Annotated in this window: 199 protein-coding genes, 2 tRNA genes, 1 other RNA gene and 2 pseudogenes (1 of these 204 cut by a window edge); 97 read left to right on the top strand and 107 right to left on the bottom strand. The window is 29.2% G+C overall.

Annotation, left to right across the window (positions count from 1 at the left end):
- Positions 1 to 108: 108 nt before the first annotated feature.
- Positions 109 to 195 (bottom strand) — tRNA-Leu (locus L8X97_RS01605).
- A gap of 158 nt (positions 196 to 353) precedes the next feature.
- Between L8X97_RS01605 and flgL the strand changes: the two genes are divergently transcribed.
- The gene (gene flgL, locus L8X97_RS01600) at positions 354 to 2,579 is read left to right on the top strand and encodes a flagellar hook-associated protein FlgL (RefSeq protein ID WP_263662473.1); all 2,226 of its coding nucleotides are present in this window, start codon (positions 354 to 356) and stop codon (positions 2,577 to 2,579) included.
- Positions 2,580 to 3,940: 1,361 nt separating this feature from the next.
- A pseudogene (locus L8X97_RS08365) lies at positions 3,941 to 5,461 on the top strand (DNA translocase FtsK); the annotation flags it as partial.
- Here the strand turns inward: L8X97_RS08365 and mltG are convergent.
- Positions 5,462 to 6,415, bottom strand: coding sequence for an endolytic transglycosylase MltG (mltG, locus tag L8X97_RS01590; protein ID WP_263662472.1), 954 nt, complete (start codon positions 6,413 to 6,415; stop codon positions 5,462 to 5,464).
- Between mltG and L8X97_RS01585 the strand changes: the two genes are divergently transcribed.
- The 10 genes from L8X97_RS01585 to L8X97_RS01540 all read left to right on the top strand — a co-directional run bounded on the left by L8X97_RS01585 (position 6,402) and on the right by L8X97_RS01540 (position 16,271).
- Positions 6,402 to 8,903 (top strand): AsmA-like C-terminal domain-containing protein, encoded by a 2,502-nt coding sequence (locus tag L8X97_RS01585; protein ID WP_263662471.1) that lies wholly within the window; start codon positions 6,402 to 6,404, stop codon positions 8,901 to 8,903. The two genes, mltG and L8X97_RS01585, sit on opposite strands and share 14 nt — an antisense overlap.
- Positions 8,904 to 8,921: 18 nt before the next feature.
- Entirely contained in the window at positions 8,922 to 9,818 is an 897-nt protein-coding gene (locus tag L8X97_RS01580) for a malate dehydrogenase (protein WP_263662470.1), read from the top strand.
- A gap of 173 nt (positions 9,819 to 9,991) precedes the next feature.
- Positions 9,992 to 10,306, top strand: a complete 315-nt coding sequence (locus tag L8X97_RS01575; protein ID WP_133318853.1) for a 4Fe-4S binding protein — start codon at positions 9,992 to 9,994, stop codon at positions 10,304 to 10,306.
- A 9-nt stretch (positions 10,307 to 10,315) separates the two neighbouring features.
- Positions 10,316 to 11,440 carry a 2-oxoglutarate synthase subunit alpha gene (locus L8X97_RS01570; RefSeq protein ID WP_263662469.1) on the top strand — a complete coding sequence of 375 codons (1,125 nt, stop codon included), beginning with the start codon at positions 10,316 to 10,318 and terminating at the stop codon, positions 11,438 to 11,440.
- Position 11,441: 1 nt separating this feature from the next.
- Positions 11,442 to 12,287: a 2-oxoglutarate ferredoxin oxidoreductase subunit beta gene (locus tag L8X97_RS01565; RefSeq protein WP_263659871.1), complete on the top strand. Its 846-nt coding sequence runs from the start codon at positions 11,442 to 11,444 to the stop codon at positions 12,285 to 12,287.
- Positions 12,284 to 12,841 carry a 2-oxoacid:acceptor oxidoreductase family protein gene (locus tag L8X97_RS01560; RefSeq protein WP_133318856.1) on the top strand — a complete coding sequence of 186 codons (558 nt, stop codon included), beginning with the start codon at positions 12,284 to 12,286 and terminating at the stop codon, positions 12,839 to 12,841. The genes L8X97_RS01565 and L8X97_RS01560 overlap by 4 nt, the downstream gene beginning before the upstream one ends.
- A gap of 83 nt (positions 12,842 to 12,924) precedes the next feature.
- Entirely contained in the window at positions 12,925 to 14,634 is a 1,710-nt protein-coding gene (locus L8X97_RS01555) for an acetolactate synthase large subunit (protein WP_263662468.1), read from the top strand.
- Positions 14,631 to 15,098, top strand: a complete 468-nt coding sequence (gene ilvN / locus L8X97_RS01550) for an acetolactate synthase small subunit (protein WP_263662467.1) — start codon at positions 14,631 to 14,633, stop codon at positions 15,096 to 15,098. The genes L8X97_RS01555 and ilvN overlap by 4 nt, the downstream gene beginning before the upstream one ends.
- The gene (gene lpxD, locus L8X97_RS01545) at positions 15,095 to 16,054 is read left to right on the top strand and encodes a UDP-3-O-(3-hydroxymyristoyl)glucosamine N-acyltransferase (protein ID WP_263660779.1); all 960 of its coding nucleotides are present in this window, start codon (positions 15,095 to 15,097) and stop codon (positions 16,052 to 16,054) included. Before ilvN ends, lpxD begins: the two co-directional genes overlap by 4 nt.
- Positions 16,047 to 16,271 carry a hypothetical protein gene (locus L8X97_RS01540; RefSeq protein ID WP_133318859.1) on the top strand — a complete coding sequence of 75 codons (225 nt, stop codon included), beginning with the start codon at positions 16,047 to 16,049 and terminating at the stop codon, positions 16,269 to 16,271. Before lpxD ends, L8X97_RS01540 begins: the two co-directional genes overlap by 8 nt.
- A gap of 1 nt (position 16,272) precedes the next feature.
- Here L8X97_RS01540 and ccsA read toward each other — a convergent pair whose 3' ends face one another.
- From ccsA to L8X97_RS01500, 8 genes are all read right to left on the bottom strand, one after another.
- Positions 16,273 to 18,972, bottom strand: coding sequence for a cytochrome c biogenesis protein (ccsA, locus tag L8X97_RS01535; protein ID WP_263662466.1), 2,700 nt, complete (start codon positions 18,970 to 18,972; stop codon positions 16,273 to 16,275).
- Positions 18,973 to 18,981: 9 nt separating this feature from the next.
- On the bottom strand, positions 18,982 to 19,581 hold the full coding sequence (locus tag L8X97_RS01530) for a SoxW family protein (protein WP_263662465.1): 600 nt from the start codon (positions 19,579 to 19,581) through the stop codon (positions 18,982 to 18,984).
- Between the two features lie 56 nt (positions 19,582 to 19,637).
- Positions 19,638 to 21,656 carry a rhodanese-like domain-containing protein gene (locus L8X97_RS01525; protein ID WP_412175780.1) on the bottom strand — a complete coding sequence of 673 codons (2,019 nt, stop codon included), beginning with the start codon at positions 21,654 to 21,656 and terminating at the stop codon, positions 19,638 to 19,640.
- Positions 21,657 to 21,751: 95 nt separating this feature from the next.
- Positions 21,752 to 23,689: a cytochrome c family protein gene (locus tag L8X97_RS01520; RefSeq protein WP_263662463.1), complete on the bottom strand. Its 1,938-nt coding sequence runs from the start codon at positions 23,687 to 23,689 to the stop codon at positions 21,752 to 21,754.
- Between the two features lie 182 nt (positions 23,690 to 23,871).
- Positions 23,872 to 24,507, bottom strand: a complete 636-nt coding sequence (locus tag L8X97_RS01515; protein ID WP_263662462.1) for a helix-turn-helix transcriptional regulator — start codon at positions 24,505 to 24,507, stop codon at positions 23,872 to 23,874.
- A gap of 106 nt (positions 24,508 to 24,613) precedes the next feature.
- On the bottom strand, positions 24,614 to 25,108 hold the full coding sequence (ftnA, locus tag L8X97_RS01510) for a non-heme ferritin (RefSeq protein WP_012661514.1): 495 nt from the start codon (positions 25,106 to 25,108) through the stop codon (positions 24,614 to 24,616).
- 73 nt (positions 25,109 to 25,181) lie between these two features.
- A complete protein-coding gene (locus tag L8X97_RS01505; RefSeq protein WP_263662461.1) occupies positions 25,182 to 26,480 on the bottom strand; it encodes a sensor histidine kinase in 1,299 nt (432 codons plus the stop codon).
- Positions 26,474 to 27,133, bottom strand: coding sequence for a response regulator transcription factor (locus tag L8X97_RS01500; RefSeq protein ID WP_043019788.1), 660 nt, complete (start codon positions 27,131 to 27,133; stop codon positions 26,474 to 26,476). The genes L8X97_RS01505 and L8X97_RS01500 overlap by 7 nt, the downstream gene beginning before the upstream one ends.
- Positions 27,134 to 27,219: 86 nt before the next feature.
- On the opposite strand from L8X97_RS01500, the gene L8X97_RS01495 reads away from it, so the two are divergent.
- The 15 genes from L8X97_RS01495 to msrA all read left to right on the top strand — a co-directional run bounded on the left by L8X97_RS01495 (position 27,220) and on the right by msrA (position 42,051).
- Positions 27,220 to 28,203: a substrate-binding domain-containing protein gene (locus L8X97_RS01495; protein WP_257928718.1), complete on the top strand. Its 984-nt coding sequence runs from the start codon at positions 27,220 to 27,222 to the stop codon at positions 28,201 to 28,203.
- A 16-nt stretch (positions 28,204 to 28,219) separates the two neighbouring features.
- Positions 28,220 to 29,134 (top strand): phosphate ABC transporter permease subunit PstC, encoded by a 915-nt coding sequence (pstC, locus tag L8X97_RS01490; protein ID WP_047208303.1) that lies wholly within the window; start codon positions 28,220 to 28,222, stop codon positions 29,132 to 29,134.
- Positions 29,131 to 30,219, top strand: a complete 1,089-nt coding sequence (gene pstA / locus L8X97_RS01485; protein WP_133318866.1) for a phosphate ABC transporter permease PstA — start codon at positions 29,131 to 29,133, stop codon at positions 30,217 to 30,219. Before pstC ends, pstA begins: the two co-directional genes overlap by 4 nt.
- Positions 30,216 to 30,956, top strand: coding sequence for a phosphate ABC transporter ATP-binding protein PstB (gene pstB / locus L8X97_RS01480; RefSeq protein ID WP_133318867.1), 741 nt, complete (start codon positions 30,216 to 30,218; stop codon positions 30,954 to 30,956). Before pstA ends, pstB begins: the two co-directional genes overlap by 4 nt.
- Before the next feature lie 59 nt (positions 30,957 to 31,015).
- The gene (locus tag L8X97_RS01475; protein ID WP_133318868.1) at positions 31,016 to 32,254 is read left to right on the top strand and encodes a DUF2920 family protein; all 1,239 of its coding nucleotides are present in this window, start codon (positions 31,016 to 31,018) and stop codon (positions 32,252 to 32,254) included.
- Positions 32,255 to 32,338: 84 nt separating this feature from the next.
- Entirely contained in the window at positions 32,339 to 33,655 is a 1,317-nt protein-coding gene (locus tag L8X97_RS01470; protein WP_133318869.1) for an MATE family efflux transporter, read from the top strand.
- Positions 33,631 to 34,296, top strand: coding sequence for a M48 family metallopeptidase (locus tag L8X97_RS01465; RefSeq protein ID WP_263662460.1), 666 nt, complete (start codon positions 33,631 to 33,633; stop codon positions 34,294 to 34,296). Before L8X97_RS01470 ends, L8X97_RS01465 begins: the two co-directional genes overlap by 25 nt.
- 76 nt (positions 34,297 to 34,372) lie before the next feature.
- Positions 34,373 to 35,887, top strand: a complete 1,515-nt coding sequence (locus tag L8X97_RS01460; RefSeq protein WP_263662459.1) for a hypothetical protein — start codon at positions 34,373 to 34,375, stop codon at positions 35,885 to 35,887.
- Positions 35,868 to 38,066: a carbamoyltransferase HypF gene (gene hypF, locus L8X97_RS01455; RefSeq protein WP_263662458.1), complete on the top strand. Its 2,199-nt coding sequence runs from the start codon at positions 35,868 to 35,870 to the stop codon at positions 38,064 to 38,066. The genes L8X97_RS01460 and hypF overlap by 20 nt, the downstream gene beginning before the upstream one ends.
- Positions 38,067 to 38,129: 63 nt before the next feature.
- The gene (hypB, locus tag L8X97_RS01450) at positions 38,130 to 38,864 is read left to right on the top strand and encodes a hydrogenase nickel incorporation protein HypB (protein WP_263662457.1); all 735 of its coding nucleotides are present in this window, start codon (positions 38,130 to 38,132) and stop codon (positions 38,862 to 38,864) included.
- On the top strand, positions 38,864 to 39,145 hold the full coding sequence (locus tag L8X97_RS01445; protein ID WP_012661500.1) for a HypC/HybG/HupF family hydrogenase formation chaperone: 282 nt from the start codon (positions 38,864 to 38,866) through the stop codon (positions 39,143 to 39,145). Before hypB ends, L8X97_RS01445 begins: the two co-directional genes overlap by 1 nt.
- Positions 39,132 to 40,223: a hydrogenase formation protein HypD gene (gene hypD / locus L8X97_RS01440; RefSeq protein ID WP_263659857.1), complete on the top strand. Its 1,092-nt coding sequence runs from the start codon at positions 39,132 to 39,134 to the stop codon at positions 40,221 to 40,223. Before L8X97_RS01445 ends, hypD begins: the two co-directional genes overlap by 14 nt.
- Before the next feature lies 1 nt (position 40,224).
- Entirely contained in the window at positions 40,225 to 41,196 is a 972-nt protein-coding gene (gene hypE / locus L8X97_RS01435; protein WP_263659856.1) for a hydrogenase expression/formation protein HypE, read from the top strand.
- Positions 41,196 to 41,561 (top strand): hydrogenase maturation nickel metallochaperone HypA, encoded by a 366-nt coding sequence (locus L8X97_RS01430; RefSeq protein ID WP_263659855.1) that lies wholly within the window; start codon positions 41,196 to 41,198, stop codon positions 41,559 to 41,561. Before hypE ends, L8X97_RS01430 begins: the two co-directional genes overlap by 1 nt.
- Complete coding sequence (msrA, locus tag L8X97_RS01425; protein ID WP_263662456.1) at positions 41,551 to 42,051, top strand: peptide-methionine (S)-S-oxide reductase MsrA; 501 nt, start codon at positions 41,551 to 41,553, stop codon at positions 42,049 to 42,051. Before L8X97_RS01430 ends, msrA begins: the two co-directional genes overlap by 11 nt.
- Positions 42,052 to 42,109: 58 nt before the next feature.
- On the opposite strand, the gene tpx is transcribed toward msrA, so the two are convergent.
- Genes tpx through L8X97_RS01400 form a run of 5 tightly spaced genes read right to left on the bottom strand, consistent with a single transcriptional unit; the run spans position 42,110 to position 48,064 of the window.
- Complete coding sequence (gene tpx, locus L8X97_RS01420; protein ID WP_258107330.1) at positions 42,110 to 42,634, bottom strand: thiol peroxidase; 525 nt, start codon at positions 42,632 to 42,634, stop codon at positions 42,110 to 42,112.
- A gap of 60 nt (positions 42,635 to 42,694) precedes the next feature.
- On the bottom strand, positions 42,695 to 44,716 hold the full coding sequence (locus L8X97_RS01415; protein WP_263662455.1) for an ATP-dependent helicase: 2,022 nt from the start codon (positions 44,714 to 44,716) through the stop codon (positions 42,695 to 42,697).
- A gap of 7 nt (positions 44,717 to 44,723) precedes the next feature.
- The gene (locus L8X97_RS01410) at positions 44,724 to 45,965 is read right to left on the bottom strand and encodes an ArsS family sensor histidine kinase (protein ID WP_133318879.1); all 1,242 of its coding nucleotides are present in this window, start codon (positions 45,963 to 45,965) and stop codon (positions 44,724 to 44,726) included.
- Positions 45,962 to 46,636: a response regulator transcription factor gene (locus L8X97_RS01405; protein WP_039626094.1), complete on the bottom strand. Its 675-nt coding sequence runs from the start codon at positions 46,634 to 46,636 to the stop codon at positions 45,962 to 45,964. The genes L8X97_RS01410 and L8X97_RS01405 overlap by 4 nt, the downstream gene beginning before the upstream one ends.
- A gap of 12 nt (positions 46,637 to 46,648) precedes the next feature.
- Positions 46,649 to 48,064 (bottom strand): DegQ family serine endoprotease, encoded by a 1,416-nt coding sequence (locus L8X97_RS01400; protein ID WP_133318880.1) that lies wholly within the window; start codon positions 48,062 to 48,064, stop codon positions 46,649 to 46,651.
- A gap of 152 nt (positions 48,065 to 48,216) precedes the next feature.
- Between L8X97_RS01400 and L8X97_RS01395 the strand changes: the two genes are divergently transcribed.
- The 17 genes from L8X97_RS01395 to L8X97_RS01315 all read left to right on the top strand — a co-directional run bounded on the left by L8X97_RS01395 (position 48,217) and on the right by L8X97_RS01315 (position 63,190).
- Positions 48,217 to 49,089 carry a J domain-containing protein gene (locus L8X97_RS01395; protein WP_263659850.1) on the top strand — a complete coding sequence of 291 codons (873 nt, stop codon included), beginning with the start codon at positions 48,217 to 48,219 and terminating at the stop codon, positions 49,087 to 49,089.
- A 12-nt stretch (positions 49,090 to 49,101) separates the two neighbouring features.
- Positions 49,102 to 49,476 (top strand): heat shock protein transcriptional repressor HspR, encoded by a 375-nt coding sequence (locus tag L8X97_RS01390; RefSeq protein ID WP_039668403.1) that lies wholly within the window; start codon positions 49,102 to 49,104, stop codon positions 49,474 to 49,476.
- Positions 49,477 to 49,501: 25 nt separating this feature from the next.
- Entirely contained in the window at positions 49,502 to 51,127 is a 1,626-nt protein-coding gene (locus L8X97_RS01385; protein WP_133318882.1) for a cation:proton antiporter, read from the top strand.
- Positions 51,124 to 51,456: a hypothetical protein gene (locus tag L8X97_RS01380; protein ID WP_258107332.1), complete on the top strand. Its 333-nt coding sequence runs from the start codon at positions 51,124 to 51,126 to the stop codon at positions 51,454 to 51,456. Before L8X97_RS01385 ends, L8X97_RS01380 begins: the two co-directional genes overlap by 4 nt.
- Positions 51,453 to 52,079 carry an HAD family hydrolase gene (locus L8X97_RS01375; protein WP_263662454.1) on the top strand — a complete coding sequence of 209 codons (627 nt, stop codon included), beginning with the start codon at positions 51,453 to 51,455 and terminating at the stop codon, positions 52,077 to 52,079. The genes L8X97_RS01380 and L8X97_RS01375 overlap by 4 nt, the downstream gene beginning before the upstream one ends.
- 2 nt (positions 52,080 to 52,081) lie before the next feature.
- The gene (locus L8X97_RS01370) at positions 52,082 to 52,345 is read left to right on the top strand and encodes a DUF2018 family protein (protein WP_263662453.1); all 264 of its coding nucleotides are present in this window, start codon (positions 52,082 to 52,084) and stop codon (positions 52,343 to 52,345) included.
- Between the two features lie 29 nt (positions 52,346 to 52,374).
- Positions 52,375 to 52,782 carry an exporting protein gene (locus L8X97_RS01365; protein ID WP_263662481.1) on the top strand — a complete coding sequence of 136 codons (408 nt, stop codon included), beginning with the start codon at positions 52,375 to 52,377 and terminating at the stop codon, positions 52,780 to 52,782.
- Between the two features lie 47 nt (positions 52,783 to 52,829).
- Positions 52,830 to 53,723, top strand: a complete 894-nt coding sequence (locus L8X97_RS01360; protein WP_263662452.1) for a polyprenyl synthetase family protein — start codon at positions 52,830 to 52,832, stop codon at positions 53,721 to 53,723.
- Positions 53,723 to 55,030 (top strand): glutamyl-tRNA reductase, encoded by a 1,308-nt coding sequence (gene hemA / locus L8X97_RS01355; protein ID WP_263662451.1) that lies wholly within the window; start codon positions 53,723 to 53,725, stop codon positions 55,028 to 55,030. Before L8X97_RS01360 ends, hemA begins: the two co-directional genes overlap by 1 nt.
- Positions 55,017 to 56,717: a proline--tRNA ligase gene (locus tag L8X97_RS01350; protein ID WP_263662480.1), complete on the top strand. Its 1,701-nt coding sequence runs from the start codon at positions 55,017 to 55,019 to the stop codon at positions 56,715 to 56,717. Before hemA ends, L8X97_RS01350 begins: the two co-directional genes overlap by 14 nt.
- Complete coding sequence (locus L8X97_RS01345; RefSeq protein WP_133318888.1) at positions 56,714 to 57,109, top strand: FxsA family protein; 396 nt, start codon at positions 56,714 to 56,716, stop codon at positions 57,107 to 57,109. The genes L8X97_RS01350 and L8X97_RS01345 overlap by 4 nt, the downstream gene beginning before the upstream one ends.
- Positions 57,100 to 58,026: a hydroxymethylbilane synthase gene (hemC, locus tag L8X97_RS01340; protein WP_263662450.1), complete on the top strand. Its 927-nt coding sequence runs from the start codon at positions 57,100 to 57,102 to the stop codon at positions 58,024 to 58,026. Before L8X97_RS01345 ends, hemC begins: the two co-directional genes overlap by 10 nt.
- Positions 58,027 to 59,820: a menaquinone biosynthesis decarboxylase gene (locus tag L8X97_RS01335; protein WP_263662449.1), complete on the top strand. Its 1,794-nt coding sequence runs from the start codon at positions 58,027 to 58,029 to the stop codon at positions 59,818 to 59,820.
- A gap of 117 nt (positions 59,821 to 59,937) precedes the next feature.
- Positions 59,938 to 60,279, top strand: a complete 342-nt coding sequence (locus tag L8X97_RS01330) for a FlaG family protein (protein WP_133318891.1) — start codon at positions 59,938 to 59,940, stop codon at positions 60,277 to 60,279.
- 2 nt (positions 60,280 to 60,281) lie between these two features.
- Positions 60,282 to 62,588, top strand: coding sequence for a flagellar filament capping protein FliD (gene fliD / locus L8X97_RS01325; protein WP_263662448.1), 2,307 nt, complete (start codon positions 60,282 to 60,284; stop codon positions 62,586 to 62,588).
- Between the two features lie 18 nt (positions 62,589 to 62,606).
- Positions 62,607 to 62,978, top strand: a complete 372-nt coding sequence (gene fliS, locus L8X97_RS01320; protein WP_133318893.1) for a flagellar export chaperone FliS — start codon at positions 62,607 to 62,609, stop codon at positions 62,976 to 62,978.
- The gene (locus L8X97_RS01315) at positions 62,975 to 63,190 is read left to right on the top strand and encodes a hypothetical protein (RefSeq protein WP_263659841.1); all 216 of its coding nucleotides are present in this window, start codon (positions 62,975 to 62,977) and stop codon (positions 63,188 to 63,190) included. Before fliS ends, L8X97_RS01315 begins: the two co-directional genes overlap by 4 nt.
- Here the strand turns inward: L8X97_RS01315 and rnpB are convergent.
- The 8 genes from rnpB to L8X97_RS01275 all read right to left on the bottom strand — a co-directional run bounded on the left by rnpB (position 63,185) and on the right by L8X97_RS01275 (position 69,437).
- An RNA gene (rnpB, locus tag L8X97_RS01310) (RNase P RNA component class A) lies at positions 63,185 to 63,506 on the bottom strand. The two genes, L8X97_RS01315 and rnpB, sit on opposite strands and share 6 nt — an antisense overlap.
- 26 nt (positions 63,507 to 63,532) lie before the next feature.
- Positions 63,533 to 64,072, bottom strand: coding sequence for a hypothetical protein (locus tag L8X97_RS01305; protein ID WP_263662447.1), 540 nt, complete (start codon positions 64,070 to 64,072; stop codon positions 63,533 to 63,535).
- A complete protein-coding gene (locus L8X97_RS01300; protein ID WP_263662446.1) occupies positions 64,035 to 65,045 on the bottom strand; it encodes a hypothetical protein in 1,011 nt (336 codons plus the stop codon). Before L8X97_RS01300 ends, L8X97_RS01305 begins: the two co-directional genes overlap by 38 nt.
- On the bottom strand, positions 65,035 to 65,907 hold the full coding sequence (gene era / locus L8X97_RS01295; RefSeq protein WP_263662445.1) for a GTPase Era: 873 nt from the start codon (positions 65,905 to 65,907) through the stop codon (positions 65,035 to 65,037). The genes L8X97_RS01300 and era overlap by 11 nt, the downstream gene beginning before the upstream one ends.
- Complete coding sequence (gene hslU / locus L8X97_RS01290; RefSeq protein WP_133318898.1) at positions 65,904 to 67,223, bottom strand: ATP-dependent protease ATPase subunit HslU; 1,320 nt, start codon at positions 67,221 to 67,223, stop codon at positions 65,904 to 65,906. Before hslU ends, era begins: the two co-directional genes overlap by 4 nt.
- Complete coding sequence (gene hslV / locus L8X97_RS01285; RefSeq protein ID WP_263662444.1) at positions 67,220 to 67,762, bottom strand: ATP-dependent protease subunit HslV; 543 nt, start codon at positions 67,760 to 67,762, stop codon at positions 67,220 to 67,222. Before hslV ends, hslU begins: the two co-directional genes overlap by 4 nt.
- Positions 67,762 to 68,205 (bottom strand): 50S ribosomal protein L9, encoded by a 444-nt coding sequence (gene rplI / locus L8X97_RS01280; protein WP_263662443.1) that lies wholly within the window; start codon positions 68,203 to 68,205, stop codon positions 67,762 to 67,764. The genes hslV and rplI overlap by 1 nt, the downstream gene beginning before the upstream one ends.
- An 11-nt stretch (positions 68,206 to 68,216) precedes the next feature.
- Positions 68,217 to 69,437: an argininosuccinate synthase gene (locus tag L8X97_RS01275; protein WP_263662442.1), complete on the bottom strand. Its 1,221-nt coding sequence runs from the start codon at positions 69,435 to 69,437 to the stop codon at positions 68,217 to 68,219.
- A gap of 115 nt (positions 69,438 to 69,552) precedes the next feature.
- On the opposite strand from L8X97_RS01275, the gene L8X97_RS01270 reads away from it, so the two are divergent.
- The 5 genes from L8X97_RS01270 to L8X97_RS01250 are packed head-to-tail and all read left to right on the top strand — an operon-like array spanning position 69,553 to position 72,794.
- A complete protein-coding gene (locus L8X97_RS01270; RefSeq protein ID WP_066007995.1) occupies positions 69,553 to 69,801 on the top strand; it encodes an RNA-binding S4 domain-containing protein in 249 nt (82 codons plus the stop codon).
- Positions 69,798 to 70,205: a tRNA (adenosine(37)-N6)-threonylcarbamoyltransferase complex ATPase subunit type 1 TsaE gene (tsaE, locus tag L8X97_RS01265; protein WP_133318901.1), complete on the top strand. Its 408-nt coding sequence runs from the start codon at positions 69,798 to 69,800 to the stop codon at positions 70,203 to 70,205. The genes L8X97_RS01270 and tsaE overlap by 4 nt, the downstream gene beginning before the upstream one ends.
- A complete protein-coding gene (gene lptB, locus L8X97_RS01260) occupies positions 70,198 to 70,923 on the top strand; it encodes an LPS export ABC transporter ATP-binding protein (RefSeq protein ID WP_039618272.1) in 726 nt (241 codons plus the stop codon). Before tsaE ends, lptB begins: the two co-directional genes overlap by 8 nt.
- A complete protein-coding gene (locus tag L8X97_RS01255) occupies positions 70,923 to 72,170 on the top strand; it encodes an RNA polymerase factor sigma-54 (protein WP_263662441.1) in 1,248 nt (415 codons plus the stop codon). The genes lptB and L8X97_RS01255 overlap by 1 nt, the downstream gene beginning before the upstream one ends.
- Before the next feature lie 6 nt (positions 72,171 to 72,176).
- Entirely contained in the window at positions 72,177 to 72,794 is a 618-nt protein-coding gene (locus L8X97_RS01250) for a YggS family pyridoxal phosphate-dependent enzyme (RefSeq protein ID WP_263662440.1), read from the top strand.
- Here the strand turns inward: L8X97_RS01250 and L8X97_RS01245 are convergent.
- The 9 genes from L8X97_RS01245 to L8X97_RS01205 form a co-directional block, all read right to left on the bottom strand.
- The gene (locus L8X97_RS01245) at positions 72,787 to 73,818 is read right to left on the bottom strand and encodes a UDP-N-acetylglucosamine--N-acetylmuramyl-(pentapeptide) pyrophosphoryl-undecaprenol N-acetylglucosamine transferase (protein WP_263662439.1); all 1,032 of its coding nucleotides are present in this window, start codon (positions 73,816 to 73,818) and stop codon (positions 72,787 to 72,789) included. The two genes, L8X97_RS01250 and L8X97_RS01245, sit on opposite strands and share 8 nt — an antisense overlap.
- Positions 73,815 to 74,417 carry a serine O-acetyltransferase gene (gene cysE / locus L8X97_RS01240; protein ID WP_133318905.1) on the bottom strand — a complete coding sequence of 201 codons (603 nt, stop codon included), beginning with the start codon at positions 74,415 to 74,417 and terminating at the stop codon, positions 73,815 to 73,817. Before cysE ends, L8X97_RS01245 begins: the two co-directional genes overlap by 4 nt.
- The gene (speA, locus tag L8X97_RS01235) at positions 74,414 to 76,243 is read right to left on the bottom strand and encodes a biosynthetic arginine decarboxylase (RefSeq protein WP_263662438.1); all 1,830 of its coding nucleotides are present in this window, start codon (positions 76,241 to 76,243) and stop codon (positions 74,414 to 74,416) included. Before speA ends, cysE begins: the two co-directional genes overlap by 4 nt.
- Positions 76,240 to 77,466, bottom strand: coding sequence for a histidine--tRNA ligase (gene hisS, locus L8X97_RS01230; RefSeq protein ID WP_263662437.1), 1,227 nt, complete (start codon positions 77,464 to 77,466; stop codon positions 76,240 to 76,242). Before hisS ends, speA begins: the two co-directional genes overlap by 4 nt.
- Positions 77,459 to 78,043 (bottom strand): dTMP kinase, encoded by a 585-nt coding sequence (gene tmk / locus L8X97_RS01225; protein ID WP_263662436.1) that lies wholly within the window; start codon positions 78,041 to 78,043, stop codon positions 77,459 to 77,461. Before tmk ends, hisS begins: the two co-directional genes overlap by 8 nt.
- The gene (gene coaD, locus L8X97_RS01220) at positions 78,034 to 78,513 is read right to left on the bottom strand and encodes a pantetheine-phosphate adenylyltransferase (RefSeq protein WP_263661347.1); all 480 of its coding nucleotides are present in this window, start codon (positions 78,511 to 78,513) and stop codon (positions 78,034 to 78,036) included. The genes tmk and coaD overlap by 10 nt, the downstream gene beginning before the upstream one ends.
- On the bottom strand, positions 78,513 to 79,091 hold the full coding sequence (locus L8X97_RS01215) for a UbiX family flavin prenyltransferase (RefSeq protein WP_263661346.1): 579 nt from the start codon (positions 79,089 to 79,091) through the stop codon (positions 78,513 to 78,515). The genes coaD and L8X97_RS01215 overlap by 1 nt, the downstream gene beginning before the upstream one ends.
- Positions 79,088 to 79,756 carry a flagellar basal body P-ring formation chaperone FlgA gene (gene flgA / locus L8X97_RS01210; RefSeq protein ID WP_263662435.1) on the bottom strand — a complete coding sequence of 223 codons (669 nt, stop codon included), beginning with the start codon at positions 79,754 to 79,756 and terminating at the stop codon, positions 79,088 to 79,090. Before flgA ends, L8X97_RS01215 begins: the two co-directional genes overlap by 4 nt.
- Positions 79,757 to 79,828: 72 nt before the next feature.
- A tRNA-Gly gene (locus L8X97_RS01205) sits at positions 79,829 to 79,903 on the bottom strand.
- Positions 79,904 to 80,012: 109 nt separating this feature from the next.
- Between L8X97_RS01205 and L8X97_RS01200 the strand changes: the two genes are divergently transcribed.
- The gene (locus L8X97_RS01200; RefSeq protein ID WP_039668370.1) at positions 80,013 to 80,309 is read left to right on the top strand and encodes an invasion antigen C; all 297 of its coding nucleotides are present in this window, start codon (positions 80,013 to 80,015) and stop codon (positions 80,307 to 80,309) included.
- 30 nt (positions 80,310 to 80,339) lie between these two features.
- On the opposite strand, the gene L8X97_RS01195 is transcribed toward L8X97_RS01200, so the two are convergent.
- The gene (locus tag L8X97_RS01195; protein WP_263662434.1) at positions 80,340 to 81,500 is read right to left on the bottom strand and encodes a molybdopterin molybdotransferase MoeA; all 1,161 of its coding nucleotides are present in this window, start codon (positions 81,498 to 81,500) and stop codon (positions 80,340 to 80,342) included.
- Positions 81,497 to 82,753 carry a UDP-N-acetylglucosamine 1-carboxyvinyltransferase gene (gene murA, locus L8X97_RS01190; RefSeq protein ID WP_263660325.1) on the bottom strand — a complete coding sequence of 419 codons (1,257 nt, stop codon included), beginning with the start codon at positions 82,751 to 82,753 and terminating at the stop codon, positions 81,497 to 81,499. Before murA ends, L8X97_RS01195 begins: the two co-directional genes overlap by 4 nt.
- 84 nt (positions 82,754 to 82,837) lie before the next feature.
- Between murA and L8X97_RS01185 the strand changes: the two genes are divergently transcribed.
- Complete coding sequence (locus L8X97_RS01185; protein ID WP_263662433.1) at positions 82,838 to 83,695, top strand: DMT family transporter; 858 nt, start codon at positions 82,838 to 82,840, stop codon at positions 83,693 to 83,695.
- Positions 83,696 to 83,729: 34 nt separating this feature from the next.
- Here L8X97_RS01185 and L8X97_RS01180 read toward each other — a convergent pair whose 3' ends face one another.
- Together L8X97_RS01180 and L8X97_RS01175 are read right to left on the bottom strand one after the other, a co-directional pair.
- Entirely contained in the window at positions 83,730 to 84,797 is a 1,068-nt protein-coding gene (locus L8X97_RS01180) for a tyrosine-type recombinase/integrase (RefSeq protein ID WP_263662479.1), read from the bottom strand.
- Positions 84,797 to 85,480: an aspartate/glutamate racemase family protein gene (locus L8X97_RS01175; protein ID WP_263662432.1), complete on the bottom strand. Its 684-nt coding sequence runs from the start codon at positions 85,478 to 85,480 to the stop codon at positions 84,797 to 84,799. The genes L8X97_RS01180 and L8X97_RS01175 overlap by 1 nt, the downstream gene beginning before the upstream one ends.
- A gap of 94 nt (positions 85,481 to 85,574) precedes the next feature.
- Here L8X97_RS01175 and L8X97_RS01170 point away from each other — a divergent pair, with 94 nt between their 5' ends.
- Complete coding sequence (locus L8X97_RS01170; protein WP_263662431.1) at positions 85,575 to 85,775, top strand: molybdenum cofactor biosynthesis protein; 201 nt, start codon at positions 85,575 to 85,577, stop codon at positions 85,773 to 85,775.
- 421 nt (positions 85,776 to 86,196) lie between these two features.
- On the opposite strand, the gene L8X97_RS01165 is transcribed toward L8X97_RS01170, so the two are convergent.
- Positions 86,197 to 86,688: a SixA phosphatase family protein gene (locus L8X97_RS01165; RefSeq protein ID WP_133318916.1), complete on the bottom strand. Its 492-nt coding sequence runs from the start codon at positions 86,686 to 86,688 to the stop codon at positions 86,197 to 86,199.
- Entirely contained in the window at positions 86,685 to 87,215 is a 531-nt protein-coding gene (locus L8X97_RS01160; RefSeq protein ID WP_133318917.1) for a rhomboid family intramembrane serine protease, read from the bottom strand. The genes L8X97_RS01165 and L8X97_RS01160 overlap by 4 nt, the downstream gene beginning before the upstream one ends.
- Positions 87,216 to 87,328: 113 nt before the next feature.
- Here L8X97_RS01160 and L8X97_RS01155 point away from each other — a divergent pair, with 113 nt between their 5' ends.
- Positions 87,329 to 87,739 carry a PepSY-like domain-containing protein gene (locus tag L8X97_RS01155; protein ID WP_133318918.1) on the top strand — a complete coding sequence of 137 codons (411 nt, stop codon included), beginning with the start codon at positions 87,329 to 87,331 and terminating at the stop codon, positions 87,737 to 87,739.
- A 294-nt stretch (positions 87,740 to 88,033) separates the two neighbouring features.
- On the opposite strand, the gene ybeY is transcribed toward L8X97_RS01155, so the two are convergent.
- The gene (ybeY, locus tag L8X97_RS01150) at positions 88,034 to 88,444 is read right to left on the bottom strand and encodes an rRNA maturation RNase YbeY (RefSeq protein WP_220566256.1); all 411 of its coding nucleotides are present in this window, start codon (positions 88,442 to 88,444) and stop codon (positions 88,034 to 88,036) included.
- 52 nt (positions 88,445 to 88,496) lie between these two features.
- Between ybeY and queC the strand changes: the two genes are divergently transcribed.
- Together queC and L8X97_RS01140 are read left to right on the top strand one after the other, a co-directional pair.
- Positions 88,497 to 89,162 carry a 7-cyano-7-deazaguanine synthase QueC gene (gene queC / locus L8X97_RS01145; RefSeq protein ID WP_263659687.1) on the top strand — a complete coding sequence of 222 codons (666 nt, stop codon included), beginning with the start codon at positions 88,497 to 88,499 and terminating at the stop codon, positions 89,160 to 89,162.
- Between the two features lie 62 nt (positions 89,163 to 89,224).
- Positions 89,225 to 89,797: a YceI family protein gene (locus L8X97_RS01140; protein WP_133318921.1), complete on the top strand. Its 573-nt coding sequence runs from the start codon at positions 89,225 to 89,227 to the stop codon at positions 89,795 to 89,797.
- A 41-nt stretch (positions 89,798 to 89,838) separates the two neighbouring features.
- On the opposite strand, the gene L8X97_RS01135 is transcribed toward L8X97_RS01140, so the two are convergent.
- The 6 genes from L8X97_RS01135 to mobB all read right to left on the bottom strand — a co-directional run bounded on the left by L8X97_RS01135 (position 89,839) and on the right by mobB (position 95,016).
- Positions 89,839 to 90,582: a substrate-binding domain-containing protein gene (locus L8X97_RS01135; protein ID WP_263660322.1), complete on the bottom strand. Its 744-nt coding sequence runs from the start codon at positions 90,580 to 90,582 to the stop codon at positions 89,839 to 89,841.
- Positions 90,583 to 90,643: 61 nt separating this feature from the next.
- Entirely contained in the window at positions 90,644 to 91,585 is a 942-nt protein-coding gene (locus L8X97_RS01130; protein WP_263659685.1) for a hypothetical protein, read from the bottom strand.
- The gene (metG, locus tag L8X97_RS01125; RefSeq protein ID WP_263659684.1) at positions 91,586 to 93,472 is read right to left on the bottom strand and encodes a methionine--tRNA ligase; all 1,887 of its coding nucleotides are present in this window, start codon (positions 93,470 to 93,472) and stop codon (positions 91,586 to 91,588) included.
- Between the two features lie 12 nt (positions 93,473 to 93,484).
- Positions 93,485 to 93,679, bottom strand: a complete 195-nt coding sequence (locus L8X97_RS01120; RefSeq protein WP_133318925.1) for a hypothetical protein — start codon at positions 93,677 to 93,679, stop codon at positions 93,485 to 93,487.
- Positions 93,679 to 94,527 (bottom strand): class 1 fructose-bisphosphatase, encoded by an 849-nt coding sequence (locus tag L8X97_RS01115; RefSeq protein WP_133318926.1) that lies wholly within the window; start codon positions 94,525 to 94,527, stop codon positions 93,679 to 93,681. Before L8X97_RS01115 ends, L8X97_RS01120 begins: the two co-directional genes overlap by 1 nt.
- 9 nt (positions 94,528 to 94,536) lie before the next feature.
- Entirely contained in the window at positions 94,537 to 95,016 is a 480-nt protein-coding gene (mobB, locus tag L8X97_RS01110; protein WP_133318927.1) for a molybdopterin-guanine dinucleotide biosynthesis protein B, read from the bottom strand.
- Positions 95,017 to 95,103: 87 nt separating this feature from the next.
- Between mobB and L8X97_RS01105 the strand changes: the two genes are divergently transcribed.
- Positions 95,104 to 95,598 (top strand): hypothetical protein, encoded by a 495-nt coding sequence (locus L8X97_RS01105; protein ID WP_133318928.1) that lies wholly within the window; start codon positions 95,104 to 95,106, stop codon positions 95,596 to 95,598.
- Here the strand turns inward: L8X97_RS01105 and L8X97_RS01100 are convergent.
- The 3 genes from L8X97_RS01100 to gltX are packed head-to-tail and all read right to left on the bottom strand — an operon-like array spanning position 95,486 to position 98,708.
- Complete coding sequence (locus L8X97_RS01100; protein ID WP_263659682.1) at positions 95,486 to 97,123, bottom strand: lytic transglycosylase domain-containing protein; 1,638 nt, start codon at positions 97,121 to 97,123, stop codon at positions 95,486 to 95,488. The two genes, L8X97_RS01105 and L8X97_RS01100, sit on opposite strands and share 113 nt — an antisense overlap.
- Positions 97,124 to 97,411, bottom strand: a complete 288-nt coding sequence (locus L8X97_RS01095) for a YggT family protein (protein ID WP_012661430.1) — start codon at positions 97,409 to 97,411, stop codon at positions 97,124 to 97,126.
- A 1-nt stretch (position 97,412) separates the two neighbouring features.
- Entirely contained in the window at positions 97,413 to 98,708 is a 1,296-nt protein-coding gene (gene gltX / locus L8X97_RS01090) for a glutamate--tRNA ligase (protein WP_263662430.1), read from the bottom strand.
- Positions 98,709 to 98,834: 126 nt separating this feature from the next.
- Between gltX and L8X97_RS01085 the strand changes: the two genes are divergently transcribed.
- Complete coding sequence (locus tag L8X97_RS01085) at positions 98,835 to 99,257, top strand: PepSY-like domain-containing protein (protein ID WP_133318931.1); 423 nt, start codon at positions 98,835 to 98,837, stop codon at positions 99,255 to 99,257.
- 22 nt (positions 99,258 to 99,279) lie between these two features.
- Here the strand turns inward: L8X97_RS01085 and L8X97_RS01080 are convergent, their stop codons facing one another.
- From L8X97_RS01080 to L8X97_RS01060, 5 genes are all read right to left on the bottom strand, one after another.
- Complete coding sequence (locus L8X97_RS01080; RefSeq protein WP_220566245.1) at positions 99,280 to 99,813, bottom strand: HyaD/HybD family hydrogenase maturation endopeptidase; 534 nt, start codon at positions 99,811 to 99,813, stop codon at positions 99,280 to 99,282.
- The gene (gene cybH / locus L8X97_RS01075; protein ID WP_133318933.1) at positions 99,810 to 100,502 is read right to left on the bottom strand and encodes a Ni/Fe-hydrogenase, b-type cytochrome subunit; all 693 of its coding nucleotides are present in this window, start codon (positions 100,500 to 100,502) and stop codon (positions 99,810 to 99,812) included. The genes L8X97_RS01080 and cybH overlap by 4 nt, the downstream gene beginning before the upstream one ends.
- A 15-nt stretch (positions 100,503 to 100,517) precedes the next feature.
- Positions 100,518 to 102,233: a nickel-dependent hydrogenase large subunit gene (locus L8X97_RS01070; RefSeq protein WP_263662429.1), complete on the bottom strand. Its 1,716-nt coding sequence runs from the start codon at positions 102,231 to 102,233 to the stop codon at positions 100,518 to 100,520.
- A gap of 2 nt (positions 102,234 to 102,235) precedes the next feature.
- The gene (locus tag L8X97_RS01065; RefSeq protein ID WP_263662428.1) at positions 102,236 to 103,375 is read right to left on the bottom strand and encodes a hydrogenase small subunit; all 1,140 of its coding nucleotides are present in this window, start codon (positions 103,373 to 103,375) and stop codon (positions 102,236 to 102,238) included.
- Between the two features lie 159 nt (positions 103,376 to 103,534).
- The gene (locus L8X97_RS01060) at positions 103,535 to 106,108 is read right to left on the bottom strand and encodes an ATP-dependent Clp protease ATP-binding subunit (protein ID WP_263662427.1); all 2,574 of its coding nucleotides are present in this window, start codon (positions 106,106 to 106,108) and stop codon (positions 103,535 to 103,537) included.
- A gap of 206 nt (positions 106,109 to 106,314) precedes the next feature.
- On the opposite strand from L8X97_RS01060, the gene L8X97_RS01055 reads away from it, so the two are divergent.
- Genes L8X97_RS01055 through L8X97_RS01010 form a run of 10 tightly spaced genes read left to right on the top strand, consistent with a single transcriptional unit; the run spans position 106,315 to position 114,019 of the window.
- Entirely contained in the window at positions 106,315 to 107,631 is a 1,317-nt protein-coding gene (locus tag L8X97_RS01055; RefSeq protein ID WP_318529583.1) for a S41 family peptidase, read from the top strand.
- A gap of 7 nt (positions 107,632 to 107,638) precedes the next feature.
- A complete protein-coding gene (gene purC / locus L8X97_RS01050) occupies positions 107,639 to 108,346 on the top strand; it encodes a phosphoribosylaminoimidazolesuccinocarboxamide synthase (RefSeq protein WP_133318981.1) in 708 nt (235 codons plus the stop codon).
- Between the two features lie 8 nt (positions 108,347 to 108,354).
- Positions 108,355 to 108,591, top strand: a complete 237-nt coding sequence (gene purS, locus L8X97_RS01045) for a phosphoribosylformylglycinamidine synthase subunit PurS (protein ID WP_220566240.1) — start codon at positions 108,355 to 108,357, stop codon at positions 108,589 to 108,591.
- Positions 108,588 to 109,238, top strand: a complete 651-nt coding sequence (gene purQ / locus L8X97_RS01040) for a phosphoribosylformylglycinamidine synthase subunit PurQ (RefSeq protein ID WP_263662426.1) — start codon at positions 108,588 to 108,590, stop codon at positions 109,236 to 109,238. Before purS ends, purQ begins: the two co-directional genes overlap by 4 nt.
- On the top strand, positions 109,232 to 110,437 hold the full coding sequence (locus L8X97_RS01035) for a hypothetical protein (RefSeq protein WP_263662425.1): 1,206 nt from the start codon (positions 109,232 to 109,234) through the stop codon (positions 110,435 to 110,437). Before purQ ends, L8X97_RS01035 begins: the two co-directional genes overlap by 7 nt.
- Positions 110,415 to 111,104: a lysophospholipid acyltransferase family protein gene (locus tag L8X97_RS01030; RefSeq protein WP_263662424.1), complete on the top strand. Its 690-nt coding sequence runs from the start codon at positions 110,415 to 110,417 to the stop codon at positions 111,102 to 111,104. Before L8X97_RS01035 ends, L8X97_RS01030 begins: the two co-directional genes overlap by 23 nt.
- Positions 111,101 to 111,469: a fluoride efflux transporter CrcB gene (gene crcB / locus L8X97_RS01025; protein ID WP_263662423.1), complete on the top strand. Its 369-nt coding sequence runs from the start codon at positions 111,101 to 111,103 to the stop codon at positions 111,467 to 111,469. Before L8X97_RS01030 ends, crcB begins: the two co-directional genes overlap by 4 nt.
- 11 nt (positions 111,470 to 111,480) lie before the next feature.
- Entirely contained in the window at positions 111,481 to 113,310 is a 1,830-nt protein-coding gene (gene htpG, locus L8X97_RS01020) for a molecular chaperone HtpG (RefSeq protein WP_263662422.1), read from the top strand.
- Positions 113,307 to 113,642, top strand: a complete 336-nt coding sequence (locus L8X97_RS01015) for a rhodanese-like domain-containing protein (protein ID WP_263662421.1) — start codon at positions 113,307 to 113,309, stop codon at positions 113,640 to 113,642. The genes htpG and L8X97_RS01015 overlap by 4 nt, the downstream gene beginning before the upstream one ends.
- Positions 113,642 to 114,019, top strand: coding sequence for a rhodanese-like domain-containing protein (locus L8X97_RS01010; RefSeq protein ID WP_263662420.1), 378 nt, complete (start codon positions 113,642 to 113,644; stop codon positions 114,017 to 114,019). Before L8X97_RS01015 ends, L8X97_RS01010 begins: the two co-directional genes overlap by 1 nt.
- Positions 114,020 to 114,031: 12 nt before the next feature.
- Here L8X97_RS01010 and mog read toward each other — a convergent pair whose 3' ends face one another.
- From mog to L8X97_RS00920, 18 genes are all read right to left on the bottom strand, one after another.
- The gene (gene mog, locus L8X97_RS01005; RefSeq protein WP_412175527.1) at positions 114,032 to 114,559 is read right to left on the bottom strand and encodes a molybdopterin adenylyltransferase; all 528 of its coding nucleotides are present in this window, start codon (positions 114,557 to 114,559) and stop codon (positions 114,032 to 114,034) included.
- 2 nt (positions 114,560 to 114,561) lie between these two features.
- Positions 114,562 to 116,160 carry an ATP-dependent metallopeptidase FtsH/Yme1/Tma family protein gene (locus L8X97_RS01000; protein ID WP_263662418.1) on the bottom strand — a complete coding sequence of 533 codons (1,599 nt, stop codon included), beginning with the start codon at positions 116,158 to 116,160 and terminating at the stop codon, positions 114,562 to 114,564.
- On the bottom strand, positions 116,150 to 117,406 hold the full coding sequence (gene mtaB / locus L8X97_RS00995; RefSeq protein WP_263662417.1) for a tRNA (N(6)-L-threonylcarbamoyladenosine(37)-C(2))-methylthiotransferase MtaB: 1,257 nt from the start codon (positions 117,404 to 117,406) through the stop codon (positions 116,150 to 116,152). The genes L8X97_RS01000 and mtaB overlap by 11 nt, the downstream gene beginning before the upstream one ends.
- Complete coding sequence (locus L8X97_RS00990) at positions 117,403 to 118,932, bottom strand: mechanosensitive ion channel family protein (RefSeq protein ID WP_263659670.1); 1,530 nt, start codon at positions 118,930 to 118,932, stop codon at positions 117,403 to 117,405. The genes mtaB and L8X97_RS00990 overlap by 4 nt, the downstream gene beginning before the upstream one ends.
- Positions 118,929 to 119,987, bottom strand: a complete 1,059-nt coding sequence (gene aroB / locus L8X97_RS00985) for a 3-dehydroquinate synthase (RefSeq protein ID WP_263662416.1) — start codon at positions 119,985 to 119,987, stop codon at positions 118,929 to 118,931. The genes L8X97_RS00990 and aroB overlap by 4 nt, the downstream gene beginning before the upstream one ends.
- Positions 119,988 to 119,994: 7 nt before the next feature.
- Complete coding sequence (locus L8X97_RS00980) at positions 119,995 to 121,401, bottom strand: COG3400 family protein (protein ID WP_133318949.1); 1,407 nt, start codon at positions 121,399 to 121,401, stop codon at positions 119,995 to 119,997.
- A 702-nt stretch (positions 121,402 to 122,103) separates the two neighbouring features.
- Complete coding sequence (locus L8X97_RS00975; protein ID WP_263662415.1) at positions 122,104 to 122,688, bottom strand: bacteriohemerythrin; 585 nt, start codon at positions 122,686 to 122,688, stop codon at positions 122,104 to 122,106.
- Between the two features lie 16 nt (positions 122,689 to 122,704).
- Positions 122,705 to 122,971: a hypothetical protein gene (locus L8X97_RS00970; protein ID WP_263662414.1), complete on the bottom strand. Its 267-nt coding sequence runs from the start codon at positions 122,969 to 122,971 to the stop codon at positions 122,705 to 122,707.
- A complete protein-coding gene (locus tag L8X97_RS00965; protein ID WP_263662413.1) occupies positions 122,959 to 123,123 on the bottom strand; it encodes a hypothetical protein in 165 nt (54 codons plus the stop codon). Before L8X97_RS00965 ends, L8X97_RS00970 begins: the two co-directional genes overlap by 13 nt.
- Before the next feature lie 168 nt (positions 123,124 to 123,291).
- Complete coding sequence (locus L8X97_RS00960; RefSeq protein ID WP_263662478.1) at positions 123,292 to 124,506, bottom strand: MFS transporter; 1,215 nt, start codon at positions 124,504 to 124,506, stop codon at positions 123,292 to 123,294.
- A 2-nt stretch (positions 124,507 to 124,508) separates the two neighbouring features.
- Complete coding sequence (locus tag L8X97_RS00955) at positions 124,509 to 125,306, bottom strand: cysteine ABC transporter substrate-binding protein (RefSeq protein WP_375154872.1); 798 nt, start codon at positions 125,304 to 125,306, stop codon at positions 124,509 to 124,511.
- Between the two features lie 108 nt (positions 125,307 to 125,414).
- Positions 125,415 to 126,152, bottom strand: a complete 738-nt coding sequence (locus tag L8X97_RS00950; protein ID WP_133318954.1) for an amino acid ABC transporter ATP-binding protein — start codon at positions 126,150 to 126,152, stop codon at positions 125,415 to 125,417.
- Between the two features lies 1 nt (position 126,153).
- A complete protein-coding gene (locus L8X97_RS00945) occupies positions 126,154 to 126,813 on the bottom strand; it encodes an amino acid ABC transporter permease (RefSeq protein ID WP_133318955.1) in 660 nt (219 codons plus the stop codon).
- Positions 126,806 to 127,453: an amino acid ABC transporter permease gene (locus L8X97_RS00940; protein WP_133318956.1), complete on the bottom strand. Its 648-nt coding sequence runs from the start codon at positions 127,451 to 127,453 to the stop codon at positions 126,806 to 126,808. The genes L8X97_RS00945 and L8X97_RS00940 overlap by 8 nt, the downstream gene beginning before the upstream one ends.
- Positions 127,454 to 127,497: 44 nt before the next feature.
- Positions 127,498 to 128,100 (bottom strand): Crp/Fnr family transcriptional regulator, encoded by a 603-nt coding sequence (locus tag L8X97_RS00935; protein WP_263662412.1) that lies wholly within the window; start codon positions 128,098 to 128,100, stop codon positions 127,498 to 127,500.
- Positions 128,093 to 129,916 carry an ATP-dependent DNA helicase RecG gene (recG, locus tag L8X97_RS00930; protein WP_263662411.1) on the bottom strand — a complete coding sequence of 608 codons (1,824 nt, stop codon included), beginning with the start codon at positions 129,914 to 129,916 and terminating at the stop codon, positions 128,093 to 128,095. Before recG ends, L8X97_RS00935 begins: the two co-directional genes overlap by 8 nt.
- A complete protein-coding gene (locus L8X97_RS00925) occupies positions 129,906 to 131,126 on the bottom strand; it encodes a M16 family metallopeptidase (RefSeq protein ID WP_263662410.1) in 1,221 nt (406 codons plus the stop codon). The genes recG and L8X97_RS00925 overlap by 11 nt, the downstream gene beginning before the upstream one ends.
- Entirely contained in the window at positions 131,126 to 132,172 is a 1,047-nt protein-coding gene (locus L8X97_RS00920) for a dehypoxanthine futalosine cyclase (protein ID WP_263662409.1), read from the bottom strand. The genes L8X97_RS00925 and L8X97_RS00920 overlap by 1 nt, the downstream gene beginning before the upstream one ends.
- Before the next feature lie 105 nt (positions 132,173 to 132,277).
- On the opposite strand from L8X97_RS00920, the gene L8X97_RS00915 reads away from it, so the two are divergent.
- Positions 132,278 to 133,471: an MFS transporter gene (locus L8X97_RS00915; protein WP_133318961.1), complete on the top strand. Its 1,194-nt coding sequence runs from the start codon at positions 132,278 to 132,280 to the stop codon at positions 133,469 to 133,471.
- On the opposite strand, the gene L8X97_RS00910 is transcribed toward L8X97_RS00915, so the two are convergent.
- Both L8X97_RS00910 and L8X97_RS00905 read right to left on the bottom strand, forming a co-directional pair.
- Positions 133,468 to 134,259 carry a protein-glutamate O-methyltransferase CheR gene (locus L8X97_RS00910; protein ID WP_318529830.1) on the bottom strand — a complete coding sequence of 264 codons (792 nt, stop codon included), beginning with the start codon at positions 134,257 to 134,259 and terminating at the stop codon, positions 133,468 to 133,470. The genes L8X97_RS00915 and L8X97_RS00910 overlap by 4 nt on opposite strands.
- Position 134,260: 1 nt before the next feature.
- Complete coding sequence (locus L8X97_RS00905) at positions 134,261 to 134,812, bottom strand: CheB methylesterase domain-containing protein (RefSeq protein WP_133318963.1); 552 nt, start codon at positions 134,810 to 134,812, stop codon at positions 134,261 to 134,263.
- A 143-nt stretch (positions 134,813 to 134,955) separates the two neighbouring features.
- Here L8X97_RS00905 and rpiB point away from each other — a divergent pair, with 143 nt between their 5' ends.
- The 6 genes from rpiB to ychF are packed head-to-tail and all read left to right on the top strand — an operon-like array spanning position 134,956 to position 139,398.
- A complete protein-coding gene (gene rpiB / locus L8X97_RS00900) occupies positions 134,956 to 135,393 on the top strand; it encodes a ribose 5-phosphate isomerase B (RefSeq protein ID WP_133318964.1) in 438 nt (145 codons plus the stop codon).
- Positions 135,390 to 135,722 carry a hypothetical protein gene (locus tag L8X97_RS00895; protein ID WP_133318965.1) on the top strand — a complete coding sequence of 111 codons (333 nt, stop codon included), beginning with the start codon at positions 135,390 to 135,392 and terminating at the stop codon, positions 135,720 to 135,722. Before rpiB ends, L8X97_RS00895 begins: the two co-directional genes overlap by 4 nt.
- On the top strand, positions 135,719 to 136,258 hold the full coding sequence (gene apt / locus L8X97_RS00890; protein ID WP_412175234.1) for an adenine phosphoribosyltransferase: 540 nt from the start codon (positions 135,719 to 135,721) through the stop codon (positions 136,256 to 136,258). Before L8X97_RS00895 ends, apt begins: the two co-directional genes overlap by 4 nt.
- Position 136,259: 1 nt before the next feature.
- Positions 136,260 to 136,853 (top strand): DedA family protein, encoded by a 594-nt coding sequence (locus tag L8X97_RS00885; RefSeq protein WP_263662408.1) that lies wholly within the window; start codon positions 136,260 to 136,262, stop codon positions 136,851 to 136,853.
- Entirely contained in the window at positions 136,850 to 138,301 is a 1,452-nt protein-coding gene (locus L8X97_RS00880; RefSeq protein WP_263662407.1) for a leucyl aminopeptidase, read from the top strand. Before L8X97_RS00885 ends, L8X97_RS00880 begins: the two co-directional genes overlap by 4 nt.
- Positions 138,298 to 139,398, top strand: coding sequence for a redox-regulated ATPase YchF (gene ychF, locus L8X97_RS00875; RefSeq protein WP_263662406.1), 1,101 nt, complete (start codon positions 138,298 to 138,300; stop codon positions 139,396 to 139,398). The genes L8X97_RS00880 and ychF overlap by 4 nt, the downstream gene beginning before the upstream one ends.
- Before the next feature lie 31 nt (positions 139,399 to 139,429).
- Here the strand turns inward: ychF and L8X97_RS00870 are convergent, their stop codons facing one another.
- The 12 genes from L8X97_RS00870 to L8X97_RS00815 all read right to left on the bottom strand — a co-directional run bounded on the left by L8X97_RS00870 (position 139,430) and on the right by L8X97_RS00815 (position 155,871).
- A complete protein-coding gene (locus tag L8X97_RS00870; protein ID WP_263662405.1) occupies positions 139,430 to 141,316 on the bottom strand; it encodes a ShlB/FhaC/HecB family hemolysin secretion/activation protein in 1,887 nt (628 codons plus the stop codon).
- A 146-nt stretch (positions 141,317 to 141,462) separates the two neighbouring features.
- Positions 141,463 to 144,795 carry a filamentous hemagglutinin N-terminal domain-containing protein gene (locus L8X97_RS00865; protein ID WP_263662404.1) on the bottom strand — a complete coding sequence of 1,111 codons (3,333 nt, stop codon included), beginning with the start codon at positions 144,793 to 144,795 and terminating at the stop codon, positions 141,463 to 141,465.
- A 24-nt stretch (positions 144,796 to 144,819) separates the two neighbouring features.
- Entirely contained in the window at positions 144,820 to 147,144 is a 2,325-nt protein-coding gene (locus L8X97_RS00860) for a hypothetical protein (protein ID WP_263662403.1), read from the bottom strand.
- A 554-nt stretch (positions 147,145 to 147,698) separates the two neighbouring features.
- Entirely contained in the window at positions 147,699 to 148,403 is a 705-nt protein-coding gene (gene cmoA / locus L8X97_RS00855) for a carboxy-S-adenosyl-L-methionine synthase CmoA (protein ID WP_263662402.1), read from the bottom strand.
- Positions 148,393 to 149,244 (bottom strand): bifunctional riboflavin kinase/FAD synthetase, encoded by an 852-nt coding sequence (locus L8X97_RS00850; RefSeq protein ID WP_263662401.1) that lies wholly within the window; start codon positions 149,242 to 149,244, stop codon positions 148,393 to 148,395. The genes cmoA and L8X97_RS00850 overlap by 11 nt, the downstream gene beginning before the upstream one ends.
- On the bottom strand, positions 149,210 to 149,932 hold the full coding sequence (locus tag L8X97_RS00845; protein ID WP_263661375.1) for a TlyA family RNA methyltransferase: 723 nt from the start codon (positions 149,930 to 149,932) through the stop codon (positions 149,210 to 149,212). Before L8X97_RS00845 ends, L8X97_RS00850 begins: the two co-directional genes overlap by 35 nt.
- Entirely contained in the window at positions 149,922 to 151,877 is a 1,956-nt protein-coding gene (gene ligA / locus L8X97_RS00840) for an NAD-dependent DNA ligase LigA (RefSeq protein WP_263662477.1), read from the bottom strand. Before ligA ends, L8X97_RS00845 begins: the two co-directional genes overlap by 11 nt.
- Positions 151,878 to 151,879: 2 nt before the next feature.
- A complete protein-coding gene (gene folP / locus L8X97_RS00835) occupies positions 151,880 to 153,022 on the bottom strand; it encodes a dihydropteroate synthase (RefSeq protein WP_263662400.1) in 1,143 nt (380 codons plus the stop codon).
- Positions 153,009 to 153,620: a DNA polymerase III subunit delta' gene (locus tag L8X97_RS00830; protein WP_263662476.1), complete on the bottom strand. Its 612-nt coding sequence runs from the start codon at positions 153,618 to 153,620 to the stop codon at positions 153,009 to 153,011. Before L8X97_RS00830 ends, folP begins: the two co-directional genes overlap by 14 nt.
- Positions 153,621 to 153,661: 41 nt before the next feature.
- The gene (locus L8X97_RS00825; protein WP_126340811.1) at positions 153,662 to 154,198 is read right to left on the bottom strand and encodes a HobA family DNA replication regulator; all 537 of its coding nucleotides are present in this window, start codon (positions 154,196 to 154,198) and stop codon (positions 153,662 to 153,664) included.
- Complete coding sequence (locus L8X97_RS00820) at positions 154,199 to 155,401, bottom strand: aspartate kinase (protein WP_263659611.1); 1,203 nt, start codon at positions 155,399 to 155,401, stop codon at positions 154,199 to 154,201.
- Positions 155,401 to 155,871: an RNA pyrophosphohydrolase gene (locus tag L8X97_RS00815; protein ID WP_133319199.1), complete on the bottom strand. Its 471-nt coding sequence runs from the start codon at positions 155,869 to 155,871 to the stop codon at positions 155,401 to 155,403. The genes L8X97_RS00820 and L8X97_RS00815 overlap by 1 nt, the downstream gene beginning before the upstream one ends.
- A gap of 80 nt (positions 155,872 to 155,951) precedes the next feature.
- Here L8X97_RS00815 and hemW point away from each other — a divergent pair, with 80 nt between their 5' ends.
- Positions 155,952 to 157,001, top strand: coding sequence for a radical SAM family heme chaperone HemW (gene hemW, locus L8X97_RS00810; protein ID WP_263662399.1), 1,050 nt, complete (start codon positions 155,952 to 155,954; stop codon positions 156,999 to 157,001).
- Here the strand turns inward: hemW and L8X97_RS00805 are convergent.
- Together L8X97_RS00805 and L8X97_RS00800 are read right to left on the bottom strand one after the other, a co-directional pair.
- Positions 156,998 to 157,315, bottom strand: a complete 318-nt coding sequence (locus L8X97_RS00805; protein ID WP_263662398.1) for an ArsR/SmtB family transcription factor — start codon at positions 157,313 to 157,315, stop codon at positions 156,998 to 157,000. The two genes, hemW and L8X97_RS00805, sit on opposite strands and share 4 nt — an antisense overlap.
- Positions 157,316 to 157,323: 8 nt before the next feature.
- The gene (locus L8X97_RS00800) at positions 157,324 to 158,304 is read right to left on the bottom strand and encodes a permease (protein ID WP_133319202.1); all 981 of its coding nucleotides are present in this window, start codon (positions 158,302 to 158,304) and stop codon (positions 157,324 to 157,326) included.
- A 154-nt stretch (positions 158,305 to 158,458) separates the two neighbouring features.
- Between L8X97_RS00800 and tatB the strand changes: the two genes are divergently transcribed.
- The 3 genes from tatB to queA are packed head-to-tail and all read left to right on the top strand — an operon-like array spanning position 158,459 to position 160,609.
- Positions 158,459 to 158,851 (top strand): Sec-independent protein translocase protein TatB, encoded by a 393-nt coding sequence (tatB, locus tag L8X97_RS00795; RefSeq protein ID WP_412175779.1) that lies wholly within the window; start codon positions 158,459 to 158,461, stop codon positions 158,849 to 158,851.
- A 2-nt stretch (positions 158,852 to 158,853) separates the two neighbouring features.
- The gene (tatC, locus tag L8X97_RS00790) at positions 158,854 to 159,594 is read left to right on the top strand and encodes a twin-arginine translocase subunit TatC (protein WP_133319204.1); all 741 of its coding nucleotides are present in this window, start codon (positions 158,854 to 158,856) and stop codon (positions 159,592 to 159,594) included.
- Entirely contained in the window at positions 159,581 to 160,609 is a 1,029-nt protein-coding gene (queA, locus tag L8X97_RS00785; protein WP_263662397.1) for a tRNA preQ1(34) S-adenosylmethionine ribosyltransferase-isomerase QueA, read from the top strand. Before tatC ends, queA begins: the two co-directional genes overlap by 14 nt.
- On the opposite strand, the gene mrdA is transcribed toward queA, so the two are convergent.
- The 12 genes from mrdA to L8X97_RS00725 all read right to left on the bottom strand — a co-directional run bounded on the left by mrdA (position 160,602) and on the right by L8X97_RS00725 (position 171,307).
- Positions 160,602 to 162,428 (bottom strand): penicillin-binding protein 2, encoded by a 1,827-nt coding sequence (mrdA, locus tag L8X97_RS00780; protein WP_133319206.1) that lies wholly within the window; start codon positions 162,426 to 162,428, stop codon positions 160,602 to 160,604. The genes queA and mrdA overlap by 8 nt on opposite strands.
- 1 nt (position 162,429) lies before the next feature.
- Positions 162,430 to 162,921, bottom strand: a complete 492-nt coding sequence (locus tag L8X97_RS00775; RefSeq protein ID WP_263662396.1) for a hypothetical protein — start codon at positions 162,919 to 162,921, stop codon at positions 162,430 to 162,432.
- Complete coding sequence (gene yihA, locus L8X97_RS00770; RefSeq protein ID WP_133319208.1) at positions 162,911 to 163,510, bottom strand: ribosome biogenesis GTP-binding protein YihA/YsxC; 600 nt, start codon at positions 163,508 to 163,510, stop codon at positions 162,911 to 162,913. Before yihA ends, L8X97_RS00775 begins: the two co-directional genes overlap by 11 nt.
- Entirely contained in the window at positions 163,507 to 163,965 is a 459-nt protein-coding gene (lptA, locus tag L8X97_RS00765) for a lipopolysaccharide transport periplasmic protein LptA (protein WP_263662395.1), read from the bottom strand. The genes yihA and lptA overlap by 4 nt, the downstream gene beginning before the upstream one ends.
- Positions 163,947 to 164,453: a hypothetical protein gene (locus tag L8X97_RS00760; protein WP_263659606.1), complete on the bottom strand. Its 507-nt coding sequence runs from the start codon at positions 164,451 to 164,453 to the stop codon at positions 163,947 to 163,949. The genes lptA and L8X97_RS00760 overlap by 19 nt, the downstream gene beginning before the upstream one ends.
- Complete coding sequence (locus L8X97_RS00755; protein WP_133319211.1) at positions 164,444 to 164,932, bottom strand: HAD hydrolase family protein; 489 nt, start codon at positions 164,930 to 164,932, stop codon at positions 164,444 to 164,446. The genes L8X97_RS00760 and L8X97_RS00755 overlap by 10 nt, the downstream gene beginning before the upstream one ends.
- A 4-nt stretch (positions 164,933 to 164,936) precedes the next feature.
- Entirely contained in the window at positions 164,937 to 165,776 is an 840-nt protein-coding gene (locus tag L8X97_RS00750) for a septal ring lytic transglycosylase RlpA family protein (RefSeq protein WP_133319212.1), read from the bottom strand.
- Complete coding sequence (locus L8X97_RS00745) at positions 165,712 to 166,863, bottom strand: lytic transglycosylase domain-containing protein (protein ID WP_133319213.1); 1,152 nt, start codon at positions 166,861 to 166,863, stop codon at positions 165,712 to 165,714. The genes L8X97_RS00750 and L8X97_RS00745 overlap by 65 nt, the downstream gene beginning before the upstream one ends.
- The gene (locus L8X97_RS00740; RefSeq protein ID WP_220566657.1) at positions 166,863 to 167,660 is read right to left on the bottom strand and encodes a TatD family hydrolase; all 798 of its coding nucleotides are present in this window, start codon (positions 167,658 to 167,660) and stop codon (positions 166,863 to 166,865) included. Before L8X97_RS00740 ends, L8X97_RS00745 begins: the two co-directional genes overlap by 1 nt.
- Positions 167,651 to 168,895 carry a diguanylate cyclase gene (locus L8X97_RS00735; protein ID WP_133319215.1) on the bottom strand — a complete coding sequence of 415 codons (1,245 nt, stop codon included), beginning with the start codon at positions 168,893 to 168,895 and terminating at the stop codon, positions 167,651 to 167,653. Before L8X97_RS00735 ends, L8X97_RS00740 begins: the two co-directional genes overlap by 10 nt.
- A gap of 67 nt (positions 168,896 to 168,962) precedes the next feature.
- Positions 168,963 to 170,477, bottom strand: coding sequence for an AAA family ATPase (locus L8X97_RS00730; RefSeq protein ID WP_263662394.1), 1,515 nt, complete (start codon positions 170,475 to 170,477; stop codon positions 168,963 to 168,965).
- On the bottom strand, positions 170,477 to 171,307 hold the full coding sequence (locus tag L8X97_RS00725) for an NAD(+)/NADH kinase (RefSeq protein ID WP_263662393.1): 831 nt from the start codon (positions 171,305 to 171,307) through the stop codon (positions 170,477 to 170,479). Before L8X97_RS00725 ends, L8X97_RS00730 begins: the two co-directional genes overlap by 1 nt.
- 85 nt (positions 171,308 to 171,392) lie before the next feature.
- Here L8X97_RS00725 and aspS point away from each other — a divergent pair, with 85 nt between their 5' ends.
- The 9 genes and pseudogenes from aspS (at position 171,393) to L8X97_RS00680 (ending at position 181,680) form a co-directional block, all read left to right on the top strand.
- Positions 171,393 to 173,144 carry an aspartate--tRNA ligase gene (gene aspS / locus L8X97_RS00720; protein ID WP_133319218.1) on the top strand — a complete coding sequence of 584 codons (1,752 nt, stop codon included), beginning with the start codon at positions 171,393 to 171,395 and terminating at the stop codon, positions 173,142 to 173,144.
- Positions 173,141 to 173,713, top strand: a complete 573-nt coding sequence (locus L8X97_RS00715) for an adenylate kinase (protein WP_263659602.1) — start codon at positions 173,141 to 173,143, stop codon at positions 173,711 to 173,713. Before aspS ends, L8X97_RS00715 begins: the two co-directional genes overlap by 4 nt.
- 10 nt (positions 173,714 to 173,723) lie before the next feature.
- Entirely contained in the window at positions 173,724 to 174,242 is a 519-nt protein-coding gene (gene ppa, locus L8X97_RS00710) for an inorganic diphosphatase (protein ID WP_263662392.1), read from the top strand.
- A gap of 36 nt (positions 174,243 to 174,278) precedes the next feature.
- Positions 174,279 to 175,316, top strand: a complete 1,038-nt coding sequence (locus tag L8X97_RS00705) for a hypothetical protein (protein ID WP_263662391.1) — start codon at positions 174,279 to 174,281, stop codon at positions 175,314 to 175,316.
- Between the two features lie 74 nt (positions 175,317 to 175,390).
- Positions 175,391 to 178,003: a valine--tRNA ligase gene (locus L8X97_RS00700; protein ID WP_263659599.1), complete on the top strand. Its 2,613-nt coding sequence runs from the start codon at positions 175,391 to 175,393 to the stop codon at positions 178,001 to 178,003.
- Positions 178,004 to 178,006: 3 nt separating this feature from the next.
- Positions 178,007 to 178,963, top strand: a complete 957-nt coding sequence (locus L8X97_RS00695; protein ID WP_263659598.1) for a methionine ABC transporter ATP-binding protein — start codon at positions 178,007 to 178,009, stop codon at positions 178,961 to 178,963.
- Positions 178,964 to 178,965: 2 nt separating this feature from the next.
- A pseudogene (locus L8X97_RS00690) lies at positions 178,966 to 179,622 on the top strand (methionine ABC transporter permease); the annotation flags it as partial.
- A gap of 9 nt (positions 179,623 to 179,631) precedes the next feature.
- Positions 179,632 to 180,837 (top strand): glycosyltransferase, encoded by a 1,206-nt coding sequence (locus L8X97_RS00685; RefSeq protein ID WP_263659597.1) that lies wholly within the window; start codon positions 179,632 to 179,634, stop codon positions 180,835 to 180,837.
- Positions 180,838 to 180,909: 72 nt separating this feature from the next.
- A complete protein-coding gene (locus tag L8X97_RS00680; RefSeq protein WP_263662390.1) occupies positions 180,910 to 181,680 on the top strand; it encodes a MetQ/NlpA family ABC transporter substrate-binding protein in 771 nt (256 codons plus the stop codon).
- A 31-nt stretch (positions 181,681 to 181,711) separates the two neighbouring features.
- Here L8X97_RS00680 and L8X97_RS00675 read toward each other — a convergent pair whose 3' ends face one another.
- Both L8X97_RS00675 and pta read right to left on the bottom strand, forming a co-directional pair.
- Positions 181,712 to 182,893 (bottom strand): acetate kinase, encoded by a 1,182-nt coding sequence (locus L8X97_RS00675; RefSeq protein ID WP_220566646.1) that lies wholly within the window; start codon positions 182,891 to 182,893, stop codon positions 181,712 to 181,714.
- 8 nt (positions 182,894 to 182,901) lie between these two features.
- Entirely contained in the window at positions 182,902 to 184,371 is a 1,470-nt protein-coding gene (gene pta / locus L8X97_RS00670; protein WP_318529582.1) for a phosphate acetyltransferase, read from the bottom strand.
- Positions 184,372 to 184,456: 85 nt separating this feature from the next.
- On the opposite strand from pta, the gene flgH reads away from it, so the two are divergent.
- Positions 184,457 to 185,158, top strand: coding sequence for a flagellar basal body L-ring protein FlgH (gene flgH, locus L8X97_RS00665; RefSeq protein WP_133319229.1), 702 nt, complete (start codon positions 184,457 to 184,459; stop codon positions 185,156 to 185,158).
- A gap of 14 nt (positions 185,159 to 185,172) precedes the next feature.
- Here flgH and L8X97_RS00660 read toward each other — a convergent pair whose 3' ends face one another.
- Genes L8X97_RS00660 through L8X97_RS00635 form a run of 6 tightly spaced genes read right to left on the bottom strand, consistent with a single transcriptional unit; the run spans position 185,173 to position 190,991 of the window.
- Positions 185,173 to 186,573: a Mur ligase family protein gene (locus tag L8X97_RS00660; RefSeq protein ID WP_263659596.1), complete on the bottom strand. Its 1,401-nt coding sequence runs from the start codon at positions 186,571 to 186,573 to the stop codon at positions 185,173 to 185,175.
- The gene (locus tag L8X97_RS00655) at positions 186,566 to 187,309 is read right to left on the bottom strand and encodes an alpha/beta fold hydrolase (RefSeq protein WP_263659595.1); all 744 of its coding nucleotides are present in this window, start codon (positions 187,307 to 187,309) and stop codon (positions 186,566 to 186,568) included. Before L8X97_RS00655 ends, L8X97_RS00660 begins: the two co-directional genes overlap by 8 nt.
- 2 nt (positions 187,310 to 187,311) lie before the next feature.
- Entirely contained in the window at positions 187,312 to 187,527 is a 216-nt protein-coding gene (locus L8X97_RS00650) for a type II toxin-antitoxin system Phd/YefM family antitoxin (RefSeq protein WP_087699049.1), read from the bottom strand.
- Positions 187,528 to 187,529: 2 nt separating this feature from the next.
- Positions 187,530 to 188,570: a D-alanine--D-alanine ligase gene (locus L8X97_RS00645; protein WP_263659594.1), complete on the bottom strand. Its 1,041-nt coding sequence runs from the start codon at positions 188,568 to 188,570 to the stop codon at positions 187,530 to 187,532.
- 16 nt (positions 188,571 to 188,586) lie between these two features.
- Positions 188,587 to 189,138 (bottom strand): Holliday junction branch migration protein RuvA, encoded by a 552-nt coding sequence (gene ruvA / locus L8X97_RS00640; protein WP_263659593.1) that lies wholly within the window; start codon positions 189,136 to 189,138, stop codon positions 188,587 to 188,589.
- Entirely contained in the window at positions 189,135 to 190,991 is a 1,857-nt protein-coding gene (locus L8X97_RS00635; protein ID WP_263659592.1) for a FapA family protein, read from the bottom strand. The genes ruvA and L8X97_RS00635 overlap by 4 nt, the downstream gene beginning before the upstream one ends.
- Positions 190,992 to 191,115: 124 nt before the next feature.
- Between L8X97_RS00635 and murJ the strand changes: the two genes are divergently transcribed.
- The 9 genes in view from murJ to rseP are tightly spaced (at most 50 nt apart) and all read left to right on the top strand, a layout consistent with a single transcriptional unit that may run on beyond the window.
- On the top strand, positions 191,116 to 192,570 hold the full coding sequence (murJ, locus tag L8X97_RS00630; RefSeq protein WP_263659591.1) for a murein biosynthesis integral membrane protein MurJ: 1,455 nt from the start codon (positions 191,116 to 191,118) through the stop codon (positions 192,568 to 192,570).
- On the top strand, positions 192,570 to 193,952 hold the full coding sequence (gene cysS / locus L8X97_RS00625) for a cysteine--tRNA ligase (protein ID WP_263659590.1): 1,383 nt from the start codon (positions 192,570 to 192,572) through the stop codon (positions 193,950 to 193,952). The genes murJ and cysS overlap by 1 nt, the downstream gene beginning before the upstream one ends.
- The gene (locus L8X97_RS00620) at positions 193,945 to 195,708 is read left to right on the top strand and encodes an ABC transporter ATP-binding protein (protein WP_263662475.1); all 1,764 of its coding nucleotides are present in this window, start codon (positions 193,945 to 193,947) and stop codon (positions 195,706 to 195,708) included. The genes cysS and L8X97_RS00620 overlap by 8 nt, the downstream gene beginning before the upstream one ends.
- Positions 195,709 to 195,758: 50 nt before the next feature.
- Complete coding sequence (locus L8X97_RS00615; protein ID WP_220566636.1) at positions 195,759 to 196,817, top strand: quinone-dependent dihydroorotate dehydrogenase; 1,059 nt, start codon at positions 195,759 to 195,761, stop codon at positions 196,815 to 196,817.
- Positions 196,814 to 198,067: a M16 family metallopeptidase gene (locus L8X97_RS00610; RefSeq protein ID WP_263662389.1), complete on the top strand. Its 1,254-nt coding sequence runs from the start codon at positions 196,814 to 196,816 to the stop codon at positions 198,065 to 198,067. Before L8X97_RS00615 ends, L8X97_RS00610 begins: the two co-directional genes overlap by 4 nt.
- Positions 198,057 to 198,953, top strand: a complete 897-nt coding sequence (gene dapA / locus L8X97_RS00605) for a 4-hydroxy-tetrahydrodipicolinate synthase (protein ID WP_133319239.1) — start codon at positions 198,057 to 198,059, stop codon at positions 198,951 to 198,953. The genes L8X97_RS00610 and dapA overlap by 11 nt, the downstream gene beginning before the upstream one ends.
- Entirely contained in the window at positions 198,953 to 199,732 is a 780-nt protein-coding gene (locus tag L8X97_RS00600) for an enoyl-ACP reductase (protein ID WP_263659588.1), read from the top strand. The genes dapA and L8X97_RS00600 overlap by 1 nt, the downstream gene beginning before the upstream one ends.
- A gap of 38 nt (positions 199,733 to 199,770) precedes the next feature.
- On the top strand, positions 199,771 to 200,301 hold the full coding sequence (gene pgsA, locus L8X97_RS00595) for a CDP-diacylglycerol--glycerol-3-phosphate 3-phosphatidyltransferase (protein WP_263659587.1): 531 nt from the start codon (positions 199,771 to 199,773) through the stop codon (positions 200,299 to 200,301).
- A 1-nt stretch (position 200,302) separates the two neighbouring features.
- Positions 200,303 to 200,414, top strand: the beginning of a protein-coding gene (gene rseP, locus L8X97_RS00590) for an RIP metalloprotease RseP (RefSeq protein WP_263660262.1). It continues 995 nt past the right edge of the window; the window shows 112 of its 1,107 coding nt (coding positions 1-112); its start codon is at positions 200,303 to 200,305; the stop codon falls past the right edge of the window.

The following is a 200,414-nucleotide window of genomic DNA, read 5'->3' as shown; positions in this document are numbered from 1 at the left end:
AGTAAATGGTAGATTTAGCAGGTGTGGTTTGTTAATTAAAATAAAAACTCTTTTTTAATATTTTGAATATAATTTGCCAAAAAATAACACTTGGGAGTAAAAAACAAATGGTGCCCGAGGTCGGACTCGAACCGACACAAGGTTGCCCTTACCAGATTTTGAGTCTGGCGCGTCTACCAGTTTCACCACTCGGGCTTTTTGAAAGTTTTAAAATAATTAAATAGAATATGGGATTATACTAAAAAAAAATTAAAACAATATAAAATATTTTATATAAAAAATTTAAATATCATTAAAATTTGGAACTTTTTTTGCTTGTAAATAATTAAAAAATTTATTTGCGGAGCAAAATAATGAGAATTAGCAATCAGTATAATTACTACACTTCTATACAAAACTACACAGATGGTCAGTCTTTGCTTAATAAATATAATTTGCAGCTACAAACAGGTCAGCTTATTCAGCATTCTTGGGAAAATGCAAATGTTTATATTAATGGCTCAAGATTAGAATATGAGATGGCAAACATAGGTCAAATAGTTCAAGGAACTCAATCTGCTATGGAGCTAGCAAAAAACACAGATACTGCCTTGAAAAATATCACAGAACTTTTAGAAAAATTTAAAACATTACTCACAAAAGCTGCAAGTGATGGTAATTCTCAAGAATCAAGAGAGGCTATAGCAAAAGAACTCAAACTTGTAAGAGATTCTATTGTAAATATTGCTAATACTAGTATCAATGGGCAATATCTCTTTGCAGGATCAAATAGTGCAAATAAACCTTTTGATAATTATGGAAATTATACTGGGAATAAAGATAATATTTTTGTAGTAAGTGGTGCTGGCACCCAAATTCCTTATAATATACCTGGATGGGATTTATTTTTTAAGCCTGATTCAAATATCAATAAAATTATTTCAACAAATGTTTCTTTTACTGATGCTCGTTATCCGGACAAAAAAGAATTTTTAACCGGAGAATCTAAGTTTTCACATTTAATAGGCCAAAACTATGTTCAAAATGGAGAACTTAAGCCCGATGAGCATTTTGGTGATAGCTATGATGAAAAACTCTCTTTCCCGCATTCGACTATGTATATTCAAGGTGTTAGACCTGATGGAACAAGTTTTAAAGCTACTTTAGATATAGATCCTGATGCAAAAATTGAAGATGTATTAAAAAATATTGGAAGATTATATGGAAATACAGAGGGAAATGAGGTTGTTAAAGTAGCATTAAATGATAGCGGGCAGATAGAAATAAAGAGTTTAAAAGAAGGAAGTAGTTCTTTAGATTTTCATGCTGTTGCTATGACTCCACAACTTTTAGATCCGACTCAAATTAAAGATTTAAGTGATGCTGCTAAAGCCGAAGGTATTACAATGGCTCAAGTTACAGAGCGTATTATGAATGCAGCAATTAAAGATGGTAATTTAAACAATGCTCAAAGTCCAATACAAGTAACAGTAGGTAATAAGCAGTTTAACATAGACTTACACAAAACAGATTTTATTAAAAGTAACATCAATGGTGATAAAACTAATGGGGCTAATTATGATGTGCCTTTTGAAAAAGATGGAAATACTGTTTTTGGCAATGTTTCTCAAGTGATTAAAGGTACAAGTGAATATGCTACTGATAGTACAAAGTTAAGTGAAGTTGTAGCAAATGCCAATGGAAGTATGCAAGGTCAACAACTTCAAATGGAAATTGCTTCCAAAAGCGGACGAACTTATAAGGTAACTATTGATTTGGAGAACTCAAGAGTAAGCTACCCTGATCCAAACGATCCTACTCAAACTATAAGTTTTCCTATTACTCACTCTCAATATAATGAAAACACAGGTAATGCAGTGGGTATGCAAACAAGACCTGAAGATATTACTTATGGCCAGTTAAATGATATTATCGGTATGTTTGCAAGTGATAATGTTCCCACAGCAACTATAAATGCAAATGCAAATGGTACTATCAACAATGGAGATTTTCAAACCATTCAACAAAATATAAATGATTCTAAAGGTTTTGTTGAAGTTAGTATGGACTATAAAGGTCGTATAAGTATTACTGATAAATTTTCAAGTAACACTAATATAGGTCTTACTATTAAAGATTCAAATTCAAATAGCGGTTTTCCTCCAGCAGGAGAAATACGCGATGGATCAGGTTTTGTATTTAGTGCAAATAATTCTTTAACTATTGATGATCCAAATGTTGATTTGATTAAAGATTTAGATGAGATGATAGATGCTGTTTTAAATGGCAGTATGAGGGCTGATTCAGAAGGAAGTGATCCTAGAAATACAGGTTTGCAAGGTGCCTTAGAAAGAATAGATCATTTGCAAGATCATGTTAGAAAAATGCAAACAACCATAGGAGCTTACACTAATAATATAGAAGAGACAAATAAAAGAATGACTTTTTTAAATATCAATGTAGCTTCTATTAAAAGCGGTGTAACTGATGCTGATTATGGGCAAACTTATATGCAGTTTATGCAAACTATGGTATCTTATCAAGCTATGCTTTCGGCTACTTCTAAAATTTCTCAAATTAGTTTATTAAACTACTTATAATTTTTTGATATAATAGCTTTTTTCTTTATAAAGGATATATTATAAAAAAAGAAGCTATTTTTGTTATTTCTAATATTTTTATTTTTTATTTTTGCTTAAGTGCTTTGATACCCGATCAAGCTTTAGTAAGTATTATAGGGTATTCCTTGGCAAAACTTAGTTATTTTTTATTTGGATCATTGACTAAATTTTACCCTTTTGTCTTTTTTTGGTTTAATTATCTTTTGTATAAAAATAACTATAATTTTGAACTTATAGAGCGTAGATTTAGTGTGGCTGTTTTTGCTTGTATTTTTGCTTCACTTATTTTTGCTTCAGCGTTCTTGCAAGATAAAGGCTATATAGCCTCTGCTATGTTTGTAATCTTAGATGGACTTTTTGGAAAAATAGGAAGTTTAATCTTGGTGATTTTGCTTTTAGCTTTTGCTTTTAGTATTTCTTTTCCGCAAATTATCAAAGAGGTATTTAAAATAGAGCTTGATTTTGATTTTTATTTAAAACTTGAAACTTTAATTAAAAATAAAATTTTTGGCTTTTTTGGTGGCGATAAGTATGAAAATGAAACTAAAGAAGAGCAAGAAAAGCTCAAACAAGAGCTTTTAATTAAAGATAAAACAGAAGAACTTATCAAGGAAAAAGAGCTACCAAAAAAAGAAATCCAAGAGAATAAAAAATTTAATCTTGAAGATTTAAAAAATCAAGAATTAGAAGAGGTTGTGATTAGTGAAGAGGATAAAAAGTTAGGTTCAAGTTATATTCATGAGCTTTCAGAACCTATTGCAAGTTTTGCTCAAAAAGCTAGTCAAATAAATATAAAGGAAGATGAAATGACCCCTGAAGAGTATTTATTAAAATACAAAAATAAAAGTGAAGATATTTATACTCAAACTTTAAAAAGTAAAAATTTAGATGAACCAAGCTATAAAAGACGCAATATGGATTTAAACGAAAACAAAGAAGAGGTGATAGAAGAAAATTCTTTGTTTGCCAAAGAGCTTAAAGAGCGTGAGCAAATGCTACAAAAAGCTAAATTGCTAGAAGAATATAAAGCCTTGCAAAAAGAAAAAATCTTAGAAGAGCTTAATGAGGATTTTAAAAAAATTGAAGAATTAAATGCTATAGAAGCACAAAAAGAAGCTGAGTTTAAAAAAATTCAAAATAAAACTAGCTTTTTAGGGGTAAAAGAATTTAAAGATGAAGATTTTATTCCGCAAAATGAAGTAAAAGAACTTGATTTTAGTGAAGATGATTTTGCCAAGCCTATTAGTATAGAAGAGCTAAGAAGTAAAAGAAACTATGAAAGTCCTTTTGTAGTAGAAGAAGCACAAAATGAAGTTAAAGAAGAAAAAATTCCATTTGAGATTACCCAAGAGCCTATAATAGAAGTAATAGAAAATAAAACACACCATTCTATCACTAATGAAGTGAGTGAAAATAAAGCTTTATTAAAAGATCTTGACTTTGGGAATTTTGAAAAACCAAAAGATTTTTCTTTACCACCCTTAGATTTTTTAACTATGCCAAAAGAAGGCAAAAGCGAGATAAATGAAGAAGAAATAGATAGAAAAATTTATGATTTATTGGAAAAATTAAGACGCTTTAAAATAGGTGGAGATGTAGTTAGAACTTACACAGGTCCTGTTGTAACTACTTTTGAATTTCGCCCAGCAGCAGATGTTAAAGTAAGTAAAATTTTATCATTACAAGATGATTTAGCTATGGCTTTAAAAGCTCAAACTATAAGAATTCAAGCTCCGATTCCAGGTAAAGATGTAGTGGGAATTGAAGTTCCAAATGAAAAAATCGATACGATTTACTTAAGAGAAATTTTAGAAAGTGAGGTATTTAAAAATTCTAGCTCACCTTTAACTATAGCTTTAGGTAAAGATATAGTAGGCGATCCTTTCATCACAGATCTTAAAAAGCTTCCTCATCTTTTAATAGCAGGAACTACAGGAAGTGGTAAAAGTGTGGGTATAAATTCTATGCTTTTATCTTTGCTTTATAGAAATTCGCCAAAAACCTTAAGACTTATGATGATAGATCCTAAAATGCTTGAATTTAGTATTTATAATGATATTCCACATTTACTTACACCGGTAATTACTGATCCTAAAAAGGCGGTAAATGCTTTATCAAATATGGTGGCTGAAATGGAACGCAGATATCGTTTGATGGCTGAAGCAAAAACTAAAAATATAGAAAATTACAACGAAAAGATCAAAGAACAAGGTGGAGAAATTTTACCATTTATTGTAGTGATTATTGATGAGTTGGCTGATTTAATGATGACAGCAGGTAAGGATGTAGAGTTTTATATAGGTCGTTTAGCACAAATGGCAAGAGCAAGTGGAATTCACTTGATCGTAGCCACGCAACGCCCTTCAGTAGATGTTGTTACTGGTGTTGTAAAAGCAAATTTACCAAGTAGAATTTCTTATAAAGTAGGGCAAAAGATAGATTCTAAGGTTATTTTAGATTCTATGGGGGCTGAAAGTTTATTAGGGCGTGGAGATTGTTTATTTACTCCTCCTGGTATGAGTGGTTTAGTGCGTTTGCACGCACCTTTTGCAAGTGAAAATGAAATCGAAAATATTGTAGAGTTTTTAAAAGCTCAACAAGTAGTAGAATATGATGAGAGCTTTTTAAAAGATGATAGTCAAGATGGAGCTTATAAAAGAAGTGAATTTGATGATGGAGATTTAGATGAACTTTATGAAGAAGCAAAGGCTGTAATCTTAGAAGATAGAAAAACTAGTATTTCTTATTTGCAAAGACGCTTAAAAATAGGCTACAACCGCGCAGCAAATATTATAGAACAACTTTCACAAACAGGTGTTTTAAGCGAACCTGATGCAAAAGGCCAAAGAGAAATTTTATAATCAATTTCTTATTGCCTTGTTATGATCTTTTAAAGTAGAGGTAAAAATATGCTTATTGGTTTTTTTATCTCTTACAAAGTATAAATATTCTGTTTTAGCAGGAAAAATAGCCGCCTTAATAGCTTCAAATGAAACATTACACACAGCTTCTTTTGGTATGCCATTAAATTTATAAGTATTGTAAGAACTATTATCTGATCTTATTCTTTGTGGAGTGATTTTTTCATGAGAGTATTTTCCATAATTTAATGTCCCATCCATTTGAAGCTTCATGCCTTTTCTTAAGCGATTTCTAATCACAGATGAAACTATAGGCATTTCTTCATTACTCGCTGCTTCTTTTTGTATAATGGAAGCAATGATGATATATTCATGCCATTTTTTTTCATTGTATTCTCTAAAAATTTTATAAGAAAGTTTTTTAAATTCACTTGCAGAGTAAGCCAAAAGATATTTTACTAAAAGCTCTTCTGTAATGCCTTTTGGAATTTTATAAGTTTCGGGGAAAAGCATACCTTCTTTAAAAGGGCTTTGTTTGTAAAATTCTTGCATTAAGGTTTTGGTATTTAAATTTAACTTTGGTGCTAATTCTTCAAAGAAAATTTCAGTCGTTTCCCCAGGAATTAAAGTAATAGTTTCAAGTGCTGCCTTAGCGACGGTAAGCTTATGTAAAAATTCAGCTCTATTTAGTTCTTTTGTGCCTATATTTATCCAGCCAGATTGTGGATGGCCTAAAAAATATAAAGTATATTTGTCAATATTGCTCATTTTATAGTTATTTTTATCTAATTGCGTTATAATCTTACTAACAGAACCTTGTGGTATAAAAACTACAGAGTTTGTTTTTATAGGTAAAAGTAGATAGTAAAAAATGGATAAAAGAAAAATTAAAATCAAATCACAACATATTAAAAAAATTCTTAAATTTTTAGCATTACCTATGATACTTTTCATTGTTTTGTTTATTTACCTCAAAAATGGAATTTACATAGAAAAATTAGAAATTTCTTCTATTAATTTGGAGAAATTATATATTAAATTAGATAAAAAACTCATTTTAAATGCAAAAAAAGTTATAGTAAATTCTCAAAATCAAAACACTCAAAATGAAACTAGTGCGAGTAAAGCTGTACAGCTTATCAAAGATGTAAAATATATTTATTGGTTTTTTCAAGAAATCAATATAGATGAAATTTTTGTTAATAACTATCCCGTGGAATTAATTTATAAAAATAATCTATTTTTTGTAAACAGTAAAAATCTTTTAGTAAAAGTCAATTTAAAAATTAGTGATAAAAATATACAAGCTAATATTGATAATTTTCTTTTAAAAGATCATAACCTTAGTGTAGTTGGCTCTTTACTTATCAATCCTAAGACAAAATTTTATACTTTTAAAGGAGAAATTGATAGTGATTTTTTAAAAAGTGATGTCAAATTCTCACTTAAAAGAGAAGAGATTGCTTATGAATTAGAAAATATAAGCTCAAATAATATTTCAAAAATTTTTGATATTTTAGTGGAAAATGGAGTGCATTTGCCTTCTAATCTTGCTCTTTGGGTGGGCGGTAAGGTAAAGGCTGATTTTTATTTTATAGAGAAATTAAATGGCTTTGCAGATTTTGGAAAACATAGATATTATTTGAATGATATTAGTGCTAAAGGTTATGTAAATAACTTGAAAGTGGTTTTAGATAAAGGTATAGATCCTATCATTAGTCCTTTTGTAAGGCTTGAATTTAATAAACAAAAACTAGAATTTATCTATGATAAATTATATTTTAACAATTACAATCTTAATCAAAGTCAAATTTATATAGACAATATGCTAAATGAAAAAGCAGGAATTTATATACGCATAAAAAGTGACAATGCTAGAGCTGATTATAGAGTGAATAAAATTTTGCGTTTATATGATATAAAATTACCATTTTTACAAAACAATGGTGTTGCAAAGACTGATTTAATTTTAAAAATTCCTTTTGAACACCCTGAAAGAATTTCATATAAAGGAAATTTTGATATTGCAAATTCTAATATAAATATAAGTGACTTTAAAATCATACAAGCAAATATTGATTTACAAAAAGATAAATTAGAGATTAAAAATGCAAGTGTACAAAGTGAATTAATCAGCGGTGATTTTAATGCAAGTATTGATTTAAAGCAAAAAAAAGGTGATTTTAAGACCTTTATAGCAAATTTAAAATTACCACAAGATAGCTTAAAAATGGAAAATAAATTTCTTGATTTAGATCTTAACTATGATAAAAATATCAGTTTATATAATAAAGAGCTTACTACGACTTTAAATTTTGATCAAGGTATGTCTGTTTATGTTGCTAAGCTTGCAAAGTATAAGACTTATTCTAAATTAATGCAAAAAAATAATGTGCATGATGGAGAGTTGTCATTAGATACTTTAAATTTTAAAGATTTTGATGTAGATATAAATAATACTACTTTTGAATCATTTTTACTCTATAAGGATAATAATCCTTATGAGTATGATAGTTTTAGTATAAAAATAAAAGGAGAAGATTTTAATTTAACTAGCGCAAGTGGTAGTGTTTTTGCACAAAAAGACAATGATGATATTAACATTACTTTAAATAATGTTAATTTATTATTTTCAGAACAAGATACAGAAAACACACTAGATAATCTTGAAAATTCAAATTATAATATCAGTGCTAAAAATATAGATTTGATCTTAAAAGATTTTAACAAAACTTTAGATTTTGATCAATTTAATGCTAAAATCAAAAAAGACTATATAAAAGCTTGGGCTAATAGAAATGAGTCTAAATTTGAGCTTTTGCTTAAAGAAAATCAAATGCAAATTAGAGCTTTAAAAATGGATGATGATTTTCTAAATACTTTTATGCGTCAAAATGTTTTTGAAAAAGGCGAGTTTAATCTTTATGTAGATGGTAATAGTACTGATTTTTTTAAAGGCAAATTTTTATTTAAAGATACTTATTTAAAAGATTTAAAATTTCATCAGCAACTCTTAAGTTTTATTGATACCATACCTAGTTTGATTTTATTTAAAGCCCCAACTTTTAATGAAAAAGGTTTTAGTGTAGAAAATGCTGGTATAAGTTTTAATCGCAAAAAAGATCTTTTTGAAATAGATGCGCTAAATTTTAATGGTGATAGTGCAGATATTTTAGGTCAAGCTAAAATCAATTTAAGAAGTAGTCAAGTGGATGGTTTATTAGAGCTTAGAACGCTAAAATCAGCTAGTTCGGTTATTTCTAAAGTTCCAATTATCAATCAAATTATATTAGGCAAAGACAGGCAAATTAGCACACAAATTAAACTAGGTGGAACAATTGATAATCCCGAGTTTAAAACTCAACTTATCGCACAAAGTTTGCAACTTCCTTATCATTTGATAAAAAATATTTTTGAATTACCGACAAATTTAGTTAAATAATACCACAAAGGAGCTAAGATGAAAATTACCATCATAGGAGCAGGAAATGTTGGTGCAAGCATTGCTTATGCCTTAATTTTAAGAGAATTAATAGATGAGATTATATTGATTGATATTAATAAAGACTTGCTTTTTGCTAGAGAATTAGAACTAAGTCAAAGCATAGCCGCTTTTAATTTTGATATTAAAATAACTTGTACGGATGATTATACATACTCAAAAGATTCTCAAGTGGTTATTTTTAGTGCAGGTGTAGCTAGAAAAGAAGGTCAGAGTAGAGATGAGCTTTTTGCTATTAATTCTAAAATTATGCTTGAGTGTGCAAAAAATATTAAAAAATTTAACAACGATCCTTTGTTTATCATAGTAAGCAATCCTGTAGATTTTTTACTCAACGCTCTTTATGAAAGTAAATTATTTTCATTAAAAAAAATCATTGCTATGGCAGGTGTTTTAGATAATGCTAGATTTAAATACGAAGTGAGCAAAAAATTAGATATAAAAACTTCTTATATAGATACTAAGCTTATAGGTTTTCACAATGATAGTATGGTTTTGGTAAAATCTCAAAGTAAAGTGCAAAATAAAGCTTTAAGTGAAGTCTTAAATAAGCAAGATATTGTTCAAATTGAACAAGAGGTTAAAACCGGTGGTGCTAAAATTATAAAATATTTAAAAACTTCAGCCTATTTAGCTCCTGCTAGTGCTTGCGTGAGAATGATAGAGGCTTTAAAAAGTGGAGAATTTTTACCAGTATGTGTGATTTTAGATGGAGAATATGGCATAAGAGAAAAAGCTTTTGGAGTTATGGCAAGGATTAGTCTTGATGGGGTGCTTGAAACTTTAGAATTAAAATTAGACAATCAAGAACAAATTACATTAGAAAATTCTTTTATTCAGTATAATTATAAATAATTTTTTAGGAGTTTTTTACTCCTAATGTTACTTTGTGTTATAAAATCTTATTAGTTTTATTTTATCTTTTAAATAATATTTAATCATGCTATAAATTCGCTATAATAAAAAGTTTGTTTTAAAAATAATTTTTAATAAAAAATCATTAGAAAATTACAAAAAACTAGAAAGGAATATTAATGATTGCTCCAGAGAATACACCAGTTTGGGTTGATGAAGCAAGATGTAAGGCTTGTAATATCTGTGTTAGCTATTGTCCAGCCGGAGTTTTAGCAATGAGAGATGAAATCAGTGCAGTTTTAGGACAGATGATAGAAGTGGTTCATCCTGATTCTTGTATAGGCTGTAGTGAATGTGAAAGTCACTGTCCTGATTTTGCGATCTTTGTTGCCAAAAGAGATGAATTTAAATTTGCAAAGCTTACGCCAGAAGCTAAAGAAAGAGCACAAGCTGTTAAAGAAAATAAATATAAAAAACTAAATGCATAGGAAAACAAAATGAGAGAAGTTATATCAACAGGTAATGTTTTAGTAGCCAAAGCTGCGATTGATTGTGGCTGTAAATTTTTTGGTGGTTATCCAATTACCCCAAGTTCTGAAATAGCACATGAACTAAGCCATATGTTACCAAAAAATGATGGTACTTTTATACAGATGGAAGATGAAATTTCGGGTATTAGCGTGGCCTTAGGTGCTTCTATGAGTGGAGTAAAATCCATGACAGCAAGCAGCGGGCCGGGAATTTCTTTAAAAGCTGAACAAATTGGTTTGGGTTTTATAGCTGAAATTCCACTAGTAATTGTAAATGTTATGAGAGGTGGTCCTTCAACCGGTCTTCCAACAAGGGTTGCGCAAGGTGATTTATTTCAAGCAAAAGCTCCAACACATGGAGATTATGCAAGTATAGCTTTAGCTCCTGCTTCATTAGAGGAAGCTTACACTGAAACTATTAGAGCTTTTAATTTAGCTGAAAAATACATGACTCCAGTATTTTTGCTTTTAGATGAAACCATAGGACACATGAATGGTAAGGCAAAATTACCTGATTTAGAAGAATTAGAAATTATCAACCGAAAAAAATTTATGGGTGATAAAAAAGATTACAAACCTTATGCAGCAGGTAAAAATGAAGCTGCCATACTAAATCCTTTCTTTGAAGGTTATCGTTATCATATCACAGGACTTCATCATGGAGACATAGGCTTTCCAACAGAAGATGGAGCAATAGTAGATAAAAATATCAAAAGATTATTTGGTAAAATCAAAAATAATACTAATGAAATTTGTACTTATGAAGAGTTTATGTGTGATGATGCGCAGTTTTTAATCATCGCCTATGGTAGCGTTGCAAGATCTGCTAAAGAAGCTATTTTAAGACTTAGAGAAGAGGGCTTAAAAGTAGGGCTTTTTAGACCTATTACCCTTTATCCAGTTGCTGAGAAAAAAATAGCTCAAGTAGTATCTAAATTTGAAAAAGTTATGGTAAGTGAGCTTAATATGGGGCAATATTTAGAAGAAATTCAAAGAGTAAGTAAAAGAGATGATTTTATTAGCTTGCACCGTGCAAATGGTCGCCCTATAACCCCAAGTGAAATTATTGCTAAAGTAAAGGAGAATATATAAAATGGCTTTTAATTACGATGAATATTTAAGAGTAGATAAACTTCCAACACAATGGTGCTGGGGTTGTGGGGATGGTGTTGTTTTAAAAGCTATTATTAGAGCTATTCAAAAACTTGGCTGGAATATGGATGATGTTTGTTTAGTTTCTGGTATAGGTTGTAGTGGTAGAATGAGTTCTTATGTAAATTGCAATACAGTCCATACTACTCATGGTCGAGCTATTGCTTATGCAACAGGGATTAAACTGGCAAACCCTAAAAAACATGTAATCGTAGTAAGCGGAGATGGCGATACTTTAGCAATTGGTGGAAATCATACCATCCATGGATGTAGAAGAAATATAGATTTAACTCATATTTTAATCAATAATTTTATTTATGGTCTTACAAATTCACAAACTTCACCAACTACCCCACAAGGCTTTTACACTGTTACAGCTCAAGCAGGTAATATAGACCCAAATTTTGATGCTTGTGAGCTTACTAAAGCCGCTGGGGCTTCTTTTGTAGCAAGAACAAATGTTATAGAGGCAAATAAGCTTGAAAATATCATTTTTAAAGCTTTATCTCACAAAGGTTATAGTTTTGTAGATGTATTTTCAAACTGCCATATTAACCTAGGTAGAAAAAACAAAATGGGCGAAGCTGTAAGCATGCTTGATTGGATTAAAAATCGTTGTGTTGAAAAGTCTAAATTTGAACAATTAGACTATGAGCAAAGAGCGGATAAATTCCCTACAGGAATTTTACACCAAGATGAAAGTAAAACAGAATATTGTGAAGCTTATGAGGAAGTTAGAAGAGCCTTGAAAGAAAAAAGAATGGTTGATTTGGGAGTATTAAAATGAAATATCAATTAAGATTTTGTGGTGAAGGTGGACAAGGGGTTATCACTGCAGGTGAAATTCTAGCTAAAGCCGCCATTAAAGAAGGGCGTAATGCTTTTAAAGCTTCTACTTATACTTCTCAAGTTAGAGGTGGACCAACTAAGGTTGATATTATCGTTGATGAAAATGAAATCTTTTTTCCTTATGCAGTAGAAGGTGAAGTTAGTTTTATGCTTTCAACTGCTGATAAAGGTTATCATAGTTTCAAAGATGGTGTTTGTGATGGTGGTGTTATAGTTATAGAGCCAAATTTAGTTCATCCAAGTAAAGAAGATTATGCAAGATGGAAAATTTTTGAAATTCCTATTATTACTATAGCTAAAGAAGAAGTAGGGAATGTAGCTACTCAATCAGTCGTTGCTTTAGCTATAGCTGCTTATATGAGTAAATGTATTGATATTGATGCATTAAAACAAACTATGCTTGATATGGTACCTGCAAAAACTAAAGAGGCAAATGCAAAAGCTTTTGATTTAGGTATAGAATACGCTAAAAAAGCACAAGTAGTTTCTTGATTTTCAAGAAACTCTTTCTTGTAAAATAATATTTATTAAATTATCGTTATAATATTTTCCATTTTAAGCAAAAAGGTAAAATAATGAAAGAGCTAAATGGCTCGCAAATGATTTGTGAAGCATTAAAAGAAGAAAATGTTAAAGTAGTTTTTGGTTATCCTGGTGGTGCGGCTTTAAATATTTATGATGAAATTTACAAACAAACTCATTTTAAACACATTTTAGTCAGACACGAGCAAGCGGCCTTACATAGCGCTGATGCTTATGCTAGAATGAGTGGTAAAGTTGGTGTGGCAGTAGTTACAAGTGGACCTGGTTTTACTAATACAGTTACAGGTTTAGCTACCGCTTATAGTGATTCTATACCTTTGGTTTTAATTTCAGCTCAAGTTGCAAATTCTTTAATAGGAACAGATGCTTTTCAAGAAATCGATGCTATAGGTATTTCAAGACCTTGTGTAAAGCATAATTATTTAGTAAAAAATATCGAAGAATTACCTAAAATTTTAAAAGAAGCTTTTTATATTGCTACAACAGGTAGAAAAGGGCCTGTGCATATTGATATACCTAAAGATGTTACTGCTGCTATGGGTATATGGCATTATCCTAAAGAAATTTCTATGAAAACTTACAAGCCAACCTATAAAGGAAATATCAAGCAAATTAAAAAATTAGTAAGTTTGATTAAAAATGCTCAAAAACCTTTATTTTACCTAGGTGGAGGTTGCATAGCTTCTAATGCTAGTGACGAATTAAGAGACTTGATTCATTTTTGCCAAATTCCTGCAGTTGAAACTTTGATGGCTCTAGGGGCTTTAAGAAGTGATGATGAGCTTAATTTAAAAATGGCAGGTATGCACGGAAGTTATTGTGCAAATATCGCTTTAAGTGAGTGTGATTTACTCATTGCTGTGGGTGCTAGATTTGATGATAGGATTACTGGCAAAACAAGTGAGTTTGCCAAGGGTGCAAAAATCGTTCATATTGATATAGATCCAAGCTCTATTTCTAAAATTATCGAAGCGCATTTTCCTATAGTTGGGGATATTAAAAGTGTTATTTTAGATACCTTAGAAGAATTAAAAAAAGAAAGTTTTGACAACACAAAATATCAAGAATGGTTTAAAACTTTACAAAACTATCAACAATTATATCCTTTAATCTATGAAGATAGTGATGAAGTTTTAAAACCTCAATGGGTTATAGAAGAATGTGCTAGATTAGCTCCTGATGCAAGGATAATTACTGATGTAGGACAACATCAAATGTGGGTAGCGCAATTTTATCCTTTTAATTATGCAAGACAACTTGCAACAAGCGGTGGGCAAGGAACTATGGGGTATTCTTTACCGGCTGCACTTGGGGCTAAATTAGCTGTGGGTGAAGAAGTTGTAATAAATTTTGTAGGCGATGGTTCTTTTTTAATGAATATACAAGAGCTAATGACAGCAAGTGCTTATGGAATTAAAGTGATTAATATCATTTTAAATAATTCTTTTTTAGGTATGGTAAGACAATGGCAAAGTATGTTTTATAAAGAAAGATTTTCTAATACAGATCTAACAAGTCAACCTGATTTTGTTACTATTGCTAAAGGTTTTCATTGTGAGGGTTATAATGTTTTTAATAAAGAAGAATTTCAAAAAGCTTTTAAAGCAGCCTTAGAATCTAAAAAAACTTGTGTTTTAAATGTAGCTATAGATCGTTATGAAGATGTATTACCTATGGTACCTGCGGGTGGAGCTATTTATAATATGATTTTACCTAGCTATAAAAACAAGGATAAAAAATGAAAAGAAGAGTAATTTCTGTCATTGTATTAAATGAGCATGGGGTATTATCACGCGTTGTCGGGCTTTTTTCAGGGCGTGGTTATAATATAGAATCTCTTACAGTTGCTCCACTTGATGATAAAGAATTCTCAAGGATAAATATCGTTACTTTAGGCGATGAAAAAGTTTTTGAGCAAATCATAAAACAACTTCATAAACTCATACCTACTTATAAGGTAATTGATTCTAGTGATTTTATAGAAAAAGAAACAGCTTTGGTAAAGATTGCTTTGAGTGAAAATTTTGCAGGCTTAGATGCTATATTAAAAGCTTATAATGGCAGTGTAACTTATAGTGATGATGAGTTTATTATAGTAATGGCAAGTGATAATGCAAAAAATATCGATAACTTTTTAAAAACCATGAAAAAGTATAATCCTATTAGTGTTGTTAGAAGTGGTTCTATTTTAATGGAGGTAAAATGAAAATTAGTGAAATTGCTAAATTTTTAGGCATAGAATATTACGGAGATGATATAGAAATTACAGCTTTAAATTCATTAAATAATGCAAGTTTTACTGAACTTAGTTATTGCGATGGAGAAAAAAACTCTAAAAAAATTGCAAGTAGTGGAGCTGGAGCTATATTAGTCTCAAAAGAATTTGAAAATTTAGTTTCAAAAGATTGTGTTAAATTAGTTGTTGATAATCCACATTTATCTTTTGCGCTTTTAAGTAAGCTTTTTGCTAAACCTTTAATTTCTAGTGAAAAGAAAAATTCTAAAATCGCTAAAAGTGCCAAGATTATGCCAAATGTTTATATTGGAGAAAATGTCCAAATAGCTGATCATGTAGTGATAATGGCAGGAGCTTATATAGGCGATAATGTAAGTATAGGTGAATATACTACAATCCATCCAAATGTTGTGATTTATAATGACACTAAAATAGGTAAAAAATGCCATTTGCTAGCAAATTGTGTTATAGGTAGTGATGGTTTTGGCTATGCGCATACAAAAAATGGCGAGCATTATAAGATTTATCACAATGGAAATGTTATTTTAGAAGATTTTGTGGAAGTTGGAGCTTGCACGACTATTGATAGAGCAGTTTTTGAAAGTACTATCATAAAGCAAGGCACAAAGATTGATAATCTTGTTCAAGTAGGGCATAATTGTGAAGTAGGGGAGAATTGTCTTATAGTAGCTCAAAGTGGAATTTCAGGCTCAAGTATTTTAGGTAAAAATGTTACCATGGGTGGGCAAAGTGCTACAAGTGGGCATTTAGAAATAGGGGATTTTGCTACCATAGCCGCAAGGGGCGGGGTCACTAAAAATTTAGAAGGTGCTAGGGTTTATGGTGGTTTTCCTATCATGCTTCAAAAAGATTGGTTAAAATTTCAAGCAAAAATTATCACAGCTTTTAGGGATAAACATGAGTAAAAAAATATTTAAAACTATAGAATTACATGGTAGTAAAAGTGGAGAAATAAGCCTTTGTAATCTTTCTAATCCTTATGGTATAGGAAGCAATGATGTCTTAAGTATAGGTGTGGCTTTAAAAAAAGAAAATGGAATAGATTGGAAAGTTCATATTCCTTATGAAAATTTAAAAGATCTTATCCATGCACTTCAAGAAATAGAAAAAAGCAAAGCCTAGTTTAAAAACTAGGCGTATTTAAATCTCGTTTCCTTCCTGCGTTAATAATTAAAACAAAATTAAGCACAATCAAAACATACACAAAAGTTGGTATAGGAAAAGCGTCACCATTTGCATAAGAATGAAGCCCAGAAAGATAAAAATTCACTCCAAAATAAGTCATTAATATACTATAAAAGGCTAAAACACTAGCACTTGCAAAAACAAAAATAAAATAAGCTTTAAAAATAAATCTTAAGTGTAATACCATGGTATAAACTACAATAGAAATCAAAGCCCAAGTTTCTTTTGGATCCCAACCCCAATATCTTCCCCAGCTTTCATTAGCCCAAACTCCGCCTAAAAAATTTCCTATTGTAAGCATTGCAAGCCCTATTATCATAGACATTTCATTAACACAGTGTAATTTAATGATGTTTAAATCTATATTTTTATTTTTACCCCTTAAAGCAAAAAGAATTAAACTCAAAATCCCTATAATAAAACAAAGTGCTAAAAATCCATAACTTGCTGTTATAATAGAAACATGAATATTAAGCCAATATGATTTTAAAACAGGTACTAAATTCCCAATTTGAGGATCCATAAAGCCAAGATGAGCCACAAAAAGTGAAATGCCTGCTAAAAAACTCGCACCACATAAAGCCAAGAGTGATTTTTTAAAAAATATCACAGCGCTCATCGCACAAGCAAAAGCTATATAAATCATGCTTTCATAAGCATTACTCCAAGGAGCATGCCCACCTACATACCAACGAATGATTAAAGCTAGCGCATGTATGATTGCACATATACTTAAAATGATGTAAAAAAATCTATATACAAAAGTCGACAAAGAGATATTTTTTAATATAGTATAAAAACTTAAAAAGAAAAACACTAACGCAAAGCTAATATAAACAAAAGTTAGATTATCAAAGATATTGTAATGATTAAGCAGTATTTCAAGATCTAATCTTTCTTTTGGCGGTAAAACACTACTTCCATAGTGATTTTGAAAATCTTTTAAAGATTGCAAAAATTCATTTGCATCTTGCCATTGATTATTTTCAACACCATTGCGAACTTGTAAAAAATAGCTAACTAAAAGCATTTGTAAACGCTCTACATCTTCTTTTGCAAAAGGTAAAATTTGCACCGGAGAATACCACTTTAAACTTTGCTCATTAATATCAGGAAAAATAGTTAAAGCTTGACCGCTATAAATATAATATGCATGATTTATTTTTTCATCTAAGGCTAGCAAATCTTTATCGAAGTTAGTTCTTAGTGAGGGCTTTTTGCGGTTAGCTTCTTCAACATAATTATTCAGTTTATATACCCCATTATCAAACACATCATCAAATGCTATGTATTTTTCATTTATATCTGCGCCTATTAATTCTCTTAGCTTGCTTGTTTTTGTAGCTATCATTTTGATTTTTCTAAATTCTTTAGGATAAATCATCATTGCTAGAAAAATTTGATCATAGTGAAGATTTAAAAATTTTTCTTTTTGAGTGATTTTATAAACAAACTCCATTGCCAAAGTATCTAAAGGCTTGATTCTACCATTATGATCTTGCACAAGTAATCTTGCAAAATTTAAAGAATGTTCATAGGAATTCTTTTGCAAATTCGAGATTAAATTTAAAATTTCATTTTTATCTTCTTGTGCAAAAAGTGGAGTTTGTAAATTTGCAAAAAGCAAAATAAACAATACAAAACTTTGACCTTTTTTTAAATAAATGCTTAAACGATGAAATCTTGAGTTTTTATCAAATAAAACCCATAAAAATCCCAAAATCAATAAAGTATAACCTATATAAGTAGGGATTTTACCAGGATCTTTATTGACTGAAAGTATAGTGCCTTGCTCATCTTGATCATAAGAACTTTGAAAAAATCTATATCCACCATAATCAAGAACATTATTCATAAAAATATCATAATCTAGATTAATATTATTTTGCTTATCTATGATTTGAATTTTTGAAGTATAAGAAGATGGACTCATAGAGCCTAAATAACGCTCTAGTATAAAATCTTTTAAGTGTAATGCAAAAGGAAGCTTAATTTCTTTTGGTCCCCAATTGATAGTAAAATTTTTTCCCTGTAAGTTAAAATGCACTGCTTGTTTGTTTGTAAAATTTGGATTTAAGATTATTTGTGTATTTGCTTTTTGATAATTAATATTTAATTTTAAGCTAGCAGGTGTGATAGAGTCTTTTTGTGGAGTGTATTTGATAGAGCTTATGATTAATTTTTCGCCATTTAAGTCAATAGTTTTTTTAAAATGCTTTTGAGTTAGCGGGGTAAAGCTAATAGGAAATTCAAAACTAACATTAGTATCAAAATCAGTAATTTTTATAAATTCTTCTCTAGTAACTATGGTACTCGAGCTTTGATTTTCTCTTATATGCATTCCACCTTCTAAGCCAAAATATCTAGTAAGTCCAGCACCGATTAAAATCACTATAAAAGATAAATGTAAAAGCAAGATAGAGTATTTTTTCTTTTGAAAAAGCTTGTTACAAAATATCACTCCGATTAAATTTAAACCTAGTAATAAATGCAACATATCAAACCAAGCATTATTATAAATTAAAGCTTTAGCTGCACTAATACCAAAATCATTTTCTATAAAGGTTGCCACAGCACAAGCTATGGCATATATACTCATTAGTAAAAAACTCATTGCAAAAGAAAAAAAATACTGCATTTTTAACCTTTAAATATTATTTTCTTTATAAAAATGTATGAGTTTTTGTGCTATGGTTGCTTCGTCTAAATTTTGATTTTCTTTTTGATTTAAAAACTCCATTGTAGCGCTTAGTCTTTTTGCGCTAATAAAACCAGGATAATTTAGCAAAGTTTGGCTGTTTTTGTTTAAAATTACAATAGTAGGGGTGGCTACTATATCATAAATACTAGAAAGTTCAGCTGTACTTAAGTCACTTTTATGGTTTTTATAAAATGTATGAATTTTTTTATAGCTTATATTTATATAATATGAGCTGTATTTGTCTTTTATAAGTTCTTGTATTTTTTTATCATTTTTAAATTCTTCTTTTAATTTATCACAATATAAGCAGTGATTTGCGCTAAAAATGATTAAAATGTTTTTATCATCACTTTTTATATTTGTATTATCTTTAAATAAATAGGCTATTTCTTCATAAGATTTTTTATCTAAATCATTTGCTTTTTGTAAATTTTCTTTAGAAAATTGTGTACCGCTTGAGATTAAATTAGAATCAAGTTTTTCTTCATTAGAACAAGCTATAAAAAAAATACTTAAAAAACTAAGTGAGAGTATTGTTTTAAACATTTAAAATCCTTGAAAAAATTAGAAAAAGTCCTTATTCGCTATTATAGCGAATAAGGTTATAAGATAGTGTTAAAGAAAGTATAAAGCATTAAAAATAAAAATACTAAGCCAGTGATTAGCATTGCAAATCCTGCAAGTTTAGCTAGCCATTGATATGCTTTGAAGTTACTTTTATTTTCATATAAAGTGCTTAATTTTCCACTTTCTTTTAAGCGTTTATACCATACATTTCTTTCTTGTTTAATCTCTTCTTCGCTAATACTTCCTGAAAAAATCACCATATCCATAGGGAAGCGATCTGCTCTAAAATGCGTATTAAAGAAATGAATTGCAAAAATAAATCCTGTAGCAAGTAAAGCTTCATCAGAGTGAAGTAGGGTTGCTAAGTTGATTGCTTCACCTGGTAAAAATTTACCAAAGAAAGCAGGAAACCATAAAATAAGCCCTGAAATACCAATGATAAACATACCCCAAAATACTGCTAGATAGTCAAATTTTTCCCAATAAGTCCAGCGGTCAAATTGCGGTCTTGGTCCAAAACCAAAGAACCATTTAAAATGATCTTTCATATCTTTAAAATCTTGCCAATTTGGCATTAAAGAATCAGGCCCAAAAGTAGCTTTTAAAACTTTCATAAAGCTTATTTTGCCAGTTATTGGATCCCTTGCTACATCACGGCGTTTCCAATTTACGATGATGATTTCTCCAATGTGAGAGAAAAATACTGCAAACATTACTATGGCTGAAATATGATGTATGGTTGCTGCGTTAATGATATCTCCACCCATTAAATCAATCATAGGTTTAGCCCATGCTGAATCATAGAATTTTTGCGGTAAGCCTGAGAATGCAAGACCCAAAAAGCTAACTGCCATAAAAAAATGCTGAATTCTATGAAAAGTGCTAAATCTTCTTACTCTTACTTTATCTTCATGTGCTGCTTTTCTTGCTTCTTTCCATTCTTTAGGATATTTTATACGCATAGCAATTAAACGCAAGCACCAAAGTATAGTATGGGCTCCAAAGAAAACAAATACAGAAATGACCAAAATAGTCATGAATATATAAGCACCATGTAATCCAGGATATTTTTCGCCATCACTGTGATCAGCATGTGCCATCCAATTTGCGAAATTTTCATTTGCATTTGGGTGGCATGATTTGCAAGTTTGAATACGGTTAATTGGCGAGATAGTTGAGCTTCTTTCGCTTGATTTTAAAATATTATGTTTTCCATGACAATCAGAACAAGTAGCAACACTTGGAGTTTCACCTGGAGTGCTTAAAAACATACCTTTACCATGGAAAGTCATATGAAAAGTTGCACTTTTTTGTTTATGGCATTGTGCACATTTTTGATCGACTAATTGTTTTTGTGAATAAATTCCTGAATGTTTTGGGGTAATATGAATAGAGTGACAAGTCGCACAAGATGGTTTTTCTTTTTTCTTTTGCATATCTTGAGCAGGTAAGAACTTTTCTACTCCATGAGCGCTTTTTGCTAAAGCATTGCTTGCTTTTTCATGGCAAGTTGCACATTTTTGATTGATTAAGTTTTTACTTGCTGCAATATCAGCTCTAATGCCTTTACCTTTTTGAGCATGACAATCACGACAAGATGGGGTATTGCTAAATTTAAATCTTGAGTGAATAGTATCTTTAAACTCGATAATTTCTTTAGCTTTTTCCCATTTAACTGTGTCTATTTTTTCAACTTTTCTACCTGAAGTTATCCATGATTCAATACCATCAAGCATTACAACAGAGTTCTTATAGCCAAGTTCTATAGCAACTGCAGCAGCTTGAGAAGCTTCAAATCTAAAACGATTTAAACCATAAAATACTAAATTTGCATTTTTATCATTAGGTAGTAAATTTTGCCAATTTTCCACATAGGTTGATATGGAATTAGGTATATAGCCATTAGCTTGTCTATCTTGCTCTGAATTGACATCAAAAAAATAAGTATTATTTTGATCTAGCATTTCTTGAGCTTGTGCTAAGCTAATACTTTTTACACCTTCTATTGAGCCTATTTCTCCATTAGCCTCAGCAAAAATAAACCCTGATGGCATAAAAAGAGTAAAAAGGACAATAAAAAGTCGAGTGATTAAATTTTTCAAGACTAGCTCCTTATTTGAAGGAAGAATTTTTCATTCTTCCTTTGTTTTTATTTACCATTTAGGATATTTTGTGCTTCTTGGATATAAATTAAAGCTTCTTCTATGATTTTCTTAGAATAAGCAGGCCCATGAACACCCCAAGAACCATCTTTTTCTAGTCTATCAGCTATGGCTTGAGCTTGATTTGTTAGGCTTAGCACTTTTGATTTTTGCTCTACTGAAAGTTTGGTTTTTTCAGCAAAAGTTTTATCAATATTTGCTATACCTTTTCTAATTTTCTCATAGCCTTCTTTAACGGGGTTTTGCCACTGCATTACTTTATCATAAATCATTTCTTGATTGCTAAAGTGAAGTTTTTCAGGTAAGGTTGATTGTACAGGACTATGGCAACCACTTGCACCAGGACCCATTAGATTAATATCACTAAAACTAGTTCTACCACAACTCCACATTAAATCAAGGAAAAATCTACCTTCATCATCTCTAGCTATAGTCCAACCACCAACTTTAGGTGATCTTTCTTTGCCTTCTGGCGGATTAAGTGTTTTTGCGGTTTTATCTACTTTGATATTCCAAATATGTGAAGCTCTAACATTATCAAATCCACCTTTATCAGGGTTTTGAACCGCTCCAAAGTTTTCACAACTCATCATATTTGGCATGTGACAAGCTGTACAGCTGTCTTTTGCGTGAATTCCGCCTTTTTTGAAAAAGCTTGCTTGGGTTTCATGACAATCTTTGCAAGTTTTTTTAAGTTTTGTTTTAGTATAACCGCTTTTCCAATCATTAAAAGTTACTTCATGCGGATCATGACAAGTATTACATCTCATACCCTTATCATAGTGTGCTGAAGAATACATTTGAGCACCTTCTGTTCCACACGCAGGACAACTTGATTTAAAATACGCATTGAAAGGTTTTCTAGGATTGATTTTAGCATCAGCTTCATTATATGAAAATCTTTGATGACATCTTTCACAATTTGATGGCATACCTGCACCTCTTGCTCCATAAAGATGTGCTCCAGCCCCGTGGCATTCTTCGCAAGTAATACCTTTTGAGATGGTATGTTTTTGAAGTTCTTTTGGATTACCTAGTGCTTTGTAAAATTCTTCCTTACTCTTAAAATCAAATTTAAAAGTATGACAGGTTTCACAATATGCAGTAGCAGGCTGGAAAACTGCTTTTTCTTTATAAGTTGCAGCATAAGAGTTTGTTCCCCATACTTGAGAGCCGTTTCCTCCAAAATCTTCCATTTTAGTAGGAAAACCAGGTGCAAATGCAGCTATTTTTTGTGCCATTTCAGGGGTTAAAAACTCACTCCAAAGTCTTGAAAATTGATTGCCTCCAGCGGTTAATTTACCACTTAAATCACTCAAATTTCCATCTTCAACATGGTAGGTTCCACGCACAAGCCATCTATCTATAAAACCATATTTTGTTCTTGGTGTTCCAATGAGAGCATAAACATCATTTGGATAAATTCCATCAGGTAAAATAGTAGCTTGAGAATTATACATAGGTTTTTTCAAACCTTCAGCTCCACCAACTTCTTCCATTTCATGCGGAAAACGCACGGTTTTTGCATGACGAGAACGCTCCCAAGAAGCATATTGAGCAGGGTGACACTCACCGCATTTTTTTGGGCCTACAAATTTGTTTGGAAAATCCAAAAAAGACTCATAAGGCAAGCGATAAGTAATAGAGGCTTGTTTTAAATCATGCTCGGCAGCAAATTTAGCTCCATTTTGATTTGCAACCCAATTTTCAGTTCTATCACTATGGGTAAATTTACCCACCAAACGCCCTTCTTTTTCATATTTAAAAATAGGGTGATTTTTATAAAGATAATCAAAAAATGCATCTTCTTGAGCCACATAACCATCAAGGGTTCTAGGCTCTGAAGAAGCAAAAGCTTGTGTAGTCAAACTAATGCCCAATACTAAACAAGCATAAGTGGCGACTTTAGCTAGTTTATGTTTCATAACTTCCCTTTCATGTAGTTTTGTTAAAAGATAAAAACACTCTTATTTATTATCTATTAACTTTTAAAACATAATTTTGACTATTTTTTAATAAAAATTAACTTAAAAATATAATTTATTAACTTTTTATTAATTTAAATAATAAAAATTATCATATAGAAAAAAAAGTTATTTGCTAAATATTAAATTCTACTAATAGTCCCCACTACCTTACCTACAATTAAAAAGTCTCCATTTTGATAATGAACATCCGCATAACTTAGGTTAAAAGAGTGTAAATAAACTCCGCCTTTATTGCTTTTAAAAATTTGTTTGATAAATAAACCATCTCTGGTATTTACTGCAAAAACTCCACCTTCTTTAAAGCTTTTGCTTTTATCTACTAAACACAAAGAATCATCTTTGATTTCAGGCTCCATGCTATCGCCTATACATGGGATGATATCACAATCTTTAGAGCCAAAAAAATCACTTAGTTTTTCATCTATAATCACTTCTGAAAAACTTACATTATCATTTAAAGCTCCACCTCCCATAGAAGCATTAACATTATAATATTTTAAAACATTATAGTTTAGATCATGCGTTAGAGTATTACTCTCAAGGGAATCTTCATAAAAAAATGCATTGATATTGATATTTCTTTCATTTAAAAAATGAAGTATTTGTTTATAAGGTATGGAATTTCTAAATTTCATACTATAAAAGGTATCAGGATTGATATTTAACATTTTAGCTACATCAGAATCTTTGGCGTTTTTTATACCTTCTTTTTGGAGTATAAATTTAAGTTTATCAGTAATTTCATTCATTTGCATAAAAATCCTTTTAAATAAAAAGTATTTTAGCAAATTTACTTTTATTTTGCAAGAATTCTTTTAAATTAAAAGATATTTAGCTTCCAAATTTACGGAAGCTAAAAAATTATTTATTGATTAAGCTTTTGATGTATTGATCTACCATATATAAGCCATTACCATTATCGCTTATGAGTTTGATTTTATCTACTATACCTCTAAAAAGCGCTTCCTCTTCGTGTTGTTCGCTTACATACCATTGCAAGAAATTAAAAGTAGAATAATCTTTACTTGAAAGCATAAAATCTACAAGATTATTAATAGAAGCAGTGATACTTTGCTCATGCTCAAAAGTTTTTTCAAATACATCAAGCAATGATTTAAAATCACTATCAGGTTTTTTAACTTCTTTTAATTCTACTTTAGAATCAGTTTCATTCAAATAAGTGATGAGTTTTCTAGCATGATCACTTTCTTCTCTTGCATGCTCGAACAAAAACGCCCCTGCACCATCAAAACTATGCTCATAGCACCATGAACTCATACTCAAATACAAATTTGCTGCATACATTTCTTTATTGATTTGCTCGTTTAATAAAGCCACTACTTCTTTTGAAAGCATTTTTTCTCCTTTAAGTGTTATTGCTTTATTATATTAATATAGTTTTATTAAAAAGATATTAATAATAAAAAAATTATTTTGTATTTTTTATACTAAAAGAAAAAACACTGCCTTTTTGTGGGTTAGATTGAATTTTTAAAGAACTTTTGTGTAAAGTGAGTATTTTTTTAACTAAAAACAATCCTAGTCCAAAAGAATTGTTTTGGCTAGTATTGATTTTATAAAATTTTTTTGTGATTAATTTTAAATATTTTTCCTCTATGCCTATGCCTTGATCTTGTATAGTAAATTCTTGGTTTTTAACTTCAATAAAAATATCTTTTTGACTATATTTTAGTGCATTGTTAATGAGATTAATAATAACTTGCTCAATGAGAAAAGAATCTGCTTTTATGAAAGTTTGCTCTCCTTGAATTTTAATCCTGCTTTCATTAAAAATTTCAACAATATTTTTACTTAAAGCATATAAATCAAAATTTTCTTTATTTAAAGATATGATATTTAAATTAAAAACAAAATTTAGTTTGTGTGTTAGTTGGTTGATTTTTACGCTTTGCTTGTGAATTTTTTCAAGCATAAATTTTCTCATAGTTTCATCATTATGTTCTTTTTCTAAAGATTGCAAACTTAAATTTATAACACTTAAAGGATTTTTTAACTCATGTGAAATAGCACTGATTAAATTTGAAAGTTGAGTGTTTTTCATTTTAATTTTTTTGGCTTGTTTTTTATTTTGTAATTCTTTCTCATAAAATAATTTTTTTATTTTTAATAATCTTAAATTTAAAGAATTTAAATCATAAAAAAAGTTCTTTGTAAAATGAAATTCTGATTGACTCTTTATATTTTTAATAAACAAAAGTAATTCTTGAAAGTATTTTTTAAAAAAGTTAAATATAAAAATATATATTGCAGTTAATACTGCTAAAAAAAGCAAAAAAATCAAAATATTTTTTATCCAAAAATCTTGTATTTTTGCGTTTATTTTTGGATAAACAATGATGATGTATTTATATCCTTCATATTGATAAGCTTTATAATAAATTTCTTTATTATTAAAAAATTCATGTGTAAAATCTGCGTTAAATTGATTTTTAAAGAAATCAAAATCATCTAAAGATGAGATGGTTTTTCCATCTTTTTTGATGATAAAATCTGCTCTTGTTTGTTGAGAAAATTCTTGAATATTGTTTGTATTGAGTGTTTTTATAATGCTAAATTTTAATGTATCATTCAAGGTTTTTAATTTTTGCTCATAAGTGCTTTTTATAGTGTTGTTTATATATTGCTCATTAACAAAATAAAACAATCCTATAAAAAATATACAAAAACATATAAAAAATAAAGCAAAAAAATTTCTGATTTTTAACACAATTTATAACCCACCGAGCGCACTGAAATGATATTTTCTTTAATTTGTGGAATTTTTTGTTTTAATCTTAAAATAGCCGTATTGATTGTCTTATCGCTTGTTGTGTCATTTTTCCATACCTGCTCACTTAAAAATTGACGGCTTAGAAGTTGATTTTTGTGATTAAAAAAACACTTGAGTAATTCTACATCTAGGGTTGATAAATTTTCAAATGTATTTGTTTGATAAATTAATTTTCTTTCTTCTATATATAAAGTAAAATCTTGATAAGAAATTTGTTCTTTTGGAGTTTTATTTCTTTTAGTTACGGCTTTGATTCTAAATAAAAGTTCATTAAAATCAAAAGGTTTGCATATATAATCATCACAGCCTTGCTCAAAACCTTCTAAAATATCTTTTTGTAAAGTCTTTGCACTAAGAAAAATCACAGGCTCCATATAACCTTTTTTTCTTAATTGTTTTATCATCTCTACACTATCGCCACTTGGTAAATTTCTATCCATGATGATTAAGTCTATTTCATTTGTATCTAGAAAGGTTTCTAAGTCAAAAAAATCAAAATAATTATAAATTTTTATATTTTCTTGACTAAGTCTTAAACTAATTAACTCATTTAAATCTTTATCATCTTCTATCAAAATAACATTTAGCATATAAAATTATATCAAAAAATACATGTATCCAAAATGTTTCCAAGTTTTTTTAAATTTTCATTACTTTTTTAAAACAAGGAGAAAAAATGAAAAAACTTTTGGCTTTAAGTGTGGCTACCTTTGTTAGTTTAAACGCGGCAGAATTAAAAATAGCAGGTTCATCTACTGTCTATCCTTTTACTTCTTTTGTTGCTGAAGAGTATGCTTCTATAAAAAATACAAAAACACCTATAGTTGAAAGTCTTGGCACAGGTGGTGGTTTTAAAGTGTTTTGCGAGGGAATTACTGATATTTCTAATGCTTCAAGAGCAATCAAGCCAAGTGAATTTGAAACTTGTAAAAAATCAGGTGTGAGTGATATAGTCGGGATTATGATAGGCTATGATGGCATAGTTTTAGCTCAAAATAAAATCAATGCTCCATTAAATATAAGCTTACATGAGTTATTTTTAGCTTTGGCCAAAGAAATTCCACAAGATGGAAAATTAGTCCCAAATCCTTATACAAATTGGCAACAAATCAATAAAAATCTACCAAATAGAAAAATTACAATTTATGGTCCTCCATCAAGTTCAGGAACAAGAGATAGTATAGAAGAGCTTGTAATGGTAGATATTTCTAAAAAAATTCCTGAATATAAAGGTGCATATAAAACTATACGCCAAGATGGAGCATTTATACCAAGCGGAGAAAACGATAATTTAATTGTTTCAAAACTTTCTGTTGATAAAGAAGCTTTTGGGCTTTTTGGATACGGATTTTTAGCTAGTAATGATGATAAGATTAATGCAGTTGATATTGATGGTGTAAAAGCTGATGAGAAGAATATTTCCGAAGGAAAATATAAACTAGCTCGTTCTTTGTTTATATATATGAATGCTAAGAAAAATCCAGAAGTATTTGAATTTGCAAAAATTTATATGAGTGATGATTTAGCTAAAAGCGGAGCAGAATTAGAAAAAATAGGATTAGTTCCTTTGGATGAAAAAACATTAAAACAAACCCAAAAACATATAGAAGAAAAAGGTTTATTAACTGATGAGCTTGTTAAAGCAGGGAAAGTTTTTTAATTTTTAGGATGAAAAATTGATAAAAGAAAAAATAATAAAATTAACGCTTTTTCTTTGTGCTTTTGTTAGCGTAGTAGTAAGCTTTGCTATTATGCTAACTATTTTAATAGAGGCATTAAAATTTTTTCAAAAAGAAAGCGTATTTACTTTTTTATTCTCAAGTCAGTGGGCAGCAGATGCTGCATTTGTAGGTGCTGATGGAAGTAGCAAGCATGGGGTTTTTGGTGCTTTGAGTTTATTTTGGGGAACTTTTTATATTTCATTAATAGCAATGCTAACAGCCTTACCTTTAGGTGTAATGTGTGCTATTTATCTTGGAGTATTTGCAGGTAAAAAATCTAAAAACTATTTAAAACCTATTTTAGAAATCATAGCAGGAATTCCTACTGTAGTTTTTGGATTTTTCGCAGCCATAGTGGTAGCTCCTTTTATAGTGTGGTTTTTTTCTCTTTTTGGTATAGAAGCTAGTTTTCAAAGTGCCCTAGGTGCAGGTTTTATCATGGGTATTATGATAGTTCCTATAGTGGCTTCACTCTCACAAGATTGCATTGAAGCTGTAAGTTTAAAAAGGATAAATGGAGCTTATGCTTTAGGTATGACTAAAAAAGAAGTCGTTTTTGCAGTAATTTTACCAGAAGCAATGCCAGGTATAGTTGCAGCTTGTCTTTTAGGACTTTCAAGAGCTTTAGGTGAAACAATGATTGTTGTTATGGCTGCTTCATTGCGTCCAAATTTAACAATGAATTTTTTAGAAGATATGACAACAGTGACTGTAAAAATAGTAGAAGCATTAAGTGGTGATCAAGCTTTTGATAGTTCTTTAGCTTTAAGTGCATTTTCTTTAGGGCTTGTGCTTTTTATTATTACATTAATCATTAATATTTTTAGCGTTTATTTGATAAATCGCTTCCATAAAAGGAAAAATTTATGAAAAAACTTTTTAAACAAAGAAAAAAAGCTTCAAAAAATTTCAAAAGATTCTGTAAAATGGGGCTTTATATAAACCTTATTTTTCTTTGTATTTTTTTATCAAGCGTAGGGTATCTTGGGATAGGAGCTTTTAAGCAAACTTACATTTATGCCCAGGCTGATAGAAATAGCCCTTCATATGAGCTTTTATCGCGTGCTGAACAAAGGAAAATAAGAACAGGTCAAATCAAAGAAAAATCTTGGCTTTTAGCAAATTCTGAAGTTGATCAATATATGAAAAAAAACTATAATAAACTAAGCGATGAACAAAAAACTTTAGTTGATGAATTAGTTCAAAAGCAAGAAATCAAACTAAGTTTTAACACAAATTTTTTCCTTAATGGAGATTCTAAATCACCTGAAAATTCAGGAATCTTTGCTTCTGTGGTTGGAACTTTACTTGTGATGATAGTATGTATGGTTGTAAGTATCCCAATAGGAGTTGGAGCAGCTATTTATTTAGAAGAATTTGCTCCGCAAAATGTATTTACGCATTTTATAGAAGTGTGTATTAATAACCTTGCAAGTATTCCTAGTATTTTATTTGGACTTTTAGGACTTGGGGTGTTTATTAATCTTTTTGGGATGCCTCGTTCTAGTGCTTTAGTTGGAGGATTAACTTTGGCTATTATGAGCTTACCTATTATTATTGTTTCAACTAAAGCTGCCTTAAAAAGTGTGGATATTAATATGAAAAATGCAGCATATGCTTTAGGCATGACTAAAATTCAAATGATAAAAGGCATTATGCTACCTTTGGCAATGCCTATGATTTTAACAGGTTCTATTTTAACTTTAGCTCAAGCTATTGGCGAAACGGCACCTTTGATGATTATAGGTATGATAGCTTTTATACCTGATGTGGCAAATAGTGTTTTTGCACCAACAAGTGTTTTACCTGCTCAAATTTTTTCATGGTCAGCTATGCCAGAGCGTGCATTTTTAGAAAGAACAGCAGCAGGGATTATAGTGCTTTTATCTCTTTTGGTGATTTTAAATTTAGCAGCAATACTTTTAAGAAGATATTTTCAAGGAAAATTAAAATGATAGCAAAAACAACAAATCTAAATTTATTTTATGGTAAAAAACAAGCTTTATTTGATATTAATATGGAAATTCAAAAAAATAAAATCACAGCTTTAATAGGTGCTTCAGGCTGTGGAAAATCCACATTTTTGCGTTGTTTTAATAGGATGAATGACAAAATAGCAAAAATCGATGGTCTTGTTGAGATTGATGGAAAAGATGTTAAAAATCAAGATTTAGTCGTGCTTAGAAAAAAAGTTGGAATGGTATTTCAACAACCTAATGTTTTTGTAAAAAGCATTTATGATAATATTTCTTATGCTCCAAAACTCCATGGGATGATCAAAAACAAAGATGAAGAAGATGCTTTGGTGGAAGATTGTCTTAAAAAAGTAGGGCTTTTTGAGGAGGTAAAGGATAAACTAAAACAAAATGCTCTAGCACTTTCAGGTGGTCAGCAACAACGCCTTTGTATTGCAAGAGCTTTGGCCATAAAGCCAAAATTATTACTTTTAGATGAACCAACTTCTGCACTTGATCCTATATCTTCAAGCGTTATAGAAGAGCTTATTAAAGAATTAAGTCATAATCTTTCTATGATCATGGTAACGCATAACATGCAACAAGGTAAGCGCGTGGCTGATTATACTGCATTTTTTCATCTAGGTGAACTTGTAGAATTTGGTGAAAGTAAAGAATTTTTTGAAAATCCAAAACAAGAAAAAACAAAAGCATACTTAAATGGAGCTTTTGGATAATTTTTATTTATTTAGAAATTTTGATGATATAATTAATCAAAATTTCTAAAAGGCTTAGCATGCTCATAAATCAAACCTATTTCATAGACTCTTGTGATGATGTAGAATTAAATATAAAAAGAGAAAGTAAGTTGGAGTTTAAACTTACATATGATGATGAAAAAGAAATTGAAGCTATCGTCTGTATTATACCTGGATTAGGTGGTGATTCAAATGAAATTTACAAAACAAAATTAGCTAACTATGGGGCACGGGAATACAATATTGCTGTTTTAGCTGTAAATTATCACTGTATAGGCAATCGTCCTCAAACAGGAGCAAAATTTTTTCTTGATAATATTGATAAATTTATTTTTAATACAAGTATAAATGCACTTAATATAAACATTCCTTATGACATACAAAAATTAAACAATTTTGATGAATTTTACCCTGCTATGGATTATGTCAACAAGCAAATCCAAAAAATGAAGAATAATTGGCAGTTGGATAAAAACTATTATCTTGATTTGAGTGTCAGTTTGCAACCAACTAAAAACGAATATCAAAATTTTGGTATTATGCAAGCAACAGATATACTAAATGCTCTTTTATATATTAGAAAAAATCCTCCTTTTAAAGTTATGGGGGGGGGTATAAAGCATATTTTAATAGGATCATCTCATGGTGGATATTTAGCAAATTTATGTGCAAAAATTTCTCCTTGGATTATCGATGCAGTTATAGATAATTCATCTTATGCAAAAACATGTTGGAGATTGATAGGTTTTGGGAAAGAAATTGATTATAGTGAGCATATGTGTTTTGGTACTTTCCATTTTTTTAATAATATAAGACTATGTTGTTACGATAAAACTTTTTGGACTATAAACAAGCAATCGCCGTATTATTTTTCACTTGGAAGAAGATTAATTAGAGATATACTAAACCAAAAACACTTAATATTGCAAAGTTCCTATCCTAAACCGGCATATATTTTCTATCATTCAAAATTTGATACAGCTATAGCTCCTTATGAAGATAAAAAAGAATTATTTTGTATTTTGGATAGCCTTGATTTTAAATATAGCTCATATGTTATAGATGATGAAAATCAAGTGGATGGAAAATTGATAAAAAATTTAGATCATGGGATGGGGATGTCTATTAAAACTTTAATAAATAAACACTTACCACAAATTCTGCAAGAACCTTTAAAAGATAAAACTTGTAAAAAAGAAATCTCATATAAGTGTGATGATTTAATATATACTTTTAAAGAGGAAAATGATCAAATTGTTTTAAGTATATCAAATTAAATTGACATTATTTATTTTATAAAAAGTAATTTTTAAGTAAAATTACTTTTTACTTTCAAAAGATTATTATCAAAAAGAGTATTTATGGCAAGCAAACAACTTTCACTCAAACATCTTAGTATGCCTATATTGCTTGAAATGTTTTTAAGATATTTTTCTTTGATTATCAACACCGTGATGGTTTCGCAGTATTCTAACTTTTTAGTTGGAGCCATGGGTGCGGGTAATCAAGTAGCAGATTTATTTATCATTATTTTTAGTTTTTTAAGTGTGGGTTGTAGTGTAGTGATCGCTCAAGCTTTAGGAGCTAAAGATTACACTCTAGCAAGAAAGGCAATTCATCAAAGTTTATTTTTAAATGCTTTGCTTGGTTTTGTGTGCGGAAGTTTGATTTTATGGCATGGAGAGTTTTTGCTTTATCTTTTACAAATTCCAAATGAGCTTTTAAAGAATAGTGAAATTTACTTGCACATGCTTGGAATTTGTTTGTTTTTTGACGCTATGGGTATAGTTTTAGCTGCTATTATTAGGGTGTATAATATGGCTTATTGGGTTATGTTTACTACCTTATTGATGAATGTTGTGATATTTATAGGAAATTTTTATGTATTACATTTTACCAAACTAGAGCTTTTTGGAGTAGGGCTTAGTAATATACTTGGGCGTTTGGTCGCCTTTGGTATGCTTGTAGCAATACTTAGTTTTAAACTCAAAATTCATCTTAAAATTAAAGAGATGATAAGTCTTGAAAAAGTGGTACTTAAAAAGATTTTTAACATCGGTGGTTTTGCAGCAGGAGAGCATTTGATATGGTTTATACAATACACCATAGCTTTTGCTTTTGTAGCAAGTTTGGGTAAAGAAAATTTAAGCGTTCAAACGATTTATTTTCAAATTTCTTTGCTCATCATGCTAGTAGGGCAAGCTATAAGCGTAGCAAATGAAATTATCATAGGTAAATTAGTCGGTGCAAAATACTTAAATGTGGCCTACAAACATACTTGGATAGCTTTATATTTTAGCGTGGTAGCAAGTGCTTTTGTAGCTTTACTTAATTATGTTTTGCAAGATTTTACCATGGGTGTGGTAAAGCTTGAAGAAAGTTTAAAAGAACTTATGATACCACTTTTTACTCTTTCAATTTTCTTAGAAATCTCAAGAACTTTTAATATAGTCATGGTGAATTCGCTAAGAGCAAGTGGTGATGCGAGGTTTCCGTTTTTAAGTGGAGTGGTATTTATGCTTGGAGTTTCTTTACCGGTTGGCTATGTGCTTTGTTTTTATGCTGGACTTGGAATTTTAGGAGTTTGGATAGGTTTTTGTGCAGATGAGTTTTTACGCGGTATAGTAAATTCATATAGATGGAAAAGTAAAAAATGGCAAGGCAAAGCACTAGTATAAAAGGAATTTTAGAATTTAAAGAATTTCGTTTTGCTTTTGAAAAGAAAAAACTTAAATATCTAAGACTTAGGATAGATAGGGATTTAACTTTCAAACTTAGCATACCGCTATATTATGAGCAAAGAGATGTTTTAAGATTTTTAGAAAAAAATGAAAGCTGGATTAGAGCCAAAGAAAAAGAACTTTCTTTAAAAAGAGTAGTTTCAGCAAGTGATGAATTGTATTTTTTAGGTAAAAAATACAAGCTAGTTTTTAACGAAAATCATAAAAAAGTTCTTATAAAAAAAGATAAAATTTTTGCAAAAAATCAAAAGTCCTTAGATCTTTTCTTAAGGCGTAGTGCTAGAGTGATTTTTGAGTATTTTATAAAAAAATGGCAATTTGTCCACAAGAGAAAAGTGCAAAGAATTTGCATTAAAGAAATGATTTCAAGATGGGGTTCTTGCAATCATCAAAAAGCATACATAAACTTAAATTTAAAACTCATGCAAAAACCTATAAAAGCTATAGAATATGTGATTTTACATGAACTTACACATTTAATCTACCCACATCATCAAAAAGAATTTTATGATTTTTTATATAAATTTATGCCTGATTATAAAGCAAGGGAAATTTTTCTAAAAAGTCTTATTTTTTAAGTATATTTTTAAGCTTTCCTTAGAATTAAAATTGTTATATTTATATTTTTAAAAATTTAATTTTAAGGTTTTAAACTTGCTTTTAGAAATTACTTTTGATTATAAATCTAAAAATGATATTTTTGAGTATTTGTTAGCTTATTATGCTAAAGATTATATGTATGATTATGAGCAAAAGGATGAAAAAATCATCATTAAGATTAAAGGCGAAAAAGATGAAATTCAAGCCTTTTGCTCTAATTTAGAAAATATTAGCCATAGTGTTTTTTTAAACAAATTTGACTTAAAAGTTATAGAAGAAGATTTTACACCCATAAAAAAAGAAAAAACCTTTACTCAAAGAAGTTTTTTAACAAGACTTAATGCAAATGCTTATACTAATGGCGAGCTTTTAGAAAATGAATGGGGTATTTTTGTAGAAGAAGAATTTAAAATAGAAGAAGAATTTATAAAAATCACTAAAGAAAATTTCTACAATAATTTAAAAAAAGCCTTGGAAAAATTAAAAAACAAAGAAAAAATGCATTTTAAAAGTCCAAAAGGAATATATGCTTTTGAAATTTTTAATGAAGCATTGGATGATTTTTTAATACCTTGTGACCCAAAACATATCAATGCATTTTTTTCTTGTAATAACGAGCAATTTAAAATCTTAGCAGGGGTTGAAAAGCCTCTAATGAAGCTTAAATTTAATGCTATTTTTAGACAAAATCATCAATTAAATCATGAATATTTTAAAATAAAAATATATGATAATCTTTTCTTGTTTGCCTTGTGTTTTGAGCTTGAAAAAGAAGGAATTAAGTTTTTAAATTTTAAAAAACTAGAACATTTTGAAGATGATTTTGAAGTAGCTTTAATCGAAAATGAGCTAGTAGTTTGCAGGGGTTATGATTATATTTTACCTGAGTTTAAAAATTTGATTTTTCAAAAAGAAGATAAAAATTTTGCAAGAATTTCTTGTATATTGTCTGATTTTAAAGACAAAAAGCCTTTGCTTTTAGAACTTAGTAAAAAATATGATGATATTATCCTACTTGATAAAGAGCTAAATCTTTTAAAACTTTGCTTACCAAAAAGCTTTGATGAGTTTTATGAAACTATAAGTCAAGATGATGTTGCTAAGAGATTATTAGCTAATTATGAAAAAGAATTTACCCTAGTGCGAAAAGAACTAAACATGGCTAATAATTTTTTTAATCTTTTTGGCATGGTAGGGATGATTTTAGAGCTTGATGAAGACGAGAAAAAAGCAGCATTAGCGCTTTTAGCTTTAGCAGATGAGAGTAAAATGGCAAAAGGTGTTAGGATAGATTTTAAGCTTAATGAGCAAAAAGAATTTGATTATACTAAGACCTTAAGAAGCGTGATGAGTTTTAAGCTTGCTGGAGTAGAAAATCAAATTATAGCCTTAGGCGTTGTTGAGAGTTTGGCGTATTTTTTAAGAGATTTATTTGATGATTTAAAGGCTAAAGAGCAAGTTGATTGTGCCGTGCTTAGTGGGAGCTTGTTTGAACATAAAAGCCTTAGTAAAAATGTATTTAAACACATACCATTTTTTAAGTTAAGCGATGTTCCACTTTGGATATGAAATTCATATTAAAGGGTTAGTGCAAGGCGTTGGCTTTCGTCCTTTTGTTTTTAATATAGCTAAAGAGCTTAATTTAAAAGGTGAAGTTTATAATAATAGCTTAGGTGTTGTTGTAATCCTTGAGTGTAACAATGTTGAATTAGAAATTTTTAAAGAAAAACTTTTTGCTAATTTACCACCTTTAGCTAGGATAGATGATTTTAATTTTTCTTATAAAAAACTTCAAAAAACTTATAATGAATTTATCATAAGTACTTCACAAGATAGTGAAAAATTTAGCCCGATTTTAAGTGATTTTGCTCTTTGTGAGGATTGCTATAATGAATTTTATGATGAGAAAAATCCACGTTTTAAATACCCTTTCATCACTTGCACAAATTGTGGGCCAAGATTTTCTATTATAAAAAAACTTCCATATGATAGAGCTAATACGACTATGGATGAGTTTAAAATGTGTTCTTTTTGTCAAAGCGAGTATGAAGAACCTACTAATCGTCGCTTTCATGCTCAACCACTTTCATGCCCAAAATGTAAAATTACTATTTTTTTAAAGGATAAAAATCAAAATATTTTAGCCAAAGATGAAAAAGCTTTTATCTTGCTTGCAAAGCTTTTAGAAGAAGGTAAAATCATAGCTTTTAAAGGTATGGGTGGGTTTCATTTAATTTGTGATAGCACAAATAAAAATGCTATAAATGAACTTAGAATACGCAAAAATCGCCCTAAAAAGCCTTTTGCTATCATGGTAAAAGATCTTAAAATGGCTCAAGAATTAGCTTTTATTAATGAAGCTGAAGCAAAACTTTTAACTTCAAATTTAAAACCCATAGTTATTTTAAATAGCAAAAATATCCATAAAAGCTTAGCACCAGATACCAATAAAATAGGTATTATGTTAGCTTATATGGGAACGCATTTAATGCTTTTTGAACATTTTAAAAAACCTATCATTGCAACAAGTGCTAATTTAAGTTCACAAAGCATTATTTATGAAGAAACAAAACTTTTAGAGCAACTTAGTGATGTATTTGATTTTTATCTTGATTATGATAGAACAATACACAACTCAAGCGATGATAGCATTGCTCAAGTTATTAGCGAAAAAACTATGTTTTTAAGGACTTCAAGAGGCCTTAACCCACTTTATATCAATACAGCAAGTATTTTTAATACAAAAGAAAATATTCTAGCTCTAGGAAGTGAGTTAAAAAACGAATTTGCTTGTTTTTTTAAAAATCAAATTTTCATTTCTCCTTATATAGGCGATATGAAAAGTTTAGACATACAAGAGAGATTTTTTAAAATTTTAACTTTCTTTCAAAACTCTTATAAACTAAATTTTGATCAGATTTTAAGCGATAAGCACCCACAATTTAACTATGTAAAAGAATTTAGAGATTATAAAAATTTTCGCGTGCAACATCACTATGCACATTTGTGTGCTTGTTTATTTGAACACAAAATTTACAAAAATAATGTTTTAGCCTTTGTTTTTGATGGAACAGGCTATGGAGATGATGGAAAAATTTGGGGTGGGGAGATTTTTAGAGCGAGTTTAAAAAGTTATGAAAGACTAAATCATTTTAAAAATTTCAAACTAATTAATGCAGATATTAAAAATATCGCAAATTTAGCTTTAGCTTTAATTTTTGATTTTAATTTAGAAAGCAAAGCTAGCGAGTTTTTAGCTAAATTTTCTCAAGTAAAATTAAATAATCTTAAAAAAATTCACACTCAAAGCTCTTTATATACGAGTTCTCTTGGTAGGATTATCGATGCTTTTGGCGCTTTTGCTTTTGATATACAAAAGCTTGATTATGAAGCACAAACTGGGCTTTTGATGGAAAAATATTATGATAAAAATCTTGATTATAGTTACAAATTTAACATCAAAGAAAAAGAAATTTGTTTTAAAAATGCTTTTTTGCAAGCTTTAGAAGATAAAGATAAAGTTAAAATTAGCACAGGTTTGCTTAATGGCATTGCAAATTTAATTATAGAATATTCAAAAAAATTTAAAGAAGAAGTGCTTTTATGTGGTGGGGTATTTCAAAACAAAACCTTGCTTGAAATTTTAGATCGAAAAAATTTTGCTTATAAAACTTCTTTGCAATTTCCTTGCAATGATAGTTCTATCGCACTTGGGCAACTTGTGCATTATTTATCTTTAAAAACTTAATAAAACTCATATTTTTTTAATACTTTTTTATATACAATAAAATAAAAATATAAAGGAAAGATTATGTGTAAAGATTGCGGTTGTTCTATTAATGGACATGAACATCATCATGATCACCATCATGAAAATCCAGCATTAAAAGATGAAAAAACTATTAATGTTATTAGTAAAATTTTATCAAAAAATGATCATCAAGCAGCTCATAATAGAGAGCATTTTAATGAGTATAATACTCTTTGTATTAATTTAATGAGTTCCCCAGGAAGCGGTAAAACAACGCTTTTAGAAGAAACTATAAAAACTTTAAAAGATGATTTAAAAATAGCTGTGGTTGAAGGAGATTTAGAAACTAATAATGATGCAAATCGCATTATTAAAGCAGGAGGCTTAGCTCATCAAATTACTACAGGACAAACTTGTCATTTAGATGCTTTTATGGTGCATGAAGCTTTACATCATTTTAAACTTAGTGAACTTGATATAGTATTTGTTGAAAATGTGGGAAATTTGGTATGTCCTGCAAGTTATGATTTGGGCGAGCATTTAAATGTAGTTTTACTTTCAGTAACAGAAGGTAGTGATAAGGTAGAAAAATATCCAGTGATGTTTAGAAAGGCTGATTTATTGGTCATTACTAAAGCCGATTTAGCTCAACATTTTGACTTTGATTTCAAAGCAACTTCTATGGCCGCTAAAAGGCTAAATCCTAAAATAGATATTATGATTTTAGATAGCAAAACAAAAACAGGATTTGATCTTTGGATAAATTATCTAAAAATGAAAAAGGAGCTTAGCTAATGTGTCTTTCTATACCTTCTAAAATTTTAGAAATTGATGAGCTAAATTCAGCCATAGTAGAAACTTTAGGGGTTAAAAGAAGAGTAAGTTTGGATTTAATAAGCGAGCCTTTAAAAGTAGGCGATTATGTGCTTATACATGTGGGTTTTGCTATGGAAAAAATCGACACTCAAGCTGCACAAGAGAGTTTAAAAATTTATGCTGATATAGCAGAGAAAATGCAAAATGGACAAATCGATGAAAATGAAGGCGATATGGGGCTAAAAAATGGATTTAATTAATGATTTTAGAGATAAAGAAAGAATTTTAGCCCTAAAAGAACTTATTGCTTCTAAAATTACTAAGCCTATTAATATCATGGAAATTTGCGGTGGACATACGCATAGTATTATGAAATTTGGTTTGCCTGATTTATTGCCAAAAGAAATTAATTTTGTTCATGGCCCAGGCTGTCCTGTGTGTGTTATGCCAAGAGAGCGTATTGATGTGGCTTTAAAGCTTGCAAGTATACCAAATACTATCTTTTGCGTATTAGGCGATATGCTTAAAGTGCCAGGAAGTTATGAAAGCTTAATTGATCTTAGAGCTAAAGGGGCTGATATTAGAGCACTTTATACACCTTTGGATGTGATAGATATAGCTTTAAAAAACCCTGAAAAAAATATAATCTTTTTTACCATAGGTTTTGAGACAACTACACCTATGAGTGGGGTGATTATAGAAAAAGGTATAGCTTTAAATTTAAAAAATTTATTTTTTCATATTAATCATGTGTTGGTTCCACCCGCGGTAGAAGCTATCATGCAAGATGAAAATGTAAAAATTGACGCCTTTTTAGGACCTTCCCATGTAAGCGTTATCACAGGATCAAACATTTATGAACCTATTGCTAAAAAATACAAAACTCCTATAGCAGTGAGTGGTTTTGAGCCAGTTGATATAATGCTTAGTGTGTTAAATATAGTAGAGCAAATGAATGCAAATACTTTTGAAGTTTATAATGAATATCACAGAGTAGTTAGCAAAGAAGGAAATTTAAAAGCTAAGGCTTTAGTGGAAAAATACTTTAAACCTTGTGATTTTGAATTTAGAGGTCTTGGAGTGATTGTAAATGGCGGGCTTTGTCTAAAAGATGAATTTGCACACTTAGATGCTAGCAAAGTGTTTGATTGTAAAGTACAAAGTAAAAACGAAAGCAAGGCTTGTATTTGTGGTCAAATTTTAAGAGGCTTAGCTAAGCCTTACGATTGTAAGGTGTTTGCAAAAGCTTGCACTCCAAAAAATCCCATAGGTAGCTGTATGGTTTCTAGTGAAGGAGCTTGCGCGGCTTATTATAAATACTATCAAGATAAGGCATAAAATGAAGCAAATTACTTTAGCCCATGGTGGCGGTGGCGAAGAAATGAATGCTTTGATAAGTGAAATTTTTTCTATTTTTGAAAATGATGTTTTAAAAGAGGCAAATGATGCTGCAATTTTAGATGATTTGGCTTTTAGTACTGATTCTTTTGTATTAAATCCTATCTTTTTAAAAGATATAAATATAGGAAAATTAGCAGTTTGCGGTAGCGTAAATGATGTATTAATGGTGGGAGCAAAACCGCTATATTTATCATTAGCTTTAATTTTAGAAGAGGGTTTTGAGCTAGAAAAGTTAAAAATTATACTAAAATCTATAAAAGAAGAATGCGATAAAGCGGGAGTAAAGTTAGTTTGTGGGGATACTAAAGTTGTTCCTAAAAATAAAGGCGATGAAATATACATTAATACTTCATGTATAGGTAAAAATATACAAAAAATCAATACCAAAAACTTAAAAAGTGGTTGTAGTATCTTAGTTTCAAGGGATATTGGAGCTCATGGTTGTGCGGTTTTGATTGAAAGAAATAATTTAGAGGCAAATATCCAAAGTGATTGTAAAAGCTTAAAAGATGAAGTTTTAACACTTTTAAATGCAAATATTTCCATAAAAGCAATGCGTGATGCTACGCGTGGTGGGCTTAGTGCAGTTTTAAATGAATGGACTAAATTAAGTAATTTAGAGCTTTTAATATTTGAAGAAAAAATCCCAGTTTGTGATGAAGTTTTAGGGGTTTGTGAGCTTTTTGGGTATGAGCCTTATGAGCTTGCAAATGAAGGAACTTTTATTATTTGTGTAGATAAAAAAGATGAACAAAAAGCATTAGAAATTTTAAAACAATTTAATACTAATGCAGCTATTATAGGTGAAATCACAGCTAATAAAAAAGCAAGAGTGGTTTTAGAAAATGCTTATGGAGCAAAACGCATTTTAGAAGCTCCAAAAGGCGAGCTTTTACCAAGAATTTGCTAATGCATGAGTTAAGTATTACAGAATCATTACTAGAACTTTGTGAAGAATATGCTCAAGGAAAAGTTATTGAAGAAGTGCATGTTAAAATAGGGCGTTTAAGTGGGATTGAACCTCCACTTTTGCAAAGAAGCTTTGAAACTTTTAAAGAAAATAGTCCCTTATGTAAGAATGCTAAATTTATTATACATATTCAAGAAGTAGTAGTTGAGTGTCAAAAATGCCATTTTAGTGGAGTGCTTGAAAATAATATCTTTTGGTGCCCAAAATGCGAAGATAAAGATTTAAAAATCATAGATGGGGAAGAGCTTTATCTTATGCAACTTGTTTTAAAAGAAAATGAGGATTTAGAAAATAATGACAAATAAGGAAATTATCTTAGGTGCGGGTTGTTTTTGGTGTACTCAAGCTGTGTTTGATGAAATCAAAGGCGTAGTTTATACAGAAGTAGGTTATAGCGGTGGTAAGCCAAATCCAAGTTATGAAAGCGTGATAAATGGTGATGGGAATATAGAAGTAGCTAAGATAATTTATGATGAAAAACAAATTTCATTAGAAAAAATCTTAGAAATTTTTCTCAAAATGCACGATCCAACAAGCTTAGATAAACAAGGAGCTGATGAGGGGATACAATATAGATCAGTTATTTTTTATCAAACTAATGAGGAGTTAAAAATTATTAGCAATTTTTTACAAAAAGCACAAAAATATTACGCTAAAGCTATAGTTACGCAAGTTTTAAAACTAGAAAAATTTTATAAGGCTGAAAACTATCATCAAAAATATTTTAAAAATAATCCTAGCCAAGCTTATTGTAGATTTGTTATTGCTCCAAAATTAGAAAAGGTTAATTGCTAATATTGTTTTTAAGTATTTTTGCAGTTAGATTTAAAAGCCTTTTGCAGGCTTTTAAAATTTAGTGGCAACCACAACCACCACATCCACAACTTTGACTAAAGAAATTTTCTAAAGCTTGCATATTAGGAAGTTCTGTTACTTCATTTACTAATTCTTTATAAGCAACTACGCCATCTTTAATTACAAACACTGCTCTAGCTAAAATTCCCTCAAGTGGACCATCAGCCATTAAAACACCATATTTTTCACCAAATTCTTTAGAAACAAAATCACTCGCAACAGTTAAATTATCTATACCTTCAGTTGAGCAAAAACGACCCATAGCAAATGGTAAGTCCATACTAACTACGATTACTTCTACACCACTTGCTGCTGCTTTTTTATTAAATTCCCTAGCTTCAGTTGCACATACTGGAGTATCAAGGCTTGGTACGCTGATAATAATTTGAGTTTTACCTTTTGGAGCAATTTCAACACCTGAAAGATCTTTGGCTTTTAAAGTGATATTTGGAGCCATGTCACCAACTTGGATGTTGTTTCCTTTTAAATTTACTTTATTTCCTTTGAATAATACACTATTCATTTTTTCTCCTTGAATGATTTTTATTAATCATAATATAAAAAGATTAATAAAGTCTTATTTTTATTCTTCTTTACACATACCTGCTTCGATTAGAAAACACGAAGGTTGATAATTGCTTTTTTTAATCTTGTCATATTTTGCATAGCTTAAGTATAAAGTATCTTTGGCTCTAGTTACAGCTACATAAAAAAGCCTTCTTTCTTCTTCCAAACTTCCGCCCATGCTCATGAGTTTTTGGTTAGGAAATCTTCCTTGTGCAAGATCAATTACAAATACAAGTTCAAACTCAAGCCCCTTACTAGCATGTATGCTTAAAAGATTAACCCCACTACCACTACTCATTTCACTAGCACCAAGAGTAAGAAAGTTATAGTATTTATAATTATCACTATAATTTTTAGCAAGTTCTTTTAATACAAACATTTTTGCATTGATTTTTTCTAAAATTTCATTTTTTTTATTTAAATCAACATTAGAGTTTTTATTAGTTGCTCTTTTAGTTGCTAAAATATCACAAATTTCTTTAAAATAATCATTTTCTAAGATCAAATTTACAAGTTGAGTTGAAACCTTACACTCGCTTGCTTTTTTAATAAAAAGATAAATTTTTTCAAGATTTTTTGCACAAAGCTCGTTGACTTTGGGTAAGCTTAAAATAGGATGGGTGTTAAATTCACTTTCTAAGTTAAATCTTGAAGGCGAGGCTAGCTCCTCAATATCATCAAAAAGTCCTAGTTGGTAACTTTGTTTTTTGTATTTTTTTAAATTCACACTACTATCAGGATTTAAAAAGCCTTTAATTAAACTAGAATGTCCTAATTTTAATAAAGCATCAAAAATATCTTTTGCCAAAACCCCACCAACTCCTTTGGTGTATTCAAGTAAATGTATAAAAGCCATGATATCTTTTGGATTAAGCACGATTGCAAGCATAGAGCAAAAGTTTTTAACTTCCAAGCTTTCAAAAAAACTTCCTCCACCTTTTCTTTTGCTTGCTATGCCAAGTTCTCTTAAGGCTACTTCTACTCCATCTGCACTAGAATTGTTTCTAAAAATCACAGCAATTTCATCAAGATTAACCCCGCTTTGTAAAATTATTTTTGCTATGGTAGAGTATTGATCAAATAATTCATTAAAAGTTAGCAAACTTGGCGCTTTAAAATCTCCTTCTCTAGTTACAATTAATTCTTTAGGATATAATCTTTCATTGTTTAAAATAACCTTATTAGCTAACGCAAGTATATTTTTACTAGAACGATAGTTTTTATTTAAAGTAAAAATATTTGCATCGACAAATCTATCTTTAAAACTTCCTATAATAGAAATATCAGCCCCATTAAAAGCATAAATACTTTGATCATAATCACCCACACAAAACAAACTTTTACTTTTAAAAGCATCAATTAACGAGCCTTGCAAGGTGTTAGTATCTTGGTATTCATCTACTAAAATCTCATCAAATTCAAAATGATGTGAAGCTAAAACATGTTTTAATTTGATCAATAAATCATTAAAATCTACATAGTTAAAACGCATTTTTTCTTCTTCGTATTCTTTTAAAATATCTTCATAAATTTCAGCATAAACAGCTTGTTCATCATAATTTTGACAAAACCAATTATAAAATTCATCTAAGTTTGCATTAGTATTTTGAAATAAAGAATACACATCATACAAATAGCTTGGCATATAAGGTTTAGTATCGCTTAAATGATGAAAAGTACGTTTTTCAAAAATAGAACGCAAAAGAATTTTAAGCTCACTCGCAGGTTTTAAAATAATATCGTGATTTAACTCTTTAAGTAGAGAATAAGCAGTACTATGAAAGGTTCCAGCTGTGATTTTTGAAGTAATGCTTTTATCAAAATACCTACTAAGTCTTTCTATCATCTCTTTACTAGCTTTGTTTGTAAAGGTTAGAAGCATAATTTTTTCAGGCTTTATACCATTTTGAAGTAAAAAGGCTATTCTTGCAACTATAGTTGAAGTTTTACCCGTGCCTGCACTTGCTATAATTAGATTGTGTCCAAAAGGAGCACTAGCGGCTTTATATTGTTCTTCATTTAAACGCGATAAAGGCATGAATTTCCTAGTTTAAAATTATATTTTGTATATCATTAAAATAAAAATGATTAACACCATCTTTATATTCATAATAAAGCGTGAGTTTATGAGAATCTAAAATAGTCTTAACAATGTATAATCCAAGTCCAAAACTATCTTTATTTTTCTTGCCTTGCGTAAAGGCTTGAGTGTAGTATTTCAAGTCTTTATCTAAGGCTTTTCCTTTGTTTTTAAAGCAAAGATAATCTTTAGTTATTTCTATAGTAACGCAATTTTCATCAGAGTATTTTGTCGCATTATCTATCATGTTTTTCATTGCAGTGGTAAAAAGTTTAAAATCTACATTGACACTAAAACTTTCTTTTATACTAATTTTTACCTTTTCATCATCACTCATAGCTATATCTTTAGCTTCATCTAAAAGATCTAAGATATTGTATTTTTTTAAATTAATCAAACCAGCACCCGAAGTAATTTGCTCAATGGCTGCAAATTCATTAATCAAAATCTCTAAACGATTAAAAGCACCCACTAATCTTTCTTTATATTTGCTATCTTCAAGCATTTCTAAAGTAATTAAACCTTTAGTAATGGGGGTTTTTAGCTCATGCATAATATTTCTTAAGAAAAACTGCCTTGAAGTGTTTAGTTTTTGAATTCTTAAAATAGACTCATAAAAGGCTGTTGCTACTTGAGAAATTTCATCATTTCCCTTGCTAACATTTTGAATTTCATTGAGTTTATTTTCGCCAAATTTATCAATTTGTCTTTTTAAAGCTCTAAGTGGTTTTAATTTTTTAATGATAAAAATATATAAAATCAATAAAACCATTACTACTATACTAGCAATAAGCTTGATCACAAAATAACGATAACCTTGATATTCTAAATCTTTATATAAATAAAGCTTACCATCAAAGATGATTTTTAAATACACATTATCTTCTAAAGTAATGATTTCAACTACACCTGTACTAGTTTGAGCCCGTGCTATAGTTTCAGCTTTATAGATGATTTGTCTTATGGCTGATGGAGTTGTTAATTCTATCATTTTGTAATTTTTTGTTTGCTCATAAAATTCTCTTTCACTAATCACATGATTAAAATATAATAATCTTGCATTAGCTATAAAAGAATATTTTGCATTAAGCTCATTAGTGTAATTTTGTTGATCATATTTTATAAGCCATAAAAAAGCTAAAATTACACTAACGCTTGCAAGTAAAAAAACAAAGGTTATAGTATAAAAAATTGATGATTTATTCATTGAGTTAATTTATACCCTATGCCTCTGATTGAATGAATGTATTTTGGAGTTTTAGGATCATCTCCGATTTTTTGTCTGATTCTACTAATGATTACATCTATACTTTTATTACTAGAATCTTCACTAATAGAGCTACAATTATACACAAGCTCTTCGCGGCTTACCACTCCACCTTCTTTTTTAATTAAATAACTCAAAATATCAAATTCAGCATTAGTAAAGCTAATTTCTTGATCTTTCATAGTGATAGTATGTTTATATTTATCATATACAAGATCTTTTTTAACTTGAGCTTGAGCAGTTTTTGTGTTTGAAATTCTTCTTAAATGACTTTTAATTCTTGCTTGAAGTTCTTGAGGATTATATGGTTTTGGTAAATAATCATCTGCACCCAAATCAAGTGCTGCAACCTTATCGCTAATATCATGCCTTGCACTTGAAATGATAATAGGTGTATCATATTTTTTACGAATTTCCTCGCATACTTCAAGTCCATCAAGTCCAGGTAAGCTTAAATCCAAAATGATTAAATCATAAGGATTTAAAGCAAGTCTTGAAAGACCTATATAAGGCTCATGAGCAATATCTACTTTCATATCAAATTGCTCTAAATATTCAGCTATAATCTCTGCTAATTCTAAATCATCTTCTATCATTAAAATATTTGTCATTTTTTTCCTTTCTTAAAAAAGTAAAGCTCTTACAAATCCGCCTCTATTAATCCAAATTTTAACATACTCTTTACCTTTATTTAATTCTAAAGCCTTAGATAATTCTTTAAAATTTGAAATTTCATACTGATCAACACCTATAATAATATCACCTTGCTCAAAACCTATTTTTTCAGCTTTTGATTTTGGAGTAACTTCGGTAATTAAAATACCACTAATACTTTCAGGTATGCGGTATTGCTGTCTATTCTTAGAGTCAAGTTCCACTAATTTTAGACCATCAATATAACCTTTTTCATATTGTAGCGACTTTTCATCTGTTTTTAACATAAATTTAGCTGTTTTGACTTTATTATCTCTTTCATAAGTTACTTCTACTGCTTGTTTTGGATCAATACTTCCTATGTAGTTTTTTAAATCCATAGGGCTTTTAATCACAGTTTTATCTACTTTTATAATCAAATCTCCTCTTTTTAACCCTGCATTATAAGCTGCTGAATCTTTTTGTACTTCAGTAATTAAAGCACCTTCTTGATTAGTATAGGCTTTTTTAATATCTTGAGTTAAAGCTCCTATGACTACGCCTAAATATCCTCTTTCAATTTTTCCATGCTCAATAAGTTTTTGTGCAATAGATTTTGCCATATTAGAAGGGATTGCAAAACCTATGCCATTATTTCCACCACTTCTTGAAAGTATGGCTGAATTTATCCCAACTAAAGCTCCTCTACTATCTACCAAAGCTCCGCCTGAATTTCCAGGATTAATAGAAGCATCAGTTTGGATGAAATTTTCATATTGATTTAGACCTATATTGTTTTTATTTAAGGCCGAAATAATCCCACTTGTAACACTACTTCCAACACCAAAAGGATTACCCAAAGCAAACACTACATCACCTTCTAGTAATTTATCTGAATCAGCAAAAACTACTGCGGGTAAGTTTTTTGCTTCTATTTTTATCACTGCTAAATCTGTTTTAGGATCAGCACCGATTAATTTAGCTTTATATTCAGTGCTAGAATCAGGTAAATTTACAGTGATTTTTTCAGCATCTTCTATAACATGATTATTTGTTATAATATAACCATCGCTTGAAATAATTACACCAGAACCTAATGAGCTTACAACTTCTTTATTTTTTTTATTTTTTGGAGCTTGTGGGAAATCAAAACCAAAAAATTGTCTAAAATAAGGGTCATTGAAAAAATCATCAATTCCAAATGAACTACTTTGAACAGTTTTAGAAGTTGAGATATTTACAACTGAATTTTTAACTTTTTGTATGGAATCATGATAAGAAAGTATAGTATTTTGATTATCAGTTGGTAAAGTTCTTTTTACATTATCATCTGCTTGTTTAAAATCAATACTAGCACTAAAAAGACTAGTTGCCAATGCCAAAGAAAGAATCATAGTTTTTTTCATGTTTTATCCTTTGTAAAATCATTTAATGCAAGTATAAAATTTTATTTTTACACAATTGTAAATAAAACCTTTAGTTTTAAAACTTATAAAAGTTGATTGACTAAGACTAAAGTTTTTGATATAATCTTATAAAAAATTAAGGAATAATAAAAATGAGTAATAGTTTATATGAAACACTAGGAGTTTCGCAAAACGCTAGTGCAGATGAGATAAAAAAAGCTTATAGAAAATTAGCAAGACAATATCATCCCGATATTAACAAAGAAAATGGTGCTGAGGAAAAATTCAAAGAAATTAACGCCGCTTATGAAATTTTAAGTGATGAGAAAAAAAGAGCTCAGTATGATAGATATGGCGATTCTATGTTTGGTGGGCAAAGTTTTCATGATTTTTCAAGAAATGCAGGTGGAGCTGACATCAATGATATTTTAAAAAATATTTTTGGTGGAGGCTTTGGAGGATTTAGTGGCGGTTTTAGTTCTAGTAATAATTTTAGAAGTGGCTTTGGGGGATTTGGAGGATTTGAAGAAGATTTAGACTTGCAAGCAAGTGTTAAAATTCCTTTTGAAAAAGGAATTTTAGGTGGTGAGCATTTGGTAAATATAAATAACGAGCAAGTTAAAATCAAAATTCCACATGGCATAAAAGATGGCGAAAAGCTACGCATACGAGGTAAAGGAAAAAGCTTTCAAGGGCAAAGAGGGGATTTGATTTTAAAAGTTGAACTTGAAAAAAGCGATGAATATGAAAGAGAAGATGATGATTTGTACAAAAAGGTTGAAATTAGCTTAAAAACAGCGCTTTTTGGAGATAAAATCAGTGTGCATACCCCAAGAAAAGAAGTTAAAATTACCATACCGCCAAATTCTAAAAACAATCAAAAAATTAGACTTAAAGGCTATGGAGTGCAAAATAGAAAAACAGATCTTTATGGGGATATGTATTTAATTTTGAATGTAAAAATACCTGATATTAATAGCCTTGATCCTGAATTTGTAAAAATTTTAGAAGAAAAATTACCTTGAAAGGAGTAAGTAATGGAGCATAGTTATGATGAACCGGTGTATCTTATAAGTGTTGTTGCAAAAGTTTTAAGTATACACCCACAAACTCTAAGACAATACGAAAAAGAAGGTTTAGTTGAGCCAAGTAGAACCGATGGTAAAATGAGACTTTATTCTCAAAAAGATATAGATAGAATCAAAATGATTTTACGCTTAACAAGAGATCTTGGGGTTAATTTAGCTGGTGTTGATGTGATTTTAAAACTAAAAACAAAAATTGATGAGTTTGAAAACACTATTGAAGAGTTAAGATTAGAACTTGATAGAAGAGATAATCCTTCAAAATCAAGAGCAGTAGTTAAACATAGAAGTAATTTTGATTTAATTTTTTTAGAAAAAATAAAATAATAAAAACATTACAAAAGGTTGGTGAGTGGATGCTTTTATAACTTTATTTTTAACTGCAGTAGCAGTTGCTGTCATACTTAATGTTATACTTAAAAAATTTGGTATTCCAACTATTATAGGTTATATAGCTACAGGTTTATTTGTGCGTGAATTTTATGGTTTTAGCACTAATGAATTTGTTATACATGTAGCTGAATTTGGCATAGTTTTTTTAATGTTTACCATAGGGCTTGAATTTTCATTTAAACATCTTTTAGCAATGAAAAAAGAAGTATTTTTAAATGGAAGTTTGCAAATGCTAACTTGTGGTTTGGTTTGTACTTTACTTGTAACTTATATTTTAGGTATAGCAAGCCATATCGCAATGATAGCAGGTTTTGCTCTAGCCTTATCTTCCACTGCTATAGTTTTAAAAATACTTAATGATAATGGCGATATCAACGAAGAATATGGCCGAAAAGCTTTAGGAATTTTACTTTTTCAAGATATTGCTGTGATACCACTGCTATTAATGATTGATATATTTAGTTCTCAAAATGCTGATATTTCAAAACTTTTACTTACAACTTTAGTCAGTGCTGTAATTTTACTTGTTTTGCTTTATTTTATAGGCAAATACCTTTTTACTTATGTTTTAAAATTCATCATTAAAACTAACGCAAATGAAATTTTCATCGCTACCATACTTTTTACCGTAATAGGAGCGAGTTTTTTAGCTCATTCTTTTGGTTTTTCATACTCACTTGGAGCATTCATAGCTGGAGCTTTGATAGCTGAAACTAAATATAAACATAAAATAGAAGCAGATTTGGTTCCTTTTAGAGATTTGCTTTTAGGATTTTTCTTTATCAGTGTTGGTTTGCAAATTGATTTTCATATAGTTTTTGAAAATTGGTTTTTGATTTTTGTTTTTGTAAGCTTGGTTTTATTGATAAAATTTGTAGTAATCTATGGTCTTTTAATTCTTTATACAAGAAAAAGAGTAGCATTAAAAACTGCTTTGAGTATTTCTCAAATTGGAGAATTTGCGCTAGCAGTATTTTCGCTAATGCAAGTAAATTCACTTATAGATGAAAAAACAGCACAAATTTTTATTATAGTTTCTATCGTCACTATGGTTGCAACGCCTTTTATTTTAAATAATCTTAGAAAAATAGCCAACGCAGCCGAAGGTGAGCAAAATGATATGGCTAAATTTTATTTATGTGATCAAAAAATGAAAGATCATTTTATCATTTTTGGTTATACAAGATTAGGTCAAGAAGTGGTGCAAAAGATCAAAAAAACAGGTATTCCATATTTGGTTTTAGAAAGTGATTTAAATTTAGTTGAACTTGGCCGCAGTAGAAATGAAAATATCTTTTTTGCAAATGTAGCCCAAGTAGAAACATTAAAAGTAGCAAATATAGAAGAATGCTCAGTTGCTATTATAACTATAAGTAATGAAGCTAAGCTTGATATGCTCTATCAAGTGCTTTCTAGCTTTAACAAACCCATACAAACGGTTTTAAAAACAAGTGGTACAGGTGCTAAGATCATTTTCCCACATACTGATAAACATTTACACATTGTAGATGCTGAAGCTTCAATAGCAAGAAATTTAGTACAAGAAGCATTACAATGTAGAATCAATACAAGTGCAGCAGAATGAAAAATGATGAAAAAGCTTTAAGGGTAAAATATGTAAGAGCTTTAGAAAAATTTACTAATTCTGCTGTGAGTGCTTTAAAAAGAGAAGATTTTGATTTAACTCTTTTTAGGGAAAGAATGCAAAAAAATGCTAAAATCTTTGAGAAAATTCAAGCAGTGTTTTTAGATTCTACTTATACTAAGGCTTTGGAGATTTTTGTAAATGAGTGTTTAGATGAAAGTTTAGACCAAAAAACCTTAGCTTCAAAAGCCAATGCCTTATATAAGCTAAAAAATAATCAAAGTTATAAAAAAGACAAACATAAAATTAAATTTAAGGATGAATATTGATAAATGTAATTTTTGATATGGATGGCACGCTTATAGATAGTGCTAATGCTATAATATGTGCGGTAAATGAAATAAGAGCGGATTTAAATTTAGAACCTTTAAAAAGAGAGTTTATTTTAGATACTATCAATACTCCTGGACAAAATTATGCTAAGATTTTTTACGGGGTTGATACTTACTCACATACTAGCTTTAAAGAAGGTTATGAGAAGTATTTTATTAAGCATTATGATCAAAGCGTGGTGCTTTTTGATGGTGTGCTTGAGGTTTTGGAATTTTGTAAAAAAAATGATTGCTATTTAGCTATAGCCACAAATGCACCTCAAGAAAGCTTGGTGCCTATTTTAAAAAAACAAAACATTCTTTCATATTTTGATAAAATACTAGGTGTTAGTTATGGTATAGAAGCTAAGCCTGATCCTATGATGCTAAGATTAATCGCAGATGAAGCAAAATATGAAAAAAGTATTTTCATAGGCGATAGCTTAAAAGACAGACTTTGTGCTAAAAATGCTAAGATGGATTATATACATATTTCTTGGCAAAAAGAAATTAAAGACTTAGATGAAGCTAACGATAAAACTACTTTAATAGAAAAAATTCAAACTTACATAAAAGGTTAAAAATGGATATTTTTGATGAAATGTTTGCAAAAAGCCCTAAAGAAAAATTTATCGAAACAATAAAATATGCAAATTTAGGTGCATTAGAAAATGTTTTAGAAAAATTATTAGCCGATCATATCGCTATGATAGAGCTTTTAGAGAAAAATAATTTAAATGAAAATGATGTAGTACAATTTCAAATGGAAAATTCACTCTTAATAGATGAGAGAAAAAATGATTTTTATATAGGCTTAAGTGCTGAAATTTTAGGGCATGAGGGTTGATTTTGCGTTTATTTTTATCTTTATTTTTGATGTTTAATTTTTTAAAAGCTGAAGTATTTTTTGATTATACTTATAAATTTACCTTAAGTAAAGATGAAAAAGCAAGTGTAAAAATAAAAGAAATTGATTATCCTGATGAGATTTATTATTTTGATTTTTCATGGACTTTATTTGATCAAACTAATATCATCGTTCATTCAAGGTATAAAAAATACCCTAGGCAATTTGTGATGTCTTTAAGAAGAAATTTAAATTGGGTAGATCAAACTTTAGTGCCTGATTATAAAAATCCACACATAGATAGAGCAAGATTAATACTTGAATTTAGTGATTTTAAAAAAAGTGAGGCTATTTTCACTATCTACATAGAAGATAGAGATAAAAGATTAGAAGTGGAATTTTTAGATCCTAGAAAAGTCACTCTTAATCAAAACTAAAGTAAAATTTAATAAAATATAATTATAAGAAAATTAAGGAAAGCATGGTGCAAAAGATAGATCAATATATGCATGAATTTTTATCTGAATTAAATTACAAGCCTATTTTAACAATGAGTTCAAAACTTCAAGGCGGTAAAAAATTACGCTCAAAATTACTTTTAAAAATAGCTAGCGAAAACGATATTAGTTATAAAATTTGTGCCATTATAGAATTAATCCATGCTGCAAGCTTATTACATGATGATGTGATTGATGAAGCAAGATTAAGAAGAGGTGTAAAATCTATCAATGAACAATTTGGAGCCAAAAATGCTATCATGCTTGGAGATATTTTATACTCAAAAGCCTTCTATGAACTTTCTTTAATAGATTTAAAATTAGCAAAAATCATCTCCAATGCTGTTGTAAAGCTTTCCGTTGGCGAATTAATGGATGTAAATTTAAGCGAAACTTTCAATACCGATAAAAACGCTTATTTGCAAATGACATATAACAAAACAGCCGTTTTAATCGAAGCTAGTGCAAGATGTGGGGCTATACTTGCTAATTTAAATGAAGATGATTTTGCAGAATATGGTAAAAACTTGGGCTTGGCTTTTCAAATCGTAGATGATATTTTAGATATCAAAGGCGATGAACAAACCTTAGGCAAACCCGCCATGAATGATTTTAAAGAAGGTAAAACCACTCTTGCTTATATGTATTTATATGAAAAATTAAATCCACAAGATCAAGAAATACTTAAGTCTTATTACAAGAAAGATTTAAATATAGATGAACTTACTTGGATTAAAAATAAAATGCAAGAGCATGAAATTTTTAATCAAATTGGTCAAGAATTAAACACCTATGCAAATAATGCCTTAAAAGCCATAGAAAAATACAATATAAAAGATTTAGAAGATATTATTAAAAGTATGATAGAAAGGGAATTTTAATGCATTATTATTGTATCAGTTTTACGCACAAAAATACAGATATTGCTACTAGAGAAAAACTTTCCTTTTCCAATGAAGATAAAAAAAGAGAACTATTAAGATTAATCCATACTAATAATAAAATTCTAGAAAGTTTAGTGCTTAGCACTTGCAATAGAGTTGAAATTTTTCTTTTTATCGGAGAAATTGAAAGTATCAATGAACATATTTTAAAAACACTTAGTTTGCTTTGTGGGGTTGATAAAGAAAATTTAAGCACAAAAGCTGATTTTTATGAAGATAGTGGGGCTATCCATCATTTATTTTCTGTGGCAAGCTCACTTGATAGTTTAGTTATTGGAGAAACACAAATTGCTGGACAATTAAAAGATGCTTATAAATTTGCTCTACAAGAACAAAGATGTGGTGTGCATTTAACTAGAGCAGTCCATTATGCTTTTAAATGTGCAGCAAATATTAGAAATCAAACTGAAATTTCCAAAAATCCTATTTCAGTTGCTTCAGTAGCGGTAGCAAAAGCTAAAGAGCTTATAAAATTAGAAAATAAAACTGCAGTTGTAGTAGGTGCAGGGGAAATGAGCGAGTTAGCCTGTAAGCATTTATTAAATGCTAAGGCCAAAGTATTGATATTAAATAGAGATATACAAAATGCCCAAAAGCTTTGTGAGGATTTGGGTGAAAATGCAAGTTGTGAAAGTATCGCAAATTTAAAAGAAGCATTAAATAAATATGAGATATTTTTTAGCGCCACAAATGCTCCACATGCTATCATAACTAATGACATATTAGAAGAAAAAGATTATAAAAGATATTTTTTTGATATAGCAGTGCCTAGGGATATTGATGTAAAAGCAAATGAAAAAAATATAGTTTATGCTGTTGATGATTTAGAAGAAGTTGTAAGAAAAAATTTAACACTAAGAGAACATCAAGCCCAGATTGCTTATTCTATAGTAGGCACTATGACAAATGAGTTTTTCCAACATCTAAGCAAACTAGCAACCTTACCTTTGATTAAGCAATTACGCTTGCAAGCTGATGAAATCGCTAAAGAACAATTACAAAAGGCCATAGATAAAGGATATTTAAAACACTCAAATTATGAAGAAGCAAGAAAGCTTATAAGACAGGTGATGAATGCATTTTTACATCATCCTAGTGTAAATTTAAAAAAACTAAGTGGAACTATGCAAAATGACTCTGTTGTAAATGCCATGCGTTATGTGTTTGATTTAAAAAATGAAAGCATGGAAGGTTTAAACTTCTATAAATGTGAATTTAATTTGGAGAATAATCATGAAATTTAGTAAATTTTATGCCATAAGCACAAAAGAAAATCCAAAAGATGCTACCCTGCCAAGTCATATATTTTTAGTTAAGGGTGCTTTTGTAGAACAAATTGGAAGTGGCTTATATAATTTTTTACCTTTAGGAAAAAGAGTTTTAGATAAGATTAAAAATATCATCAAAGAAGAAATGGATAAAGCGGGAGCTTTAGAAGTAAATTTAAGTTTTAATACCCCAGCTGAACTTTGGAAAGAAAGTGGGAGATTTAATGTTTTTGGTAAAGAGCTTTTACGCTTTAAAGATAGAAAAGAAAATGATTTTGTCTTAGGACCAACTCATGAAGAAGCCATAGTAGCTTTGGTTAGAAATAAAGTAAATTCTTACAAGCAACTTCCTTTGCATTTATATCAAATAGGACTTAAATTTAGAGATGAAGCTAGACCTAGATTTGGGCTTTTAAGATGTAGAGAATTTTTAATGAAAGATGGTTATAGTTTTCATAGTAATGAAGCTGATTTAGACAAAGAATTTAATCTTATGCATGAAACTTATAGTAAAATTCTTACAAGATTAGGGCTTGATTTTAGAGCTGTTGAAGCTGATAGCGGGGCTATTGGCGGAAGTGGATCAAAAGAATTTATGGTTTTAGCTAAAAATGGCGAAGATGATATATTATTATGTGAGCATTGTGATTATGCTGCAAATATCGAAGCAGCAAAAAGAGCTAAAAAAAGTTGCGAAGATGAAAGACCAGAAGCTGACTTTGCTACACAATTTCACACTCCAAATGTAAAAACTATAGAAGAATTAGCAGAATTTTTTAAAATTAATCCTTACTATACTGTTAAAGCTATTGCTAAAAAAGCTATTTATGAAAATGAAGAAAAAATTGTAGTATTTTTTATACGCGGCGATGATGAACTGCAAGAAGTTAAAGCACTAAATGCAGCAAATGCATTAGAATTAGCCGATGTAAGTGAAGAAGAATTAGAAAAAACAGGTTTAGTACCAGGATTTATTGGCTTTGTAGGATTAAATGGAGTTGATTTTTATATTGATCATGAGCTTGAAAATGAAACAAATATGATTATTGGAGCAAATAAAAAAGATTATCATTTGGTTGGAATCAATGTTGTAAATTTAAATAAAGAACGCTTTAAAGATCTTACCGCAGTTAAAGAGCATGATCTTTGTCCAAAATGTCAGCACAAGCTTAAGCAAAGCAAAGGTATTGAAGTAGGACATATTTTTAAACTTGGAAATAAATACTCAAAAGCAATGAATGCAAGCTATTTAGATGAAAATGGTAAAGCTCAATTTTTCACTATGGGTTGTTATGGTATGGGGGTGAGCCGTTTAGTAGCTGTTGCCATAGAAGCAAGCCATGATGAAAAAGGTTGTATTTGGAATAAAACTCTAGCTCCTTTTGTTTTAGATATTATCGTTTCTAATATAAAAGATACAAAAGCTATGGAATTTGCTGAGCAAATTTATACTCATTTTAAAGATAAAGAAATTTTGTTTGATGATAGAAATGAGCGTTTTGGTGTAAAGATTAATGATTTTGAATTAATGGGCTTTCCTTATGCTTTAGTTATAGGTAAGGGTTTAGAAAGCGATGAAGTAGAGTTAATCCATAGAAATACTCTAGAAAAACAAGTTTTAAAAACCCAAGAAGTAATTTCACACTTAGAGAAAATTTTATGATAGCAAAAACAAATTTAAGTGCTTTTTTGATTTTAGAATTGATTGCTAGTATTTTATTTATAGTCTTTTTTGGTTTTTTAAATTTTTTTATGATAGTTTTTGCAAGTATGTTTTTAGGAGCAATGTTTTTAGCAAAGACTTGGACAAATCTCATAACTATGCAAAATGCCAATACTAATTTATTTGGTATGATTAAATTATTTTCCTTAACTATAGTTGGAATTTTACTTTTAATACCAGGAATTTTAAGCACATTTTTGGGAATTTTACTCTTATTTTTTATGATGATATTAAAATTATTTACAAAACAAAAAAGAAAATATCATCAAACAAACAACGAAGAAGAAATCATAGATGTAGAAATCATACAGGAGCATAAAAAATGCAATTAATCATCGCAACAAGAAAAAGCCAACTTGCATTATGGCAAAGTGAGTATATAAAAAATAAATTATTACAAACACATTCTGATTTAGAAATTTCTTTAGAGGGTTTTAAAACTAAAGGTGATGTTTTACTTGATTCTCCTTTAGCTAAAATAGGTGGAAAAGGACTTTTTACAAAAGAACTTGAAGAAAGTATGTTAAGAGGTGATTCACACTTAGCTGTGCATAGCTTAAAAGATGTGCCAAGCTTCTTTCCTGATGGCTTAGTTTTAGCTGCTATTTCAAAAAGAGAAGTGGTAAATGATGCTTTTTTAAGTGAATATTATGAAAACTTAAATGCTCTTCCAAAAGGTGCAAAAGTAGGCACTACAAGTCTTAGAAGAAGAATGCAGCTTTTAGCGTTAAGACCTGATTTAAATATCATTTCTTTAAGAGGTAATATCAACTCACGCTTAGAAAAACTTAAAGCTAAGGAATTTGATGCTATTATTTTAGCTCTAGCTGGCATTAAACGCTTGGGTTTAGATAAAGAAATAAAATACATTAGGGCTTTTGAACTTGATGAGATGATACCTGCAGCTTCTCAAGGAGCTTTAGGTATAGAAAGCATTGATGATAAACAAATTTTAAAATACCTTGAATGCTTAAACGATAAAAATGCCTTTATAGAAACTCATATAGAAAGAGATTTTATAAAAACCTTAGAAGGTGGTTGTCAAGTACCTATAGGAATTAATGCAAAAATCATTGATGAAAAAATAGAAATTCGCGCTATAGTGGGCTTACCCGATGCAAGTAAAATTTTAAAAGAAAAAAGAGTAATTGATAAGCAAAATTACTCAAATGCAGGCGAGCTTTTAGCCAAAGAAATGATAGCAAAAGGTGCAAAAGAAATTTTAAAAGAAGCAGAGAGTATGATATAAATGCAAAAATTCGTAGAGCTTTTAGAAAAAAATAATTTATTAAAAACCATCCATGAGCCAGTAGATGTAGAACTTGAAATGGCACATTTAGCTTATATAGAAGTTAAAAAAGAAGACTCTAAAGCCTTGCTTTTTACTAATGCAGTAAAAAATAGTAAAAAATACGATTATCCTGTATTATTAAATACTTTTTGCAGTAAAAAAGCTTTAAATTTAGCATTTGGAAAAGATTATGAAGATGTAGCTAAAGAAATTAGCTCTTTACTTAAAATGCACATACCGCAAAGCTTTGGTGCGAAATTAAATTTTTTCAAAACCTTGCTTGATTTAAAAAATATCCCACCAAAACGTATCAAAAAAGATGGAGAATTTAACTACAAAAGCTTAAATTCTTTATATGAAATACCTATTTTAAAAACTTGGGAAAAAGACGCTGCACCTTTTATCACTATGGGGCAAGTTTATACTCAAAGCATAAATGGAAAACAAAATAATCTTGGAATGTATCGCTTGCAAGTAGTTGATGAAAAAACCTTGCTTATGCATTGGCAAATTCACAAAGACGCGAGCCATTTTTTTCATGAGTATAAAAAAGCAAATCAAAAAATGCCAGTAAGTATAGCCATAGGTGGAGATCCTTTATATATTTGGTGTGCTCAAGCGCCTTTACCAAAAGGTATTTTTGAACTTTTACTTTATGGTTTTATCAAGAAAAAACCTGCTATTTTGGCAAAATGCAAAAGCAATCATCTCTATGTGCCTTATGATAGTGATTTTGTGATTGAAGGTTTTGTAAATCCAAATGAATTTGCACCCGAGGGACCTTTTGGAGATCATACAGGCTTTTATACTCCTATTGAACTTTGTCCTGTCTTAAAAGTAGAAAAAATCTTTGCTAAAAAAAATGCGATTTATCAAGCTACGGTTGTAGGAAAACCGCCTTTAGAAGATAAATACATGGGGCTTGGCACAGAAAGAGTTTTTCTACCTTTACTTCAAACTAACGCACCTGATTTGATAGATTATAACATGCCTGAAAATGGAGTTTTTCATAATTTAATCTTAGCCAAAATAGAAGCAAAATATCCAGCTCATGCAAAACAAGTAATGCATACTTTTTGGGGAGTAGGGCAAATGAGTTTTGTAAAACATGCTATTTTTGTCGATGAAAATGCACCTTGCTTGCAAGATTATGACAAGCTCATACCTTATATACTTAATCGCTTTGATGAAGAAAAATTACTCATAAGTGAAGGAATTTGCGATCAACTCGATCATGCTTCAAGCACTTATTGTTACGGTGGTAAAGCAGGACTTGATGCGTGTGGTGATGAGAAAAAAGTTGAACTTGAAATTCTAAGTGATGAAGCTTTGTTTTCACTTTTTAAAGAAAAAGATCAAAATATTTTAAAATTAAAACAATTTTACACCCAAACCTTTACTCCAATTTGTGTGATCTTAATTGATAAAAAAGAAAAAATTGCTCAAATTTTTGAAAAACTACAAATTTATAAAAAACATTTTAGAATTTTAGTTTTTTTAGATTCAGATACTATTTTGGAAAATCCTTATATGTTAATTTGGCGTGTGGTAAATAATATCGATGCAAAAAGAGATATATTTATCAAAAAAGATTGTGTTGCAATTGATGCGACAAATAAAGGATCATTAGAAGATTATCATAAAGAGTGGCCTTTAATGACAAATTGCTCCAAAGAAGTTATAGACAGACTTATTGCAAAAAAATTACTTGTAAATGATGAAAAATTCTTCAAAAAGTTTGAAATTTTTTAATTTTAAACTTTTTGAGAACACTTTTTGCTTATTAAATATATATTTTTAATTTAAATATTAAGTTTTTTAAAATTGTGTCGATAATGTGTTTTAGAGTCTTTTAAAAAGGAGTTTAAAATGGACATTAGCAATATTCAAAGAGATACAAATATAACTCATTTTAACACAAAAAGTGTTGAAAAGCCATCTCAAGAGAATAAGCAACAGGTTGATTTAAATGATCAAGATGAGAATTTAAATGAAAAATTAAAAAACGCAACAGAAAAACTTAATAGACAAATGGAAACATTGGAAACAAATGTGCGTTTTGCGTATAATGATAAAATAAACGAAATGTATGTAAATGTCACCGAAAAAGACACAGGTAGGTTAATACGCAAAATTCCTAGTGAAGAAGTTATGAAATTAATAGAACATTTTAAAGGTGTTATTGGCACCATTTTTGATAAGGAGAGTTAATCATGGCAGTAGGTAGTTTAGGAAGCTTAGGTATAGGTTCAGGAGTTTTAACAAGCGATACACTTAATAAGCTTAAAGAAGCAGAAATGAATGCTCACTTAAAGCTTTATAACACGCAACTTGAAACTAACACTTCAAGACAAAAAGACTTAGCAGAGCTTGAAGCTAAACTACTTGCTTTTCAAACTGCTGTAAATAGTCTTGGCGATACTTCTCAATTTAATAAAAAGAAAGTTTCTCCTAGTGTAAGTGGCGATAGTGCTGCTGCTAGCTTGGTTGTAGGCTCTTTATCTAATCTTTCAAATATGAAAGTCATAGTCGATCAACTTGCTCAAAAAGATGTTTATCAAAGCAATGGTTTTAAAGACAAAACCTCTACCGTCATGGGCAGTTTAGGTATAGAAGGTGATTCTAACGGCAAAGCTTCTTTTACTATCACCCAAGATGGAAAAGACTATAAAATAGAAATCGATAAAAGTACAACCGTAGCTCAACTTGCTGAAAAAATCAATTCCGCCACAGGTGGTAAAATAGAAGCTAAGCTAGTAAATACTGGAGATAGAGACAATCCTTATCGTTTAGTAGTACAAAGCACTGAAACAGGAACTAAAAATAATATTTCTTTTTCAGGTGATGATAAGCTTTTAAAAGCTATGGGTTGGGAGCTTGATAAAAATAGCATTAGTGCGGGTGGTTTATATGGTTTTAGACCAACAGGTACTGAAAATAAAGATAAAGATAAAATAAGTGGAACATTTAGCGGAAATCCTGAAGATAAATTACTTAGTTCGGCAGAAGAAAGCACTTCTTTTACTTTTGTTATTAAAAATGGTGAAAGATATGATAGATTTACTATTGATATAGACGAGAACACTACTTATAAGAGCTTAGCAGAAGATTTAAAAAAACAAACTAATGGAAAAGTGGAATTAAGCTTTGATGAGAGTAAAAAGACTTTTACATTTAGAGCTACTAATGGTGGTGAATTAAGTCTTTTTGATGGTGGCTATGCAACTGATGCTGAAGGAAATATTGACCAAGCTAATTATGCTAGAGATAACAAAGCTACTTCACTATTGAAAAATAAATTTGGCATTGAATTAGATACAAGCACACCACAAGGCTACAATGTTTCCAAAGACAATGAAAACCATATCCAAAAAGGTATGGATGCTATCTTTAGTGTAGATGGTGTTAAGATGATTAGATCAACTAATACCATCACAGATATAGGACCTGATATTACCCTAGAGCTTAAACAAAAGGGTGAAATTAGTTTCAATGTTACTCAAGATACTGAAGCCATAGCACAATCTTTAGAAAGTTTAGCTACTGCTTATAATGATTTGATGATCAATCTTAATGCAGCGACAAAATACGATCCTGATGCAGGGACAAAAGGAAATTTCGTAGGTGTAAGCTCGATTTATAATATAAAATCACAAATTAACAATATTTTGCTTCAAACTATCACAGTAGATGGAACAATCACAGTTGGAGATAGTGATACTTCAGATGGTGTTAAAGTTTCTTCAAAAGTAAGTTTATCTCTAGCTGATTATGGTTTAACTTTAAATGATGGGGTTTTAACCTTTGACTCCGGAAAATTTAATGCTAAATTTAACGAAGATCCTGAAATGGCTGAGAAATTTTTCGTAGGACACAATGGCTTTGAAGACATCGATCTAACAGGAGATAGAGTAAGTAAGTTTGGTGAAAATGATATAGAATTCAAAGAAGGTAGTTTTACCATTACTTATAATGATGAAACTATAGATTTAAGTAAAACTGCCAATGGAGATCCTTTTAAACTAACAGGAAAAGATGATATAGAAAAAGCTAAAAATTTAGTTGATCATATAAATAGTTTTGGCTTAGAAGGTTTAGAGGCTAGTTTTGAAATCATTAATCAAGGTAACGATAATCAGCAAATTCAATTTAGAATCAAAGGAACATCAGGAAGTAACCTAGAAATTCAAGGCGATAAAGACTTTTTGAAAAAATTTGGCTTAAGTCCAAAAACTATATATTCAGTTTATAAAGAAGAAACTGGAACCTTTGGGGTATTAAAAAACACTATGGGTGAGATGATGAGCTCTGATGGTTCTTTTGGGGGTTATAAAGACTCTTTAACCAAAGAATCAAAAAATCTAAACGAAACTATAGAAAATACTAAAAAATCCATAGAAAGCAGATATGACACAATGTGGTCAAGATGGGCAGCATATGATGGTATAATTGCAAAATTAAATAACCAAGCAAGTGTTATTACAAATATGATTAATGCAGCAAATAATCAAAATTCTTAAAAAATAGAGAGGATTTAAATGCTAAATAGTGCAGTATATAATGCGTATTCACAAAATCAAACTGGTGTAGAATCCCAAGAAAAACTTATAGAGATGTTATATAGCGGGATTTTACGCTTTGCAAGTAGGATAAAAATAGCTATTCAAAATGGAAATATAGAAGAAAGAGTGTATTATGTAAAAAGAGCTAGTGCTATTTTTATAGAATTGTTAAATTGCCTTGATTATGAAAAAGGCGGAGAAATAGCACACTACTTAAGTGGCCTATACACTAGAGAATTACAACTTCTTTCTTTGGCAAATATAGAAAATAGTGAAGCAAGAGTAGATGAAGTTATCAATGTAGTCAAAGGCTTGTTAGAGGCTTGGAGAGAAGTTCATCAAAAATGAGTGAAAAAAAATGGATAGATGAGTTTAAACTAGCTGTATATACTGAAGATGTGGAAAAAATAGTTAAACTCATAGAAAAACCTGATTTTAAAGATTGTCCCAATGAGGCTTTGGCTCTTACTAATGAAGCAATAGCTTTTATGAAAAAAAAGCAAGATGAAGTAGCAAAAAATTTACAAAAACTCAAAAAAGCATCTGCTTATATAAAATAAAACATGGCGATAAGCCGAGTTCTGTCAAGAGCGATCATTTATCTAGACTTGTTTTTGCAAACAAGTTCAAGCGAAGGGTTATATTATAAGACTAAAACCACCCCTTCTTGCTGCGGATTGGGTTTACATAGCTAGCTTTGTTACCAAAGCTACTGGTAGGCTCTTACTCTACCGTTTCACCTTTTCCATATAATATGGTAGTTTTCTTTCTGTTGCACTTTCCCTTAGGTTACCCTAGCCATCCATTAGATGGAATCCTTGTCTTATTGCAGCTCGGACTTTCCTCTTCAAAAGAAGCGATCGCTTGCCATGTTTAGATAAATTTTATCAAAAAAATCATTTTTATACTAGAGTAAAAATAAGATTTAATGTAATTTTTAATTCATTTTCATATTTTACAAGCTCTAAATTTTTGACTTTTATATAAGGATCTAGTTCTTGCAAAAATTGCATTAAAAAATAAAAATCACCATTAAAACTCAATCTTAAATCATAATAAGTAAAATACCGATCTTGACTTTCATGACTTTGGATTTGTAAAAACCTTACTTTAGTGAGATTTTTTTCTATATTTTTTAAAACACTTTGATAATCTTTACTTTCTTCTAAGGATATTTCATTATCAAAAGATTGCAATTTTTCATCTTTAAAATCAAAAATCAATTCTTGTTTTTGCTCATATTTTGCTTGTAAAATAAATAACTCATCTTTTGATAATTTCATTTGTTTTTCGAAATACTCAAAAATACTCATATAGATTATAAAAAAACCAAATACAAAAGCCATTATCAAAGTCAATATAAATTCGCGTTTAGATAATCTCGTAAAGATATTTTCTAAATTTTCATAAAGATTTTTCAAAAACAAGAGTAATTTTTTCATCGTTAATTTCTTTATTTTTTAGCACAAAATGATATTTTTTAAAATCATCATAAAAATCATAATCTTTATTAAGCTTTATGATAAAATCATTATTTTTTATATATAAAGCTTCTATATAACTTTGATGAGAATTTAAGACTTTTAAAAAATTATAAAAATCCTTATAGCAGAGCGTATTTGCATAAAATTTTTGTAACAAATCAACTTTTTGTTCATTTTTTTCTTGTAATTTTTCAACTTCTTGATTTTGTTTTTGATTTATTTTTGCTTGCTCTAAGATATCATCTTGATTTTTGATTAAATTTTCATATTTTATTTTTTCTTTTTCATAAAATGATTTTTGCGTATATAAATACAAAGGATAAACTAAGGCTAGTAAAATCCCGCATGTAAAAGCTAATAAAATTTTAAAACTAAAAGATTTTAAATGATTTATTTTTGCTTTATTGGCAAAATTAATTTTAACTCGATCATATTTTTTTAATAATTTTTGATAGAAAGTATTACTATTAAATTTATCAAAACTGCTAAGATTTTGAGTATCGTCTATACTTATGATGTTTTTATATGTATTTTTTAATTTTTCATCATATATTTTACTATAAGTATTTAATGGCATAACTTTGCAATTTTGAAATTCACATCCCAAATACTCCACTAAAACTATGTATTTTTTCTTAAATAATAATGCAAGATTTTCACTATTTGTATCATTCCTAAAATACACTTCAAAGAGCAGGGGTTCTGGGATTACATAATCAACATCTAAAATATCTTCATATTTGCACAAAAATACATGAGTAAAAGATTTATCTTGAAAATACTTTAGCTCATATGAAAAATCATCTTTAAGACCAAGTTCCTCAAAGCTCTTTTTTAAGATTTCATCTTCACTAATAGGATTTGTAAGTTTTACATATAAAAGTTTTTCATAAGCAAGAAAATCTTTTTTGGTGATTTTTTTACTCATCATAAAGGATTTTTTTGAGATTTTGCTCGTTTTTATGCCAATTTTTTTCTAATTGAACGAACAATTTTAGCATTACCTTTTTTTGCGCTAATTTTTCTATCTTCATCCTAGCTTCTTTACCTATACGCTTAATTGTAGCTCCATCTTTACCTAGTATCATTCCTTTATGAGAATTACTATCTGTAATGATGATAGCGTTAATATAATAAATTTGCTCAAGCTCTTTGATTTTTTCTATTTTTACTTCAGTGCTATAAGGAATTTCATCACTTAAATTTTCATATATGGCTTCTAAAATAAAATCTCTATAGATATCCTTTTCATTTGTGGTAGTAATAAACTCAGGATCAAAATAATACGGATGTTCAGGCAAATACTTAATCATCTCATCTAAGAGAATTTTTTTATAAAATTTTTGCTTAGCAGAATAGGGGATAATGGCGCTAAAATGTGAGTTAAACTGAGAATACTCGCTTAATTTTTTAAGTAAGACTTCTTTTTTTACCAAATCAACCTTATTGATTAATACAATATGCGGCACTTTAGGATTTAAACTTAAAAAATTTTCATAATCTTTAATATCATCATAAATACTAGCTACAAATAAAATCACATCACAATCTGCAATGCTTTTAATCGCCAAATCAATCATAAGCTGATTCATAGCTTTAGAGCTTGCATGCAAGCCTGGTGTATCTATAAAAATAAGCTGATGATTCTCATGCATTATAATTGCATTAATCTTTCTTCTTGTGGCATTTTGCTTATGAGAAACCATAGCCACTTTTTCTTCTAATAAAGAATTAAGGATAGAACTTTTTCCCGCATTAGTTCTACCCACTATGCTTATAAAGCCACTTTTCACAAGATATACCTAGCTAAATCTTTATTTTCTATGATATCTCCAAGTTTAACTTGCACTTTAAAATCATCTATTTTATAAACTTTTCCAGCATATTCATCTGCTTCAAAACTAATATCTTCCAAAAGTTTTTCCACCACCGTGTGTAAGCGTCTTGCGCCAATATCTTGCATTTCTTCGTTAGCCTTGCTTGCTATTTTTGCTATTTCTCTAATAGCCTCATCTTCAAAAACAAGCTCTACATTTTCAGTTTTTAAAAGCTCAATGTATTGTGTTAGTAATGAATTTTTAGGTCTTGTTAAAATAGCATATAAAGCATCCTCATCTAGCGAATCAAGCTCAACCCTTAAAGGAAAACGCCCTTGAAGTTCAGGGATTAAATCACTTGGCTTGCTTAAATGAAAAGCACCTGCTGCGATAAATAAAATATGATCAGTTTTTAAAGGTCCAAATTTAGTTTGTATAGTACTACCTTCAACTATAGGAAGCAAATCTCTTTGTACCCCTTCTTTACTTGGATCTTGGCGGTTTGAATTTGAGCTTGAAACTGCTACTTTATCTATCTCATCAATAAAAATAATCCCTTCATTTTCAGCTCTTCTTAAAGCCTCGCCTTTAATACTTTCCATATCAAGAATTTTTTCACTTGCTTCTTGAGCTAAAGCTATTCTTGCATCTTTTACTTTCATTTCTTTTTTAACTTTTTTATTACCCACGCCAATAACTTTTACTATATCTTGCATAGCACCCATTTCAGGTGGTAAATTTGGATTAGTATCAAACACGCTTTGTGAAATTTCAACTTCTATTGTGCTATCATCTAAATCACCAGCTTTTAATTTCACGCGCATTTTTTCTAAAGAATTTTGATACTCTTCTTGTTTTTCTTCACTAACACCCTTTGGTAAAGGTGGTAAAAGTTTTTCTAAAATTTTATTTTCTATAAATTCATTAATTTTATCTTTATTTTTTTCTTTTTCTTCGTTTTTTACTAAATTTAAAGCAGCATTAGCTAAATCTCTAACCATGCTTTCTACATCACGCCCAACAAAACCAACTTCAGTATATTTACTTGCTTCAACTTTTACAAAAGGAAGTCCCATCATCTTAGCAAGGCGTCTTGCAATCTCTGTTTTACCAACCCCAGTTGACCCTATCATTAAAATATTTTTTGGCATGATATCATCTTGAAGTTCAGGGCTAAGCTGCATTCTTCTATAACGATTTCTTAAAGCAATTGCTATGATTTTTTTAGCATTTTTTTGCCCAATTACATAATCATCTAAAAATTTTACAATCTCTTTTGGAGTTAAATTCATTTATCATCCTCAATTACATAAGTTTTAATATTTGTATTAGTATAAATGCAAATTTCACCAGCTATTTGCAAGCTTTCTTTGACTAATTCTTCTTCATCTAAACTTGAGTGTTTAGCTAAAGCTCTTGCAGCAGAAAGTGCATAATTACCCCCACTACCAATAGCGGCTATAGCACCATCTTCAGGCTCAACTACATCTCCAGTTCCTGAAAGTAAAAATATATGATCTCTATCTAATACCAACATCATTGCTTCAAGTTTTCTTAGGTATTTATCCTTACGCCATTCTTTTGAAAAATCTATTGCAGCTTTTAATAAATCACCTTTAGAACTAGAAAGTAGTTTTTCAAACATGTCAAAAAGATTAAAAGCATCAGCGGTGCTTCCTGCAAAACCTGCTAATACTTTTCCATTGTTTAATTTTCTAATTTTAACTGCATTGTTTTTTAAAACAGTGTTTCCAAAACTTACTTGTCCATCTCCACCAATTACAGACTTATTTTGACCTTTATAAGCTAAAATTGTAGTTGCGTGAAACATTATTCTCCTTTAACTTCTAGCTTAAATACAGCATGAATTGCATGGCCTAATTTTGCTGAAATTTCATGCACACCAAGCTCTTTTATAGTATCACATTCTAGGTTTTTTTTATCAAGCTCTATGCCTTTTTGATCTTTTAATGCATGTGCGATTTCATCTTTAGTAACCCCACCAAACAAGCTTCCATTAGCTCCTACAGGCTTAGCTATACAAATAGTGATTTTAGATAATTCCTCTTTTAATTTTTCCAAATTTGCAAGTTCAAATCTTAAATTTTCAGCCTTTTTCTTTTGCTCTGCTTCATATTGTTTTAAAACTTCATGCGTAGCAGCTTTGGCAAAACCTTTGGCAATTAAAAAATTTTGTCCATATCCATCTTTTACTTCTTTAACTTCTCCTGCTTTTCCTAAGCTTTTTACATCTTTAATTAATAATACTTTCATTGTTTTCCTTTTTAAAATTTTCTTCCATTTTTACCTGCGATGATAAATCTCAAAGCATTTAATCTTATAAAGCCTGCTGCATCTTTTTGATCATACACAGCATCTTCTTCAAAAGTACAATAAGCCTCGCTAAATAAGCTATCATTCGCACTTTCTCTGCCTATTACCATTACATTACCTTTATATAATTCAAGTTTAACTTTACCATTTACATATTTTTGTGACTCATCAATTAAGGCTTGAAGCATTAATCTTTCAGGCGAGAACCAATAGCCATTGTAAATTAAACTTGCATATTTTGGCATTAATTCATCTTTTAAATGTGCTGCTTCTCTATCAAGAGTGATACTTTCTATAGCACGGTGTGCTTTTAAAAGTATGCTTCCACCCGGAGTTTCATAACAACCTCTACTTTTCATACCCACATAGCGATTTTCAACAATATCAAGACGACCTATACCATGTTTTGCACCAAGCTCATTAAGTTTTGCCAAAAGTTGTGCGGGAGACATTTTTTCTCCATTAATAGCACATAAATCGCCTTTACTAAACTCAAGCTCTATCACTTCGCTTTCATTTGGAGTTTCTTTTAAATCTTTCACCCAACGCCACATATCCGCTTCAGGTTTAGCAGCAGGATCTTCAAGTACTAAACCCTCATAAGAAATATGCAATAAATTTGCATCCATAGAATAAGGTGACTTACCTGGCTTTTTAGCTATATCAATACCATGTTTTTGCGCATAAGCTAAAAGTTTTTCACGGCTATTTAAATCCCATTCTCTCCAAGGAGCAATAATGGCTAAATTTGAATTTAGCGCCAAAGCGCCTAATTCAAAACGCACTTGATCATTTCCTTTACCTGTTGCTCCATGACTAATAGCATCTGCATTAGTTTTATTTGCTATTTCTACCAAAGCTTTTGCTATCAAAGGTCTTGCTATACTTGTACCTAGTAAATATTCTCCTTCATAAATAGCATTTGCTCTAAACATAGGAAACACATAATCTTTTACAAATTCATCTTTTAAATCTTGAATAAAAATATTTTCTTCTTTTACACCCAAAGAAAGCGCTTTTTTTCTAGCAGGTTCAAGCTCTTCGCCTTGTCCAATATCTGCTGTGAAAGTTACTACTTCACATTTATACTCATCTTGTAGCCATTTTAAAATTATACTTGTATCAAGTCCGCCAGAATATGCTAAAACTACTTTTTTAATATCTTTTTTCATTGTCTTTCCTCTTTGTAAAAAAATGATTGTAAAATTTAACGAATTTAGCTTAATATAATGTAAAATATTTAGACATTTTATAACATTTTCTTGTATTTTTTGATAAAATATTTTTATGAGAATAGATAAATTTTTAAATGTAGTTAATATTACTAAGCGTCGTGCTATTTCAGAAGATATGTGTAAAAGTGGTGTAGTAAGTATAAATAATCAAGTAGTTAAAGCTAGTAAAGAAGTAAAAATTGGCGATGAAATAAGCATTAAATTTATAGAATATACCAATACCTATAAAGTCTTAGATATACCAACAACCAAAAGCATACCAAAAGCTATGCAAGAAAAATATGTGGTAAAAATCCAATGAAAGAAATGATTTTAAGCCAAAATGAGCTTTATAAGCTTTGTGAAATTTTACCTAAAAATGGAGTTATTTTACTTCAAGGGGATTTAGCAAGCGGTAAAACTACTTTAGTACAAAATTATGCTCAATTTCTTGGAGTAGAAAAAACGCTTAATTCCCCTACATTTTCTATCATGCAAGAGTATGATTTTCAACAAGGTAAAATGTATCATTACGATATTTATCAAGAAGGTTTTGATGGACTTTTAAAAAATGGCTTGATTGAAAATTTTTTTGAAGAGGGTTTGCATTTGGTAGAGTGGGGTGATGAAAAATTAAAAAAATATTTAGATAAATATCAAATTTTTAATATAATTTTACAAATCATTCCTTATGAAAATAAAAGAAAGTATATAATACATGAGTAAGCTAGAAGCTAGAAATTTAGAAAAAATCATTAAAAAAACTAAAATCATACACGATGTTTCGCTAGAAGTGCAAAGTGGAGAAGTTGTAGGACTTTTAGGGCCTAATGGAGCAGGAAAAACTACGAGTTTTTATATGATATGTGGACTTATTTTGCCAACAAGTGGACAGGTGTTTTTAGACTCACAAGATATCACAAAAGAACCACTTAATAAAAGAGCAAAGCTTGGCATTGGGTATTTACCTCAAGAAAGTAGTGTTTTTAAAGACTTAAGCGTAGAAGAAAATTTACTTTTAGCCGCCCAAGTAATATATAAGGATAAAAATTTATTAGAACAAAAGATAGAACAAATGCTAGAATTACTTAGCATAGAGCCTATTAGGCACAGAAAAGGTATGAGCTTAAGCGGGGGCGAAAGAAGGCGTTGTGAAATCGCAAGATCACTTATGTGTGATCCTAAATTTTTACTTTTAGATGAACCATTTGCTGGGGTTGATCCTATCGCAGTGAGTGAAATTCAAAGCTTGATTAATGATTTAAAAGCTATGAATATAGGTGTTTTAATCACTGATCATAATGTAAGAGAAACTTTAGCAATTTGCGATAGAGCTTATGTGATTAGAAGCGGAAGGTTGCTAGCTAGTGGTAATGCTAATGAAATTGCGCATAATGAAGATGTTAAAAAATATTATCTTGGAAGTGAGTTTAGACTTGAATAATGCTTAAACAAAAAACCTCTATAACGCAAAAAGCAAAACTATCGCAAACCTTAAGATCTTGGCTTCCTATATTGCAAGCTAATATTGAAGATCTAAAAGAAAGTTTAGATGAATTTGCTAAAGAAAATCCTTTTATAGAGATCAAAGAAAACTCAAGCATTACAAGCAATCAAAACAAGTATTATCAAGAGTATTTTAGTAAAAATACCACCACGCAAATGATTGATGCAAAAAGCTTGGAAGTAAAAAATGTATATGAACTTTTAAGCGAGCAAATCATACCACCGTTTTTTCCTACTAAAAAATCCCAAACCATTGCTGAAAAAATCATAGAATGTTTAAATCATGAAGGTTATTTTGAATATGATGAAGAAATTTTAGGTGAATTTGATCCTTTAGAAGTAGAAAAAATCAGACAAAGATTTAAGTATCTTGAGCCTATTGGAGTAGGTGCAAAAGACAATCAAGAAGCTTTTATTTTTGCACTAGAACATTTTGACTTAGACGATGAGCTTTATGAGTTTTGCAAAATGTTAATTTTAAATTTAGAAAATGCAAAAGATTTTATCAAAGATCCTTTGTATAAAAAAGCTATAGCGATAATTAAAAAAATCTCCATTCCACCTTTTTTGGAGTATTTTGAAGAGAGCATGGAAATCATTCCTGATATATTTATTTATCAAGAAAATGGTGAAATTAAAATTAAAATCAATGATAATTATTATCCTGAAATTGCTTTTGAAGCAGATGGTTTAGATCATGAGTTTTTAAGTGCTTATTTAAAAGATGCAAAAAATTTAATCGATGCACTAGCTATGCGTAAAGCTACCCTTTATAAACTAGGGCTTATGATTATAGAATATCAATATGATTTTTTCATGGGTGGGGACATCAAACCTATGCAGCTTAAAGATTTAGCACAAGATCTTGAAAGAAATGCTTCTACTATTTCAAGGGCAATTGCAAACAAATACTTAAGTTGTGATAGAGGTTTAATACCTTTAAAATCTTTCTTTACCACCGCAGTTGATGATGGCGAAACTTCTAATGCTACAATCAAAGATTTTCTTAGTAATTTAATTAAAAAAGAAAATCCTAAAAAACCTTTGAGTGATTTGAAAATTCTTGAACTCACTCAAAAAGAATTCCCAAGTGTGCAACTAGGGCGTAGGACTATCACTAAATATCGTATGCAACTTGGTATAGGAAGCTCAAGTGAGCGTAAAAAATTATATGAATTGATGTAGGAAAAGATGAATTTAGAAAGTATTTTTGAAAAAACCATAAAACAAAATGTGCGTTTAGTAGCAGCTAGCAAGTATGTTCAAGATGAACAAATTCGAGAGCTTTTTAAGCAAGGTGTTATAGAGTTTGGAGAAAATCAAGTCCAAGCTTTAGCTTTAAAAAAAGAAAAACTTCAAGATTTAGAAATCAAATGGCATTTTATAGGCAATCTTCAAAGTAACAAAATCAATCTTTTAATCAAACAAAACCCATTACTTTGGCAATCTTGCAATGGCTTAAAAATCGCCAAAGCTATAGATAAAAGACTTGATTATAAATTAGATACTTTATTAGAAATTAATACTGCTAATGAAAGTTCTAAAAGTGGTATAGAGCAAAATAAGGCCATAGAAGAGTATTTACAAATACAAGAAGAGTGTAAAAATTTAAACCTTACAGGCATTATGTGTATAGGCTCTATGGATGAGGAAAAAGTTCAAGAAAGCTTTGAGCAAACTTTTAAAATCTATGAAATTTTACAAAAACACGGGGCAAAAATTTGCTCCATGGGTATGAGTGGGGATTTTGAACTAGCTATAAAATGTGGTTCAAATATGGTGCGTTTGGGGGGTATTTTATTTAAATAAACCCCATTTGTTTTGCTTTTTCTATCATAAAATCTGCGCCATTTTCGCTTTTTAATCCTTGCAAGGCTATAGATTTTTCTTCTAATGAGAAATTTTCTACTAAATTTAAAAATTGATGTTTTTCTTCTTGGGTTAAAATTTCACATAAATTACGCTCTTTTAAATACAAAGCATTAAAATATTGATGATTTTTAGCCGCATATGGATAAGGAATAAAAATACAAGGAAGTAAATTTGCACTAAGCTCAAAAAGACTACTTGCACCTGATCTTGATATAGCTAAATCTGCTTTAGAAATTTTATCTATAATGTTTTTATCAAAATCAAAAAGCTCTACTTTGACATTTAAATCCTCATAAGCTTTTTTACATCTTTCATGATCATTCTTACCACATTGATGAATGATATTTATACCTTTTTCTTTAAAGTATAAAGCATTTTCTAAAGCAAGGTCATTAATAAATTTAGCCCCTTGAGAGCCGCCAAGAAAAATAATATTTTTTAATTCTTTTCTCACTCTTGCTTTTTGAGAAAAAATCTCGCTAATAGGATAAGGACAAAAGAAAGTATTTGTTTTGTTAATTTGATCATCAAAAGCAGTAAAAAAAGCTTTAGAAAAAGGTTTTAAAAGTGAATTTAAACTTCCTATTTTTGAATTTTGCTCATGGATTAAAAGTGGAGTATTTGCCATTAAAGCACCAAAAGCGCCTGGGGCACTGCTATATCCACCCACACTAAAAACTGCTTTAATATTATGTTCTTTTAAAATTTGTTTTGTTTTTCTTGCAAGTTTTAAAATATGTAAAAATGATTGAACTTTAGCTAAGCCTTTTTTATTAACAACGCCTTGGGAGCTTAGAAAATATTTTTTATAAAAACCATTTTCATTTTCAAACCAAAGTCTATCTTGGCCATTTTCACTTCCTATGTAAATACATTCTATGCCTTGTTTTCTTGCACTTTGCAATAAACATCTAGCTATAGCCAAATGCCCTCCCGTGCCTCCACCTGTAATTGCTATCATTTGTCCTCTTTATTTAGTTTTTCTTCTAAAAATTTAATTCTTTCCTCTAGTTTTTGAATTCTCTCTTTTTGACTTATTTGAAATTCTTTAATATAAGCAGGTATACCAATAGCTGTTAAATTTGCCCCAACATCTTTTAATACAACTGCATTTGAACCTATTTTTGCATTTTTACCTATGGTAATATTACCTAAAATTTTAGCCCCAGAGCCTATGATCACACCATCTTCTATAGTAGGATGTCTTTTGGTATTTTTATCTAAACTTGTGCCACCTAAGGTTACTCCTTGATAGATAATCACATCATTACCAATTATAGCTGTTTCACCTACTACCACACCTATTGCATGATCTATGAATATCCTTCTACCTAGCGTAGCTCCAGGATGCAAATCAACCCCTGTTAAAAACTGAGAAATTCCACTAATCATTCTTGCTATGCGTTTATAATTTTTGATATAAAAAAAATGCGCAAAACGATAATTTACCACAGCCCAAACACCAGGATAGTTAAAAACTAATTCCACCCAAGATCTATATGCAGGATCTTTTTGTTTTGGCATAGAAAAATCTTCTTTGATTAGTTTAAAAATACTCATTTAGAACCTATACTTTTTAAGTATCCATTATCATTTAAAAATAAATAAATTTCACCCAAAATATGTTTTTTTTGATTTTCATTTACAAGTTTTGAAGCATAAATTTTTTCATTAATATTGTCCATAATTGCATGCACATCATAATCAAGATCTTCTAAGGTATCTAAAATAGATTGAGCCTCTAGCACGCTTTCTACTTCAAAACCCTTTTCATTAATACTTATACAAGCTTCAGTTGGATGTGTAAAAAGATTATGCTTCATGCCAAGCACTTCTTGATAAGCTCCCACTAGGAAAAATCCTAAAAAATAATCTTCAGCTTCTACATCAATATCATGTAAAAACAAAGGATTATTTTTAGAATAAGAAATTTCTCCATCGCTATCACAAGTTATATCCCATATACTTGCACTTCTAGTTGGCTTTTTATTGAGTCTATCAAGTGGCATGATAGGGAAATTTTGCTCTAAACCCCAAAAATCAGGTAAAGACTGAAATACTGAAAAATTCACTAAATATTTTTCTTGCACTTCATTTTGCAAACTCGATAAATCAGCTTGATCACCCACCAAAGAAATAGCTTTTCTCATAATCAAATGTACTAAAATTTCACTATTTGAGCGATCTTGTAAATCTACATAACCCAAATCAAACAAGGTTAAAATACTCTCCATATGATCAATGCTATCATGTAAATACTCAAGTGCATTAGAAGCTTTAATGTTTTTATACAAATCATAAAGTTCATCAATAAGTTTTGGGTTTTTATCTTTTAATAAAAGCTTGCTTTCTGTGTATTCTTGAGAAAAAAGCTCTAAAACAGGCGCTACTAAAACAGCATGATTAGCTGCTACAAAACGCCCACTTTCTATAAAAATATCAGGCTCTAAATCTTTTTTTTGTTCTGCAATACCTTTTAAAATAAACACAACATCGTTTGCATACTCACTTAAGGTGTAATTTCTGCTTGTTTCGTTTTTAAACTGAGAGTATTCTACCGCTAAACCTCCACCAAGATTAATAGCTTTTAAATTTTTTGCCCCCATTTTTCTAAGCTCGGTGTAGATATTACCCGCTTCATTTAGAGCTTTTTTCAAAGGATGAATTTCAGTAATTTGTGAGCCTAAATGAAAATGTATCATAGTAAATTGCTCTAAAAGTTTATTAGCTTTTAAAAGATTTACCGCTTCAATAAGCTCAGTGGATGTTAAACCAAATTTTGAATTTATACCACCACTTTTTGCCCAAATTCCTACTCCAGCTGAATGCAAACGCACCCTTAAGCCTATATTTGGCTTTGGCTTAAAACGATTTTTAGCAATTTCAATCATTGCTTCAAGCTCATTAAGTCCTTCCATAGTTAAAGTGATATTATGACCCATTTCACACGCTATAAAGCCCATATTTATGAGTTCTTTATCTTTAAAGCCATTAACTGTTATAGGAGCACTTTCATTATTATAAGCCATAGCTAGTAAAAGTTCGGCCTTGCTTCCTGCCTCTAAGCCATAGTTGTATTCTTTACCTAGATTAACTAAATTTTTTACAAAACCTGGATATTGATTAACTTTTAAAGGATATACAGCGTTAAAAGAACCTTTATAGTTAAATTCTTTTTTTGCTTTAGCAAATTTATTATAAATTTGCTCAATTTGCTTATGGATTAAATGAGGAAAACGAAGCAACAATGGCCCCTTATAACCATCATCGCGCAAAGTATTTACTATATCTATAATGGCAGGTTTTTTACCATGATTTACACATACTTTGCCATTTTCAATGATAAAATTATTTGCACCCCAAATATTAATACCATAATCAATCATAACTCATTCTCCAAATTTGCTAATTTTATATTTTTAGTATCTTTATTTTCCAAATTTTTATAAAAAATCTCTTCTTTTTGCATTTCATCTTCACCTATACACAAAAAGATTTTAGCATTAGCATTATCTGCTTGGTTTAAATGCTTTGCAAGTTTTTTTGCTTCATAGCTTAAATATACTTTATGTTTTTTTCTTAAAGTATTTGCTAGTTTAAAAATAGTATCTATATAAGCTTCATCCATAGCACAAAGATAAATTCCTTCTCTTGATTTTACACTTTGTTTTTGCTCTAAAATAGCCATAATCCTTTCTATACCCATAGCAAAACCCACGCCATAGCCACTTTTACCATCTAAGTATTCAATCAATCTATCATATCTTCCACCACCTGCCACAGCAGCCTTTGCTCCGATTTCATCGCTAACAAACTCAAATGCACTTTTAGAATAATAATCAAGCCCACGCACTAATTTTTCATCACATTCAAATTCAACATCATTTTCTTTTAAAAGTTTTTGTAATTTTTCATAATCTTTCTTACAACATGAGCATAAATTTTCACTTAGTTTTGGCGCATTTTCGATTAAACCTTGACAATGATCATTTTTACAATCAAGCACTCTAATAGGGTTTAAGTCTTTTCTTCTTAAGCAATCTTCGCAAAAACCTTCTTTAGAATTTAAAAAAGCTATGAGTTTTTCTTTATATACACCCATACATTCTTTACAGCCTAAAGAATTAATTTTCAAACTTGTATGAATTTCTAAGCGTTTAAAAATTTCATTTAGCATTAAAATAATACTCGCATCCTCATACACACTTGCTATACCAAAGCTTTCTACACCAAATTGATGAAATTCACGCAATCTTCCTTTTTGTGGTCTTTCATAGCGAAACATAGAACCATGATAAAACCATCTTTTAACACTTTGAGCCTTATCCATTTTAGCTTCTATGTATGATCTTACCACCCCAGCTGTCCCTTCAGGCCTTAAACACACTTCATTGCCTGCTTTATCAACAAATTCATACATTTCTTTGCCAACTATATCAGAGCTTTCTCCAACACTTCTTTTAAAAAGCTTAGTAAGTTCTAAATGCGGACAATTAATAAAAGTAAAACCATAGTTTTTAGCTACTTCTTCACAAGTTTTTACTACTTTTTCATAAAGAGTAGCTTGATCATCTTGTAAATCTTTCATTCCTTTTAAAGCATTAATCATCTATAAATTCCTTAATCTTTTCATGTAAAATTTCAATACTCAAAGAAGCATCTAATTTTAAAATTTTTATATCTATCTTAGTTTTTAAAAACTCTAAAGTTTCTTCTAGGGCATTTTGTATATTTAAAAAATATTCAACCCCTCTTTTTTCAATACTATCTAGATCTTTTTTAGAAAGTCTTTTTGCGATAAGCTCTTTAGAGCCATGCAAAAACACAACCTTTTGTGGAAAAAGTCCACCTGTGGCAAAAGAATTTAACTCAAATAAAATATTTTGATCAAAATCACATCTTGCATAAGCCATATTAGAAATAAAACTACGATCTGAAATGATAAGTTTGTTTTTATTTTGTGCTAAATGTATGTCGATTAAATTTGCTCTATCTGCCAAAAAAAGCAAAAGCTCAGCCTTTTTAGAAAAATGTATTTTGCTTTCTAATAAAATTTTTCTCAAATGCACTCCAAGCTCACTTCCACCTGGTTCTTTAGTAAAAAATGCATTATGAAAATATTTTTTTAAAAGTTCTATCTGTGTGCTTTTACCCACACAATCAACCCCTTCAAAAGCTATATACAATCTCTCTCCTTTAATAAAGGTATAATTTCTTTTGGCACAAGCTTGCTCACATCACCATTATGGGCACAAATTGATCTTACTATGGAGCTTGAAATAAAAGAATTTTTTAAATTTGGCATAAGATATATAGTTTCAAAATCTTCCCAAAGCATGTGATTTGCATAGCCAAGTTGTAATTCATACTCAAAATCACTCACCGCTCTTAAGCCTCTTATAATGATATTTATTTGCAAATTTTTAGCAAGATCTACTAGTAAGTTATCAAAAGTTGTAATTTTAACATTTTTTAAGTCTTTTGTAGCAATTTTTACCATTTTTTCTCTATGCTCTAGACTAAACATAGGCTTTTTACTTTCACTTTTAGCTATAGCAACTACCACCTCTTCAAACATCTTGCTAGCTCTAATGATAACATCTAAATGTCCATTAGTGATAGGATCAAATGTTCCTGGGTATATACAACTAGCCATCATTGCCACCTTTGGTATAAATTATGCTCAATATTTGCTAAATCAAGCCATTTTCCTATGATAAATTCATATAATTTTTCTAAATTATCAATCTTAGCATAACTTGCCATTACAGGAGGAGAGATGATAACTCCATAGCTAGAAAGTTTAGCCATTTGTTCTAAATTTAAAGTAGAATAGGGCATTTCTCTTACTCCAAGTATGAGCTTTTTGCGTTCTTTTAAAGCCACTCCTGCAGCTCTTGTAAGTAAAGTATCATTTATACCGCAAGCAATTTTTGCTAAAGTATTAATCGAGCAAGGTGTGATAAAAGTCGTTTCTATGCCAAAAGATCCGCTTGCTACGCATTGACTAATGTCTTCATTATCTAAAAAATTTACATGCTCAAGCTCAAATTTATCTTTTATGTGTTGCAAAAAGTCTATATTTTGCAAAAGGGAATTTTCTTTTATAAAGCTTATTTTTGCATTTTTACTCACAATAGCATAAATTTGTCCTTTTTCTTTTAAATGTTTTAATAATAAAAAGCCAAGCTCGCAAGAACTAGCTCCGCTAATACCTACTAAAATTTTTCTCATTTTAGCTCCACATAATTTTTACTAATAACTTTACCATGCACGACTTTTCCATCTTTATTTTTAAGGCGAATTCTTTGGTTTAAATTCCCACTTTGCAAGGCTTTTAATTCTATCATCATGCTTAAATCCCCATCTTTGATAATACCATAAACAGAATCATTTCTTTGTATAAGGGTTTTGGTTTTAAACATATTATATTTTAAAATCATATTTTCTCTTATATTGCTTTTGGCTATTAAATTTGCGATTTCATCTTTTTTTAATACACCTTGAGGGGCTTTATCAAAAGGAATTTTTAAAATTTTAAAACTAGCAGGACTTAAATTTTCATTACGCGAAATAGGACGCGTAGTTTGCAAAACTTCTAATTTTGCCTTTAAAAAATACTTAAAAAATATATTTTTTTTAAACTGCTCTGGAGTTTTAAATTCAGCCTTTATAAAACCATCGGCTCTATCAAAATTATGATTACCTAGCTTTAAAAAAATATATTGATTAAAATCAGCAGGCAAACTTGATTGAGTGTTAAGATCCAAAGAAATGATTTCTAACTGCGGATAATTTATTTTAAATTCTTTAATCAAAGCTAATTTTACTTCATCAAAATTCGAAGCAAAACTTAAAGTATAGAAAAATAAAACTAGAATGATTTGTTTAAAAAACAATACAGCAACCTCTTATATAAAATATATTAATTATATAATACATCAAAAAAGTTTGATTTTAGTTAAAAGAAGTGGAGCGGGAAACGAGATTCGAACTCGCGACCCCAACCTTGGCAAGGTTGTGCTCTACCCCTGAGCTATTCCCGCATTTTGAAAGTAGAGTGTGATTTTATCAAAACTTTATTTTATTGTCAAGTTTTTAAAATTAAGGAATGTTTTTTGCTTGTGATTATTAAATTTTAACAAGGAGCAACTCATGCAAGTAAATGATAAAAATAGTCCGCTAGCCTTAAACAATATGACAAAAATCAAAGAAAAAAACACATCTTCAGATGAATTTCAAGCTACACTTAATGCACTTAAAGACAAAGAGGAAAAAGAGTATAAAAAAGATAGCAACAATGCTTTTAGTAATACAGATTTAAATATAGGTTCAATTTCTAAAGATTATAGCGTATATGCTTGGGAGAAATTACGCCAAAGCAAATACCAAAAAAATGAAGAAAATATCTTAAACAATCTTTTTAAAACTTTAGATAAAGCAAGAAGTTAATCATTCAAAATAGGGTAGTGCAATACCCTATTAAATTTTTAAAACTTTAACTTCTTGATCTTTTACTAATTTTGTATCATCAATTTGCGTGATTAAAATATGCGTGTTTTCACATAAAGGTTTTAGCATACCTGAGCCAAATTTAGCTTCACTTGGTTTAAAATACCCATCGACTAATTTTCCAAAAGCAAAATCATTTCTTTGACCTTTGAAATTTAAATCTTTAGTCAATCTTGCTTTATCAATTTCCAAAAGTTCTTTACCATAAAGTAAATTGAGTATATTTTTTGCAAAAATATGCGTTGAAACTAAAGAGGCTAAAGGATTTCCCGGTAGGGCTAGAAAAAGCATATCGCTTTTGCTAAAAAGTTTTACATGCTTACAAAGTTTAGCATTTACTTTTTCAAAAATAGGGCTAAAATCACACTCAAGTAAAGCTTGTTTGATAAAATCAGCCTCACCCACGCTAGCTCCACCACTGCTTACAAGCATATCAAATTCTTTATTTTCTAAAAGCTTTTTATATGCATTTAAATCATCTTTTATAAGTCCCAAATACTCAACATCAGCATAATCTTGCAAAAGAGCATAAATTCCAAAAGCATTTGCATTATATATGCTGTATTCATCAGCATTTTCCCAAGGTTCTACAAGCTCATCTCCACTTGAAAAAATCCCAACACGCAATTTTTTAACGACATTTAACTCATAAATTCCTTGAGCAGCGAGCATAGCTACCATGCCTGAAGTGATTTTTTGCCCCTTTTTAAACAAAAGTTCTCCAAGCTTTGCTTCCTCGCCTTTAAAGCGGATGGCATTGTTTTCTTTAGCATTTTTGGCATTGAGCTTTTCATCTTCAAGCAAAGCTTCTTCAAACATTAAAATAGTATTTGCATTTTGAGGAATTTTAGCTCCTGTCATAATTTTATAGCATTCATTTTTTTCTAAAATATAATCATTTTTATCGCCTGCTAAAATGCTTCCTTTTATTTTTAGCAATTCATTCTTATGTGTATAATTTAGTGCATAACCATCTAGGGCAGAATTATCAAAAGCGGGTAGGTTTTTTTTCACAAAAACATCTTCATATAAAATACACCCCAAAGCTTGTGTCAAATTTACTTTTTGAAATTCATTTTTTGTTTTGATTTGTTCTTTTAAAAAATCTAAAGTTGCAAAAATATCTCTCATTCTTCAAGCCTTCTTATACTTGCGCCTAGTTTTTTAAATTTTTCTTCTAAATTTTCATACCCTCTATCAAGATGATAAATTCTATGAATTTTACTAGTTCCCTTAGCTGCTAAAGCCGCTAAAATCAAAGCAGAAGACGCACGCAAATCAGTAGCCATAACATCAGCTCCCAAAAGCTCTTTAGTGCCATTTATAGTAGCAATATGCCCGTTTAATCTTATATCAGCTCCCATTCTTAAAAGCTCACTTACATGCATAAAACGATTTTCAAATAATCTTTCATCAATAATACTTGTACCATTTGCTTTTAAAGCTAAAGCCATAAATTGTGCTTGCATATCCGTTGGAAAGCCTGGGTATTCGCTAGTTAAAATTTCAACTGGTTTGATTTCTTTAGCAGGATTTATACTAATACTATCTTCATTAATATCAAAGCTAAAACCCATTTGCCCTAGCTTTGCCAAAACTGCACTAAGATGGCTTGCATTGACTTTTTTTAGAGTGATTTTTGAGTTAGTGATAGCTCCTGCACACAGATAAGTTCCTGCTTCAATACGATCAGGAATAATTTCAAAAGGTTTAAATTCTAAAAGTTCTCCACTTGTGCCATAAATTTCAAGTTCAGAAGATCCTATGCCTTGTATATCAAGCCCGGCTCTAGCTAAAACCTCACAAAGTTGCACCACTTCAGGCTCTTTAGCAACATTTAAAAGTCTAGTTTTACCATGAGCTAGGGCTGCTGCCATAATGATATTTTCACTGCCTGTAACAGTGATTTTATCAAACATCACATCAGCACCCCTAAGCCCTCCACTAGCTACTACATAGCCTTGTTTAATCTCAATATTAGCTCCCATTTTTTCTAAAGCTAAAAGGTGTAAATCAATAGGGCGTTGGCCTATAGCACAACCTCCCGGTAAAGAAACTTCACAATTTCCAAATCTAGCTAGTAAAGGCCCTAAGGTAAGTATAGAAGCACGCATTTTACGCACGATGTCGTATTTTGCTATGGTTTTATTTAAATGTTTTGTATTTATTTTTGCAAAATTGTCTTTAAAAGTATAATTTGCTCCTAAATTTTCAAGTAAAGAAAGTAGGGTACAAATATCTGCTACATTTGGTAAATTTGAAATTTGCACTTCATTTTTAGCTAAAATACTTGAAGCTATCAAAGGAAGTGCAGCGTTTTTTGCACCACTTATTATCACTTCTCCATTTAACTTTTCAACACCATCAATCTCTAAATAAGTCATTAATTTTCCTTAAAATATATACATAATGATATAATAATATTTTACTACAAATATTATATAAATTAATAAGATTAAAGGTGTTTTTTGGGAGTTTTTCTAGTCATACTTGGTGGGATATTTTGGGCCATAAGTGGGGTTTTGGCTGAGTATTTGTTTAAAAATCATTATTCTACTGAATGGGTAAGTTTTTATCGTTTGCTTTTTACCGGCGTTATTTTAATAATTTTGGGTGCAAAAAATTTCAAATTAAAATTGCTAAAGCAAAAACAAGAACTTAGCTCTCTTTTAATTTTTTCTATCTTTGGTTTATTGATAACTCAATATGGTTATTTTAAAGCTATTTATTATACCGATGCAGGAACTGCCACGATGATACAATACAACGCACCATTAATCATAATGCTTTTTATGTGTTTTAAAAATAAAATTTTTCCTAAAAAAGTAGAACTAATCGCTTTGTTTTTAATACTTTTTGCTTTATTTTTACTTATAACAAATGGAGATATTAATACATTAAAACTTGATATAAGAGGTATTATTTGGGCTTTTTTTGGAGCTCTTGGAGTAGCGTTTTATTCTTTGAGTGCTAGGCTTATCATAGCAAAATATGGCTTATTTTTAATTATGGGTTTGGCTAGTTTATTTGCTTCTTTTTTGCTTTTTGTATTATTGCAAGGAAATATCCCAAAACATGATTTTTCTTTAAATTCCTTTTTGGCTATGAGCGCGATTGTATTTATAGGCACAATAGGGGCTTTTTGTTTATATTTAAAAGGAGTTGAATTAATAGGGGCTTTTAAAGCTAGTATGATAGCTTGTATAGAACCCGTGGCTGCTGCTTTTATGAGTTTTTTATTTTTAGGAACTATTTATAATGTGATTGATCTTTTTGCTTTTGCTTTGATCATTCTTAGTGTGTTTTTAAATGCCAAAAAACACTAAGAATAAGTGATTAAAAAATACTAGATAAAACTATCTAGGTTCTATCGTGAAGTTTTTTGGCTACCTCTGCAGCTAATTTTAGCTTTTCATTATCAAAGTGCGTATAAATTCTTGAAGTATTTAAACTCGCATGCCCTAGTGCTTCTTGGACTAAAACTAAATCTTTTTGTTTTTTATAAAGTAGGGTAGCAAAAGTATGTCTTAACATATGAGCTCCGTTTTTTTGCTTGCGAATTCCTGCTTTAAATAAAATTTGTTCTACTATACGCGAAACATAAGCTTGGGTTAGGGCTTTGCCATTGCGATTGACAAATAAAAGTCCATCATAAGAAAGATAATTTACCCTTACATCTTTTAAAAGATGTTCTATAAGCTCTTTTTTAATCATCACAACGCGGTATTTATTACCTTTAGCTCTAATGCGTATAATATAAAGATCATTTTCTTCGCTAATATCTTTTAATTTTATATTAATAGCTTCACTAACCCTAATTCCTGTAAAAATGATGATTTTAATAATCAAGCGATTGCGTATGGTATTACTTTTAAAATCTGTATTATCAATAGCATCTAAAAATTTACTCACTTCATCTTCACTCATATACTCAGGTAGCTTAACTCCCTTAGAACCACTTATACCCGCCCAGTTTTTAAGGTTGATATCAAAAATATGAGCTTTATTTTCTTCTTCATTTTGTTTATCTAAAAATGCAAAAAAATTAATCACAGCTATACGGTAGTTTTTCTTACTCGCATCAGACAAAGAAGCACTAATACTTGCTAAAATTTCTACTAAAAGCTCTTCATCGATTTGTTTTAGCGAATAAAGCTTGTAAAATAACAAATACTCATAAAGTTTTTTCAAAGGATTAAAATACGTATTTACACCGCTAAGTCCTGCATTTCTTGCTTTTTTTACATAAGCATCAAGCTCTTGTATATTTTTAACACCCTTGCTTAAGGCTAAATTTACTACAGCCAAAGCTTGAGGGTCTTTTAATTCCTTATTTGATAAAGAATTAAGCTTAAATTTCACATATCTACAAAGCCAAAATAAAAATGACCTTTCAAAATTTTCTTCACAATCTAGAGGATATTTCATCACTCATTCTCCAAAGCTTTCAAAGTAGCCATTTTAGCATGGATATATGCACTATCAAATAGCTTTTTAGAGCTTTCTTTTATAATCAAACCAAGTTCAGTACAACCCAAAATCACTCCTTGAACCTCCGAAAATTGAGCAATCAAATCACATAAATATCTTTTTGATTTTTCATTTATAATACCTTTGCAAAGTTCATTAAAAATAATATCATTAAGCTTTAAAATATCATCATTTTTGGGAATAAAAACTTCAATCTTTGAGTTAATTAAAAGTTGTTTATAAAAATCTTCTTGCATAGTGTATTTTGTCCCTAATAACAATACTTTATCGATATTTTGCTCTTGAAGTTCTAAAAGCATAGCTTTAGCTATATGTAAGATAGGAATTTGAATGTTTTTTTGTATATTTTCATAACATTTATGCATAGTATTAGTGCAAATTAATATAAAATCAACTCCACTTTTTTGCAAAAGTAGGGCATGTTGGGTTAAAATTTCACTTGCTTTTTGCCAATCATTCTTTCGTTGACATTCTTCTATTTCTTCAAAATCAACGCTAGTTAAAACTATCTTAGCACTATGTAATTTTCCTAATTTTTCATTTATTAATTTATTGATAATTTCATAATAACTAAGTGTGCTTTCATAACTCATTCCGCCTATTAAACCTATGGTTTTCAATTTTTTTCCTTTTAAAATTAATATAAAAATTATAAAAAAATCTTACTTAAAAAATATCAAGCTATAATTATAAAAACAAAGATAGGGTGATGATATGTTTTTTAAGAAAAAAACCGCGCAAAAGCAAATAAAACAAAACAATATTTCAAAACAAGATAATACTTTAAATAATGACTTTACACAAGAAAAAAGACTTTACGAATTTAGAGAAAATATGAAAAAACTTAGCAAAAATGAAAATAGTGCTAAACTTTTAGCAAAACAACTTTCAAGATTGATTCAAAAATCCAAATAAAATCAAAAACTCCACACAAGTTAAACTTTTGTATTAATTTCTTTTTTTACTCATCATTTTAACTTTTTTAGTCTATAAAAATATTTTAACTTAAACTTAATATATATGTAAAATTATATGATAAATAGTAAAATATTGAAATTATATATATTTTGTATTGAAAACTATAATTTTCAAACTTTTATATTTATCTGTTTATACATAAGTAAAATATATTTAAAAATACCTATAATATAGTATTTTAAAGCATTTTATTTTTTGGATGAAAATAATTTATCCATAAAAAAATAAGTATAATTTTTTGAAAAATATTATAAGTTATTTTATGCAGCTATAAAAGACTAAAGATGTATATTTTTCATTTCAACTAAATTTTAGTTTATATTTTTGCTTAAATAAATTTGAAGTTTAAAAATGTAGATTAGTTATTTTCTTGACTTTTAGGATAATCAAAAAACACAACTTCCCCGCTGTGTTCTTTTATATCTTTAAATTCTTTTATATCAAATTGCATACATAAAATAGCAGAAGTTGGAAAGTTTTCTAAATCTATATGAGCTAGATACTCACAAAGTTCTTGCAATAAAGGATTGTGCATAATTAGCACTACCCTACTCTCTTTTGATTCTTTTATAAAATTTAACACATCCTTTAAATTACCATCATAAAAGCTTTTTTCTATCTTGATATCTTTTTCTTTTAAAGAAAAGCTTTTGCAGAGTTTTTGTGCTGTTTTTATACAGCGCTTAGCAGGACTTGAGATAATGCTTTGAGCTTTAAATTCTAAATCCTTAATCCTATAAATCATAGTTTTTAAATCATCTTTTCCACTAGAACTAAGTTCTCGTTGTAAATCTTGATCGTAATTTTCTTTTTGAGCTTTAGCATGACGAATAAAATAGATATATTTCATCTTATAACCTTAAATTTACCCAAAGCATATCCACATATAAAGCCAAAAATATGTGCATACCAAGCTATATTAACACCCATAAAAATAGGCACAAAACTCATTAACAATATAGCCACAATAAGTCCTTTGGTGGCGGTTTTATCCAAATATGCATAATACCCCATTAAAACACATATAGCACCACTTGCACCCACTACATTTACAAAACTACCATCAAAACTTAAATACACATAAAAAGCACTAAGCAAAGAGCAAAGAATTCCACCGATTAAATAAAGCAAGGCAAATTTAAAACTTTTTAAGTATTTTTCAAGCATAGAACCAAATTGAAAAAGCACTATCATATTTAAAATCAAATGAGGCCAATTTCCATGCATAAATATTGAGCTTAAAATTTGCCAGTAAAATCCTTGAAAAAAAAATAAATTTAAACCCAAAATAGTATCTAAATTTAAAGAACCAAAATAAAGATAATTTACAAAAATAAATACAATAACATTAAAAGCGATTAAAAATGAAGCTACCATTGCCCTACTTTGTATTTTTGATAATTATAACAAAAAGCTATTTAAATTCTAGCTTACACATAAAATTCACATTAATAAGATACAATATCGTCAAAAATATAATAAGGTTAAAAATGAAAAAACTAGCTTTAGCTTTTTTGATTAGTTTAAATACTCTTAATGCTGGTATAGTCATAGCACCTGATTCTTTGCCGGTAAATATCAAACAGTTTATTAAAGATTACTTTAATGCAGAGATTGGTCTAGTAGAACAAGATGGATATTCTTACGAAATTTATTTAAGTGATGGAAGTGAAATTGAGTTTTCACTCAATGGAGAATTTAAAGAAGCTGAAAATTTCAGATCTTTAAATTATGCTATTTTGCCTTTAGCAATACAAAATACCATTAAAAATACCTATCCAAATGCAGCGATTATTGAAATAGAAAGAAAAATTTCATATTACAAAATAGAACTTAATAATCAAATGAAACTTTATATTGATGATAATGGGACTATTTTAAGACAAAAATTTGACGATTAAAATTGTTTAAGATCAAATAAGCAAGTTTTAAATTTTCTTCTAAAAAGGCTTTAACCCTTATCAAAACTTATAAAAATTTCAATTGCTCCGGCAGAATAAGGAGCTTTATCATAGGCTCCGTATTGATTTTCTCACCTTAAATATTGATTTTACTTTGTTTGGACAAAATCATAATTAGTACTACTCTTTGTCAAACTAGATAAACAAATATCAAATTTTTCCTAAAATATTTAGTATAAATGTATTTTCATTATAGGTATATAACTCACACATAAGCTAAAATTTTTTAAATATTTACTCCTCTTGCACTCTTACTATCAGGCTTTTTGGTAGCTTAAAATATTCAATCCATTCTTGTTCTTTTTGTCTCATTTGTCCTTGATCTACCTCATGATCATATCCTTGTAAATGAAGCATAGCATGTATAAAAAGTAATGCCATCTCTTCTTCATTACTGTGTTTATACTCCATTGCTTTTTTACTTACTTCATCTAAATTTATCACAATACTGCCAAGTAAATTTTCACAATTTTGTATCAAAGGAAAAGATAACACATCTGTAGTTTTATCTATACCTCTTTGACTAAAATTAATCTCACGCATAACTCTTTCATCTACCAAAACAAGCTCTATATTTTGATCGCTCATTTTCTGGGCTATTTTTTCAAGAAAAGAAATATCCATTTCTTCTTCACAAAAAATCATTATTATCCTTTTGATTTTATAATTTCAAATTATATCAAAATTAAGGAAAAGCATGAAAAAAGCTCTTTGTATTATAAGTGGTGGTATGGATAGTACTTTATGTGCATATTTAGCTAAAAAAGAAGGATATGAGATCATTGCTTTACATTTTGACTATAACCAACGCACCATGCTTAAAGAAAGGGAATGTTTTAATAAAATTTGTGAAAAACTTAACATAAAAACAAAATATATTTTAGATGTGTCATTTATAGCAAATATTGGAGGAAACTCACTAACAGATTTAAATTTAGAAATTCCCAAAGAAAAACTACATGAAAAAGAAGTCCCAAATACCTATGTTCCTTTTAGAAATGGTATTTTTTTATCTATCGCAGGTGCTATAGCTGAAAAGGAAAATTGTGAAAGTATTTTTATAGGAGTGGTACAAGAAGATAGCAGTGGTTATCCTGATTGCAGTGCGAAATTTATACAAAAAGCCAATGAATTTATCAATGAAGGAACAACAAAAACTTGCAAAGTACAAATAAAAACCCCGTTAGTTCATCTAAGTAAAGGACAAATAGTTGAATTAGCCCTAAAAGAAAAGGTAGCCTTAGAATATACTTGGTCTTGCTATGAAAGAGAAGATAAAGCTTGTGGTAAATGTGATAGTTGTTTATTAAGACTAAAAGGCTTTAAAGAGGCTAATGTAAAAGATTTTATAGAATATGTTTAAAAATTTACTTTCATTTTATTTTAGTTTGTATAATTTGCTTTTTTAAACATTAAGGAGAAAACATGAAAAAAATATTATTTGGTTCATTTTTAGCTGCTTCGATTTTGGCAAGTAGTGCTTTGAGTAAAGAATTTAGCTTAGATAAAGCACACACAAATGTAGCTTTTAAAATCAAACATTTACAAATTAGCAATGTAAATGGAAATTTTAAAGATTATGATGCAGTAATTGATTTTGATAGTGCTAAATTTGAATTTAACAAACTTCAAGCAAATATAAAAGTTGCTTCTATAAACACAGAAAATAAAGCAAGAGATGCGCATTTACAACAAGATGATTTTTTTAAAGCAAAAACTCATCCAAACATTACTTTTACTATGAGTAAATATGAAAAAATCTCTAATGAAAAAGGTAAAATGTATGGCTCATTAAGCATTGCTGGAGTAAGCAAAGATGTTGTTTTAGATACTGAAATTGGCGGCGTTATTAAAACAGATAGTGGCAAAGAAAAAGCAGGTTTTACTCTACAAGGACAAATTAAAAGAAGTGATTTCAAATTTGCTCCTGATACTTCTAGCTTAACACTTAGCGATGAAGTACAAATTAGCATCGAAGCAGAAATCAACGAAAAATAATACTATAAAAGCATTTTACTTTTTGTAAAATGCTTTGATTTTTATTTAGCTACCCAACCTTCTTTTTTCCAAATTTTTTGAGCTTCTTTACTTTGTGTAAATTTGATGAATTCAGCTACTTTTGGATTTTTTAAACCTTTTTGCGTTGGAACTATTTCAGCCGCTCTGTAAATGATTGAATTTTTATCCGCTAAAATAAATTTATTTTCTTTCTCTCCAACTGCTTTAATCCAATGTGTCCAAATGATTAAAGCATCGATATTTTGATTATTTTTCCACTCATCAACCGCTGCTTTTGAATTTTTAGCATATACTTTAATGTTTTTTCTTAATTTTTCTAGGTTTTCAATTTTTCCTGTTTTTAAAGCCATATCCTCATATAAGCCAACCTGCCCTGCTCCATCAACCACCATAACATTAACACCATCTTTTAAAAGATCTTCAAATTTTTTAATTTTTTTTGGATTATTTGCTCTCACAATCATACCCGAGCCTCTAGCATTTAAAACTTGAACATCTTGTATTTTGATTTGTTTTGGCATTGCTTTAACAAAACCATCCATCATAGAAGTATTACCTGAATAAATAATATCAGCATCTGTTTTTGCTTTTTTTATCCATTTAGGTGTTGGTCCTGCATTAATAATAACTTTTTCTCCATGTTTTTCTTCAAATTGCTTAGCAAGCTCTTTCAAAACAGGAGCAGGACCACCTGGACCATAAACTAAAATTTCAGCATTTAATGCAGCTGCAGCAAATAAACTTAAAAATAAAAATTTTTTCATATTTTTTCCTTAAATTAATAAAATAAAATCGTAAATATATCTTTTTAAAGTTGATATTTTTTTAATCAAATAAACTAATTTTTTTCTCTCGTGCTAAAAAATACTCCAAAAACTCTTCTTCGCTTTCTTTGATTAGGCAATATTTAAAATCAAAAAAATTCTTTAATTCACTCAAATTTATATAAGAAAAATCACAAAATAATGAATTTTTTAATGCTATTTTGAAATCTTTAACGCCTTGGAGCTTTTGGCATATAAATTCAAAATCTTTTTCGTTTTCCACAAGTAAAATTACTCTAGAACTTCCACCAAAAGCACAAATTTCATTTTTTGAGTTTAAAAAATATGCCTTAAAAAGATCTAACTTTTTTTCATTAAAATTAAAAGATAGATTTTGCTTTTCAGCAAAATCAATAAATCTAGCAAAAATATCTGCATAAAAAAATGCAAATTTTAAATCTTTAAAATACAAATTTTTACAAAGCAAACTCGTTTGAAATAAAGATTTAGAGCCTAAAATTTCGTATTTACATGCTTTTAAAGTATGAAAATTTGATTTAAGTTTTAAAATAAATTTTTCATCATCAGAGCAAAAGAAAGTTTTTTCTTTTGAATTTTTTAAAAGATCAAAATCTAATAAAATATTTGAGTTTAAGACTTTAAAATTAAATGCCTTTGCAAATTTTAATTCTACATGATTGCAATATATAAATTCATAAGATTTTTCTTCACTTAAAAATCTAAAAAGTCTAAAAATAGTTGCTTCTAAATCATCAACTTGAAGATAAAACACATCTTTATCTTCAAGTTTTAATCTTTCCTCACTTACTATAACATATGCTCCAAGTTTTATAGCAAAACTAGCTTGTTCATTATTCTTAGCAAAAAATACACTTGCTTGTTTGACTTTGTTTAAATCTATACTAAAATCATAAACACTAGAAGTTGCTCCATAATTTAAAACTCGAGCATTAATAAGTTCGATAAAGTTAGAAATATTCATCTAGCCTATTAAAGCTCCATTTTCGATAAAGCCTTGCGGGCTTATCAAAACTAATTTTTCATCTTTTTGAGCACTTAAAATCATACCTTGGCTTTCATGACCAAAAATTTTAGCTTTTTTTAGATTTGTAATTACGCAAACTTGCTTGCCTATTAACTCACTAGCTTTATAAAATTTAGCAATACCTGAAAGTACTTGTCTTAGTTCGCCATTTTCAAGTTCAAGTTGAAATTTTAAAAGCTTTTCACTGCCTTCTATATTCTGACAATCTTTTACTGATGCTACTTTGATTTCGATTTTTTTAAAATCATCTATTTTAATTTGAGCTAAATTTGGCTTCTCTTCTAATTTTTCTTCTTTTTTGTTTTCTTGGGTTAATTCAACTTTTGGAAACAAAGCTTCACATGCACTTGATTTTAAATCACATAATTGATTATTTAAAATTAGTTTTTGATAATTTTCGTTTGATATTTCAAAATTTAAAGCCTTTGCAATTTTTAATGCTGTCTTTGGCATAGCAGCTGAAAGTAAAATAGTTGCTTTTGTTAAAATATTAGCACATAAAGCCACTAAAGCATTAGCTTTTTGCGTTTGATTATTTTTAATCAAATTCCAAGGCTCATATTTACTAATACTTAAATTTGCTAAAGATAAAGCCTTGAAAAGTTCCTCTAAATAGCGATTTGGCTGGATATTTTCCAAAGCATTGATTGCATTATCTAAATACTCTTTGCATTCATTTAATTCTTGATTAAAATACAAATTCACATCTTTACACTCAATAATATTTTGAGAATACTTAGCACTCATACCGATAATTCTATTTAATAAATTTCCAAGCTCATTGCTTAATTCTGCATTGATTCTAGTGATTAATGCTTTTTGCGAAAAATCTCCATCATTACCAAAAGGAACTTCTCTGAGTAAAAAATATCTAAAAGCCTCTAAACCAAAAGTATCTGCTACTTCTTTAGGCGCTACTACATTACCTTTAGATTTGCTCATTTTTTCACCATCTTTAGTCCACCAACCATGTGCTGCTATAAATTTAGGTAAAGGAAGTTCTAAACTCATCAAAAACGCAGGCCAATACACTGCATGAAAACGCAAAATATCTTTGCCTACAAAGTGTATATAAGCAGGCCAAAGATCCATATTTTCATCATCAAGTCCATAGCCCAAAGCACTCACATAATTCATCAAAGCATCAAGCCAAACATACACCACATGTTTTTCATCATTTAGTTCTTTTGGAAGCTTTATACCCCATTCAAAACTCGTTCTTGTAATGGAAAGATCTTTTAAGCCACCTTCTACAAAATAAATCAACTCATTAGCCTTATTTTTGGGTAAAATCGGCTCTTTTTCTTTGTACCATTTAAGAATTTGATCTTGATATTTAGAAAGCTTGAAAAAATAACTTTCTTCTTTTAAAAGCTGTGTTTTCTTACCACAATCTGGACAATGACACTCATTTATAAGTTGAGTTTGAGTAAAATAACTCTCACAAGAAACACAATAAAAGCCTTCATAAGTGCCTTTGTAAATATCACCTTTATCATACATTTTTTTAAATGCTTTTTGAACGCTTAATTTGTGATTTTCATCCGTAGTTCTAATGAAATAATCATAAGAAATTTCAAACTCATCCCAAAGTTTTTTAAACTTAGCACTAATTTCATCTGCATATTCTTTAGGAGTAAAATTTCTAACGCTAGCAGCTTGCTCTATTTTTTGACCATGTTCATCTGTGCCTGTTAAAAAGAATGTTTTTTCTCCTTGTAAGCGATAAAATCTAGCCAAAGTATCTGCTATAATCGTAGTGTAAGCATGACCAATATGAGCCACATCATTTACATAATATATCGGGGTAGTAATATAACGCATTTTCAACCTTTATTAAAAATCAAATCCACCTTCTTTACCTTTAGACATACTCTTATAAACTGCTTCTATATACTCTTTTCTTAAAGAGCACTCAAAAATCATAGAGCAAGGTAAACAAGATTTTATTTTTTTTTCGTTTTGACAAGCTTGAAGTTCATTTTTTTTAACTTCTAAAGCCAACTCAAATTCATCTTTAACTTCAGCCATTAAAAACCTTTATAAGCTTGTTTTAGTTTTTCAATTTCATATTTAGAACCCAAAAAGCATGGCGTACTTGCATGAATTTTTTCAAATTCTAAATCAAGTAAAGAATCATTTTCTCCATTGGTAGAAAATCCTCCTGCTTTTTCAAAAATAAAAGCAAAAGGAAACACCTCAAAATATGCTCTTAATTTTCCATTTGGTGCATCGCTTGTTGCAGGATATGAAAACAACCCTCCACCTTTGAGTAAAATTTGGTGCAAATCACTCACCATAGCACCAGAATATCTCAAGCGATAACCCTCATCAAATAAAGCTTTTATAAAGGCTCTATGAGTATTTGACCAATTTTTTTGTGTCCCACCGCTTGCATTTAATTTGCCTTTTTCGTTTAATTTTAAATCCTTAACAAAAACAAATTCATCTTTTTCGTTTAATCTATAAAGCTTAGGAGTGTCTATACACACTATAAGCTCTAAACGCACGCCATAAATAGCATAAATTGCTGCTTTTAGATTTTTTGCACTAGCCTTTTGCTCATAAATAGCAAAAATAGAACCTATAGCAAAATTCACATCTACTAAAGAAGAACCATCTAAAGGATCATAAGCAACAACATATTTTTCATTTTCATTGATTAGCAATTGCTCTTGTTTTTCCTCGCTAATTAAGCTTTTTAAACCTTTGCTTTGCTTTAAAATTCTAGTGATAATCTCATCGCTTTTTACATCAAGTTTTAATTGATTATCTCCTGTGGCATTTTGAGAAGTGGTATAATCAAAATCTTTTAAATATCTAAGTTCTTTTGAAATTTCAATCACTGCTTTTTGTATATCGTCAATTAATTCTTGCATATTTTACCTCTATACTTTTTTTGAATTTTTTAATATAAAATCACAAATACTTTCCAAATCATCCAAATAAAGCCAAGTTAAATTTTTATTTTCAATTTTCTCATAGCTTGCAATAGCCTTAGAATAAGCAAAATAGCTCTCATCTACTTCTTTACAAAAAACGCTAATTCTTGGCATATCTAAGGTTTTTAAGCCCTCTATAAGTAAAAAATCAAATTCTCCTAGCTTAGAAATAGCTTCATCTAAAGTACTTGGAGAATGTGTAAATAAAGTTGTCCTTGTAGGACTTAAAACCATTACATCAGCACCACTTTGAAAAAATTTAAAACTATCTTTTTTTGCTATATCAAAGCTTGCTTTATCTTTTGGATCGTGTTTTATAATGCATACTTTATAATTTTGTTCCATAAAATACTTAGCAACTTGAGTAATCAAAGTCGTTTTACCTGAATTGGAAGGCCCGCTAAAAGCCATTGCTAATCTTTTCATAACTTCCTTAAATCAAATAAAATAAATGAAATTATATCTTTTTAAAAGTTAAAAGCTTATAATTATAAAAAAATTAGGAACAAAAATATGAAAAAAGTTTATATGATTATTTTTTTAACACTTATTTTTACCGCATGCTCTAATAAAACCCAAGAGCAAAGTGAAATTAATTTAAAAAGCCAAACTCTAATGTATGCACAAAAAATTAATTTTAATTATAAAGATAATAGAGTAGTTGCTTTATTGAGCTATTTAAACCCTGTATTAGATGAAAAAAGTCAAAAAGAAGTTTTTGTACTTAGTTTTTTGCCAAATATCAACATCAAGCAAGAGCAAATTTCAATACTCATAGATGGAGAAAAAACTAATATAAAAACCTTAGATCAAAATGATAAATTATTTAAATATATCATTAAGAGTGATTATGCAAGTTATTACAAAATCACTCTTAATGAATTAGTGCAAAAACCTATTTTAAAACTTGATTTGTGTTTTGAGAATCAGTGTTTTGAGCTAAAGTTTCAAAAAATTTCGAAATCGGTGTATTATCGTTCAGAAGATGCAAATAAACAACATAATTAGCTAAAACTTTCTTAGCATATACCCTGCTTTCTGCATAAGGAACAAGCTCCATTGATAAAAATGGCTCATATTTTCCCGCTCTAAACATATCTTCTCTTTTGAGCATTCTAGTGGTAAATCCTATACCTCCATTATAAGCATAAGCCACAAAAACCGGGGAATTAAGTTTAGATTCTAAATAATCTAAATGATGATTTGCAAAAGTATAAGCTGTTTTTGGTTCAAAAAGCATATCTTGATCAAAATTTGGAATTTGCAGTTCTTTATTGCCTATATGATTAGCTAAAAATGGGATAAATTGCATAATACCCAAAGCATAAGAAGTTGAAATGGCTGTTGGTATAAAACGACTTTCTTGTCTAGCTAAAGCTAAAATCATAGCTTTTCTTTGTGTAGAATAATCTTTTAAATATTCAAAATAAGGCATAATAAAATAATGTTTTTTAAAACCTTCGGCCCTTTCTTTAATATAGGCATAAATAGCGATATTTTCCTTGGTATAAAAATCTTTTGCAAGTTTTTCTAGCTCATTAGGAGTACCTTTTGCAATTTCTTTTGCGAGCTTTTGCCAAGCAAAAGGATCTTTCATATCAAAATTATTTTTTTGTTTTTTTGGCTTTAATTCTTCTATTTTAGGTAAAGGCAAGCCTTTTAACTCTCTTGCATAAAGACTATAAATATTTAAAGAATCACTTTGAGCAAGCTCATCAATGTACTTTTTATCTTGAGTGATCAAATATAGCCAAAAATTTGCATTATCTGCCAAAGGTTTGCTTTTAAAAGTATCTTTTGCTACTTGAAAAAATTCCAATGCTTTTTTATCGTCATTTTCTAAAATAGCATTTACACCTAGATAAAAAGCATTATCTTGAAAAGTTAAATTTGCATCTACATTGACTAGAGATTTTCTTATCAATGGACTTTTTTTCTTAATGATAATTTCTTTTACAAAATTTGTAAATTCTTTTTCTTTAGCTAATTCATTTACAAAATCTTTTTCTAAGAAAAAATCTTTTTTATCTTTTAAGAAATTATAGATTTTATAAAAATTAGCACTATCATAATTTAAAACCGCATAACTTAGAGGATCTTTAGCATCAAAAGCTTCTAAAAGTTTTGTTAAATTTGGATTATCCTGTGGGATATTTTTTTTCATCTCATTACGCACTGAAGCATTAAGATCTTGTATAAAAGTTAAACTATTTAATCTTATAAGCTGACAAGTAGCATTAGCATCTAAGATATTTTGCGTATTAAATTTATAACAAGCTTCATATTCTTTATTATACCCCAAAGGCGGAATAATGGCTTCAATGGCATTTTTAATACGCCCTGCATAACGATAAATATGTTCTTTTAAACCTTCAACTTCTTCTTTTTTAAATTCATTTTTTTCTAATAAACGATATAAATAATAATCCTTAGCTAAAGAATTTGGTCTTTGCTCTAATTCTTTATAAGAATACATTGCACTATTTGCAAAAACCACTCCAGCTAAAAGTAACACTACACTTTTTTTCAACACTTATAAACTTCCTAAAATTAAATTTGATAAAAATATTTGGATAAATTTTAATCCTAAAATAATAATCAAAGGTGCTAAATCAATACTCCCTATAGTAGTAGGAATAAACCTTCTTACAAAAGCATAAGCAGGATTAGTTAAACGATATAAAATTTGCACTATAGGATTATATGGATCAGGCCTTACCCAAGAAATCAATGCTGCAATGATTATAATCCATACATAAATTTCAATAACTAAAGAAAAAATTTGCACCAAAGATACAATCAAACTTGTTCCAACTCCCATTTTACTCCTTTATAATTTTTTTAACAAAAGGCTTAATTAAAGTATAAATTTCACTCATTTCAGGTCCATGAGTAACCCCTGTTAATACTAAACGCAAAGGCATAAAGAAATTTTTACCTTTTAAATTTGTTTTTTCCATCAAAATCTTTTTAAACTCATCGTATTCTTGAGGTAAATCCAAATCTTTTAAAATCTCTTTAATTAGCTTACATTCATTTTCAAATTCATTATAATTTTTAACTGCAAAAATTGCTTGTATTTTTTCTCTTATCTCATTTAGCGTGCTAGCTTCTTGAGTATAAAATTTTGCAAGCTCAGCTACATCTTTGCCTAAATTTAATAAAGAATTTAATTTATCATTATCAAGCATTTTTATATGCTCACGGTTAATTTGCATTAAACGCTTAGTATCAAATCTTGCAGGAGATTTTGAAACTTTTTTCAAATCAAACCATTCTATGGCTTCTTCTAAAGTAAAAATCTCTTTTGGAGTTTTATTACCTAAAAGTATTAAATAATTTGCAATAGCACTTGCTAAATATCCATTATCAAGCATCCATTTTACACTAGAATGAGCCTCTCTTTTGCTCATTTTAACACCTTCTTCATTTAAAATGATAGGCAAATGTGCATAAGTCATGCTTTTATCATAACCCAAACTTGCTCTAATATGTTCTTGCTTAGGAGTATTTGAAACATGATCTTCGCCCCTTATAATGCAAGTAACACCTTCTAGCATATCATCAACCGCACAAGCAAAATTATAAGTTGGGGTTTTATCAGCCCTCATAATTACAAAACTATCAATATCTTCAGGATTAAAACCAATCTCACCTTTAATATAGTCTATAAATTTCATTTGCGATTGAGGTTTTTTAAGACGGATTACGAAAGGTTTTTCACAATTTAATACATCAATATCTGCAAGTTTTTCACAAGTACCATCGTATCTATATGCTTGATTTTTACTTTTAGCTAGTTCTTTTTTATGAGCTAATTCATCCTCGGTACAAAAACAAGCAAAAGCTTTTTTTTCACTTACTAGCTTTAAAGCCATTTGACGATGAAATTTCAAATTCTCACTTTGTACATAATAATGCTGCCAAGTTATACCAAATTCTTTTAAAATAGCTTTTATTTCTTCTTCTTTTCCAACTATATTTCTAGCATTATCCGTATCTTCAATACGCAAAATAAAATCAGAATTTTCTTGTCTTGCTTTAATATAATTAAATAAAGCTGCTCTTAAATTTCCAATATGCATATCTCCAGTAGGCGATGGTGCAAACCTATACATTATTTATCCTTTTAAAAAACTTTTTTATCATTATACAATTAAATACTTGCTATTTCTTTTAAGTTCACACAAAATTCACTCAATAGCAATATGATTTCATAAATAATTCAACATAAAGGATAAAAAATGAAATTAAAAATAGCTTTAGCAACATTAGTTACTGCAGGTTTTGTTTTTGCACAAGATATGATTGTAGGAGTTAATGCTTTACCAGCAAATTCTAAAAATTTCATACAAAAACATTTTACAGGTTCAAACATTGCTTTAGTTAAACAAGATATTGATAGCTTTGATGTTTATTTAGACAATGGAACTGAGCTTGAGTTTTTTATCAATGGAGATTGGAAAGAAATCGATGCAAAATACAGACCAATTGATACTTCTTTTTTAAGTCCAAATGTTTTAGCAACGATTAAAAAAATGCACCCAAATGCAAGTATAATTAAAGTTGAAAAAGAAATTCAAGGTTATAAATTCAAACTTAATAATATGATGGAAATTTATACTGATGTAAATGGAAATTTCTTAGGACAAAAATTTGATGATTAGAATTTAAGCTAAGCTTTTTTGCTTAGCTTTTATAAGAATTTAAAGCAAGCTCTTGTATATTATAATTAGCAACTCTCTTGTAAGTAAAGCCTTTTTTCTCTAAAAAATCAAGTAAAATTTTCTCCATTTTTTCTAAAGCATTTAAGACTTCTTTTGAAAGTTCAAAACTCAATGGCTCTATACGCTTTGGCACGCAAGCTAAAATTTGAGTTTTAGGTAAATCTCCCATAAGTTCCATGTATTGTAAAGTTTGAAGCATTTCAACCTCATGCGCACTACCACTCCAATTAACTTTTTTTGGCATTGCATCATAAGGAAAGAAAAAAATATCTCCGATCTTAGCATCATCTGCTGCAATACAATCAATCACAATCATTTCATCATATTCGGCTATAATATAGCTAAGTTGTAAAGCCAAAGTTCCACCATCTACAAAACTCACCGAGTCTTTTTCATGATAAAACTTATAATTTTTTTCTAAAAGTTTGCAAAGATGAACGCCTAAGCCCTCATCTGCAAACATAATATTACCAATACCTAAAACTAGAAGTTTCAACGATTTTCTCTTACAAATTTATAACCGCTAAAGATAGCATCTAAAGCACCATCTTTACCTTTAACTGAGTTAAATACAGCCATATAAATATGCACTGGAACAAAAATCAACACAACCCACATTAAAATTCTATGATAGGTTCTAACATCAGCCAATCCACCCAACATTACCTCAATAGGTCTTAAGATATTATATAAAAATCCACCCAAGCCTTCATGATATACATGCATATAAAGGATTAGACCTGTTAAAATAAGCCCAAACATAACAAGATAAAAGAAAAGGTAAGTTACAAATTGCAAAGGATTATATACACCTTGTAAATGCGGGTGCTTTCCTAGGAAAATGTAAAATTTAATCTGCTCTATCCATAATTTTACATTAAAAATATCTTTTATACTCTTTCTCTCGCCATCACTTTTTGAATCAAAAAAGAACAAATATGTTTTAAAAATCACACAAGCTATTAAGATAAAACCAAAAATTTGGTGCACCATGCGGTATTTTGCCTGCATAAATAAAGTCGGTTCAGATGAAATAGAAGGAGCTTGAAATACATAAGAAATATAATATCCAGTTCCCACTAAAATCACGATTGCAACCGCTCTTAACCAATGTGTAAAACGAAGACCGATACTAAATTCGTATTCAGCCTTTCTGTTTGATTTTAAGGAATGTTTAGAATCCATACTAAAGTCCTTTCCTTATAAATTTACATTAACTTTATACTCGCTAAGATTATTACCTTTAGTATCCATTACATGTACTGCACATGCTATACAAGGATCATAAGAGTGAATAGCTCTTATTACTTCTAAAGGCTGTTTAACATCAGCTAGTTTCATACCAATAAGACATTGTTCATAGCTACCACCTACTCCATTTGCATCTTTTGGACTTGCATTCCAAGTAGAAGGAACTACTGCTTGCCAATTTTCAATTACACCATTTTTAATCCTACACCAATGGCTTAATGCACCACGAGGTGCACTTCCCATAAATCTACCTTTGTATTCTTTGTTTTTATCAATTACATAAGTAGCACAAGTACTTTCATCTGTTTTTAAATTTTCAACCAAAGAATCAAATGCTTTTAAACCATGATCAGCAATAATTTTAGCTTCAATTGCTCTAGCGCCTGTTCTTCCTAAAGTGCTCATAAGTGCTTGAACTGGTAAATTCGTAGCTTTTAAGAAAGAATCAACCGCTTCTACTACAATTTTATTACCCTTAGCATAATTTACTAAAATATTTGCTAATGGTCCAACTTGCATAGGTAAATTTTCATATCTTGGAGCTTTAATCCAGCTGTATTTGCCTTTAATATCAAATACCTTACTATGAATCATATTGCCTTTATCATCAATGCTTTCACCATCAATTAAGCCTGTATAGTTTGGATTAGTTTTACCATCATAAGGATGTAAAGCTTCATTGTCTGCATACCATGATCTTGTAGCCTCTTCAGTGATTTTAGCTTCATCTACTTCTTCAACCTTACTCAAATCACCATTTCTAATAATACCACCTTCAAACAACCATTCATCACTTGAAATTTGGAATTCTCTCTCAGTATAGAAGTTATTTACCCCTACATCATTTAATACACTTGCTTCTTTAGAGTAAGCTTTAGCTGCCATGATTAAATCCGGATAATAAGCACGATTAATAAAATCAGCTACTTCTTGGAATTTAGTTATATATTCAGCCATTCTTGATGGGTTTAAAAGATCCATAACACAAGTTACACCGCCTACAGTTAAACTTTGTGGGTGAGGATTTTTAGCACCAAAAATCGCCATAGCTTGAGCTATTGTTCTTTGAATTCTTAAACATTCTAAATAATGTGAAAGCGCAATAAGGTTTTGCTCAGGAGTAAAGCGATAAGTCGCATGTCCATAATAAGCATTTGCAAATGGTCCAAGATTTCCTTTATCTACAAAGGTTTTTAGTCTTTGCTGAACTTCTAAAAGCTTATCTGCACCTGTTGCATAAGGCATATCAGTATATTTAAATGCTTCATCACTTGCTTTTTTTACATCAGCACTTAAAGCACTTACAACATCAACAAAATCAAGACCATGAAGTTGATAAAAATGCACAGGATGATCATGCATGTATAAAGCTGCATTCATTAAAGTTCTAGTTAAAACTGCATTTAATGGCGGAGTAATACCTAAAGCATTTTCTACTGCGATAATCCCTGCTCTATAATGTGAAAAAGTACAAACACCACAAATTCTTTGAGTTAAAAAGCCTGCATCTCTTGGATCACGACCTTTTACAATAGTTTCAATCCCTCTCCATAAAGTTGATCCTGAATATGCTTCTTTAATGATATTATTTTCATCAACCACTACTTCAACTCTTAAATGTCCTTCTATTCTAGTAAGTGGATCTATAATAATTCTTTTTGACATTTTTAATCCTTATTTTTTTCTAATGAAGCAATTACAGCATGCGCAGCAACAGCTACGCCTGTTACACAAAGCACACCTATACCAATTTTATCTGAAATGCTATCAGCACCCAAGCCATAAACAGTATCAAATAATCTTCCTGCCATCACTTCTTCAAAAGGTCCCATAGTATCCCAAAAATCAGGTTCAGAACAGCCTATACAACCATGTCCTGCTTGGATTGGCCATGAAGTATGTTGATTAAATCTCTCTCTTGAGCAATTATTAAAAGTATAAGGGCCTTTACAACCTACTTTATAAAGACAATATCCTTTTTTTGCTCCCTCATCACCAAATTGTTGCACAAATTCACCCGCATCAAAGCGTCCTCTTCTTTCACAAAGATCATGAATTCTTAACCCATAAGCCCATTTTGGTCTATTATAGGCATCAAGTGCTGGCAATGTTTGATACAATATGTAATGAATCACATTACCTATAATATTTTTTTCACTTGGAGGACAACCTGGTACATTGATAACTGTTTTATTTGTTACTTTACTTAAGCTTACAGCATTGCTTGGATTAGGTCTAGCAGCTTGGATACCACCAAAAGCTGAACAAGTACCTATAGCAAAAATAGCTAAAGCATTATTACAGGCTTGTTCTGCTAATTGTCTTCCTGTTTTTCCATGTGGTCCTATAGTTAAAAAGTTTTCTGTAGCACCTGTTGGTATACCACCCTCTACCATTAAGATATATCTACCTTTGTATTTTTCCATAGCAGCTTCAAGATTATGTTCAGCTTGCCAACCTGCAGCACCCATTATAGTTTCATGATATTCTAAAGAAATATGATCAAAAATCAAACTATCAATGGTAGGAGCATCACTTCTTAACAAACTTTCAGAACACCCTGTACATTCAGCCATATGAAGCCAAATCACTGGAAGTCTATCACTAAGCTCAGCAGCTCTTGCAACTACTGGAGTAAAGCTAGCAGGTAATGCTAAAAATGCAGTCATAGCACTAGCCCATTTCATAAAATCTCTTCTTGAAAAACCTGATTGCTCTAAGGCTTTAGAGATAGAAATCTCATTTTTCAAAAGAGGAAGTTTTTCTAATGCGTCTAAACGGCGATTAAAAATATCTAAATCACTCATTTGTTGTTCCTTAAATTATAGAAATATCATTAAAGATTTTAAAATATTTATTGTTAAGAATAGATAAAAAATGATAATTTTTTAATCAAATATACGAAGTATTTACAATTTAGTATTATTAAGATAATTTTACTCTAAATAAGCAAGTATTACACTTGCTTATTGTTTAACAATGATGATTTCATCATCTTTAGAATCTATAATAATCTCATCATTTTCATTTAATTCATCCGATAATATCATATCACTTAATTTATCTTCTACCATGTCATATAAAGCTCTTTTTAATGGTCTTGCACCAAAATCCACATCAAAACCAACCTTTGCTATTAACCTAGCAGCATTATCACTCAAGCTTGCTTTAATACCTCTATTTTCAAGACTTTTTTGCAAGGTATTAAAAAGCAATTTAACTATTTTTTCAGCTTCACTTTCTCCCAAAGGATTAAAAGTAATAATATCATCCAAACGATTTAAAAACTCAGGTCTAAAAAAGCTTCTAAGAGCTTCTTTGATAGCTTTTTCTCTTTCTTCGCCCTTTAACTCCATAATAAATTTTGCACCTATATTAGAAGTTAAGATAATGATAGTATTAGTAAAATCGACCGTTACGCCTTTACTATCTGTAGCCCTACCATCATCTAAAATTCCCAAAAGTATATTAAATACATCTTTATGGGCTTTTTCTACTTCATCAAATAAAATCACACTATAAGGCTTTCTTCTAACAGCTTCAGTTAATTCCCCACCTTCTTCATGCCCTATATATCCTGGAGGTGCACCTAAAAGTCTTGATACACTGTGTTTTTCCATAAATTCACTCATATCAAAACGCACCATAGCTTTTTCATCATCAAATAAAAATTTAGCCAAAGCCTTCGCACTTTCTGTTTTACCTACTCCAGTTGGCCCTAAAAATAAAAAGCTTCCTATAGGCTTAGTTGCTTGATTTAACCCTGCTTTGTTACGCTTAATAGCTTTAGCTAAAGCACTCAAAGCCTCATCTTGCCCTATGACGCTTTCTTGTAAATACTCTTGAATATGTAAATATTTTTGTTTTTCAGAAGTGAGCATTTTTTGCACACTAATGCCTGTCCATTTACTTAAAATACCAGCTACTAAATCCTCATCTACTTGATTTTTAAGCAAAACTCCTTCTTGGGTCATTTGTTTCCATTTTTCTTCTAAATTTAAAACCTCTTTTTCACACTCTAAAATTTTGCCATATTCTATTTCAGCAGCCTTTTGGAAATCTCCTTTATTTTTAGCCAAAATAGCTTCATTTTTTAAAGTATCGATTTCTTTTTTCTTTGCACTTATACCATTAAATACTGCTTTTTCATTTTCAAATTTAGCATTAAGTTTGATTTGCTCTTCTTTTAAATTTGCTAATTCTTTTTTAATCTCTTCTAATCTTTTTTCATTAGCTTCATTTTCTTCCATTTTTAAAGCTTCATTTTCTACTTCCAAACTTTCAATTTGCTTTCTAACCTTTCTTAAAGAATTTGGCTCACTTTCTATTTGCATTTTTAATTCCGCTGCAGCCTCATCAATTAAATCAATCGCTTTATCAGGTAAAAATCTATTAGCTATATAACGCTTAGATAGCTTTGCAGCTGCCACTAAAGCACTATCATTGATAGTTACATTATGATGAATTTCTAATTTTTCTTTTATACCTCTAAGCATAGCCAAAGCTTCATTTACACTAGGTTCAGCTACATTTACAGGCTGAAATCTTCTTTGTAAAGCTGCATCTTTTTCAAAATATTTTCTATATTCTTTTAAGGTTGTAGCACCTATAGTATGAAGCTCACCTCTTGCTAAAGCAGGTTTTAAAATATTTGCTGCATCCATGCTCCCTTCATTTGCACCTGCACCTACAATGGTGTGAATTTCATCTATAAATAAAATTACATTCTTATGTTTTATTACTTCATTTACAACTGCTTTTAATCTATCTTCAAATTCACCTCTGTATTTTGCCCCTGCTATTAAAGCACTCATATCTAAAGCTATAACTTTTTTATTTTGCAACGAAGTAGGAACATCTTTTTTTACTATCCTTTGTGCTAAAGCTTCCACCACAGCAGTTTTTCCTACCCCTGGCTCACCTAATAAAATAGGATTATTTTTAGTTTTTCTGATTAAAATTTGCATTAATCTTTGAATTTCTTCTTCCCTACCTATAACAGGATCAAGCTCATTGTTTTTAGCTTTCATAGTCAAATCAATACCAAATTTAGATAAAGAATCAAGTGTTTCATCACTTGTTTTAGTTTCTATTTTAGCTCCTGCTCTAATAAATTCCAATTCTTTTTTAAACTCATTTAAATCTACAAATTTAGACAAAAGTTCTTTAATAACCCCGCTAGCACTTTCTGAAACAAGCCACATATCCACAGCTAAATAACTATCTTTATTTTCTAAAGCCAAGCCTTTTGCTTTTTCTAAAGAATTAATAAATTCATTTGAAAATTTAATATTATCTTTATTTACATTTGAGCTAGTAGGAAAAGATGAAATTTTACTTTTTACTTCTAACTCAAATGCCTCTTTAGAAACATTTAATTTATTAAAAACTTGATTAAGCAAACTAGAGCTATCAACACTTAAAGCCCATAATAAATGCAAAGGTTTTATTTCACTATTCTTAGAATGAATAGCCAAAGAAATTGCACTTTCTATATTTGAAAGCATAGAATCTGTTAAAAAATCTTGTATATTTGCCATTTTTACTCCTTTTTACTTTTATATGAAGTGTATTATATAACTTTAGTCTATTATTGTCAAGTTTATTTAGTTATATTTATAAATAATTTTTTATATATATACACTAATATCATAAAAATATTTACTTTATTTACGATTTTTTAAGCAAAAATAACTAAAATTAGATAATTATTTTATGAATTCATATTTATTTTGGAGTTTTTCCTTTGAAGACAAAAAGAAATCTTATTATCGCAGCTAGCATTTGTAGTTTAATAACCGCTTCTTTTATTTTTACTAACTTGCAAGCTAAAAATCCCGCTCCTAGCGAAGCAGAAAAAAAAATAGAAGCTTTATCTAAACTTACAAGAACTATGTCTATCATAGAGCAATATTATGTTGATGATGTTAATTATACAGATTTGGTTGATAAATCCATAGCAGGTTTGCTTACAAATTTAGATGCCCACTCTTCCTTCTTAGATGAAAAAGGTTATAAAGAACTTAAAGAACAAACTAATGGGGAATTTGGTGGACTTGGCTTTACTATTACCCAAAAAGATGGAGCAATTAGTGTTGTAGCTCCTATAGAAGGAAGTCCAGCGGATAAAGCAGGTATTAAAACTGATGATATTATCTTAAGAATCAATAATGAATCGACTTTAGGTATGACTTTAAATGAAGCTGTTTCTAAAATGCGTGGAGAGCCCAAAACAAAGGTTACTCTAACTATTTATAGAAAAGGCGATGCAAAGCCATTTGATGTAAATTTAAAAAGAGATATCATAAAAGTAGATAGTGTTTATACAAAATTAATTGAAAATGAAAATTTACTTTATTTAAGAGTGACTAATTTTGATAAAAATGTTGTAGATGAAGCTAGTAAAGCGATCAAAAAACATTCTGATACAAAAGGAATTATACTAGATCTTAGAACCAATCCAGGCGGTATTTTAAATCAAGCAGTGGGTTTAGTAAATCTTTTTGTAGATAAAGGAGTAATCGTTTCACAAAAAGGTAAAATTGAAAGCGAGAATGTAGAATTTAAAGCAAATCCTAGTAAAAAAATCACCAATGCACCTTTAGTAGTGCTTGTAAATGGTGGCAGTGCAAGTGCGAGCGAGATTGTAAGTGGGGCTTTGCAGGATTTTAAACGCGCTATTATCATAGGAGAAAAAACCTTTGGAAAAGGTAGTGTGCAACTTATATTACCTATGGATGAAAAAGGTAAAGAAGGCTTGAGACTTACTATAGCAAAATATTATTTACCAAGTGGTAGAACTATACAAGCTGTTGGAGTTAATCCTGATATAGAAGTATTTCCAGGAAAAGTAAGTAAAGAAGAAAATCACGGCTTTGAGATCAAAGAAAGTGATCTTAAAAAACACTTACAAGCTGAACTAGATAAAATCGGACATCAAGAAAAGAAAAAAGACAACAAAGAAGATAAAAATATCATTACCAAAGAACAAATTAATAATGACATACAACTAAAAACCGCAATAGATGCAATTAAAATTTTAAACATTACAAAAGGAGAGTAAAATGGCTATGAAATTAGATCTTTTATATGAAGGAAAAGGTAAAAAAATGTTTAAAACTGATGATGAGAATTTACTCATCACAGAATTTAAAGATGATTTAACAGCTTTTAATGCAGAAAAAAAGGGTAATGAAGCAGGAAAAGGTGCATTAAATTGTAAAATTAGTACTGAAATTTTTCATCTCTTAGAAAAAGAAGGCATTAAAACCCATCTAGTAGAAACCATCAGTGAAAAAGAACAAATTGTTAAAAAATGTAATATTATACCCATTGAAGTTATTACTAGAAATGTAGCTACAGGATCTTTAACGAAAAGATTAGGCATTAAAGAAGGCACGATTTTACCTTTTGCTGTAGTTGAGTTTTGTTATAAAAATGATGATTTAGGTGATCCTATCATCAATGATGAGCATTGTTTGATTTTAAATCTAGTAAAAAGTGAAAAAGATTTAGAATTAATCAAAAATACCGCAAGACATATCAATTCTATTCTAGTAAAATTCTTTGAATCTAAAGGCTTAAGATTGATTGACTTTAAATTAGAATTTGGTATTGATAATGAAGGAAATATGATCTTAGCTGATGAAATTAGTCCTGATAGCTGTAGATTTTGGGATAGCAAAACTAATGAAAAATTAGACAAAGATCGCTTTAGACAAGACTTAGGTAATGTAAAAATGGCTTACGAAGAAGTATTAAAAAGAATTTTAAGTTAGGAAAAATAATGAAAGTAACTATAAATATCACACTTAAAAATGGGGTTTTAGATCCTCAAGGCAAAGCCATAGAAAAGGCTTTGCATTCTTTGGATTTTAATAATATTGCAAATGTTAAAACCTCAAAACAAATTAGTTTTGATATAGCTTGTGATGATAAAGAAGAAGTTTTTAAACAAGTTGATTTAATGTGTAAAGAATTACTTGCAAATACTGTGATAGAAGATTATGAGATAATATTATGAAAGTAGCTATTATTCGTTTTCCTGGAACTAATTGTGAGTTTGATACAGCTTATGCCTTTGAAAAATTAGGGGTAAAAACTGAAATCATTTGGCATGAAAGACAAGATTTTAGTGCAGATTTAATCGTATTACCTGGAGGTTTTTCTTATGGAGATTATTTAAGATGTGCTGCTATTGCAAAACTTGCTCCTGCTATGAAAACACTTAAAGAGCATGTTCAAAAAGGTGGCTATGTCCTAGGCATATGCAATGGCTTTCAAATTTTATTAGAACTTGGACTTTTAAAAGGAGCTATGAAACATAACAATAGTTTAAGTTTTATTTCTAAGATGCAAGCATTGCAAGTAGTATCAAATAATAATGCTTTTTTGAAAAATTTTCAAAAAAATGATATCATAGAATTACCTATTGCCCATGGAGAAGGAAATTATTTTAATAGCGAAGATGGTATTAAAATGCTAGAAGATAAAGATATGATCTTACTAAGATATATCAATAATCCAAATGGCTCTTTAAACGATATAGCAGGAATTTGTGATGAAAATAAAAAAGTCTTTGGATTAATGCCACATCCTGAAAGAATGTGCGATGATATTCTTGGATCAAAAGCAGGACTTAAAATGTTTGAAGGATTTTTAAATTGCTAAAAACCTTCAAATTTTTTTGTCTTTTTTTGCTAACTTTTAACTTATATGCTCAAGAAAATAGTGTTTTTGAAGATTATAACACTTTAGAAAAAAATTACAATCAATTAGATGATCAAGCTAAGCAAATTTATCAAACTATCGCTCCAAGTGATGAGAGTAATTATGAAAGTAAAATCGATGATGAAAATTTCATCCCTCAAGGTTCTTTAGTATTAAACGCAAAAGAATACACCGATGAAGTCTATATAGATGAGGCTTTTACTATAGATCTTGAGGTTATTACCACAACTAATGTGAGTTTTGATTTAAATGTGAGTTTTGAAAAAAGTGATGATATGCTTTGGATCAATCCTAATCCTATTTGGGAACAAAAGGCTAATTCATATCATACAAAATTATGGTTTGAAGCTAAAAGTTTAAATGCTAGTTTAAACAAAATCATCGTTTCATTAAGCAGAAATGATCATATTTTTCAAAGCTCATCATTAATTATAAAGCCCATTAAACTTAAAAAAATCGATGCTCCTTCTAATAAATACTCACATATAGTTGCAAGCAATTTGGAAGTTAAACAAGTAAAAGCGAGTAGTTTTGATAATGATAATATAATTTTATTTATAGAACTTGCAGGAGAAAACACAAATCTAGCAAGTTTTAACATAAAAGATATCCAAAAACAAGGTGTAGAGGCTATTAAAGGCGATTTTGAAAAACAAAGTGGATTTTATTATGCTATTTTAGATAAAAGTAAAACGCGTTTTGATTTTTCTTACTTTAATTTAAATTCTAAAAAATTAAAAGATTTTTCCTTAAAAATAGAACTTAAAGAAGATAGTATAAGTACACAAAGTGATTTAAATCCAAAAACTAATGATTTTAATTTTTACAAACAAGTTTTTTTATGGAGCTTGTGCGGTATTTTCGCTTTATGGTTTGTATTTAAAAAAAGCTACACAGCTTTAGGTTTGGCAATTTTGACTCTAATAGCAAGTTTTTTAGCTCAAAATAACATATATAAAGCTATATTAAAAGCTGAAAGTAAAGTACAAATTTTACCAACTCTAAACTCAACTCATTTTTATTCTGGGAAATACAAACAAGAAGTAGAAGTGTTAGATTCAAGAGATGAATACAGAAAAATTTTATTTAATAATGGAAAAATAGGCTGGGTGAAAAGTGAAGATTTATCAAAGATTTAAAGCTTTAATATTTTGGGTAGAATTTATTTTATCTATTATATTTTTATGTATTGCCTTTTTATTATTGCAATCGCAAGAAAAAATTTGGAAAATCAGAAAAGTATGGTCAAAACTGCAAAAATATGTAATAAACTATAAAATTCAAACCCAAGGTTCTATACACCCTCAAGCTAATTTGCTTTTAATCAATCATCAAAGCTTACTAGATATAGTTGTTTTGGAAGATTTATGCCCAAAAAATATATCTTGGATAGCTAAAAAAGAACTAGGCGAACTCCCTGTTTTTAAAACTTTGATTAAAAAACCAAAAATTATTTGTATAGATAGAAGTCCAAAGGGTCTAGTAAAGCTTTTAAAAGAAGCCAAAGAAAGATTAAATGAGGATAGAATTTTAGCCATTTTTCCAGAAGGCACAAGATCTAAAACACAAAAACTTTTAAAATTTAAAGTCGGAGCTAAAATTTTAAGTGAAAAGCTTAAGTTAAAAGTCCAACCTGTGGTAATTATTGATTCAGCTAAAATTTTAGATACCCAAAATTTTAGTGCAAATAGTGGTGTTTTAAAAGTGATATTTCTAGATCTTGTCGATACAAGTAAAGATGATTGGCTTGAGCAAACTAGAGAAAAAATGCAAACAATCTTAGATAGCGAAAGGTCACAAGCTTGATTGGTACGATTTTAGCTGTAGGTTTTGGAGGCTTTTTAGGGGCCATATCCAGAATGCTTACTAGCAACTTTTTTAATAAAATCATTCCTCATAACTTTCCTTATGGGACATTAATGGTCAATATAATAGGATCATTTTTAATAGGTTTATTTTTTTCTTATGCAAATTCTAAAGGTGTGCATATTTTTACTAAAAATTTAATTAACACTGGTTTTTTGGGTGCCTTTACAACTTTTTCAACTTTTTCTTATGAAAATTTGTTATTTTTGCAAAATGGTGATTATTTTCACTTTTTTATAAATATTATTTTAAATGTTATCCTTTGTCTTTTGGCAGTATGGATTGGTTTTTTAATTTTTAAATAAAGGAGATATAAATGCAATTTCAAACTGAAGTTAATCAACTTTTACAACTTATGATTCATTCTTTGTATTCTAACAAAGAAATTTTTTTAAGAGAGCTTATTTCTAATGCAAGTGATGCACTTGATAAACTTAGTTATTTAAGCGTGAGTGATGATGCTTATAAAAATTTAAAATTTGAGCCAAAAATTCAAATTAATTTCAATCAAGAAGCAAAAACCTTAACTATAAGTGATAATGGTATAGGTATGAATAAAGACGATTTAATCAATCATCTTGGAACCATTGCTAAAAGTGGTACAAAAAGCTTTTTAGAAAACTTAAGTGGTGATGCCAAAAAAGACTCTCAACTTATAGGACAATTTGGTGTAGGCTTTTACTCTGCTTTTATGGTAGCTTCTAAAATAGAAGTTTTAAGCAAAAAAGCATTAGATGACAAAGCTTATCTTTGGACTTCTGATGCTAGTGGCTATGAAATAGAAGATGCAAATAAAGATGAACAAGGCACTTGCATAACCTTGCATTTAAAAGATGAAGAGTTTTTAAACTCATACCGCATTGAAAGCATAGTAGAAAAATATTCAAATCATATACAATTTCCTATTTTCATGGAAAAAGAAGAATATTTACCACTAGAAGAAGGCGAAAAAGAACCTAAAAAAGAATTAAAAAACACTCAAATTAATACAGCAAGTGCCTTATGGAGGCAAAATAAAGCAAGTTTAAAAGCTGAGGATTATGAAAGATTTTATGAACAAAACTTCCATGATTCAAACAAACCTATGCTTTATATCCACACAAAAGCTGAAGGTTCTATAGAGTATAATTCTTTATTCTTTATACCTGCACAAGCTCCATTTGATCTTTATAGAGTAGATTATAAAAGTGGTTTAAAACTTTATGTTAAAAGAGTTTTTATAAGTGATGATGATAAAGAATTATTACCAACTTATCTAAGATTTGTGCGTGGGATTATTGATGTAGAAGATTTACCGCTTAATGTTAGTCGTGAAATCTTACAAGAAAATAAAATCTTAAAAAGCGTTCAAGAAGCAAGTGTTAAAAAAATCCTAGCTGAACTTAAAAAATTCAAAGAGAAAGATAAAGAAAATTATCTTAAATTCCATGAAAATTTTGGAAAAGTTTTAAAAGAAGGTTTATATGGTTTTGGCGAAAATAAAGACGCTATAGCTAAGCTTTTATACTTTAAAAACTCAAATAAAGAAGAATTAATTGATCTTGAAGAGTATAAACAAAACCTAGCTGAAGGTCAAAATGAAATTTTTTATATTAGTGGAAAAAATGAAAAACTTTTAAGAAATTCTCCGCTTCTTGAAAGCTATAAACAAAAAAATATCAATGTTTTATTGCTTGATGAGGAAATTGATACCATAGTTATGCCTATGATGGATGAATTTGAAGGTTTAAAATTTAGCGCTATTAACCATCTAGCTAGTGAAGAAACTAGCGAAGAACAAAAGGCTGAATTTACAAGCTTACTCATCAAAATAAAAGAAGTTTTAAAAGATGAAGTTGAAGAGGTAAAACTTAGCCAAAGACTTTCAAATAGTCCAAGTTGTATTGTTTATGATCAAAATAAACCTGATTTTGCTATGCAACAAATTCTTAAACAAATGGGGCAAGAACAGCAAGTTAAACCTATACTTGAAATCAACCCTAATCATGAAATTTTAAAAGCCTTAAAAGAAAATGATACTTTAGCCAATGAAATGGCGCATATTCTTCTAAATATGGCTAAACTTAGCGAAGGTATGGGTATAGATAACCCTAGCGAATTTAACAATGCCTTAAGCAAAATCGTTTCCAAGGCTTTAGAAAAATGAAAAATATAGCTATTTCTAAAGATATTTTGCACGAATTTTGCATTATAGATGTAAGAACCCCAAGCGAATGGAAAAATGGGGTTATAAAAGAAGCTATACTCATCGCACTTTGCGATGATAATGGCTTTATGAATGAAAACTTTATCCAAGAGTTTAAAAAAAAAGTAGATTATCAAAATAAAAACATAGCCTTTGTGTGCGCTACAGGCTCAAGAAGCAAACATACTGCTATAATGATAGAAGATGCTCTAGGTATAGAATGCACTAATTTAGATGGTGGCATGGTAGCACTTTTATCACAAGGTTATGAAGCTACAAAAAAGGAAAATTAATGATAAAAAAAATACTTTTATCTTTAATGCTTTATACTAGTTTTGTTTTAGCAGAAGTTAAAAATATAGATATTAATGCGGATATTTTGGAAAATTATCAAGTAATCGATATTAGAAAACCTAGCGAATGGGCACAAACTGGCACAATAAAAAATGCTATTAAAATTAGCTTTTATAATGAAGATGGAAGCTTGAATAAAAATTTCATTGAGGAAATTAAAAAGATTTCAAGTAAAAAACCTATCGCTATAGTTTGCAGAAGTGGAGCAAGAAGTGCTAAGGCTTCTGCTTTACTAGATCAAAATGGCATAGAAGTTACTAATTTAAAAGGTGGTATGAATGCACTTTTATCACAAGGCTATGAAACCTCAAAATAAGTCTAACTAGACTTATTTTTTCTTTGGTCTAAACACAGAAATTACTTCTTCATTATTTTCAATATAAGCTCCACCTATTAAATCCACACAATAAGGAATAGCAGGAAATATAGGTTCAATACATTCTCTTATAGCTTTTGGATTACCCGGTAAGTTAATAATTAATGATTTTCCTTTTATACCTGCACTTTGTCTTGAAAGTATAGCCGTTGGTACATATTCTAAGCTTTTTGCACGCATTAACTCCCCAAAACCTGGAAGCATTTTATCACACACTGCTTGTGTTGCCTCTGGTGTCACATCACGCAAAGCAGGCCCCGTACCTCCTGTAGTAAAAATCAAATCACATTTTACTTCATCAGCCAAATAAGCTAATTTTTCTATGATTAAATCATACTCATCAGGAATTAGCTCATAATAAAAGCTTTTTTCATTTTTTATATAAGAATCTAAAATTTTTTCTATCTCTACTCCGGATTTATCCTCATAAACTCCGCCACTTGCTCTATCTGAAAGTACCAAAATTCCTATTTTTACCATTTTCACTCCATTATGATTTTTTCTATATCTTGTTTTTCTATTTTTTCATTTTCTAAAAGAATACTAGCTAATCTCACTACTTTTTCTTTCATTAATTCTAAAAATTCTTTCACTTCTTGCTTTTGCTCTTGTAATAAACCCTCATTTGCCATAGCAAAAGTTTCCATAAAAACGAGCAATTCTTTAACCTTTAAAAGATCACTTTGTGCATTAGTGTAACTTTCATTAAAAATAAGCTCCATAGCAACTGAACCTGCTAAAAAAACTTTTATTTTATTTAATAATTCTGATTTTGATTTGATAGTATTTTCATATTCTTTAAACCTATCTTCAATTAGGGTAATTTTTTCAAATTTAACATCAAAATAAAAAGCACACAAGGATTTAGCTGCTTGATATGTGGCTTGAATTTTTCTTTCTTTGTCGCTTAGAGAAAAAATCTTTTTTTTACCCATTAAAACTTTATTAAGCACTGCAAAAAAATCATTTTCTTCTATTAAATCTGATTTTCTTCTTATAGCATTAATAGCCGCTTCATTAACTAAAGTCTCCAAGGCAGCTCCACTAAAACCCACACTAGCTTTTGCAATTTTTTCTAAATCTACGCTAGATTTTTTTTCTTTCATATAATTTTGCAAAATATGCATTCTATCTTTAAAATCAGGCAAAGATATAAAAATTCTTCTATCAAAACGCCCTGATCTTAATAACGCATTATCCATAAGGTCGATTTTATTTGTAGCAGCCATCACTATAACACCACTATTATCTTCAAATCCATCCATTTGAGTTAAAAGCTGATTTAGAGTATTATCTCTTTCTACATTAGAAAAATCCCCTCTACTTTTACCAACTGCGTCAATTTCATCTATAAAAATAATACTTGGAGCTTTTGATTTAGCTTTTAAAAAAAGCTCTCTAACTCTTTTTGCACCCATACCTACATAAATTTCTACAAAACTAGCCCCACTTTGATAAAAAAATGGCACCCCAGCTTCACCTGCTACTGCTTTTGCTATCAAGGTTTTACCCACTCCAGGAGGCCCTACTAGCAAAACCCCTTTTGGCATTTTCACACCAAAATCTTTATATTTTTGAGGATTTTTTAAAAAATCAACGATTTCTAAAAGCTCTACCTTAGCCTCATCAACCCCTGCTACATCTTTAAATTTAACTTCACTTACTACATCTTGTATGGTATTATTTTGTTCATTTTTTTCTAAAATATTTTTTTCTAAAGAAAGTAAATTTTGCCTATCTTTGTTTTTTTTATTAAGAAAGAGTAAAAAGCTTATGAGAAAAGCAAGTAAAATAAATATCAAAAAAAACTCACTCAAATCATAATCTTTAGCATATTCTAAAGGAATTTTTTGCCACAAAGCATTTAAATCCACTACATCTTTAGCGATTAAAAAATTTCCTTCTTTGCTTTTTAATAATATTTCATTATTTTCTACTATAGCCTTTTGGATTAAATTTTGTTCTAAAAGCTCTTCATAAGCAGCCTTGCTAATATAATCTGGTTGATTTTTTAAAAATGCAATCAATATAAAAACACAAAGCAATAAAAATGAAGCTAAGATAATCTTTTTATTTTTCATCCTCTAACCTTACATAGTTACAATCTTCTTTGCATTCATATTTTTCAATACTTATCCATTGTTTAGCAATATCTTCTTTGCTTGTAATTTTGATTTTATTAAAAAATTGATCATAGCCTTCATAAAAACCATCTTTTTTACTCTCGACTAAAATTTCTAAAATATTTTTTTGGTTTTTTCTAAACTCATAATTATTTTGTGCGACTATATCTTTTAAAATATTTAATCTTTCTTTGGCTATATCACCATTAATTCGCTCACTCATAGAAGCAGAATGCGTTCCATCGCGTGGTGAGAAAATAAAAGCATGGATATGTGTGAGTTTAAATTGTTTGAAATTTTCTAAAGCTTCTTGCCATATCAACTCACTTTCCCCAGGATGTGCCACGATAAAGTCTGTTCCTAAAGCAAAACCTTTTTGATTTAACTCATTAAACAATGCTAAATCATTTTGCGTGTGTGATCTTCTACGCATAATGCGTAGCATTTTCTCATGGGTGTGTTGTAGGGCAATATGTAAATGCTTTTCAAGCCAAGGTTCATCTAAAATTTCTTTAAAACTCTCATCAATTTGAGCAGGTTCTAAACTCCCAAGTCTTACTCTTTTTATACCATTAATCTTGCCTATTTCTTGCAGTAATTTTCCAAGTGTAGTTTTATCTTTTAAACCATAACTTCCTATATTAGTACCCGTTAAAACTACTTCACTATAACCATTTTGAGCCAAAAGTTTGATTTGTTTTATTATTTCCTCACTTGGCATACTTCTTGATTTACCCCTAACACTTGGGATTATGCAATAACTACAAGCAAAGTCACATCCTTCTTGAATTTTTACAAAAGCTTTAGTGTGATTTTCATAATTACTTACGATTTTTGTATCGATAAAGCGTAAATTTCCAAGCTCATAAAAGGCTTTATCCTGTGAGATTAACTCGTTAATTTTATCTTTATTAGAAGCTCCTAAAACTCCAAAAATTTCTTTTTTATCAAAAAAATCCTTTCCCTTGCTTACAGCACCACAGCCTGTAAGTATAACCTTAACTCCATTTTTTTTTACACTATTAATATAACTTCTAAGCCCACTATCAGCACCATTTGTAACCGTGCAAGAATTTATCACTATCACATCAGCTTCTTGTTCATTTTGTGTGACAATATGATCTTTAATATAAGTTTTTAATAATTGCGTATCATAAATATTAGTTCTACAACCAAAAGTTTTAAAATATACCTTTTTTTTCAAATATCTTCCTTATTTTCTATAAATTCATGTTTTGCCATATATAAATTTTGCGATGGATAGGCTATTTTTATATCATCATGTTTATTAAATTCATTGATAATTTCTTTACTTATATTACTTCTTAAAACCAAGGCCGCATAAGAATTTGTCATATACCAAGCAGAAATTCTCATACCATAACCTTCTAAAAATGTAAAAAACCTAGGTTCTACTTTAGGATTTCTAATGCTGTATTCATTTCTTAATTTATTCATGGATTCTTTTGCAATTTTTGTATAGCCTTTGGAAGCTTTTATAACGATTTCTTCTACTATATCTAAGGCTTTTTGATGATTTGAATCAAAAGTTAAAGTAATATCAAGTCCATCCCAAATTGTTTTCATCCCATGATGAGTATAATTTGATATAAGATTGGTAAAAATAAAGTTATTTGGTATGAAAATTATCCTACCACTTCTTCGATTATCTGTATAAGTTAGTAAAGATATATCTTCATACAAAGTTATTCTTAAAAATGAAATATCAATTATATCGCCGATATAATGTGTATTGTTTTGAAAAACTCTCACCCTATCGCCCACTCTAAAACTTCCACCAAAAACTATCACACACCAACCAAGCATAGACATAAACATATCTTTCATAGCAATAGCCAAACCAGCAGAAGCAAAACCAAGAACGGTCACTAAATAGCTGATATTTTCAATATATCCAAAAAGCAAGATTAAAACAATTACATTGATATTAATAAAATTAATGATTTTATTTGCTGTATAAAAGCGATCATTATCGCCTATATATTTTCTAGCTATAAATTTGAGTAAAAATGCTATGGCTACAACTATAACAATAGCCAAAACTATATTGAAAGCTCTTACACCCTGAATTTTAATTGAAGCTGTTGTTTTTTCAATCTCTTCTTGAATTTTTTTCTCATACACAGAATAAGAAATTTCTCCAAAACGCAAAGTTTGTGAAAAATCTCTAACCATTTGATTGGATATTTTTAAATATTCATCATGCTCTTTATTAGAAGATAATTTAGCTATTTCAGCTACTAAAACATTTTCTTTTATAAGCTCATCTAAAGTTTGCTTAAAACTATTTAAAAGATTGACATATTCTTCTTTGTCGCGTCTTAATTTTTTTATATGTGAGTATGCTGAAATAATAGCTAAAGGATTAGTTAGCTTATCTATTTTATCAACTTCTTCAGGTGCCAAAACCATCTTAGAAAAATTTGCACTTTTATACTCACTTAAAAGCTCTAGTCTTTCTTTTAAAATTAAAATTTGTCTTTCTATAATACTTTTATTGCGTTCATTAGCTTTTAAACTTTCTTTTTCTAAAGCCAAAATTTCATCTTGAGTTTTTCTGTAAATGTTAAAATTATTATATTTAATTATCCAAGTATTATATGCTAAATTATTATGTAATTCATTTAATTTTTGTTCTAAATGCTCTATATCATCTTGCGCTAAAAGTAATGTAAAGGGTAAGAGCAAAATCAATATAATTTTTTTCATGCAAACACCTCTAAAGTGTGTAAAATATCTTCTTTAGATATATCATTTTTTATACAAGCTTTTCCTAAACCACAAGCTAAAACAAAATTAATCTTTTGAAAATGTGTTTTTTTATCTAAGAAAAAGGCATTATAAAACTCTTCTATATTTGAAATTTTATAAGATATGGGTAATTTAAATTTCACAAGCAATTTTTGTACTCTTTGGCATTCTTGCTCGCTTAATAACCCCAAATTTAAAGCTAGAATATTTGCCATGTTCATACCTATAGCCACGGCTTCACCATGTAAGTACTTTTTATATCCTGTTTGATTTTCTATAACATGAGCAAAAGTATGACCATAATTTAAAAGCATTCTTAAGCCACTTTCTTTTTCATCTTGTGAAACCACATTAGCTTTAAGTTCTATACTTTTTTGGATGATTTGAGCCAAGGTAATATCATCAAGTTTAGTATTTAAAAATTTATCCTCATCTAAATTTTCTAAAAAAGATAAAATTGCTTCATCAAAAACCACAGCCATTTTGATAAATTCAGCCATGCCAGCAGCTAGTTCTCTTGAAGGTAAGGTTTTTAAAAACTTACTCTCACAATACACCGCTTTTGGCTGATAAAAAGTACCTATTAAGTTTTTACCAAATTTATTATTTACCCCGGTTTTACCACCCACACTTGCATCCACACAAGCTAGTAAAGTTGTTGGGATATTGATAAATTCTATCCCTCTTTGATATATACTTGCTACAAAACCACCCATATCAGAGATCACCCCGCCACCAAAGCTTATAAGCAAGCTTTTTCTATCTAACTTATAAGTACACATTTGATCTAAGATATATTCTATAGTTTGTAAATTTTTATACTCTTCACCATCTTTGATTTTTATAACAAAAAGTTCTTTAGCTTGAATTTTTTCCAAAAGCGTATCTAAATGTAATTTTGCTACTAATTCATTAGTTAAAATCACGACTTTAGTATCAAAATTTAATTTTTCTAGCTCATTTATATAGACATTATAACTTGTATTTTTATCTAAATTTAACTTAACTTGCATTCTTTTCTCACAATGATGGTATAAACAATTGATAATTTTTATTCATCTTATAATATATCGTATTTAAATCCGTTTTTAAAATTTTATTGAAATTGTTTCCTAAAATTTTTTCATTAAATGGTACAAAATGCAATATATTTTGTTTGTAAGAAAATTTATTAATAGGATTATGTTCTTTTTCTTCTATCAAAAGTAATTTTTCATCATGAAGTTTCGAAAGGCTTTCAAAATACTGATGATATTCAAAAATTTCGGCTTTATTTAATTTTAAAGCATAGTAATACAAGGCAAGGCCTAGTTGAATTTGCTTGTTAAAATCAAGCATAATAGAGGCAATACCCTCTACATCTTCAAAATTTGAACTTAAAACTACAGAAGATTTTAAATCTGCAAAATCCCCTTTACCTGCTTTTAACACAGGAAGTTTTAAAGTAAAAAGAAAACTTTTTTCTTTTTCAAAAAGATAATCCTCCACCACTAGCAAACCTATGCTAGTATTTTCCACAAAAGGTTTAATGTTTTTTATATTTGTGCTTTCAAAGTCAAATATCACTTCAGTGCTATTTTTATGCAAGGATTTAAGTTTATAATACATAGGAGTTAAAGTAGGATTAATCACCTTAAAATAAAGTTTTTTGCTATTGATTCTTACATGCAAAAGCAAGCTTGCAAAAATAAGCTTTTCTATAGCAAACTCACTCATTTTTTTCATATCTATAATACAAAGTATATTATCTCCAAAAGGCGATGGAAAGCGTCCTAAGCTTGTTTTAACATTAGTAAAAACACTTTGCAAAACTTTAGGATCACCTACGATTAAAATGCTATCATTTGGCATTAAAATAAGCCCAGGTCTTGCCAGAATAAATTCATTATTTCTATAAACCATTACAATTTTAAAGCGTTTTTGACTAATAGAGCTTATGTGCCTATAAGCAAAGCTTGATCCTGCAGGAATTTTAACTTCCATAATCTCACCTTGTCCAAGCCCTATAAATTGTGCCATTGAAGGCATATTATCCAAACAACCTGTCAATCTTGTACTTAAAGTATCATAAATATTAATTACTTCACAAAAATTATCATCAATTTGGCTATTCCACAAATCCATAATAACTATATTTAATCTTGGGTATAATTTTCTTAAATTTTTATAGCAAGCTAATGTATCTGCTTCTTCTTGCATATAAATAATAGCTTGATGAAAATTTTCTTTTAATAAATTTTCTAGCTTAATCAAACTCGTAGGATCAAATTTAAAAAAAGAAATTTGTTCATTCTCTAAGTCTAAGTCTACGCTATCATCATTATAATACACAACACTCAAAGACTCTTTGAAGGTTTTGTTATTATAAATTTTCTTTAAAAAATCTTTCGCAAAAGGTCCATCAGCTAGTAATAAAATCTTATTCATTCACACCTCTAAAATATAAAGTATAATTATAGCAAAGTTATAGTTTATATTTTAAAGTTTTTGTTTTTTCAAAATATATTCCACTACTTAATATATCTTTTTAAATTAACAAAAATTATTATTTTTCATTCAGTAAAAATCTTAATGATGGATACTTATTTAGCTTATAAAAGGATTTTAAAGTTAAAGAGATATAATAAAATATTCCTCACATGTCAATTAAAATCTACTTAAAAAACTGTATAATATATTTTTTGGATAAAATTATCACAAATTTAGAAATAATTTAACATCTTAAAACTAAAATATATCAACAAGAAAAAGTTCATTTTATCTAAAACTACTTTAAAGATTTAAAAATAAAAATTATATCATTTAAATAAAACAATTTTTATAAAAAACAATATTTAAAGACAAAATAAAAATAAAACTTACAAGAATCAACTATTTAAGTGAAATAAAAATATCAAAAAGAGAGAAATTTTTGTAAAATAATGCTATTGATATACAAATAGTAATTGCAATAAAAAATTTATTATTTATAAATTTTAATAAATTTAATAAAAAAATAGTTTAGCAGACGGTAGTTTATGTTGCTTCAAACTATAAATTCTACTACAACATGCCTCGGAAAAAGATAATGAATTAATAAACTACTATGTTAGATATACTATTTAACTTAAAAATCAACTAGATAACTTTCTATGCATTTGATTTTAATTCCAACTTTTTTGAGCATTTGCTGCACTTATAAGATATATTTAAATAATTTATTTTCATATGTAAATCATAATTCACTTTATGGATAACACCAATACAATCACATGTATACTCAAATATTTCTTCGCTTTTTATCATCTCGTTTTGTTTTGATAAATTTTGATTAGATGAATTTTGAACATAATCTCTTATTTTCATATCATGTATACTAAAATGATTAAAAAACCATGATGATACTATATTATAAAGTTCATTTTTAAGTTCATTAGTACTACAACACTCATATAATAGACTTTTCATAGATTTTACAATATTTTTATGCATTATTATATGCTCATCTAAATATGGATATTTAATTTCTCTCATATATTCCTCTTCATCATCAAAATGATTTTTCATATATGAAAATAACTCCATTAATACTTTTTTTAATTCTGTTTTATAAATATGTCTATTTGAAAGTCTAAAAACTTCTAAAGTTAAAGCAAAAAATCTCTGATGCTGTAAATCTATTTTTTCATTGCCTAAACAATATTCATCATTCCAAGTGGGAAAATTACTTACCATATATCCCCCCCCCCGATTAAATCAATCGAATATTTTGCTGACAAATTTTACAATCATACTTAGCACCATTAAAAATTTTAAGATGCATATTATGTGAAATTTTATATTTTTTATTTAAGCATCCACAAGTATAAAGAACATATTCTTTTTTCTTAAAATTAGCATATTTTATATCTTCCTCTAAAATATGCTTAATGATATTATCATCTATAAAATCACTAAATTTTGTTTTAAATTCATTTATGTTTGATGTGTTTTTAACTAAAGAAGCTAATGAAGACATATTTTTTTATGCTCTTTTATATGTATATCGATATATGGGTAAGCAATCCTTTTCATATATTTTTCTTCATATTTTGCATGATCTTTAAGTTGTTTTAAAAATTCAATCGAAAGCATTCTAACTTCATTAATACTTACATGATTATTTTTCATAAAAATAAATTTCTTTAGCTAAATCAAATAAGCTTTTATGTTGTATATCAATAATACTATTCCAAACGGTATATTTTTGAGTCCATATTTTCATATATAATATTCCTTATTTTGTAGTGTAAATATAATAGTATTATCTATAAAACAAATATTAAAATATATATATAATTATTTAATAAAAAATTTATTTAAAAAACAACTTAGCAAACTAGCAATAATTATAAAAATAATATAAATATAAAAATACTCCTTATATACAAAATTAACAATAAAAGGGGTTATAAAACCCAAAATTGCATAAGAAATATTATAAGCAAAAGAAAGACCACTCGATCTTAACTCTGTGGTAAAAATTTGAGTCATAAAAATAGGAGCAAAAGCTATAATACCTTGTGCAAAACAAGCAAGCAAATAAAATAACAAAAACCACTCATTATAAAAGCTAAAACTAATGCCAAAAATTCCAAAAAGTAAAGTGAAAATCAAACAAATTTTAAAATGTCCTAAAAAATCTGCTAAATATCCTTGCGCTAAACTTCCTAGTATGATCATCACTATGGCCAAATTTTGATATAACAAAGCAGTAGTTTTGCTAACTCCTAATAAGCTTTCAAAATATTGTGGCAGTATCATTAAAGTAGCCACCCCACTTGTTAAAACCACAGTAAGTAAAGCGCATATTAACATACTTTTTTTATGTGTTTTTAAAGCCTGCAAAAGTGGGAAATTTAAAATTTTTTCTTTTGCTTTTATATTTTTAAAAGCTGGTGTTTCATTCAATTTCGTGCGTAAAAATAAAGCCAATATACCAAAAAATCCTCCTATAAAAAAAGGAATTCTCCAAGCAAAGCTTTCTACTTCTTCTTTATCAAAATACGCATATATAGTCAAAGTCGCTAAATTTCCAAGCAATAAACCTAAAGTCAAAGTCGCTGAAATAAAACCAAGTGCCAAACCAAGTCTTTTTTTACTCACAAATTCACTCACAAAAATCCAAGCACCACTAACTTCAGCTCCTATGGCTAATCCTTGGGCTATCCTAATAACAAAAAGCATAAAAGTAGCCAAAAGTCCTATGCTTTCATAAGTAGGTAAAAAGGCCAAAACAAAACTTGGTACAACCATTAAAAGCATGCTAATATAAAAAACATTCTTACGCCCTTTTATATCTGCAAAATGCGCTAAAACAACAGCACCAAAAGGTCTGGCTAAATACCCTGCCCCAAAGGCTACATAAGTATAGATTAATGGCCAAAAATCATCATTTTGAGGAAAGAAAATTTTTGCAAAAACACTTGCAAAGAAGATAAATAAAACAAAATCATAAAATTCTAAAATACCACCTAAGGAAGCATAGATGGTATTTTTAAAAGCTTTTTGCATCATTAAATTTTGCCACCTTCAATTACTACATCATCAGCTTTTATATCATCACTAAAAAACGGCTTTAAAGTTTCATCATAAGCTTTGTGGAAAAATTGTTCATTTTGTAATTTTAAAATCAAATCATTGATAAAATTTAACATAGCTTCGTCACCTTTTTTTACAGCAGGAGCTATAACATCATGATTTCCAAGTTCTTTAATCACTACTTCAAAATTTGGATTTTCTTTAGCCCAAGCAAAAAGCAATGCATTATCATGACTTAACGCATCACCTCTTTTACCAATTAAAGCTGCAAAAGTTTCTGTATTTTGATCAAATTTAATCGTTTTAATATCTGGCATATTTTTTGTAAAATACGCATCAGCTGTTGTGCCTTTATTTAAAATTAAAGTTTTATTTTTTAAATCATCTAAAGTTTCAATATCTGATCCTTTAGGAGCCACCACCCCAAGAGCAACTTTCATATAAGGTAATGCAAAATCAACCACAGCTTCTCTTTCTGGGGTTTTTGTAAAATTTGCTAAGATTAAATCTACTTTATTTGATTCTAAAAATTCTACTCTATTTGCTGCTTCAACAAGTACAAATTGCACTTTAGACTCATCTCCTAAAAGCTCTTTTGCTATGCGTTTAGCAAAATATACATCATAACCTTGATTTTTCCCTTGTGCGTCTAGGTAACCAAACGGAGGTTTATCGCCAAATACACCTATACGGATTACACCTTGCTGTTTGATTTTCTCTATGGAATTTTCATTAGAGCTCGAATTTGAGCATGCACTAAAAAAAAGTGCCATCAAAAATGATAAAAGAAAAATTTTTTTCATGTTTTATCCTTATGATTAAAAATTTAAATTTTTAAACCTTATATTATTTTTTTAAATAAATATTTTAAAAAAATAAAATTAACGATGAAAATCAAACAAATTGAGAAATTTTTTCGCACGATCTGTCTTTGGATTTTCAAAAAATTCATCAGGATTTGAAATTTCTACTATTTTACCATCATCCATAAAAACTATTTTATCAGCAACTGCTCTTGCAAAACCCATTTCATGTGTAACTATAAGCATAGTCATACCATCTTTTGCTAAATTTAAAATCACATCTAAAACTTCACGCACGATTTCAGGATCAAGTGCTGCTGTAACTTCATCAAAAAGCATGATTTCAGGGTTCATACAAAGACTTCTAACTATGGCTATGCGTTGCTTTTGTCCACCGCTTAATTCTTTAGGATAAGCTTTTATTTTATGCAAAAGTCCTACTCTATCAAGCCAGTATTTTGCTTCTTCTAAAACCTCTTCTTTTTTTCTTTTTTGCACCTTTAAAGGTCCTAAAAGTATATTTTGCTCAACATTTAAATGATCAAAAAGCTCATAAGATTGAAACACCATACCTATTTTTTGACGAATTTGAGTCCATTTTTTATAATTTTTATCAATTTTCTCATCATCTACTAAAATAGCTCCATCAGCCATTTCTTCTAAGCCATTAATACATCTTAAAAGTGTAGATTTCCCACAACCACTTGGACCTAGTATAACCACTACTTCTTTTTGATTTACTTCTAAATTAATATCTTTTAAAACATGATGATCATCATAATATTTTTGTAAATTTTGTATTTTTAAAATGCTCATATTAGCTCCATTTTTTCTCTAAAAACTTTGAATATACTGACAAAGGATAACAAAGTATAAAATAAATCAATAAAATCAAACCATAAATCACAAAAGCCGCATAAGAATTTTGAAATAAATTAAGCTCAATCACTTGTTGACCTACTTTAATAAGCTCTATACCACCGATTAGATAAATCACTGAAGTGCTTTTGATGATTCTTGTAAAAAGATTAATACTCATTGGTAATAATCTTCTCAAAGATAAAGGTATAATGATAAAAAGATAAACTTCAAATTTATTAAAACCTAGTGAAAGTCCTGACTCATACTGATGTTTTGGTATACTTGCTAAAGATGATCTAACCAAATCCATCATCTCAAACACACCCCAAATACTAAAAACAATAATACTTGAACCCAAAGCACTCAAATGCCATCCAAACCATTTCGCCAAGCCAAAATGCACTATAAAAAGCCAAACAATCAAAGGCATAATACGCACAAACTCAAGCATAAAACGACAAAAAACATAAAGGAATTTGTTTTTAGAATGCATTAAAATTCCAAAAAATACTCCTCCTATGAGTGAAATCAAAACGCTAATCAATGAAAGCTCTAAAGTAACCTTTAAACCTTGCGCTAGTCTAAAAAAGGTATCTTGATTTAAAATTTCAAACATAATTTAACCTTTTTTCTATACGGTTTAACACTAAAGATAAAGGTAAAATCAAGATCAAATAACAAAGCACCAAAGCAAATAATGCTTCGTTACTTTTATAATAAAGCCCTATAAGATCTTTAGCCACATATACTAAATCTGCTAAAGCAATAATGCTTACTACAGAAGTTTCTTTAAGTAAAAAAATGATATTTGCACTAATGCTTGGCATAGCTATACCCAAAGCTTGAGGCATAATAATATAACGGAAATTTTGCCATTTACTCAAACCCAAAGAAAGTCCTGATTCATATTGTTGTTTTTTAACCGCTTCCATACCCGCTCTTAAACTTTCAGCCATATAAGAACCACCTAAAAAACTAAGTCCTATCACAGCACAAGCAAAAGAGCTAAGTTGAATTCCAAATTCAGGTAAAGCATAATATAAAAAGAAAAGTTGGATTAGCAAAGGTGTGTTTCTTGAAAATTCTATATAAATTTTACAAATTGTGTTTAAAAAGGAAAATTTAAAATAACTCACTCCCACACAAAATAAACCTACTAAAAATGAAAAAAACACCCCATAAATAGCAAGTTTTAATGTAAGCCAAGAAGCTTGTATAAACATAGGGCTAAACTTGACTAAAAAATCAAAATCCATGAAACCATCCATACTTTAAAATATAATATTGTAACAAATAAGACTTAAAAAGACTTAATTAAATTTTGCATTTTTTCTTTATTTAAAATTACTATTTTACCTTTATTTGTGCAAATAAGCTCATTTTGTTTTAATTCTTTTAAAAAACGCGACAAAGATTCTGGGGGTAAATTTAAAATCACAGCGATTTCTTTTTGTTTTAAATTTTGTAGCTTTTCTTCATTTTCTAGTAAAAAGCCGACTAATCTTGACTTTAAATCCAAAGATTTTTGTCTGATAAAATTTTCTAAAATTCGAATTTTACCGATTAAAGAAGTCAAAAGTAAAAAACTAAATTCTCCATTTTCTAAGCATAATTTTTTAAATTCATTAAAATCAAAAACACAAATTTCACAATCTTGCTCACAAATTGCATTGGCTGGGTAATCAATACCCTCAAACACAGGCATTTCAGCTATAAAATTCACCGGAGTTAGAGCGTGTAGTGTTAGCTCAAAACCTTTTGCATTCACCTTGTATATACGCACTTTTCCACTTAGTAAAATGTAAATTTTATTTGCTTTTTCACCTTGAAAAAATAAAATATTTCCTTTCTTAAAATACTTCTTTTCGCCCTTTGAAATCAAAATTTCAAAATGTTTATCCATTTTTTTCTTCCATATTTTTAATACTTTCTTTTGCTTTTAAAACCAGCTCTTCATCATCTGCAAAATCAAAAAATTTAAAGTGATTTCCATGTTGCACTCTACCATCTAGCAAATCCCCACTTAACCTGTTTTTTAAATCAAGCTCAGCTATTTTAAACCCATCTAAAGTTTTAGCAAATTCAAGCAAACGACTTGGAATTTCTTTTTGCTTAGTATATAAATAACAAAAGCTCTCAAGCCCTACTCTACCTACCCTACCTCGAAGCTGATGTAAGGTAGCAAGCCCAAGTCTTTCAGCCCCAACAACTACAATCACGCTTAATCTTGGTAAAGAAATTCCCACTTCAACCACAGTCGTAGAAAGTAAAATCGTGCCTTTTTCTCTAAATTCTTGCAAAATTTGATCTTTATTTTTATCTTTTCCATGAGTCACATAAACATTTTTGTATTTGTTTATCCAATACCCTTGTGCTTGTTCTAGCGATAAATAATCTATATTTTCACTTTCATTTACCAAAGGATAAATGATGATCACTTGATGATTTTTAGCTAGTTCATCGTCGATTTTTTTAAGCAAATATTTAAAATCTTTATCTTGTATGCAAAAAGTTTTAATGTCTTTTTTAAAAGGCATTTGTTTAATAAAACTAAAATTTACAAGCTCACTTTGTATCATAGAAAGTGTTCTTGGTATAGGTGTAGCAGAAAATTGCACGATATGTGGAGCATATTGAGAGTTTTTACTAAGCTCACTTATTTTTTGTCTTTGATTAGAGCCAAAGCGATGTTGCTCATCTATCATCACTAAAACTGCTTCAAATTCTTCTTGATGAATGAGCGCATGTGTACCTATGATAAAATGGGCTTGTTCTTTTAATTTTGCTAAATCTTTATCTTTTTTACCACCCTTTAAAAGCAATACATTAACAAAATCAGGCAAAAGTCTTTTTGCTTCATGATAAATTTGCTCTGCTAATATACTAGTTGGAGCCATTAAAATAGCCTTTTTAGGATATACTAGCAAACTTGCAGCAAGTATGACCAAAGTCTTACCACAACCCACATCACCCATCACCACACGCCTTTTAGCGACTTTATTTTGCAAATCTTTTTTAATATCTTCTATTGCTAAAAACTGATCATTTGTAGGGCTAAATTCTAAACCCTTAAGCCAAGAGCTTATATCAAAAAGTTCTATTTCATAAGCATTTTGTGATATTTTTTTACCCTTTAAACGCCTTAAATGATTAAAAATTTCTATATATTTTAAGTCTTTAACTATGGCATTAAAATTTTCATAAAGAATTAAATCATCATAATTGTGTAAATTCAAAAGTAAATTGATATATTTTTGTTCTAAATTTAGCGCTTTTAAATTAGCTTCATTGACATATTTTAAAATAAGTTTTTTTATGCTTTCATCTTTAATAGAACTAATTTGGTATTTAGGGACTATTTGACCTATATTTTTTACTATTTTTGGGTTTATAAACTGCCAAATTCCATTAAAAAAATTCATCTTTGCATGGATACAAATTAAAGCATTATGTTTAAAAATTTTAAAATGCCACTTATTAGGATGAAAAATTACTATATTTGCTTTTATACCCCATTCTAAACATTCACAAAGTATAAAAAGTTGGGAGTGATGATTTTGTGTGCTAATAATTTTTACATTTTGAGTGCAAAATGTATCTTTTGGAAACTTTGAAATTCTAAAATCATCAAATTTTTTAGGTAAAATCAAAGCCAAATCGATACAATTTTTAACCCCTAAAGCATGAAGTAGTTTTAAGTCCTTTTCTTCAACTTTCATTTTCTATGCTTGCAAAACTCACTTTGGTAATTTCACTATGTGCTTTGATAAAGTCATTTAACTCATCTAAATTAGTGTTTTTAATCTTTTGCATTTCTTCTTTTAAATTTCCAAGTTTTAAACCATGCAAATATTCATTTAGCATTATATCTAGTCTTTTAGCCAAGTTTTCATACCTTAAAGGCATAGAGCCTACTAAAAATTGTTTAGCTAGTTGAAATTCTTTTTCATTGACTCCATTTTGGACAAAGTTTTCAAAAACTTCCTTAACTAAAGCTTTAGCCTCATTAGAACTTTCATTTTTAGTTTGCAAATACCCAAAAACTCTACTATAATTTAAATTTACATCAAGCATAGCATATGCTGAATACGCCAAGCCTCTTTTTACACGCACTTCTTCCATCAAACGCGAACCAAAACCACCTTGACCTAAAATAAACAAAGCAAGTTTAGCTAAATACATTTTCTCATCATTAATTTGTATATTAAATGGAGAGCAAAAGTATATATAAGCTTGCTCAGTGCTTTTTTGCTCACTTACTTCTATACTCTCATCAACGAGCTTGTAGCTTTTGTTTTGATTTGGGGCATTTCTTTTTAGAATTTGGCAAATTTTTTCTACTTTAATCTTTACTTCATCTTCTTTAATATCTCCACCAAAAACAAATAAAGCATTATCAAGTACTAAATTTTCACTCATAAAATCTTGTAATTCTTTTAAACTAATCTTTTCTATGCTTTCTTTAGTCCCATCAAGACCACTAGCAAAAATTTCATCTTTAAAAACATTCTTATTCAAAAGTCTTTTTGCTTGATAATCATAATCAGTATTTAAACTTGCAAGTTCACCCAAAGCTAAAGTTTTTAATCTTTGTAAAATTTTTTCTTCAAAACGCACACTTAAAAACAATTCTTGTAATTTTTCTAAAGCAAAATCAAAATGTTCTTTCAAGCATTTAATACTAATTTGAAAATGTTCAAAACTAGCCTTAGCATAAAGCTCTATAGCACGGTATTCTAAGCTTTTAAAAAACTCATCATTACTTCCTTCATTTAAAAGCCTAGCAAGCATACTTGCACAACCTCTATTGTGTTTTTCTGCTATTTTTCCACTATTTTTAAAAATGAGCTTAAAAAATACTACAGGAAGCTCATTTTCATACTCATATATTATGTCTATTTTAGTTTCATTAAAGTCTAAATTTAACATTAAAACCTTTCTAAAATATTATAAGCTGTATCGCGTTTGGCAGGTAATTCCCCTATATCTTTAATAAGTTCTATCATTTGTTCTTGATTCATTCTATATTTTGCACCAGCTGCAGCTACAACATTTTCTTCCATCATAGTTGAACCTAAATCATTTGCACCAAATTTTAAAGCAAGTTGACCTATTAAAGAGCCTTGTGTTACCCATGAACTTTGTAAATTTTTAAAATTATCCAAATATAATCTTGCTAAAGCTAGCAATCTTAAATATCTATTAGAGCTTTGCTTGATGATTTCAGGATGTTTTTTGATCAAAGGAGTATTTTCGCTTTGAAATGACCACAAAATAAAAGCTCTAAAGCCATTTGTTTTATCTTGTAAATTTCTTAAATGATCAAAATGTTCAATGATTTCCTCATCATTTTCAACCGTACCAAACATCATTGTAGCAGTACTTTTCATACCTATATTATGCGCACTCTCATGCACCCTAAGCCAAGTAACTGTGTCACATTTGTGTGGCGCTATAATATCTCTCACCCTATCGCTTAATACTTCAGCACCCGCTCCAGGTATAGAAAAAAGTCCTTTGACTTGTAATCTTTTTAAAACCTCTTCTATAGAAATTTTAGAAACTCTTGCTATATAAGCTATCTCTACTGCTGAAAAACCATGTACGGTAATAGTTGGATAATTAGTTTTTATATAAGAAAGCAAATCTTCATACCATTCTATTTTAAGTTTTGGATGTACCCCGCCTTGAAATAAAATTTGCGTTCCACCTATAGCTTGTAATTCTTCTATTTTTTGCCCTATTTCTTCATATTTTAAAATATAGGAATCATCATCTTTTTCTTTTCTGCAAAAAGCACAAAAATCACAATCAATACAGCAAATATTTGTATAATTTATATTTCTATCTACCACAAAAGTAGTTATTTTTTCAGGATGAAGCTCTAATTTTCTCTCATAAGCCATTGCACCTAGTTCATATAAAGGTGCATTTTGGAGCAAATTTAACGCTTCTTTTTTACTTAATCTACTCATTCTTAAACCTTTTTTATAAAAAGGATTATTATAACATTTAAATGTAAAATAATCTTAAAGACGATATAATCAAGCCCTTTAATTTCATATATTCATAGGATACTCATGACTTATAGGTCTTTACTTAAAAATAATAAAACTTTTCGCCTTTTAGCAATAGTACAATTTATAAGTTATTTTGGTGCGTGGTTTTCTCAAGTAGGTGTTTTTACCCTTTTAACTAAAGAACTCGGTGCACCTGCTAATATCATAGGTTTTTCAGCTATTTTTGTTTTTTTACCTTCTATTATACTTGCACCTATAAATGGGGTTATAGTAGATAGATTTAAACCTAAGAATTTATTACTTACAATGATTAGTATTGAAATGATTTCTATTTTTATGTTAATTTTTGTAAATTCTTTAGCCATGCTTTGGTTGTTATACTTTTTAACCTTTGTTCGTATGGCAGTTGCAAGTATGTATTTTCAAACAGAAATGTCAGTTTTACCTAAAATTTTAACTCCACAAGAATTAAAACTAGGCAATGAGCTTCATAGTATCATATGGGCTGTATCATATGCTTTGGGTATGGGTGCAGCAGGGCTTTTTATAGATCTTTTTGGAGTAAAGCCAGCCTTTATAGCTGATACTTTAATGCTATTTTGTGCTATGCTTATACTCAAAACTTTGATTTTACCTAATGAAAAAAATACCACACAAAATAATCTTTTTATATTAATCAAAGAAGGCTTAGTTTATGTATTTAATAATAAAAAAATCATTCATTTGATTTTACTTCATGGGGTTGTAGGGATAACTGCTTATGATGTTTTAATCACTCTTTTAGCAGAATATGAATACGCAAAAGTTATTTCCATACCTCTAGCCATAGGGCTTTCTAATGCCATAAGAGCCATATCTTTACTTATAGGCCCTTATGTGCTTAGTCCTTATATTAATAAAAACACTTTGGTATATTTATACTTAGCGCAAGGTGTAGGTATAATGCTTTGGGCTTGCTTGCAATTTAACTTTTATCTTGCTTTTGTAGGCTTGGTAATGGCTGGTTTTTGCACTTCATCTTTATGGAGCTATACCTATACACTTTTACAAAATGATTGCGACAAAAGATATTATGGCAGAGTGATTGCTTACAATGATATGGTATATTTAACCTTTAGTGCAATCATTGCTTTTTCAACAGGATATTTATTTGAATTTTATGGAATAAAACTAAGTCATTTTACTTTTGGCTTAGGAGTATGTTTTATCTTTGCAGCAATTTATTGGTGGTGGTTTAATAAAAAATATAATTAATCCACCTTAGAATAATAAACTCCACCTGCTGAAAAGTTTTTTTCAAAATAAGCTGTTTCAGGCACAAGATCTGACTTTCCTGGGTAAATTCTACCTTCTTTATTCAATATCCTATAAAAACGCTCCATAAGTCTTATTTTAAAATCTTGATCAAAATATATCATCATATTTCTTGAAAAAATCACATCAAATTTTCCAAATTTAAATAAAGAATCATCAAAGACATTACAAAGATCAAAACGGCATCTACAAGCTAGGGTTTCTTTTTTAAGATGATACATTCTATCTTTTACATCAAAATAACGCGTTTTTTGCATAGTGTTTAATCTAGATACTGAACGCTCTGAATAAATCATTTCATTGCATTTATCTATCATTTTTTTATTAATATCTATACCAACTATATTCATACCTTTAACAAAATTCTCACTTGCTAAAATAGCTAAAGAATACACTTCTTCGCCGCTTGAACATGGAGCACAAAGCACATTTACAGGGCGATCAAGAGATTTTATATAAAAAATCACATCTTTTAATTGCTCTAATTCTCTAAAAAAATAAGTCTCACAAACTGTAATAAAATCCATAGTTTCTTGTTTTAAATTTCTTTGAAACTGCACTTTTTCATTTAATTCACTAAGACTGCTCAAGCCTAATTCTTGTAAAAATTTAGGAAGTTTAATAGATAATATATCCTTTTTCGCATTTAAGTTATTTCCACTTATTTGCTCTACGATTTTTACAAAATCATTCATTTCATTTTCTGTAATCTTTATCATCTTTTTTATCCTACGATTTGATGAAATTTGTTATTTCTTTTTTGAGTTCTATTAAACTCATAGGTTTTAAATTTGGATTAGTATCTCTGGCTTTTTTTGGCATACCATATACTATAGAATCTGCCTCATTTTCGCACAAACACCTTACTCCTGCTTTATAAAGTTCAAACAAAGACTTAGCACCATCATCGCCCATTCCTGTCATAATCAAAGCTAAAATTTTATGATATTTGCAAAGATTAACAGCAGAATTAAATAGCACATCAATCCCTGGATTAAAACTACTAGTTTCGTCTGTAGTATTTAATGTTAAGGTATTGTTGCCACTTAAAATCATATTTCTTTGACAAATATAAATTTTATTTTTCAAAACTTCCTTATCACTTGGTATAATCACCTCGCTTAATGCTTCTTTGTTAAATTGATTTACAAAAGAAGGAATAAACGCAGGATTCATATGCTGAGCAATCACTACTGCACAATCTTTCAATTCTACATCATTTAGTAAAAACTTTAGTTGGCTTGGGCCACCTGTTGAAGAACCAATTAGAATAAGCTTCATTTTTTACCTTAAATAATTATTGTTATTATATCAAATAAATATTTGAAAACATAAAAAAATAATTATATATAAGAAAGAAAAATTTTAATTAAATATGATAAAATTAATACTTTAAATTTCAAAAATGATAAAGTGAATGTTAAATGTTAAGAGAAAAAATTTATATTGCAAGTGATCATGCTGGTTTTATTTTAAAGCAAGAAATTACTAAATTTTTACAAGAAAAAAATATTACTTTTGAAGACTTAGGTCCTTTTAGTGAGGATCGTTGTGATTATCCTGATTATGCACATTTATTAAGCTCTAAAATAAACGAAAAAAGTTTTGGAATTTTAGTGTGCGGATCAGGAATTGGTATGAGTATAGCAGCAAATCGTCATAAAAATATACGCTGTGCTTTGTGTAATGAATCTTTAAGTGCTAAACTTTCAAGAGAACATAATGATGCAAATGTTTTAGCACTAGGAGCTAGATTAATAGGGGTTGATATGGCTTTTGAAATTATCTCAAATTTTATCAACACTTCTTTTAGCGGCGGAAGACATTGCGCAAGAATTAGCAAAATAGAGGAAAGATTATGATCTTAAGTTGGCTTGTATTAACTGTATTAATTTGTATTAGTATTTATATGACTATTATGCTACTTTATTATAAAACCCTGCTTCATAAAGAAAAAGTAGCAAAAGAATTTATAAAAAACAACCTTGATGATACTGAAATTGTTATTAGAAAACTACAAGTACAACTTCAAAGAAGTTTGGGTAATATTGATATTTTAACTGAAGAATTAAACAAAAGTAAAGCAGACTTAACCTCTCTTAGAACAAGAAATTCACAATATCGTATTGAAAATGAAAAACTAAGACAAAGAATCAAAGAATTAGAAGCAAAAATAGAGGCATTATTATGATAAAAGAGCAAGATAAAAAATATTTACTAGATAGCATTAGAGCTATTAAGGACTTTCCAAAAGAAGGGATTGTTTTTAGAGATATTACTACTTTATTAAACAACAAAGAAGCATTTGCGTTTTTAATGGATCATTTAGTTGAAAAATATCAAAACGCAAAGCTTGATTATATCGTTGGTATAGAAAGTAGAGGTTTTATTTTTGGAGCTGCCTTGAGCGCTAGTTTAAGACTTCCTTTTGTACCTATAAGAAAACCTGGAAAGCTACCTTCAAAATGCTTACAAGAATCTTATAGTTTAGAATATGGCAGTGATACTATAGAAATTCATATCGATGCTTTTAATAATCAAAAAGCAAATGTTTTACTTATAGATGATCTTATCGCTACAGGTGGCACAGCTATCGCTGCTGTGAAACTTATAGAAAAACTCAATGCAAAATGTGTTGAAGCTTGTTTTTTACTAGAGTTAAAAGATCTAGATGGTGCTAAAGAATTAGCTAAATTAACTTCTGTTTATAGTGTTTTAGAGGTATAAAATGGAAGAATTTTTAAAACAACTTTTGTATGATTATAAAAATTGGGCTTATATTATTGTGTTTTTATGGTGCATACTTGAAGGAGAACTTGCACTTATTTTAGCAGGTATTTTTGCACATGAAGGCCATGTAAATTTAGGACTTATTATCTTTATAGCAGGCTTAGGTGGCTTTGTAGGCGATCAAATATACTTTTATATAGGAAGATATAACAAAAAATACATTCAGAAAAGACTTCGCACCCAAAGGCGTAAATTTGCCATAGCACATTTACTTTTACAGCGTTTTGGTTGGCCTATTATCTTCATACAAAGATATATGTATGGTTTTAGAACTATTATACCTATGAGTATAGGATTAACTCGCTATAGTGCTAAAAAATTTGCGTTTATTAATCTTATTAGTGCGTGGGCTTGGGCTGCTATAACTATTTTACTTGCATGGTTTTTTGGAAAAGAAATTTGGCTTGCAGTAGAATGGGCTGGAAATCATTGGTATTTTGCAGTGCCAATTATTGCTGGCTTTTTATTAGCTTTATTTTTAGGAATGAAACAAATAGAAAAATCAATACTTACAAGAAGGACTCGCAAATGACTTTTAATTTTATAGAAGAAAATATCGGCTCTATAAATGCTGATTTTGAAATCATTTTAATACAAGATAAAAAAATAGAACAATACACTCAAAGTCAAGAACTTTTCAAGCTTTCAAGCTATAAAGGTGAAGGAATTTGCATAGATATGCAAAATAAAATTCTTTACAGTGAACTTAAAAGCTTAGAATATGAAGATATAAGGCTTGCTTTTGCAAATGCATACAAAGCTTTAAAAAAACTTGAAATTCGAAGCGTAAAAACAAAAAGTGTCATAGGAAAATGTGTAGTAAATAGCTTTAATGCTATGATTCAAGGATTTACTTTTGGTGCTTATGAATTTAACAAATACAAAAAAGAAAAAACACCAAGCAAATTAGAAAATATCTTCATTGCAAAAGATGAAATTAATAATAAAACATACAACCTAGAAGAGGCTTGCATAGGTATAAACTATGGTCAAATTTTTTCAAATGCTTGTGATTTTGCAAAAAATATCGTTAATGAAATCCCACAAATTTACACTCCTGCCAAAATGGCCGAAGATGCGCTTGAACTGAGCCAAAATAATTCTAATATTTCATGTAAAATTTATGAAAGCGATTTCTTAGAGCAAGAAAAAATGCAAGCATTTTTAGCAGTAAATCGTGCTTCAATTCATCCCCCAAAACTCATTCATCTTTCTTATAAACCACAAAATCCAAAAATGAAAGTAGTGTTTGTAGGTAAAGGGCTAACTTATGATAGTGGTGGACTTAGTTTAAAACCTGCTGATTACATGCTAACGATGAAATCAGATAAAAGCGGTGGTGCGGCTGCAATGGCTATTATCAAAGGTGCAAGTGAGTTAAACCTTGATATAGAAGTTCATTCTATCATCGGCGCAACTGAAAACATGATAGGCGGAAATGCTTATAAACCTGATGATGTGCTTATTTCAAGAGAAGGTGTGAGTATAGAGGTTAGAAATACCGACGCAGAAGGAAGATTAGTTTTAGCAGATTGTCTTTCACTTGCTCAAGATCTAAAACCTGATTTATTAATAGATCTTGCTACTTTAACTGGAGCTTGCGTAGTAGGACTTGGAGAATACACAAGTGCCATCATGGGAAATAATGAAGATTTGCAAAATGAATTTTATAAAATAAGTAAAAAAAGTGGAGATTTAGCTACTATTTTACATTTTAATCCGCACTTAAAAGAGCTTATAAAATCAAACATAGCAGATGTTAGTAATACCTCTTCAAGTCGTTATGGCGGAGCCATTACTGCGGGATTATTTTTAAATTCTTTCATTAGAGAAGAATACAAAGACAAATGGCTACATTTAGACATTGCAGGACCAGCTTATTTAGAAAAAGCTTGGGGTTATCATAATTTTGGTGCAACCGGAGCAGGTGTTAGAATGTGCCTTTCATATTTACTTTATCTTTCAAGGAAACAAAAATGAGTTTATCAGTTGGTATAGTAGGACTTCCAAATGTTGGAAAATCTACCACTTTTAACGCTCTAACAAGAGCACAAAATGCTGAAAGTGCAAACTATCCATTTTGCACCATAGAACCAAACAAAGCAGTGGTACCTGTGCCTGATCATCGCTTAAAAGAACTAGCAAAAATTGTTAATCCACAAAAAATTATACGCTCAAATATAGAATTTGTTGATATAGCAGGCTTAGTAGCAGGAGCTAGCAAAGGTGAGGGTTTGGGTAATAAATTTTTATCTAACATACGCGAAACAGAGATGATTTTACATATTGTGCGTTGTTTTGATGATGAAAATATCACCCATGTTGCGGGCAGTGTTGATCCTGTGCGTGATGTACAAATCATAGAAACAGAACTTATACTAGCAGATATAGAACAACTTAGCAAAAAAATAGAAAAACTCACTAAAGGTGCAAAGGCCAATGAAAAAGGTGCAAAAGAAACCTTGGCATTAGCTAATGAACTTTTAGAGCATTTAAATCAAAACAACAGTGCAAGTTCATTTCCAAATAAAAATGAAGTCTATCATGCTCTTATAAAAGAACTAAGATTGCTTTCAGCTAAAGAAGTGATATATGGAGCAAATGTAGATGAGAATTCGCTTTTAGAAGATAATGAATTTGTAAAAGATCTTAAAGAATTTGCAGCAAAATCAGGCCATGAAGTAATCAAACTTTGCTCTAAAATAGAAGAAGAAATGATAGCTTTAAGCGATGAAGAAAATTATGAATTTTTAAAATCTTTAGGTATAGAAAGTAGCGGACTTGAAGTAGTTATACGCACAGCATTTTCAAAGCTAAACTTGATTAGCTATTTTACAGCAGGTCAAGTAGAAGTTAGATCATGGACTATACAAAGAGGTTGGAAAGCACCAAAAGCAGCAAGCGTGATCCATAATGACTTTGAAAAAGGTTTTATCAAAGCTGAAGTAATTTCTTATGAGGATTATATCGCTTGCAAAGGCGAAAGTGGTGCTAAAGAAGCAGGAAAACTACGCCTTGAAGGGAAAGATTATATCGTACAAGATGGCGATGTAATGCATTTTAGATTTAATGTTTAATTTCAATTGCAAGCTAAAACAGCTTGCAATCTCAAAAATACACCCCTCCACTTAAATATAATTTCATTCTATGCTCATCATCGTATTTATATTGATGTAATGCTCTAACTGCATCAAGCTTTATATAATACTCATTAGCTTTATTATAAAGTATTTGTAAGCCTACTGCATCTAAAAAATGCTCATCTGCTAATCTATCCCCTGAAGCTTTTTCATACCAAGCATAACCTACATCATAAAAGGGAGTAAAATAAAAATTAGTATTTGGTATATTTATTCTTATACCAAAGTTAGCTACTATGGTATTATCTCCATCTCCCTCTCCATTATCATAAGCTCTTACCCCATAAGCTCCACCTAAAGATGAACTTTCAGAAGAATCTAATTCAAAATTCCCTAATACCTTTTGATAATTTATATTTAAAGTATGAGTAATATACTCATTAATACTATAATAATTATTCAAACTAGCATTGAGTTTTCTAAACCAACCAAAGCCTTTACCTCCACTTTTAGAGGTATCTCCAAATATAGTAGTACCATCATCATTAACTTTACCTATACTTATCTTAGCACTATAACTTAAGGTATTATTTTCAAAGCCTCTAAATAAACCTTCTAAACCCATACTACCTACATTAGAACTTTTATCAAAGGTTAAAAGATCTAAGGTTACATCACTAAGTATTTTATGATAAATACTTGAAGTAAAGTATAAAGATGAATTAGTATTAATCCATACAGGATAAGAAAAGTCTATACCAAAATTTCTAGAAGTACCACTAAAACCTAAGCCTTCATAATCTCCACCTAAAGAATAAGAACCTTGAGATATACTTGGAGTAATTTTTAAATTTCCTAAAAAGAAAGTATAACTTGCTCCATAGTTGATTTGTTTTTCATTGCTTGATTGTAAGTAAAAATTATAATAATCTCCCATATTAAATATAGAATTAAATCCCATACTGATACCAGCTCTAATATCCCCTGCGCTTTTAATACCATAATTATCACTATATAATAATACATTAGCCTTAGTATCAGGAACTACTTCTATAACTATATCAGTTTCTCCTACATTCTCTCCTGCTTGTAAGCCTGCTAGGGTTTGAATGCCATACATTTCATTGACTTTATACACACTATCTTCTATTAATTTAGTAGAGATGATTTTACCTTTGATTCTTTCATTAAGCTTACTTTCAATAAAATGATCTTTTATAGTAGTTTTATTCTTTATTATATACTTACCTAATGTTCCTAAGGCTATGTTTATTTGCACACTATCTTCAAATTCTTGTTGGGGTACATAAGCTGTTGCAGCAGGATAGCCATTAACTTGGAAATAATAAGCAATAATATTAGATATATCTTGTAAATCTTGCAAACTAAATTTTCTAGTGCTAAACTCACTAATGAGTATTTGTAAATCTTCTTCTTTAATACCTAGCTTTTCAAAGCTAGTGTTTTCATTAGTGATAACAAATTTGTATTTGGTTATTACTTGTTTAGTGGTGGTAGTATTAGTTTGATTACTTGAGTTAGTAGAGTTGTTATTAGAATTATTGTTTGTTTGATTATTTGGGTTACTTGTATTATTGTTGGTATTGGTTTGATTGTTTAATTTGGTAGTGTTGTTATTAGTTTGATTGTTAGCTTCCTCATTAGTTTTATCTTCTTGATTAAATTTTTCTTTTAAGGCTTTCTTTTTTTCTTCAAAGTCTTTTTTAGCTTCTTGAGCTTTTTTATAATCATCTTTGGTTTTTAGATTTTCTTTGATAGCTTTGTTTTGAGGGAGGTTTCTATCAGGGGATAGTTCTATAACCTTTTCTATATCATTTTTAGCTATGGTAATACTTCCATTATTAGCATAGACTAAAGAGCTAAGTGCTATAGTGCTAAGTAAAAGTTTTTTCATACTTATTTTTTCCTTTTAATTCATTTTTTAAATTTTAAGAGTTTTTATTTTTTAATATTTATTATTGATTAATCAAAATATTATTTAATACGAGTATTCATTAATATACTCGTTATATACACTAGGATAAATCCTAGTGTATATAACTACATTCCACTTACTATGCATGGATTCATGGTTTTATAGTTATCGCTAACTATGCAGGTTTTATTTTTTTGAGCTAAAGAGGTTTCATCTATCTCTTTTTTCTCATCATCATCATCTAAAGCATTATCACCTATTAAATTAAGCGAAGCTGTTTGTTCAAATTCCATATCTGTTTCAGGTAATTCTGGTTTATTTGGATTATCTACATCAGGATTTTGCAAGTTGTGTGAAAAATTCAAAGAAGCAAAAATATCCGTGAATTTAAAATTTGTATAACCATAATTCTTTTCTATATCGTATTTATTGTTTAATTTAACAATTACTCCATCAACATACTCTTTATAAGAAATCAAATCTTTAGCATATGAATTTAATTTTGCTAAAGCGGTTACAAATTTATCATCAGTAATACTCATTTGACCTTTATTTATCTTTTCCACATAATCATTATATATGCTCAACACTGTATTGTATTCTTTAAGTAAAAAATTGAATTTATTGATATTTTCCTTAGCTTTATCTATATCATTTTGCACGATAGATAAGAGAAAATTATTTAATTCCAAAGCTTTTGTATATTTTGCATAAATATCTTTTAGCTTATCTTGCATTCCTTTTTGTTTATAAAGCTCTTCTAAAAATTCTAAACTTTCATAAATGGATTTTAAAGTAATAACTCTATCACCATCTGGACTAGATTCTTTAAAGATAATATTTCCAAGATCATCTATACTAACAGTATAATCACCATCTAATATATCATCTAATATATCTTCAACAACATCAACATACAAATCATCGCTATCTAAGATAACATCAGGATTACTCGGATCTGTAGGATCTGTAGGGTTGGTTGGCTTTTCTATTTCGAAATCCGTTGTAAAAATTAATTTCCCGTTTTTATCTTTATGCAACCCTTCTTTAGCTAAACTATCTATCACAGCTTTTTCAAAGTCACTATACCCTTGTGTTTCATCTTTGTAAGTGTGGATATTGATTTTATCTGAAATATAGCCATTATTAAAGTCGTTCCAATAATCTTGATCCGCAGTTGCATTAGTTAAATCGTTTTCGTGGTGATAGATGTGGATGCCATCAACTTTTATATTATTTATATATCCAGCAAATTTACCAGCTGCACGTTTTGAACCAATTTCTGCTCCAGAATTAAAATACAAAAAAATATTATTAAATTTTAAATCATTTCCTGTGATACTTCCCACAAAACCACCAGCATCAGTATTGTGTCCAAAATTACCAATAATATTACTTATGCCATTCAAAACAATATTTGAAAAATTTCCTTTGTAAATTTTCCCAGCAAAACCACCAGCATCAGTAAGAAAAGTGCTTTCACCAGTACCAATATTTTCTATATTATTTAAAGAAATATTTGAAAAATTTCCATTGCCTATAGATCCTGCAAAACCGCCAGCATAAGAATGAACATTTCCACCAGTACCAATATTTTCTATATTATTTAAAGAAATATTTGAAAAATTTCCATTGCCTATAGATCCTGCAAAACCGCCAGCATAAAAGTTATCTGCTATACTATCAAAACTATCCACGATGCTTAATGATATATTTGAAAAATTTCCATTGTCTACAGATCCTGCAAAACCGCCAACAAAAGATGTTACAATAGCATTATCATTTCGAATATTATAAAATTTTCCTATTTCACTTAATGATATATTTGAAAAATTTCCGTTGCGTATCATTCCTGCAAAACCACCAGTATAATTGTAAGTATCATAATAGCCCCTACTAATCTTATTGTTTAAATTTTCTATAGCATTTAAATCAATATTTTTAAATGTTCCAACTGTTATATATCCTGCAAAACCACCAGTATAATTGTATCTTAGGCTATTATTGTAAAAATTTCCTATTTCACTTAATGATATATTTGAAAAATTTCCATTGTTTATATATCCTGCAAAACCACCAGCATAATAAATATATCCGTTATCGCTGTTAAAATTTTTGATATTTTTCAAAGATATTTGTGAAAAATTTCCATTGTCTATATATCCTACAAAACCACCTATATAATAAACATCTTTATTTTGAATTCCACCACCCATATAATCTACATTAATATTTTTAAATTTAGCCCCATCTGCTATGCCAAATATACCTACATAAATATCAGATTTATTATTTACAAATCCTGTCGTATCTATATTAATATTCTTAAGCGTATATCCTTGACCATCAAATGTTTTAGTAAAAGCACTATCACCATTAAAACCTACTATCATATTAGTGCAACCATACCCGTCTATACAATAATTAGCATAGTTTTGCCAATCTTTTCCTTCCTTGCCTTTACCCTGATTACCTTTAAAATCTATATCATTAGTCAGTCTATACTCGCTAGCTATATTTCTAAAATCTTCATTTTCATTCCACCCTTTAGCAAAATGCCACCAATCTACATCAGAACCTATACCTACATATTTTACATTAATGAAATTATTTTCATTATGATGAATTATAATTGGCTTGCCATGCTGATCTTGCGCATTATTGTAGCTTTTTCTTTCATAGTTAAAATTTTTAAATGAAGTTGGGTTATAGTAATACCCACTAGCATTTAAGTATAAAGATCCTTTATCTTTGGCAGTAATAGCTAGTTTTCCTATATCTTTAAAAGTAGCAATATCAGCATGTACCTCATTACCAACCAAATGAATATTTGCTTTTTTATCCTTATCTAAAGCTGTAACTTGATTAAAAGTTTTATCTTGTGTATTCAAATATCCTTGCATTAAGACCTTATTCCCTATAAGTAATACATTATTAGCATTAATATTACCCATATTAACTACATTGCCTGCTTTTTGTGGTTTAAACACCGGTGAAAAAGTTAATCCATCATCAAATTTTTGCATCTTTGCAAACTTTTGTATATCCTCATCACCCATCGACGAAGTCGAAGCCACAAAGCGATTAGCATTGATAGTTCCTGTTTTAGTAATGATTACTCCATTAGGATTGATTAAAAAGACATTATTACCTTTTGCATTTAATACACCTTCTATGGTAGATTTACTTGTTCCATGAGCAATGTTTAGGTAGTTTTTATTGTTTCCATTAAAATTTACACTTTCACCTTTACCTATGCTAAAGCCACCACCCCATTGTATGACTGAATTTGTTCCATGTCCATTAATATTTAAGGTATTGTCATTTGGTTTGTTTATAGTTCCACTAGTCCCGTGAGTAAATTTACCTCCACTAGGTAAAGCCATTAGTGGAGAAAATAGCATTGATACAGTTATACCTGAGAGTATGATGTGATTTGATAGTTTATGTGTTTTCATAATTAATCCTTTTGGTGCATTGTTTTAATTTAAATTCACTACTATGCTTTTTGCATCTTTACTTACACTTAGAGTGTATTTAGCTTTTTGAACTTTTGCTTTAATATTTTTATGTAAGCTTTGATTATTTTTAGTGATAGTTTCTAATAAGCTTTGTAAGTCTTTTTGATTTAAGTGTTTATTATTTGCATCTACAAAGCCTTTTTCACTTTGCATTAAAATAAAGCTTTTATTTTTTACATTATTGTTTGTATATACATTAATAGAACTATCTTTAGAAAGATGAATAGCTTCTTTAGCATTTAAATAAGCCTTAGTATCATCTTTTAAGATAAAGCTATAATGATCAAAGTTATTAATAGTATTTGCTTTTATATTTGTATTTAATACTAAATGATTATTAGTACCATTTTTATGTGTTAGAACTTTTGATACAAAGTTATTGTCTTTTTTAGTTTGTAAAAAACTTCCTGCTAATACTTCTATATTGGTATTGTTAAAAATATTAGTATTACCGCTTAGATATAAAGTATTATTATAGCTTTTATCATTTTCACTATATACTCCAGAAGCGCTTATAAATATAGCTTTGTTGTTTTTATACTCATCTATATTTAAATTATTTATATGAGTATAATTATCATGAGTATTCTTAGCTATACCTGCACTAATTATTATTTCCCCTTCTCTTTTATCAGAAGCTGTACCTAGGGCTAAATTATCAAAGATAAAAGTATTATTAGCACTTTCATTTTTTGCATTAATAATATATACATTAGAACTAGCTGCACTTGAATAATCTTTAATATTTAAAGTATTATCATTAGCATTTTCATTAGCTCTTAAAATGATTTTAGAACCTTTATCTATATTAGAAGCATTGGATAAAGATTGCACCATATTATATTTTATAGTGTTTTTTTCTAAATTATCAGCTTCTATAATAGCAGTGAGGTTTCTACCTGATTTTACATTATCTAAAACTATACTATTAGCATTAGCACTACTAGCATAATAATCTTTATTATCTATACTAACCTTACTAACTCCATATAAGTATAAAGGCATAGCTATATTTGAGTTTTTAATAACAATATTGTTATTATTTGCTTTAGAACTTAGAGTTTGTGCTGCTGTGATTTGAATTTTATCTTGATGATTTTCAGTGGTAAGTCCTTTGGTTAAGTCTCCATTGATATTTATACTATTTCTACTAGCTCCTTTAGTAGCTACTCCACCATAAAGATTAAACTCATTTTTACCTGTAAAATTAGAATTAATCTCAAATGGCTTTTTAAGAGTAATATTAATATTATTATCATTAGCTATGCCATTATTAGTTATACCTGCATAAAAGTCTAAGAGTGCTTTTACTTCTATATTGGTATTTAATGCTAATAAGGTTTGTAAATCTTTTATATCTATGGTGTTTTTATAAGCATTACCTTGTATGATTTTACCCCCATAAACTGCTCCTACTAAAATAGCATTGTATGCTAATGGAGTATTTTTAGTATCCACTCTTAAATCTAGTTTTAAATCATTAATAATTACACTATTATTGCTTACTTCATAGCTTTGATTATTATTTACATCTACAAAAGCTCCACCTAAGTGAGTAGCAGCTGAAGTAGAATATGCTCCACTTGGACCATGGACTAATAAAGAAGCTCCATCTATAATAACCTTATTATTTTTAGCATTAGCATTATAAGTATAAGCTCCTACTACATGAGTCATTCTCTCATCAAAAATATTATCCCCTAAAGTGCTTTGTTTATAAGGAGTAGTATGAAAGTCTATCTTTACTCCCTTATTTAATATCACAGTATTATTATTAGTATTAGCATCAACCCCAAAAGCACCTAAGATATAAGGAGCACCATTTAAAGGTAAGGTATAGGTGTTTTCAACACCCATATTTACATAGGCATCTTTTAAGAAATTTAAAGTGTTATTGCTTGCTTCACCTTTTCTTGCTATGGCTGGAGTGATTAAAAAATTATATTTATTATCTAAGCCACTAGCTTTAGGATTAATTACTTCTTTATCGGTAGGTTTTAAATAATATACTGAAGATAATTCCCCTGCTTTTAATACTAAGGTATTATTATTTGCTTTTGCATTAAAGGTATAGGCTGAAACTAAAAAAGGTATATAGCTGATTTGATTTAGGGTAGTATTAGCTGAGTTAGAACTATGAAAGCCATTAACTACAAAAATATCTTCTTTAATACTTGGAGTGAGTATGTCTTGTTTAAAATATAAATCATTCATTTTTTCATGAGCTTTGTTTTTAGGATTATCATAAATTAAAGTAATATTTGAAAGGTTTTTATTGCTAGCCATTTGACCATAGAAGTTTTTACCACTTAAGAGTTTATATGTATCAAGATTATAATCATAGACATCATTATTATTATAATGGTGTTTTTTAATTACATAAGCATTAGAAGTTTTATCATAATTTGCCTGGGTGGCAGCTTCTAAAGAGTTTAGTGAAAGTATAGTGAGTAGGGAAAGTTTTAATAGATTAAAGTTTTTATAGTTTTTTAAAGGGTTTAAAGTGTTTGAGTTAAAACGAAAATTATCGTATCCCCCCCCCCGTGAGGTGATTTTTGGATAAATTTATATTCATTGAAAAAGTCCTTTCAAAAATAGTTAATGTATTTGATTGATTCATTATTTGTTTGTGTGTTTTACAATACCCATTGCTAATATTTTAACAATAAGTGTAGAATATTAATATTTTATTTATAAATTTTTACTTAAGTATAATTTAAGATAAGAAGTATCTTAAATTTAAAATTACTATAAAATAGACTTTATGGTTAAAAAATAATATTTTTGCTTCCATGGCTTCATAATTATTTTTCTAAAACACATTGTTATAAAAAATATTTTTATTTAAAAGCTATGAAAGTTTCAAAATTTACCCATTTAAAAACACTTTCTACTTTAGAAAATCCTGCCTTTTTAAGCATAGCTATGTTTTCATTTTGAGTATAAGGAATGAGGACATTTTCTAAGGCTTCTCGTTTGCTTGAAATTTCTAGCTTACTATAACCTTGCTCTAGTTTATATTGCTCATAAATTTGTATCATTTTTTTAGCTATTTTTACATCTTCATAAAGAATTTTTTCACTAAGCACAAATATACCATTTTCTTTTAAGTTTTGATAGATTTTATCAACTAATTCTTGTCTTTTAGGTGGGCGGATAAACTGCAAAGTATAAGTAGCTATAAAAACATCATTTTTAAAAAACTCAAAATCATCTAAATTTTTTTGATGAAATTCCACCCTAGCTCCAAAGGCTTGACATTTGTTTTTGGCGATCTCTAACATAGCATTAGCTTCATCAACCCCACTTAAAAGAAAATCTTTTCTTTTTTCATAAAGTGCAAGCAATAAACTAGCCGTAGAACAACCAAGATCACAAATTCTCGCATTTTGTGGTGCAAAATGATCAATAAGTTTGACTATGAGTTTTAAATTTTGCGTATAAAAAGGCACAGATCTTGACACCATATCATCAAAAACACTTGCTACGCTTTTATCAAATTCAAATTGTTTTTCTAAGGGTTTTTTAAAAATTTCATCTTTCATTTAATCTTCCTAAAATTTCTTTTGCTTTGTCAATATCTTTACTAATTTGTGCTTTTAATAAGGCTAAGTCGTTAAATTTCTCATTAGTTCTTATATAGTCAATAAAACTTAACTCAACTAAAATTGCTTTTGTGTTTGTGAAATTTTCATCTAAAATATGCGTTTCTAAAGCAAAATTTTTATCAGTAGATCTTATGCCTATAAAACTTACACTATGATAGCTTTTATTTTCAATCTTTACTAAAGTCGCATATACGCCATCTTTGGGTAAAAAGAAGTCTTTTGTATGTAAATTTAAAGTTGCAAAAAGCTCTTTAGCACCTATGCCTTGACCTTTGATGATATTTGCTTGTATATTATAAAATCTACCTAGAAAATTTTTAGCTTCTTTGACTTTTGCTTCTTTAAGTAAGGTTTTAATCATACTTGTATGAACACTTTTATTTTGAATTTTAAACTTATCTACGATGATGGTGTTTATACCACAAAGACTTTGTATGTCTTTGGCACTGCATTTTCTTTCTTTGCCAAATTTAAAATCATAACCTACAATGATCTTTTCTAGTTTGGGAAATTCTTGCTTTAAAAGCTTTAAAAAATCCTCGCCTTTATAGTCCTTGATTTTATCAAAATCACAAAAAATCAAAGGAAAATCAACCAAATTTACTCTAAAATCCTTAGGTGTTAGGGCTTCTTTTTCCTCTTTAGTGATGATAAATAAGGCACCATTTTCATCTAAATGCTTAAAAAGTTCAAAATGCCCCAAATGCATACCATCAAAACGCCCTATGGCTAAATTTGTGATCTTAGTTTTTTCTATAGGCGTAGAAAAACTCAACATTACCTTCTTTTCCTTTTAAGTGTGACTCTTGACTTGCTTGCAAGATCCAACCAAGCTTTGCACAAGCTTTTTCAAAGCTTTCTTTAGCATTTTTGATGGCTTTGGTATCTTTTACCACTCCGTTTTTATCGCGCTTAGCATTTTTACCTACTTCAAATTGAGGTTTAAAAAGCAAGATGATAAGATCTTTAGCAAGTTTATCTATATGAAAAATCAAATGTGTTAAAGATATAAAACTCACATCACAAGTGATAACATCATATAAAATTTCACTTTTAAACTCACGCAAATCAGTGTTTTCACAAATTTGGATATTTTCTAAATTTCTTAAGCTCTCATGAAGTTGGTTAGAACCTACATCTAAAGCTGTAATGTGTTTAGCATTATTTTGGTGTAAAATTTGCACAAAACCTCCGGTCGATGAACCTATATCTAAACAAATTTTATCTTTGATAGTAAATGTATGCTCTTGTAAAAAATGCTTGAGCTTAAAAGCAGCTCTGCTTACAAAAAGCTCTTCTAAAAGCGTGAGTTTTAAACTCTCATCTTCTAAAGGATTTAAAGATGTGATTTTAAAAGAGGTTTTTTTAAACTCACTATTGAGTAAAATTTGCTTGTTTTCTATAAGCTCACAAGCTTTATTGCGAGAAATGTTTAACTTTGCACTTACAAAGACATCATACCTCATCATCATCACCTAAAAGAGCGTTAAACTCAGCTTCATTGATGCACTTAACCCCTAAGCTTTGAGCCTTTTCAAGCTTTGAGCCTGCTTCACTTCCATATAATACAAAGTCAGTTTTCTTAGACACACTTGAACTTACCTTTGCTCCAAAGTTTTCGATTAGTTCTTTAAAATGATCGCGTGATTTGCTTAAAGTGCCTGTGATAACAAAGGTTTTATTAGAAATATTATCATTTATAATAAGCTCTTTTTTCTCATCCTCTAAATGTAAAATTTCATAAAAATGCTTAATGCGATTTGCATTGACATGGGTAAATTCTTCTAAGCTTTTAGCCATTTGTTCGCCAAAGCCTTCTAAATTTGCATAAGCTTCATAGCTTTGCATAAACCATTCAAAGCCAAAAGATTGAGCTAATTTTTTAGCTGCTACTTCGCCAATATGCTCTATACCCAAAGCAGTGATAAACCTTGATAAGGGGCATTTTTTTGCATTTTCAATAGCACTTAGAAGATTGTTGATTTTTTTCTCTTTAAAACCTTCCAATCCTTCAAAATCACTATATTTTAAGAAAAATATACTTTCTATGTTAGTGATTTTTCCTTCTTTAAATAAAAGCTCGACGATATTTTCTCCAAGGCCGTCTATATTTAAACACTTTTTAGATACAAAATGTATGATAGAATTTACAAGTCTTGCTTTACAATCTAAGTTTTGACATTTTAAAAAAGCACCCTCATCTAAAAGTTCACTTAAACACTCAGGACAAAGAGTTGGTTTAGTGATCTTACTTTCTAAACCATCACGCCTTTGAGTAAAAACTTTAGTGATTTTAGGTATAACATCTCCACTTCTTATCACACTTACGCTATCGCCTATCATCACTCCAAGTCTAGCTACCTCATCAAAATTATGCAAGGTTGCAGATTTTACTACAACCCCATCTAAATTTACAGGCTCTAAAACCGCCACAGGGGTAATCACTCCGCTTCTTCCAACTTGCAAATTAACCCCAAGCAATGTTGTAGTTTTTTCCAAAGCAGGAAATTTAAACGCAGCCATAAATTTTGGAAATTTCACGGTATAACCCAAAAGCTTACAATGAGCTAAATCATCTACCCTTACAACCATACCATCCATCATCATAGGCTTTTGATCTCTTTTTTCTAAAAGCTCGTGATATTTTTCTAAAACCTCATCTAAAGTCTTAACACAAAAAACAAAATCATCTTTTAAAAAACCAAGACTTCTTACAAACTCCATTACTTCAGAGTGCTTGCTAAATTCTAAAGAATTCTCCCCCACTCCCCAAGGATAAAATTTTAAATTTCTTTCTTTTGTAATGCTTGTATCAAGCTGTCTTAGTGAACCACTTGCTGCGTTGCGTGGGTTTGCAAATAAGCTCAAGCCATCTTTAGCTCTTTTTTCATTGATTTTTTCAAAATCTTCTTTTAAAATTACCACTTCGCCACGAATTTCTATCTTGTCTTTATAAGGAATTTTTTGAGGTATGTTTGATATTTCTTTTACATTTAAAGTAATATCCTCGCCTACTTCTCCATCACCCCTTGTAGCACCGCTGATTAAAATACCATTTTCATAAGTAAGATTTAAACTCGCTCCATCAAATTTAGGTTCTATGAAAAAATCAAATTCACATTTAGCTCTTTTTGCCCAAGCTCTAAGCTCAGCTTCATCAAAAACATCTTCCATAGACCACATTTTTGCACTATGTGCAAGTTTGTAAAATTCACTTTGTATAGTTGGGGCGATATTTTGCGTAGGAGAATCTTTAGAAATCTTTTCTTGATGAAGCGTTTCAAATGCTTTTAACTCTCTTATAAGTTTATCATATTCTTCATCGCTTGCTAAAGGCTCATCATCTTCATAATAAGCCCTCATCCATTCTTTTGCTAATTTTACCTTTTCTAAATACTCTTGATAAGTCATCATTACTCCAAAGAAAGTTCATCCATAGCTTTTGCAAGTTCAAACATTTGCTTATGTTCATACACATCATGCACTCTTATAATACTTGCACCATTTTTAAAAGCCTCTAAATGTAAATAAAGTGTGCCCGCTAGTCTTTGCTCAACACTTGAGTTAAAATAAGCATTTATCATACTTTTCCTACTAGCTCCGATTAAAAGTTCTTTTTCAAAGCGTAAAAAATGCTCTAAATGTTTGATTAACATCATATTATGCCAAGGGCTTTTACCAAAACCAATACCAACATCTAAAATCACATCTTCTAAACCAAGCTCACTTAGCCTTTCTAGCTTTTGTGTAAAAAAATCATCAAGCTCGGCTAACACATCTTCATAATGCGGGTTATCTTGCATATTTTGTGGGGTATTTTGTATATGCATGAGTGTATAAGTGGCTTTGTATTTTAAAGCTAGTTTGGCTAAATTTTCATTTTTAAAACCGGTGATATCATTAATAAGCTTAAAGCCTTTATTTAAAGCATATTCTAAACAATACTCATCAAAACTATCTAAACTAAAAATACATTTTTCATAAAGTTTTTCTTTATAGATTAAATCTAGGGTATTTTTTAAGCGTTTAAACTCTTCTTCTTTCCCGCAATACACACTTCCAGGCCTTGAAGAAACCCCGCCTATATCTATATAATCAGCCCCTTGAGAAATCATGAGTTCGATTTTTTCTAAAACTTCATTTTCTTTAACCCTACTTTGAGCGTTAAAACTATCTTCATTAACATTAATCACACCCATGATTTTTGCATATTTTGGTTTAGCAAAATTAGACTTTAAAAATAGTGCTAAATTTTTAAGCTTAAAATCTTGCAGTTTTTCTTTTTCTATAAGCTTTTTAGTTTGATCTTGTGTTACCATAAGCAAGGCATTAGTATGTTCTTTACCTAGTATAACTTCTTTGTGTGTTACAAGTTCAGCTCCAACCCTTAGTGCGTCTTGTTTAAGTATATTTGCAGCAGGTGCTCTTAATTCTTTGATAAGAAAAAAATGAATTTGAGTTTTTTCACTCATAATTTTCTCACCTGCTTTGTGTGGCTTTATATATTTAGAAATTTGTTCAAAGTCTGTGTTGGGATTGATTTTAATGATTTTCATTTTTTCTCTCGTGTAAAATTAAAGCTATGGTGCTTAGTAAAATAGTTGGCTTTGCATTTAATTTAGCTAACTCATAAGCTTTATAAAAAAATTCAATTTCTTCATCGTTTAATTTTATATCTTGTTTAAAACACTCATAGCTTAAAACACTAATTAAATCTAAACACTCATGCTTGTCTATATTTTCATATTGTTTTAATAATGAAGCAATTTGAGCTAGATCCATTTTTTTAAGATCTAAATTTAAAGACATCTTTTCTTTTTGAATTTTATGCTTTTCTATGATAAATCTTGAAAGTATAGTAGGTAAAAAAACATTTTTTGAAGGAGCTACGATGATAAAATACACATTTTTTGGTGGCTCTTCAAAAAGCTTTAATAAAAAATTTTGTGCTTCTTCACGAAAAGACTTAGCTAGTATAACAATAATTTTAGCTTGCGCTTCAGCTACATAGCTTTCTTTCATAATGGCTTTTGCGGTTGCTTGAGCGTTTTTGTCATAAGTTAAGTCATTTAATCTTAATTCTAAGTCAGGATTTTTAGGTATGAAAAATCTAAGATTTTTTTGACCATATTCTTCTGTGAGTTTTTCTTGCATAAACTCAAAATCATTATGGATAATGATTTTATTTCTTAGATTCAAATTTCTACCTTAGAAAAAAGCACAGCCTCTAAGCTTTGCTCAAATACTTTATATAAAGAAATAAGCTTATAGTCTAATTCTTTATCACGCGAGGAAAGATAAAAGCTATTTTGTAATTGCTCATCAAAAAGCCAAAGCATACTTTCTGCTTTAGAATTAGCGATTTTAAATTTAAATCCTGTATTAGTTCCTATATAAAAAAAAGCATAACCATTGGGAAAAGAAATACTTAAAAGATCATTAAGTAAATCTATATCTTCTTGGGTATTGCAAGCTTTGTTATAAATTCCTTTTAAAGATACAAAAGGCACTAAAGGTCTTGTAGTGCTAGCATTGATTTGACTTAAAAAATACTCTTCAAACCAAGCTCTTTGATCATCAGTAATCACAATAAAAGTATAACCTTGCAAAAGCAAAGCTAACTTAGAAGCGATCAAAGGCGACCATTCAAGACGCCTTTCTTCTAACCAACTTGTATAAGTGCCATTTTCTCGGATTTGTTCTAGGGTAAATTTTAAAAAACTATTACTCATTTATACATCTAGTTTATAAACTTCATGCAATACTCTTACAGCTAATTCACCATATTTTTCATGCACGATAACTGAAATTTTAATTTCGCTTGTAGAAATCATTTGTATGTTAATATTTTCATTTGCCAATGCTTTAAAAGCTGCTGAAGCTACTCCAGAATGTGATTTCATACCCACACCCACAACTGAAACTTTTACCACTGCACTATCTGTTTCTATATTAGCATTAGCACCTAAAACTTTTTTCATAGCATTAGTTGCTAAATCAAGCTCGTTTTCAGGCACAGTAAAGCCCAAATTTGTAGCTCCATCTACACCTACATTTTGGATAATCATATCTACATTGATATTTTCATTTGCTAAAGTTCCAAAAATTTCAGCAGCAATTCCTGGCTTATCATCAATATTTCTTAAAGTAACCCTTGCTTGGTTTTTATCTAGTGCTATACCACTAACCAAAGCTTGTTCCATATTTTCCTCCTTAGTAATGATCGTCCCTTCATTTTCATTAAAGCTACTTCTAGTAACTAATTTTACATTTAATTTTTTAGCAAGCTCTACAGAGCGATTTTGTAAAACTTTAGCTCCCAAACTTGCAAGCTCTAGCATTTCTTCATAAGAAATTTTATCTAGCTTTTTAGCCTTTGGTTCAATTCTAGGATCGGTAGTATATACCCCATCTACATCAGTATAAATTTCACACAAATCAGCATTTAAAGCTCCTGCTAATGCAACTGCACTTAAGTCACTTCCGCCACGACCCAAAGTAGTAACATTACCCATTTTGTCGATACCTTGAAAGCCAGCAACTACTACAATATACCCCTCATCTAAAGCTGTATTAATATTTGTAGTATCAATGTGCTCAATTCTTGCTTTAGTATAAACATCATCTGTAATAATCCCTGCATTGCGTCCGGAAAATGCAGTAGCTTTTAAACCCATTTCATTTAATGCAATAGCAAGTAAAGATGAAGTTACACGCTCACCACTACTTAAAAGCATATCCATCTCACGACCTGAAGGATTTTTACTAAAATGATGTGCAAAATCAATAAGCTCATTAGTAACTCCACTCATTGCAGAAACTACTACAACTAACTTATCGCAAGTTTTTTTACTTTTTGCCACTCTTTTAGCAACTTCATCAATACGCTCAAGCGTTCCTACACTCGTTCCCCCATATTTTTGTACGACCAGCATTAAATATACCCCCTTTCTTTAAAATATTTTAAAACTCTAATATATATAGGCTTTTTAAAATGATTAATCATATCATACACATCTTCTAATGAAGCAAATTTATAAGCATCAAATTCAGGATTTTTAGTATTTAGATTAACAATAGCTTTGTTTTTTAATCTAACTAAAAAATATTTTTGATTTTGACCATCATAAGGATACATTTTTTGTGCAACCTTAGGTGGAAAATCATAACTAATCCATTCAGGATGTTCGGCTAAAATTTCAATCTCATCTGTACCTATTTCTTCTTTTAATTCTCTAAATAACGCACTTTTAGCATCCTCTCCCTCATCTATTCCACCTTGAGGAAACTGCCATATATTTTCCATATCATTGCGTTTAGCGAGTAAAATTTTACATTCAAAAGGATAAGCTGATGATAGCACTATTGCGGCTACATTTGGCCTATATTTTTTTTCTTTTTCCATGATTTTCTTATCCTTGACTTTTTAATAATATAATTCTAACAAAAAAATACGAATTTATAATCACATTTTAAAGAAGTTTTATGCATTTATATATACATATACCATTTTGCGAAAGTAAATGTTTTTATTGTTCTTTTACTTCACTTAAAAAAAAAGATTTTGAAAAAGATTATCTAAACGCATTAATGCAAGATATAAAATATCAATTAGATTTTTTTATGCTTGATAAAAATTCCATAAAGACTGTTTTTATAGGCGGTGGAACGCCTAGTTTAATGGATGCTAGTTTTTATGAAAAAATATTTATTTTTATACAAAGTTATTTACAAAAAAATAATGAAATAAGCATAGAAGCAAATCCTAACTCAAGCAATTTTTCTTGGCTTAAAGAGATAAAAAATTTAGGTTTTAACCGCATTTCTTTTGGGGTGCAAAGTTTTCATGAAAAAAAATTACAATTCCTTGGGCGTATTCATGATCAAAAAAGCATTTTTACAAGTATAGAAAATGCAAAAAAAGCAGGATTTAATAATATAAATTTAGACTTAATTTATGATACAAAACTCGATGATAGTAAAATGCTTGATTATGAAATTTCTAAACTCGCTTTAATTGATATTAGCCATGTGAGTGCTTATAATTTAACTATAGAAGAAAAGACAAGATTTGCTAAAAAATTTCATTTTAAAAAAAACGCTCCACGTCTTGCAAAACATTTTATCAAAGCAATTGAAAATCTTGGTTATAAACAATATGAAATCAGTAATTTTGGACAAATTTGCAAACATAATTTTGCTTATTGGCAAGGAAAAGACTATATAGGATGTGGATTAAGTGCAGTAGGATTTTCAAAAAATCAAAGATTTTATACTAAAAAAAGTTTAAAAGATTATATAGCAAATCCTTGTTTTAGAGAGGTTGAAAATTTAAATTCAAAAGATTTGTGTTTAGAGCATATTTTTCTAGGACTTAGAAGCATTATAGGAGTGGATGAAACAAAGCTAGAACCTTTAGAAAAAGAAAAGGCAATGTTTCTTAGCAAAAAAGGGAAATTAGTATATAAAAATGGATTTTTTTATAATACTAATTATCTTTTAAGCGATGAACTAGCCTTGTATATTAGCACTTAAACTTTGCATTCACAAGAAAACTTTTTAAGCTCAGGAAGCTTTATAGAAAGCTCGTTGATATTTTTTAATATATCGCTGCAAAAATTATTTAAATTTTTTTTGACTCCATAATACGCCCAAACACCCTGTCTATCTACTTCTAAAAAATTAGCTTCTTTTAAAATTTTTAAATGTCTTGAAAGCCTTGATTGACTCATATTTAAAGAGCTTTGCAAATCACACACGCAAAGTTTTCCGTATTTTTGTAAAAAGGCTAGGATTAAAATCCTGCTTTCATCGTTAATTGCACTTGTTATTTTTAAAAATTCTTGCATAAAATTCCTTATATAAAAAACATTAAAAGTCCAAAACTAATTGCAATAAAAACAATCATACCTGCAAATAAAAACAAAAAGCTTGTTTTAAAAATTCTTTTAAGTAAAATAAGTTCAGGTAAAGAACACCCTGCTCCTGCTATTAAAAAACTCATCATTATACCAAGCGGAATTCCACTGGTAGTTAAAGCTAGTGCTACAGGAATCATAGCAGTGCAATTCATATAAAGCAAAACCCCTATAAATGCTGCTATAAATACACCCAATACCCCATAATCTTTCATATAATTTTGAAAAAAATCTTGCGGAAAAAAGCCGTGTATAAAAGCCCCAATGCCCATACCAATAATAATATATGGCAGAATTTTTTTATATTCATTAAAGCTTTGCATAAATAATATTTTGATTTTATTTTCTTTTGTTTTAGTCTTAAATTTTAAAATTTTACTGCTAATTTTAGAATTTTTAACAAAAATAGAACTAGGTTTTTCACAGCATAAACTTTTAGAAGTATCATTAGAACAACACTTTGAAGTTTGCTCTAAATCATTTTTTAAAAAGTCTTCATTAAAAAATCTTTGAGTGTTTATTTTTGAAACACAAAAAGCAATAAATAAAATCACGCTAAATAAAAATCCCACATAAAATAAAGAGATTTTTAAGCCAAAACTTACTACAAACATCACTACTATAATAGGATTAATTAAAGGCGAAGTTATCAAATAAGCTATACATACTCCAAGTGGTACTTTAGCTTTTAAAAATGCATTTAAAAGCGGTATGCTTGAACATGAACAAAAGGGAGTTAAACTACCCAAAAGAATAGCCTTTATATAACTTACAAAAGAATCTTTCTTTAAATGTTCATTGAAAAATTTAGCATAACGCTCATTAAGATAAGCAATAAGCATGCTAACTAATATAAATAAAATAGAAATTTCAACAAATAAAATCAAAAAATCTTTAAAAATAAAAAATAACTTTTCCATAATCTTTTACTCCATTTCATTTTAAAATAAGCATAACAAAAATATATTAATATATCAATATATCTTTATATATTAATATTATAAAAGTAATAGTATTTTTAAGTATTTTTATGTAAAATGCAAACTATATATTTAAGCGAAAGAAGATAAAATAATGAGTTTTGGAGAAATTTTAGTTATTTTAGTTATAGCTATTTTAGTTCTTGAGCCTGAAAAACTACCTTCAACTATAGTTGAAATTGCAAAAATTTTAAAAGCCATTAAAAGTAATATTGATGAAGCAAAAGCAAGTATCAATAAAGAATTAAAAATAGCAGAGTTAAAAGATGAAGCACAAAAATACAAAGATGAATTTTCACAAACTAACGAAAATATCAGAAAAAAACTGAGTTTTGAAGAATTTGATCAACTCAAAGAAGATATTTTAAATAATACCAAAGAGTTAAAAAGTGAAATTAATGATTTAGAAAAAGATATACAAGAACTTTCGCGTGTAGAAGAAAAAACTCAAAAAGATGAAAAAAATACTCAAAAAATGGAAAGCTAAGAATGTTTGAAGAATTAAAACCACATTTAGTAGAACTTAGAAAAAGATTATTTATAAGCGTAGCTTGTGTTGTTGTAATGTTTTTTGTATGCTTTAGTTTTAATAGTTATATTATAGATATACTAAAAGCACCCGTTGAAGCAGCCTTACCTGAAATTTCAAAACAAATGACTTTCGTTGAATTACAAGAGCCTTTATTTACTGCAATGAAAGTTTCATTTTTTACAGCTTTTTTGATTTCTTTACCGGTTATTTTTTGGCAGTTTTGGAAATTCGTAGCACCAGGACTTTATGATAATGAAAAAAGACTAGTAGTGCCTTTTGTAAGCTTTGCTAGCATTATGTTTGCGCTTGGAGCTTTGTTTTGTTATTATATAGTCATACCTTTGGCTTTTAAATTTTTAATTGATTTTGGGGTGCAAACTCAAGATTTTAAACCTTTAATCAGCATAGGCTTGTATGTGGGATTTTTTACTAAACTTGTAGTTGCCTTTGGCTTAGCGTTTGAAATGCCTGTGATAACCTTTTTCTTTGCCAAACTTGGACTTATTGATGATGCATTTTTAAAAAAACACTTTAGGGTTTCAGTTTTAGTAATTTTTGTTTTTTCAGCTATGATGACACCACCTGATATAATCTCACAATTTTTAATGGCCGTTCCTTTGTGCGGGCTTTATGGAATTTCTATTTATATAGCCAAAAAAGTTAATCCTAGTCAAAAAGAAAATGATGAAAACGATTGATAAAGATCTTTTGCTTTCTAGTTATGATTATGATTTACCTAATGAACTTATAGCAAATTTTCCTATCTTACCCAAGGAGAATGCTAAACTTTTAGTTTATGAAAGATGTAAAGATCAAATTTTACATTTGCATTTTAAGGACTTAGCTAAAATTTTACCACCTTGTGAAATCATCTTTAATGACACTAAAGTAATAAAAGCAAGAATTTATGGATTTAAAGAAAGTGGTAGCAAAATAGAACTTTTCATTAATCACCCTTTAAAAAATAATGATTTTTTGGTTCAAATTCGTGGCAAGGTTAAAGAAGGACGAATTTTATATTTTGAAAATTCTTTAAAAGCTAAAATCAAAAAATTACACGATGATGGCACAAGAGAAGTAGAGTTTTTTAATGATGAAAAAAAATTCAATCATCATGAAGTTTTTGAAATTTTAGAAAAAATAGGCCATATACCTTTACCACCATATATTAAAAGAGCAGATGAAGCACAAGATAACATTAACTATCAAAGCATTTTTGCCAAAAATCAAGGTGCGGTTGCTGCACCCACTGCAAGCTTGCACTTTGACGAAGCAATGATAAAAGAACTTAAAAAAAATCATAATATCCATACTATCACACTACACGTTGGCGCAGGAACTTTTAAAGGTGTAGAATGCGAAGATATACGCGAGCATAAAATGCATTCAGAATTTTTCTATGTTGATGATGAAACTTGCGCTTTGATTAATTCTTCTAAAAAAATACTTGGTGTAGGCACCACAGTTACTCGTTGTATAGAGTATTATCATAGAAAAAAATTAAAAGAAGGTTTTTGTGATTTGTTTTTACACCCACAAAATACCCCACAAAGACTTGATTTTTTACTCACTAATTTTCACTTACCAAAATCAACTCTTATTATACTTGTGGCTTCTTTTATAGGCAGAGAAAAAACTTTAGAACTTTACCATGAAGCTATAAAAAACAATTATCGTTTTTATTCTTATGGCGATGGAATGCTAATCATTTAGCTTTTTTCTTAATATATTTTTTATCAATATAACCCAAATCTATAAGTTTTTGATAAATTTTAGCAAGTACAGGTCCGCCTGCACTACTACCACTTTTTCCATGTTCAATTAAAACTACTACTACATATTGAGGTTTTTCATAAGGCGCATAAGAAGTAATCCAAGCATGAGATCTTAAAAAATACTCTAAATCCTCTTCTTTAATACGCTTTTTTTCACTTTGAGAAATTCCAACTACTTGAGCTGTTCCTGTCTTGGCTGCTATAGTAATAGGAGAATTTCTTAAAAATCTTGCCGTAGTTCCACCATCAACATTGGCCACCTCATACATCGCACGCCTTAAAAGTGGAAGTTTTGATAATTCAAAAGTCGTAAAAACACTTTCATTATTGTCAAAATTTACCTTAGTAACATTATCATCAATGCTATGTAAAAAATGCGGTGTGATATTTTTAGCCGTAGCAATCATAGCTGTAAATTTAGCCACTTGCATAGGAGTAGCAAGAAAATCACCTTGACCTATGCTTGTATTTAAAGTTTCACCTTGATACCAAGGTTGATTGTATTTTTCTTTTTTCCAAATTCTATTAGGAACTGTTCCTATAAATTCATTAGGTAAATCTACTCCTGTTTTTGCACCAAAACCTATTCTTTCAAAAACAGAACTAATAATGTCAATACCAACCTCCAAAGCTCCTTTATAAAAATATACATCACAGCTTTCTCTAATAGCATCTGTCATATCTACATAGCCATGACCTATAGCCTTCCAACATCTAAATTTTCTACCACCAAGTTCAAAGTTAGAATCACACAAATATTTATGATTTTCATTCACTTTTCCACTATCTAAAAATGCTAAAGCTGTTCCCATTTTTATAACTGAGCCTGGAGGATAAAGACCATTAATGAGTTTATTAGTAAAAGGATGGTTTAAATCATTAGAAAGTTTATCCCATTCTTCTTGACTAATACCGGTAACAAAAGGATTGAGATTATATTCAGGAAAACTACCCGCTGCTAAAATAGCTCCACTTTTTACATCCATTACTATAGCAGCGCCTGCTAAATTTTCAAAAATACTAGCCAAGTATTCTTGCAAATCAAGATCAATGCTTAAAGTGATATTACTTGAAGTAGGTTTTTTATAAGAAAGTTCTTCTATCTCTTTATTTAATGCATTTACTTTGCTAACCTTTTCACCCTTTTGACCTTGCAAAATTTCATTATAAGAACGCTCTATACCGCTACGCCCTACATAGCTAGTTAATCTTGCAATTTCATTTTCATTCATATCGTTTAAATTTGCTTTTCCAACATAACCTATAACATGGCTAGCTAAAGCATCATAAGGATAAAATCTTTGAGTAGTAGATTTAACTTGCATATTTTCACGCAAATTAAGCTTAGTAAAATGCTTAATCATAGCATCATATTCTATAAATGGAACTACTTCTATATAATCTTGATTATAATAAGAATCTGCTTTTATATAATTTCGTTTTAATTTAGTTATGTTTAAATCAGGAAAAGCATCTACTATAACTTGCAATTCCTGCTCTAAAAGATTTCTGTTTTTCTTTTTTATATACAAATATGGCTTTATAGAGATTGAAAAACCTAATTTATTTACTGCTAAGGGCCTACCTTTAACATCTAAAATTTGCCCTCTTACAGGTGCTAAAAATTGCGTTTTAATGGCATTTTGTTTAGCTATTTCTTCATAATAAACATTAGATTTAATGCTTATATAATACACTCTAGCAAGTAAAAGTATAAAAAAACAAGCTATAAATCCCATCACCAAACGCATACGCATATTAGATTTTCCCTTTAAAAATAACAAAAGAAATCAAAGCTTCAACGACAAAAAACCACAGATATTCAATACCAAATTTTAAAATTTGACTATTATCTAAATACGCCAAAAATATATCAAAAAGATAGATAAAAATATAAGCACAAAAGGTAAATATAACGAGTAAATAATGGCCTAGTTTTAATTTGCTTTTAAACCAATCAACAAAAAGATGATAAAAAACAAAAAAAGCTATCCAAGAACTAAAAAGATAAAATCCATGGATAATATCAATTAATAAAAGATAAAACAAAGAAAAATACCATCTAAAATCAAGCTTATTAAGAGTTCTTTCTTTTTCTTTTAAAAGCACTATCATATAACAAAAAAACACGCCAAACAAAGGAGGCATCCAATAATAAACAGAGCTTAGCACTTGATAAAAAATCAAAGATAAATAAAAAAATAAATAAGAAAAATCAAATCTATTTTTTACTAAATTTCTACTCCTCATTAAAACCTAAGCTCTCTAAAATAATTTTTTGTTCTAATTTATCAATACCACTTTTTTTCAAATTTGAAACTAAAATGGCATTTTTATTTACATTTAAAATTTTTGCTTTTTGACTTTGATTGAGCTTATCTGCTTTTGTATAAACTATTATTTTTTTTTGATCAGCTCTAATAAAAGAATCTAAATACAAATCCAAATTTGCATCAATATCTAAATTTTCATGTCTTGAATCTATTAGATGAATAAAAAGCTTGATAGAACTACGCTCTTTTAAAAACTCATCTAAATTTTTATTCCAAATAGCCTTAGTTTTTTTGCTCACTTTAGCATAGCCAAAACCAGGTAAATCAATAAACATCAATTTAAATTTATCTTCATCTTTTTTACAATCAACTTCAAAAAAATTAATGAGTTGGGTTTTGCCCGGAGTTGAAGAACTTTTTGCTAAATTTTTATTCTTACAAAGAGTATTAATCAAAGAACTTTTTCCTACATTAGAGCGGCCTAAAAATGCAATTTCGGTATATATAGGCTGTGGAGCTTCATTTATTTTAGAAGCAGAAGTTAAAAATTTAGCATTTAATATCATTCTTTTACTTCAAATACAAATTTAGCAGGTTTTTTATCATTACTAACTACTCTATAAGTCATATTTTTTCTATCTACTATGATTTTATCACCTATAAGCTCTTTTTTTGACTGCACTTCTATAATTTTTGCATTACCATTAATTTCATATGTATCTTTAGCTACATTATAAACAAACTCATCACCACTTCCATGATAAATCTTATCTTTCATCATAATTTTAAATTTAGCATCTTTAGTAGCTATATACTTAATGGGTTGTTTATTTTTCATATAAATGACTAATTTTTGCGAATTTAAAATATCTTTACCTTTTTTTACTTCCACATCACCGGTTAATATGCTCGTTTCATTTTTCTCATCCAAATAAAAATCTTTAGCATAAACTTCTATTTTTTGAGCACTAAATGCAAATAAATTTAACAAACACAAAAAAATTATTGCTCTAAAAACCATGCTTTTATTCCTTGAATTTTTAATTCTTTTTGATTTACATCATATAAAAAATTATCCCCAAAAACCTCATTCAACCCTATATATGCCTTAAATTTTTCATTGGAAAATAAAATTTTATTTTTCATATCATAAATTGCTTTTTGAGTAAAAATAGAAGTTTGATTTTGATCAAAATAACTTACATTACCTTCTAAAATGGATTTTTCATCATTTCTTACTAATAAATCCGAACTTAAATTATAATCAAGTGCTTGCACTTTAAAATCATCAAAAATATCTTTATCTTGGTATTTTATCCAACGACTTGCTTGATAACTAGCTTTTGTAACAGATGTATTAAGCTCATAATCAAGCACATCAAAAGCTTGCATATTTGCCACATCTACCTTTTGCGGTTTTATTGCAAACAAATAAGGATCTTGAGTACTTAAAATCACCATAACAAAGGCAAATAAACTCATTAATATAGCAAAAATTTTTATCGCCAAAGTTTATCCCATTGAGCTTGCATGTTATTATGTTCAATTAAAATTTCTATCATCTCACTTACCGCCCCATTACCACCTTTTCTATTTAAAACTTTATCAGTTTTTAAAGCCTTATGTGCATCTTTTGGTTTAAAACTATAAGCAACTGCTTCAAGTAAACTCATATCATTATAATAATCCCCAATAGCAGCACATTGAGAAAAGTCTAAATTTAATTTTTCTAAAATTTCTTTAGCACAAGTTAATTTATCACTAATACCTTGATATACTAGATCAATTTTTAAATCTCTAGCTCTAAAATACACACACTCGCTAGTCCTGCCTGTAATAATAGCAACTTTTTTGCCAAGCTTTTGCCAAGCCTCAATTGCTGCGCCATCTTTTACATTAAACTCTTTAATTTCACCATAATTTTGTGTGTAGATGATTTTACCATCTGTTAGACAACCATCTACATCTAAAAAAATAAGCTCTATCATAATTTTACTCTCTTACTATAAACGCACCGGGAAAAGAACCACCATCAACAAAATCCCTTGCTTCTTGCTCGCTTCTAAAGCCTTTTAAAAATACTCTATGTAAACCATCTTTAGCACTTGTTTGTATTGTTGAAGTATAAGAATTATAATTTTTATATCTACTTGCTATTAACTCTGCGCCACTTTTATTTCTAAATGCCCCAATTTGCACCATAAAAGCTCCACCTTGGAAAATATGGCCACTATCAGCAATCTCCCCGCTGCTACCTAAATTAGAATTAGTATGCACTGAACCTGAATTTGCACTTGTTCCAAAACCAATTACTTCAAGTCTTACAGGAGCCGTTCCTGCTTGAATCATATCAATATCTCTTGCGGCCATATTAGATAAATCTATAATCCTACCTGCTACAAAAGGTCCTCTATCATTTATTCTTACGGTAGTTTGACGATGATTTTTTAAATTAGTTACCTTTACTATAGTATTCATAGGTAAAGTTTTATGAGCTGCTGTATAAGCATGTTGATCATAAGTTTCACCATTGGAAGTTTTTTTACCATGAAAGCCCGGTCCATACCAACTAGCTATACCATCAGCAGTCTCACCTACTTCTACTACGGTTGGATAATATGTTTTACCATTAATAGTATAAGGTTTCATAGTGCCTTTTAAGCCTGTATTATTATGCTTTATACTTTTAAAATCTCTTTCTGGATAATACACAGTAGGTGTGCTAATAGGCACCATACTACAAGCACTAAATAAAACCCCTACACAACTAACGACTAACGACTTTTGTATGAGAGTTTTTTGGTAATTTTTGAGTAGTTTTGATTTTTGCATTGTTATTCTCCTTAATTTTTAACACAAGTTTTTGATTAATATTAATCAAGTTTCCTTTGATTTTATTATATTCTTTAATGCTTTCAACACTAATTTTATGTTTTTTTGCAATAGTATAAAGACTATCACCCTTTTTTACTATATAAATTTTTGTATGCGGAATAGTTGTATCCACTTTAGCTAGCTTTACATTCTCTAATGCATTTTCCACAGCCACACTTTTGCTTAAAGGAATATACATATAATAATCTTTTTTATCAGGCGGAGTAAAGTCATAATTAAAATGTGGATTATAACGCTTAAATTCATTATAAGACATCTTAGCTACTTTAGCAAGCTCTCTTAAAGAAACACTTGGTGGAACAGGTATTTTTTTAACTTCACTCGATAGAGCATAATTAAGCAAAGCACTATCTTGTGAAATCAAAAAATCATTATTATTAGCCAAAAATGCCATAGTAAGAATTTTTCTAATAAAAATTCTAGTTTCCAATGGTAAATATTTTTTATCAGGATCAAGCAAGATTCTTAAATCATCACTTTTTGCTTTTTTTATAGCTTGGCGTAATTTACCATCACCACAATTATAAGCTAAAATTGCTAAATACCATTTTCCAAACTGCTCTTTTAATTGCTTTAAATAAGCAATGGCTGCATAAGTTGATTTGACTAAATCTCTTCTTTCATCAACATAAGGATCTATTCTTAAACCTAAAGTTTGTGCCGTTGGCTTCATAAACTGCCAAACACCTACTGCTTTAGTTCTAGAAACACTATGAATTTTTAAACCAGATTCTACAATTGCCAAATATAAAAATTCTTGAGGAATATTTTCTTTTTCTAAAATTTTACGGATAATTGGAGTGATTTTATAAAATTCTCTCATAGTATCAACTAAAGTTTTAGAATGCATATTTAAAGAAGATTCTTTAAATTCTAAAAATAACATATCACTAAGATAGCTTGCTTCTATGTCTAAATTTCTTAGAATTTGAGCTTGCTGAGTATAATATTCAGGAGTTACCTGCAAGGCTTTAGCATTTAAACATAATAATACTAATATAAAAAATATAAAGTTTTTTTTCATTATAAACCTTGAAAAAACAAACGATTAGCATTTAAATTCGTAAGTTTTACTACTTCAACTTTAGATAATTTTAAAAGATCAGATATTTTTTGTGCTACAAAATGCGTTAAAATAGGATCGTTTACTTTACCACGATGTGGTTCTGGAGTTAAATAAGGCCCATCTGTTTCCAAAACAAGTTTATCTTTTGGAATTTTAGGTAAAATTTCCACTAATTTTTTTGCATTTTTAAAAGTTAAAACCCCGCCTATACCAAAATAAAATCCTTCATCTGCTAGTTGAAGTAAAAGCTCGCTTGCATTAAAGCAATGCAAAACACCGCCTTGTAATTCTTTTGAGTATGTTTTTAGAATATTAAAGCTGTCTTCATTAGCTTCACGCACATGCACAATCAATGGCTTTTTATATTCAATAGCTAGTTGTATTTGAGCTATAAAAACTTCTTTTTGTCTTGTTTTGATAGTATCATCATTAGTATTTAAACGATAATAATCAAGCCCACACTCACCCACTGCGATACATTTTTTATCATCTATAAATTCTTTTAAAACTTCTAAATCAAAATCATCTATATCATAAGGATGCACCCCACAAGAAAAATACACATTATCATAAGTATGTGCTATCTCTCTTGCTCTTGGTAGATCTTTTATATCTGCACCTGGTATAATGATTTTATCTACACCATTTTCAAATGCATGCGTTAACATCTCATCTAAATATCCAAAATAAGCTTGACTATCTAGATGACAATGAGTATCTATGATTTTTTCGCTAAAATCACAATCTAAAAACATACCTCTACCCTATTTTTTCCATTAGCCTTAGCTAAATCTAATGCCTTTTGTGCGTTATTGAGCAAATCTTGCATTTGGCTTCCTTTACTACCAAAAGCAACCCCCACAGAGATGCTATAATCAACCTCGTCTAAAGCTATTAAAACGCTTTCTTTGGAAATATTAACTCTTATATTTGAAAAAGCTTTTAAAGCCTCTTTATTGCTTATATTTTTTAAAGCAATGTAGAATTTACCATCTTCAATTCTAGTAGCTAAATCCATACCACGAATTTGATCTTTAATCTTTTCGGCTGTATGTTTTATCACTCCATCACCGCAATCATAACTTAATTCATAATTAATTGTTGCAAGATTATCAATATCAATCAAAGCCAACGCCATTTCTTCATTTTCTTGTATATCTTCTAAATAATCTAAAAATCTTTTTTCAAAAGTAGCATAATCATCAAGTCCTGTTAATAAATCTTTACCCAAACTATACTCATCTAGCAAAACACATTTTTGCATATAATCTAAACAATTATTTACTCTACAATTAAGTGATTCTTTTTGGAAAGGTCTAATCACATAATCATTCACACCTTTTCTAAAAGCTCTTGCTTCTAATGCATCATCTTTATCCCCAACCATAATCACACCAAGTTCTATTTTAGAATATTTTGAGCGAATTTCTACAAGTAAATCTTCCCCATTAATTACCGGCATAGTAGCATCACAAATTACTAATTTTGTATCAGGATGATCGCTTAAATAGCTTAGTGCCTCTTCCCCATGAGCTGCTGCTAAAACATTAAAAAGCTGATTGTTTAAGTTTTTCTTCATTTCTGCGCGTAAAGTTACATTTGCAATTGCTAAAATTATCTTAGTTTTATTATTTTTTTGAAGCATTCTAATAGAATTTAACATTTCATTAATACAATCTTCGCTTTCTTTTTGAATATAATTAATAATATCTTTTTCCATAAATTTTTTACGAGTTTGTCCGTCATTACTTCCTGTAAGAACAATAGCGGGGATATTTTTTTCTAAAACTACATCAACCACTTCACCATTAGGAGCATCTGGTAAACAAAGATCTACAAAAGCCATAAAATAATCATTTTTCAATAAATCTTTTGCACTATTCATATCAAAAGCAACATCTACCTTTAATCCTAAAGTATTTTCTACTTTTTTTGCTAAAAGTTTAGTTAGCATCTTATTATCATCAATGATTAAAATTTTTTCTTCCATGGTAAAACACTCTCTTTAAATAATTTTAAAAAACTAATTATATCATATTGAAATTTACTTTTTGTTTTTAAAGCAAAGTTCTAGTAAATTCTAAAGCTTCTTGGGTAATATTTTCCCCGCTTACCATTCTAGCAAGTTCTTTTACTCTTTCTTCTTTTTCTATCTTTCTTACCTTACTTTCATTTCCTATTTTTTCTACTAGGAAGTGATTGCTTGCTTTTGATGAAAGCTGTGGTAAGTGTGAAATTGCAAAAATTTGATAAAACTTAGCAAGCTCTTTTAAAACTTCAGCTATACTCATTGCTTCTTTACCACTTAAATTTGCATCAATTTCATCTAAAAATATTATCCCACTAGCTTTATTAGTAACATTACATTCAGTTGCAATAAAAGAAAGTCTTAAACGATTTATCTCACCTGAGCTTAAATTTTTCAAACTAGCTTCATTTATATTTAAATTCACTTCATCTTTACCTAAAATACTCAAAGCACAATCTTTAAGCTCTAATTTAATCTCTTTCATATAAAGTTTTTCAAGATAAAAATTAAGTAATTTCTCAAGCTCTTTTAATCTTTTTTTGCGCAAAGTACTTAATTTTTGGCTTTTCTCATCTAAAAGTATTTTAGCATTTTGCACTTTCTCTTCTAATTCTTTTTTTTCAAAACTTAAATTTTCATAATGAGCTAATTCTGCTTTTTTCTTCTCTAAAGCTTCTAAAGCTTCTTCTATACTTCCATATTTTGAAATCAAAGAAGAAAGTTTTTCTATCCTATCAAGCACTTCTTCTATATCAAAATCAAAATCATCAAAACTTTGATTTTCCCACACCACCCTTAGTTCATTTAAACACTCTGAAAAAAATGAACTATCAACATCACTAATTTGCAAAGCTTCAATCACTGCTGATTCTAATTCAAAAATTTTGCTTGCCCTGTTCCAAGCTGCATCAATTTTGTCTTTTTTAGAAAGCCTTTTTTTTAAACTCATCAACTCATCAAATTCGCCTATTTTTGGGTTAATACTTTGGATTTTTTGTATTTCAAAGCTTGTAAATTCTTTTAATTCTTCTACCTTTTTTTCTTCTTCTTGAATTTTTTCTAATTTAATTTTATTTTCTATATATTCTTTATAAACATTTTTATATTCATTTAAAAAATCTTTAAATTTCTTATCTTCTTTTGATTGCATAAAATCAAGTAAGTTTAAAAATCTTTCATTTGAAAACTCATTATTTTCCTTAGCTGAAAGATATTTTACAAATTTCTTAGAAAGCAAGGCTAAATTCTTTTTTGAAATAAGTTGATTATTGATAAAATAACGCGAGCTTTTATCTTTTAAAAGTTTAAATACATTTAATTCTTCATTTTCAATACCAAACTCATCTAATTCAAGCTCATCATTTAATAAAACTTCCACCATTTTAGCTTCACTCTCACTTAGAGCAAATGCTGCCAAAATAGCCTTAAAAAGCACAGACTTTCCAGCACCACTTAAACCAGTAAAGACAGTAAGTCCCGCTTCTAAGTCTAATTTTGCTTGTTTAAAACCTAAATTTTCTTTGATTAAAATACTTTCTATCATCACTTACCCCAATTTAACTTTTCTTTTAAAACTTGGAAATAATCTCTATCTTTTTTATGTATAAAACTAAGTTCTTTCTTGCTAAGCCCTATAAGAATTCTATCATATTCTTTAGGATCAACCACTTCTTGCCCGTCTAAATACAACAAACAATGCTCAACTTTTAGCTCAAGCTCAAAACCATAAGGCAAAACTATAGGCCTTTGAGTTAGAGAATGAGAACAAACCGGAGTTAGAACAAAAATTTCACTCCAAGGATGTACTATAGGCCCACCTGCGCTAATATTATAAGCAGTTGAACCACTTGAACTAGCTATAATCAAACCATCTCCATAATAAGCATTAAAAAGTTTATTTTCAAAAAAAACTTCCACATTTGCCATTAAAGCATTATCGCGAGAAAAAACCGCGTCATTAAAAGCAAATTTTTTAATGATTTTATTCTTTTTACAAAGCGTTATTTGAAGCATTTTAGCTTTTTCTATTTTAAAATCATTTTTAAAAAACTCTTTAAAAAAACTTTCTACTTCATTAAAAGAAAAAGCAGTTAAAAAACCTAAATTTCCTGCATTTATCCCTAAAATAGGCTTTTTTGCTTGATAAGCTTGCCTACATAAAGACAAAAGCGTGCCGTCCCCACCTAGAGAAATTAAAAAATCTAATTTCTGTAAATCTTTAAGATTATTTTTTTCCTGATCTAATAACACAAGCTCTATATTTTTTTGCAAAAAAATTGTTTTTAAAAAAGCAATTTGCTCATTTAAATTTGTATTTAACCTGCAAAATAAGCCTACTTTTTGAATTTTTTCTATATTTATACATTTTTTCATAAAAAAATTATAACAAAACTTAGCTAAGCAAAAGAATAAAATACTATAATAACAAAATTGAACAAAATTAAGCTAAGGAAAAATTTTGAGAACTCATTATAATACAGAGCTTAACATACAAAATGTTGGCGAGGAAGTAACATTATGTGGTTGGGTAAATTCTTACCGTGATCATGGAGGTGTAATTTTTATCGATCTTAGAGATCGTAGCGGACTTATACAATTAGTATGTGATCCAGCAGATAATCAAGAAGCACATAATATAGCTTCATCAGTAAGAAATGAATATGTTTTAATAGCACAAGGAAAAATTCGCCCACGCGGTGAAGGACTTGTAAATCCAAAATTAAAAACCGGAGAAATAGAAGTTGTTATAAATAAACTTACTATTGAAAATGAAAGTGCTGTAGTACCTTTTGCTATAGGCGATGAAAGTGTAAATGAAGAATTAAGATTGAAATATAGATTTTTAGATTTAAGAAGCAAAAAACTTTATGATAATTTTGCTCTAAGATCAACTGCTTGTATAGCAACAAGAAATTCTTTAGCAAAAATGGGATTTTTAGAAGTTGAAACCCCTATTTTAACCAAAGCTACCCCAGAAGGCGCAAGGGATTATTTAGTACCATCACGCGTACATCAAGGTGAATTTTATGCCCTACCTCAAAGCCCTCAACTTTTCAAACAACTTTTAATGTGTTCAGGATTTGATAGATATTTTCAAATTGCAAAATGTTTTAGAGATGAGGATTTAAGAGCAGATCGCCAACCTGAATTTACTCAAATAGACATAGAAATGAGTTTTTGTGAGCAAAAAGATATCATAGCCATGGCAGAAAATTTACTTAAAGATATTTTCAAAGCTTGCGGAAAAGAAATTAGCATACCTTTTAGGCAAATGAGTTACAAAGAAGCTATGGAAAATTATGGCTCTGATAAGCCTGATTTAAGATTTGATATGAAATTTATTGATGTGATTGATATTTTTGCAAAATCAAATAATGAAATTTTTGCAAATATCGCAAAAGACACGAAGAAAAATCGTATTAAAGCTTTAAGAGTTCCAAAAGGCGATACGATTTTTTCTAAACGCCAAATGCAAAGATTTGAAGAATTTGTGCGTAAATTTGGAGCAGCAGGGCTTGCATTTATACAAATGAAAGAAGATGGTCCTAAAGGCCCACTTTGTAAATTCTTTAGCGAAGAGGACTTAAATGCTTTAATCCAAAGATGTGAATTAGAAGTTGGTGATGTAGTATTTTTTGGCGCAGGGATTAAAAAAACTGTGCTTGATTATATGGGCAGATTTAGATTATTCCTTGCCGATGAAATGAAAATTATCGATGAGGATAAATTAGAATTCTTATGGGTTATTGATTTTCCTATGTTTGAGCAAAATGATGATGGAAGCTATTCTGCAATGCACCATCCATTTACTATGCCAAAAAATATTGATGAGCAAGACTTAGAAGAAATTAATTCTATTGCACATGATGTAGTGTTAAATGGTGTAGAATTAGGTGGTGGTAGTATAAGAATTCACAAAAGTCCTATCCAACAAAAAGTATTTAAGCTTTTAAATATTGATGAAGAAGAACAAAGAAAGAAATTTGGCTTCTTACTTGATGCATTAAGTTTTGGAGCACCACCACATGGTGGTATAGCAATAGGTCTTGATAGACTTATCATGCTTTTAACAAAATCTTCAAGTATTAGAGAAGTTATAGCATTTCCTAAAACACAAAGAGCGCAATGTCTTATGACTCAAGCTCCAAGCGAAGTAAGCAATGAACAAATGAGAGAACTAGGTATAAGATTAAGGGAGAATACTAAATGAAACAATTATTTTTAATCATAGGTGCACCAGGTAGTGGTAAAACAACCGATGCAAGCATCATAGCTACAGATGATGCAAGCATTACTCATTATTCTACAGGTGATTTACTAAGAGCAGAAGTGGCTAGTGGAAGCGAACTTGGAAAGACTATTGATAGTTTTATTTCTAAAGGAAATTTGGTTCCTTTGGAAGTGGTAGTTAATACTATCATCACTGCTTTAAAAAATGCACCAACTAATACTATATTAATAGATGGTTATCCAAGAAGTGTTGAGCAAATGCTTGAGTTTGATAAGGTATTAAAAAATCAAAGTGAAGTAATTTTAAAAGGTGTGATAGAAGTTAAAGTTAGCGAAGAAGTTGCTAGAGAAAGAGTTTTAGGGCGTGCTAGAGGTGCTGATGATAACGAAGAAGTTTTTAACAATAGAATGAAAGTTTATTTAGGACCTTTAGAAGAAATAACAAATTTTTATACTAAAGAAAATATCCACCATGTAATCAATGGTGAAAGAAGTATTGAAGCTATCGTAGCTGATATGAAAAATTTAATCAATGATTTATTAAAATAAAGGATAAAAAATGGATATTAGCAAAATCAAAGTTGGAGAAATACCAAATAAACTTAATGCAGTTATTGAAATTCCTTATGGATCAAACATTAAATACGAACTTGGCAAAGAAAGCGGAGCCATCATGGTTGATCGCGTGATGTATTCAGCTATGTTTTATCCAGCAAACTATGGTTTTATACCAAATACTCTTGCAGATGATGGCGATCCTATTGATGTTTTAGTATTAAATGAATATCCTATCCAAGCAGGAGCTGTGATTCCTTGTCGTTTAATAGGGGTATTATTAATGGAAGATGAAAGTGGTATGGATGAAAAATTACTTGCTGTTCCTGTAAGTAAAATAGATCCAAGATATGATAATATTAAATGTTTAGATGATTTACCAAAAGCAAGCCTAGATAAAATCAAAAATTTCTTTGAAACATATAAAATGCTTGAGCCAAACAAATGGGTAAAAGTAAAAGAATTTGCAGGTATTGAAAAAGCAAGTGAAATTTTAGAAAATTCTATTAAAAATTATAAATAATTAAAGTCCTTTTGAGGACTTCACAAAGGATAAAAAATGAAAAGTATTATTGCTTTTAGTATAGCTTTTGTGGTGCTAATAGGCGCTAGTATTGGTTTTTATATGTGGTATTTTGAAGATGATTCAAATACTTATGTATATGATTATAAAAAAAGTAGTTCTTATCAAAGCTACACTCCGCCAAGTACTCAATACAATCAAGAAAGAAATAATATAAGTGATAATACTTATTATCCATCACAACAAATAAATCCGGAGTCTTTAAAAGAAGAAATTCCAGTACAAAATAATCCTATCATAGATGAAAATACAAGCACTCAAGAAGTCGCGCCAACAACCCAAACAAATATAGCTGAAGTTTCTAAAAATGGAACTATTACTCCTAAAGTAGCCCAAGAAGAACAAAAAGTTCTCGTTGAAAACAACAAACAAACAAGCATAAAAAAAGAAAAAACAACAAAATATAAAAATACTATGCAAGAATACATTACAAAAGGTAAAACTAGCAGATATGAACCAAGATTAAGTAATGATTTTGTTAAAGTTTATGTATTGGATGGAAAAAGTTTAAGTGATTATAGGGTTGATATGTTAAAAGAAATGATTAATCCTGTTAAAATTAATTCTCAAGATTACAATTTAACTATTTTTATCGATATGCTTTCAAATGACAATATGAAACTAAGCATATATAATAAAGATATTGTTTTTGCTAAAAATAAGAAAAAATACAATTATGTAGATGTTAAAATTTCTGATTTAAAATTTTTATTTGAAAGAAATGGATATAGTGAATACAGCAATGAAAATCTACTTGAAAAAATCAATCAAAATCTAGCAAGAGAAGATATACTCAAAAGAGTTAAAATTCAAGGTTATGCAGACGATAGAGGTAGTACTTTTGCAAACTATATGATAGGATTAAATAGAGCAATGAATGTGGCTAAACATTTCTTTAGTTTTACTGAGGTTATAGAAATAGAATCTTTGGGAAAAGACACCTATCCTACTAAAGATAAGTCTGATTCTCAAAGACAAAATAATCGTAAAGTAGAAATTAGTTTTTATAACTAATTTCTAAATTTCAAAACTTCTTTAACAATTTTAAGCTAACATAACAATTTATTTTCATTCTCAAGGTAGCAATTATGTATGATAAATCACTAGAAAAAGAATATTATAAAATTTGCGAAGAACGCGGATATTTTGAAATCAATGGTAATGAAAAAATTCAAGAAAAAGGTAAAAACTTTTGTATTATGATGCCACCACCTAATGTAACAGGTGTTTTGCATATAGGTCATGCTCTAACTTGTACTTTACAAGATATCACAACGCGTTATAAAAGAATGGATGGTTACAAAACTCTTTATCAGCCAGGACTTGATCATGCAGGGATTGCAACACAAAATGTTGTAGAAAAACAACTTTTAGCTCAAGGCATTAAAAAAGAAGAACTCGGTAGAGAAGAATTTATAAAAAAGGTATGGGAATGGAAAGAGCAAAGCGGTGGTACCATAGTTAAGCAAATGCGAATTTTGGGTATCACTCCCGCTTGGAGTCGTTTGCGTTTTACTATGGATGAAGGTTTAGTAAATGCAGTAAAAAAAGCCTTTGTGGATCTTTATGATAAAAAGCTTATTGTGCGTGGAAATTACATGGTAAATTGGTGCACTCATGATGGAGCATTAAGCGATATAGAAGTAGAACACAAAGAAAATAAAGGAAAATTATATTATTTAAAATATTTCTTAGAAAATTCTCAAGAATATATCGTAGTAGCCACCACAAGGCCAGAAACTTATTTTGGTGATAGTGCTGTGATGGTTAATCCAAGCGATGAAAGATTTAAACACTTAATAGGCAAAAATGTCATTTTACCTTTAATAGATAGAAAAATTCCTATTATTGCTGATGAGCATGTGGATATGGAATTTGGTACAGGCTTTGTGAAAGTAACCCCAGCACATGATCATAATGACTATGAAGTAGGCTTAAGACATAAACTTGAATTTATTACCATCTTTGATGAAAAAGGTATCTTAAATGAACATTGCTTGCATTTTAAAGGCTTAGAAAGATTAGAAGCAAGAAATATTATTATAAAAGAATTACAAGAAAAAGGTTTTGTTGAAAAAATAGAAGATTATACTAATCAAGTAGGATATTGTTATCGTTGTAAAAATGTAGTTGAACCTTACATTTCTAAACAATGGTTTGTAAAAAATGAAATCGCAAAAGAAAGCATAGAAAAAGTTAATCTTGGTGGAAGCAAATTCTACCCTGCACATTGGATTAATAGTTTTAATGCTTGGATGAGGGATTTAAAAGATTGGTGTATTTCAAGACAACTTTGGTGGGGTCATCAAATTCCTGTGTATTACTGTGAATGCTCTCATGAATGGGCAAGCGAAGAAACTCCAAGTCAATGTCCAAAATGCCAAAGCACTAATTTCAAACAAGACCCTGATGTTTTAGATACTTGGTTTTCTTCAGGTCTTTGGGCTATGAGTACTTTAGGTTGGGGTAATAAAGACTGGGGTAAAAACACACTTTGGCATGAAGATGATTTAAAAGATTTTTATCCAAATTCTTTATTAATCACTGGTTTTGATATTTTATTTTTCTGGGTTGCTAGAATGATGTTTCAAAGCACTAATGCCTTAGGTGAACTTCCTTTTAAAGATATATATTTGCATGCTTTGGTTAAAGATGAACAAGGTAGAAAAATGAGCAAGTCTTTAGGTAATGTCATTGATCCTGTGCAAAGCGTGGATGAATACAGCGCTGATATCTTGCGTTTTACTCTTGCTCTTTTAGCTATCCAAGGTAGAGATATAAAGTTAAGCAATGACAAACTCATACAAGTTAGAAATTTTACCAATAAGCTTTATAACGCAAGTAAATTTTTACTCTTAAATGAAGAAAAATTTGAAGATTTAGATAAAAGTAAAATTCAAACTAACTTAGCAAAATACATGCTATCTCGTTTTGAAGTATGCGTAAAAGAAACAAGAGAAAATTTAGACAACTACCGCTTTAATGATGCGGCAAATACTTTGTATAGATTTTTCTGGGATGAATTTTGTGATTGGGGGATTGAACTTAGCAAGGCTGAAAAATCAAGTATAAAAGAACTTGGAAGTATTTTTAAAGAAGCATTAAAACTTTTAAATCCTTTTATGCCATTTATTAGTGAGTATTTATACCATGAGTTAAGTAAAACTTCTATCCAAACTCATGATTCTATAATGATTTCAAAATATCCTAAATTTAATTCTAGAAATGAAAAAATAGAAAAATTATTCAATATCATTATAGAAAGCATAGTGAGTTTACGCCGTGCAAAAACCCTAGTAGAGCTTGCAAATGCAAAAATTCAAAAAGCTTGTATAAAATTAAACGATGAGAGCTTAATGGGTGAGTTAAAAAATTACACTAATTTCATCTCAACACTTGCAAAATGTGAAAACATCGAGTTTATCAATACAAATTTAGAAAAATCCATTAGAGATGTAAGCGAGAATTTAGAAGTATTTATACCAACTCAAGATCTTGATTTAAGCGGTGTTTTAAATAGGCTTAATAGTCAAAAAACAAAACTTGAAAAAGAATTTAACAAGCTAGATGCTATGATGAAAAATGAAAAATTTATCTCTAATGCACCGGCTACGGTTGTTGAGCAAAATAAAACTCAACTTGAAAGCATTAAAACTCAACTTGAAAAAATCAATGATGAAATTTCTAATTTAGAAGGCTAATAAGTGATAAAAATACAAAATCTTAAAAAATATTATGGCAAAGAATTAGTTATAAATGATGTTTCTTTAGAAGTTAAAGAAGGGGAAATTTATGCTCTTGTTGGACACAGCGGGGCAGGAAAATCAACTTTGCTAAGATGTATTAATGGTTTAGAAAATTATCAAAGTGGTAGTGTGGAAGTTTTTGGTAAAGAAATAGCTACTTTAAAAGAAAAAGAGTTAAGAGTATTTAGAAAAGATATAGGGATGATTTTTCAGCATTTTGCACTTATGAGTAGAAAAAATGTATTTGAAAATGTAGCTATGCCTTTAGAAATTCATAATTTTGACAAAAGCACAATTCAAAAAAGAGTTAATGAACTTTTAGATCTTGTGGGACTTTTAGCTAAAAGCAAAGCTTATCCAAATGAGCTAAGTGGTGGGCAAAAACAAAGAGTGGCCATAGCTAGAGCCCTTGCTTTAAATCCTAAAATTTTACTAAGCGATGAAGCTACTTCTGCACTTGATCCAAATACTACAAATAACATTTTAGAACTTATTGCCACAATCAATCAAGAATTTAACATCAGTGTAGTATTAGTAACTCATGAAATGGAAGCAGTAAAACAAATAGCACAAAAGGCTGTATTGCTAGAGCATGGACAAATTATAGGTCAAGGGAAAATCGAGGATTTATTCTTAAAGCCAAGTGAAAAAATGCGTGAATTCTTAGGTGAGAGTGATTTTTTACCACTAAATGGAGTTAATGTGCGTTTATATTTTTGTAAAGAAAAAGCAAATCAAAGCATTATCACTCATATGGCTAGAAGTTTAAATATTGATTTTAATATAGTTTGGGGTAAGATAGAAAAACTAAACAACAATGCTTTAGGAAATTTGGTGATCAATATAGAAGCTAAAGATCAAGAAAGAGTTTTAAATTATTTACAAGAAAATGGCGTTATTTGGGAGCTTGTGTAATGAACTTAGAAACAATTTTGAGAAATTTTGAAAATATACTTTATCCAGCATTACTAGAAACTCTTTATATGAGTTTTACAGCCACTTTTTTAGCTTTTTTAATCGCGCTTATCCCTGCAATTGTGCTTACTATTACTGATAAAGGTGGCTTATGTGAAAACAAAAGCATTTATAGCGTGCTTGATTTTATCATTAATATTTTAAGATCTTTTCCATTTTTAGTACTTATTGTAGTTTTAAGTCCTTTTACAAAATATCTCATTGGTATTAGCATAGGAACAACTGCTACCATAGTACCACTTACCATAGGAATTGCGCCTTATTTGGCCAAAATGATTGAAAGTGCTTTTAAAGAAATTGATCCTGCTATCATTGAAGCAGCAAGATCTTATGGAGCTAGCAAAGCACAAATTATCTTTAAAGTTATGTTTAGCGAGGCTTTACCAAGTATTATTAATGGTATTACTTTAATTTTGATTATTGTTATTGGTTTTTCTGCTATGGCAGGAACTGTTGGTGGTGGTGGTTTAGGTGATGTGGCCATTCGCTATGGTTATGAGCGCTTTAGAACTGATATTATGATTCAAACTGTTGTGGTTTTAATTGTTTTAGTTCAAATCATACAATTTATAGGAAATATTCTTTATAAAATCACCAAAAGATAAACAATGAAACATAAACTTGGTATCTTACTAGCAGCGACTAAAAATTCAAGTTTTACCATAGGAACCTTGCTCATTAACATCATGGATGTTATGGGCGAAAAGGTAGATATATTTTATATTTTACATGATGGTTTTAGCTTGAATGATCAAAATATCATGCAAAAAATTGTTAAAAATAAAACAATTAAATTTATTCTTTTTACCCAAGAAGATTTTTTAACCACTCTTGATAAAAATCAAAACGATATTAATAATTTATTTTTCTTAAAAAGATGGACGCATATGGCTTTTGCAAGATTTGAAGCTTTTAAGTTTTTAGATGAATGCGAAAGTATTATCTATCTTGATTTTGATGTTTTACTTTTAAAAAGTATAGATGAACTTAGTAAATTAAGAGCTAGAAAATATCATTTTGGTGCAAGATTAGGTAAAACATTAATTCACACAGCACTGCCTTTAGAAAAAAAATATTTCAATAAGCGTGTATATCAAACAGGAATTTTAGTCTTTAACGATCTTATACCAAATCCTTTACAGTGTTATCAATTCATTTATAATTATCTTTCACAAAATACTAAAAATTGGCAAGATCAAGGAATTTTTTCCTTAATGGTTTATGAAAATCACTTTAAAGTCAAAGATTTAAAAGACAAATATACGGGAAGTACTCATTACCTTACAAATCTTACACAAAATGCTTCTATAGTTCATGCTTGTGGCACCAACAGTCGTTTTTGGAATAGTAAATTTTGCAATCAAACATGGCCTAAATGGCAAGAATATTATGAAAAATGGTTAAAATTTGGAGGAAGTAAATATATAGGCTCTTTTCACAAAGACAACAAGCAATCCATCCAACGCACAAGATATCATTTATCATACAAACTAGGTTATGCCTTTATAGAGTGTGCTAAGAATAAGAAAAAAATTCCTTTTTTACCTTTTACTCTACTAAAGATTTATTACAAACACACAAAACTAGCTAAACAATACCAAAAAGATTTGAAAACAAAACCTTACCTTAAACTTCCACCTTTATCAAGCTATGATGATTACAAAAGCGAAGGTATTAAAAATCAAAATACTTATTCTTATAAAATTGGAAAAGCCCTTATTAATGCTCAAAAAAGTTGGTATAAAGGTGGTTATATAAAATTTATAAAAGAACTTAAATGCTTTTCTAAAGAATATAAAAACAAACAAAAATAAAACTTTTCTCATCTTATTAATATTTTTACAATATAATCAAACATTTTAAAAAACTATAAAAAAGGAGTTAATATGAAATTGTTAAAACTGCTCGCTGCAAGCACAATTTTAGGTGCAAGTTTATTTGCTAATGAAGTTATCACTGTAGGTGCAACACCTGTCCCTCATGCTGAAATTTTAGAACAAACTAAAGATTTATTAAAAAAAGAAGGTTACACATTAGAAATTAAAGAATTTAATGATTATGTTTTACCAAATCTTAGTACAGATAGTAAAGAACTTGATGCAAATTTCTTCCAACATCAACCTTATTTGGATGAGTTTAATGCCAATAAAGGCACAAAATTAATTAGCGTTGCAAAAGTTCACATCGAACCAATGGCTGTTTATTCTAAAAAATATAAAAATATCCAAGATCTTCCACAAAATGCTACTATAGCTGTACCAAATGATCCAACAAATGAAAGCAGAGCTTTAGATATTATCGCTAGTACTAAACTAGTTAGTTTTAAAAATAGCGCATTAAAAACTCCACTTGATATTAAAGATAATCCAAAAAACATCAAATTTAAAGAGTTAAAAGCAGCACAACTTCCAAGGGCTTTAGATGATGTTGATTTTGCAGTGATTAATTCAAACTATGCTTTATCAGCAAATTTAAATCCCGTAAAAGATTCTATTTTAATAGAAAGTAAAGAAAGTCCTTATGCAAATATCTTAGTAACTACACAAGATAATAAAGACAATCCTAAAATCAAAGCTTTAATAAAGGCTTTGCAAAGTCAAAAAGTAAAAGATTTTATCAATGAAAAATACCAAGGTGCCGTAGTTCCTGCATTTTAAAACAAACCTTGAGTTTAAAACTCAAGGTTATTTATTTTTTAATAAGTTCTGTGGTAATTTTAGCTATTTCTAATTCTTCTTCTGTTGGAACAATTAAAATTTTAATTTTAGAGTCTTTTTTACTAATCTCACCATTTCTAAGTTGTGTATTTTTATCTAAATCTATATCAAATCCCAAATGCGCTAGTCTTTGACAAACTTTTGCTCTAACAATATTATCATTTTCTCCAATGCCAGCTGTAAAAATCAACGCATCGACTCTAGGTAAAATCGCAAAATATGAGCCAATATATTTACTCAAACGATAACAAAACATATCAAGAGCAAGTCTTGCTTTTTCGTTATTTTCTTCAATTTGCGCTTCAATATCTCTAAAATCATTAAACCCACAAATTCCATAAACACCACTTTTTTTATTCATTATAGTATCTAAATCAGATGGATTTAAATTTAATTCTTTTGCTAAAAATGGCAATACAGCAGGATCAATATCACCACATCTAGTTCCCATAATCAAACCTTCTAGTGGAGTAAAACCCATAGAAGTATCTACGCATTTTCCATTTTCTATAGCACAAACACTCGCACCATTTCCAAGGTGAGCACTAATTGCATTAAATTCATTAATATTTTTATCAAGTATATGTGCAGCTTGTTTACTTACATAAGAATGTGAAGTACCGTGAAAGCCGTATTTTCTAACTTGGTGTTTTTCATAAAACTCATAAGGCAAAGCATACATATAAGCATAATCAGGCATGCTTTGATGAAAAGCTGTGTCAAAAACTGTCACATTGGGAACTTTTGGAGCTGCTTTTATCATAGTTTTAATACCTATTAAATGTGCAGGATTATGTAAAGGTGCTATATGAGAAACCCTATCAATTTCTTTTAAAATTTCATCATCTACTAAACAATGTTTAGTTAAATTTGGACCTCCATGAACTATCCTATGTCCACACCCATCAAGCTCATTTAAATCATGTAAAATTCCACTTTGAGCAAATAATTCATTTACTAATTCAATACCTTGCTCATGATCTTTAATTGCTAATTCTTTTTGGTATTTTTGACCACTTTTTAGATCTTTTAGTTCTATTTTAGAGCTTTGCTCGCCTATTTTTTCCACTAAACCAGATGCTAGGGCTTCATCTTTTTCAAAAAGCTTAAATTTAATTGAAGATGAACCTGAATTTAAAACTAATATTTTCATTTTTCTCCTTATTCTTGTGCTTGAATAGCACTTAAAATCACAGTATTAACAATATCTTCCACCAAGCAACCTCTACTTAAATCATTAATTGGCTTTTTAAGACCTTGTAAAATCGGGCCAATAGCTAAAGAATTTGCTGTTCTTTGCACTGCTTTATAGCAAATATTTGCCGCATTTAAATCAGGAAACACATATACATTTGCCTTTCCTGCTACTTTAGAATTTGGCATTTTACTTTTTGCTGTTAGCATATCATATGCTGCATCAAATTGTATAGGACCTTCTAGCTCAAGTTGAGGATATTTTTCTTTAGCTATTTTAGTAGCTTCTTTAATTGCATCCACGCTAACCCCGCTCCCACTATCTCCACTAGAATATGAAAGTAAAGCCACTTTAGATTCAAGTCCAAAAGCCTTAGCACTATTTGCACTCACATAAGCAATTTCAGCAAGTTGTTCAGGGGTTGGATTTGGCATAACAGCGCAATCAGCAAAAACCAAAACCTTATCTTCTAAAGACATAAAAAACATACCAGAAACCAAACTCACATCAGGTTTTGTTTTGATAATTTGCAAAGCAGGACGAATAGTTTCAGCAGTAGTTGTACTTGCACCACTTACCATAGCATGGGCTTTTTGAGTATGTACAAGTAAAGTCGCAAAATAAGTTTTATCTTGCACGAGTTTTTTAGCTTCTTCTTTACTCATACCTTTACTTTTTCTAGCTTCATATAAAAGTTCTTCAAATTCTTCATTATATTGAGAATTTTTAGGATTTATAATACGCACACCATCGATATTGATATTTAAACTATTAGCTTTCGCACAAATTTCATTGCTATCACCTAGCAAAATCAAATCAACAATTTCATTTTGTATTAAAAATTCACTAGCTTTTAATACTCTTTCATCAAAACTTTCAGGTAAAACTACTATTTTTTTATCTGCTTTTGCTTTTTCAAAAAGCTCATAAGAAAATCTTGCCTGAGTTTTATAAGTATATTCTTGTAATAAATCTTGAGTAAAATCTTCATTTTCTTTTAACAAAACAAAGTCGCTAAGCTTTTGGCTTAGTAAAAAATTTAACATAGTATAATTTTCATCTTGACTTTTTGCATACAATGGAGCGTTTAGCTCTTTAGCTAAGGCTATATTTAAACTTAAATCCCCCATCAAGCCAAAATCATCTACTCCAACTACTATAGTAAAATCATTTTCTTTTTTTGTTTTCTCAAAATCTTCAATAATCTTTTTAAAAAAATCATTTAAATTTTGAGTGAATTTACCTTGATACTCATTTTTTTCAAAACTACTAAAAAAATCTATTTTAAGATTTCTTTTTGTGCAAAATGAAGTAATTTTTTCTTTATTTTTTTCACAAAAAACAGGAAAGTAAAAAGCTATTTTACCTCGTACCTTTTCTAAACACTGCTGCAAAAATTTTTCATCAATGCAGTTTAACAAAAACATAGATTTCATTTTTTCCTCTTTATTTAACAAAATAATTGTTTTTTATAATATAATTATTTTAAAATTCATCATAATAATATAAGGTTATAAAGCTATGAAATTTAAAAATGTTAATTTTTACTTGTTACCTTTTGTAATGTTTGGCTGTAGTGCCACAGTTGATCCACATATTAATATGAAACCACCTACTTATGTAGAAGAACTAGCTCCTAAGCAAAATCATAATACTCAAAGCAATCCTGGATCGCTGTTTGGTAAAGGAGATAACCCTTTATTTTCTGATAAAAAAGCAATGAATGTAAATGACTTGGTAACCGTAGTCATTAGAGAAAATGCTACACAAAATTCACAAGGCTCTAAATCTACAAGCAAAAACAACAATGTAAATTTAGGCGGTGGACAAATAACTACAGGTGCCGGACTTAGCAAAGTTAGAGATTTTGTTAATGACTATACAAATATAGGCTATACCACAGCAAGTACTTCACAATATCAAGGCACAGGAAGCCAAACTAGAAGTGAAAATTTCCAAACTACAATTTCTGCTAGAGTAATTAAGGTTTTATCTAATGGAAATTATTTTATAGAAGGAAGTCGTGAGCTTTTAATCAATGGAGAAAAACAAATCATTCAACTAAGCGGGGTTATAAGACCTTATGATATTTCTCAAGATAATATGATAGATAGTAAATATATAGCTGATGCAAAAATTCTTTATAAAACTGAAGGCGATATAGACAAATCTACACGCAAGCCTTGGGGGACAAAATTTATGGAGACCATTTGGCCTTTTTAATAAGCTAAATGGTTTTACATAAAACTTGGTGCATCATTGGAAAATAAAATCAAATCCCCATTTTGAGTTAATCTTGATAAAGTTTGCACAAGTTGAGATTTTTCTTTCAATACATAAAAATCTAATGTGATATGTTTTTGTAAAATCACACTATTAGTCTCTGAAGTAATAATCACAAAATCAAAACATTCATTAATAATTTTACATAATTTTATATTTTCTTCTTCATTAACTTCAACTATACCAGGAGTTACCAAAACTCTTCTTCCTTGATAGCTTTTACAAAGCTCATAGCTTTGACTCATACCCTTAAAATTTCCATTAAAGCCATCATCTATGATAAATTTAGGCTCTTTAGAAATCACTTGCAAGCGATGTTCTACTGCCTTTAAATTCGATACGCTTTTTGTAATATTTTCTATTTTAATTCCTAAATAATATGCAAGCAAAATACACACGCTAATATTATAAGCATTAAAAGCACCTAGTAAATTTGCATGAAAGTCATAAATACTATCATCTAATCTTATTTTAAAATCCAATCCTTCCAAACTTGCCCTAACATCACTTAAATACTCATCATAAAATTCATTTTCATATAAGGTGCTTGAGTGTAAAAAGTATTTTTCCAAACGCTTGGATTTTAAAGCTTGCAACTTAGCTTTGCGGATATTATCTTGAGTTTTAAAATATTCCAAATGCGCCAAACCAATCTCACCTACTATGCAAATTTGAGGATTTAAAAACTCTGTAATTTCTAAAATATCATTTTGCTCTCTTGCACCAGCTTCTACGATATAAATTTCAGTATTATTTTCCAAATTTTCATTGATATCTTTTACTATACCCATAAAAGTATTAACACTTCTTGGAGTCTTATAGCACTTAAACTCATCTTTTAAAAGTTCGTATAAAAAATTTTTTATACTTGTTTTTCCAAAACTTGCAGTTATTAGAATAATTTTTAAATTTGGATTATCACAAATCTTTTTACTTGCTTTTTTTATAAAACTTTTCTGATTAATTTTTTCCACAAAAAAGCTTAATAAAAATGTAACTACTAAAGCTTCTAAACCGATCCAAAAAAATGGTATAAATATCAAGCTAAAAAGCGACAAAAATAAAAAATAACGCTTAATCCTAGCAGTAAAAACTAACTTTTTATCTAAATTTTTATATAAATATCCACCATATAGTAAAGATAGAGCAAAAACTATAAAATATAAATAAAAATTTCCACTATATAAAGAAAATACAAAAGCAAAATAAGGAATTATTAAAAAATACAAATGCCATAAAGGTTTGGGAAAGTGTAAAATTATGCGTGAAAATTTATAAGAGTACCATTGTAAGGCTAAAATCAGATAAAATCCAAGTAAAAAATTTAAACTTAAAAAAGCTATCATACTAATCATTTTTAAAAAATTCCTCATGTATTTTTTCATTTATAAAATCAGCATGTTTTAAAAAGAAAAAATGATCCCCATCTAATGCAAAAAATTTCCCTTTTTGTGCTAAAGAATGGATAATTGCTCCGCTTTTTAAAGGTGTAGCCTTATCTTCATTACCCCAAAAAATCAAAATAGGGTTTTTAAGCTTTTGAAATTCATTTTCTAAATTTTCATTAACAACCTTTTTAAAGGTTTCATACATCACTTCATTCATGCCTTGAGCGTCTTTACTAATAAAAAATTTCCTCCAAAAATCCCCATAAGGGAGATTTTTCAAAATTTTAAACAAGGCTATTTTAAACTTCACTTTAAAACTTTTTGGTAAGACCACGCCTGCACTAGAAAGCAAAATCAAACCTTGAAAATTAGCATTTTGGCACATAATAGTCGCAACTTTTCCGCCAAAAGAATGCCCCATTAAGTAATCTGTTTTTTGCTCAATTGTAGTTAAAAAGTCTTCTACAACCTTTGCATAAGCATAAGAATCCATAGGTGCGTCTATACTTGAATTTCCAAAACCAGGTAAATCTAAATAAATTTGCTTAAAATCACTCAAAGGCTTTTCAAAAGCTTGCTTCATAAGCTCTTTATTAGCACCCCAACCATGCAAAACAAGAATTGTTTTTTCGCATTTTGGATTGATGATTTCATAACTTAAATTATAAAAATACCCATTAGAATATACTCTAGTTTTTGCCATTTCTAGCCTTTTTTATCTTTGTAAATCTTTTCTAAAAGCATCACAGCTTCATTTAAACGCTCATATTCTTCAAAGTTCAAAAGTACAGCTTCAAATTTATTGTTTTTTACAATCACCACTCTACCATTTTCACTTTTTTTTGTTTTTTCAAGCATAGTGCTGAAATTTCTTACCACTTCAGTTGCAGTATAAATTTCATCTTTGCTAAAAGTAGCCATGGTTATAGCTTACCTTTTTGTCCATTAATACTATGAATAAAAGCATAATCAATCTTAATTTGCTTTTCAAATTCTATATTTTTAGCTAGACTATTAATTACATTAGTAAAATCTTCAAATAAATAATTTGCTAAAGATCCTGGATTTGGATTGATCTCATTTAAATAAACCTCATCATCTATCACAAAAAAATCACAGCGAATCAAAGCTCCTTTAAATAAAGGATTATAAATTCTAGTAAAATTATCCCTTAATTTTTGTTTTAATTCTTCACTAATCTTTGCTTCACTTACTTTAGAACTTTCTGAAAAACCTAAATATTTTTGTTCAAAATCTAAAATTTCATTTTTTCTAGGCTCTTCAATAATAGAAAATTCCATTTTTTCATCTATCATACAACCTGCTAAGTTATATTCTTTAATATTACTTACAAATTGTTCTATCACAACATCCTCATCAAATTCAAAAGCAACATCTTTGGCATACTTAAGCTCGCTTTCATCTTTAACTATGCTTATACCTATACTACTACCTAATCTTGCAGGCTTTAAAATACAAGGAAAATCCAAAGATACATTTTGCTCTTTATGCAAATTTAAAACCTTATAATCAAGTGTTTTCACCCCTACGCTTTGTGCATAAAGTTTAGTTAAAACCTTATTAAAAGATAAAACACTAGCTTCTATGCGTGGGCCTATGTATTTTATACCATAAAAATCAAACAAAGCAGCTATTTTGCCATCTTCACCATCTTTTCCATGTATGATATTTATCGCTATATCAATGTCAAGTTTTTTCTCACCTAACATAGTTTTTATAAAAAACCCACCCTGCTTTAGCACCAAGGCTTTTTCTTTTTTATAAGCACCGCTGCTAAAAGTTTTTGCATTCATTTTTTCTTCATCTATAAGAAAAAATTCCTTATTTTTATCACAAAATATAAATTTTTTTTGTGCTTTAAGTACTTTTTTTAATACCACAGCACTTACAATGCTAATTTCATGCTCATAAGAATTTGCACCAAAAATTACACCATATATCATTATATTTTTCCTTTTATTATGCTAATTTTTTCAAAGCCTCTTTAATAAGCTCACTAGTATTTTTACTCTCACAAGTTCTTAAAACCTTTAAAATATTTTCTTGTTTAAAACCAAGTGAAAGTAAAGCTGCCAAAGCTTGTGCTTGGTCTTGATTAGAATTTTCTATATTGATTTTTGCATCACTTAACTCAGCTATAATTCTTTTTGCACTTTTTGGACCAATACCAGGAACTTTTTTAAATACATTCTCATCGCCATTTTGTAAAGCCGCATAAAAAGTATTAGTATCTAAGCTTGAGCAAAGTGCCATAGCAGTAGTTGCTCCTATACCACTAATTTTGATTAATAATTCAAACATTTTTTGCTCATTTATATCTAAAAATCCATATAATTTATGAGAGTCTTCTTTGATAATTTGTGTGATTAAAAACTCAATCTTTTGATCTTTTTCAAAATTACTTGAGCAAAAAAGCGAAACAAAAACACCATAACTTACCCCACTTGAAGTTTTCAAAACTACAAAAGTAGGTTCTTTTTTACTCACTATTCCTTCAATTGCCACTATCATTTAGTTTCTTCCTTGTAATTACTAATAGCACGAATTTCAAAAAGTTCCATCTCATTTTCTGTATTAATTTTTTGAAGCTCAAAACATTGAATTTTTTCTTCATCATGAGGATAATAGCTTAATTCTTTTCTAGGATTTAACAAAATGAATTTAATTTCATTTAAATCCATCCATTTTCCACTTTTATTAATAATCTTAGATTTTAAAAGTTTTTCTTGAATTTTCTTAAGCTTTTCCATATTTGCTTTTTCTTCTTCTTTTAAAGATTCTATTTTATTGGCAAAAATACTTAGATTTTCAATCTTTTGATTAAAATCTTTAATAGTAGCTTTATAAGCTTGCGGTATAGCTCTTTTTGCACTCATTAATTCTTTTACTTTTTGCTGTAAAATTCGTATGGAGTCTTTACTTATATTGATTGTGTGTTTAGTCTCTTCTATTTCTTTAGCTAAATTTTCTTGTTCTTTTTTCAATCCATCAACATGTATTAGTATCTCTTCTCCGCTTTTTTCTTCTCCAAAAGCTTTAAGATCTTGAATTATAAATTTATTTCCACTGCCTTGAATTTTTTCAACATGGATTAAACTTTTAGCACTACATAAACAATTTCCGCCGAGTTCTTGTATGTAAATTTCATCAGCAATAATCTCTCCACCCATAGCCTTTTTAATATTTACTTTTTTAGCCTTGATAGAGCCATTTTCCAAAGTTTCAGCAAAAACCTCCTCAGCCTCACAATATCCTCTTAAGATATTAACCTCAACCTTTTGTCCTATGATAGTGCTTTTATGATGCATATTGCCTTTAAGAATTATTTTTTTACCTCTTAAAACAGAATCTTGAGCCATATTACCAGTAACTTCTAATTCCTGAGCCTCAACAGTAATTCTAGGACCTATTGCATCTTCTAGAGTGTTTGTATTTTTAATCACAATAATAACTTGCTTATCAAAACCCGCCCAAATAGAACCTGTACTTTTAAAATCAACTTTACTAAATTCTAAATAATTTTCTATCTCATAAATGGATTTTCTTTGTATAATAAAACCATCTTTTTTAGCAATATATTTTATACTCTCATCATCTTCTTTAACTTCAAATTTATCAGAACAAACAACTTTTTCTTTATTTATTTTTGGTGGAAGTGCTTTTAAAATTTTAAATCTTAAATCCTTGCCATCGCTACCCTCTTTTGGCTTGATTCTCTCAATAGCCACCTCATCTTTTCCTATAGGTGCTACATAGTTTCTATTCATCACATCATTATACTTTTTTAGATTTTCTAAATAATGATATTTTATTTCTTCATTTGTAGGCTCTTGCGGATTAATTCCTTTACATACTTCAAATTCAACTTCAAAATCAAATTTTTGCTTCTCTTTAACCTTAGCATTAAAATCAATAATTTGCTTTTTAAAATCAAAAATTCTAAGCCCAAGCAAATATTTTTCTTTTATCATCACTTTATAAATAGCTTCTAAAAGCTCTAGTGCTAATTTATCATGAAAAGTAATAGTTTCACTAGCTCTAACGCTGGCTTTTAATAAAGTACAAAGCTCGTTAGTATGTAAACTAACTTCAAAAGTTGAAATGCGTGCAAATTTTTTAAAATAAATTTCTATTTTATATTCTTGTTCTATATTTAATTCATGATTTAAAAATTTCTCATCTTCTTCAAAAATTTTCAATTCTTTTTCATTAACTTTTATCCATTCTTGATTATCATAAGTATAAGAAGTACTAAAACTTAACAACCTAAAATCAAGTTCATCAACTTCACATTTATTTTCAGAAGCAAATATTAAAAGCTCTCTATAAGGGTCTTTAGTGTATAAAATTTTCTTTTCTTCCATAGCTTAAGCTTCCTTATTATATATAAAATTTTGATTTTAGCAAAAATAAAATCAAAATTTAGTTAAAATTAGCTCTATTAAAAATTTTATAATACTCAAACTAATGTTTAAAGAATGAAAACTAATGAGAAAAAATATTGTTTTTAAAAATTTCATCATCAATGCCTTAGGAATTTTATTTTCTAGAATTATGGGCGTTTTAAGAGATATTGTTTTAGCTTTGTACTTAGGAGCTGGAATTTATAGCGATATTTTCTTTGTGGCTTTAAAAATGCCTGCTTTTTTTAGAAGAATTTTTGCAGAAGGGGCCTTTGGACAAGCTTTTTTACCAAGTTTTTTAAAAGCAAGTAAAAAAGGTGCTTTTTGTATAAATGTTTTATTGCAATTTAGTATTATAGTGTTTTTAACCTGTATTTTAGTGAGTTTTTTTGCTGAATTTTTTACAAAGATTTTTGCTTTTGGCTTTAATAAAGAAACAATTATCTTGGCTGCGCCTTTGGTTTCTATTAATTTTTGGTATTTGTTTTTTATTTTTTTGGTAACTTTTTTAGGCTCTTTATTAAATTATAAACAAAATTTTTTCATCACTTCTTTTTCTGCTTCATTTTTTAATCTTTTTGTTGTGATTGCAGGTTTTTTTGTCAATCAAGATGAGCCTTTAGAGGCCTTGTATTATTTTTCATATGCGACTGTCTTAAGTGGTTTAGCTCAACTTATATGGCATATTTTTGCTTTAAAAAATACTAGAATTTTAAAAAGCATGTATTTAAGCATAAAACTTAAAAAAACAAAGACCAATTTAGATAAATTTCATTCTACTTTTACCCATGGACTTTTAGGCTCTTCGGCAAATCAAATTAGTTCATTATTAGATACTACTATAGCTAGTTTTTTAATGGCTGGAAGTATTTCGTATTTGTATTATTCTAACAGAGTTTTTCAGCTTCCTTTAGCTCTTTTTGCAATCGCTCTAAGTCAAGTAAGCTTTCCAAAAATACTAAGACATTTAAAAGCAAATGAAGAACAAAAAGCCTTAGCTTTTATGCAAAAAGCTTTTGAATATTTAAGCGTGCTTTTGATTTTAGCTAGCATAGTAGGGATTATTTTAGCTAAAGAAATTGTAGAGTTTTTATTTCAAAGAGGAAATTTTAATCAAGAAGATACAAAAATCACTGCATTTTTATTACAAGCTTATCTTTTAGGACTTTTACCTTTTGGTTTGCAAAAACTTTTTTCTTTATGGCTTTATGCTAAATTTAAACAAAAAATAGCCGCTGTAATAGCCTTTAAAACACTTTTTATATCAGCATTTTTTAGTATAGTGATTATTTTACTTATCAAAGAAGAAGCTTATAAGAGCTTAGGCATTGCATTAGCTTCATCTATTAGTGCTTTTTATTTATTATATGCCAATATAAAAGAATTTGGCTTTAAAAATCTTTGGGGTATTTTTAGGATTAAATTTTGGCTTATTAGTATAGTATTTTTAAGTTTATTTGCTCTAAGCTTATTTGAAATTAAAGATATTTTAATACAATTTTTAATTGAAATTTATCATTTTTTTAAAGGTTTATTTTAATGGTTTTTTTTGATAGTGTTTTAAAGAAAAAATGTGAATTTATCCCAAATGAGGCAAAAAAAGCAAACATTTATCTATGCGGGCCTACTGTATATGATGATGCACATTTAGGACATGCAAGAAGTAGTGTTTGTTTTGATTTTTTAAGAAGAGTTTTACTAGCAAGTGATTATGAAGTGATTTTTGCTAGAAATTACACTGATATTGATGATAAAATTTTAAAAAAAATACAAGAAAGTGGTAAAAGTTTAGAAGAAATTACAAATTTTTATATTAAAAGATATGAAGAAGATATGCAAGCGCTTAATATCTTAGAACCTAACTTTAAGCCAAAGGCCACAGCTTATATTGAGCAAATGATTATATATATAGAAAAGCTTTTAGAGTTAAACCTAGCTTATAAACTTGAAGATGGGATTTATTTTGATACCAGCAAAGATGATAAATACTTTTATATCTCTAAAAGAAATTTAGAAGATAATCAATCACGCTTAGAAGAAAGCGTGGCTAAAAAAAATGATAGCGATTTTGTTTTATGGAAATTTGATGAAAAATTTTATCCTGCAAGTTTTGGCAAAGGAAGACCAGGCTGGCACACAGAATGTGTTGTGATGATAGAAAGTATTTTTAAAGATAAACTTGACATTCATGCAGGAGGCATAGACTTACTTTTTCCTCATCATGAAAATGAAGCTTGTCAATGTCGTTGTAAAAACAATCATGAGCTGGCTAATTTTTGGCTGCATAATGGCTTTGTGCAAATTAATGGTGAAAAAATGAGCAAAAGCTTAGGAAACAGCTTTTTTCTAAAAGATTCTTTAAAGCTTTTTAGTGGAGAGGTTTTGAGATTTTATCTTTTAAGTGTGCATTATAGAGCACATTTTAACTACGCTTTAGAAGACTTACAAGCTGCTAAAAAAAGACTTGATAAATTTTACCGTTTAAAAAAACGCTTAAATTTAAATGCTTTTATAGATGAAAAAACTACCATAGAAAGTGAAGTAGCTAAAAATATCTTAGAAGTTTTAAATGATGATTTAAATGCCTCTAAAGCCTTGGCTTTACTTGATGAGTTTATCAATGAAAGTAATATTTACTTAGATCAAAACCTAAAAGACAAAGCTTATAAAATACAATTAGAAAAAACCTTAAAAGAACTCGCTTTTATTTTTGGTATAGGTTTTATGGATACTATAAAATATTTTCAATTTGGCATTAGTGAAGAAAAATGTCAGGAAATAGAAGAAAAAATCGCTCTACGCAACAAGGCAAAGCAAGAAAAAAACTATGCCTTAGCAGATCAAATTCGTGATGATTTAGCTAAAGAGAATATTCTTTTAATGGATACACCAAATGGTGTGGTATGGGAGAAAAATGGATAAAAATTACAAAGAAATGAAGCTTAAAGAGGTTTTTACTCGCTTTAAGCCTTATTATAAAGATTATTGGTTTTATTTTGTTTTAGCTATTATTGGCATGCTTTTAACTAGTGGTGGAACGGCAGCTAGTGCATACATCATAGAGCCTATTTTAAATAAAATTTTTATAGAAAAAAATGTTGATTTGCTTTATTATATGCCTTTGCTTGTTGTTTTAATTTATGCTTTAAAAAATCTTGGTGCTTATATGCAAGTTTATTATATATCTTATGTTGGGACAGATATTTTAAGAAGATTAAGAGAATTAGTTCTTGGCAATCTTTTGCGCTTAGATATGAGCTTTTTTCATAAATACAGAAGTGGAGAATTAATCAGCAGATGTACTTCTGATATTGGAGCTTTACAAAATATAGTTTCTACTATAATACCTGAAATTTTAAGAGAAAGTTTAACCGCGATTGGACTTTTAAGTGTGGTAATTTATCAAAGTCCAAAACTTGCTTTTTTTGCTTTAGTTATTTTACCTTTAGCAATTTACCCTCTTGCTATTTTTGCTAAAAAGATCAAAAAAATAGGACGCAATACTCAAGAAAAAAATTCTGATCTTACTTCAAGATTAAGTGAAATCTTTTCTAATATAGAACTTATTAAAGCTTCTAATGCAGGTAAAAATGAAATGCAAAAATTCAGCCAAACTAATAGCGAAGTTTGCAAACTTTCCTTAAAAGGCATTAGAATTGAAGCTTTAAGTAGCCCTTTAATGGAATCTATGGGTTCAATTGGCTTTGCAATAGTAATTATAATAGGTGGTAAAGAAGTAATTGATGGAAGTTTAAGCATAGGTTCTTTTTTTAGCTTTACTACAGCTTTATTTATGGCTTATACTCCTATTAAAAGACTTTCTTCACTTTATACAAGATTGCAAAATGCAGTAGCAGCTAGTGAGAGAACTTTTTATCTAACTGATTTAGAACCACAAATTAAAGGTGGTGATGAAAAACTTGCAGAAAACATCCAAAATATTCATTTTAAAAATGTCTCTTTAAGCTATCAAAAAGATAAAATGGTATTAAAAGATGTAAATTTTTCTTTTGATAAAGGAGAAATTCTAGCCTTAGTTGGATCAAGTGGTGGAGGAAAATCTTCTATTATCAATCTTTTGATGTATTTTTTTGAAAAAGATAGTGGTGAGATTTTAATCAATCAAAAAGACATTAGCTCTTTTGATATTATTAGTTTAAGAGAAAATATTTCTTTGGTAACTCAAAATATTTATATATTTAATGACACTATAGCTCAAAATATTGCTTATGCTAAAGAATATAACAAAACACGCGTGATAGAAGTTTTAAAACAAGCTAATGCTTATGATTTTGTCCAAGAACTTGGTGGTATACATACTGAATTAAAAGAACATGGAAAAAATCTCTCCGGCGGACAAAAACAACGCATTGCCATAGCAAGGGCTTTATATAAAAATCCTCAAATTTTAATTTTTGATGAAGCAACTTCAGCACTTGATAATGAAAGTGAAAAAGCCATAGTAAGAACTATAGAAAGCTTAAAAAAAGATCGCTTAATACTCATCATCGCTCATAGACTTAGCACTATAGAAAATGCTGACAAAATTGCTGTGCTTGATAAAGGAAAAATAGCTTCTATAGGAAATGATGCTTATTTAATGCAACATTGTGAAATTTATCAAAAATTAAAACAAAAAGTACAAAAAACTGATAAAGTTAAAGAAAATGAAAACTAAGAATTATCATTTTTTTAGTAAAATATGCTATTTTGTAAAAAAGGAAAAATATGACTTATGAAAGTTTAAAACCTTTAATATATAAATTAGATCCAGAAAATGCCCATGCTTTAGCTGAATTTAGTATGCGAACGCTAGATTGTATATTTCCTGGAGGGCTTAGTTTTTTTGCAAAAGATTGTATAATAAATGATGAAATTTTAAATCAAGAAATTTTTAATTTAAATTTTTACAATCCTGTGGGCTTAGCAGGTGGCTTTGATAAAAATGCAACTATGATAAGACCGCTAAGTGCTTTAGGTTTTGGCTTTTTAGAATATGGAACTTTCACCCCAAAACCTCAAAATGGCAACGAAAAACCTAGACTTTTTAGACTTGTTGAACAAGAAAGTATTCAAAATGCTATGGGTTTTAATAATAAAGGTAAAGATGCTATCGCAAAAGAAGTAAAAAAAGTCTATCCTTTTAGCATACCTTTAGTAGCAAATATAGGCAAAAATAAAATCACTCCAAATGAAGAAGCTATTAATGATTATATTATTTTATTAAAAGAATTTAAAGATTTGTGCGATTTGTTTGTGATTAATATATCCTCTCCAAATACCAAAAATTTAAGAGATTTACAAAGTGAGGAATTTGTAAGCACCTTATTTAATCAAGCAAAAGAAATCACAAAAAAACCTGTGATTTTAAAAATTGCTCCAGATATGAGTATAGATAGTGCAATTTCACTTTGCAAAAGTGCTATTAGTGCAAAAGCTGATGGTATTATCATGGCAAATACTAGTATAGATTATTCTTTAATTGATAATACAAGAACCTTTGGTGGAATTAGTGGTAGATTAATCACTCAAAAAAGTGCGACATTTTTTAAAGAAGTAGCTAAAGAAATTTATCAAGATACTATTTTAATAGCAAGCGGTGGTATAGATAGTGCTGAACTTGCTTATGAACGCATTAAAAATGGAGCTAGTTTGGTTCAAATTTATACAGCTATGATTTTCAAAGGACCAAGCATTGTTAAAAATATCAATCAAGGATTAATTGAACTTTTAAAACAAGATGGTTTTAATCATATTAGTCAAGCTATAGGAGTTAATTTTAAATGATTAATTATAAAAAAATCACCCTTGAAAATGAACTTGAAATTTACACTTTACCTGTAAATAAAAAAAGCGGGGTTATAAGTGTAGATATTTTTTATAAAGTTGGCTCAAGAAATGAAAAAATGGGAAAAAGCGGCATAGCTCACATGCTTGAACATTTAAATTTTAAAAGTACAAAAAATTTAAAAGCAGGCGAATTTGATGAGATAGTCAAGGGTTTTGGTGGAGTGGATAATGCAAGTACTGGTTTTGACTATACGCATTATTTTATAAAATGCTCTAGTGAAAATTTAGACAAATCTTTGTGGCTTTTTGCTGAATTAATGCGTAATTTAAATTTAAAAGATGATGAGTTTCAGCCTGAAAGAAATGTAGTTTTAGAAGAAAGGCGTTGGAGAACTGATAATAATCCTTTAGGATATTTATATTTTAGATTATACAATCATGCCTTTTTACATCATCCATATCATTGGACTCCAATAGGCTTTTTTAAAGATATACAAAATTGGAAAATAGGAGATATACAAGATTTTCATCAAACTTTTTATCAACCCAAAAATGCTATTTTGCTTGTGAGTGGCGATATTAATGAAGATGAAGTTTTCAATCTTGCTAAAAAACATTTTCAAGATATAAAAAACACCAAAGAAATCCCTATAGTTCATGAAAAAGAACCTGAACAAGATGGTGCTAAACGCGTGATCTTGCACAAAGAAAGCGATACACAACTACTAGCACTTGCATACAAAATTCCTGCATTTAATCATGAAGATATGCCAAAACTTTGCGCATTGAGTGAGCTTTTAGGAAATGGAAAAAGTTCTTTAATAAGTGAAATTTTAATTGATAAATTAGAACTAATCAATGAATTTTATGCCTATGCAAGTGAAAATATAGATGAGAATTTATTTATATTTATTTGTGTTTGTAATGAAGATATAAAAGCAGAAGATGTTGAAAAAGAGCTTTTGAAAATTCTTGAAGATGTAAAAAATGCCAAATTTGATGATGCTATCATGGAAAAAATCAAAAATACCGTAAAAAGTGATTTTATTTTTTCACTAAGCAATGCAAGTAGCGTTGCAAATATTTATGGATCTTATCTTGCAAAGGGTGATTTAAAACCTTTGCTTGATTATAAAAAAAATATAGAAAATCTAAGCAAAGATGATTTAATTCATTGTGCTAGAAAATACTTCAATGAAGACAAATCTACAACAATAATCTTAAAAAGGGGTGAAAATGGACAATAACATCATCATAGGAGCAATGACAGCTTTAATAACTCCGTTTAAAAATGGAAAATTAGATGAGCAAACTTACCATAAACTCATCAAAAGACAAATCGCAAATGGAATTGATGTAGTAGTGCCTGTTGGAACAACCGGAGAAAGTGCCACCTTAACCCATGAAGAACATAGAATTTGTATAGAAATAGCACTAGATGCATGCAAAGGAAGTTCTTGTAAGGTTTTAGCAGGAGCAGGAAGCAATGCCACACATGAAGCTGTAAGTTTGGCTAAGTTTGCACAAGAGCATGGAGCTGATGGAATTTTAAGCGTTACTCCATATTATAACAAACCCACACAAGAAGGTTTATATCTTCATTATAAAGAAATAGCAAAAAGTATAGATATACCTGTACTTTTATATAATGTCCCAGGAAGAACAGGGTGTGAGCTTCAAACAGAAACTATTATAAGATTATTTAGAGATTGTGAAAATATTTACGGAGTAAAAGAAGCTAGTGGAAGCATTGATAAGTGCGTTGATTTGCTAGCGCATGAACCTAGAATGATACTTTTAAGCGGGGAAGATGCGATTAATTATCCTATACTTTCAAATGGCGGTAAGGGTGTGATTTCAGTTACTTCAAATTTACTTCCTGATATGATTTCAAAATTAACTCATCTAGCTTTAAAAGAAAAATACATTGAAGCTAAAAAAATCAATGATGAGTTATATAATATTAATAAAATTTTATTTTGTGAAAGCAATCCTATACCTATTAAAGCGGCAATGTATATAGCAGGTTTAACCCCTACTTTAGAATATCGTTTGCCACTTTGCAAACCTAGTGATTGCAATTTAACAAAAATAGAAGCGATTATGAAAAACTATAATATAAAAGGATTTTAATGGATACTTTTTTTCAAAATAAAACTTTAGTAATTAGCGGTGGAACAAGAGGGATTGGTAAAGCTATTGTATATGAGTTTGCAAAAGCAGGAGCTAATGTAGCTTTTACTTATAATTCTAATGCAGATTTAGCTCAAGAAATTGTGAAAGATTTAGAAAATAATTATAAAATCAAAGCAAAAGCTTATGAATTTAACATACTTGAACCAGAAACATATAAAGAGTTGTTTGAAAAAATTGATCAAGATTTTGATAGAATAGATTTTTTCATCTCTAATGCTATCATTTCAGGTCGTGCTGTTGTAGGTGGATATACTAAATTTATGAAATTAAAGCCAAAAGGTATTAATAATATTTTCACAGCAACTGTAAATGCTTTTGTTGTTGGAGCGCAAGAAGCGGCAAAAAGAATGGAAAAAGTTGATGGGGGTAGTATATTATCTATTTCTTCAACAGGAAATTTAGTTCATATTGAAAATTATGCTGGTCATGGTACAGCTAAAGCAGCGGTTGAAGCTATGGCAAGATATGCTGCAACCGAGCTTGGTTCTAAAAATATCCGTGTAAATGTAGTTAGCGGTGGACCAATTGATACTGACGCGCTTAAAGCATTTACAAATTATGAAGAGGTAAAAAATGCAACTATCAATCTTAGTCCGCTAAACCGCATTGGACAGCCACAAGATCTAGCTGGCGCATGTTTATTTTTATGCTCTGATAAGGCAAATTGGATCACAGGCCATACTTTGATCGTAGATGGTGGTACCACCTTTAAGTAATATTACCTTAAGGGTGCTTTATAAAGGATTTTAAAAGTATGAATTTACCCAATATCTTAGCTTTTATAAGGATATTATTAGCTCCACTTTTGTTTTTTTTACTTATTAATGATTTTGAAAATATCCATCCTAGTTGGGTAAATTATTTTGCTTGTGTTATTTTTAGCATAGCTGCTTTAACTGATTTTTTCGATGGCTATATTGCAAGAACTTGGAATCAAACTACTAAACTTGGAGCTATTATAGATCCTTTAGCAGATAAAATGCTTATTCTAGCTGCATTTTTAGGGTTATTACTTACACAAAAAGCTGATCCATGGATGGTTTACATTATCTTAGTAAGAGAATTTTTCATCACCGGCTTTAGAGTGGTTATGGTAAGTGAAAAAATTGATGTAAGTGCTTCTTTTGCAGGTAAAATAAAAACAACTTTTCAAATGATAGCTATTATATTTTTAATCATGCAATGGCCTTTTGCCAATACATTGTTATTTATTGCTTTAGTGCTTACACTTTATTCAGCTTTTGAATACATACTAGCTTATGTAAAACATTTAAAAAAGGTATAAATTGAAATCATATTTATTTTTATTTATTATCTTAGCTATTGGCTTTAAATTTTATTCTTTTAGTTTTTTAATAACACTTTTAGTGATATCTTTTTTAATTTTTTTTCACGAAT

Source organism: Campylobacter sp. CNRCH_2013_0671h (assembly GCF_025773055.1).
Classification (GTDB): domain Bacteria; phylum Campylobacterota; class Campylobacteria; order Campylobacterales; family Campylobacteraceae; genus Campylobacter_D; species Campylobacter_D lari_D.
The sequence above is the reverse complement of the archived record's forward strand: the minus strand, read 5'-3'. Positions and strand labels throughout refer to the sequence as shown.

What these genes read in the sequence shown, in the direction of transcription:
- flgL (WP_263662473.1), top strand. Translation starts at nt 354, where the DNA reads ATGAGAATTAGCAATCAGTATAATTACTACACTTCTATACAAAACTAC.
- L8X97_RS01585 (WP_263662471.1), top strand. Translation starts at nt 6,402, where the DNA reads ATGATACTTTTCATTGTTTTGTTTATTTACCTCAAAAATGGAATTTAC.
- mltG (WP_263662472.1), bottom strand. Translation starts at nt 6,415, where the DNA reads ATGAAAAGTATCATAGGTAATGCTAAAAATTTAAGAATTTTTTTAATA.
- L8X97_RS01580 (WP_263662470.1), top strand. Translation starts at nt 8,922, where the DNA reads ATGAAAATTACCATCATAGGAGCAGGAAATGTTGGTGCAAGCATTGCT.
- L8X97_RS01570 (WP_263662469.1), top strand. Translation starts at nt 10,316, where the DNA reads ATGAGAGAAGTTATATCAACAGGTAATGTTTTAGTAGCCAAAGCTGCG.
- L8X97_RS01565 (WP_263659871.1), top strand. Translation starts at nt 11,442, where the DNA reads ATGGCTTTTAATTACGATGAATATTTAAGAGTAGATAAACTTCCAACA.
- L8X97_RS01560 (WP_133318856.1), top strand. Translation starts at nt 12,284, where the DNA reads ATGAAATATCAATTAAGATTTTGTGGTGAAGGTGGACAAGGGGTTATC.
- L8X97_RS01555 (WP_263662468.1), top strand. Translation starts at nt 12,925, where the DNA reads ATGAAAGAGCTAAATGGCTCGCAAATGATTTGTGAAGCATTAAAAGAA.
- ilvN (WP_263662467.1), top strand. Translation starts at nt 14,631, where the DNA reads ATGAAAAGAAGAGTAATTTCTGTCATTGTATTAAATGAGCATGGGGTA.
- lpxD (WP_263660779.1), top strand. Translation starts at nt 15,095, where the DNA reads ATGAAAATTAGTGAAATTGCTAAATTTTTAGGCATAGAATATTACGGA.
- L8X97_RS01540 (WP_133318859.1), top strand. Translation starts at nt 16,047, where the DNA reads ATGAGTAAAAAAATATTTAAAACTATAGAATTACATGGTAGTAAAAGT.
- ccsA (WP_263662466.1), bottom strand. Translation starts at nt 18,972, where the DNA reads ATGCAGTATTTTTTTTCTTTTGCAATGAGTTTTTTACTAATGAGTATA.
- L8X97_RS01530 (WP_263662465.1), bottom strand. Translation starts at nt 19,581, where the DNA reads ATGTTTAAAACAATACTCTCACTTAGTTTTTTAAGTATTTTTTTTATA.
- L8X97_RS01525 (WP_412175780.1), bottom strand. Translation starts at nt 21,656, where the DNA reads ATGCCATCAGGGTTTATTTTTGCTGAGGCTAATGGAGAAATAGGCTCA.
- L8X97_RS01520 (WP_263662463.1), bottom strand. Translation starts at nt 23,689, where the DNA reads ATGAAACATAAACTAGCTAAAGTCGCCACTTATGCTTGTTTAGTATTG.
- L8X97_RS01515 (WP_263662462.1), bottom strand. Translation starts at nt 24,507, where the DNA reads ATGCAAATGAATGAAATTACTGATAAACTTAAATTTATACTCCAAAAA.
- ftnA (WP_012661514.1), bottom strand. Translation starts at nt 25,108, where the DNA reads ATGCTTTCAAAAGAAGTAGTGGCTTTATTAAACGAGCAAATCAATAAA.
- L8X97_RS01500 (WP_043019788.1), bottom strand. Translation starts at nt 27,133, where the DNA reads ATGCTAAATGTTATTTTGATAGAAGATGATAAAGATTTAAATGAGTTA.
- L8X97_RS01495 (WP_257928718.1), top strand. Translation starts at nt 27,220, where the DNA reads ATGAAAAAACTTTTGGCTTTAAGTGTGGCTACCTTTGTTAGTTTAAAC.
- pstA (WP_133318866.1), top strand. Translation starts at nt 29,131, where the DNA reads ATGAAAAAACTTTTTAAACAAAGAAAAAAAGCTTCAAAAAATTTCAAA.
- pstB (WP_133318867.1), top strand. Translation starts at nt 30,216, where the DNA reads ATGATAGCAAAAACAACAAATCTAAATTTATTTTATGGTAAAAAACAA.
- L8X97_RS01475 (WP_133318868.1), top strand. Translation starts at nt 31,016, where the DNA reads ATGCTCATAAATCAAACCTATTTCATAGACTCTTGTGATGATGTAGAA.
- L8X97_RS01470 (WP_133318869.1), top strand. Translation starts at nt 32,339, where the DNA reads ATGGCAAGCAAACAACTTTCACTCAAACATCTTAGTATGCCTATATTG.
- L8X97_RS01465 (WP_263662460.1), top strand. Translation starts at nt 33,631, where the DNA reads ATGGCAAGGCAAAGCACTAGTATAAAAGGAATTTTAGAATTTAAAGAA.
- hypF (WP_263662458.1), top strand. Translation starts at nt 35,868, where the DNA reads ATGTTCCACTTTGGATATGAAATTCATATTAAAGGGTTAGTGCAAGGC.
- hypB (WP_263662457.1), top strand. Translation starts at nt 38,130, where the DNA reads ATGTGTAAAGATTGCGGTTGTTCTATTAATGGACATGAACATCATCAT.
- L8X97_RS01445 (WP_012661500.1), top strand. Translation starts at nt 38,864, where the DNA reads ATGTGTCTTTCTATACCTTCTAAAATTTTAGAAATTGATGAGCTAAAT.
- hypD (WP_263659857.1), top strand. Translation starts at nt 39,132, where the DNA reads ATGGATTTAATTAATGATTTTAGAGATAAAGAAAGAATTTTAGCCCTA.
- hypE (WP_263659856.1), top strand. Translation starts at nt 40,225, where the DNA reads ATGAAGCAAATTACTTTAGCCCATGGTGGCGGTGGCGAAGAAATGAAT.
- L8X97_RS01430 (WP_263659855.1), top strand. Translation starts at nt 41,196, where the DNA reads ATGCATGAGTTAAGTATTACAGAATCATTACTAGAACTTTGTGAAGAA.
- msrA (WP_263662456.1), top strand. Translation starts at nt 41,551, where the DNA reads ATGACAAATAAGGAAATTATCTTAGGTGCGGGTTGTTTTTGGTGTACT.
- tpx (WP_258107330.1), bottom strand. Translation starts at nt 42,634, where the DNA reads ATGAATAGTGTATTATTCAAAGGAAATAAAGTAAATTTAAAAGGAAAC.
- L8X97_RS01415 (WP_263662455.1), bottom strand. Translation starts at nt 44,716, where the DNA reads ATGCCTTTATCGCGTTTAAATGAAGAACAATATAAAGCCGCTAGTGCT.
- L8X97_RS01410 (WP_133318879.1), bottom strand. Translation starts at nt 45,965, where the DNA reads ATGAATAAATCATCAATTTTTTATACTATAACCTTTGTTTTTTTACTT.
- L8X97_RS01405 (WP_039626094.1), bottom strand. Translation starts at nt 46,636, where the DNA reads ATGACAAATATTTTAATGATAGAAGATGATTTAGAATTAGCAGAGATT.
- L8X97_RS01400 (WP_133318880.1), bottom strand. Translation starts at nt 48,064, where the DNA reads ATGAAAAAAACTATGATTCTTTCTTTGGCATTGGCAACTAGTCTTTTT.
- L8X97_RS01395 (WP_263659850.1), top strand. Translation starts at nt 48,217, where the DNA reads ATGAGTAATAGTTTATATGAAACACTAGGAGTTTCGCAAAACGCTAGT.
- L8X97_RS01390 (WP_039668403.1), top strand. Translation starts at nt 49,102, where the DNA reads ATGGAGCATAGTTATGATGAACCGGTGTATCTTATAAGTGTTGTTGCA.
- L8X97_RS01380 (WP_258107332.1), top strand. Translation starts at nt 51,124, where the DNA reads ATGAAAAATGATGAAAAAGCTTTAAGGGTAAAATATGTAAGAGCTTTA.
- L8X97_RS01370 (WP_263662453.1), top strand. Translation starts at nt 52,082, where the DNA reads ATGGATATTTTTGATGAAATGTTTGCAAAAAGCCCTAAAGAAAAATTT.
- L8X97_RS01365 (WP_263662481.1), top strand. Translation starts at nt 52,375, where the DNA reads ATGTTTAATTTTTTAAAAGCTGAAGTATTTTTTGATTATACTTATAAA.
- hemA (WP_263662451.1), top strand. Translation starts at nt 53,723, where the DNA reads ATGCATTATTATTGTATCAGTTTTACGCACAAAAATACAGATATTGCT.
- L8X97_RS01345 (WP_133318888.1), top strand. Translation starts at nt 56,714, where the DNA reads ATGATAGCAAAAACAAATTTAAGTGCTTTTTTGATTTTAGAATTGATT.
- hemC (WP_263662450.1), top strand. Translation starts at nt 57,100, where the DNA reads ATGCAATTAATCATCGCAACAAGAAAAAGCCAACTTGCATTATGGCAA.
- L8X97_RS01335 (WP_263662449.1), top strand. Translation starts at nt 58,027, where the DNA reads ATGCAAAAATTCGTAGAGCTTTTAGAAAAAAATAATTTATTAAAAACC.
- L8X97_RS01330 (WP_133318891.1), top strand. Translation starts at nt 59,938, where the DNA reads ATGGACATTAGCAATATTCAAAGAGATACAAATATAACTCATTTTAAC.
- fliD (WP_263662448.1), top strand. Translation starts at nt 60,282, where the DNA reads ATGGCAGTAGGTAGTTTAGGAAGCTTAGGTATAGGTTCAGGAGTTTTA.
- fliS (WP_133318893.1), top strand. Translation starts at nt 62,607, where the DNA reads ATGCTAAATAGTGCAGTATATAATGCGTATTCACAAAATCAAACTGGT.
- L8X97_RS01315 (WP_263659841.1), top strand. Translation starts at nt 62,975, where the DNA reads ATGAGTGAAAAAAAATGGATAGATGAGTTTAAACTAGCTGTATATACT.
- L8X97_RS01305 (WP_263662447.1), bottom strand. Translation starts at nt 64,072, where the DNA reads ATGAAAAAATTACTCTTGTTTTTGAAAAATCTTTATGAAAATTTAGAA.
- L8X97_RS01300 (WP_263662446.1), bottom strand. Translation starts at nt 65,045, where the DNA reads ATGATGAGTAAAAAAATCACCAAAAAAGATTTTCTTGCTTATGAAAAA.
- hslU (WP_133318898.1), bottom strand. Translation starts at nt 67,223, where the DNA reads ATGAATTTAACTCCAAAAGAGATTGTAAAATTTTTAGATGATTATGTA.
- hslV (WP_263662444.1), bottom strand. Translation starts at nt 67,762, where the DNA reads ATGTTTCACGCAACTACAATTTTAGCTTATAAAGGTCAAAATAAGTCT.
- rplI (WP_263662443.1), bottom strand. Translation starts at nt 68,205, where the DNA reads ATGAAAGTATTATTAATTAAAGATGTAAAAAGCTTAGGAAAAGCAGGA.
- L8X97_RS01275 (WP_263662442.1), bottom strand. Translation starts at nt 69,437, where the DNA reads ATGAAAAAAGATATTAAAAAAGTAGTTTTAGCATATTCTGGCGGACTT.
- L8X97_RS01270 (WP_066007995.1), top strand. Translation starts at nt 69,553, where the DNA reads ATGAGAATAGATAAATTTTTAAATGTAGTTAATATTACTAAGCGTCGT.
- tsaE (WP_133318901.1), top strand. Translation starts at nt 69,798, where the DNA reads ATGAAAGAAATGATTTTAAGCCAAAATGAGCTTTATAAGCTTTGTGAA.
- lptB (WP_039618272.1), top strand. Translation starts at nt 70,198, where the DNA reads ATGAGTAAGCTAGAAGCTAGAAATTTAGAAAAAATCATTAAAAAAACT.
- L8X97_RS01255 (WP_263662441.1), top strand. Translation starts at nt 70,923, where the DNA reads ATGCTTAAACAAAAAACCTCTATAACGCAAAAAGCAAAACTATCGCAA.
- L8X97_RS01250 (WP_263662440.1), top strand. Translation starts at nt 72,177, where the DNA reads ATGAATTTAGAAAGTATTTTTGAAAAAACCATAAAACAAAATGTGCGT.
- L8X97_RS01245 (WP_263662439.1), bottom strand. Translation starts at nt 73,818, where the DNA reads ATGATAGCAATTACAGGTGGAGGCACGGGAGGGCATTTGGCTATAGCT.
- cysE (WP_133318905.1), bottom strand. Translation starts at nt 74,417, where the DNA reads ATGAGTATTTTTAAACTAATCAAAGAAGATTTTTCTATGCCAAAACAA.
- speA (WP_263662438.1), bottom strand. Translation starts at nt 76,243, where the DNA reads ATGATTGATTATGGTATTAATATTTGGGGTGCAAATAATTTTATCATT.
- hisS (WP_263662437.1), bottom strand. Translation starts at nt 77,466, where the DNA reads ATGATTAATGCTTTAAAAGGAATGAAAGATTTACAAGATGATCAAGCT.
- coaD (WP_263661347.1), bottom strand. Translation starts at nt 78,513, where the DNA reads ATGGCTAGTTGTATATACCCAGGAACATTTGATCCTATCACTAATGGA.
- L8X97_RS01215 (WP_263661346.1), bottom strand. Translation starts at nt 79,091, where the DNA reads ATGAGAAAAATTTTAGTAGGTATTAGCGGAGCTAGTTCTTGCGAGCTT.
- L8X97_RS01200 (WP_039668370.1), top strand. Translation starts at nt 80,013, where the DNA reads ATGCAAGTAAATGATAAAAATAGTCCGCTAGCCTTAAACAATATGACA.
- L8X97_RS01195 (WP_263662434.1), bottom strand. Translation starts at nt 81,500, where the DNA reads ATGAGAGATATTTTTGCAACTTTAGATTTTTTAAAAGAACAAATCAAA.
- murA (WP_263660325.1), bottom strand. Translation starts at nt 82,753, where the DNA reads ATGACTTATTTAGAGATTGATGGTGTTGAAAAGTTAAATGGAGAAGTG.
- L8X97_RS01180 (WP_263662479.1), bottom strand. Translation starts at nt 84,797, where the DNA reads ATGAAATATCCTCTAGATTGTGAAGAAAATTTTGAAAGGTCATTTTTA.
- L8X97_RS01170 (WP_263662431.1), top strand. Translation starts at nt 85,575, where the DNA reads ATGTTTTTTAAGAAAAAAACCGCGCAAAAGCAAATAAAACAAAACAAT.
- L8X97_RS01165 (WP_133318916.1), bottom strand. Translation starts at nt 86,688, where the DNA reads ATGAAATATATCTATTTTATTCGTCATGCTAAAGCTCAAAAAGAAAAT.
- L8X97_RS01160 (WP_133318917.1), bottom strand. Translation starts at nt 87,215, where the DNA reads ATGGTAGCTTCATTTTTAATCGCTTTTAATGTTATTGTATTTATTTTT.
- L8X97_RS01155 (WP_133318918.1), top strand. Translation starts at nt 87,329, where the DNA reads ATGAAAAAACTAGCTTTAGCTTTTTTGATTAGTTTAAATACTCTTAAT.
- ybeY (WP_220566256.1), bottom strand. Translation starts at nt 88,444, where the DNA reads ATGATTTTTTGTGAAGAAGAAATGGATATTTCTTTTCTTGAAAAAATA.
- queC (WP_263659687.1), top strand. Translation starts at nt 88,497, where the DNA reads ATGAAAAAAGCTCTTTGTATTATAAGTGGTGGTATGGATAGTACTTTA.
- L8X97_RS01140 (WP_133318921.1), top strand. Translation starts at nt 89,225, where the DNA reads ATGAAAAAAATATTATTTGGTTCATTTTTAGCTGCTTCGATTTTGGCA.
- L8X97_RS01135 (WP_263660322.1), bottom strand. Translation starts at nt 90,582, where the DNA reads ATGAAAAAATTTTTATTTTTAAGTTTATTTGCTGCAGCTGCATTAAAT.
- L8X97_RS01130 (WP_263659685.1), bottom strand. Translation starts at nt 91,585, where the DNA reads ATGAATATTTCTAACTTTATCGAACTTATTAATGCTCGAGTTTTAAAT.
- metG (WP_263659684.1), bottom strand. Translation starts at nt 93,472, where the DNA reads ATGCGTTATATTACTACCCCGATATATTATGTAAATGATGTGGCTCAT.
- L8X97_RS01120 (WP_133318925.1), bottom strand. Translation starts at nt 93,679, where the DNA reads ATGGCTGAAGTTAAAGATGAATTTGAGTTGGCTTTAGAAGTTAAAAAA.
- L8X97_RS01115 (WP_133318926.1), bottom strand. Translation starts at nt 94,527, where the DNA reads ATGCAAGAATTAATTGACGATATACAAAAAGCAGTGATTGAAATTTCA.
- mobB (WP_133318927.1), bottom strand. Translation starts at nt 95,016, where the DNA reads ATGAAAAGATTAGCAATGGCTTTTAGCGGGCCTTCCAATTCAGGTAAA.
- L8X97_RS01105 (WP_133318928.1), top strand. Translation starts at nt 95,104, where the DNA reads ATGAAAAAAGTTTATATGATTATTTTTTTAACACTTATTTTTACCGCA.
- L8X97_RS01095 (WP_012661430.1), bottom strand. Translation starts at nt 97,411, where the DNA reads ATGGGAGTTGGAACAAGTTTGATTGTATCTTTGGTGCAAATTTTTTCT.
- gltX (WP_263662430.1), bottom strand. Translation starts at nt 98,708, where the DNA reads ATGTATAGGTTTGCACCATCGCCTACTGGAGATATGCATATTGGAAAT.
- L8X97_RS01085 (WP_133318931.1), top strand. Translation starts at nt 98,835, where the DNA reads ATGAAATTAAAAATAGCTTTAGCAACATTAGTTACTGCAGGTTTTGTT.
- cybH (WP_133318933.1), bottom strand. Translation starts at nt 100,502, where the DNA reads ATGGATTCTAAACATTCCTTAAAATCAAACAGAAAGGCTGAATACGAA.
- L8X97_RS01070 (WP_263662429.1), bottom strand. Translation starts at nt 102,233, where the DNA reads ATGTCAAAAAGAATTATTATAGATCCACTTACTAGAATAGAAGGACAT.
- L8X97_RS01065 (WP_263662428.1), bottom strand. Translation starts at nt 103,375, where the DNA reads ATGAGTGATTTAGATATTTTTAATCGCCGTTTAGACGCATTAGAAAAA.
- L8X97_RS01060 (WP_263662427.1), bottom strand. Translation starts at nt 106,108, where the DNA reads ATGGCAAATATACAAGATTTTTTAACAGATTCTATGCTTTCAAATATA.
- purC (WP_133318981.1), top strand. Translation starts at nt 107,639, where the DNA reads ATGAAATTAGATCTTTTATATGAAGGAAAAGGTAAAAAAATGTTTAAA.
- purS (WP_220566240.1), top strand. Translation starts at nt 108,355, where the DNA reads ATGAAAGTAACTATAAATATCACACTTAAAAATGGGGTTTTAGATCCT.
- purQ (WP_263662426.1), top strand. Translation starts at nt 108,588, where the DNA reads ATGAAAGTAGCTATTATTCGTTTTCCTGGAACTAATTGTGAGTTTGAT.
- htpG (WP_263662422.1), top strand. Translation starts at nt 111,481, where the DNA reads ATGCAATTTCAAACTGAAGTTAATCAACTTTTACAACTTATGATTCAT.
- L8X97_RS01015 (WP_263662421.1), top strand. Translation starts at nt 113,307, where the DNA reads ATGAAAAATATAGCTATTTCTAAAGATATTTTGCACGAATTTTGCATT.
- L8X97_RS01010 (WP_263662420.1), top strand. Translation starts at nt 113,642, where the DNA reads ATGATAAAAAAAATACTTTTATCTTTAATGCTTTATACTAGTTTTGTT.
- mog (WP_412175527.1), bottom strand. Translation starts at nt 114,559, where the DNA reads ATGGTAAAAATAGGAATTTTGGTACTTTCAGATAGAGCAAGTGGCGGA.
- L8X97_RS01000 (WP_263662418.1), bottom strand. Translation starts at nt 116,160, where the DNA reads ATGAAAAATAAAAAGATTATCTTAGCTTCATTTTTATTGCTTTGTGTT.
- L8X97_RS00990 (WP_263659670.1), bottom strand. Translation starts at nt 118,932, where the DNA reads ATGAAAAAAATTATATTGATTTTGCTCTTACCCTTTACATTACTTTTA.
- aroB (WP_263662416.1), bottom strand. Translation starts at nt 119,987, where the DNA reads ATGCAAGTTAAGTTAAATTTAGATAAAAATACAAGTTATAATGTCTAT.
- L8X97_RS00980 (WP_133318949.1), bottom strand. Translation starts at nt 121,401, where the DNA reads ATGAATAAGATTTTATTACTAGCTGATGGACCTTTTGCGAAAGATTTT.
- L8X97_RS00975 (WP_263662415.1), bottom strand. Translation starts at nt 122,688, where the DNA reads ATGGTAAGTAATTTTCCCACTTGGAATGATGAATATTGTTTAGGCAAT.
- L8X97_RS00970 (WP_263662414.1), bottom strand. Translation starts at nt 122,971, where the DNA reads ATGTCTTCATTAGCTTCTTTAGTTAAAAACACATCAAACATAAATGAA.
- L8X97_RS00965 (WP_263662413.1), bottom strand. Translation starts at nt 123,123, where the DNA reads ATGAAAAATAATCATGTAAGTATTAATGAAGTTAGAATGCTTTCGATT.
- L8X97_RS00960 (WP_263662478.1), bottom strand. Translation starts at nt 124,506, where the DNA reads ATGCAAAAAGCTTTTAAAAATACCATCTATGCTTCCTTAGGTGGTATT.
- L8X97_RS00955 (WP_375154872.1), bottom strand. Translation starts at nt 125,306, where the DNA reads ATGGCACTTTTTTTTAGTGCATGCTCAAATTCGAGCTCTAATGAAAAT.
- L8X97_RS00950 (WP_133318954.1), bottom strand. Translation starts at nt 126,152, where the DNA reads ATGAGCATTTTAAAAATACAAAATTTACAAAAATATTATGATGATCAT.
- L8X97_RS00945 (WP_133318955.1), bottom strand. Translation starts at nt 126,813, where the DNA reads ATGTTTGAAATTTTAAATCAAGATACCTTTTTTAGACTAGCGCAAGGT.
- L8X97_RS00940 (WP_133318956.1), bottom strand. Translation starts at nt 127,453, where the DNA reads ATGGATTTTGATTTTTTAGTCAAGTTTAGCCCTATGTTTATACAAGCT.
- L8X97_RS00935 (WP_263662412.1), bottom strand. Translation starts at nt 128,100, where the DNA reads ATGGATAAACATTTTGAAATTTTGATTTCAAAGGGCGAAAAGAAGTAT.
- recG (WP_263662411.1), bottom strand. Translation starts at nt 129,916, where the DNA reads ATGAAAGTTGAAGAAAAGGACTTAAAACTACTTCATGCTTTAGGGGTT.
- L8X97_RS00925 (WP_263662410.1), bottom strand. Translation starts at nt 131,126, where the DNA reads ATGTTAAATTTAGACTTTAATGAAACTAAAATAGACATAATATATGAG.
- L8X97_RS00920 (WP_263662409.1), bottom strand. Translation starts at nt 132,172, where the DNA reads ATGAGTAGATTAAGTAAAAAAGAAGCGTTAAATTTGCTCCAAAATGCA.
- L8X97_RS00915 (WP_133318961.1), top strand. Translation starts at nt 132,278, where the DNA reads ATGACTTATAGGTCTTTACTTAAAAATAATAAAACTTTTCGCCTTTTA.
- L8X97_RS00905 (WP_133318963.1), bottom strand. Translation starts at nt 134,812, where the DNA reads ATGAAGCTTATTCTAATTGGTTCTTCAACAGGTGGCCCAAGCCAACTA.
- rpiB (WP_133318964.1), top strand. Translation starts at nt 134,956, where the DNA reads ATGTTAAGAGAAAAAATTTATATTGCAAGTGATCATGCTGGTTTTATT.
- L8X97_RS00895 (WP_133318965.1), top strand. Translation starts at nt 135,390, where the DNA reads ATGATCTTAAGTTGGCTTGTATTAACTGTATTAATTTGTATTAGTATT.
- apt (WP_412175234.1), top strand. Translation starts at nt 135,719, where the DNA reads ATGATAAAAGAGCAAGATAAAAAATATTTACTAGATAGCATTAGAGCT.
- L8X97_RS00885 (WP_263662408.1), top strand. Translation starts at nt 136,260, where the DNA reads ATGGAAGAATTTTTAAAACAACTTTTGTATGATTATAAAAATTGGGCT.
- L8X97_RS00880 (WP_263662407.1), top strand. Translation starts at nt 136,850, where the DNA reads ATGACTTTTAATTTTATAGAAGAAAATATCGGCTCTATAAATGCTGAT.
- ychF (WP_263662406.1), top strand. Translation starts at nt 138,298, where the DNA reads ATGAGTTTATCAGTTGGTATAGTAGGACTTCCAAATGTTGGAAAATCT.
- L8X97_RS00870 (WP_263662405.1), bottom strand. Translation starts at nt 141,316, where the DNA reads ATGAAAAAACTTTTACTTAGCACTATAGCACTTAGCTCTTTAGTCTAT.
- L8X97_RS00865 (WP_263662404.1), bottom strand. Translation starts at nt 144,795, where the DNA reads ATGAAAACACATAAACTATCAAATCACATCATACTCTCAGGTATAACT.
- L8X97_RS00860 (WP_263662403.1), bottom strand. Translation starts at nt 147,144, where the DNA reads ATGGCTAGCAATAAAAACCTTTCAAATATTACTTTAATTTATGATAAT.
- cmoA (WP_263662402.1), bottom strand. Translation starts at nt 148,403, where the DNA reads ATGAAAGATGAAATTTTTAAAAAACCCTTAGAAAAACAATTTGAATTT.
- L8X97_RS00850 (WP_263662401.1), bottom strand. Translation starts at nt 149,244, where the DNA reads ATGTTGAGTTTTTCTACGCCTATAGAAAAAACTAAGATCACAAATTTA.
- L8X97_RS00845 (WP_263661375.1), bottom strand. Translation starts at nt 149,932, where the DNA reads ATGAGGTATGATGTCTTTGTAAGTGCAAAGTTAAACATTTCTCGCAAT.
- ligA (WP_263662477.1), bottom strand. Translation starts at nt 151,877, where the DNA reads ATGACTTATCAAGAGTATTTAGAAAAGGTAAAATTAGCAAAAGAATGG.
- folP (WP_263662400.1), bottom strand. Translation starts at nt 153,022, where the DNA reads ATGAAAATCATTAAAATCAATCCCAACACAGACTTTGAACAAATTTCT.
- L8X97_RS00830 (WP_263662476.1), bottom strand. Translation starts at nt 153,620, where the DNA reads ATGCAAGAAAAACTCACAGAAGAATATGGTCAAAAAAATCTTAGATTT.
- L8X97_RS00825 (WP_126340811.1), bottom strand. Translation starts at nt 154,198, where the DNA reads ATGAGTAATAGTTTTTTAAAATTTACCCTAGAACAAATCCGAGAAAAT.
- L8X97_RS00820 (WP_263659611.1), bottom strand. Translation starts at nt 155,401, where the DNA reads ATGCTGGTCGTACAAAAATATGGGGGAACGAGTGTAGGAACGCTTGAG.
- L8X97_RS00815 (WP_133319199.1), bottom strand. Translation starts at nt 155,871, where the DNA reads ATGGAAAAAGAAAAAAAATATAGGCCAAATGTAGCCGCAATAGTGCTA.
- hemW (WP_263662399.1), top strand. Translation starts at nt 155,952, where the DNA reads ATGCATTTATATATACATATACCATTTTGCGAAAGTAAATGTTTTTAT.
- L8X97_RS00805 (WP_263662398.1), bottom strand. Translation starts at nt 157,315, where the DNA reads ATGCAAGAATTTTTAAAAATAACAAGTGCAATTAACGATGAAAGCAGG.
- L8X97_RS00800 (WP_133319202.1), bottom strand. Translation starts at nt 158,304, where the DNA reads ATGGAAAAGTTATTTTTTATTTTTAAAGATTTTTTGATTTTATTTGTT.
- tatB (WP_412175779.1), top strand. Translation starts at nt 158,459, where the DNA reads ATGAGTTTTGGAGAAATTTTAGTTATTTTAGTTATAGCTATTTTAGTT.
- tatC (WP_133319204.1), top strand. Translation starts at nt 158,854, where the DNA reads ATGTTTGAAGAATTAAAACCACATTTAGTAGAACTTAGAAAAAGATTA.
- queA (WP_263662397.1), top strand. Translation starts at nt 159,581, where the DNA reads ATGAAAACGATTGATAAAGATCTTTTGCTTTCTAGTTATGATTATGAT.
- mrdA (WP_133319206.1), bottom strand. Translation starts at nt 162,428, where the DNA reads ATGCGTATGCGTTTGGTGATGGGATTTATAGCTTGTTTTTTTATACTT.
- L8X97_RS00775 (WP_263662396.1), bottom strand. Translation starts at nt 162,921, where the DNA reads ATGAGGAGTAGAAATTTAGTAAAAAATAGATTTGATTTTTCTTATTTA.
- yihA (WP_133319208.1), bottom strand. Translation starts at nt 163,510, where the DNA reads ATGATATTAAATGCTAAATTTTTAACTTCTGCTTCTAAAATAAATGAA.
- lptA (WP_263662395.1), bottom strand. Translation starts at nt 163,965, where the DNA reads ATGGTTTTTAGAGCAATAATTTTTTTGTGTTTGTTAAATTTATTTGCA.
- L8X97_RS00755 (WP_133319211.1), bottom strand. Translation starts at nt 164,932, where the DNA reads ATGATAGAGCTTATTTTTTTAGATGTAGATGGTTGTCTAACAGATGGT.
- L8X97_RS00750 (WP_133319212.1), bottom strand. Translation starts at nt 165,776, where the DNA reads ATGCAAAAATCAAAACTACTCAAAAATTACCAAAAAACTCTCATACAA.
- L8X97_RS00745 (WP_133319213.1), bottom strand. Translation starts at nt 166,863, where the DNA reads ATGAAAAAAAACTTTATATTTTTTATATTAGTATTATTATGTTTAAAT.
- L8X97_RS00740 (WP_220566657.1), bottom strand. Translation starts at nt 167,660, where the DNA reads ATGTTTTTAGATTGTGATTTTAGCGAAAAAATCATAGATACTCATTGT.
- L8X97_RS00735 (WP_133319215.1), bottom strand. Translation starts at nt 168,895, where the DNA reads ATGGAAGAAAAAATTTTAATCATTGATGATAATAAGATGCTAACTAAA.
- L8X97_RS00730 (WP_263662394.1), bottom strand. Translation starts at nt 170,477, where the DNA reads ATGATAGAAAGTATTTTAATCAAAGAAAATTTAGGTTTTAAACAAGCA.
- L8X97_RS00725 (WP_263662393.1), bottom strand. Translation starts at nt 171,307, where the DNA reads ATGAAAAAATGTATAAATATAGAAAAAATTCAAAAAGTAGGCTTATTT.
- L8X97_RS00715 (WP_263659602.1), top strand. Translation starts at nt 173,141, where the DNA reads ATGAAACAATTATTTTTAATCATAGGTGCACCAGGTAGTGGTAAAACA.
- ppa (WP_263662392.1), top strand. Translation starts at nt 173,724, where the DNA reads ATGGATATTAGCAAAATCAAAGTTGGAGAAATACCAAATAAACTTAAT.
- L8X97_RS00705 (WP_263662391.1), top strand. Translation starts at nt 174,279, where the DNA reads ATGAAAAGTATTATTGCTTTTAGTATAGCTTTTGTGGTGCTAATAGGC.
- L8X97_RS00700 (WP_263659599.1), top strand. Translation starts at nt 175,391, where the DNA reads ATGTATGATAAATCACTAGAAAAAGAATATTATAAAATTTGCGAAGAA.
- L8X97_RS00685 (WP_263659597.1), top strand. Translation starts at nt 179,632, where the DNA reads ATGAAACATAAACTTGGTATCTTACTAGCAGCGACTAAAAATTCAAGT.
- L8X97_RS00680 (WP_263662390.1), top strand. Translation starts at nt 180,910, where the DNA reads ATGAAATTGTTAAAACTGCTCGCTGCAAGCACAATTTTAGGTGCAAGT.
- L8X97_RS00675 (WP_220566646.1), bottom strand. Translation starts at nt 182,893, where the DNA reads ATGAAAATATTAGTTTTAAATTCAGGTTCATCTTCAATTAAATTTAAG.
- pta (WP_318529582.1), bottom strand. Translation starts at nt 184,371, where the DNA reads ATGAAATCTATGTTTTTGTTAAACTGCATTGATGAAAAATTTTTGCAG.
- flgH (WP_133319229.1), top strand. Translation starts at nt 184,457, where the DNA reads ATGAAATTTAAAAATGTTAATTTTTACTTGTTACCTTTTGTAATGTTT.
- L8X97_RS00660 (WP_263659596.1), bottom strand. Translation starts at nt 186,573, where the DNA reads ATGATTAGTATGATAGCTTTTTTAAGTTTAAATTTTTTACTTGGATTT.
- L8X97_RS00655 (WP_263659595.1), bottom strand. Translation starts at nt 187,309, where the DNA reads ATGGCAAAAACTAGAGTATATTCTAATGGGTATTTTTATAATTTAAGT.
- L8X97_RS00650 (WP_087699049.1), bottom strand. Translation starts at nt 187,527, where the DNA reads ATGGCTACTTTTAGCAAAGATGAAATTTATACTGCAACTGAAGTGGTA.
- L8X97_RS00645 (WP_263659594.1), bottom strand. Translation starts at nt 188,570, where the DNA reads ATGATATATGGTGTAATTTTTGGTGCAAATTCTTATGAGCATGAAATT.
- ruvA (WP_263659593.1), bottom strand. Translation starts at nt 189,138, where the DNA reads ATGATAGTGGCAATTGAAGGAATAGTGAGTAAAAAAGAACCTACTTTT.
- L8X97_RS00635 (WP_263659592.1), bottom strand. Translation starts at nt 190,991, where the DNA reads ATGGAAGAAAAGAAAATTTTATACACTAAAGACCCTTATAGAGAGCTT.
- murJ (WP_263659591.1), top strand. Translation starts at nt 191,116, where the DNA reads ATGAGAAAAAATATTGTTTTTAAAAATTTCATCATCAATGCCTTAGGA.
- cysS (WP_263659590.1), top strand. Translation starts at nt 192,570, where the DNA reads ATGGTTTTTTTTGATAGTGTTTTAAAGAAAAAATGTGAATTTATCCCA.
- L8X97_RS00620 (WP_263662475.1), top strand. Translation starts at nt 193,945, where the DNA reads ATGGATAAAAATTACAAAGAAATGAAGCTTAAAGAGGTTTTTACTCGC.
- L8X97_RS00615 (WP_220566636.1), top strand. Translation starts at nt 195,759, where the DNA reads ATGACTTATGAAAGTTTAAAACCTTTAATATATAAATTAGATCCAGAA.
- L8X97_RS00610 (WP_263662389.1), top strand. Translation starts at nt 196,814, where the DNA reads ATGATTAATTATAAAAAAATCACCCTTGAAAATGAACTTGAAATTTAC.
- dapA (WP_133319239.1), top strand. Translation starts at nt 198,057, where the DNA reads ATGGACAATAACATCATCATAGGAGCAATGACAGCTTTAATAACTCCG.
- L8X97_RS00600 (WP_263659588.1), top strand. Translation starts at nt 198,953, where the DNA reads ATGGATACTTTTTTTCAAAATAAAACTTTAGTAATTAGCGGTGGAACA.
- pgsA (WP_263659587.1), top strand. Translation starts at nt 199,771, where the DNA reads ATGAATTTACCCAATATCTTAGCTTTTATAAGGATATTATTAGCTCCA.